We start from the raw sequence: 230,686 nt of genomic DNA, 5'->3' as shown, positions 1-230,686 counted from the left end.
GACCAGCATGTATGTGTCGCAGATGGCGCCCTCCGCCTTCCTCGTCAACTGCGCCGCCTTCCAGGCAGGCGACGAGATGCGCCGCGTCCAGTGGCTCGCCTACTGGACGAAGTCCCTGTCACTGGCCCACGGGGACGAACTGGCCGCCACCGCGACCGCCCGGCACACATGGGAGAGTGACCCCGCCTGGCAGCCACTGCGACGAGCGCTGGAACAGCTCCTCACCGTCCGGGACTGGGGCGAGGCGTTCACCGCTTTGAACCTCGCCGTCAAGCCCGCCCTCGACACGATCCTCAACGGCAGCATGGCCGTGCTGGCCAAGCAGAACGGTGACGACCTGCTCGCCGCCCTGCTCAAGGAGTTCGGGCAGGACAGCCGCCGCAGCCGGGACTGGAGCACGGCCCTGGCCCGGTACGCCATCGAGCGGCGGCCGGAGTTGCGGCAGACCCTGAGCGCCTGGACGTCCGTCTGGCAGCGCACCGCGACCGATGCGGTGACCGCACTGGGCGATGTCTTCGCCACGGCACCGCTTCCCCTGTCGGCCGAGGACGTCGCAGGCCACGTGTCCGCACAGCTCGAAGCCGTCACACAGGACTGCGGACTGGACACGGAGGTCGGTTCGTCGGCGTGACCCCCACACGGCTCACCGCGTGCCCCGGAGGGCCGGCCCGGGAGTGGGTCCGGAACACATGGTCAGTCACGGGTGCCGGGACGGTCGGGGTGCACAGGGAGCAGGACGCGGAAAGTGGCGCCCTGACCGGGGGCGGTGCGGACCTCCACATGACCGTGGTGGGCTGTCACCAGGGAATGGACGATGGCGAGGCCGAGCCCTGCCCCTCCTCCGTGCGTTCGGCCGCGGGCGTTGTCCGCCCGGTAGAAGCGGTCGAACGCGTGGGCTGCCTGATCGGGTGTCATGCCCGGCCCCCGGTCGCTCAGTTCCAGGACCGCCTGCCCGTCCCGTGTGCCGACACCGATGCGTACCGGTGTGCCGGGCGGGGTGTGAGCGATGGCGTTGCCCACCAGGTTGGAGGTCACTTGGCGCAGGCGTGCCTCGTCCCCGAGGACGGGGGCGCCGCCGGGCGGGCCGCCGCCGGGGCCGGTCAGGGTCACGGGGCGCCGGGGGTCGAGGGCGCGCAGGTCGTGCAGGGCGTCGGCGGCCAGGGTGCGCAGGTCCATGGGGGTGAGGCGCAGGGGCAGGTGGGTACCGCCGTCGACGGCGTCCTCGTCGAGGCGTGCGAGCAGCAGCAGGTCCTCGACCAGGCGGACGAGGCGGGCCGCCTCGTGCTCGATGCGGTGCATCGCGGTGTCGACGTCGGTGCGCTCGGGCATGCCACCCATGCGGTACAGCTCGGTGAAGCCTTTGATGCCGAACAACGGGGTGCGCAGTTCGTGACTGGCGTCCGCGAGGAACGTGCGCATGCGCTCGGTGGTGGCGGCGCGCGCGGCGTCGCCTGCTTCGATCCGGTCCAGCATGCCGTTGAGCGCGGTGGACAGGCGGCCCAGTTCGGTGCGGGTGGACGCCGGTTGCGGGACACGGCTGGACAGGTCGCCGCCCGCGATGGCCGCAGCGGTCGTCTCGATACGGCGCAGGGGACGCAGCCCGGCGCGCACGGCGAACCAGCCGATGCCCCCGAGCAGGGCGAGCACCACGAAGTCGACCACCAGCATCACCGTGCCCAGGTGCCGGATCGTCGAGCTGACCTGGTCGAGGGAGCCGGCCACGACGACGCTGCCGCCCGGGGCGTGCCGGGCGGCGGCGAGGGGTACGGCGATCGCGCGCCAGTCACCGCTGCCGTCCCCGGCCGTGGCCAGGAAGGGACGGCCACCGCGGGCGGCGACGGCCGACGCCGTGAGGACCGGCAGCCGCGGGGCGCTGCCGGTGGCCGGGCGCAGGTTCTGCCGGACGCGGCCGTCGGCGTGGAGGTAGGCGACGTAGGCGTCGCCGGTCAGCTCCTGCTCCACGGCGTCGCGCACCTGCGAAGGCGCCGTGCCGCCGGGCGCCTTCGACAGGTCGGGCAGGCGCGCCGCCACCGTGGCGGCGGTGTACAGCCGGTTGTCCAACTGGTGCACCAGCTGACGCTGGAGCAGGGTGACGAGCAGCGCGTTGCTCGCGAGCAGCGCGACGACGAGCAGCGCAAGGCAGATGGCCAGCAACCGCCCGCGCAGCGACAGCCCGCTGAGCGCGCCGCGGGCGGGTGCGGTCACGGGCGGGGCCTGCGCAGTACGTACCCGGTGCCGCGCACCGTGTGGATCAGCTTGGGCTCACCGGTGTCGATCTTGCGGCGCAGATAGCTGATGTAGGAGGCGACGATGGAGTCGTCGCCGCCGAAGTCGTAGTGCCAGACACGTTCGAGGAGCTGCGCCCTCGTCAGGACCTGGCCGGCGTTCTCCATCAGCACGCGCAGCAGGCTGAATTCGGTCGGGGACAATTGCACGGGCTGTCCGCTCCGGGTCACCTGGTGGCTGTCGGGGTCAAGCTCCAGCTCCCCCACGACCAGGCGGCCGTCCTGCCGGGGCCCGCTGGTGCGGCGCAGCACCGCCTGGATGCGCAGGACGAGTTCTTCGAGGTCGAACGGCTTGGTGACGTAGTCGTCCCCGCCGGCCCGCAGTCCGCTGATGCGGTCCTCGGTCGCGTCGCGTGCGGTGAGGAACAGGATCGGCGGGTGCCCGGGTCCCCGGCCGCAGTGCCGTTCCCGCACCCGGCGGGCGACCTCGAAGCCGTCGATGTCGGGCAGCATCACGTCCAGGACGATCAGGTCGGGGCGCCGGTCCCGGACCGCGTCCAGCGCCTGGGCGCCGGTCTCGGCCGGGACCACCTCGAATCCTGCCAGCCGCAGACTCGCCGACAGCAGCTCGCGCAGGGTGGGTTCGTCCTCCACCAGCAGCAGTCGTTGTGCCGTCGTCATGTCCTCTGCCCCCGACCCTCGATCGTCCGCGTCTCGGTGTCCGTGCCTGCTACGCGTCGCGCCTGCGGAAGACCACGAACGCCGCCGCCATCAGCACGGCCACGCAGCCCGCCATCACGCCCAGACCTGCCCAGGGACCCAGCAGCGCGGGATCGCGGTAGCCGGTGATGATCTGTCCGCCGGCGATCGGCGGCCAGTACGTCGACACCCAGTCACCGACCGCGCCGGGCAGGGCCGGTGCGAACGCCTGGACGATCAGCATCACCCCGAACAGCGTCGTCACCGTGGCCGTCGTACTGCGGATCATGGTGCCCAGAGCCAGTCCGAAGAGTCCGGCGAGCGCCAGATACAGGCCACCGCCGAGCACGCCGCGCAGCGCCATGCCGTCGCCGAGCGAGAGGTGCGGAGCGCCCGCCCCGGCCAGCGCGCCCTGCCCGACCAGAAACCCGGCCAGCGACACCACGATGCCGACCGGCAGCACCACCGCCACCAGGACGACGGCCTTGGCCGCCAGCACCCGGATCCGGTGCGGGACGGACGTCAGAGTGCTGACGATCGTGCGCGCGCCGTACTCGCAGGAGATGACCAGGCCGCCCAGCAGTCCGAGGGCGATCTGCGCGAGCAGATAGCCGCGCAGGCTGGTGGCCAGGGGGTCGAACGCGGCCCGGTCGGCAGGTGTCATGCTCGCGTAGTCGCTGCCCGCGGACGAGCCGTTCAACGCGGCGAGACCCAGGCAGAACGCCAGGGTGCCGAGGACCACGTACAGCGTCGACCGCATCGTACGGATCTTGATCCATTCGGCGTGCAGGCAGTGCACGAAGGTCGCCTTGGCCGCCCGCGCACCGCTGGACGAGGCCGGCCGGCGGCGGCCGGGGCGCTTCGTCTTCGGCGCCTTCGGCGTGTTCGCCGGCTTCGGTCGAAGCAGCGTGAGGATGCGGCTCATCGGCTCGTCTCCTTGTCGGCCCGGTACTCCACCGCATCGCGGGTGAGTTCCATGAACGCCTGCTCCAGCGAGACCCGGCGCGGCGACAGCTCGTGCAGTTCGACACCGCCGGCCGCCGCCAGGGCCCCGATCTCGGCGGTTTCCAGACCGGTCACCACCAGGGTGTCGCCGCCCTCCGTGCGCACGTCCACGGCCGTGGCCAGCTTCCGGCGCAGCGCCTCGGCCTGCGGGGTGCGCACCACAACCTCGCGCTCGGAGTGCGCCTCGATGAAATCCTTCATCGTCATGTCGGCGATCAGCCTGCCGCGGCCGACGACGACGAGGTGGTCGGCGGTCAGCTCCATCTCGCTCATCAGATGGCTGGACATCAGCACGGCGCGTCCCTCGGCGGCCGCCTTCCGCATGAGCGTGCGGATCCATACGATGCCCTCCGGATCCAGCCCGTTGAGGGGTTCGTCGAAGACCAGCACCGGTGGATCGCCCAGCAGTGCGGCGGCGATGCCGAGCCGCTGGCGCATACCGAGGGAGAACGTTCCCGCCCTGCGCCGGCCCGCCTTCTCCAGGCCCACCTCGGCCAGCGCCTCGTCGACCCGGCCGCGTGGGATCCCGTTGCCGGCCGCGAGCGCCAGCAGATGGTGGTAGGCGGTGCGGCTGGGCAGCACCGCGCCAGGGTCGAGCAGCGCCCCGACCGCCCGCAAGGGTGCGGGCTGCTCGGCATACGGCCGCCCGCCCACCGTCGCGGTGCCCGAGTCGGCGGCGTCCAGGCCCAGGATCATGCGCAGCGTCGTCGACTTGCCGGCGCCGTTGGGCCCCAGGAAGCCGGTCACCTCTCCGGGACGGACCGCGAAGGTCAGATCGTCCACGGCGAGGACATCACCGTACCGCTTGGTCAGGCCACGAACTTCGATCATCGAACTCTCCAGAACCGATGGCAAAACCGTGCGCGCGACTGCCGCGCGCACCGCTTCACCTTCGACCGCGGACGTGGGCCCCATGTGGACGAACATGAACGCCTCATGGGAACGGCAAGGCCCTGACGTGCGAGGACCGCGCCGGCCCCGCCCGTACGGCCGGTACCTCACAGGAAACTCACACGAAGCGACGCCGATGCGGATCCGCCGGGCTCCCGGAAATCCCATGTCGCTGCCTCCCTGCCGTGGGCCGCCGTAGCCAAAAACTACACCAGTCGGTGTGGTTTTGGGCTCCGCCGTTATGCTGAGCCCATGTCAAGGGGTGTTGCCGCAGTTCAGACCCCCGGGCGCCGGCGGCGGTCCGAGGGCAAGAGAGCCGCGATCCTGGACGCGGCCGAGGCACTGTTTCTCGCCGAGGGCTACGAGCGGGCGAGCGTCGACGCCATCGCGGCCCGGGCGCAGGTCTCGAAGCGGACCGTCTACGACCACTTCGGGGAGAAGGCGGAGGTGTTCCTGCGTGTGGTCGAGCGCGTCAACGACGCGTTGGTGCGTTCCGTTCGCGCGGCGATCGACGAGGAGCTGACACCGGGCCGTGACCTGCGCGCCGCCTTGACGGCGTTCGGGCGGCGGGTGGTCACCCAGACCTTTCCGTCCTCCGACTACTCGACCTTCCGGCGGCTGACCGCGCAGCGGCCTGCTCCGCGGCTGGCCGAGGCCGTGCGCGACCGGCCCGAGCGGATGCTGGAGGAGCGGTTCGCCGTGCTGGCCGCGGACGGCGAGATCCGGGCCCCCGATCCGGTCCTCGCGGCGCGGCACTTCACCGCGTTGACGATCGGCCTCGCGCTGGACGCGCTGGACGACCGGCACGACGCCGAGGAGGAAGAGCCGGAGACCCTGACGATCATCACCGACGGGGTCGACGCCTTCCTGCGCGCCTACCGCTGAGGGTGCTCGCGCGACACGATTCCCCCTTCAGTCCTGGAACGCACTCTGGCGGACCGTCGCGCGGCTGGCCCGCTCGCCCTGGGCCCGCCCTGTACGGAGTCTCAGGTGAGGGCGGTGACGACGCGGGACGGGCTCGGGCGGCCGAGGTGTCCGGCCATCCACCGGCTGGTGGCCGCCAGCGCGTCCAGGTCGACCCCGGTGTGGATGCCGAGTCCGCGCAGCATCCACACCAGGTCCTCGGTGGCGAGGTTGCCGGTGGCGCTGCGGGCGTAGGGGCAGCCTCCGATGCCGCCGGCGGAGCTGTCGAACTCGGTGATGCCCGCCGTCAGCGCGGCGTGCACATTGGCGAGGGCCTGGCCGTAGGTGTCGTGGAAGTGAAGGGCGGTCCGCTCCAGCGGGACACCCGCGCCCCGTACGGTGTCGAGGAGTTCCAGGACGTGTCCTGGCGTTGCGGTACCGATGGTGTCTCCCAGGGACAGGGACGTGCAGCCCATGTCGAGGAGCCTGCGGGCGACCGCGGCGGCCTCGCGGGGCTCCACGTCGCCTTCCCAGGGGTCGCCGAAGCACATCGACACATAGCCGCGTACCGGCAGGCCCGCGGACCGGGCCCGGCGCACGACCGGTTCGGACATCGCCAGCACCCCCGCCACGTCCCGTGCCAGGTTGTTCCTCGCGAAGGACTCCGTCGCGCTGGCGAAGACGGCGATCTCCCGGGCGCCGGCGGCCAGCGCCCGCTCCAGGCCCCGGTCGTTGGGCACGAGCACCGGCAGGCGGATGTCCTCGCGGGGTCCCAGGGCGGTGAGTACGTCGTGCGCGTCGTCGAGTTGGGGTATCCACCGGGGCGAGACGAAGCTGGTGGCCTCGATGGTGGTCAGACCCGCGTCGGCGAGCCGCCGGACGAACTCGGCCTTGACGTCCGTGGGGACGCGGACGGCTTCGGCCTGCAGGCCGTCGCGGGGGCCGACCTCGTAGATGCGGACCCGTTCGGGCAGGCCCTGTTGGGGGGATGTGCGGGGCAACGCGCCGGAGGACGAAGGGGTGTGGGTGTCCTTGGATGTCATGGCGTCCCTGTGAGGCGGTGGGAAGGGCGAGGGGTGCGGCCACGGGGAACGCCACGCGCGGCGACGGGTGCCGCTCGCCGGCGGACCGGCGGGCGGCGTTCCCGGGGTGGCTCCGTCATGCGGGGGGCTTCTTGACGTTCCGGCGGGAGGGGAAGTCGGGCGGGCGGCGCTCGGCGAACGCGGCCAGCCCTTCATGGGCGTCCGCGGCGGTGAACGCCCGCTGCCCGTACAGCGCTTCGGAGTGGAAGGCCTGGTCCTGCGGGAGGTCCCCGAGACGCAGCACCGACTCCTTGATCGTCTCCAGGGCGGTGCCGCTGCGGGCGGCGAGCCGGTGCGCCCGGTCCATCGCCGTCTCCAGCAGCCGGTCGGCGGGCACCACGGCGTTGAGCAGGCCGTAGCGCAGGGCGGTGCCGGCGGTGATCCTGTCGCCGAGCAGCATCAGCTCCATCGCCCAGACGTAGGGGATCTGGCGGGTCAGCCGCGTCAGGGTGCCGCCGGCCGGGACGACTCCGACGCCGCTTTCGGGGAGCCCGAACTCGGCCGTGTCGGCGGCGATCCGCAGGTCCGTGGAGAGCATGATCTCGAACCCGCCCCCGAGACAGAGCCCGTTGACCGCCGCGACGACCGGTTTGAACAAGGTGGTGTGTTTCTGGTGAGCCCTGTCCCACCGGGAGATGTCGAACCGTCCCTCGGCGAGCGCCGGGATCGATTCGGTGAGGTCGGCGCCGACACAGAAGGCCCGGTGACCCGCGCCCGTGAGGACCGCGACGCCGACCGACTCGTCGTCGCGGACCTCGTCGAAGGCCGCACCCAGCTCCTCGTACATCGCCAGGGTCAGCGAGTTCAGCTTCCCCGGCCGGTCGAACCGGATGAGCGCGACCGGCCCGTCACGGTCGAGGGTGATGCCGCTCATCTCAGACCACCCCCGTCTCGTGCAGGGCGCGGATGTGTGCCTCGGACAGGTCCGCGAAGGCGCGCAGCAGCTGGTCGGTGTGCTCGCCGACCCGGGGCGCCAGTCCCCGCGGCCGGGCCGGGGTGACGTCGAGTTTGACCGGCGAGCCGACCATGCGCAGCGGGCCGAAGCCGGGGTACTCGACGTCGACGACCATGTCCCGGGCCTGGATCTGAGGATCGGCGATGACCTCACCGATGTCCTTGATCGCGCTGAGCGGCACGAGGTCGCCGGCGAGCTCTTCCAGTTCGAGCTTCGTACGGTCGGCGAACCACCTGTGCAGCAGCGGCCGTACCCGGCGCTCGTAGACCTCCGGTGTGAACCGCTTGGCCATCGTGTCGATCTCCGGGTCGGCGGCCAGCCCGGGTTCGCCGAACATCTCGCAGGTCAGCCGCCAGAACTTGTCGGTGTAGCCGCCGAAGAAGACGAAGCCGTCCTTGCACGGGTAGAGCTCATAGGGTTTGACGAACGGATGCTCGTTGCCGAGGGGAGCCGGTGTCTTGCCCTCGACGGTGTGCGAGACGACCGCGTTCTCGGTCAGGCTGAGCACCGAGTCCTGCTGGGAGATGTCCACCAGCTGCCCCTCACCGGTGCGCTCGGCATGCCGCAGCGCGGCCAGCGTGCCGATCACGGCGTAGAGCGTGGCCGACAGGTCGCCGATGATGGTGCCGACCCGGACCGGCGGACGGTCGGGGAAGCCGTTCATCGACCACAGGCCGCCCGTGGCCTGCGCGCTGTTGTCGTAGGCGGGCTTGCGCCGGTACGGGCCGGTCTGCCCGTAACCGGAGATCGCGGTGTAGACCAGCCGCGGATTGACCTTGCGCAGTTCGCGGTAGCCGACGCCCAGTCTGTCCATGGTGCCGCCGCGGAAGTTCTCGACCAGGACGTCCGCGCGCCCGGCGAGCGTGCGCAGCAGGTCCTTGCCCTCGGTCCTGGACAGGTCCAGGGTCATGCCGAGCTTGTTCCGGTTGTACTGGGCGAAGAACCCGCTGAACGCCTCGCCCTCGGCCGACGTCAGCAGCGGGGGGAACGCGCGCGCATAGTCCGGGTCCTTCGGGTTCTCGATCTTGATGACCGTCGCTCCGAGGTCCGCGAGCATCATCGAGCAGAACGGCCCTGCGACCACCCGTGTGATGTCGAGGACCACGACGCCGCGCAGCGCCCCGTGCGCGGGACCGCCCGGCAGGACGGCACCGAGGTCGAACGCGCCGTTGAACTCCGTCACGCGGTAACACCTCCTTCTTCGAGTACTGCGGTGGAATCAGCCGGCCGTCGCGGCTTCGACCCGGATGCGTGCGTCGAGCAGGGTGCCGCAGCGCGGGCTGTAGAACTCGTCGAGGAGGACACGCTGCCCGCCCTGACGGGGACGCACGCGGACGCCGTACTCGCCGAGTCGTTCGGCGGCCACGCGGGTGGTGACGACGGCGTCCTGCCGCCAGTCGTCCTTCGTGCTGACGAGGGCGCCGCTGGCCGGGCAGTACCAGCCGTCCGCGGCACGGCGGGGCGCGGAAGCGCCGGCGGGGGCGTCGGCGGCGACCGCCGCGGCCGGCGCGCCGCCGATCCGGGCGGCGCGCATCGCCTCGCGGGCGCGTGCCGTCGCGGCGGCGTCCACCGCGCCGTCGGCGAGCACCACCCCGTAGACGGCGGATGCCGTGCGGCCGGTGATGTACGCGTCGCGGACGTCCCTGGCGACGAGTTCCGCATCGCGCAGAAGGGGGTCCCCGTACCCGCCGCCCCCGGCGATCCACTGCACGAAGACGTCGCCGGCCGCCACCCGCACCGAGGACTGGTTGATCGCCAGCAGGTCCCGCTCGTCGCAGGCGAGGCCGTCGTCGGTGGGCACCGTGCCCGCGGCGAGCAGGGCGGCGACGTTGGACCGGCGCAGGATCTCGTGCCCGCTGCCGCCGCCGGGAAGCCCGCCGCCGTATCCGTCGGCGACCACCTGGGCGCTGGGGGCGAACACGGTCTGCAGGGCACCGGGCGCGCCGTGCAGCGTCCAGGCGAACTCCAGTCCCAGGCCGCCGCGGTGGGCCCCGTGCCCGGCGCTGGCGGTGTTGAGCCGCTTCCACAGGTAGAGGACGGGATACAGCATCTCGTTCATCTCGACGTCCGGGAGCATGTTGTTGACCTGGGTCATCATCCCGGCGCAGTCCAGGCCGTCGTGGTCCGGCTGGGCCCCGGCCCCCATTCCTCCGCCGTCCATGTTGAACAGCACGAAGTACTCGCCGTCGTCCGAGGTGCCGGCCGAGATGCCGCCGGTCCACGAGTCGGCCCACACGCCCTGGGTGCGGCCGCGGACGGTCTCGTCGGCGCTGCCCCGGCAGGCGTCGTTCATCAGCTTGGTGACGAGCCGGCTGACGCGGGCGCCGGTCGTCAGGTGTCCGTTGCTGATCGGGGCCGGGGGCGTGGGGTTGACGAGGGAGCCCGGCTCGGCGATGACCTCGAAGGCGGTCATCACGCCCTCGTTGAACGGCACGTCCCAGGCGAGGATGGGTACGACCGCGGTGGCGACGCTCCCGACGAGCGCTCCGTAGCTGCAGTTGACGAAGCCGTCGGTCTGCTCGCTGGATCCGGTGAAGTCGAACGTGATCTGCTCGCCCCGCTTGGTCATGGTGCAGGCGACCCGGTACAGCTCGTCCTCGTGGCCGTTGTGCTCGGTCCACTCCTCGGCCGCGTACGTTCCGTCGGGGATCTTCGCGACACGGTCACGGACCACCTGCTCGGCCAGTTCGAAGCTGAGCCGGGTGTACGCGCGGAAGTCGTCGAGCCCGAACTCCTCGATCGTGGCGAGGAGGCGTTGGATCCCGGTGTTGTTGCTGGCGACCAGGCTGCGTACGTCGTTCCAGAACAGCGCGGGCACCCGGACGTTGTTGAGCAGGATGCGTCGCACCCAGGCGACGGGCTCGCCCTTCTCGAAGATCTTCACTCCCGGCGGGAGCCGAAGTGCCTCGCTGTAGCAGTCGTGGGCATCGGGGGCGAAGCCGCCCGGCGTCATCCCGCCGACGTCGACGAGATGGGCCTGGGACTGCGCCCAGCCGATCAGTTCGTCACCGTGGAAGATCGGCGAGATCACATTGGTGTCCGGCGGGTGGCTCGCGCCGGCGGTGTGCGGATCGTTGCAGATGAAGGCGTCGCCGGGGGCAAGCGGCTCGCCCTCGATCTCCCTGACCAGATTCTGCACGGCGACGCTGCCGGAGCCGATGTGGAACTGGACGTAGTCGGAGTAGGCGTAGATGCGGCCGGCCGGGTCGAACAGCGCGGTGTTGAAGTCGCCGGCCTCGGTGATCACCGGTGAGCCGGACGAGCGGATCATCGCGATGCCCATCTCCTCCACGATGGAGTCCAGACGCATGCGGATGACTTCGAGGGTGACGGGGTCGAACCCGGCGGGAAGCCGGCCGGTGGCTGGTGCGGTCATATGGGTCTCCTGGATGCGGCCGTGGCGTGCGGGCGGGCGTTCAGTGGGTCGACTCGAGTCGGATGAGGAAGTGACCGGCGTCGGTCAGCTCCACCGTGGCGCCGGTGGGCACGTACACGGTGGTGTCGGGCTCCTCCAGCAGGCAGGGTCCCTTCGCCCGCGCCAACGCGGCGAAGCCCCGGTGCACCTCCACCTCGGTCCGTGCCCCGGTCGCCGGTTCGAGGATGCTGCGGCGCAGCAGCGCGTGGCTCTCGTCGGCGTCCGCGACCTGCCGTACCTGCTGGACGTCGCTGCGGCCGATCGCCCGCACCCGGGAGTTGACCAGCAGGATGTCCGTCTCGGTCCAGGCCGTCCCGGCCCCGAACTCGCTCTCGTAGTCGGCAATGAACCGCGCGCGCAGTTCGTCCTTGTCCGCCTCGGTGAAGGTCCCGCCCCCGAGCCGCGTGGTGACCTCGAAGATCTGGCCGACGAACTTCATGTCGGCCTCCCGGTACAGCTCCCGCCGGTCCTCGGGGATGCCCTCGGTGTCGAACCACGCCCGGGCGCGCCGCTCCAGGGCCTGGAACTCGCGGTCCAGGTCGGCGGCCGGCTGCTGCATCGTCCAGGGGCTGGTCCGCACGGCGGAGAAGACGGAATCGGCGTGCATGAGCCCGTAGGCGGAGAACACCGCGGCGTTGCGGGGGATGACGAGTTCGCTCACGCCGATCTCGGCGGCGATGCTCGCGGCGAACAGCCCGCAGGCGCCGCCGAAGCCGACGAGGGTGAACTCGCGCGGGTCATGGCCGCGGTTGACGGTGATCTTGCGCAGCGCGTTCGCCATCTGGGAGGTGGCGAGGCGGTACACGCCCTCGGCCGCGGCGTCCTCGGTCAGCCCGAGGGGTTCGGCGACGTGTTCGCGCAGCGCCTCGCGGGCCAGGTCCTCGTACAGCTCGACACTCCCGCCGAGGTAGTAGCCGGGGTTGATCAGGCCGAGCACGAGCGCGGCGTCGGTGACGGCCGGGCGGCTCCCGCCCTTGCCGTAGCAGGCGGGACCGGGGGTGGAGCCGGTGCTGTGCGGGCCGACCCGGAGCAGGCCACGGCCGTCCACCCAGGCGGCGCTGCCGCCGCCGGCGCCGATCGTCTCGATGTCGACGACGGTCAGGCTCGTCGGCAGTCCGCCGATCTCGGCCCGCGGCAGCAGCCGGAACTCGTCGTCCATGATGGCGGCGGCGTCCAGGCTGGTGCCGCCCATGTCGGCGGTCAGCACCCGGCGCCTGCCCAGTTGCCGCCCGAGCAGACGGGCGCCGGTGACGCCGCCGACCGGCCCGGAGTTGAACATGGAGATCGGCGCCTTGCTCGTCTCCTCGACCGACAGGAAGCCGCCGTGGACCTGCATGATCTGCACACGGGCCCGCAGGCCCCGGGCGCGCAGTTCCTCGGCGAGGTGGTCGAAGTGCGAGGCGACGAGTGGTTTGACCGCGGCGTCGAGGGCCGTGGTGACCATGCGCTCGTACTCGCGGTAGACCGGTGTCAGGCTGCTGGAGAGGGTGAAGGGGACGTCCGGGTGGTGCTCTTGCAGATACCGGCCGATGGCCTGCTCGTGGGCGGGGTTGCGGAACGACCACAGCAGACACACGGCGATGGCCTGCGCGCCCGTGGCGAGCGCGGCGTCCACCGCGGCGGCGACGGCTTCCGCCCGCAGCGGCACCAGGACGTCGCCGTGCGCGTCGACGCGTTCGGCGACCTCGATGATGCGGCCGCGCTCCACGATGGCGGGAGGTGGCAGCATCTTGTGCGGGTCGCGCTCGTCGGTCCGCGCCGACCGGGCGATCCGCATCGTGTCGCGGAACCCCTGCGTCGTCAGGAGGGCCACCGTGGCGTACTTCTGCTCGTCGACCGCGTTGGTGACGATCGTGTTGCCGAGCACGAACCGGTCGACGGCCCGGTAGAACTCCTCCTCGGACAGGCCCGCGCGTTCCTGCAGCACGGCCAGCGCACCCAGGATGCCGGTGGTGACGTCCTTCGTGGAGAACGCCTTCCCGCGCACCGTGCGGTCGTCGAGGACCGCGACCGCGTCGGTGAAGGTGCCACCGACGTCGATACCAACGTGTAGTGCCATGTCTCAGTGTCTCCCTTGGCTCATGAACGTGCGGGCGGCAAGGCGCGACGTCAGCCGTTGCCGCGCAGCTCGGCGAGGACTTCTTCGGCGTGGTCGGCGCGTACGGCCCGGTCGGTGATCAGCCGGGCGACCACGAGCGGCAGTTCCTCGGGGGTGGCGCCGGCGGTGACGGCGATGTTGCGGGCGTGCAGCGACATGTGGCCGCGCTGGATGCCCTCGGTGGCCAGGGCCCGGATCGCGGCGAGGTTCTGGGCCAGCCCGACGGCGGTGATGACTTCGCCCAGTTCGCGGGCCGTGGTGACGCCGAGCAGGGCCACGGCGGCCCGTGCGACCGGGTGCACCTTGGTGGCCCCGCCGACCAGGCCGACCGCCATCGGCAGTTCCAGGGCCCCGACCAGATTGCCGTCGGAGTCCTTCTCGAAGTGCGACAGGGACGTGTATCTGCCGTACCGGCCGATCGCGTGCGAGTGGGCACCCGCTTCGACGGCGCGGGTGTCGTTGCCGGTGGCCAGCACGACCGCGACGACGCCGTTCATGATGCCCTTGTTGTGGGTGGCGGCCCGGTACGGGTCGGCCTCGGCCAGGGCGGCGGCGTGCACGATGTCGTCGACCACCTTCGGTCCGCCGAGCGCGTCGGCGTCGAACACGGCTCGGGCCCGGCACAGCCGCAGGTCGGCCTTGTTGCTGAGGATCCGCAGCAGCGTGCGCCCCTGGGCGATCTCCCCGACCCGCCCGGCGATCGCCTCGGCCATGGTGTTGACGGCGTTGGCGCCCATCGCGTCGCGTACGTCCACGATCAGGTGCAGCACCACATAGGTGTCTGCGGGAGCGTCGACCAGGTGCACGTCCACGTCCCGGACGCCGCCGCCGAACCGCAGCAGCTGAGGGTCCTGTGCGTCGGCCAGCGCGATCAGCTCGTCGCGTGCTTCGAGCAGCCGCAGCCGGGCGGTGTGCGGATCGGCGACGTCCAGGATCTGGATCTGCGCCCGCATGAGCGGTTGCGTGGTCGAGGTGGCGAATCCGCCGGCGACCCGGGCGATACGGGCGGCGTTGCCGGCCGCGGCGATCACTGAGGGCTCCTCGGTGGCCATCGGGATCAGATAGTCACGGCCGTTGACGGTGAAATTGGTGGCCACGCCCAGCGGGACGCCGAGGACACCGATGGCGTTCTCGACCATGTGGTCGGCCTGCTCCAGGGTGAGGCCGCGCTCGGGGTCGAGCACCTTCAGGCTCTCCGGGTCGGCCGCGGCGCTGCGCGCGATGCGGGCGCGGCGCTCGCTGACCGACAGGTCCTTCATGCCGGAAAGCCTGCTGTTGACTGCCATCGGTCCTCCTGTTTTCGGTGACGAGCCGCATAGAAGAAAGGCCCGGCAAAGCGGGCGAGCGGTGCGACGGGCGGGCGGCGGCGCGGCGCCCGGGGCCCTGCGGTCGACAGGCCGCCCGGTGCCGCGGCCATGGTTCGTCGGGCCGCCGGGCAGAAGCGTTCCGCCGCGCTGGGAAACCCCCGGTGCCCGGTTCCGGGCCGGCGGTACCGGGCTGCCGGGGGTGGCAAGGTGGCCCCGCATCTCCGTTCGGAGCGGGGACGTGTCATGGCGCCGGAGTGCGAACGGGCGCCGGGGTCGCCGGGGTGTCCCCGGGGGATCCGGTCAGGCCGTTTCACCCCCCGTCGGCGACGACCGGCGATCGGGCAGGTCCCGGGGACGTCCTCGCGGAGCGGGAAGCGGAATCCGCAGCTCGGCGCGGACGGCGGTGCCCCGCGGGCTCCGCTCCACCCGGCAGGTCGTGGCGAAGGCGTGGACCAGCCGCAGCCCCCGCCCGTCCACCGTCTGGTCGGGCAGCCCGGCGCCACGGCACCGTTCCCGCCAGGTGCCGATGTCCTTGACCTCGACGGCCGCCGTGGCGTCGGCGACCGTCACCAGCAGGCTCACCTCGGAGCTTCCGCTGTGCAGCACGCTGTTGGTGACCAGTTCCGTGGCGATCACACGCAGTGCGTCGACGGTCTCCGCGGGTGCCCCCCACTGTGTCGCCATGTCGCGGGTGAAGGCCCGCATGGCGGGGACCGCCCGGGTCTCCACGGCCATGGCGCACACGGCGGAGCGCTGCCGGGGCACGGCGCCGAGGTACCGGCGGCGGTGGGCGGGCTTGAGTGGCTGTTCATCCATCATGATCATGTCCTGCGGTGAAAGGTCCGTCGGAACGCCGGGAGTTCGCGCTGCGGCCGGGGTGAGAACCGGGCACGGGGGGTACGGGCTGTGACCAGCGGATGTCCAGGGGATGACGTCGCTGTCACACCTCAGACTCTAGGGACGCCGTGTGACGGCGCCCATGTATCGTGAGCACACAGGGCAGGGTTCTCAGTGGATGATTCACACAGGGTGGTGCGTGTGGGAGTACCCCGGGACACCGAGCCGGCACCGCAGGTCGCCGTCTCGGTGAGCGCTGTCCTGGCCTTGCTCGATCTCGCCGCGAAGGGCCGCCCGGACGAGCCCGAAGCCGTCCCGGACCTGCTGCTCGCCGAACATCTCGACACCGCCACGGCCACCCAGGTGGGCCGCCGGGTCCGTGAGCTCCAGGGCGCGATGGCCCGGTCGCACCGGCGCGGACGGGAACTGGCCGCTCTGTTCTCCAGCGCACGGGAACTCGCCGAACTGCACGACGTGGATCTGCTGATCACCCGGCTGGTACGGCGCGCCCACGACCTGGCCGGCACCGATGTCACCTACCTGTCCGAGTTCGACGAGACCACCCGCGAGCTGAGGGTCCGTTCCACCGCCGGGGCGGTGGCCCCCTCCTTCCAGAAACTGCGGGTGCCGCCCCACATCGGTCTGGCCAGCAAGGTCGTCGAGTCCCGCGCGCCGCAGTGGACCTCCCGCTACGAGCAGCTGCGCGACGTGCCCCACGCCGACAGCATCGACAGCGCCGTCCGCGCCGAGGGCCTTGTCTCCCTGCTGGGTGTCCCGTTGATCGCCGGCGGCCGGGTCCTCGGCGTGCTGTTCGCCGCCAATCGCACCGAGCACGCCTTTTCCCCGGAAGAGGTCTCGCTGCTGTCGGCCTTCGCCGACAACGTGGCCGTCGTGCTGCAGTCGGCTCGTCTGCTCACCCAGGCACGCGACGCGGCCGCCGAGACACAGCGCGCCTACGACGCGCTCGCCGACCACGTCGAGGCGATGGAACGCGCCAGCCGGGTGCACGAGGAGCTGACCGCCGCGGTGCTGCGCGGAGGCGGCGCCGCGGATGTCGCACGAACGCTGGGGGCGGCGCTGGAGCGCCCGGTGGTCATCCTCGACGAGAGCTACGCGGTGCTCGCCGCGTCCGACGACCGGAGCATGGCCTCGGCGATCGACCCGCCCGCCGTCCGCTCGGCGATCGCGGACAGCCTGCGCTCCGGACGCTGCACCGCGCTGCACCCGCCGACCGGCGGGTTCCATGCCGCGGTCGCCGTACTCGCCGGGGACATGATGCTCGGCGGCCTCCTCATCGGTGACGGCCCGGTCGAACTCGGCGCGGTGGAGCAGCGGACCATCGAGCGCGCCGCGCAGATCACCGCGCTCCTCACCCTGAAACAGGATGCGGTGCTCTACGCCGAGGACCATGTGCGCGGTGAACTTCTCGGCGACCTGGTCAGTCCCGATGTCCGGCGCCACGCGAGCCTGCCCGCCCGGCTGCGCGCCCGCAGACTGCGCCCGGACGATCTGCGCACCGTCGTCATCACCGTGGTGGCGCCGGAACAGCGCCGTGCGGCACTGCGGGCCGCACAGGCGGTGGCCGCGCCGTCCGGCCTGGCGGGTGAAGTGGACGGCGTCGTCACGCTCGTCGTGGCGGAGAGCGACCCGCAGCATGCCGCCACGGCCGTCCGCGACCGTGTGTGTGCCGGTACGGGTGTCGGCGAGGTGCTGACCGTGGCCGCGCCCTGCACGGAGAGCCTGGACGAGCTCAGTGCCCGTTTCTCCACGGCTCGGGACTGCAGCCGGGTGCTGACCGCCCTCGGCATCGAGGCGGCGGCGGTGGCGGCCGACGCCTACCTGCCGTACACCACCCTGTTCGCCCACGACCCCAGCAGCGTACGGGAGTTCATCGCCCGCACCATCGGCCCCGTCCGGCGCTGGGACGCCGAGCGGGGAACCGACCTGCTCGCCACGTTGCACAGCTTCGTGGACTGCAACGCGAGCCCTGCCCGCACCGCGCGGCTGATGAGCGTGCACAGCAACACGGTGCTGCAGCGGCTCGACCGGGTCACCCAACTGCTCGGCAGCACATGGCGGGAGCCGGAGACGTTCTTCCGTATCTCGGTGGCCGTGCGCCTGCACACCCTCTCGGAAGCCCTTCTGGGCGCGTCACACCCACTCCGCCGGCGACCAGGGTGACATCGGCCCGGCGATGACTCACGCGCGTGTCACCGGAGTTCAGGGCTTGAGGAGGGTCTTGATGGCGCGGCGCTCGTCCATGGCCCGGTAGCCCTCGGCGACCTGCTCCAGGGGCAGTGTGAGGTCGAAGACCTTGCCCGGGTCGATCCGGCCGGTCAGCACGCGGTCGATCAGGTCGGGCAGGTAGCGGCGTACGGGAGCCGGGCCGCCGCGCAGGCCGACGTGGGAGAAGAACAGTTCCTGGCCGTCGATCGCCACCTCGTGGGGTACGCCGACGAAGCCGACGTTGCCACCGGGCCGCGCCGCCTGCAGGGCCTGCCGCATGGCCTGGGCGGTGCCGACACACTCCAGCACCGCGTCGGCACCGATCCCGTCGGTGAGGTCCTTGATCCGGGCAACGCCCTCCTCGCCGCGCTCGGCGACGATGTCGGTGGCGCCGAACTCCAGGGCGAGCCGCCGGCGGCTCTCGTGGCGGCTCATCGCGATGATCCGCTCCGCTCCCCTCTCCTTGGCCGCGATCACCGCGCACAGCCCGACCGCTCCGTCGCCGACCACCACGGCGGTGGAGCCGGGCTCGACCTCGGCGGCGTCCGCGGCGTACCAGCCCGTGCCCATCACGTCGGAGACGGCCAGCAGGCCGGGCCAGAACTCCTCGGCCGGCACCTCGTCGGTGGCGACCAGGGTGCCCTGGGCGTTCGGGATGCGCACGTACTCGGCCTGGCAGGTGCTCATGAACTCGCGGTTCAGACAGCTGGACTGGAAGCCGTTGCGACAGTTGGCGCAGGTGTTGTCCGAGGTGGCGAAGGAGCCGACGACGAACTGGCCCGGCCTGACCGCGGTGACCTCGGCTCCGACCTCCTCCACGAAGCCGACGTACTCATGGCCCATCGGGTGCGCCGCTTCGGTCGCGTCCAGGCCGCGCCAGGGCCACAGGTCGGAGCCGCACACACAGGTGACGGCCGTGCGGATCACGGCATCGGTCGGCTTGACGATCTTTGGCTCGTCAAGTGTCTCGAAGCGCACATCGCCGGGGGCGTGGATCACTGCTCCGCGCATGAGGGAGGTCCTTACGTGTAAGAGGGTGGGCCTTGGGCGGTCGGTGGGACCGCCGCGGCCGGGTGCGGGTACGGGCCGAGGCCGGGTCAGGGGCGCCGTCGTCCTCGACGCACGGCCCGGTCGGGCACCCTCCGCGCGGGGCGGCTGCGCCGCTCGGGGAGTACCCGTTCTCCAGGTAACCGGCTTTCGCGGCGGTCAGCGAGTCACCGGTGAGGGGTGTACTGCCAGTACATCGCTGCCGCGCCCCGCACGCCGTACGGTCGGGGTATGGACAACCGTGAGGAGGTCCGCGAGTTCCTGACCTCGCGGCGAGCGAAGATCACCCCGGAGCGGGCCGGGCTGCCCACCGGGTCCCGGCGCCGTGTCCCGGGGCTGCGCAGGAGCGAGGTCGCCGCGCTGGCCGACATGAGCGTGGAGTACTACGCGAAGCTGGAGCGGGGCAGCCTCGCCGGTGTCTCCCCTGCCGTCCTCGAAGCCGTCGCCCGCGCTCTTCAGCTGGACGACGCCGAACGCGCCCACCTGCTGCATCTGGCCCGGGCCGCCGACGGTTCCGACGCGCTCACCCGCCCACGGCGCCGGGCCGGCCGGCCCGGGACCTTGCACCGCAGCCTGCAGTGGACCCTGGACGCGATCACGGCGGGGCCCGCGGTCGTGTCCAACGGCCGGATGGACATCCTCGCCGCCAACCCGCTCGCCCGCGCCTTCTACACCGACCTCTTCGCCTGCTCCGACAACCAGGGCAACCTGGCCCGCTTCAACTTCCTCGACCCGGCCTCCCGCCGGTTCTACCCCGACTGGGAGCTGTTCGGGGATATGGCGGTGGCCATCTTGCGCCGCGAGGCCGGCCGCGACCCCCACGACAAGGACCTGCACGATCTCATCGGGGAGCTGTCCACCCGCAGCAAGGACTTCCGCGCCCGCTGGGGCGCCCACAACGTCCGCCGCCACGGGACCGGCACCAAGCGGTTCTGTCATCCGGCGGTCGGCGGCCTCACCCTCGCCTACGAGGCTCTGGACCTGGCCGCCGAACCCGGACTCACCATGACCGTCTACACCGCCGAGCCCGGCTCACCCAGCGAAGAGGGCCTGCGCCTGCTCGCCTCCCTGGCCGCCACCGAGGAGACCGGCCCGGCCGCGCAGCACTCCCCCGGCTGAAGCCGGCCGCCGTGGCCGCTTTGAGCGGTGCGTTCCCCGAGGGCTGCGGTGTCGGTCGGATGTCAACCGTTCTCGTCCCTGCCGGGACCGACGGCGGTCAGAGGGCGCAGAGCAGGCCGTCGAGGGGAGCCGGGACGAGGCCGGGATCAAGGGCCTCGACGAGGACACGGCCATAGTGGATCTTGCGCCCCTTCTTCGTTCCGAGGAAGCGCCGGAACTGCTGCTGCGGGGCGCGGCCCTGCTGGGCGGGCTGGCGCAGGAAGGTCCGCAGGGCACGCAGGTCGCCCTCCGCCCGGACCAGTTCCGCCACCCGTGGCACGCCCAGCGCGCGGATGAGTTCGTCCTCCAGGTCCGCCGCGCAGACGAAGAAGCCGTGCTGTGCCGCACCGGCCCGTTCGAAGCCGCGGGCGTAGTAGGGGCGCTCCGCCTCGTCGCACAGCCCCGTGAGGCGGAGGCCAAGGCCGTCAGGACCGAGCAGTGGGGCGTAGCGCCCGACGCTCATCGCGCCGCCGATCGGCAGCACGCAGACCCCTTCGGCCGCCAGGTCCCGGCCGCGGCTCGCCGCCAGCGCGTCGACCGCCGCGACGTCGCTCGGCCCTTCGAGCAGGACGGTCGCCCGGACGGTCAGCCGCGCGGCCAGCTCCTGCGCGCGGTCGCCGGGACCACCCGCTGCCCATGCGGTGACCGCGTCCCGGAACGCCCCCATGTCTGCCATGGGACGAGTCTGGGCCCGTTGCGGCCACGGCGCGAGGGAATTTCCGCCGGTACACCGATCGAAGGTGACCGGTCGGACTCCAGGCCGGCGTCCGTCGACGCCGGGCTTCGAGGGACCGGATGCGGCAAGACCGCTCCGCGGGACGGTTCAGCCCGTCGTGACCTGGGACCGGATGCGGTCGCGGACGTCGGCGACGATCCCGGAGCGGGTGAAGGCGCGGGTGACGCGGACCAGCCAGGCCGCCTCGTCCTCGACGGTCTCCAGGACCACCGTGGGGGTCGGGGTCTTCTGGTCCGGGGTGCCGGTCGGCGGCGTGCCGGCCCGCTTGCCCTCCAGCGCCGCGGCGATGACCGCGGCCTCGAACACGGCCTGCCGGTCGGGGCCCGTGAGTGCCGAACGGCTCAGCGCCTCCATGGCCCGGTCGACCGTCTCGGGCCGCTGGTAGGGGCGCAGTGCCAGAGTGCCGTCCCGGATCTCGATGACCCTGCGGTACAGGGCGAAGTCGGCCCGGCGCAGGCCGGGGCGCCGGCCGGCGGCGCCGGGGTCCAGCGCGATCTCCGGCAACTCGGCATAGAGCGCCGACCACAAGGGAGCGAGCCGTTGGTGGGTGCGGCGGGCGCGCAGCCATCGCAGCGGGGCGGCGATCCGCTCGCCCCAGAGGGTGGCGGTGGCGCCCGCGGCGGCGAAGACCGCGGTGACCATCCCGAGCGTCGTGGACATCAGGTCCTCGTCCAGGCCCTGCCGCCCGCGGGTGACGTTCTCCGCGACGTCGTCCAGGGCCCACAGCGCCCACACCGTGGCGATGGCCGTGGCCAGCGTGGCCAGTGCGAGGCCGGTGCGCAGCGAGCCCGGCGGAGTGCGCCGTGACTGCCGGATCAGAGCGCGTCCGAGGACGTACAGACACCAGCACAGGTAGGCCGTGAACAGCACGTTGTACGCGGCGAGTGCCCAGCCGCGGCCGGGCGCGGCCACGGCCACCGTGCCGGACTCGGTGATGCCCGCGCCGAGGAACAGGCCGAACGCGGTGAGTTGGACGAGGACGGCGGCGTGGATCCGGCGCCGCCGGTGTGCCGGCACCGGTCTGGGCCCCTGGGGATCGAGGGCCTGCGCCACCAGACAGAGAAACGCGGCGGCGGCGGCCTTCAGCTGGTTGGCGACCAGGAGTTCGCCGTCGGGCGAGGGGATGAGGCGGTCCACGACGCCCAGCACCGCAGGGGCGTTGAGCAGCATCGCCGTGCCCGCGCACAGCGCGAATCCGGCCACGTCACGCTGGGCGGGATCCGTTCTCCCGCGGCGGCTGATCGCGAGTCGGTGGCCCGCGAACACCAGGAAGACCAGGGCGGCGAGACAGGCGGTCAGGTCCGTCACATGCGCCGCCGGCGGGCCGGCCGGTCCCCGTCCCGGTGCTCCGGGGAGCCGAACAGGGAGCGGAGCCGGGCCTCGTCCGGACCGGCGGGCGACGGCAGGGCCGTGCCCGTGCGGGCACGCTGTGCGGCACGGTTCAGGATGAGGGACGCGACAAGCTCGGCTTCTTCCTCCTGCGGCTCGGTGTAGACGGTGCGCCCGAGGACGCGCTGGACCAGCGAGGCGGGCAGGTGGGGCAGCAGGACCTGCGCGGCGGAGGCCGCCGTGGGTGATGTCTCGCGGTGACCGCACAGGAGGTGCGCGACCTCGTGCAGTTGTATGTGCTGCTGGTGCAGGGGCGTGGTGTCCGCGGGGTAGAGGATGCGGTCGGCACGGTCGGTCGTGATGAGCAGCCCGCACGGCAGGTGGGGTCGGGCCGCGACCGGTACCAGCTCGATCGGCCGGCCGCGGGTGCGTGCCAGCATGCCGATGAACTCGGCCGTGTCGAACGGGGTCGGCAGGTCGAGACCGTCCACCAGACGCCGACATCGTTGCAACAGACGCTTGCTGTTCCCACCGCTGCGCACCGGCTGTCCCTCTTCCCCGTGGTCGCTGTGTGGCCGCCGGTCCAGGTCAGCGGTCGTTCCGGTCGCCGCCTGCGGCGCTCTCACGCCGGGCGAGGACATCGATCATGTCGCTGATCGTGTTCACGCCCTCCGGAGAGAGGTTCACCGCGCGCAGTGCAACGCTGCGGACCCCGGCGTCCCGCAGGGCTCCCAGCAGTTCCAGTTCCTTGGCGATGGCCGCCCCCTGGTCGTCGTCGAAGAAGTAGGCGACCGGCACGTCGAAGAACTGGGCGAGGGCTTCGAGGTGCCGTTTGGTGGGGTTGTCCCGGCGGCCCGTCCGCAACTGCCACATATAGGTGGCGGAAAAGCTCTCCCCGGTCGCCTCCCGGCAGGCGCGGGCGACCTCCTCATGGCTGAACTGCTCGCGGTTGGGGCGCCGTACTATGCGGAACAACGCGTCGATCTTGTCCGCGAGAGTCGTCGGCGAGGACCGATCGGTATCGGTCACGTCCAGCCTCCTCTCTGCACGTCGGACCAGCCCAGGTGGAGCGGGGCCCGGCCAGTTCTTCACCCTAGCTGATGCCGGGGGCGGGGGTCAGCCCGGTGTCAGGACGAGCGGTTCAGCCGGGAGGGCGCTCCCGCCGCCTGGCCGCCCTCGTCCCCCAGGGTCAGGGTGTCGGCGCCGGTCTTCGTCAGGGTGTAGACGTTGCCCCGCACACAGAGCACTCCCGCCGACGGATCCGTGGGAGTGCTCGTGGCCGCTTCGAAGACCATCGTCGTCGCATGGGTCTCCGTCAGGCGCAGTGTCTCGGTGCACCCGATGTCCCGGCCGCTGCCGGCGTCGGTGATGTGGCTGACCTGTCTGCCCGCGATGTCCCCCCGGTGTGCGGTGTGCAGGGTCAGGGTCACCGACACCTGGGTCGTGCGGGAGTTGACCACACCGTCGCCGGAGCTGCTGCCGGGACCGGCGCCCTTCCAGATGCCGGTCCAGGAGGCGGGCAGGGCGTCCGTCGCGGTGCGGCGGGACGGCGACGGAGAGGAGTCATGTTTGTCGTCCGAGTCGTCGCGGGTGTTGCCCGGCCACATGAGGGCGGCGACGGCGACCCCGACCGCGACGACGCCTGCGACCGCGAGCACCGTGCCGCGCCGCGCCCGGCGCGGGCCGGTGGTGGGCGCGGGGCGCGGATCGGTCAGGGCCGGTGGCCCCGGGTGGGAGGCGTACGCGGTCGGCGGACGGTACGAGAGGGGCGTCCCGTACGGGGGTGGCACCCCGGCCTCGCCGAAACGCGCCCCGGCCTCGCCGAAACCGGTAGGGGGCCCGAACCCTGTCGGCGGCCCGAAACCCCTCGTCGGCCCGAATCCGGCTGTCGCCGCCGGGTGTTGCGGCGCCGGCGCGGAAGCGTGCCCTTCCATCAGGTGCCGCAGCTCGGCCTCCCGTGCGGCGATCTCCGCGGCGAGGGTCGCGGGCAATGCCGTGGTCCAGCCGTCCCGCCCCGCGCCCAGCCGTTCCAGCGGCGCCTGCGCGGTGGGCCTGGCCTCGGGCGACTTGTGCAGGCAAGCGGCCAGCAGCGGCACGAGCGCCGCCGGCACACCGTCCAGCGCCGGCTCCTCGTACACGATCCGGTACAGCAGCTGTGCCGCCGACGGCTCCTCGCCGGGCCGCAGGAAGGGACCCGAACCGGTGGCCGCGTACACCAGCACCGCGCCCAGCGCGAAGATGTCGCCGGGCCCGGCCGAGACCCCGCCGGCCGCCTGCTCCGGGGCCATGAATCCGGGCGAGCCGATGACTGAGCCGGTCCGCGTGTGCCTGGTGTCGTCGGCGGCCCGGGCGATGCCGAAATCGATCAGCAGCGGGTGACGGCGGGCGAGCAGCACGTTGGACGGCTTCACGTCGCGATGGGCGAGACCCGCCCGGTGCACCGCCCGCAGTCCCTCGGCGAGTTCCGCCGCCAGGGCCCGGACGACGGGCTCGGGCAGCGGTCCGTGCCGTTCCACCCATTCGGCGAGGGAAGGCGCGGCCATGTACTCCGTGGCCAGCCACTGGGGCCGCCGGCCCGCGGGGCTGTAGTCGACGACCGCCACCGTCCACGGCGAACGCACCTGGTCGCTGTTGGCTATCTCGCGGGCGAACCGCTCCTCGAAGGCCGGGTCCACACCGAACTCGGCCCGCACCGTCTTCAGCGCGAGCGGCCGTCCGGACGCCGTACGGGAAAGGAAGACCTGCCCCATGCCGCCGGCTCCGAGCCTCGCCAGCAGCGGGTAGCCGCCGATGGCCGGCGGATCCTGAGGGTCCAGAGGCTTCATGGACTTCTCCGGGCGGTACTCGTGGACACGGCAGGGCGGACCACTGCGCCCAAGCACATCTGACCCCCCGCAAGTTCGCCTCAGCTTACCCCACCATGTGACGCATTCATATCAGTTCATGTCCTGGGGAGTGGACGACCGGCGGTCCACGGCGCCGCCGGTTCGCGAGGAGCGCCGCGCCTCCTCCATCCTGGAGCGATGGGACGACATGACGGACGGGACATCACCCATGCCGCACCGCGGGAACACCCGCTGCGCACGCCGACCCTGGTGGTCGTGAGCGGCAGTCCCGGAACGGGGAAGACCACGCTCGCCCGCCGCCTCGCACGCGCTCTCGGCTGCCCCGCGGTCATCCGTGACGAGATCAAGCAAGGCATGGTCCTGTCCACCCCCGGCTACCGCGGCGGCGGCGACGATCCCCTCAACCACCCGACCCTCGAAGCCTTCTTCGGCGCGCTGAAGCTGCTCCTGGAGGCCGGGGTCACGCTCGTCGCCGAGGCGGCCTTCCAGGACCGGCTGTGGCGGCCGAACCTGGAACCGCTCACCGCCCTCGCCGACCTCCGTGTCGTCCTGTGCACCACCGCGGCCACCGTCGCCCATGACCGGATCGTCCAGCGCATCCAGGACGATCCGCACCGGGCCGCCCACGCCGACCACGAACTGCTCCAAGCGATCGCCGCCGGGACACGCTCCCCCGATTCCTTCGTGCCGATCTCCCTGGACGTCCCCACGCTGACCGTGGACACCTCCGACGGCTATCGGCCGGGCCTGCCCGGCATCGCCGACTTCGCCCGGGCCTCGACTCGCGACGCGGCCACCGAAAGTCACCGTTGATCCACACTGTGTCGCAGCCGCCCGGATGTTCGCCCGATTCCGTCGTCGGCGCAGTTGATTCGTGCGCTCCGATCGGCCATTGTGCTGGAAACAACTACATGGCTCGCGGAATACGCACACCCGCCACCAGCCGAGGGATCCCGCATGCTGCACGACGAGTTCCACACCATCGACTTCTTCGCCCAAGGTGCTCTGCCCGCACCCCAGGTGACGCCGGCCCAGGCGGCGCACCTGGGCGCCCAGCACCTCGGCGTCGACGTGCGTGCTCAGACGCTGGGCAGCCAGCAGGACGCCAACTTCCTGCTGCGCGCCGACGACGGGACACCCCTGGCCGTTTTGAAGATCGCCAACCCCGCCTTCAGCGCTGCGGAGATCGACGCCCAGGACACCGCCGCCGACCTGATCGCCGCGGCCCACCCTCAGCTGCGCATCGCCACCGTCCTGCGCCGCCCCGACGGCTCCCCGCAGCGCACGACGGTGGACACCGCGGGCGGGCCGGCCATCGCGCGGCTCCTGCGGCACCTGCCCGGCGGAGCGCTCTCCGGACCCCGGCACCTGTCGCCGAGCACGGTGGCGGCCATGGGCACGATCGGCGCGAAGATCAGCACCGCCCTGCGCGACTTCCGCCATCCGGGCCTCAAGCGCGTCCTCCAGTGGGACCTGCGGCACGCCGACCGCGTCGTCGCACAGCTCGCGGAACACATCACCGAACCCGACCGGCGCGCCGCCGTCCGGTCCGCGACCGCCGACGCCTGGGCGCGGGTCCACAAGCTCGCCGCCGTGCTGCCGTCGCAGGCCGTGCACCTCGACCTCACCGACGACAATCTGATCCGCTCTGCCGAGGGCCACCTGCCCACGCCCGACGGAGTCATCGACTTCGGTGACCTGACCTGGAGCTGGGCGGTCGGCGAACTCGCCGTGACGCTCTCCTCGATGCTCCACCACGACGGCATGGAGCCCCGTCATGTGCTGCCCGCCGTCCGGGCCTTCCACGCCGTGAGGCCGCTCGCGCCCGCGGAGGCGGAGGCGTTGTGGCCGCTGGTGGTCCTGCGCGCCGCCGGCCTGGTCGCCAGCGGGCGCCACCAGGCCGCCGTCGACGAGGACAATGCCTACGCCAAGGCCGCACTCGACCGCGAGTGGCGCATATTCGAGCAGGCCACCCGGCTGCCGCTCGCGGTGATGGTCCGCCTCGTCCAGGACGCGATCGGCCTGGCGGACGAGCCCGACCGCATCGATCCACCGGCGCACTTGCTGCTGCGCGGCCTCGACGCCGGCACCATCGCCCTGCTCGACCTGTCCACGGACGCCGATTCCATGGACCACGGAGCCTGGCTCGAAGCCGGCACCGTGGACCGGCTGTCGGCCGCCGCGCTCGCGGACGGAGCAGCCGCGGTGGCCACCCGGTACGGGCAGCCACGGCTCGCCCAGGCTCCGGCGCTGTCGGCCCGTTCCGCCGCCACGGTGCCGACCGGCATCGACCTGTGGCTCGGCCGGCCCGTCGTGGCGCAGGCCCCCGGCGCGGGGAAGGTCCTCGCGGCGGCACCGGGCCGTGTGGAGTTCGGCTACGGCCCGCGGGTGCTGACGCTGTCCTTCCCCAGCACGGTCGACCCGGTGGTCGCCGCGGGCTCGACGGTCCGGGCGGGCCAGGATCTCGCCCGCCTGCCCTCCGGAGCCGCACTGCAACTCGCGCTGCGCGACGCCGACGGCCCCGCCGTCCCTGCCTTCGTACGCCCCGAGTACGCCGCCGGCTGGCTCGCGCTCACCGCGGACCCCGCCCCGCTCCTCGGTCTGCCCGCCGCCGGCCGCGCAGAGGACGGAGATCTGCTCGACCGACGTGACGCCGTGTTCGCGACCGTGCAGGAGCACTACTACGCCGAGCCTCCCCGCATCGAGCGTGGCTGGCGCCACCATCTGCTGTCCACCGACGGCCGCTCCTACCTCGACATCGTCAACAACGTCACCCCGCTGGGCCACGCCCACCCCCGCGTCGAGCAGGCGGTTTCCCGGCAGCTGCGGCGGCTCAACACCAATTCGCGGTTCCACTACGCCTCGGTGGTGGAGTTCACCGAACGCCTCGCCGCCCTGCTGCCCGAGCCACTGGACACGGTGTTCCTGGTCAACTCCGGTTCCGAGGCAGTGGATCTGGGCCTGCGGCTGGCCATCGGCGCCTCGGGACAGCACGACGTCGTCGCGCTGCGCGAGGCGTACCACGGCTGGACCTACGCCTCCGACGCGGTCTCCACCTCGCTCCAGGACAACCCGAACGCCCTGGCCACCCGTCCGAGCTGGGTGCACACCGTGGACTCGCCCAATTCCTATCGCGGCCGGCACCGCGGGCCGGACGCGGTGCGCTACGCGCCCGAGGCCGTCGCGGTGATCGACGAGCTGGCCGCCTCCGGCCGCCCGGCGGGAGCCTTCATCGGTGAGACCTTCTACGGCAACGCCGGTGGGATCGCCCTGCCCGACGGCTATCTCGCCGAGTTGTACGCGGCGGTACGCCGGCACGGTGGCCTGGCCGTCGCCGATGAGGTCCAGGTGGGCTACGGCCGTCTGGGCCACTGGTTCTGGGGCTTCGAGCAGCAGCAGGTCGTCCCGGACATCGTCTGTGTGGCCAAGGCCATGGGCAACGGCCATCCCCTCGGCGCCGTCATCACGTCCGCGTCGATCGCCGACCGGTACCGCGACCAGGGCTACTTCTTCTCCTCCACCGGTGGCAGCCCCGTCTCCAGCGTCGTCGGCCTCACCGTCCTGGACACCCTGCGCGACGAGGACCTGCAAGGCAACGCGGTGCGCGTCGGCGGCCGTCTGAAGAGCCGGCTCGATGCACTGGCCGACCGCTACGGCATCATCGGCGCCGTCCACGGCTCGGGCCTCTACCTCGGGCTCGAACTCGTCCGGGACCGAGCCGGTCTGGAACCCGCCACGGAGGAGACCGCCGAACTCTGCGACCGCATGCTCGACCTCGGCGTGGTGGTCCAGCCGACCGGCGACCACCTGAACATCCTGAAGATCAAGCCGCCGTTGTGCATCGACGACGCCGCGGTGGACTTCTTCGCCGACATGCTGGACCGCGCCCTCGCCCAACTCGGCCACTCCCGCTGACACCTCGGACACTTCCCCGCCGCTTTGGTCCTGCCGTCGCGTGAGGTCACAGGCCGGGGGCGCGAAAGCCGTTCAGGTACCAGAAGGCGGCGGCGTACCAGAGCAGGGCGATCGTGGTGACGAGGACGCCGCCGGCCAGCGGAAGCGCCCAGCCGGGCCAGCCGCGGTGGCGGACCACGACGACTTTGGCGACGAAGGCCCCGTAGAGGAAGCAGCCGGTGAGCGAGTGCACTGCCACGCGGGTGCTGGTCAGCCGGACGCCGTAGGCGGTGATGCAGTGCCAGGCGATCGGCAGGGAGAGGAGGAAGGCGGTCAGGCCGATGACGCGGTGCGTGGTGTGCACCCGGTGTGATGCGGTGCGCAGCGCGGGCAGGACGCCGTACATCCACAGGGCGAGGAACAGCTGGATCAGCGCCAGGCACAGGAGCGCCGAGCCGAGCCGGGCCTTGAGCCCTCGGGCGTCGTAACCGCGCTGCCCGAAGAGACTGCTTTGGTAGTCGGGAATGTGTGCCCGGCCGAACCAGTACAGGCCGGCCGTCACCGCCACCGGCAGGAGCATCCACAAGGCGCCGTGGAGCCATCGGCGCTGGGCAGGGCGAGCGACGCCGTCCATGTGATCAGCCGTTCCCGTTCTCGGGCCCGCCGCCCTGGAGCCGGACGGCACACCAGGGGACGCGGGTCGGTCGGGGTGGTCGCGAGGCGAGGGTCTCCAACGGGTGCTCCAGTCGTCGCGGGCGGGCGTCGCCACTGCGTAGGAAGCGTCCCCGCGGGCTCGGGCCGGCCCGCGGGCAGACACCCGAACGGGGAGCACGGTTGGGCCGGACGGCTCACGAGAGCGCCACGGTCCGCTCGGCCACGGGCGCGGCCCGTCCCGGCCGGAGGCGTGGTGCCGTGGTGGAGGGAAGGGTGCGGGGGCAACGGAGCTGGAACGACGGGCAGTTGACCTGCTCGCGCTCGTCCGCTTCGTGGAGCAGGTCGGCGTTCCGGCGGATGACGACAGGGGGGCAACCGCCGCGTAGCCTCCCTCCAGGATCAGGACCTCACGACGGGAGTCGCGATGACGAGCCTCGACGGGCTGTCCCCCACCACCAACTCCTCCGGTTCCGCCGACGCCGGTCTGACGCTGACCGGTGTGCGGCTGGGACCGCGCGGCCCGGTGTGCGCGCTGCGGATCGCAGGCGGCCGGATCGTCGTCGTCTCGGCCGCGGACGACCTCGACGGTCCCGCGCTCGACCTGGACGGACGGACCGTGCTCCCGGGGCTGTGGGACGCACATGTGCACATGGCCCAATGGGCCGGCAACGGGCGGCGCGTGGGCCTGTCCGGCCTTCAGTCGGCGCGAGCGGTGGCCGAGGCGTTGCGGCCGTACGCCGGGGATCTGGCCTCGGGTGAGGTGCTGACGGGGCAGGGGTTCCGGGACGGGCTGTGGCCGGACGTGCCCGACAAGGCACTGCTCGACGCGGTCTGCCCGGACCGGCCGGTGGCACTGATCAGCGCCGACCTGCATGCGGCCTGGCTGAACTCGGCGGGTCTCGCGCTGATCGGACGGGGTGACCATCCGACGGGCGTGCTGCGCGAGCACGAGTGCTTCGAGGCGATGCGCGCGCTGCCCGAGGTGCCCGCCGACGTCCTCGACCGCTGGGTCGCACAGGCCTGCCGGGACGCGGCGGCGCGCGGGGTCACCGGGATCATCGACTTCCACTTCTCCGACAACGTCGCCGACTGGAGCCGCCGCGCCGCGCACGCACCGCTCGATCTGCGGGTGCGGGCGGCCCTGTATCCGCGGCACCTGGAGGCGGTCGTCTCGCGCGGGTTGCGCACGGGCGACCCGCTGCCCGGGACCGGCGGGCTGGTGCGGGTCGGCCCGCTCAAGCTGTTCACGGACGGCTCCCTCAACACCCGTACCGCCCTGTGCTGCGACCCCTAGAGGGCAGTGCGCAGGCGTACGGCATCGAGGAGACGTCGTACGAGGAACTGGTACAGCTGATGCGGTGGGCCTTGGCGCACGGCATCGAGCCCGCGGTGCATGCGATCGGCGACCGCGCCAACACACTCGCACTGGACGCGTTCGCGGCCGTGGGTGGCCGGGGCCGGATCGAGCACGCGCAGTTGCTGACGGCCACCGACATACCCCGGTTCGCGGAGCTGGGCGTCACGGTGGGGGTGCAGCCGGCGCACGCGCCCGACGACCGCGACGTGGCGGACCGGCACTGGGCGGGACGCACCGGGCGCGCCTACCCCTACGCCGATCTGCTGGCGGCCGGAGCCACCCTGGAGTTCGGCTCGGACGCGCCCGTCTCACCACTCGACCCATGGACGGGCATAGCGGCGGCGGTGCACCGTAGCGACGACGGCCGGCCGGCGTGGCATCCGGAGCAGCGGGTGCCGGTGCGGGCGGCGCTCACCGCGTCGGCACTCGGCCGCTTTGTGATCCGGGTCGGCGATCCGGCGGATCTGGTCGTCGTCGACGCGGACCCCATCGACGCCGACGCGCGCACGCTCCGCACGATGCCGGTGCACGCCACCCTGCTGGGCGGGCGCTGGACCCACGGGCCCGCCTGACGGCACGCCCTGTGGCGCGACACCACGCGACGCGCGGACGCCCCTGTGCCCCTGTCCGCTCCCGCTATGCCGCCGTCACCGGCTGCGGGGCGGTGACCGCCGCGGACCGGGTGCCGGCGGTGTTCGGCGCCGGCCGGGCGGAGGCCGAAGCCGTCCGGGCCGGCGCCGCCCGGTGCGCGTGGTCAGCGGGCGGCCATGCGCCGGGCCACCAGCGACCGGTGGATCTCGCCCGCGCGGACCGCCGTCGTCGACAGCAGCGTCGAGGTGAGCCCATGGGTGTGCTCGGTGCTGCCCTGGAGGTAGATCCCGGCGGTGACGTCGGGTGCGGTCTCCACCCGGTGGTCGCGGTCGACCCGCAAGGCGTCCCCGTCGTCCCGCAGACACACCTTGGCCGCCTCACCGAGCAGGGCGCCGAGGTCGCGCGGCCGGTAGCCGGTGGCGTTCACCAGCACGTCGGCCTCCAGCACCTGTTGCTCTCCGGTCGGCAGAAACTCGACACGGACGTCGAGCGTTCCCCCGGGACGGGTGCAAACGTCGCGGATCCGGGAGACGTTGAGGAAGCGCAGCCGCTCGCGGCCGGCCACCTTCTCCTGATACGCGGTGGCATACAGGGCCTCGATCAGCTCCATGTCGACGACGGAGTAGTTGGTGGAGCGGTGGTAGTCGAGGAGGGACTGTTTCACCTCGGAGGGCGCCCCGAAGTAGACGTCCACGGCCTCCGGGTCGAAGATCCGGTTGGCGAACGGGCTGTCGTCCGCGGGGGTGTAGCCGTACTTGGCGAACACCGCGCACACCTCCGCCTGCGGGAAGGAGCGGTGCAGGTAGTCGACGGTCTCGGCGGCGCTCTGTCCGGCGCCCAGGACGACCGCCCGGCGCACCTCAGTTCCCGCGGCGGTGAGTTCGGCGACCCGTGGCAGTAACTGGCTGTTGTGCCAGACACGTTCGGTCAGTTCGACGCCGGGTGGCAGATGGGGTTCCAGGCCGATCGCGACGCTGATGTCGCGGGCACGGTAGCTGCGCGTGCGGCCGGGCCGGTCGGGATCCCGGCAGACGACGTCGAAGCAGGCGACCGCGCCGGAGTCGTCGCGCACCGGCCGGACGGCGGTCACCACATGGTCGTAGGCCACCAGGTGACCGAGGCGTTCGGCCGCCCACTCGAAATACTCGTGGAACTCGGCGCGCAGCGGGAACAGCGTCTTCTGGTTCAGGAAGTCGGTCAGCCTGCCGCGTTCGCGCAGGAAGTACAGGAAGCTGAAGTCGCTGGACGGATCGCGCAGCGTGACGAGGTCCTTCAGGAAGGACACCTGCATCGTGGCGTCGCCGATCAGCATGCCCCGGTGCCAGCCGAAGCCCGGCTGGCGTTCGAGGAAGAGGGCGTTGAATCGTTCGTCCGGTGGAAGCCGCGCGTTGTGTTCCTCAACTGCTATGGCCAGCGCCAGATTTGACGGCCCGAAACCGATTCCGAGGACGTCGTAGGTGGTGTCGGTTCCCTTGAGCGGTGACTTCACCGTGGCATCGCCTCCCTCAGGCAGCCACATGTTAGATAAGGTTAGCCTAACCTTGCAACGGAGCAGCCGGAGGGGAGAACCGCATGCGCGTCGCCATGTTCGGCTATCAGACCTGGGGTCATCGCACGCTCCAGGCCTTGCTGGACTCGGACCACGAGGTCGTCCTCGTGGTCACGCACCCCAAGAGCGACCACGCCTACGAGAAGATCTGGAACGACAACGTCGCCGAACTCGCCGAGAAGCACGACGTCCCGGTGCTGCTGCGCAACCGCCCCGACGACCCCGAACTCCTCGCCGTCCTGCGGGAGTCCGCGCCGGACATCATCGTCGCCAACAACTGGCGCACCTGGCTGCCGCCGGAGCTGTTCGATCTGCCCCCGCACGGCGCCCTCAACATCCACGACTCGCTGCTGCCGTCCTACGCCGGCTTCTCGCCGATCATCTGGGCGCTCATCAACGGCGAGCCACGCGTCGGCGTCACCGCGCACCGCATGAACGGCGAACTCGACGCGGGGGACATCCTGATGCAGCGCTCGGTGGCGGTCGGCCCCACGGACACCGCGACCGACCTGTTCCACCGGACCGTCGACCTGATCGCCCCGATCGTGCGCGAGTCGCTCGACCTGATCGCCTCCGGCAAGGACGCCGGGCACTGGCAGCCCCAGGACCGCAGCCGGGCGAGCTTCTTCCACAAGCGGTCCCTGGAGGACAGCCGGATCGACTGGACCTGGCCGGCCGAGCGCCTGGAACGCCTCGTCCGGGCCCAGTCGGACCCGTATCCGAACGCGTACGCATTCCACCGGGGCGAGCGCCTGAGGATCGTGCAGGCCGACGTCTCCGAGGGGCACTACGGCGGCACACCGGGCCGGATCTTCATCCGCGAGGGCGACGGGGTGGTCGTCGTGGCGGGCGCCGACGCCCACTCCGGACGCCGCCGCGGACTGCTCGTCAAGCGCGTGCGCACCGAGGACGGGACGGAACTGCCCGCGACGGAGCACTTCCGCACGATGGGCGGCTACCTCACATCCCGCCCCTAGGCGCGCGTGACACCGCACCCCCTCCCGGGGACGCTGCATCCGCCCGCCCCGGACGCGGTCGGCCTACCAGCCACACGGCGGCCATTGATAAGGTAAGCCTTACCTTGCTTTACTGCCGCTGAGGCGGCTCCTGCCCACCCCTGCGAAAAGGGATGCACCGTCATGCCGAGATCCCTCCGTACCACCCTTCTCACCGTGACCCTGGTCGCCGGGCTGGCCGCCTGCGGCTCCGTCAAGGACGACTCGAACAGCGATGCGCCGACGGACGCCGCCAAGACCGGGAAGTCCTCCGTCTTCCCCGTCACCCTCACCCACAAGTTCGGTGACACGAAGATAGCTTCGGCCCCGAAGCGGATCGTGGTGGTCGGCAACGGCGGCACCGACGACATCGACGCGCTCTACGCCCTCGGCGTCACCCCGATCGCCGTGTCCAAGGACTCCCTGAGCCCAGACGGGGTCTACCCGTGGCTGAAGGACGAGATCGACACCGGGAAGACGAAGCTCCTCGACACGCTCAACGGCGTCGACTACGAGGAGATCGCCTCCCTGCAGCCCGATCTGATCCTCGCCACGTCGGACTTCACCCTGGACAAGGACTACGAGAAACTGTCCGCGGTGGCCCCGACGATCGGCTACGCCACCGCCTGGGGCGGGCAGTCCTGGCAGGAACACGTCCAGGTGGTCGGCAAGGCCGTCGGCAAGGAGGAACAGGCCGAGAAGGTCATCGAGGAGACCGAGGGCGGCATTGCCGCGGTCAAGGCGAAGCACCCCGCCCTGGACGGCAGGACCTACAGCCTGTCCATCGGCAACACGCCGGCGAAGATCTACACCATCGCGTCCGAGACGGACTTCGCCGCCAAGCTGACGAGCGAACTCGGCCTCGGCCTGACCCCGTCCGTCAAGAACATCAAGACGGTCAACGGCAGCCCCACCGGCGAGCTGTCCTTCGAGCAGCTGGACAAGCTGGACGCCGACCTCGCGATCATCGCGTTCACCACCAAGGACCTCCAGAAGGCCTTCGAGTCCAGTGCGCTGGTGAAGAACATGTCCGCGGTGAAGGACGGCCACTACTTCGTCACCGACGCCCAGACCATCAGCCAGCTCAGAAGCCCCTCCGTGCTGGGCATCCCCTGGGCGCTGAACAACCTGGAGCCCGCTTTCGCCAAGCTGGGCGAGTAACGGGTCGGCAGAAAGCGGCGGGGCGTGCAAGGCGCCCCGCCGCTTCCGTGTCCGCATCAGCCGTCGCGCAGCGCCGCATCCACCTCCTGGGCCGACATCTGCTCGATCTCCAGCTGGATCGCGGCGACCTGTTCGAGCCGGCCGGGCGTCTCCTCGCCCGCGGCCAGCCGCTTGGCCATGCCGCCCGCCGTGAGGGTGGCGAACAGGGCGCGCACCGACACCTCGGAGCTGTCCAGCGCCTCGCGCAGCCGGCTGACGATCGCGGTGGCGAGCACCGAGTCACCGCCCAGGGCGAAGAACCCGTCGTCGAGGCCGACGCGGTCGACGCCGAGCACCTGAGCCCAGATCCGGGCCACGACCGTCTCCAACGCGCTGCCCGCGGCACGCTGTCCGGTCCCCTGCTGTGGCAGGGCCTGCCACAGCCTTGCGACCGCCCGCCGGTCGAGTTTGCCGTTGGAGGTGAGCGGCAGCTCGCGCACGACGACGACTCGGTACGGCACCATGTGCGGGGGCAGCACATGACGCGACCACTCCCGCAGTTCCTCCTCGTCCACCCCTTCCGCGGCCACTGCCGCCACGAGCTGGACGCCGTGTGACCGGGCGAGTCCGGCCACGGCACGCCGAACCGCCGGATGCCCGGCGAGCGCCGCCTCCACCTCCCCCAGCTCGATCCGGAATCCGCGCAGTTTGACCTGGTGGTCGCGGCGGCCCAGGAACTCCAGGGTGCCGTCGGGCCAGTACCGGGCCAGGTCGCCGGTGCGGTACCAGCGCGCACCGTCCAACCCGGTGAACTTCTCGGCCGTGCGCACCGGATCGCCCCGGTAGCCGAGCGCCACCCCGTCCCCGCCGATCCACAGCTCACCCGGCACCCAGTCGGGGCAGTCCCGGCCGTGGCCGTCCACGACCCGGCAGCGGACGTTGCGCAACGGGGTCCCGTACGGCACCGCCCGCCAGTGGGCGGGGACCTGAGAGGGTGTCACCTCGCACACCGTGGAGTGGATCGCGGTCTCCGTGGTGCCGCCCAGCGCGATGAACCGGCAGCCGGGAGCCCGTTCGGCGAGCCGCCCCGGCAGATCGGTGCCCACCCAGTCACCGCCGAGCAACGCCACGCGCAGTCCGGTGAGTTCACCCGGACCGGTGGCCAGCAGCAGAATGTCCAGCAGCGGCGGCGCGCAGTTGAGGAGGGTGACGCGGTGGGTGCGGACCAGGTCGGCCCACCGGCGGGCCTCGCGCCGGTCCGCCTCGTCGACCAGTACCACGGCGCCACCCGCACTCAGCAGCCCGAACACGTCGTACACGGACAGGTCGAAGTCGAGGGCGGACACCGCGAGGCAGCGGTCGTCCGCGCCCACGCCGAAGCGGTCGTTGAGGTCGTCGACGGTGTTCATGGCGGCCCGGTGGGGCACGTCCACGCCCTTGGGCTCACCGGTGGAGCCGGAGGTGAACAGCACATAGGCGGGCTGCTCCTCGTCCACCGCCACCGGCTCGGGCAGCGGCTGTGCGAGGACGGCGTCGGCGACCGGAAGCGTCTCGACCCCGTCGAGCGGCCGCCCGTCGGTCAGCGCCAGACGGAAACCGGCGGTGGCCCGGATGCGCTCGCGGCGGGCGGCCGGCTGCTCGACACCGACAGGAACGTAGGCGGCGCCCGCCGCGAGCACACCCAGCACGGCCACGATCTGGTCGGGACCCTTGGGCAGGCTGACCGCCACCGTGTCACCCGGCCGGACGCCGCGCGCGGCCAGCGCCCCGGCCGTCCGCAGCACTCGGTCCGCCAACTCGGCGTACGACAGGGAGCCTTCGTCACCCCACAGGAGGGCGGGGGCGCCAGGACGTTCGGCCGCGCGGGCGAAGAAGCCCTCGTGCAGAAGCCGGTGGCTGCGCGGCGCGTCGGTCGCGTTGGCGCTCGCCCGCACGGCCGTCTGCGTCCCGGGCAGCAGGGCGGGCACGGGGCGCTCCCACACCGTGCCGTCGGTGCCGAGCCGGGTGACCAGTGCGCGGAAGGCGGCGAACATCGCGTCGATCAGCCCGTTGGGGAACGCGTCCTCGCGCACGTCCCAGTTGAGGAGCAGCCCGCCGTCCACCTCGGTCACCTGGGCGTCGAGGAGCACCTGCGGGCCCTGCGAGATGATCCAGGCCGGCTTGCCGAACGACCGGGTGACGCCCGCGTCGAACAGCTCCCCGAGGTTGAGGGCGCTGGTGAACACCACGGGTGCGAGGACCTGTTCGCCGTGGTGCCGGGTCAGATCCCGCAGCACCTCCACGCCCGAGTAGTCGGCGTGGGCGGCGTCGGTGTGCATACGGTCCTGCAGGCGCACGGCGTGCTCGGTGAACGTCGCCGGCTCGGTCAGGTCGACGTCGAGCAGCACGGAACTGGTGAAGTCGCCGACCAGCAGGTCGACATCGGGGTGGGAGCCTCGGCGGTCGAACATCGGGACGTTCAGCAGGAACCGGGGCTGTCCGCTCCAGGCGGCCAGCACCTCGCTGAAGGCGGTGGCCACGGCCATGGCCGGGGTGAGCCCGTGCTGGTGGGCGCGGGTCGCCAGGCGCCGTTTGTCCTCCGGCGGCAGCCAGTGATGGCGCCGGGTGACCCGGGTGGGGTCGGTGCGCTCGGCCTCGGGGACCAGCGGGAGTTCGGGGGCGCTGGGCAGGGCGGGCACCCGGCCGCCCCACCAGGCGCGGGACTGCTCCCGGCTCAGCCGGCGCATCTCGCGCCGCTCGGCCAGGTACTCCGGATAGCTGGTGCCGATCGGCGGCAGGGGCGTGTCGGGGTGCTCGTAGAGCGCGGCGAGATCGCAGAGCAGCACCCGGTAGCTGAGCGCGTCGGCGGCCAGCATGTCGACGTCGACGTGCAGCCGGGTGCGCCCCTGCGGCAGCAGGGACAGCTGTACGGAGTACACCTCGCCGGCGGCGACGTCGAGCCGGGCGTGCGAGGAGCGGTGCCGGACGTCCTCCAGCCGGGCCGCGGCGCTCTCCTCGTCCAGGTCCCGCAGATCGTGTACGACCGTGGCGGGGCGGGCCGGTTCGGGCAGGATCTGCTGCCGTCCGTCGTCGGTGAAACGGGCGCGGAGCATGCCGTGCCGGGCGACGAGGGCGCGGACGGCCCCCTCGAGGCGGTGGGGGTCGACGTCCGCGCCGTCGAACTCGACGTAGAGATGGGCTGCCACGGAGCCGAGCGTGGTGTCGTCGCCGCGGCCGATCCAGTACGCGTGCTGCATCACCGCGAGCGGGAACGGTTCGCCCGGGTCGGCGACGGGCCGCGGCGCCGCGGAGGGAGCCGGGGGCGCGGGCCGGGCGGCCGCCAGGAGTGACCGCCAGGCGCGCAGGGTGGGCTCCTTGGCGAGTTCGGCGAAACTGACGCGGACGCCCTGCTTGCGCCAGCCTCCCGCAATCCGCATCAGGGTGATCGAGTCGAGTCCCCAGGCGATGAGGCTGTCGTCCTCGCCCGGCGGGGTCTCCTCCGAGGCCAGGGCGTCGGTGACCCCTCGCAGGAGCTCGTCAGGGGCCGGGGGGTGCTGCGTCGGGGGGTGTTGCGTCACCGGTTCCTCCGCTGCCAGGGGTGGGGGGCCGTCACGGGTGTCATCTCGGGTGTCCCTCACAGGTCGTCGTTCTCGAAGTCGTCGATGTCCTCCTGGGTCAGTTCGACCAGGGGGAGGTCGGAGGGGGTGAGCCCGCCGGACGGCGTGCTCTCGGCGTGCCGGGCGAGTCCGTGCAGCGCGCGTTCCCACAGGGCGAAGAGTGCGTCGGCCTCGGCGGGCCCGAGGAAGGCCTCGGGCCAGGCGGCGCCGATGTGCAGCCGGACGGCGCCGGCCTCCTCGACGGCGACCGCGTTGATCTCCAGGCCGAAGCGGGCGGGCCGGTCGCCGTCGCGCGGGACGCGCAGCACCGGGGCCTCGGGGGCGAGTGCCCACGGCTCGTCGGTGGAGGCGGACGCGGCGAACCGGCCCAGGTAGTTGAAGGCGATCTGGGGTTGGGGCAGTTTCTCCAGCACGGGCGCGGTGTCGGGGTTGAGGTGACGCAGCAGGCCGTAGCCGAGGCCGTGGTCCGGTACGGCGCGCAGCTGCTCCTTGACCCGTTTGATGCCCAGGCCGGCGGCGGGCCCGCCGGACAGTGCCTCGTCCAGGTCGAGCGGGCCGGGGTCGATGCCGACCGGGTGGAACGTCGTGAACCAGCCGACCGTGGCGGACAGGTCCACCCCGTCGGCGATCTCCTCGACGCGCCCGTGCCCCTCGACGCCCACGAGCAGCGACCGGTCTCTGCCGCCCCGCCGCTCCCGCCAGGCGGCGGTGGCGAACGCGAGCGCGGTGAGCAGCACTTCGGGCGCGGCGGCCCGGTAGGCGGCGGGCACGCTGGTGAGCAAGGCGGCGGTGATGTCCTCGGGCAGGACCAGGGTGCGTTCGCGTACGGCACCCGCGGCCCCGAGCGGGCGTTCCAGGAACGGTCGCGCCCGCTCCAACACCCTTGTCCACCAGGGCAGTTCACGCACGCGGCCGGGCCGGACGGCCTCCTCGGCGAGCAGCCTGCTCCAGGTGCGGAAGGAGGTGCCGGAGCGCTGCGGCCGGGGGGTCCGTCCGTCCCGTACCGCCTGCCATGCCTCGGCCAGTTCGGTGCCGATGATCCGCCATGACACACCGTCGACGACGAGGTGGTGGGCGACCAGGAGCAGCCGCCCGGGGCCGCCGTCGGGGGTCTTCGACCAGACGGCCTGGAGCATGCGTCCGGCTCGCGGGTCGAGCCGGGCGACGGCCGCACCGAGTCCTTCGACCGCGTCGACTCCGCTCACGCGGGTGAGCAGCCCTTCGGCCGGCACGCTGCCCTCGGCGGGCACCTCCAGACGTCCTTCGTCGGTGAGCCGGGCGCGCAGCATGTCGTGGCGGTCGACGACGGCCTGGAGTACGGCGGCCAGCTGCCCCTGGGTGAGGCCGGGCGGGGTGACCAGCAGGACCGCCTGGGCGAGACCGCCGTAGCGGCCGTCGGGCCCCGCCGCCCAGCGCATGACGGGGGTGAGGTCCAGCTCGCCGGTCGGCACATCGGCGCGTCCTGGCGCGGGACGGTCCGGGACGGCCGCGGCGGCGAGTCCCGCGGGGGTGGGCGTCTGGAAGATCTGGCGGGGGCTGACCGCGAGGCCCGCCTTGCGCGCCAGGGTGACCAGGCGGATGGAGACGATGCTGTCGCCGCCGAGTTCGAAGAAGTTGTCGTCGACGTCGACGGCGTCCAGACCGAGGACGGTCGCGAACAGGTCGGTCAGCAGCCGTTCACAGCCGTTCTCGGGCGCCCGGGTCGCACGGGCGGCCGTGGTCTTCGGGGCGGGCAGGCTCGTGCGGTCGACCTTGCCGGACGGCAGCAGCGGGAACGCGTCGAGCGGGGTCAGCGTGCGCGGAACCATGTGCTCGGGCAGCCGCTCCTGGAGCCAGCCGCGGATCTCGGCCGGGAGCACGGGGTCGCCGGCGGCCAGGACGTATCCGGCGAGCTGCTTGACGCCCGGCGCGTCCTCCCGGATCACCACCACGGCCCGGCGCACACCCGGGTGCTGTTCGAGGACGGCCTCGATCTCCTCCAGCTCGACCCGCATGCCGCGGATCTTGACCTGGTGGTCGGCGCGGCCGAGGAACTCCAGGGTGCCGTCGCGCTGCCAGCGGACCAGATCGCCGGTGCGGTACAGGCGCCCGCCGGGCGGGCCGAAGGGGTCGGCGATCCAGTGGTCGGCGGTGCGGCGGGGGTCGTTCACATAGCCGCGGCCGAGGTAGACGCCTCCCGCGTACAGTTCGCCGGGGACGCCGACGGGGGTCGGCCTGAGGCGTTCGTCGAGGACGTACAGACGGGTGTTGGAGTTGGGGCTGCCGATGGAGACCGCGCTGCGGACGGCGCCGGTGCGGTAGACGACGTGGCTGACGCCGATGGTGGCCTCGGCGGGGCCGTAGCCGTGGTACATCACCGCCGGGCTCGCGGCGCGGAAGCGGGCGAACAGCTCGGGCGTGAGGACTTCGCCGCCGCACCACACGTGCCGCAGGGAGGCGGCCCGGCGGGCGAACCCGTCCTGTTCGAGGAGCAGGTCGAGCATCGAGGAGACCAGGTAGGCGAAGGTCACCCGGTGGCGCTCGACGGTGTCGAGGAGGTAGTCGACGTCGCGTTCGCCGCCGGGCTCGGCGATCACCACCCGGCCGCCGTGCACGAGCGGCAGGAAGATCTCGTTGATGGAGATGTCGAAGCCGAGCGGCGCCTTGAACAGGGCGGCGTCGTCCGTGCCGAAACCGAGCAGGCCGCGTTGCCACAGCAGCCGGTGTGCGATGGCCCGGTGCCGGATCATGGCGCCCTTGGGCACACCGGTGGAACCGGAGGTGTAGATGACGTAGGCCAAACCTTCGGGGTCCACGGGCACGTCCAGGTTCCCGGCATGCGGCACCGGACCCGCGAGGTCCACGGCGACGACCGGCGGGGCGTCCTCACCCAGCGGGTGCTCGTCGCCGGATCGGGCGAGTACGGCGGTGAGGGCGGCGCTGCGGCACACCTCGGTGATCCGGCGGGCGGGCCAGGACGGCTCCAGCGGGACGAAGGCGCCGCCCGCCTTGAGGACGGCGAGCAGGGCGACGACCATCTCCACGGAGCGTTCGAGGTGGATGCCGACGCAACCCTCGGGGCCGACGCCGAGCGAGGCCAGGGTGCGGGCCAGGGCGTTGGCGCGGGCGTTCAGCTCGGCGTAGGTCAGCGAGCGGCCGTCCGCGGTGGCGTACTCGACGGCGGTGAGCCCGGGTGTCACCGCGGCCTGTTCCTCGAACAGCGCGGTGAGGGTGGTGACCGGCATGGGGTGCGCCGTGTCGTTCCACTCCCCCAGCAGCAGCGAGCGTTCGCCCGGGGTGAGCACGTCGGCCTCGGTCACCGGGCGGTCCGGGTGCCGGGCCAGGCCGGTGACCAGGCGGACATACCGTTCGGCCAGGTCCCGTGCGGTGTCCGGGTCGTAGAGGTCGCTGCTGTAGACCAGCGCGCCGTTGATCCCGCCGGCCTCCGCCCGTTCGAAGAGGTGGAAAGCCAGGTCGGTCTTGGCGGTGTAGAAGTCGACGCGCTCCTCGCGCAGGCCGAGACCGGCGAACTGCCGTGTCCCGGGCGGGGCCTGCTGGTGGGCGATCATCACCTGGAACAGCGGGTGGCGGCCCAACGAGCGGGTCGGGGCGAGCGCGTCCACCAACTCCTCGAAGGGGAGGTCCTGGTGGGCGTAGGCGCCCAGGTCGGCCTCGCGCACCCGGGCGAGCAGCCCACGGAAGGTGGGGGCGCCGGAGACGTCGGTGCGCAGCACCAGCGTGTTGACGAACAGGCCCACCAGGTCGTCGAGTCGGCGGTCCCCGCGACCGGCGACAGGCGTCCCGAGGGGAATGTCGTCCCCGGCGCCGAGCCGCCCGAGCAGCACGGCGAGCGCGGACTGGAGCGCCATGAAAACGGTCCCGCCGGCCTGTGCCGCCAAGCCCGCGAGCGCCGCGTGGACGTCCGCGTCGAGCGTGAAGTCGACCGCTCCGGCCCGGTAGCCGGCGACGGCCGGTCGGGGCCGGTCCGCGGGCAGCTGAAGCTCCTCCGGCAGCCCGTCCAACGCGCGCGTCCAGTAGGCGAGTTGATCGTCACGGTCGGCCGGCGACCGCTGCTGCCAGACCGTGTAGTCGGCGTACTGCACCGGGAGCGGCGGCCACGGGGGTGCGCCGTGGTTCAGCCGGGCCGCGTAGGCCGTCTCCAGGTCGGCCAGCAGGGGTTCGGCGGACCAGCCGTCAGTGGCGATGTGGTGCACGAGGAGCAGCAGGACGTGCTCCTGCGGCGCGAGGGCGAACAGGGTGGCGCGCAGGGGGATCTCGGCGTCCAGCGCGAAGGGGCGGGCGGCGGCCTCGGCGAGCAGGGCGTCGATGTCCTCCGGTCGGGCGGCCCGCACCGTGAAGGGCACCACCGCCTCCGGCGCGGGCAGTACCTGCTGCCGGGGGGTGCCGTCGTCGTCAGGGAAGACGGTGCGCAGCGCCTCGTGCCGGCCCACCACGTCGTCGAGGGCCGCGCGCAGCGCCGCGTGGTCGAGCGGGCCGGTGAGCCGGACGGCGGTGGGAATGTTGTACGTCGGTGTCGGGCCCTCAAGCCGGTACAGGAACCAGAGCCTGGCCTGCGCGGACGACAGGGGCAGCGGGTCGGGGCGGTCGGCCCGGGTGAGGACGGGCCGCTGGTCGCCCGGGGTGTCGAGGAGCGGGGCGAGCGCCGCCGCGGTCGGGGTGTCGAACACGGCTCGCAGCGGGATCGTCGCCTCGAGTTCGGCGCGGACGCGGCCGACGAGCCGGGTGGCCAGGACCGAGTGGCCGCCGAGTGCGAAGAACTCGTCGTGGATGCCGACGGACGGCAGGCCGAGCAGGTCGGCGATGAGCGCGCACAGGCGCGCCTCGGCCTCGGTGCGGGGCGCGGTCGCGGTGGTGAGGCCCACGAGGTCGGGGGCGGGCAGGGCGGCGCGGTCCAGCTTGCCGTTCGGGGTGAGCGGCAGGGCGTCCAGGACGACCACGGCGGCCGGGAGGAGCTGGTCGGGCAGCGTCGCCCGGAGGTCCTGGCGCACCTGGAGCGGGTCGAGGGCGGCGCCCGGCACGGGGACGACGTACGCCACCAACCCCGGCTCACCGGACTGATCCTGACGTACCGTCACCGCGGCCTGGGAGACGCCGGGCAGGGCCGCCGCGGCGGCCTCGGCCTCGGCGGGCTCGACACGGAAACCACGGATCTTGACCTGGTCGTCGGTGCGGCCCAGGAACTCCAGGGTGCCGTGCGGGGTCCAGCGGACGAGGTCACCGGTGCGGTAGAGGCGGGTGCCGGGCGGGCCGTAGGGGTCGGCGACGAAACGGGCGGCGGTCAGGCCGGGGCGGGCCAGGTAGCCGCGGGCCAGTTGGGTGCCGGCCAGGTAGAGCTCGCCGGGTACGCCCGGTGGGACGGGGCGCAACCACGCGTCGAGGACCAGGGTGCGGGTGTTCCACACCGGGCGTCCGATGGGGACGGAGCCGCCCGCCGACCCGGTGCCTTCGCCGCAGGGCCAGGCGGTGACGTCCACCGCGGCCTCGGTCGGCCCGTACAGGTTGTGCAGCGCGGTGCCCGGCAGCAGGGCGAGGCAGCGGTCGGCGAGGTCGGTGGGCAGGGCCTCGCCGCTGCACAACACCCGGCGCAGCACGCCCCGGGCCGTCGCGGCGGCCGGTTCGTCCAGGAAGACGCGCAGCATGGAGGGCACGAAGTGCGCGGTGGTGACACGCTGTTCGCGGATCAGTCCGGCGAGGTAGCCGGGGTCGCGGTGTCCGCCGGGGCGGGCGAGCACCAGCGCGGCGCCGGTGATCAGCGGCCAGAAGAACTCCCAGACGGAGACGTCGAAACCGGCCGGTGTCTTCTGCAGCACCCGGTCGTCCGGGCCGAGTCCGTAGGCGTCCTGCACCCACAGCAGGCGGTTGGCGATCGCCTGGTGCGTGACGACGGTGCCCTTGGGGCGGCCGGTGGTGCCCGAGGTGTAGATGATGTAGGCGGGATGCTCCGGCAGGAGGGGGTGGAGCCGTTCCCCGTCGGTGAGTTCGGCTGCCTCGAGTTCGGCGATCCGGTCGCGTGTCTGCGGGTCGTCGAGCAGGAGCGTCGGCACGTCGTTAGCGGGCAGGGCGCCGGAGGCCGTGACGACCAGTGCCGGGTCGGCATCCTCGATCATGAACGCCAGCCGCTCGGCGGGGTATCCGGTGTCCAGCGGCAGGTAGGCGGAGCCCGTCTTGAGCACCGCGAGGAGCGCCACCACCAGGTCGGGGCCGCGGTCCAGGGCGATGCCCACCAGGCGTTCGGGCCCGGCCCCGTGGGCGATCAGGTGGCGGGCGAGGCGGTTGGCGCGGGCGTGGAGTTCGGCGTGGTCGAGTCCGACGGATCCGGAGACCAGCGCCGGTGCGTCGGGGGTGCGGCGCGCCTGGCGGTCGAGGAGGTGGGTGAGGGTGGTGTGCGGGACGGGGTGCGCGGTGTCGTTCCAGTCGGCGAGGACCCGTCGCTCCTCGGCCGCGGTCAGCAGGGGCAGCCGGGAGACGGCGCGTTCGGGGTCGGCGAGGGCGGCGGCGAGCAGCGTCTCCAGTCGCCGGAGCAGGCCGTCGACGGTGTCCGGGGTGAACAGCTCGCTGCGGTAGGTGGCCTCGATGCGCAGCCGGCCGTCGGTGAGGAACGCCTCCAGGGAGAGGTCGAACTGGGTGGTGTCGTTGTGGACGGTCTCCCATCGTGCCGTCACCCCGGGCAGCCGCGGCCCTTCGAGTCCGTGGGTGAGGAAGAGCAGCATGACGTCGAAGTAGACGGAGCGGCCGGAGTGCCGGTCGGGCCTCAGCCGCTCCACCAGCAGGTCGAACGGCATGTCCTGGTGGGCGTATCCGTCGGTGCACACCTGGCGTACCCGCTCGACGAGTTCACCGAATCCGGGGTCGCCGTCGAGGTCGGCGCGCAGGACGAGCGTGTTGCCGAAGTTGCCGATCAGTTGCTCCAGGCCGGGCAGGTCGCGGCTCATGACGGCCGAGCCGACCGGGATGTCGGTGGCGCCGGTGGTGCGATGGAGCAGGGCGGAGAGGCCGGCGAGGAGCACCATGAAAGGGGTCGCGCCGGTGGTCCGGGCGAAGGCGGTGAACCGCTCGGTGACCTCGGGTGCGAAGGTGTGGAACCGCCGGTCGCCGCGCGCGGTGGGCTGTGCGGTGCGCGGCGCGTCGGTGGGCAGGTCCGGTGGCCGGGGCGGCGGGACGAGCGCCGCGCGCCAGTGGTCGAGGTGGTCGGCGAGCCGTTCCTCGGTCCAGGTGGCGCGCTGCCAGTGGGCGAAGTCGGCGTACTGGAGGGGCAGTGGCTCCAGCGCGGCGCGCCCGCCCGATGTCGCGGCCCGGTAGAGGGCGCTCAGGTCGTGGGAGAGGGCGTTGAACGTGCCACCGTCCCAGGCGATGTGATGGACCGTGAGGACGAGGGTGTGGTCCTGGTCCGTCCTGCGGATCAGCAGGGCGCGCAGCGGGTGGTCGCCCGCGAGGTCGAACGGTGTCGCGGACGCCGTCCGGGCGAGCGCGTCGGCCCTGCGGTCCTGTTCCGCCTCGGCCAGTGCACCCAGGTCGACCGCGGCGAACTCCAGGTCGGCGACGGCGTCGACGACCTGCTCGGGGGTGCCGTCGGGCGCGACGGGGAAGCGGGTGCGCAGCACCTCGTGCCGGTCGAGCAGCCCTTGCAGGGCGGCGCGCAGACAGCTCGGGTCCAGCGGGCCGCACAGCCGGACGGCCAGGCAGACGTTGTACGCGGGGCTGTCCGGGCCGAGTTGCTGGAGCAGCCACATCCGTGCCTGGGCGTAGGACAGCGGCAGCCGTCCGGCGCCGGCGGGCCGGGGCGGTATCCGCTCGGAGCGGTCCTGCGCGTCGGCCAGTCCCGCGCTCGCCAGCCTGCGCCGCAGCAGCTCACGCCTGCGGGACGCGAGATCACCCGGGGCGGCATGGGTCTCGGTCACAGTGCTCCGCCTTTCAGCAGCAGTTGGAGGGAGTGCGACCAGAGGGCGGCGAGGTCCCGGATCTCCGCCTCGGTGAAGAGCCGCTGCGGCCACTGCCAGCAGACGCTCAGCTCCCGGCCGTTGATCACCGCGTCGACGACCAGGGGGTACGGTGCCGGCATCCCCGGGTCGGCGCCGCTGCCCATGGCCCCGGTCTCGGGAGCACCGGTGAACACCGCGCTGTCGCCGCGCTCGCCCAGGGTCATGCGGCCGAGGTAGTTGAACTCGATCTGGGGTTCGGGCAGTTCGGCGAGCACGGCCGCGGTGTCCGGGTTGAGGTAGCGGAGCAGTCCGTGGCCGATCCCCTTGTCGGGCAGCGCGGCCAGCTGGTCGCCGATCCGGCGCACCGGGTCGTCACCGGGTCCGCCGCCGGGGTCGAGGCGGACCGGGAAGAGGCTGGTGAACCAGCCGAGGGTGGCGGACAGGTCGGCGCCGGGCAGCAGGTGTTCCTCGCGGCCGTGTCCTTCGAGGGCGATCAGCACGGACGTGTCGCCGTCGGGTCCGGTCCGGCCGAGGGCGCGGCGCCACCTCGGGACGGCGAGCGCCAGCGCGGTCAGAAGGGTCTCCTGCACCGGTCCGGTGAGCTTGGTGTCGAGGGTCGTGTAGTGCCGGCGGACGGTGGCGCGGGTGTCGACGGCGGGGTCGAGGCGGTCGCTGCCCAGGGTCGGCTCGGGCCGGTCCAGTACGTCCTGCCAGAAGGGGAGTTCGGCAACGCGGCGCGCCGAGCGGGCCTCGTCCCGCAGCCCTTCGGCCCACTCCTTGAAGGAGGTGCCGGCCGGTGACAGGGGCGTTGCCGCCCAGGCCGCCGCGAGGTCGGCCACCAGCACGCCCCAGGAGGCGGCGTCGGTGACCAGATGGTGCAGCACCACCAGCAGCCGGCCCTCGTTCCCGGGTCCGGCGTCGTACCACAGGAAGCGCGCCACGACCCCGGTCTCCGGGTCCAGTTCGCCCACCAGTTCGTCGAAGGCCTCCGGAACCAGCGCGCCGACGGACGTGTGGTCGAGCCGTTCGGTGTCGATCCGCCGTACGCAGTCCGCGGCACGTGCCGTGCCGGCGGGCGCGACCCGAAGACGCCAGGTGCCGTCGCCGTCCTGCGTGAACGTGGACCGCAGCAGGTCGTGCCGGTCCAGGACGGTCTGCACGGTGCGGTGCAGGCCGTCGAGGTCGAGGCCGGCGGGCGTCCTGAGGAACCGCGCCTGGCTGAGCCCGCGGAAGGGGCCGCCCCGCTCGGTGAGCCAGGCGAGGATCGGGGTCGGCGGGATCTCGCCGGTCCCGGCGTCGGGGCCGGCGGTCCGCGGTGGTGCGACGGTGCCGGCGCGCGCGGCGAGCCCGGCGGCCGTCGGGTGCTCGAAGACGTCCCTCGGGGAGATCGCCACTCCGGCCGCGCGGGCCTGGCTGACCAGCCGCATGGAGACGATGCTGTCGCCGCCGAGGGCGAAGAAGTTGTCGTGCACGCCGATGGAGTCCAGTCCGAGCACCTGGGCGAAAAGGGTGGTGAGGCGTTCCTCTTCGGGGGTGCGCGGGGGCTGTGCCGCGGGCCCGGCGGTGCGGGAGGGGGCCGGGAGCGCGTCGGTGTCCAGCTTGCCGTTGAGGGTGAGCGGGAAGCCGTCGACCGTGACGAACGCGGAGGGCAGCATGTAGTCGGGCAGTACGGCGGCCATGTCGCGGCGCAGCAGCCGGGCCGTCTCCTCGTCGTCCGGCGCCGAGGGTGCCGTCACCACATAGGCGGCCAGCCGCCGTACCCCGGGCGTGTCCTCACGGACGACGACGGCGGCCCGCTCGACCAGGGCGTGGTCCAGCAGGGCCGCCTCGATCTCGCCCGGCTCGATGCGGTAGCCGCGGATCTTCACCTGGTCGTCGATCCGGCCCAGGCACTCCACGAGCCCGTCCTCGGTCCACCGGGCGATGTCGCCGGTGCGGTACATGCGGGCGCCGGGGTGTTCGGCGAACGGGTCGGCGACGAACCGGCCGGCGGTGCCACCGGGACGGCCGAGGTAACCGCGGGCCAGGCCCGCGCCCGCGATGTACAGTTCGCCGTCGACGCCGATCGGTACGGGGTTGAGGTGGCCGTCGAGGATGTAGAGGGTGCCGCCGGCGACCGGGCGGCCGATCGCGGGGCGCTCGCTGAGCGCGAGGTCGCAGTCGGCTGAGTCGACGGTGCACTCGGTGGGCCCGTACAGGTTGTGCGCGGCGAGTCCTTCGGTGGCGCGCAGGATGCGCCACAGGTCGGGCGGTACGGCCTCGCCGCCGACGCCCAGCACCTTCAACTCGGCGCGCCAGTCGCCGCCTTGGGAGACGAGTTCGGCGAGCAGGGAGGGTGACAGTTCGATGAACTCGATGCCGTGCCCGGCGAGGAAGGCGCGCAGGGCGTCCGGGTCGCGGCGCACCTCGTCGGGCACCAGGTGCAGTTCGTGCCCGGCGAACATCCACAGCATCGGCTGCCAGGAAGCGTCGAAGGCGGTCGGCCAGGCGTGCCCGATGCGCAGCGGCCGTCCGCCGGCGGCCGACGCGGCGGGGGTGTGCAGGGCCGCGTGGTGGGCGGCGTAGAGGTTGACGAGGGCACGCTGCGGGACGACGACGGCCTTGGGGCGTCCGGTGGAGCCGGAGGTGTAGATGACGTAGGCCGGGTGTTCGGGGTGGACGGGGGCGAGCCGGTCGGCGTCGGTGAGGTCGGTGGCGTCGGTGTCGGCGAGGCGCTGCCGGACGGCGGGGTCGTCCAGGCGGAGCAGCGGTACACCGGCCAGGGTGTCCTCGTCCGGGGCGGTGTCCGCGACGGCGAGCAGGGCGACCGGGCCGGCGTCCGCGAGCATCCCGGCGATCCGCTCGCCCGGCCAGGCGGGGTCGAGCGGCAGATAGGCCGCGCCCGCCTTCTGCACGGCGATCAGGGCGGTGACGGTGTCCGGGGTCGGCGGCAGGCAGAGGGCGACGATCCGTTCGGGACCGGCCCCGAGGCCGACGAGCAGCCGGGCGAGCCGGTTGGCCCGCACGTTCAGCTCGGTGAAGGTGAGCCGCTGCCCGGCACCGACGACGGCGACCGCGTCCGGGGTGGCGCCGGTCTGTGTCTGAAGCACTTCGGGCAGCGTGCCGTGGGCGACCCGCGGTCGCGCGCCGGTGCCCAGCGCCAGCAGCGCCGCCCGCTCCGCGGGCGCGAGGACGCCGAGGGCGGCCAGCGGCAGCCCGGGGTCCGCGACGACGGTCCGCAGCAGCCGCTCGAAGCGCTCGGCGATCTCCTCCACCCGGCCGCGGTCGTAGCAGTCGGGCCGGAACTCGAAGACCAGGCCGAGCCGCCGCTCGGCGAGCACGGCGAGGGTCAGCGGGTAGTGGGTGGCCCCGGATCCCCTGACGTCGGCGATCCGCAGCCCGGCCCGCTGCTCGGCCGCCGCGAGGGACGCCTGGTCGATCGGGTAGTTCTCGAAGACGAGCAGGGTGTCGAAGAGGTCGCCCGCGCCGGCCAGCCGCTGGATCTCGGTGAGGCCGAGATGGTGATGGTCCATCAGCCGGGCCTGTTCGTCCTGGAGGCGGCGCAGATAGGTGCCGGCCGGTTCGCCGGGCGGCACCCGGACCCGCACCGGTACGGTGTTGATGAAGAGGCCGATCATGGTCTCGGCTCCGGCGAGTTCGGCGGGCCGTCCGGCGACGGTGGCGCCGAAGACGACGTCGTCCCGGCCGGTGAGCCGGGCCAGCAGCAGCGCCCACAGGCCCTGCACCACGGTGTTGGCGGTGACGCCTTTGCTGCGGCTCAGCTCCCGCACGGCGTCCGTGAGGTCCTCGGTCAGGCGCAGTGTGTGCAGTTCGGGCGGCACCGGTACGACCCCCGCGGCCACGGGCGCGAGCAGGGTCGGTGCGGCCCCGGCCAGCGCCTCGCGCCAGGCCCGCGCCGAGGTGTCCCGGTCGCGGGAGGCGAGCCAGGCGAGGAAGTCACGGTAGGGGCGGACCGCGGGCAGCGGCGGGGCGGCGCCCGGTTCGATCCGGGCGGCGTAGAGCTGGAGCAGTTCGCGTACGAGCAGCGGGACGGACCAGCCGTCGAGGACAAGGTGGTGGTTGGTGAGGATCAGCAGGTGCCGGTCGCCGCCCCGGGCGACGAGGGTGAAGCGGAGCAGCGGTGGGTCGGTGAGGTCGAAGCGGGCCGCGGCGTCGGCGGCGGCCAGGGCGGTCGCCTCGGCGGCATCGCCGGCCTCGGTCTCCTTCCAGTCGACGGGCACCTGTTTCAGGACCGCCTGGACCGGTTCGTCCAGGTCCTCGTGGAGGAAGGCGCCGCGCAGACTGGCGTGCCGGGCGAGCAGTTCCTCGGCGGCGGCGCGCAGTTGTCCGGGGCGCAGGCGTCCCTCGATCTCCACCAGGGTCTGCATGGTGTAGACGTCCTGGGCGCCTTCGTCGAACAGGGCGTGGAACAGCAGGCCCTGCTGGAGCGGGGACAGCGGCAGCACGTCCTCGACCAGGGAACCGTCGTCCACGGGCTCCTCGCTCATCGGCTCCTCCACCTCGCCTTGACGTTGTCGAGCTGCGCCGGGCTCAGGGACACGAGCGGCGCGGCGGTCGCGGTGTGCTCCTCGGCGGCGGGGCCGGGTTCGTCCGGTGCGGCCGCCGCGAGGCCGGCGGGGGTGCGCCGGGTGAACACGTCCCGGGGGGTGAGGGCGAGTCCCGCTCTGCGGGCCCGGTCGGCCAGTCGCACGGAGACGATGCTGTCCCCGCCGAGTTCGAAGAAGTCGTCGTCGACGCCCACCTGTTCCAGGCCGAGCACTTCGGCGAACAGCGCGCACAGCACCTTCTGAGGTGCGGTGCGCGGCGGTGCGCAGCGGTGCGCCCGGGCGAGGTCGGGGGCGGGCAGGGCGTTTCGGTCCAGCTTGCCGCTCGGGGTGAGCGGCAGCGCGTCCAGGAGGACGACGGCGGAGGGTACGAGGTGACCGGGCAGCCGCTCGGCGAGCGCACGGCGCAGGGCGAGGGCGTCGGGTGCGGCGGGCGGTTCCGGTACGACGTAGGCGACGAGCCGACGCGGTCCTGGGCCGTCCTCCCGGGCCACGACCGCCGCCCGTGCCACGCCCGGCAGGGCGCGGGCCGCCGCCTCGATCTCGCCGGGTTCCACCCGGACGCCCCTGATCTTGACCTGGTCGTCGGCCCGGCCCAGGAACTCCACGGTGCCGTCGGCCCGCGTCCTGGCCAGGTCGCCGGTGCGGTACAGGCGGCTGCCGGGTGGGCCGAACGGGTCGGCGACGAAGCGTTCGGCGGTGCGTCCTGGCCGGCCGAGGTAGCCGCGGGCGAGTCCGTCCCCGGCGAGATACAGTTCGCCGCGCGCGCCGACGGGGGCGGGCCGCAGGAACGGGTCGAGGACGTGGACGCGGGTGCCGGCGACGGGCCGCCCGAGGGGGACGTCGCCCGCGGCGCCGTCGTACCTGTGTACGAGGCTGTCGCCGGCGGCCTCGGAGCAGCCGTACAGGTTGACGAGCCGGGCGGCGGGCCAGCGGCGGGTGAGCGCCCCGGCGAGTTCCGCGGAGAGCGGTTCGCCGCTGGAGATCCAGGTGCGGACCGTGTGGAAGGAGCCCGGCGGGGCCGCTTCGAGGAGGGCGGCGTAGAGGCTCGGGACCGCGGTGACGACGGTGGCCCGGTGCGCGTCGGCGACGGCGGCGAGAGCGACCGGGTCGCCGTTCGCCGCGTCGTCGGCGAGGGCCAGGGTGTCGCCGTTGACCAGGGCGTGGAGGACTTCGACGAGCCCGTCGACAAAACTGACCGGGCTCTTGGCGAGGCGGACGCCTGGCGCGTCGCCGCCCTGGAGTTCCCGCCCCCACAGCAGCCGGTTGGCGAGGGCGCGCTGGGTGCCGAGGACGCCCTTGGGCCGGCCGGTGGAACCGGAGGTGAAGATCAGGTAGGCCGGGTTGTCGGGTGACAGGGGCGGCCGTGGTCCGCGCAGGTCGGCGGTCGCGTCCGGCGGGCAGACCGCGTCCGGGTCGATGTTCAGCCGCCGTGCCGTGTCGGGCTCGCAGATGACCAGGCGGGGCTCCGCTTCGCCGAGCATCAGGGCGATGCGCTCGACGGGGTGGGCGGGGTCGACGGGCATGCATGCGGCGCCCGTCTTGAGCACGGCGAGCAGCGCGATCACCAGGTGCGGGCTCCTCGGCAGCGCGACGGCCACGACGGACTCGGGTGCTGCGCCGCGTGCGGTGAGGGCCGCGGCCAACCGTTCGGCGCGGGCGTTGAGTTCGGCGTAGGTGAGGGTCCGGTCGCCGTGGCGGACGGCCGGGGCGTCGGGGGTGCGGGCGACCTGTGCCTCGATGAGGGCGCGGACCGCGGGGTGGCAGGCCGGCCCGGCGGCGGGCGGCAGGTCGGACGCGGGGCTGGTGAGCCGGGCCACGGGGCGCTCGGGGCGGTGCACGAAGTCCTCGATCAACAGGCGCAGTTGCTCGGCCATGCGGGTGATCGCCGGCTGGTCGAGGACGGCCGGCTGGTGGCTGAAGGTGAGGGTGAGACGGGGGCCCGGCAGGGCGGTGAGGGCCAGCGGGTAGTGGGTGGCGTCCCGGACCGCGACGTCCGTCATGCGCAGCCCGTCGAGGGCGCGGGCGATGCCGTCGTCGTCGATCGGGTAGCTCTCGAAGACGAGCAGGGTGTCGAAGAGGATGCCGTGTCCGGTGGCACGCTGCACATCGGCGAGGCCCAGGTGCCGGTGGTCCAGCAGGGCGGACTGCTCTTTCTGGACCCGGGCGAGCAGGTCGGCCAGCGGTTCGTCGGGCCGCAACCGCACCCTGACCGGCAGGGTGTTGATGAACAGGCCGATCATCGACTCGATGCCGGGCACATCGGCGTCGCGGCCGGAGACGGTGGCGCCGAGGACGACGTCCGTGCGGCCGGTGTGCCGGGCGAGCAGGATCGCCCACAGGCCCTGGAGGACGCTGCTCATGGTCAGTCGGTGGGTACGGGCGGCGCGGTTCAGTGCGGCGGTCTCGTCCTCGGGGAGTTCCACGACGAGCCGTTCGGGTGGGGCCGCCGGGTGCTCGGGGGCGCCGGGCGCGATCAGTGACGGTTCGTCAAGTCCCTTGAGGGCGGCGGACCATGCCCGGGCGGCTGCCTCGCGGTTCTGGCGGGCGAGCCAGGCGAGGTAGTCGCGGTAGGGCCGGACGCGGGGCAGCGCGGAGGGGTCGCCGCCTGCGGTGTACAGCTGGAACAGCTCCCGTACCAGGAGGGGCGCCGACCAGCCGTCCCACAGCAGATGGTGGGAGGAGAGCACCAGCCGGTGGTCGCGGGCGCCGAGCCTCGCCAGTTGGAACCGCAGCAGGGGCGGGCGGGCGAGTTCGAACCGCCGTTCCCGGTCCTCGGCGAGCAGCCGCTCGAAGGCCGCCTCGCGCTGCCGTTCCGGTAACCCGGTGAGGTCGGTGACCTGCCAGGGTGTGCGGACCTCGGTGCGGATGACCTGGACCGGGCGGCCGGAGCGCTGGGTGCGGAACGCGGCGCGCAGGTTGGCGTGCCGGGCCACCAGCGCCGCGGCGGCCGTCCGCATCCGGTCGGGGTCGAGGGGGCCGTGGAGGCGGGCGGTGAGCTGCCCGGTGTAGAGGTCCGGGGCGTGATCGTCGTAGAGCGCGTGGAAGACCATGCCTTCCTGCATCGGTGACAGGGGCAGCACGTCCGCCACGCCCGTGCGGGCCGGCATCAGGCCCCGGTCCTGCGCATGGCCTCGGCGAGGCTGCGGGGGCGCATGTCCGTCCAGTGCCGGTCGATGTGGTCCAGGCAGGCGGCCCGGGTGTCGGGGCCGTGGACGCCGGTCCAGCCGGCCGGGACGGGCGCGAAGTCCGGCCACAGCGAGTACTGGCCCTCGTCGTTGACCAGGACGCGGAAGACGCCGTTCTCGTCGTCGAACGGGTTGGCCATGGGTCAGTTCCTCTCCTGGTTCGGCGGGGTGGCGATCTCGTCATGACGCGGCTCGGCGAGGGCCCGGTCCCGGTGCGGCTCGCCGAGAGCCCGGTCCCGGTGCGGCTCGGCGAGAGCCCGGTCCCGGTGCGGCTCGCCGACGGCTCCCGGGAGCTGGTCCGGCGCCCCTGGCACCGGCTCCGCGGGATCCGCGCCGAGGGCGACGACCCGGTTGGTCTTGTCGACGTGCACGACCCGGGGCCGGTGGGCGGCCCGTTCGGACTCGTCGAGCACGGCGAAGGACATGATGATCACCAGGTGTCCGGGGTGGACGAGGTGGGCGGCGGCGCCGTTGATGCCGATGACGCCGCTGCCGCGTGCGCCGGTGATGGCGTAGGTGCTCAGCCGGGCGCCGTTGTCGATGTCGACGACCTGGACCATCTCGCCGTCGACGATGTCGGCGGCCTCCATGAGGTCCTGATCGATGGTCACGGATCCCACATAGTGCAAGTCGGCCTGGGTCACGGTTGCTCGGTGGATCTTGCCGTTGAGCAGGGTGCGCTGCACCAGTACCCCCTGAGTAGATACTTAGGTGAGGCTAACCTAATTTAATCTGGTCGGGTGTGGAAGAACTCCAGAAGCGCGCGGTTCACCTCGTCCGGTCGTTCCAGGTAGCCGTAGTGGCCGCAGTCCTCGATCTCCCGGTAGGCGGCGGCCGGGATCGCCTCGGCCACCTCACGGGACAGCTGCGGCGGCAGGGTCACGTCGTCGGCGAAGCCGATCACCAGGCAGGGCGTCCTGATCCCCGCGTAGGCCGCCAGTCTCCCCTCCGGCACCACCAGTTCGAGCTGGGCCCGCACACCGGGTCCGGCCGGCGGCGGGGAGAACTCGAAGAGCTCCAGCCAGTTCTGGACGGCCTCTTCGTCGTTGAGGGTGGCCGGTGACAGGTTCTCCAGCGCCCGTACCCAGGCCGCATAGCCGGGCGGCAGCGCGACCCCGCTGTCCAGCAGGGCACGTTCGGCGGCGGACACGGCCGCGCGCAGCGGATCGGTGCGGCCCCGAGTGGCCATCAAGGCGCCCTGGACGACCAGTTCGGGCCGGGCCAGCATCAGCTCCTGGACGACGTACGCGCCCATGGAGACCCCGACGAACCGGCACGGCGCGATGCCGAGGTGTTCGACGAGTGCGGCGGTGTCGGCGACCAGATCGTCGATGGTGAACCCGCCCGGGCACTCGTCGGTGGGCGGGACGCCCCGGTTGTCGAAGGTGACCACCCGGTGCCCGGCCGCCACCAGCGCGGGTACCTGGTACAGATGCCAGGCCCGGCCGGTGGCGCCCTGGCCCATCACGAGGACCACGGGGTCGCCCCGGCCCGCCACGTCGTAGTGCAGCCGGATTCCGTTGACCAGCGCGCTCGGCACCGGTGTCTCCCTTCCGGGTCGGGGCGCTCAGTCCGCTGCCCGCGAGGGCCCGGCGGGCAGTTCGGCGTCCTGCCCGGCCGGCGGGCCGTGCAGGGTGGCGCGGCGCAGTGCGGGCACGGCCAGCGCGACCGTGGCGACCCCGGCCAGGCAGACCAGACCGCCGACGGCCGCGGCACCGGCCGAGGAGCCGAGCGCCCGGGCGACCAGGCCGGCCTCCAGATTGCCCACGGAGGGGCCGGCGGTGGCCTGGGCGAGCCACAGGCTGCCGACCCGGCCCTGGAGCCGGTCCGGTGTGTAGTGCTGGAGCAGCGCCCGGCGCAGGATCTCCGACGCCGTGTCACCGAGGCCCGCGAGCCCCAGGAAGGCCAGCGCGATCCACAGGTTGGGGCTCAGTCCGAAGCAGGTGATCGCCACGCCCCACACGGCGACCGCGCCGATCAGCGCCCGCCCGGTGTGGTGCACCCGGCCGGTCCAGCCGCTCGCCAGCGCTCCGCAGAACGAGCCGACGGCGGGCGCGGTGTAGAGCAGGCCGACGGTGGACGGGCCGCCGCCGAAGTGCTCGGTGCCCAGTTCCGGGAAGAGCGCGTACGGCATCGCGAAGACCACCGCGCACACGTCGATCAGCAGCAGCCCGGCCACCACCTGGTTCCCGCGCAGGAACGCCAGCCCCTCCGCCATGGCCTTGAGCGGGTGCTGCGGCTGCGCCGAGCCGTCCGGCGCCAGCTTCGGCAGCGGCGCGAGCAGCGCGAGGCCGACGACGTAGATGGCCGCGTCGATCGCGAAGCACCAGGCGAGCCCGGGGCCCGCCGCGATCACTCCGGCGAGCGAGGGGCCCACCATGCCGCCCAGCTGGGCGGTGAGGGTGGTCAGCGCGCCCGCGGCAGCCAGCTGGCCGGGGGCCACCAGGGCGGGGGTGGCGGCCATCAGCGCGGGGCCGCCGAGCCCGCTGGTGCCGCCCGCCAGGACGGCGGCCACGAACACGAACCACTCCCGCGGGTTCGGCAGGGCCGCGTTCACCGCGAGCCCGGCGACCACCACCGCGGTCACGGCCCGGGTGACGAGCACGACCCGGCGCCGGTCCACCCGGTCGGCGAGGACCCCGCCCATGACCAGGCCGACCAGCAGGGACATGCCGAGGACCAGGCTCATCAGACCGACCTGGACCGAGGATCCGGTCAGCTCGTAGATCTGCAGGCTGGCCGCCACCGAGGTGAGGTGGGTGCCCAGCATGGAGATCGACTGGGTGACGAACACCAGCCGGAAGTCCCTGCTCGACCGCAGCGGCGCGACATCGACGACCACTTCTCCCAGACGCACGTGGCCCCCTAGCCCCGCGCAGCCGGCTGGGCCGGGACGACATACGGGGCGACGCTGCGCAGTTTCTCGCAGGTCTCCTCCAGCTCACGGGCCGGGGTGGAGCCGGCGAGGATGCCCGCGCCCGCCCGCAGCCAGCTCCGGCCGTCCTCCTCGAAGACGCTGCGCAGCACCAGAGCCGCGTCCAGCGATCCGTCACTGGACGCCTGGACGACCGCGCCGCTGTAGATGCCGCGGTGACCGCTCTCCAGCCGGGTGATGCACTCGTAGGCGGGGAGTTTGGGGATGCCGGAGGCGGTGACCGCGGGGAAGACGGCGCGCAGCACGTCCCAGGCGGTGGCGCCGTCGGCCAGCAGCCCGTGCACGCTGGAGCCCAGGTGCTGGACGCTGCCGCGCCGGCGCACGCTGAGCAGGTCGCGCACCGAGACGGTGCCCGGCCGGCACACGGTGGCCATCTCCTCCTCGGCGAGTTTCACGGACAGCACGTGCTCGGAGATCTCCTTGGGATCGGCGAGGAGTTCGGCGCGCAGCCGCTCGTCCTCCGCGCCGCCGAGGCCGCGGGCGCGGGTTCCGGCGAGCGGCTGGGTGACGACCTCTCCGTCCGCGCTCACCTCGGCGACGGTCTCCGGGCTGAACCCGGCGACCCGCCGCCCGCCGAGGTGCAGCAGGAAGGATCTGGCCGGGGTGTTGTGCCTGCGGCCGTGGACGTACGTGGCCACGAAGTCGACGGGGAACGGCACCGGGACGGACCGGGAGAGGATGACCTTCTGCAGGTCCGCGCCGCTCCTGATCTGCTCGATGGCCCGGGCCACGAGCCGCGGGTAGCGGCCGGAGACGTCCGAGATCTCGATCGGCCGGGGAGCGACGGGGGTAGGGCTGACGGGTTCGGCGAGCAGGTCCAGCACCGCGTCCAGCGTCTCCCGGTCCGCTCCGCGCAGCTCGGCATGCCCCTCGCGCAACCGCACCTCGGTGTGCGGGACGGCGAGATGGAGCAGGTCCGCCTCGCCCGCCCGGTCGGGCCGGTCGGTGTACAGATGGGAGAACTCGAACGCCATCCAGCCGTGGGCTCTCCAGCCCTCGGCGTCCAGCTGCGCCAGTTTCTCCCCGACCTGGCGCAGCGGATGCCGGCCGAGGGGTTCCACGATCTCCTCGGAGAGCCATCTGCGCCGGATCCCGGAGCGGCCGACGACGATCTCGCCCAGCGCGCCTCCGGCGAAGCAGTACTCACCTTCACGTTCGTAGACGACGTACTGGTCGAATAATCCCGACTCCGCCAGTTTCGCGACCCGCAGGAGGGGATCTCCGTCCGCCGGCAGTTCCGTCTCCGCGCTCCGATAACGCAGCAACGAGCTACCTCCCTGAACTTAGGTTAACCTAACCTAATCGCGAGAGGAACCTAGCCGCCGGAGCGAAGGTCCGTCCAGGGCCACTTCGGATCACGCCCGGATCTCAACCGCCGGCCCGCCCCTGGATCCGGCGCGCCACCATGCCGGATCACCTGGGCAAACGGCATCAGGGACAGGCCGCGGACTTGACCGTGATCTCAAATTAGGTAAGCCTCTCCTAAACAACAGCTGGGAGTTGAGCATGCTCGACGGGTGGGTGCCCTGGCCGGAGTCGTTCGCCCGGCGGTATCGCGCCGCCGGGTACTGGGAGGGCCGGCCCCTTGACCGGCTGCTGCGCGAGCGGACGGCGGCCGATCCGGACCGGATCGCGCTCGTCGGCGCCGCCGGTGACCGCTGGACCTACGCCGAACTCGACCGGCGCGCGGACCGCCAGGCCGCCGGTCTGCGGCGGCTCGGCATCGGCGCGGGCGACCGCGTGGTCGTCCAACTCCCCAACACCGACGCGTTCGTGGTGCTGTTCTTCGCACTGCTGCGGGCGGGCGCGGTACCGGTCCTGACGCTGCCGGCACACCGGGAGAGCGAGATCGTGCACGTGGCCGAGACGGCCGGCGCCACGGCCTATGTGATCCCGGACGTGCTCGACGGCTTCGACCACCGCGCGCTCGCCCGGTCCGCGCGCAGGGCGGTACCGTCCATCGAGCACGTCCTGGTGGCCGGCGAGGCCGCCGAGTTCACCCCGCTCGCCGATGTCGACGCCGAGCCGGTGCCGCTCGCCGAACCGGACCCCGGTGACGTGGCGCTGCTCCTGCTGTCCGGCGGCACCACCGGCAAGCCGAAACTGATCCCCCGCACCCACGACGACTACACCTACAACGTCCGTGCCAGCGCCGAGGTCTGCGGCTTCGACAGCGACACGGTCTACCTGGTCGTGCTGCCCACCGCGCACAACTTCGCGCTCGCCTGCCCCGGACTGCTGGGCACCCTGATGGTGGGGGGCACAGTGGTCCTCGCCCCCACGCCCAGCCCGGAGGACGCCTTCGCGTTGATCGAGCGCGAGAAGGTCACCGCGACCGCCGTGGTACCGCCCGTCGCCCTGCTGTGGCTGGACGCGGTCGAGTGGGAGGAAGCCGACCTGTCCTCGCTGCGTCTGCTCCAGGTCGGCGGCTCCAAGCTGGGCGCCGAACCGGCCGCCCGGGTCAGGCCCGCGCTCGGCTGCACCCTCCAGCAGGTCTTCGGCATGGCGGAGGGCCTTCTCAACTACACGCGCCTGGACGACCCTTGGGACCTGGTGATCCAGACCCAGGGACGGCCGCTGTGCCCCGACGACGAGATCCGCGTGGTCGGCGAAGACGGCCAGGACGTCACGCCGGGTGCGACGGGCGAACTGCTCACCCGCGGCCCCTACACGCTGCGCGGCTACTACCGGTCGCCCGAGCACAATGCCCGCACCTTCAGCGACGACGGCTTCTACCGCACCGGCGACCTGGTGCGTGTCCTGCCCTCCGGGCACCTGGTCGTCGAGGGGCGGGCGAAGGACCAGATCAACCGGGGCGGCGACAAGATCTCCGCCGAGGAACTGGAGAACCACATCATGGCCCACCCCGGTGTGCACGACGCCGCCGTGATCGGTGTGCCCGACGCGACGATGGGCGAACGCACCTGCGCCTGCCTCGTCCCGCGCACCGGCCGGCCGGCCCCCGCCCAGCGGGAGTTGGCCGCCTTTCTGACCGACCGCGGGGTCGCCGCGTACAAACTCCCCGACCGGGTCGAAGTGATGGACGCGTTCCCCCGCACCTCGGTCGGCAAGACGGACAAGAAGGAACTCGGCCGCAGGATCGCCGGGCAGCAGCGCACGGAGGACGGCGGTGGCCACTGACATCGCCACGACGGCACCCGACCAGGACAGCACGGGCCGCAGCCCCGGACGCCGGACGTCGACGCGCTCACTTGCCGTGCTCGGCGCCCTGCTCCTGCTGCTCACCGCCGTCGCGCTGAGCCTGGCGATCGGGTCCCGCTCCCTCGCCCTGCCCACGGTCGTGCACGCCCTGCTGCACGACGACGGGTCCACGGCCGGCTCGGTGATCTGGGACGTCCGCGTGCCCCGTACCCTCGCCGGCATCGCCGCCGGCGCCGCGCTCGGCGTCGCGGGCGCGCTGATCCAGGCGCTCACCCGCAATCCGCTGGCCGACCCCGGGCTGCTCGGCATCAACGCGGGCGCCGCCACGGGCGTGGTCCTGTCCATCACCGTACTGGGGCTGACCAGCCTGTGGGTCTCGGTGTGGTTCGCGATGGCCGGCGCGGTGATCGCCGGCCTGCTCGCCTACTCGCTGGCCTCCGGCGGACGCGGCGGTGCCACCCCGGAGCGGCTGGCGCTGGGCGGCGCGGTGATCGCCGCTGCCTTCACCGGCTTCGCCCAGACCCTCATGCTGCTCGACGCCCAGGTCCTGGACCAGCTGCGGTTCTGGAGCGTGGGCTCGCTGGCCCGCGCCGACAGCGCGACACTCACCGCCATCGCGCCGTTCATCGGGGTCGGTCTGCTGCTGGCCCTCGCGCTGGTCCGCCCGCTCAACGCCCTCGCATTGGGCGACGACGCCGCCCGCGCGCTCGGCGCCCACCTGGACCGCACCCGCTTTTTGGGGCTGCTCGCGGTGACGCTGCTGTGCGGTGCGGCGACCGCGGCCGTGGGCCCGCTGGTCTTCGTGGGCCTCGCCGTCCCGCACATGGCCCGGATGATCGTCGGAGCCGACCAGCGCTGGACGCTGCCGCTGTCCATGCTGCTCGCCCCGGCGCTGCTGCTCTTCGCCGACGTCCTCGGCCGGGTCGTCGTCCGTCCCGACGAACTCGACGCGGGCGTGGTGACGGCCGTCGTCGGCGCGCCCGTGTTCATCGCGCTGGTACGCCACCGCAGGACGGTGTCCGCATGACCGGCCCCCTGACCGCCTCCCCGCGCGTCCATGTGGTGCGCAGCCGCTCGCAGCGGCTGTCGCTGCGGGTGGACGTCCGTACCCTGACGGTCTGTCTGCTGATCCTCGCGGCCACCTTCGCAGTGGGTGTGCTCGCCCTCGGCACCGGCGAGTTCGCCGTCTCCCCCGCCGATGTGGTGCGCACCCTGCTCGGCAACGGCAGCCCCCGCACGGACTTCGTCGTCAACGAACTGCGGCTGCCCCGCCTGCTCACCGGCGTCCTGGTCGGCGCCGCCCTGGGCGTGAGCGGGGCACTGTTCCAGAGCCTGTCCCGCAATCCGCTGGGCAGCCCCGACATCGTCGGCTTCACCTACGGCTCCGCCACCGGCGGCCTGCTGGTGGTGCTGGTCGCGGGCGGCACCGGCGGACAGATCGCCTTCGGCGCGGTGGGCGGCGGCCTGGCCACCGCCTTCCTCGTCTACGTCCTGGCGTGGCGCCATGGCATCCACGGCTACCGTCTGGTCCTGGTCGGCATCGGTGTCAGCGCGCTGCTCCAGGGCGTCAACGCCTATCTGCTCGCCAAGGCCCGCTTCACACAGGCCGCGCAGGCGATGGTGTGGCTCAACGGCAGCCTGAACGGCCGGGACTGGGGCGATGTCCGTCCGGCCGCCGTCGGGCTGGCCCTGCTGCTGCCCCTGGTGGCGCTGGTCGCGGGCCGGCTGAGGATCCTGGAGATGGGCGACGATGTGGCGGGCGGGCTCGGGGTGCCCGTGCAGCGCACCCGTCTGGCGATCCTCGTCCTGGCCACCGCCGCGTGCGCGGTGGCGACGGCCGCGGCGGGCCCGGTCCCGTTCGTGGCACTCATCGCGCCCCAGCTGGCCCGCCGCCTCACCCGCGCCCCCGGCCCGAACCTCGCGGCGGCCACCTGCACCGGCGCCCTTTTGGTGGTGACCGCCGACTTCGCCTCCCAACGCATCCATGAGACGGCCCAGTTGCCGGTGGGCGTGGTGACGGCGATGGTCGGCGGAGTCTACCTGGGGCTGCTGCTGCGCCGACAGCGCCGGACGGGCCGGATCTGACCGACGCGGGGTCAGAAGTGCTCCCACGACGTGTCATCCCCCGCGGTGCACGGGCCGCCGTCGTGGCACCGCAGCCGGCCGTGCGCCAGGTCGAGGCTGACCGTCAGCAGGGTCCGCCACTGCTGGTGGGACGGCAGCCCCGGCTGCGGATGGCAGCACACGGGGGCGCCGTCGCTGTCGTGTGCGTGCAGCAGTTCGGTCCAGCGGGCCGGATCGGGGCAGGCGAGCAGTTCCCTGCGGGTCGTCAGGTGTTTGAGGCGTGCGTAGGTGCTGCCGGTGGGGGCGGCCAGCTCCCCTTCGGCCAGGCGGGGGTCGAGGAAGTGGTTGGTGTGCAGGAGGTAGCCGTCCGGGTCGGGGCGCAGTACGGCGGTGCCGGCCGGACTGAGTTCGATGCACGCGGCGTCCCCGTACCGGCCGTCGAAGGTGACGACGGTCAGCACCGTGGACGCCGACACGTCCGCCGAGCGTGCGATGTCGACGGCGTCGGCGAGGGTGGCCGCCTCGTCGAGGATCCTGCGGGCCACGACGTGCACGGGTACGCCGATGCGCGCGCCGTCCGCTGTGTGGCTGAGGATGTTGAAGTGCAGCCCGAGTCCTGCCGAGTTGAGGCCGATCTTGCCGAGGATGCCCGCTTCGGTGAAGGTCCGTGCCTCGCCGACCCGGGCCGCCCGATACCGGTTGAGGGTCTTGGTGTCGGTGAACTCCTCGTGCCAGTCCCAGGTCTGAATGGTGTGCGGGGCGCCCCTTTCTGCGACACAGACGGCTGTCGAGCACTCGCCCTCCGCCGTCGCGCCGACGGTGGCGAGTATCTCCGTGCGGGCGTTGAGCATGCCGAGCTGCCACAGGTCCACGCCCGCGGCCCCGGCGAGGGCCGCGAGTTCCCGGTGCAGGGCGGGCGCCCAGCGGTGTATCTCCTCACTCGCCTGCTCGCCGTAGGGGCGCAGCAGCTCCGGAGGGACCCGTACGGCGTCGAAGAGCTGCCGGTATGCGGCGATGCCCGCCCGTATGCGTGGTCCGTGTGCGGTGCCGAGGGCGCGACCGCGGGCCGTGGGGTCGGCGGCGTCGGTGTGGTGGCGGGCGATCACCGGGCGCTGCTCAGGATCGCGTCCCACATCACTTCGCCGGCCACGGAGCCGAGTCCCGCGGAGTTCAGCGCGTAGGCGCCGGTGCGCGAGGGGGTGGTCGGCAGATCGACCTCGGCGGTGGTGAGCGTGAAGAGAGTGTCGCCGTCGAGGTTGGTGTGGAAGGGCTGGATGCCCCGGTGCATGGAGCCGTGCACCTGCCGGCCCAGCTGCTCCAGGGCCCGGTCGTCCAGCCGCACGTTGGTGATCAGCACCGAGATGGTGGTGTTGCCGTACCCGGTGGTGGGGCCGTCGCCCGCGAACGCGGCCTGGTAGTCGAGGTGCGGCAGCCGGCGGGTGCCGGTGGCGGGGTCGTAGTTGCCGCGTACGACGGTGCCGTCACGGTCCACGATGACACCCACGGCGTTGACCACCGTCGCCGCGAGGATCTTCACGTCTCCGAACTGCCGGAACGCGGCGCCCTGGCCGGCGAATTCGCAGCGGGACCAGTCGATCTTGCCGACGGAGGCGCTGACCCCCGCGCCTGCCCGTCCGACGGGGAACCGGCCCGGTGCGGCCGTGCGGAGCGCGGCCCGGCCGAGGGCGGCGTCGGGCACGATGGCGTTGTCGCGGGCCGCGAAGTCGTAGATGATCGCGCCCGACACACATTTCAGATCGTTCCAGCCGACCCGGTTGTCCACGCGGGCCCGGAGTTCGTCGGCGACTCCGGCGCAGGCGCCGAGCCCGTAGAGGGATCCGCCCGACAGGCAGATGGCGTGGGCGTACTGCTTGTCGCCGTAGGACAGGCCGATGGCGCCGCCGCGTTCGTCGATGAACATCCGGGCGCCGGCCGGGACATGGACGACGGTGACGCCGGTGGGGCCCTCCGGGTACTCGGCGGTGCCGACCTCAACACCGGGGAAGTCGAAGGCGACGCTCCCCTGGCCGGGGCTCGGGCGGGGCACGAGGGAGAAGTCGTCGTTACTCTTGGCCGGCCCGAACGACGGGGCGGGGATGGTCCGGCCGGGGTGTCCCGTGTGCTCGGTCGTGGTCATAGCGTCTCCAGGAGCTGTCGCGAGTAGGGGTGCTGCGGGGCGGAGTAGAAGCGCTGGGCGTCGGCGAGTTCGACGATCCGGCCGGTGTGCATCACCGCCACGCGGTGGGCGAGGTAGCGCACCGCGGCCAGGTCGTGGGAGATGAACAGGGCGCCGAAGCCGTGTTCGCCCTGCAGATCGTGGATCAGGTTGAGGATGTGTGCCTGGACGGAGACGTCCAGGGCGCTGACCGCCTCGTCGAAGACGATGAAGCGCGGACGGGTGATCAGGGCCCGTGCGATGGCCACGCGCTGGCGCTGGCCGCCGGAGAGTTCGTGCGGCAGCCGCCGCGCGAAGGAGGCGGGCAGGCCGACCCGGTCGAGGATGCGCAAGGCCGCCGGGTGGTGCGAGCGCAGTCGGCCGCCTTCGACGGCGGCCCGTGGTTCGGCCACCGAATCCGCCACGGTCAGGCGGGGGTTGAGGGACCAGTGGGGATTTTGCAGGACGGCCTGGACCGCTCCGGTGTGCGCACCGCGCGGACGGCGACCGCGCTGGACGGTGCCGAGGAAGCGGACCGTCCCGGAGGTGGGCCGGCGCAGGCCGAGGGCGACTGATCCGGTGGTCGTCTTGCCGGACCCGGACTCGCCCACCAGGCCGAGGGTCTCGCCCTCGGCGATGCGGAAGCTGATGCCGTCCATCGCGGTGACCGCGTGGCCCCGGCCGCGTTTGAAGACCATGCGGACGTCGTCCAGTTCGAGCACCGTTTCGCTCATCGCGCGTTCTCCTTCGGCGCCGGCAGGGTTACGGGTGTGCCGCCCGGGTGGTGGCACAGCACCGCCCGTCCGGCGACCGTGCGCGGCGAGGGGCGGACGGTCCGGCAGTCGCCGGCCGCCGACCCACATCGCGGCGTAAAGACGCACCCCGGCGGGTCCTCGGTGAGCACGGGCGGGGTGCCACCGATGGCGAGCAGCCGGGTGCCGCCCTTCGCGCGGGCTGGATCGGCGGCCAGCAGGGCTGCGGTGTAGGGGTGTTGGGGTGCGGCGAGCACATCGGCGGTCGTGCCGTCCTCGACGACCCGGCCGCCGTACATGACGGCGATGCGTCCGCACCAGCGGGCCACTCCGCCCAGGTCATGGCTGAGCCAGAGCACGGTGGTGCCCCGCTCGGCGGCGAGGGTGAACAGCAGCCGCAGTACCTCCTCGCGCACCTGGCTGTCCAGGGCGGCGGTGGGTTCGTCGGCGATCAGCAGGGCGGGCTTGCGGGCCATGGCCGTCGCCACGGCGACACGCTGGGCCATACCGCCGGAGATCTGGTGCGGGTAGAGCCGCAGCACATGTTCGGGGTCACGGATGCGCACCTGGTCCAGCAGGGCGACGAGGTCGACGGGTGTGTCGCGCAGGGCCAGCCGGAGTTGCCTGCCGATGCGCAGGGTCGGGTCCAGCGCGCCGATCGGGTCCTGGGGCACATAGGCCAGGCGCTCGCGGCGCAGGCGGGCCCGGCGGTCCGGCGGCAGGTCCAGTACGGACTCGCCGTCGACCAGGACCCGGCCGCGCGGACAGCGGGCGCCGGACGGCAGCAGACGCCCGGTGAGCAGTCCCAGGGTGGACTTGCCCGAGCCGGACTCGCCGACGATGCCGACACTCTCGCCGGGCCCGGCGGTCAGGCTCGCGCCGTCCAGGGCCCGCACGACGTCCGGGCCGGTGCGGTACTCGGTGACGACGTCGTCGATCACCAGCAGGGGGGACGTCTTCGCGGTCATACCAGCGACCTCGTCTCTCGCGGTTCGAAGCGGTCGCGCAGGCTGTCCCCGACGAGGTTGATCGCCATGATCGCGGCGACCAGGACGACGCCGGGCGCGATGATCAGCCAGGGGGCGCCGACCATGTAGAGGCCGCCTTCCTGGATCAGCAGTCCGAGGGAGGCGTCCGGGAGTTGGACGCCGTAGCCGAGGAAGCTCAGGCCGCCCTCGACGAGGATGCCGACGGACAGGGCGTAGGTGCCCTGGACGGCGACGGTGCCGGCGACGTTCGGCAGGATGTGCCGCAGCATGATCGTCGGGGCGCGCACGCCGCTGATCCGCGCGGCGGTGACGAACTCGCGCCGGGCGACGGCGCGGGCGGCGATGCCGACCATGCGGGTCATCAGCGGCACGGTGACCAGGACGATCGCGGCGAGCGCCGTCGTACGGCCGGGGCCGAGGACGGCCGCGACGAGGACGGCCAGCACGATCGCGGGGAAGGCGTACAGCACGTCCCCGGTCCGCAGGATCAGCTCCGCCGTCCGGCCACCCCGGTAGCCGGCGACGACACCGAGAGCCGTGCTGATCACCGCCGTGCAGGCGACGGCCAGGGCCGACAGCAGGAGGGTGGTGCCGATGCCCTGGAGCAGGCGGGGCAGCAGCGAGCGTCCCAGGTTGTCCGTGCCCAGGGGCCATCCGGACCCGGGCGGTGCCAGGCGGGGGCCCACGATCGCGTCCGGACGGCCGCCGGCCCCGGTCAACTGGCCGAGCAGGGTGGCGAGTACCAGCGCCACGAGGACCCAGACCGCGCCGCGCAGCAGTCCGTCCCAGGACCTCATGGCCGGCGTCCGACGGACGCGGGCGGCCGTTGCCTTCATGACCCGGTTCCCTTCGCCAGCACGCTGATCCGCGGGTCGATCAGCCCGCTGACCAGGTCCACCAGCAGGTTGGCGGTGATGAACACCACCGCCGCCAGCAGCACCCCGGCCTGGATGACCGCGTAGTCGCGGCGGTCGAGCCCGTCCACGACGTACGAGCCGAGCCCAGGGACGTTGAACAACCGCTCGACGATGACCGCGCCGCCCAGCAGATAGGCGCTGAGGGTGGCCACCAGGGTGAGGACGGGGACCGCCGCGTTGCGCAGGACGTGGTGGCGCACGATGAATCCCTTCGGTTCGCCCCGGGCGACCGCGGCGGCGATGTGCGGTTCCACCAGCACACCGAGCACGGCGTCACGGGTGGTGCGGGCGGTCGCGGCGACGCAGAACACCGCGAGGACGCAGGCGGGCAGCAGCAGTGAGCCGATCGAGCCGAGCGGATCCTGCGACCAGGGCACATAGGTCCCGACGGTCAGGCCGAGGCGGTAGCGGGTGAACAGGAACACCACCAGGCTGCCGAGCGCGAACTCCGGCAGGCTCATGCCGAAGGCGCTGACCAGCCGGCCCAGCACTCCCCCGCGCCCGCCGCTGTCCCGCGTCCCGGTGTACACGCCGAGCGGGATGCCGATCAGTACGGTGACGGCGAGGGCCAGCGCGGTGAGGGTGACGGTGACCGGCAGCCGGTCGCCGAACTCGGTCGCGACCGGGGCCCGGGTGACCAGCGAGGTGCCGAAGTCGCCGGTGGCGGCGTTGCGCAGCCAGTGCCCGTACTGCTCCACCACGGGCTGGTCGAGGCCGAACCGGGCGGCGGCGGACGTCTTCTGCTCCGGTGTGGCGAGCGGTCCGAGCACCAGGTCGGTGTAGCTGCCGGGCATCGCGCGGACCGCGGCGAAGATCAGCACGGACACCCCGAACAGGGTGAGCGCGGCGGTGGCGATACGGCCCACAAGCCAACGGATGTGGTCCACGGCGGGCTACTTCGCGTCCGGGAGCGTGTAGTCGGCGATGTCCCGCAGGATGTTCCCGTAACCCTCGGCGGCGCGCAGGGTGGGGCTCACCCGGTCGGTGCGGTAGCCGATGACGGACGGGCGGGTCACCAGGGGCAGCATCTGGGCGCCGGTGTCCACGCGTGCGCACAGCTCGGCGAGTGCCTTGGTGCGGGCGGCTCCGGCCGGTGCGCGGCCGGCGGCGTCGATCAGGCCGTCCAGCGTCGCGTCGTCGGTGAGGAAGGTGCTGGAGAAGCCGGCCAGCACCGGGTTCCACCAGCGGGAGACCATGGAGGCGTCGACGTATCCGGCGAACCAGCCGATGGCCAGGTCGAAGTCGGGCCGCTCGCCGAACACCTTGCTCGTGTACGTCGTGTCGTCGTACTTCTCTATCCTGACGGTGACGCCGGCCTTGGCGAGCTGCTGCTGGATCACCTGGGCGATCTGTCCGACGGCGGGCTCGGAGGTGTACACCGCCAGCCGTAGCGTTCCCGCCTTCTTCAGGGCGGCCGGGCCCGAGGCCCCGGCGGTCGCGGCCGGCAGCTTCCCGGGGTCGCAGGCGCCGGGCAGCGGGCGGGGAGTGACCCCGGTCGGCTCGGCCTGGCCGCCGAGGGCGACGGAGGCGATCTCCTCGCGGTTCAGCGCTCTGTTGAGAGCGAATCTTACCTTTTGGTCGGCCAGTGGGGAATCCGGGTTCTTGGCGTTCTCGACGAGGTAGTAGAAGTCGCTGTTTGCCTGACTCACCACTTCGGCGTCGCGGGTGCCGTTCAACTGGTCCATGGAATCGATGTTGTTGAAGTTCACGAACGCCGCGCTGCCATTGCGCAGCGCGGCGAGCCGGGCCGCTTCCTGCGGCACGATCTCGATCTTCAGATCGGTGATGCGGACATGCTCGGCGTCTCGATAGGACGGATTGCGCGTGAAGTTCCAGTACTGGTCCTGCTTGTGGTTCCTGACCACGAACGGGCCGGTGCCCAGCATTTCCTTCTTGATATCCAGCGAGCCGTCATCGATCTCCTTCATCGGGAGAATGGCGGCAGGGGTGTTGGCGAGCGCCGCGAGGAACGGGGTGTGCGCCTTGGCAAGCCGGACGGTGACCTGGTCAGGCCCGCTGGCGGTCACCGACTTCACCGGGCCGAGCTGGGCGGCGTAGGCGGCCTTGGACTTCAGCAGCCGCTTGAGGCTGCCGACGACGTCGGCGGGGGTGAGGGCGCGCCCGTTGGCGAACTTCACGCCCTTGCGCAGGCTGAAGACGTACTCGGTGGCGCTCGGCTGGGTCCAGGAACTGGCCAGCAGCGGCTCGACCTCGAACTTCGGGCCTATGGTGACGAGCGGTTCATAGACCAGGGACTCGATCGACCAGGACCGGGCGGTGGCGGCGGTCTGCGGGTCGAGGCCGCCCGCCTCCACGGTGTCGTAGTCGAGTTGCACGGTGAGCGGCCCGCTGCCCTTGAAGGACGCGTCGGACGCCGCGAGATAGCCGGACTTCGGGGCCTTGCGTGCTGCGTCCGTGTCGGTCGCGGCGGGTGCGGAACAGGATGTCACGGCGGCCGACAGAACGACGGAGCACCCGACGATGATCGCTGATCCTCGCATTCCCGCTCCTCCTTTCCGGGGAGTTTGCCGGATCGTTCCGGCATGTGCAGCGCGGCTCCATCCATGACGACACATGCCCGAGTTTCCAGGGCGCCCTCGAACTGGTCGGGCGCCGCTGGACGGGCTCGGTCCTGGCAGCCGCCCTCCAGGGCGCCCATCGCTTCGGCGAGTTCCGGGCCCTGATCGACGGCATCTCGGACCGGCTGCTCGCGCAGCGGCTGAAGGAGCTCGAAGCGGAAGGACTCATCGAGCGGACCGTGGTCCCCAGCACCCCGGTGCAGGTGCACTACGGCTTGAGCGGAGAGGGCAGGGCCCTGATGGCCGCCCTGCAGCCGCTGGCGCAGTGGAGCGTCCGGCGCGCCGCCCGGCGGACCGGCGATCCCGAGGCCGAGGCCGGCGACCACCGCTGACACCTGCCGGCGGAAGCCGGTGTCGCCGACGAAGCCGCCCTGCCGGAAAGGGAGTTGCCGGGCCTGTTCCAGGAGCAGGCCGAAGACCGTGGCCGCGAGTGCCTTGAACTGATGGCCGGCGCACCCGTCACCGACGCCGGCCGTCACGCGAAGCCGCGCGGGCGACGGCAAGACCGGCTGGGTCGAGCAGACCGTCCCCCGCGCCCGGAGTGAACGTCGCCCTGCGGGCCTCCGGCGGGCGTCACCCACTTACTTTTCATTAGTGACTAATCGGCTCCTGGTGTCGACCGTGCCCGCGGAGCACCGTGGACACGTGCTGCCCTGCCGGCGGCCACGAAAGATCACGCATCACGCACCTGGAGTTCCCCATGGCAACCCTGCTCCACCTCGATTCCTCCCTGCACCCGGGCACCGATTCCAAGTCCCGCACCGTGGCACTGAAGTTCCGCGACGCGTGGCAGGAGCAGCACCCCGGCGGCACGGTGGTCCACCGCGACCTCGCCGCTGACCCGCTGCCCCATCTGGATGTGCACGATGTCTCCGCGGCCTTCGTGGACGCGGATTCCCGGACGCCGGTGCAGGCCGCGGCGTTCGCCAGGCGCCTGACGCTGGTCGAGGAGCTGGAGCGGGCCGACGCCGTGCTGCTCGGCGCCCCGATGTACAACTTCACGATCCCCTCGACCCTCAAGAGCTGGATCGACCATGTGCTCATGGTCGACCACACCACGGGTGACGGCTCCAGCGTCAAGGGCGTCCCGCTCACCGTCGTGGCCAGCCGGGGTGGCTCCTACGCGCCGGGCACTGCGCGGGAGTCGTCCGAGCACGTCCAGAACTACCTGCGGTCCATCCTCGGCGAGTACATGGGCTTCGACATCGACTTCATCGTCCCCGAACTGACCGCCGCCGCCGTCAATCCGGCCATGGCCGAACTCGTCCCCCTGGCCGAGCACTCCTGGGCCAGGGCCCTGGAGGACGCCGCCGCCAAGGGCAAGGACGTGGCCCAACGGGTGGCCGCGGCCTGAGCCGAACCGCTCAGCGGCCTCGCGCCGCCACATGATACATATCAGCTACGCAATAACTTCTTGATGCTGTCATACACGCTATATAGCGTGTTCCTTCCCTGTAGGCGATGGTTGTTTCACCAGCGGAACAGGGAGGGCATCAGGTGCATCCAGCGTCCACGAAGGCCGTCGTCACGTCGGCGAATCAGCTCGCCACCGCCCTGCGCACCGGCGCGAAGATCGTTGTCCTTGAGGTCGGCCAAAAGACGGCGGACGACGTCGGGGCACGGCACTCCTATCTGGCGGGACACATACCCGGCGCTCACTTCGTGCCGTTCGACAACGACCTCGTCGGGGAGCGGACCGGGACCTCAGGCACCGGCCCGCTCCCCGACCCGGGCCAGCTGGAGGAACGGTTGCGCACCTGGGGCGTGGACGACGACAGCACGGTCGTCGTCCACGCACGGCACAGCCCGGCCGTCGCCACCCGTGCCTGGTGGGTTCTTCGCTGGGCCGGCGTGGCGAACGTGCAGTACCTGAACGGCGGCCTGTCCGCCTGGCAGGAGATCGGCGGACCGCTCGACGCCCGTGTTCCGCCGCCGGCCGCCGGGACGGCCGTCGTACGGCCGGGTTCACTCTCCGTGCTCACCGCGGAGGACGCCGGACGGCTTGCCGCGTCGGGGCATCTCATCGACGCGCGGGCCCCGAAGGCGTATGCCGGCGACCCGCGGCGGACGGGGACCGGTCACATCCCGGGCGCGCACAGCATCCCCGGCTCGGACAACTTCACCGACGGCCGACTGCGCGACGCCGCGGCGCTGCGTGCCCTGTACTCGGCGCACCTGGACGGACAGGAGATCGGCGCGTACTGCGGCAGCGGGGTGTCGGCGACGACGACCGTGCTGGCGCTCGCGCACCTGGGCGTCGAGGCCGCTCTGTACCCCGGTTCGTGGTCCGCCTGGATCACCGATCCCGCGCGGCCGACCACGACCGGGGCACAGCCGGGTGCGCACCCGCCGCCGGCGGGGTGAGCGCCGGTGCCGGGGGCCCGCGTCCCCGGCACCTCAGCCGCGGTCCACCACTCCGGGGCCGCCCGACAGATCGCCGGTGAACAGGCCGCGCAGTTCGGCCTCCTCCTCGGCGGTGGGGACCCATCGGGAGGCCAGGACGTTCTCGTCGACCTGCCCGGGCACGGTCACCCCCGCGATCACGCTCGTGACCGTCGGCTGGGCGAGCAGCCAGCCGAGTGCCGCCGCGGCGGGCGTGATGCCGCGCTCGCGCGCGAACCGTTCGAACGTCGCCAGCGCCTCCCAGGGCGCCGCACGCAGCAGGTAATGCTTCAGGTTGGTGATCTTGGCGTCGGCCGGCGCGTGCTCCGCGGAGTACTTGCCGGTGAGCAGCCCGTTCTGGAGGGGGAAGTACGGGATGAAGCCCAGGCCGTGCCGGCGCAGGGCCCAGATCAGCTCCTCCTCCGGCTTGCGCCACAGCAGGCTGTACTCGTCGGTCGTCGACACGAACCGGGTGAACCCCTGCGCCCTGGCGACGTGTTCCGCCTCGACGATCTGCCACGCCTTGAAGTTGGACGCGCCGATGTACCGTACCTTCCCCGATCTCACCAGGGTGTCGAGTGCCGACAGGGTTTCCTCGACCGGGGTGAGGGGGTCGGGGAAGTGGATCTGGTAGAGGTCGATGTAGTCGGTGCGCAGCCGCCGCAGTGACTCCTCGACTGCGGCGATGACGTACTTGCGGGAACCAGGACGGGCGTAGGCGGCGCCGCGTTCCCGGCTCAGGTTCAGCCCGAACTTGGTGCCGATGACGACCTGTTCACGGCGGCCGCGAAGCGCGGCGGCGAACAGTTCCTCGCTCTGTCCGGGCCGGTCACCGTAGCCCTCGGCGAGGTCGAAGTAGGTGACGCCGAGGTCGATCGCGCGGTCGACGATCGCGGTGACCGCCTCCTGGCCGGTCGCTCGCATGCCCGACCGCCCGAAGGTGCTGGCACCGATGCCGATCTCGGACAGGACGAGGCCCGAGGCGCCGAGCTGACGGTGCCCGTCGGGGAGTTGCACAGCAGATGGCACGGTTGTCCGCACTCCTCAGTAGACGTCGTCGGTGTCCAGCAGGCCCTGGAGCGTCGGGGCCTCGTACTCGGTCCGGAAGATGCCACGGCGTTGCAGCTCCGGGACGACGAGGTCGACGAACAGGTCGGCCGGTCCGCGGTGGTACGGGGGGAACAGCTGGACTCCGTCGAGCACTTCCTCGTCCAGGTTCTCCTCCAGCCAGTCGGCGATGGTCTTCGCGTCGCCGACGACGGCCGGCTGCTGTTCGTGCCGGGACCGCTGGACGTAGTGGTACAGCTCGCGCAGGGTCGCGTCCTCGCCGATCTGGGTGGCGAGGATCTGCCGCAGCAGCTCCCGGTCGTTCTTGGCGTCGCGCGCCCGGTCGCTGATCAACGGCCTGAGCGCATCGTCGCCGACGGCGTCGAAGTCGACGACGTCGAGGACGCGTTCGCTGTCGCGGACCCTCGACAGATCGATGCCGAGGGCCTCGGAGAACGCGGCCGGCAGTGCCTGGGTGAGCTGGAAGGCGTTGATCTCGTTGAACTTGGCCCGGGCCTCCCGGACGGTGCCCCCGAGGTGGAAGGTGATCCCAGGGATGATCTTGAACTTGTCGGGATCGCGCCCGTTGGCCGCGACGCGCTCCTTGAGCCTGCGGTACTCCTCCTTGCCGCGGCTGATCCCGAAGTACGGTGAGAAGCGCAGCTGCGCGAAGTCGGCGCCGTAGCGCAGGGACTCCTCGGAGAGGCCCACCTGGACGATCGGGATGTGGCGCTGCACCGGCGGCGGGACGTTCAACGGGCCGCGGACGTCGAAGTGTTCGCCGTGGAAGTCGATCCGGTGCCAGGACCCGGGCCGCACCAGGGTGCCGGCCGCCTTGTCGTCCAGGAGGAGATCGTCGTCCCAGCTCTCGTACAGCAGCCGGTTGACGACCGTGGTGAACTCCCGGGCGCGCGCGTACTTCGTCTCCTCGGTGGGCACCGGGTTCTTGCCGTAGTTGCCGATCGGGTCGCCGTCGCGGTCGATGCCGAAGACGACGTTCAGCGCCGTGCGTCCCCGGTTGAAGTTGTCCAGGGTCGCCAACTGCCGGGCGACGGCGTAGGGATGCTCGAAGGAGGAGTTCACCGACATCACGAACCCGAGGTTCCGGGTGATCGCGGCGGCGTGGCCGGCGTACACGAAGTTGTCCCACCGGAAGATCCGGTTGAGGCGGTCCGGTTCGCTGCCGAGGGCGCTGCCGGCGAAGACGTAGTCCAGTCTGCCGCGCTCGGCGACCCGGGCGATGTCCAGGATGACGCTGGGGTCGCGCAGCCCGAAGTTGGTCGCCTCAGGCAGCCGCCAGGCGTCCAGGTCCCAACCGGTGCCGTAGGCCGCGAGTCCGAGGCGGAGTGCGCGTCGGCCGCTCATGCGGATCGTTCCTCCCGGCCCGTGGTGGCAAAGCTGTTGGGGGGTGTGTCCAGGCCGAAGTGGCCGCGGAAGGTGTCGCTCGTGTACTCGCTCCGGTACACGCCGCGTTCTTGCAGGATCGGGACCACCTCACCGGTGAAACGCTCCAACTGCTCCCACAGGAAGGGTGTGCTCACGTTGAATCCCTCGGCTGCGCCCCGGTCGAACCAGTCGATCAGGGTGTCGGCGACCTGAGCGGCCGTGCCGGTCACCAGGGGGAAGTTCCCGGCGATCGAGGCGCCCAGCAGGTCCCTGACCCGGACGCCGCCGCCCGCCACGGTGCGGTCGGTGCGCTCGGCCAGCGCCGTGAGCAGCCGGCGGCCATACGCGTTGAACTGTTCCGCCCGGTCCGGCTTGACGATGCCGTCGATGCCGAGCGGCCGCAGGTCCACGCCGATCCGCTCGGACAGGGAGCGCACGCTGCGCACGCCCTTGGGCAGCGGGGACCGTGACCCGTTGATCCGGGCCCACTGCGGACCCGACCAGTACGACTCGTCCTGGTCGCCCTCCACGATGTCGTCGTCGAACGGCAGCAGCGCGTTCAGCTCCTCGTACAGCTCGACCGCCGCCGCCCGTGTGTCACCGATGAGCGGTGTGATCCCGGGCAGGAAGAAGATCGGGTCCACCCTGCCGCGCAGGCGTTCGGCTCGCTGCCGCACATCGGTGTTGAACGCGATCGAGTCCTCCGGTGTGGCGGGGCCGGTGAAGTTGATGTCGGCCCACTTCGCGGTCAGCTCACGGGAGAGTTCGGAGGCACCGGCGTACAGCAGCGGGATGTGGCCCTGGGGCGGACGCTCCAGTGGCAGCGTACCGGCGACCTGGAAGTGCCGGCCCTTCCATTCGAGCCGGTGGACCAAGGTGTCGTCGACGTAGTGCCCGGTCTTCTTGTCCTGGAGGTAGGCGCCCTCCTCGATGCTGTCCCACAGCCGCTGGACGACGTGGATGAACTCGTCCGCACGCTCGTAGCGGCCGGCGCCGCCGAGGTCGGGCAGGCTGAAGTTGCGGGCCGCCAGGTCGGAGGCGCCCAGCACGACGTTCCACGCCAGCCGTCCACCGCTGAGGTGATCGAGGGATGCCGTCAGCCTCGCCAGGATGTACGGCTCGTAGAACGTCGGGTGCGCCGTCACGACGAGCCCGATCTTCGAGGAGGCGAGGGCGAGTTGGGAGGCCAGGGTGAAGGGTTCCAGACGTCCGGTGTTGTGGGTGGTGATCCACTGTTCCTCGGCGATGTCACCGGGCAGGGTGTCCCCGAGGAAGAAGAAGTCGAACTTCGCGTCCTCGACGGTCCGCAGCGCCTTGACCGCGTAGTCCAGCTCGAACGCCTGCGCCGTGGGCGCGTCCGGGTGCCGCCAGCCGCCCCAGTGTGTGCCGTTCAGCCAGTGCATATAGCCCAGATGGAGCTGTCGCTCGGGCATGGGGAAGTCCCACCTTTCAGGGTTGTTGCGGATCTACGAGGTCAGGGCCGAGCGGGGCGTGACGGCACCGGGGATCGATGTGAGCAGCTGCTTGACGTAGTCGGTCCGCGGCTTGGTGAGGATGCCCAGGGCGGGGCCGCGCTCGACGATGTGTCCGTGGTGCAGGACGACGATCTCGTCGGACATCTCGGCGATCACGCCCAGGTCGTGCGAGATGAAGAGGTAGGTCAGCGCCAGTTCGCGTTGCAGGGAGTCGAGCAGGTCGAGGATCTGGCGTTGCACGGTCACGTCGAGGGCGGAGACCGGCTCGTCCAGGATGACGACGTCCGGGCGCGGCGCCAGCGCGCGGGCGATGGCCACCCGCTGCCGCTGGCCGCCCGAGAGTTCGGCCGTGTACCGGTCGGCGAGCGACGCGGGCAGGCCGGTCACCTCCAGCAGCTCCGTGATCCTGCGGGCACGTTCCGGCGCCGGGCCGTACTTGTGGCCCTTGAGCGGTTCGTCGAGGATCGCGCGGACCGTGGACCTCGGGTTCAGGGAGGCGAAGGGGTCCTGGTAGACCATCTGCACCGTGCGGTAGAGGCCGGCCTGCCCGGCGCCCCGGCGGTGATGGACGACGGGTTCGCCGTCGATCTCGACCGTCCCGGTGTCCGCCGGGGTCAGGCCGGCGAGGATGCGCACCAGGGTGGTCTTGCCCGAACCCGACGCACCGACGATGCCCAGCGTGGTCCCCTTGCGCACCCGGAACGAGGCGTCGGACACCGCGGTGACCGTGTCCGGGCCGCGGCGGGACGTGAACGTCCTGCCGACCCCCTTGGCCTCGACCACCACCGGGGAGGTTGCGGGCACGGTGCGGAAGTACTCCAGTCGGGCGGTCGCGGCCCGCCGGCCGGAGAAGCCAAGCGAGGAGGACCGCAGCAGGTTCTCCGTGTACGGGTCGCCCGGGTCGGCGACGACCTCGCCGGTCCGTCCGCTGCGCACGATCCGCCCGTCCTTCACCACGGCGATGTCGTCGGCCCGCTCGGCGGCGACCCCCAGGTCGTGGGTGATCAGCAGGATTGCGAGGTCTTCGCTCTCCACCAGGCCCGACAGCAGGTCGAGGATGGTCTTCTGCACCGTGACGTCGAGTGCGGTCGTCGGCTCGTCGGCGATCAGCAGCCGGGGCCGTGTGCTCATCGCGGCGGCGATGAGCACACGTTGGCACATTCCCCCGGACAGCTCGTGCGGGTAGCGCGCGTACAGACGCTCCGGGTCGCGCAGCCCGACCTTCGCGAACAGGTCGATGACCCGTTCGCGGCGCTCCGCGCGGGAGGCCAGGCCGTGCGCGCGCAACGGTTCCGCTGCCTGGACACCGACGGGCAGCAGCGGGTTCAGGCCGAGCAGGGCGTCCTGGGGTATGTAGCCGATCTCCCGGCCCCGCACGGCCCGGTAGTGCCGTTCGGACAGCCCGGTGAGCGGGCGTCCGCCGAGGACCACCTCGCCCGCGGTGATGCGTCCGTTCTCGGCGAGGGTCCCCGTGACGACCCGGCCGAGGGTGGACTTGCCCGATCCGGACTCGCCGACGACGGCCCGGATCGATCCCGCCGACACGTCCAGGCTCACGCCGTCGAGCACGGGAGTCGCGGCGCGTCCGGGCAGCGCGAACTCGACGCTCACGTCGCGCATGCGCAGCAGCGGCGTGCCCGCGGGGTCAGGCGACGACACGTGTCCTCCCTCGGTTGAACGATCTGCCGATGCGGTAGACCGCGAGCACGGTCGTCACGATCACCAGGCCGGGCAGCAGGCTCAGCCACCACTGGACTCCGATGAACGTGCGCCCCTCGGCCACCAGAAGGCCCCATTCGGGCGTCGGCGGGGGCGCGCCCAGTCCGAGGAAGCTCAGCGCGGCGACGGTCAGGATCGCCGTGCCGATGTCCATCGTCGCCGCGGCCAGCACCGAGCGGGACGCGTTCGGCACGACATGTCTGAACAGCCGGCGGACATAGCCGTGCCCGGCGAAGACCGACGCCTCGACGTACGGGGCGTTGCTGACCCTGAGCACTTCGGACCGCATCAGCCGGGCGAACCCCGCGGTGCTGTTGATGCCGATGGCGACGGCGATGTTGAGCGTTCCGCGTCCCAGGGCGGAGATGATCGCGAGTGAGACGATCAGGCTCGGCACCGCCAGCATGATGTCGACGATCCGCATCAGGACGCTGTCGGCCCGGCCGCGCAGCGCGCCGGCCACGAGCCCGATCGAGGAACCGCTCACCAGACCGATGGCCACGGCGATCAACGCGGCCTGGAGCGAGAGCCGTGTGCCCCACACGGTGCGGGTGAACTGGTCGCGGCCGAAGTCGTCCGTGCCGAACAGGTGGCCCGAGCCGGGTGGGAGCAGCATCTGCGAGGCGTCCTGCCGCAGCGGGTCGCCGGGCGCGAACAGGCCGGGGTGGACGGCCGCCGCGAGGATGACGGCGACCCACAGGCAGGCCGCGAGCAGTCCGGGCGAGCGCAGCAGTTCGGCCGCATGCCGTCCGAGCGCCCGGGAGCGGGCCGGCGACGGCGTGGATGCCTTCGCTTGAAGAACCGTCATGTCATCCCTCCCATCGGATCCGCTTGTCGAGCAACGGGTAGAGGGCGTCGACGACCAGGTTCACCACGACGAAGATCACCGCGCTGATCGTGACCGCGACCAGGACGACGGGCATGTCACGGCCGTTCACCGCGTCGACCACGAGCCGGCCCACGCCGAGCCGGGAGAACACCGTCTCCGTCAGCACCGTCCCGCCGACCATGACGCCGACGGTGGTGCCCAGCGAGGTGAGGACCGGCAGCGCGGCGTTCTTCAGGGCGTGCCGGACGACGATGTCGAACCGGCTGAGCCCCCAGTTGCGGGCGGTCTCGATGTACGGCGAGGTCAGCGCGGCGCGGAGGTTGGCCGTCAGCAGTTGGGAGATGCTGCCGCCGCCGGCCACCGCGAGGGCCACCGAGGCGACGAGCAGCCCGCCGAACCCCTGGTCGCTGACCGCCTTGATCCAGTGCAGTTGGAAGGCGAACACCTGGAGCAGCACCAGCCCGACCAGGAAGGGCGGCAGCGACACCGCTATCGGTGGCAGCGAGATGAGCAGTTCACGCGCCCACTTCCAGTCGGTCAGCTCGATGACCACGGACAGCGTCACCCCCAGCACTGCGGCCAGGAGCAGTCCGAGGAGGGCCAGTTGGAGTGTCTGGGGGAAGGATTCGACGTACACGTCCACCGCCGGCCTGCGCTGGTAGACGCTCTGGCCGAAGTCCCCGTGCAGGGCCCCGGTCAGAGCGTCCCAGTACTGCACGTACACCGGGCGGTCCAGGCCCAGCAACTCACGCTGCTCGGCCAGGAGTTGCTTGACGTCGCCGCCGTCGGCGCCGGCCGTCAGACCGCCCGCCGCGTCGCCGGGCACCACGTACAGCAGGAAGAAGGCTCCGGTGAAGGCGCCCCACACCACGATGACGCCGTGAAGGAGCCGAAGACCGTATCGTGCCATGGCTCTACTTCTTCGCCAGCCAGGCGTTGATCAGGTACTGGTCGAGTCCGACGGGCTCGATGTCGTGCAGCCGGGGCGAGTAGGCCCAGATGTCGACGTCGTTGGACACGGGGATCTCGTAGGCCCGCTCGACGAGGATGCGGGACGCCTGGTCGACCAGCTTCTGGCGCTTTTCCTTGTCGACCGTCTGGTTCTGCTCCTGAAGGAGCCGGTCGAGTTCCTTGCCGGTCTTGTCGTCGTCGGCGATGAAGCTGCGGTCGGAGCCGGTCGTCTTCCCGTAGTTGGCCCGCAGGACGTCCGGGTCCGGCGAGGACGCGTACCAGTAGGCGATGTCGTACTCGCCGCTGAGCAGTTTCTCGTTGGCCTCGGCGGCCAGCGGCGGGTCGAGAACGAGTTCGACGCCGAGCTTCTTCCACTGGTCCTGGAGCACCTGCCAGCCCGCGTCGTCCTCCGGTGCGCGCAGCGACAGCCGCTCGCCCTCGGCGTCGACCCGGATGCCGTCGGAGCCGGTCCTGGCCCAGCCCGCCTGTTCCAGCAGGGACTTGGCGCGCTCGGGGTCGTACTTCAGCAGCGCGCTCTGATCCGAGTAGTAGGGGTTGTCCTTGCTCAGCGGGCCGGTCGCGGGCTGGTCGATGCCGCCCGAGTCGATCTTCACAAACTCGTCCCGGTCGATGCCGATCTGCAGTGCCTGCCTGACCCGGACGTCCTTGAGGAACTTCGACGAGGTGTTCACCGGCAGCTCGGTCCCGGTGGCCGGGTTGAGGGTCTTCGAGATGGTCAGCCCGGCGCTCTGGAGCTGGGGGACGTACTTGGCGTTGACCCAGTAGACGAACTGGAGTTCGTCGCCTGCGACGACCGCGCCGTTGCGGACCGAGTCCTCGGGGATGATCTTGTAGACGACCTGGTCGAGATAGGCCGGTCCCGTGTGCCGGAAGTACGCGGGTGCCCAGTGGTAGTCGTCGCGCTTCTTCAGCACGATGCGCTGGTTCGGGACGTACTCCTGGAGATAGAACGGGCCGGAGCCGTCGAGCCACTGCTGCCGCTTCTCCACCGGGAGCCTGGCGGTCTTCTCCGAGACGATCCCGACGTACGCACGCGACAGGGAGGTCAGGAAGGCGGCGTTGGGCTGCGCGAACTCGACCGTGATCTCGTGCTCCGAGGGCGTCTCGATCCGGCTGATGCCCTGCACGATGGTCTTGGCGCTGGAGTGGATGCCCGGCCGGTTCAGGCTCTCCAGGTTGGCCTTGACGACCTTCGAGGTGAGGTGGGTGCCGTCGTGGAAGGTGACGTCGTCGCGCAGCTTGAACGAGTACACCCGCGCGTCGTCGCTCATCGTCCAGCTCGTGGCGAGCCAGGGCTCGACCTGCTTGGTCCTGGGGTTGTAGAACACCAGTGAGTCGGCCAGGGCCCGGGCCACCGTGCGCCAGACCTGGTTGACCACGGCGGCGTCGACACCCCCGGGGTCCGCGCTGAGCCCGATGTTGAGGGTGCCTCCGTAGCGGTCCTTCTTGGCGACCTCGGCTCCGGCCGCGCTCTGCTCACCGTTGCCCGAGCAGGCGGCGGTGGCGAGAAGCGACAGCGCGGCGACCACTGCGGCGAGCCAGCGCCACCGGCGTGAACTGGACACGACTTGTTGTTCCTCTCGATCGGCTCGGGGTGAGCGGTCGGCCACCGGACCGCCGTGCGCGGCCAGGCAGCGACAGGCGGTCTGCGGCCGCGTCGGGCGACGCGATACTCGCGATACCGCGGTACATAAAACTTCTGATATGGACCGCTACGTCTTACACGAGGTGCGACTCGTTCGACTCTGCGTCGTCGACCGCCCTGCTCCGGCATCGTCCCTGGTCGATCCGCTGTCCGGCGCAGTCCGGACGGTGGTTCGAAGAGACAACGGGATCAGGTCTGGGTTACGAGCGCCTCGTAGCCGATATGTTGTCACGGGTGTCCTTGAAGTATCGTGACAAGAATGTTGCAGTCTCCTGAACGGGGAAACCGGCATGGTGTTTGACCGGAAGTACAGCGACGAGATCCGCCGGCGGGCGGTCGAGCGGGTGCTCCAGCGGCGCCGCGACGAGCCCGAGAACCGCTCGATCGTCCGTGAGGTCGCCGAGGAGTTCGAGGTCGGCCCCCAGTCGCTGCGCAAGTGGCTCACGCGCTACGACGACGGCAGTTACGACTACGACTCCCCCGACGGCCACGGCGACGGCTGGGAGCCCGGCACTCCCCCGCCGGCCGCGCGCGGGCAACGCAGACCGAGCCAGCGTGAACTGCAGGCGCGCATCGAGGAACTGGAGCGGCGGATCGCCGTGCTCCAGGAGGACAACCGCTCACTCACCCGCGTCGTGTCGCTGCTGGCCGACCAACTGCGGGTGGCGACCACGACCGGCGCCCAGACTCCGGACTCCACGACCGGTCACCCGCCGCGCCTCTAGACTCCTACGATGAGCGACAAGACAACCGTGACCAGCAATCTGCACGGGCGGACCACCGACGTCCGCGGCCGCTACAGCATCGGCGGCCCGGGGTTCGAGATCCTGTCGGACGGCTCCGTACGCAGCGGCGGCCCGGGCGAGGAGGCCAGTTCACTCGACCTGCTCGTCGCCTCGCTCGTCTCCTGCGCGCTGAACGCGTTCCGGTACGACTTCGTCGAGGACGGTCAGCCGGAGCGCCAGGTCGAGATCTTCGCCCGGATCGAGCGCAAGGTCGAGGGGGACTACCTGGGCACGCTCATCATGGAGTGCTTCATCGACGGCGCCGACCATGTGACCGCCGACCAGCTCGTCGCCGAGTACAAGAAGCGGTGCCGCATCTACAACGCCCTCAAGGACAGCCTTCCGGTGGTGTTCGTCCCGCACACCACCGGCGCGTTGCGATGACGCCGGCCGGTGCGGCCCCTGTCATCGACGCCCCGAGGGCATACGAACAACGAGACCGGTTCGTGTTCGTGGAGGTCGCGCCGTGGCGGGCGATGGCACCGGGACCCGACCCGATCACGGGCAGCATCCCCGGTGCGGTCCGGACCTCGGTCAGGTCCGACTTCGCCGGCACCCCGACGGCGACCAGCGGTCATCTCCCGCTGCCGCGGCGCTCCGGTGTGCGTGCCGCCCTGCTGGCCCGCGGGGTCACGCCGGGTGACGACATCGTGGTCCACACCCGCCGGATCGAGGAGTGGTCGTCCGCCACCCGCGCGTGGTTCACGCTCACCTGGGCCGGTTTTCCCTCGGTACGTGTCCTGGACGGCCACCTGCCGGCCTGGGTCGGTGCGGGCGGCCCGACAACCCTTCGCCAGGAGCCGCCGTCGCCCGTACCGGTGAGCGACGGGTTCGCACCGCAGCCGCCGCCCGGCCTCGGCCGACGCGTCCTCACCACCGCGGACGTCCTGGAGATCGCGCGCTACGGCACACTGCTCGACTCCCGGCCCGCCGGCTCGTACAACGGCGCGCCGGACGACCCGAGGTCCGGTCACATCCCGCATGCGGTCCACGCGTACTCGGCCGAACTGATCGCTCCCGACGGGCTGTTGCGACCGCCCACGGAACTGCGCAAGTGGTTCCTGTCCCGGCGGGCGATCGGCGGCCACGAAGTCGGCGCGTACTGCGGCGGCGGAGTGTCCAGTTCGTTGCTGGTGTTCGTCGGGGCCCTGCTCGGGCAGCAGGTGGGCATGTTCGTCGATTCCTGGTCGGCCTGGGAGCGCGATGCGTCACTGCCCGTCGAGCAGGGCGCGGCCGCAAGCCGTTCCACCGCCGTCGACACCGACTGTGTGGCGTGACCGCGTCGCACAGCTCCACCCCGAGATCCCGCAGACACCGCCGATCATCCGATGACAGAAACCGGGGACTCTCCGTGGATTGTCCGTGTACCCTGGGTAACACTTGGTGGCGGCCTGCCTCACCGACGAGCACACACGGGCCGCAGGCACCCGAACGTCCGGAGGTGCGGCAATGGCCGTCTGTACCCGTTCCGAAGCCGAAGCACAGCACGACGCGGACACCGGCCGGCCCGGCCTGTGCTCCTGGTGCAAACGCCTCGCCCAGGACATCCGGCTGATCCACGCCGTGGAAGCGGGCTCGGGCCCGTGCCCGGGCGGAAGCCGGTTCGCCTGCCGTCCGTGCCGTGAGACCCATCGGCTGGTCCCGCTCGCCGGCCGGCCATGACACCGCGGCACCGGCACGGTGCGGGTCAGCCGATCGGGAGCTTGTCGAAGGCCAGCAGTCCCATCCCCGAGGCGTTGACGATCCATGAGGTGGCCGGGGTCGCGGAGACGGTGGCCGCACCGGGGTGTCCGGTGTGGGTGATCCCGGTCAGGCCCGTGCCCGGGCCCGTCAGGGCGAGGCTGAGGCGGCCGGGGCCGCAGATGACGCCGGCCACCCGCGCGGCCGTGCCGTGCAGGATGAAGTCGGCCCGGGCTCCGGCAGCGCAGCGCAGCGTCTGCGTGGCGTCGGTGAGGTCGATCCGGATCCTGGTGTGTGCCGTGTCCTCCCACCTCGCGCGCAGCGGGTTCGGCGGGTCGGCCGGTGTGGCGGGCCGGACACCGTGCAGGTCACGGAGGATCTGAAGGCTCAGCCAGTCGGCGAGTTGGCGGTATCCCTGCCGGTAGGCGTAGTGGCAGCCGTCATGGCCGTCCAGGCCCATGGTGGTCATCACCGATGTATCCGGAAGTCCGGCGAAGCGGCGCTGCACCTCTTGTACGGCGGTGCTCCTGACGGACCGGCAGTGGTTGCGGATCTGCACGACGTAGATGTGTTCGAGGCCGGTGAAGTCGGCACGCCAGCCGGTCATGAGGGCGCGGACGTGGGCGTCGTGCTGGGCCGCCGTGGGGTTGCCGGACAGGCCGGTGTCCGACTCGCCCTGGTACCAGATGACGCCCCGCACCGCCCCGGCGAGGCCACCGTCGGCGACCCGGCCGAGCAGCCGGCCGTAGTTCGTGGCCGGGTCGGCCGGGAGGTCGTCGGCGCGCCGGAAGAAGCCGGAGGGTCTGCCGCCGTCCGCGCCGTTGAGGATCGCGACCGGGATGCCGGTCCGGTCGGCCAGCAGCTGCCCCAGTCGCATTCCGAGCTGCCCGATCGCACCGCGCTGCGAGGTGTGCCGGGGTTCGAAGCCCTCGCCGGTGGCCCGGTACCAGCTGCGGTCGTGGACGGAGCGCACCGGGTCCGCGCTGCTGTGGCCGAACGTGCGCACCCAGGGTGACGCGTCCTGGGATGCGGCGGTGCCGGCGAACCCGGCGCCCGCGGCCACCGCGTTGGACTGCCCCTCCATGAGGTACACGTCGCCCGCGACCACGTCGCTCGCGCGGCGGACGAGGGTGCCGCCCGTGGGCCGCTGCGCCCACACCTCCACCGTGTAGGAGGCGCGCTCGGCGGTGATCGGGACGCTCAGTGAGCAGAACTCCGCGGCCGGCACCCGCCGGGTCGTCACCAGCGTGCCCTCCCGGTAGACGTTCATGTCCACGGCGGTCACATCGGGGTCGGTGACCCGGCCGCGCACCTCGACCGTCGCCGTGTTCGTGGCCCGGTCGCGGGGATACAGCTGCGCGTCGACCGGACCCGCGGTGAGGTCCACACCGGCCGGCTTCACATAGACCCGCAGATGCGGTCGGGTCCACCCGCGCGCGTTGCCGGCGAACGTCCAGTCCGGCGCACCGCCGGGTGCGGTGCCGACACCGATGTCCACACGCGTCTTGGGCAGATAGGCCCAGCCGTTGACGGCGAGCACCGTCTGCCGGTGCGTCAGGTCATGGACCTGGAACGACCCGTAGCCGCCCGCGCCCGGAACGGGCCGGGACGACGGGCGGGGGTTGTCGACGATGTCCCATGCGCCGGCGCTGCCCCCGGCCGGTGCGTCGGGCGGACGTTCCCGCCCGTACTGGTTCGGCCAGAACTCCAGATATCCGGTGCCGTGGTCGGACGGAAGCACATCAGAACCCCGCACGGTGAGATCCGCGACGCGTCGCCGGGTCGTCCCGGACATGGGCACACCCAGTTTCTTCAGGTCCTGGGTCCAGGCGTCCATCGCCGCGTAGGCCCAGGCCGCAGTGGTGCCGTAGACGCCGTCCAGGCAGTAGGCGACACGGGAGACCGGCGTGCGAAGCGTCTCGGAGTTGTCCACGGCGTACCTCACGCCGCCCGCCCAGGACGCCGCGGTCCTCGGGATCTCCGCGTCGTACAGCAGCCGGTAGTCGGCCAGTTCGCCCACCGTCTGCTCGCACGTCGTCGCGTTCGGCGTGGCCGGCTTGACGTACACGGTCAGCGTGGCCGAGGCCAGCGTCCGCGCCGACTGGGAGAACGTCCAGTCCGGGTGACCGGTCCGCTGGTTGCCCGTGCCGATGTCCAGGTACCGGCCCTTCTTGTGGCTCCATCCGTTGAGCGCCAGTACGGTCTCCCCCGCGGCGGTGTTGTGCACCTGCATGGCCCCGTACCCGGAAGCGGAACCGCTCGGCTTGCCGGTTGCCGCGTTGTGGGTGCCGGGCCAGAACCTGACGTACCCGCCGTCCGCGCGTTCGACATGTGTCACCTTGCTGCCCCACGTCGTCAGGGCCTTCACCGGCCGTGCGGTGGTGGTGTTCGGCACGCCCAGCGCCCTGGGGTCGTTGGTGAGGGCGTCGAACGACGCGTAGGCCCACTCGTGACGGCCCGCCCGGCTCACCGTGTCCAGGCAGTAGGCCACCCGGTCCAGGTACGGTGCGCTCGGCTGCCTGTCCAGCTTCAGCGACCTGTTCAGCGAGTAGGGAACGCCGGTGCCCTTCGGCCAGTACGCCGTCCGGGGCACGTCCAGCTCGTACAGCGGGACATACCCGGCCAGTTCGTCGACCGTCGCGCAGCCGGTCGCGGCGACGTGGACCGCCGACGCCGTCGGGACGGCGGGCGTCACGGTCGTGCCGGCCACCGTGACCACCAGGGCAATGAACCGCGCGGCACCACACAGCACATCACGCATACATATAAGACGAATGACGGGGCGCGCTATGACGCGGGGGCCGCGGGCGCCGTGAGAAGGCCCTCGGCCGGCCGGGAGACCCGCGGGCCGCCGTCCCGCGCCGTCGTGGCGCGGACGACGGCGCGCAGGTGCGCCCCGGGGCAGGTGTCGGCGTAGGCCCGGCCGTCACCGGACGTGTACGCCGACGCGAGCGCGTCGCCGAGCGCTTCGGCGTGGGCCTCGGCGAAGGCCCGGACGCCCGCTTCGCTGCTCAGCCGCGCCTACGCGTCGGCCTCGGCCGCGGCGAACCCGTTGGCCGGCGCGTGGTCGCGGGCGTTGGCATGCCCTTCGGCGTAGCCGCTCGCCCGGTCGTGGGCGGCGGCGTGCGTCCACAGCAGGACCTGACCGAGCGCCGCCCTCCAGGTGGTCATGGGACACCTCCGCTTCCGTCGGGGGGGGCCGGTCAGGCGTCCAGACGCGTGCCGTCGATCGCCACCCGGCGGCCCTCGCGGGTGTGCGGGAAGTAGTCCCACACGGCGTGGTGCTGGACGCTGCGGTTGTCCCAGAACACGAGGGTGCGTTCCTGCCAGCGGACCCGGCAGTGCAGCAGCGGCGTCCGGGCGATGTGCGCGTACAGCAGCCCCAGCAGGGCGTCGCTCTCGGCTCGGGACAGCTGGGTGATGTGCGAGGTGTAGGGGGCGTTGACGAACAGCAGCCTGCGGCCGGTCTCCGGATGCCGGACGACCACGGGGTGGACGGTGCGCGGCACGTCGTACTCGAGCGGCGGGTACTGGCCGGCCGCGGTCCACGGCAGGGCACCGTCGTGCAGTGCGGTCAGGCCGTCCAGGAAGCCGCGCAGGGCGGGCGAGAGCAGTTCGTAGGCGAGGTGCATGTTGGCGAAGAGGGTGTCGCCGCCGCTGCCGCCCTCGGGGATCGTGGTGATGTACAGCATCGAGCCGAGCGAGGGCTCGGCGTCGGCGGTGCCGTCGGCGTGCCAGCCGTTGCCGGCGACGGACCGGGACTCCTTGGTCGCCTTGATCTCCAGGATGTACGGGTCGGAGCCCTCGGGCGCGAGGGCGACCGGGTGCAGTGCGCCGAAGACGCCCGCGAACCTCTTGTGTTCCTCGGGGGTGATGTCCTGGTCGCGGAAGACCAGGACATGGTGGGTGTGGAAGGCGTGCCTGAGTTCCTTCTCCTGCTGGGGCGTCAGCTCCCGCGACAGGTCGAGGCCGGTGACCTCGGCGCCCAGCACCGGGGTGAGGGGCGCGACGGTGATGGTGTCGTAGGGTCCGGCGGGGCGGGTGGTGAGCCGTTCGACGGCCCGCAGTGCGTGGTCCTCCATGAGGGACCTCCCTGGGATCGAGTGGGCGGGGCGGAGTCACAGTCCGCGGTCGAGGAGTTCGGCGACCACGAGGCGGGCCGAAGGCGAGGTCGCCGTGGATCGTGTCGTCGGCCCGGCAGAAGGCGGACCGCTGCCGTCCCGTGCCGTCGGTGACACGGGCGCGCAGGTCGGTGCTGTGCGGGGGGGGGAGTCCGGGGGGCGGCGGCTCGGCGTCGTACCCGTGCAGGCCCTGCTCCAGGAGGGCACGGCGGATGTGTCCGGCAAAGCAGGAACCGGCGGTGACGACCGGATCGTCCTGGCCGATGGCGAACTTCGGGGTCCACAGGTCGGTGATGTCCGCGGGTCCTGCTTCGGCGACCGCGGTGCGCCAGAAGGACCGCGCGGGCAGGCGCAGACAGGGGTGCCGCACGCAGGTCGCCTCCTCAGGGCCGTCCGGCCGGGTCCGCCACGTCGGGCGGTGCCGCCGCGAGGACGGCGGCGATGTCCCGGACGTGGGGCTCGGTGACGAGTGCGTAGTGGTCGGCGTCGATGCGGTGGACGCGCAGCGGCCGGGGCAGACGGTCGTCCCAGTCCTCGGGTGCGGTCGTTTCCGGCGCGAGGTGTCCTTCGGCGACCGGGCGTCCGGCGAGCCACAGGGTGGTGGGTGTGGCGTCGAGGCGCGGCACCCGGTGCTCGGCCATGGCCGCGAGGTTGGCGCGGCAGCAGCGCGCGAGGCGTTCGGCGTAGCCGCGGCCGGGCTCCGTCAGCCGTCCCGTGCCGTTGCCGCTCAGTTCGCGGGCGAAGACGGCGCGCACCTGTTCCTCGTCGTAGCCGGCGAGGCGTCGCCCGGCGCCGGGCGGGGGCGGGTCGAGCAGGAACAGGGCGTCCACGGGACGGTTCTCCGACTCGGCCCGCGCCGCCATGGACAGGGCGGTCCAGGCGCCGAACGACCAGCCGGCGAGCCGCAGTCGCCGGCCGGGGCCGGGAAACGCGTCCCGTAGGGCGGTCAGATAGCGTTCGGCGCGGTCGGTGATCGACCAGGGGGGCAGCGTGGGGTCGCGCAGCGCCGGGTCGGCGATCAGACAGACCGTCAGGTCGCCCGGCAGTGCCGCCGCCAGGGGGCGGTAGGCCTGGATGTCGCCGCCGACCGGGTGCACCAGGCACAGCACGTCCCGGCCCGCGCCGGGCTGCCACACCTCCACGTCCACGGCGTGCGGCGGCCGGGTGCCGGTGCCGAGGTGGCCGAGGATCTCGGCGAGACTCACCCGGTGGCTGAGGCGGGACAGTTCGATGTCGGCGCCGAGACGGCGCTTGACCTCGTCGAGGAGTTCCAGGAGGGTCAGCGAGTCGGCGCCCAGGTCGTACAGCGCGGTCCGCGGATCGATGGTCTCCACGCCGAGCAGGTCGAGCAGGATGCCGGTGAGTTCGGCGGCGGGGTCGGCGACCGCGGGGGCCGGGCGCGCGCCGGCTGCCGGTTGGTGGCCGGCCGGGGGCGCCGGGCGGGTCTCGGGCGCGGGGCGGGTCTCGGACGGCGGTTCGTAGTGGGCCCGTGCGGTGGTCAGGTCCGTGGTGCTGACCATCAGGTGCGGCAGTTGCAGATGCAGGGCACGCTCGAACACGGCCGCGCCCTCCGCGGGCGTGAGCGCGACCCTCAGGTGCGCCTGGTGACGGGCGTCGCCGCGCAGCGCGTCCGTCGCCATGCCGACGTCCCGCCACGCGTCCCAGCCGACGCTCGTCCGCACGGTGGTGTCGCCGCCCGGGGACGCGTAGTGGGCGTAGGAGTCCAGGCAGGCGTTGGCCGCCGCGTAGTCGAACTGGCCGACTCCGCCGAACCGGGCGGCCATCGACGAGCAGTAGAGCGCGTAGTCGGGACGGTGCCGGGCGATGAGGACTTCCACGAGCAGGGCGCCGCGCAGCTTGGCCGCCGTGCCGCGGCGGGCGGTGCCGGGCTCGCGCCGGGCGAGCAGGCCGCCCGCGCCGGTCCCGGCGGCGTGGACGATGCCGGTCAGCGTGCCGAGATGCGGTGCCAGCCGGTCCGCGACCGCTTCCGGTTCCTCGGTGGCGAGGTCGGCGGGGACCAGGGTGACGCGGTCGGCGAACGCCGTGAGCGCGGCCGGTGTGTCGGTGCCGCGCGCGACGAGCACGACGCGGTTGCCGGGGTGTGCCAGCAGGCGTGCGGCCAGGGTGCCGCCGATGCCACCGGTGCCGCCGAGCACCAGGTGGGTGCCCGTGGCGGCCGGGCGGAGCGCGTCCGCCACGGTGTGCGGCGCGGGGACGGGCTGGATGGTGCGGTGCCACCAGAACCCGTCGCGCAGCGCCGTCGCCGTCCCGGCCTGGGCAAGGCCGGTGTCGAGGAGCAGATCCGGCAGCCGGGCCGCCCAGTCGGCGGGCCGCGGCCCGGGCAGGTCGGCCCAGCGCAGGGACACGCCCAGTTCCTGCCGGGGCACTTCGAGGGCCGCGGCGAGCAGGCCGGCCTCGGGGGTGCGGACGGCGCCGGTGACCGGCTGCGCCTGGTGGGACAGCAGCCAGGCGTGCGGCCGTCGGCCGTCGGGGACGTCGGCGAGTGCCCGGGCGAGCGCGGCGACGGTGTCGAGGCAGGCCCATTGGGCCGTCTCCAGGGCCGGGGTGCGCGGGCGGCCGTCCAGGGCGAGCGGCAGCGCGTGCAGCCAGTCCACGTCGGGTGCGTCGGGGCCGGTGACGCGGGCCAGCAGGGCGGCGAGGTGCGCGGGCTCGGCCGGGTCGGCCTCGTAGCGGTCCTCGTCGAGGCGGACGAGTCGGTCACCGGCGCGCACGGTCACGACGCGGGCGTAGTGCGGTGCGAGGGACCGCCACGACTCGTCGTCCGAGCCGGGTGCGGTGACCACCACGGCGGTGCGGCGGGGTGCGCGGGCGGCGACGCGGGCGCGGCGCAGCCGCGTCCACAGCGGCTGGTGCAGCCAGTGGGCCGCGGGCAGCCGGACCGCCGCATCGGACCCGGGTGTTCCGTCCGGTACGCGCGCCGTTGGGACGGGGTGTGGCCGGCGGGGTGCGCGCGGGAAGTCGTACTGGGCCGTCTCGAAGGCGGGCGGCGGGAAGTCCCAGGGTGCGCAGGCAGGGCCCGCGGGCCATACGAGGTCCTGTCCTGCCGTCCATGCCGCGGCGAGGGTGTGCGCATCGAGGCCGTCGACGGGCAGCGGGGTGGAGGACGGTGGTGCGGCGGTCGTCGTCAAGGAGCGCAGCCAGACGACGGCGGACGCCGCGTCCGGGCAGACGGCCGCCGCCCGGTGGCCGAGCGCGGGCCGACCGGCCTGGAGGTGGCGCAGCACCCGCGGATAGGCGTCGGGGTGTGCGTCCAGGTAGTCGGCGATGCGGCGGGCGTCGGCGCGTACGGCGGCCGCGGAGCCACCCGACAGCGTCAGGCAGGGCACCGTCTCCGGCACGGGCGGGGTATGGGTGTCCCGCGGCTGCTCCAGCAGCACATGGGCGTTGGTGCCGCCGATGCCGAAGCTGCTCACGGCGGCCACCCTGAGCCGGGCCGCCGGCCAGGGCTCGGCGGCGACCGGTACCCGGAACGGGCCGTCGTCGATCTCGGGGTTGAGCCGGTCGAAGTCGGCGGTGGGCGGAACGACCCCGTGGTGCACGGCGAGCACGGCCCGTACCAGACCGACCACGCCGGCCGCGGCGCCCAGGTGTCCGATCTGGCTCTTCACCGACGACAGCGGCACACGGGCGTCGTCCGCCAGTCCGTAGGCCTGGCGCAACGCGGCGGCCTCCACGGGGTCACCGAGCCGGGTGCCGGTGCCATGTGCCTCGATGTAGCCGAGGTCGGTGGCGTGACGACCGCTGCGTGTCAGGGCGGCACGGATGGCGGCCCGCTGTCCGGCGAGGGCGGGGGCGCTGTAACCGAGCTTGCCGGCACCGTCGTTGTTGACGCCCGATCCGGTGAGGACCGCGTACACGGTGTCGCCGTCGCGGCGGGCGGCCGAGAGCGGTTTGAGGACGACGACGCCGGTGCCGCTGGCCGCGACGGTGCCCTCGGCGTCCGCGCTGAAGGGCCGGCAGTGTCCGTCCGGCGAGAAGATGTGCTGCGGCCGGTAGGTGTAGCCGTCGGTCAGTTCGGTGTCGACGAGGACCCCGCCGACGAGCATCACGTCGGCATCGCCCTGCCGCAGCATCCCGGTGGCGACGTGCACGCCAACGAGGGAGCTGGAGCACGCGGACTGGAGGGTGAACGCCGGGCCCGTCAGTCCGAGGTGGTAGGCGGCCTTGGTGGCGAGGAAGTCCTTCTCGTGGTGCTGGCCGAGGCGGAAGGCGTCGGGCAGCGCGTCCGGATCGGCCTCGCGCAGCATGCGCTGGAAGTAGGTGTTCTCGCCGCAGGAGGCGATGATCCCCACCCGCCGGGTGGCCGGGTCGCCGAGTCCGGCGTGGGCGAGTGCTTCGACGCAGTTCATCAGCAGGTGGCGTTGCTGGGGGTCCATCAGCCGGGCCTCGTGCGGGCTGATGGTGAACCGGCCCGGGTCGAAGTCGAGCAGGCCCGCCATCTGGCTGCGGGCGCCGGTGCGGCCGTCGGTCGCGGGAAAGTGCTCGATGCCCCGGCGGCCGGTGGTGACCAGCTCCCAGAAGGCGGCCAGGTCGGGCGCGCCGGGCAGCCGCACGGCCATCCCGACGACGGCGACGGCGTCGGCGGCGGTGTCGGCGGCGGTGTCGGCGGCGGGTCCGGCCGCTCGTGCCGCGGCCGTCGCACGGGCCGAGGTGGCGGTGGACCCGTCCGTGACGACCCGGGCGAGCGCGCGGAGGCTGACATGCTCGAACAGGTCGGGGACGGTGAAGGGGAGGTCGCCCTCTGCCGCGCAGCGCAGTTGGAAGCGCATCAGGTCCAGGCTGGTCGCCCCGGCGTCGAAGAACCGCTGGTCGACGCCGGCCGTCCTGCCGGTCGTCGTCTCGAACAGTTCGGCCAGCCGTCGTTCGAGGGGCGAGAGGGTGTCGGACGTCGCGGTGGCCGGCAGCAGGTCCCGGCCCGGTGCGGTGAGCGCCGCCCGGCGGTCCAGCTTGCCGCTCGGTGTGCGGGGCAGCCCGGCGAGCAGACGGAAGCGGGCGACGCGTACGTGGGCCGGGAGCAGGCCGGCGAGGTGTGCGGCGAGGCCTGCCGGGTCGGGGTCCTCGCCCCGGCACTGGAGGACGGCCAGCAGCCGGCCGTCCGCCACGGCGGCGACGGCGCCCGTCACCCCGGGGTACTGGAGGAGTGCGGCCTCGACCTGTCCCAACTCCAGCCGGTGGCCGCCGAGTTTGACCTGACCGTCGTCGCGGCCCGCGTAGTGCAGCAGGCCCTGCCGGTCGAAGTGGGCCCGGTCGCCGGTGCGGTAGAAGGTGCCGAGGTCCGGGTCCTCGACGAACCGGTCGTGGTGTGCGCCGTCGTCGCCGAGGTAGCAGCGTGTGGCCATGGGGCCGCCGATGAGCAGTTCGCCGGTGACGCCGGCGGGGGCGGGGAGGCCGGCCTCGTCGGCCACGCGGAGCACGGCCCCCGCCACCGGGCGGCCGATCGCGGGGCGGGCCGGCCAGTCGGCGGGGTCCCCTTCGAGGCACAGGCCGCTGACGACATGGGTCTCGGTCGGGCCGTAGTGGTTGAACAGCCGGGCGCCAAAGAGCCCGGCGAACCAGCGGCGTACGGCGTCGGTGCACACCAGTTGTTCGCCGGCGGTCACGACGTCACGGAGCCGGGAGGGGAACCGCCCGAGGCGCACGCCGTGTTCGGCGAGCAGTTGCAGGGCCACGTACGGCAGGAAGATCCGTTCCACCGCCCCGTTCTCCAACTGCTCCAGCAGGGCCGGCATGTCCTGCCGCCAGGCCGGCTTCACCAGGCGCAGTTCGCCGCCCGAGCACAGGGTGGTCAGGATCTCCTGGAAGGAGACGTCGAAGGACAGCATGGAGAACTGCTGGGTGACGGCGGGCCCGCGCAGTGCGCCCTCGGCGCGCTGCCAGGTCAGCAGGTTGCACAGGGTACGGTCGGGGACCTGGACGCCCTTGGGGATGCCGGTGGACCCGGAGGTGAACAGGGTGTACAGCGGGCGCAGCCCCGCATGCCGGTGGGGTACGCGACCGGCCCGGGGGGTGTCGGTGCGGGTGACCGTGTGCCGTGGCAGGTGGGGCGGCGCGATGGCGTCGAGGGCGCCGGTGTCCTCGGGGGCCACCACGACACACAGCGGATCGGCCTGGTCGAGCACGTGCCGCAGCAGGGCCGGCGGATAGGCGGGGTCGAGGGGGACGATGGTCAGGTTGAGCCGGGCCGCCGCCAGGAGGGCGACGATGTGTTCGACGGAGGGCCGGAGGTAGAGAGCCACGGCCGCCGGTGCGGCGGGATCGGCCGGCCGGTGGACGCTGAGGACCGAGGCGAACTCGTCGGCGTGTGCGTCGAGTTCGGCGTAGGTGAGGGTGGTCCCTTCGAGGGTGACGGCGGGCGCCTTGGGGGTGCGGGCGACCTGGCGGGCGAATCCGTCGGCCACGGTGGCGAAGTCCGGCTCCGACTCGGCTCCGCGGCCCGCACCGGCCGTCGTACGGCGGTAGGGGGCGACCAGTTCGCGCAGGGTGATCCCGGTGTCGGCGCTCAGGTGGTCGAGGGTGTCGCGGAAGAGCCGGGCGGCGGCCTCGGCCCGCTCGGTGCCGATGTCGTCGCGGTACTCCCACAGGCAGTCGAAGCCGGATTCGTGCTCGATCACCGACAGGGTGAGGGCGCACTTGGCGCCCGTCGGCTGCGGCCAGTACGGACGGACCTCGCAGCCGTCCAGGCGCAGCCGGGAGAACTCGGTGTTCTCCAGCACGAACAGGTAGTCGAACAGCGGGGTGCGGTCGTGGAGGGCCGGGTCGGCGAGGACGTCGGCGAGGGCGACCTCCTGTCCTTCCAGGACGGCGCGTACGGTGTCGGCGTGCTCGGCGAGTTGGGCGCTCAGGGTGTCATGCGGCCGGACGGTCGGATCGAGGAGCACGGTGTTGGCGAACATGCCGACCGCTTCGGCGAACTCGGGGCGGGGGCGGCCCGCGACCGGGGCGGCGACCAGCGGGCGGGTCTGTCCCGTCACCGCGTACAGGGCCGCGGTGAACGCGGACACCAGCAGCTGGAACCGCGTCAGGCCGGTGGCCGCGACGCGCCGGTCCAGGGCGGTGCGGCGGACCAGGTCGAGGGAGGTGCGCAGCAGCCTCGCCCGCGGTGGGCCCGTGCGCTCCGCGGCGGGCAGGGCGGGTGACGGCGGTGTACCGCCGCCGTAGTGGGCGAGCAGCCGGGCGCGGCGGCGTGCGTAGCCGTCGCTGGTGTGCCAGGCGCGTTGCCAGCGTGCGAAGTCCAGGGGTGTGGTCTGCGGTGCCGGGCGGTGGCCGGCCCCCGCGTATGCCTCGCTGAGGTCGCGGAGGAGGAGGTTGAGGGACCAGCCGTCCACGGCCACGTGGTGCAGATGGAGGAGCAGGAGACCGCCGTCGGCCCGTGCGGCCCAGGCGGCGCGGAGCATCCGGGGCTCGGTGAGGTCGAAGCGGTGGGCGAAGAAACGGTCGGCGGTGTCCTGCCACCGCTCCCCCGGCCGGCCGTCGAGCAATCGCCAGGGGTCGTAGGGCTCCTCGACGCGCTGGAGCAGCCCGTGCGCGGCGGGGATGAGCCGGGTGCGCAGGGCGGGGTGCCGCTCCACCAGGGAGCGCACCGCACGGTGCAGCGCTTCCGGGTCGGCGCGGCCCTTGATCCGGAAGACGAGCGGCACGTCGTAGGAGCGGTCCTGCGGGTCTCGTACGTGCAGCAGCCAGAGGCGTTCCTGCTCGCCGGTGGCCGGTGCGACCGGCTCGCCCGCCCCAGGCGGCACCGGCGGGTGTTCGCCCGCGGGGGGTCGCGGGGCGTGGACGGCGTCCGCGAGGGCGGCGAAGTCGGCGCGCAGCACCAGGTCCTGGGGCAGGTCGACGGCGAAGCGGCTGAGGATCTCGAAGCGGAACCGCAGCGCCTGCAGTGAGTCTCCGCCGCTCGCGGCCCAGCGGTCGTCCGGGCGCAGTCCGGGGACGCCGAGGATCTTCTCGGCGACGTCCAGCACCGGCCGCTGCTCGGCGCTGATGTGTGCGGCGCCCGTTCGGGTGCCGCGCCACGGTGTTCCCGCGGCGCCGAGCAGGGCGGCCCGGTCGATCTTTCCGTTGCCGGTCAGCGGAAGCGCGGTGACCAGGTAGGTGTGGTGGGGGCGCAGGTACGGCGGCAGGGCGGTGGTGAGGTGGCGTTCGTAGGCGTCGAAGGCGAGGCCGTCACCGGGGACGAGGAAGGCCAGCAGTTCGTTGCGGTCCGCCGCGTCGCGCCGGGTGCACACATAGGCCTGGCGGACGGCGGGCAGGGCGAGGAGCTGCCGTTCGACCTCGCCGGGTTCGATGCGGAAGCCGCGCACCTTGACCTGTCGGTCGGCCCGGCCGACGTAGGTCACGCGTCCCTCGGCGTCGGTGCGCACGAGGTCGCCGGTGCGGTACCAGCGGCGTGTGGTGCCGCTGCCGTCCGGCAGTTCGACGAAGCTGCGCGCGGTCTGCTCCGGCAGGTTGCGGTAGCCGCGGGCCAACGCCGGTCCGGACAGCAGCAGTTCGGCCAGTTCGCCCGGCTCCGCGGTGCGGCCGTCCTCGGTGCGCAGCAGCAGGCCGGTGCCGGGCAGTGCGGTGCCGATCGGGACCGAGTCGCCGTCGAAGTCCCGTGGGATGGGGTGGCACAGGGCGAACGTCGTCGCCTCCGTCGGCCCGTACACGTTGTGCAGGACCGTGCCCGCGCCCGGGTTGGCCGCGTACCAGCGGCGTATCACCGCCGCGTCGAGGCGTTCGCCGCCGACGAGGACCTGGGCGGTATCGGCGAAGCAGTGGGGGGCCTTCTCGACGACCGCGTTGAACAGGGCCACCGTGATGAACAGGGTGTCCACGCTGCGCTCGCGCAGTGCGGCCGTGAGCCGGTGCGGGCTGTGCACCTGGGTGTCGTCGAGTACGACGCAGACGCCGCCGGTCAGCAGCGGGGTCCACACCTCGAAGCTGAGGGCGTCGAAGGCCGGGTTGGCCAGGCAGGCGTAGCGGCTGCCCGGTTTCAGGTCGATGTAGCCGGGGCGGGCCAGTCGCAGCACGCCGGCGTCGGTGACCTCGACGCCCTTGGGGCGGCCCGTGCTGCCGGAGGTGTAGAAGACGAAGCCGGTCCCCGTGGTGCCGTGGTGCGCCGGTGCGGGCCCGGCGTCCGGCTCCGGGGACAGGAGTTGGTCGACGTGGAGTCCGCCGGGGTGAGTGCTGTGTCCGTCGTGGACCACGCTCACGGCGCCGGAGTCCTCAAGGATGTGCCGCTGCCTCACGTGCGGGCTGAGCCGGTCGAGGGGGACGACGGTGGCGCCGGCCCGGCGGATGCCGAGCAGTACGCAGACCAGCCGCCAGGAGCGGGGCAGGCAGACGGCGACGGCCTGGCCGGGGCCCGCTCCGTGGCGGCGCAGACGGACGGCCACCCGGCCGCTGAGCCGGTCGAGTTCGGCGTAGTCCAGGACCCGGTCGCCGTCCTCGACGGCGGGGGCCGTGGGTGTGCGGCGGGCCCGGTCGAGCACGGCCTCGGCGAGCGAGGCGGACGCCGGGAAGGCAGGGGTGTCCATCACGCCTCACCCACCGGCGCTGCGACGGCGTCCGGCCGCGGTGTCAGCCGTGGGTCGTGGTGGGCGAGTTCGGCGGCCAGCAGCGCGGCGATGCGGGCGCTGGTGGCGCCTTCCAGGATCTCCCAGTGGTCGCAGTCCAGCGTCTCGACCCGGAAGGCGCCCTGTGCGCGGCGTCGCCAGAACGCGCGGACCTGGGCGTGGAAGGGGGTGTCGGTGCCTCCCGGCACGGCCTGGGCGAGGACGAGGCGGGCCGGGGAGACGGCCGGCACATGGTCCCGGGCGGTGAGCCTGTTGTGGTTGTAGAGGCGGAAGTAGCGGTCCACCTGGGTGTCGTCGATGCCGGGGTACATTCCGTTGAACCTGACGAGTTTGTCGCGGAACTCGGCCGCGTCGACGGCGGTGATCGCTTCCCGGGCCGCGGCGTCGTCGGTGGCCTGTGTGTCGAGCAGGACGACACTGACGTCACCTCGTCCGGCGCGGCTGAGCAGGCGGCCCATCTCGTGGGCGACGAGCCCGCCGTAGGACAGGCCGGTCAGCACGAGCGGTCCCTGGCCGAGCGGTTCGAGCAGGCGCAGGTATTCCTCGGCCATGGCCTGCACCGTGGGCAGGACGTCCTCCCCGGGGTTCACACCCGGGGACTGGATGCCGTACAGACCGGTGTGTTCGGGCAGGTGGGCGGCGAGCGGCAGGTAGCAGAAGGCGGTGCCTCCGGCGGGGTGCACGCAGATCACCCGGGGGCCGGTGCCCCGTCGGAACTCGATCAGGCTGCCCGGCGCGCGGTGGGTGCCGTCCTCGCGCAGCAGCGCGGCGAGCGATTCGATGGTGGGACGCATCATCACCTCGGCGACCGGCAGCCGGCGCCCGAAGGTCTCGCTGACGTGGTGGGCCATCTTGATGGCGGACAGCGACGTGCCGCCGATGGCGAAGAAGTCGTCGCCGACCCCGATGGCGGGGTGCACAAGGACGCGCTGCCATATCCGGTACAGGGCGTGTTCGACATGGTCGCGTGGGCTGGCGGTGTTGACCTGGTCGGACGTCTGCTCGTGGGCGAGCCGCACCAGTGCGGGGCGGTCGAGTTTGCCGCTGCGGTTCAGCGGGAGGTCCGCCAGGTCGAGGACCACCGCGGGGATCATGTAGTCGGGCAGGGTGCGGGCGAGTGGGGTGCGCCAGTCGGCGCGCGGCGGCGCGGTCCCCCGGCCGACGCCGGCGATCAGCCGTGGCCGGCCGACCGGGTCGTGGTCGGCGAGGACGGCGGCCTCACGCACGCCCGGCAGGCGCAGCAACGCCGCCTCGATCTCGGCGGGTTCGATCCGGAAACCGCGGAGCTTGATCTGGTCGTCGGCGCGTCCCGCGTAGTGGGCCTGGCCGTCGTCGTCCCAGCGGGCGAGGTCGCCGGTGCGGTACAGGCGGGCGCCGGGGACGAACGGGTCGGGCAGGAAGCGTTCCCCGGTGAGGTCGGGGCGGTTCAGGTAGCCGCGGGCCAGGCAGGCGCCGCCGAGGTAGACCTCGCCCACGACGCCGGGCGGCACCGGCTGCATCTGGGCGTCGAGCAGGTAGAGGCGGGTGCCGGGCAGCGGCCGGCCGATGGGGCAGGGGCGTTCCAGCGGGCGGGGCCGGTAGTAGGCGGTGCTGTACAGCGTCGCCTCGGTGGGGCCGTACCCGAAGCAGACGCGCAGGCCCGGCAGGTGCTCGGTCATGCGGTGCAGTGCGGCCTCGGTCAGCGACTCGACGCCGGTCAGCAGCTTGCGCAGGGGCAGGCCGCGCAGGCGCGTGGCGGGATCCTCGTCGATCCACCGGACGTAGGCGGGCGGCAGGAACGCCTGTGTCACCCGGTGTTCGCGCATCCACTCCAGCACGGCGTCCGGGTCGGCGCGCAGTTCCTCGGGAACGATGTGCAGTTCGCCGCCGGTGGTCAGGGGCAGCAGCAGTTCGTGGACGGACGCGTCGAAGGCGATGCTCGACCAGGCCGAGCCGACCTCGCCCACGGCGGTGCCCATCCGGTCGTGCCAGACCGTGAAGAGGTTGAGGACGCTGCGGTGCTCGACGGCGACACCCTTGGGCCGTCCCGTGGACCCGGACGTGAAGATCACGTACGCGATCCGGTCCGGGGCGCGGTCGACGCCGGACGGCGGTCGGTCCTGCCTCGCGCCCTCGGCCTCCACGGCGCTCAGGTCCAGCCATGGCTCGGGGCGCTCCCCGGTGGCGTGGTCGCTGAGGACGACGGGGCAGCGGGCGTCCTCGACCATGGCGGCGAGGCGGGCGAGGGGCTGGCCGGGGTCGAGCGGGAGATAGCCGGCCCCCGCCTTGAGGATGCCCAGGATGCCGACCACCAGGTCATGGGTCCGTCGCGCGTGCAGTCCCACCACATCGCCGGGACGCACGCGGCGGGCGGCGAGGGCGTGCGCGAGCCGGTTGGCGCGCCGGTCGAGGGTCGCGTAGTCCATCGCGTGCGCGTCGGCGACGACGGCCGTACGGGCGGGGTGTTCGCGGGCGCGGGCTTCGAAGAGGTCGGTGATTCCCGTGGCCGTGCGCAGGGCGGTCGCCATCGGGTCGCCCGGTGTGGCCTCGCCCGGGTGCTGTGCCGCGTCTCCCTGGCCGATGAGTCGCAGGCGCTCCGGCGCCGCCATCAGTTCCAGGGTGCGGATGCCGCGGTCCGGCTGCCGGGCCATGCCGGTGAGCAGATGGCGCAGGTGTCCCGCCCAGCGCTCTACCGTGGTGGCGTCGAACAGGGCGGTGGCGTGGTCGAGGTGTCCGGTCAGGCGTCCCCGGGACTCGGTCACCGACAGGGCGAGGTCGAACTTGGCCGGGGCGTGTGCGATCGGCAGCGGCTTCGCCGTCACCCCGGGCAGCCGCAGCAGGTCGTGACGGTCCGGCACCCACGCCAGCATGGTCTGGAACAGCGGGGTGCGGGAGGCGCTGCGCGGCGGATTGACCAGCTCGACGATGCGTTCGAAGGGCAGGTCCTGGTGGTCGAGTGCGGCCCGGACGACGGCACGGGTACGGGCCAGCGCCTCGGCCGCGGTGGGGGAACCGCCCAGATCGATGCGTAACGGGAGGGAGTTGACGAGGAAGCCGATGAGACCGGCGGCACCGGGTCCGCGCCGGCCCGCGGCGGGGCTTCCGACAACGATGTCGTCCTGCCCGGACAGCCGGGACAGCAGGACGGCCCAGCCGGTCAGCACGGCGACGAACAGGGTGGCCCCCCGGGACCGGGCGAGGTCGCGGAGCGCGGCCGTGACGTCGGCGTCCAGAGCGAACTCGACGCGCCCGCCCGCATAGCGCTGTTCCGCCGGGCGCGGTCCCCGGGTCGGCAGCTCCAGCGCGGGCGGCGCATCACCCAGCACGCGTTTCCAGTAGTCCTCCTGAGCGGCGAGGGCCCCGCCGAGAACGGCCTCGCGCTGATGCTGCGCGTGGTCCGCGTACTGCGCCCCGAGTTCCGGCAGATCGGCCGTGCTGTGTGTCACGGACGCCGTGTACAGGAGGGAGACCTCCTTCATCATCACGTTCATCGACGCGCCGTCGTAGATGCTGTGATGGAACGTCAGCAGCAGCACTTGGCGCTCGGCGTCCAGCGCGATCAGCCGACCGCGCCCGAGCGGTCCGGCGGACAGGTCGAACGGACGCTCCGCCTCAGCCCGTTGGCGCTCGGCCACGCGCTCGTCGGGGTCGGTGTGCGCGGTCAGGTCCTCGATGTCGAGGGTGAACCCGGCTCCCGGCGCATCGATGTGCTGGCTGACGCCGCCCGCCTCGGCCACCAGCCGTGTCCGCAGGCTCTCATGGCGGTCGGTCAGTGAGTCGAAGGCCCGCGCCAGGGCGTTCCGGTCGAGCGGGCCGGTGAGGGTGAAGGCGAGGGTTTCGTTGTACGCGGCGTTCCCGCCCGGGAGTTGGGCGAGGAACCACAGTCGCTGCTGGGCGAAGGAGGCTGGGCGGACACGGACGGGCCCAGCTGCGGGGACGGGGTGGGAGGTGTTCTGCACCGGCAAGACCTGGCCTCCTATGGGGGGTGGGACCGGGGGCGGTACGAAGGCGCAGCGCATGACGGCACCGTGCGGAGTGCCGAAATCGGGGAACTTCAGGGAAACTCGGGGAATTGAGGAAACTCGGGAAACCGGGGGAACTCGGGGAAGTGTCGTTCGGCGGGCGAGATGTGCCGGAGCGTGCGATGTATGGGGCTGGTCACAGCGATGCACTGGTCATGTGGAGTTGCTCAGGGGACTCCGTGACACACCTGTGATGGTCAGCCAGACCCCGAGGGCATGTCAACACCCGCCTTCCGCAGGTGAGTTGATGAGCAGTGCGGAGCGGTCGGCCTCAGCTCTCCCTCTTCGTGGCCACGCCCGCGATCAGCGGCCTGACAATCGGGGGCATTCCACGCCACGACGCTTCCACCGCGTATTCGAGCTCCAGCCCGCACGCCCGGATCAGTTCACCGGTGGCTCGGTTGCAGTGGCAGCCCTCCGCGAACCGACGCCAGGGCCCGGCGAGGCGGTCCTGCCAACAGGCGAGTCGCGGTGACGGGGAACGGACGTGCTCAAGGAACAGCAGCCGGCCACCGGGGCGCAGCACCCGCCCGACTTCCCGCAGCGCCTGATCGGGGGCATCGACCGTGCACAGCACGAGCGTCGAGACGACCGTGTCCACCGTTTCGTTCGTGAACGGCAGCCGTTCGGCCGACGCGTCGAGCACACGCACCGGGCGTCGATGGTGACGCAGCCGCCGCGCCAGCCGACCGCGCATCGCGGCACCGGGTTCGGTGAGGATCAGCTCGTCGAGGTCGCCGGGGTAGTAGCGCAGATTCAGGCCGGTGCCGCTGCCCAGCTCCACGGTCCGCCCGTCGGCCCGGCCGAGCACGTCCTGCCGGAGGGCGCCCAGGCCGGCCCGCTCGCCCACCCACAGGAGCGGGTCATACACGAGCGCGAACACCCGCGCCCACGGATTCGAGCCCTTCGCCACTGCCTGCTGCACGGTGCCACTGCCCACGTATTCGCATGCCGTTGCCCATGTGCTGGAGCATCGGTGCCGTGCTGCAGTGGTAGAGCCATGCACCGGCCCGGTCGGCGCGGAAGCGGTAGACGAGCCGCCCGGCGGGCTGGATGGTGCGCATCGCCCGGTCGGGGGCCAGGGATCCGGGGTGGAAGTCGATGCCGTGGCCCATGGCGGGGTCGTCGTTGACGAGAGTGACCTCGAAGACGTCGCCCACCTTGCCGCGCAGGGTGGGGCCGGGTGCGGTGCCGCCGAAGGTCCACATCTGCTGCCGCACGCCCGGGGCGACCTCGACCGTCCGGCGGACGGCACGCAGTTCCACCTTGTGCACGGTGCCGGCGGGAGCGGGGGCCAGGTCCGCGTCGCGGGGCCGCCACCCGTGGGAGAAACCGGCGGAGAGGTCCAGCGCGCCGGTGCCGGTGCCGGTGCCCGTGCCGGACATGTCGTGCCCCGCCATGGTGCCGCCGGTGCTGTGCCCGACGACGATGTCGAGGGTCAATCCGGCGGCCCGGTGTCCGGGCAGGGTGCACCAGGCGGTGCGGTTCTCGGTGACCGGCCCGAGATCGAGGGTGCGGCTCTCGCCGCGGGACAGCAGCGGGGTCGCCGGGCCGCCGTCCACCTTGAGGTCGTGGCGCTGCACGTCCTTGTTGGTGACCCTCAGCCTCAGTCCGGTGCCCGCGCTCACCTCGATCCGGGCGGGACGGACGCGCATGTCCGCCAGGGTGACGTCCACGCTGCGTGTGACGGTCGCGCCGCCGTGCTCCGTCCCCGCGGCGGCGGCCGGCCGTTCGGTGGAGCCGCCGCTGCCCGCCACCAGCACGGCCAGCACGATCAGTACGACGCCCCCCGCGCTGCCCAGCAGGACCGGCCGCCGGGACGAGCCGCCCTCGCGCACCCGGCCGCTGCCTCGGGCGAGGACACGGACCGTGCGGACGATGAAGGCCGCGCCCGCCGCCGCGGCCAGGGCCATGCCCGCCGGGCCGGCGGGAGCGGGCAACGGCAGCGCCAGCAGCACGACGCCGGCGTTGAGGACCGCCGAGCGGATCTGCCAGCGCCCCTCCAGCACCGCGCGCAGCGCGGCGCGTTCCTTCGGGCCGGCCGCGAGCACGACGGGCAGCAGATACGTCAGTGCGCCGATGAGGACCTGCGCGACGAACCCGGTCGGGCACGGCCTCGGCGCGGCAGTGCAGGCAGGCCAGGGGGCAGGCCCGGGTGGACTCCCAGATCACGATGAACGGCTTGTCCGCGACGTTCTGGTGCTGTCGGCGGATCACTCGGGCGGCGCTCACCAGGCCCTCCGTGCGCGATGGGTGCGTATCGTACGTCCGGCCGCCCGGGAGTCAGGGCAGACGTGGCGGGCGGCCGGACCGTGACCGGCCCGGCCCGTGCGCAGCACCCGTGTCGGGGGACGGCCGGGTGGACGGCCGCATGGATGCCGGTTGCAGTGGTGCACGGGATTCCTCCGGATCGGTCGAGAACCAGCATTCGGCATCGGACGCCCGGGGCGCGGCGGCCGATGCGCCCCTCGGTATGGGCCGAGGGTCCCTCGTTCCAGCGGCCGCGGCAGGGCCGGACGGTCCGTCGGGAAACACGTCGCAGGACCGCGATGCGCAGTCTTCCCACCTCGTCAACTGCCGCCGCCGGAACGGGACATGCTCAGGCAAGCCGATGCCCCCGTCGACGTGCGTGGGCCGCCGGCCTGTCGGTCGGCGGCCCGCTCGGCGAGCGCGGACGGGACCGGGCAGATCAGGGGTGGTGCCGGTCCGCGCCCAGGGCGTCGGCCGTGGCGAACAGCGCCGCGCCGAGGCCGGTCAGCGCCCCGCCCAGGCCCATGACCAGCGTGGTGAGGTGCCATGCCTGGTAGGCGGACAGCAGGGAGCCGCGCAGGGTTTCGCCCATGAAGGCGGTCTGGCGCAGCTCGGCGAGCTTTTCGTCGTCGTTCCCGGTGGCGTGCAGTTCTTCGGTGATCTCCGCGTAGGTGCGGCCGCCGGTCGCCTGGACGACATGGTCCTTGATCAGCTCGGCGTATGCGTGGGCCTGCGGGCCGGTCTCCACGCGCTGCCCGGTGAAGGGGGCGAGATGGGCCGGCAGCCCGTGCCGGGGGAAGGTGATGTTCTGGGCGGCCAGTTCGCTGCGGATCTCCTTGCGGCCCTTGCCGCCCCGCAGCAGCATGACGGGTCCGGCGGCGACCAGGGCCGCGCCGACCGCCCTGACCAGCGTGCCGGTCCGGTGGTGTGCTCTGTCCATGACGTGCCTTCCTGTCCTCTCAAGTGATGGCGCCACGGCCATGTCCGCGCACGCCGGTGCGTCCGGGTCCGGCGACCCGGCAGGCGGGCGCCGCGGCGCCGGGTCAGCGACGGCTGAGGCTCAGCCGCCAGGCTTCGGGACCCCGCTGCAGATACTCGACCGCGAAGCGGCCGGGTGTGCGCTGTTCCATCTGTGCGAGCAGCGGCAACGGGTCGTGCGGCGCGATGAGCACCATGGCCCGTCCGGCCTCGACGGTGTCGAGCGCGCCGAAGGCGGCGGCGTGGCGCAGTGAATGGGGCACTGACCGCAGGTCCAGTTCGGGCACGGTCGTTTCCTGTGCACCGCCGCATCCACAGCCTCCGCCACATCCACAGCCTCCGCCGCGGCCGCCGCTCTCCTCGGCCTCTTCGCCGGTTATATCCGTATCCGTCCCCAAGTCCCGGGATCCGAACGTGCCGCCGGCGGCCGTGTCCTGCGCGAGCCGGGTGTGCAGGTCCGCGAGCAGCGCGGCGAGCCGGACGCCGGGTGCCACGGCGAGCAGCGGCAGCACCAGGCCGTTCTCCTTGGCGACATGTTCTTCGAAGAGCACCTGCAGGGCCCGGGCTTCGGCGGCGGCCGCGGTCGGGCCGGGCGCGGTCCGCACGGCGTCGACCAGCGCGACGAGGCAGCCGTGCTCCGCGATCAGGCTCTCGATGAGCAGACGGCTGTCCGGAAGACGGCGCGCGACGGGGTAGAGCACGGACTCCTCGGCGGCGGCATGCGGCAGCAGTTCACGGTCGCAGAAGGCGACGAGGGCGGCGCGGATCTTCTCCGCGGCCCGCGGATCGCGCTCCACGGCGGTGCGCAGCACTGTCACATGCCCGCTCAACTCGCCCGCGAGACGGTCATGTCGACCGGTCGCGGCGTCGAGAGCCGCGGCGTCCTCGGGGGCCGACGCGAGGGTGAGAGCACTCATGAAGGTCTCTCCAGCGGTTCACGGCCGGACCGGCCGGCCAGTACGGGTAGAGGCGGCTCGTCCGCCACGCCCCTGACGCGAGCGGCGTCCCAGGCGGCCGGGCACAGAGAAGGACACCGGACGCGGGGGACGTGGCGGACGACCGTCCGGCCGCGGCAACGGCACGGGCACGGGGCCGGACGGTGACCGGACCGGGAGTGCGCCGCGCCCGCCGCGGCCGTGGACACGAGAAGACGTGGCCGGACGGGCCCGGACCCGACGGTCCGTGCACGCTCCGGGCCGGTCACGGGCCAGCATCGCCGTGTCGCGGCCGTCGGCACGTGGGCCGACCGGTCCCGCCGCACCGCCTACCGGCCCCTGATCGCGCTGGGGAACAGGGCCGAACGGCCGTCCGCGGCGGGCGGACCCGAAGCATGGTCCGCTTCGGCCGAGCGCGCCGCCCCTCCCGCGCGGTCCGGGCCGGCCCGGCGGCGGGGGACCTGGGTCCCGGTGGGGCCGGTGCGGTCCGGGCCGGAAGGGCTGCGGGTCAGGACCGTTCGGCCCCGAGCCCCGGGCCGGGTCAACGCCTAGCGTTCCTGACCATGGAGAACGACAAGATCGTGCGGCCGGCGCAGCGGCGCGCGGACGAGGGGTGGCCGCTGGCCGCCCGCAGGCTGCTGACCCGCCGCGAGGTGTCGGCCGACGGACGCGCCGTCTTCGGTGAGGGCGACCCGAAGTGGGAGGGCTTCTACCGGGACCGCTGGGCGCACGACAAGGTGGTGCGGTCCACGCACGGCGTCAACTGCACCGGTTCCTGCTCGTGGATGGTGTACGTCAAGGACGGGATCATCACCTGGGAGCACCAGGCCACCGACTACCCGTCGATCGGCACCGACTGCCCCGAGTACGAGCCTCGCGGCTGCCCGCGCGGGGCGTCGTTCTCCTGGTACACCTACTCCCCCAGCCGGGTCCGTTACCCGTATGTGCGGGGCGCGCTGCTGAAGCTGTGGCGCGAGGCCAGGCGCCGGCTCGGCGACCCGGTGGCGGCCTGGGCCGAGATCACCGGCGACCCGGCGAAGGCCCGCGCCTACAAGCGGGACCGCGGCAAGGGCGGCCTGGTGCGCGCCGACTGGGACGAGGTCACCGAGCTGATCGCCGCCGCCCATGTGCACACCATCAAGGAGTACGGCCCCGACCGGGTGGCGGGTTTCTCCCCCATCCCGGCGATGTCCATGGCGTCCTTCGCGGCCGGTGCCCGCTTCATGTCGCTCTTCGGCGGGACGCTGCTGTCCTTCTACGACTGGTACGCCGATCTGCCGGTCGCCTCGCCGCAGGTCTTCGGCGATCAGACGGACGTGCCCGAGGCGGCCGACTGGTGGAACGCGGGGTATCTCGTGATGTGGGGCTCCAACATCCCGGTCACCCGCACCCCTGACGCCCACTTCCTGACGGAGACCCGTTACAACGGGACCAAGGTGGTCGCGGTCAGCCCCGACTACGCCGACAACGTCAAGCACGCCGACGAGTGGCTGGCCCCGCACCCCGGCACGGACGGCGCGCTGGCGATGGCCATGGGGCATGTGATCCTGCGCGAGTTCCTGGTCGACCGGGACGTGCCGTACTTCCGGGACTATCTGCGCACCTTCACGGACGCGCCGTTCCTGGTGGCCCTGCGCGAGCACGAGCGGGGACTGGTCCCGGACGGGTTCCTGACCGCCGCCGACCTCGGGCACGACACGGAGAACGCCGGGTCCAAGACCGTGCTCCTGGACGCGGCCACCGGTGAACCGGTCGTGCCCAACGGCTCGCTCGGCTTCCGCTGGGGGTCGGCCGAGCAGGGCCGCTGGAACCTCGAACTGGACGGCGTCACGCCCGCGTTGAGCCTGCTGGACAGTGCGCGGGACACGGCCGCCGTGGCGCTGCCCCGTTTCGACGAGGGCGGCACGGAGGGCGGTTCGGTCATGGTGCGCGGTGTGCCCGTGCGCAGGATCGGCGGGCGCCTGGTCACCACGGTGTTCGACCTGATGCTGGCGCAGTACGGGGTGCGGCGTCCGGGTCTGCCGGGCAACTGGCCGGCCTCGTACGACGACGCGTCGCAGCCGTACACACCGGCGTGGCAGGAGACCATCACCTCGGTGCCGGCCCAGCAGGCCGCCCGTATCGCGCGGGAGTTCGCCCGCAACGCCGAGCGCACCCGGGGCCGCTCCATGATCGCCATGGGTGCGGGCACGAACCACTGGTTCCACTCCGACACCATCTACCGCGCCTTTCTGGCGCTGACCACCATGACCGGCTGCCAGGGCGTCAACGGCGGCGGCTGGGCGCACTACGTCGGCCAGGAGAAGGTCCGTCCGCTGACAGGCTTCCAGCATCTCGCCTTCGCCTTCGACTGGCAGCGGCCCACCCGGCACATGGCGGGCACGTCGTACTGGTACCTGAACTCGGACCAGTGGCGCTACGAGGCGTTCGGGCCCGAGGAGCTGGCCTCACCGCTCGGTGACGGGCGGTTCGCGGGCAAGGGGTTCGCCGACTGCCTGGCGCAGGCGGTGCGGCTGGGCTGGACACCCGGACACCCCGGTTTCAACCGCAACCCGCTCGACCTGACGGACGAGGCGGCGGCCAGGGGCCGCCAGGTCGCCGAGCACATCGTCGACGAACTCAAGGCGAACCGGCTGAAGTTCGCCGTCGAGGACCCCGACGACCCGGCGAACTTCCCGCGGGTCCTGACGGTGTGGCGGGCGAATCTGCTCGGCTCCTCCGGCAAGGGCAACGAGTACTTCCTGCGGCATCTGCTGGGCACGGACGCGGCCGTACGCTCCGCGCCGACCCCGCCCGAGCACCGTCCGAAGGACGTGGTGTGGCATGAGGAGGCGCCCGAGGGCAAGCTCGACCTGCTGGTCTGCATGGACTTCCGGATGACGTCCACCGGACTGATGGCCGACGTGGTCCTGCCGGCCGCGACCTGGTACGAGAAGGACGACCTGTCCAGCACGGACATGCACCCCTTCGTGCACGCCTTCACCCCGGCCATCGCCCCGCCCTGGCAGGCCCGCACCGACTACGACACGTTCCTGGGCATCGCCGACAGGTTCAGCGAGCTGGCCGCCGGGCACCTGGGCACCCGCACCGACGTCATCGCCGTGCCGCTCACCCACGACACCCCCGACGAACTCGCCCAGCCGGGCGGAGTGGTACGGGACTGGAAGGCCGGGGAGTGCGAGCCGGTCCCCGGGCGGACCATGCCGAAACTCGTGGTCGTCGAACGGGACTACGCGGCGACCGCGCAGAAGATGCGTGCCGTGGGCCCCCTGTTCGACACCCTGGGCACCACCACCAAGGGCATCACCGTCCACCCGGACCGGGAACTCGAGGAGCTGCGGCACCGCTGCGGGACCGTGCGGGACGGGATCGCCGCCGGGCGGCCCTCGCTGGCCACCGCCTCCGACATGTGCGAGGCGATCCTCGCCCTGTCCGGCACCACCAACGGGCGGCTGGCCACCGAGGGGTTCCGCGAGATGGAGCGGCAGACCGGGAGCAAGGGCCTTGTGGAGCTGGCCCTTGAACGTGAGGCCGAGCGGATCACCTTCGCCGACACCCGCACCCAGCCGCGCTCGGTGATGACCTCCTACGAGTGGTCGGGATCGGAGACCGGCGGCCGACGCTACTCGCCGTTCGTCATCAACACCGAGCACAAGAAGCCCTGGCACACGCTCACCGGCCGGCAGCACTTCTTCGTCCAGCACGACTGGATGGCCGAACTCGGCGAACAACTGCCCGCCTACCGGCCGCCGCTCAACGCGATACGGCACTACGGCGACGAGCATCTGCACGAGGACGGCCGGGCGGAGGTCACGGTCCGCTATCTGACCCCGCACTCCAAGTGGTCCATCCACTCGAACTACCAGGACAACAAGTACATGCTCGATCTGTCCCGCGGCGGCCCGGTGATCTGGATGTCCACCGCCGACGCCGCCCGGATCGGCGTCAAGGACAACGAGTGGATCGAGGCGTACAACCGCAACGGCGTCGTCGCCGCCCGCGCCGTGGTCACCCACCGCATGCCCGAGGGCACCGTGTACATGTACCACGCCCAGGACCGCACGGTGAACGTGCCGAAGACCGAGGTCAGCGGGAAGCGCGGCGGTATCCACAACTCGCTGACGCGGCTGCTGCTCAAGCCCACCCATCTCGCGGGCGGCTACGCGCAGTTCACCTACGCCTTCAACTACTACGGCCCGACCGGCAACCAGCGCGACGAGGTCACCGTCGTCCGCCGTCGCGATCAGCAAGTGGAGTACTGACATGCGTGTGATGGCCCAAGTGGCGATGGTGATGAACCTCGACAAGTGCATCGGCTGCCACACCTGTTCGGTCACCTGCAAGCAGACGTGGACCAACCGCACCGGCGTCGAGTACGCCTGGTTCAACAACGTCGAGACGAAGCCCGGCGTCGGCTACCCGCGCCGCTACGAGGACCAGGAGCACTGGAAGGGCGGCTGGACGCTCGACAGGCGCGGCCGGCTGGTGCTGCGCTCCGGAGGCCGGGTCAGGCGCCTGCTGTCCCTCTTCTCCAACCCGGACCTGCCGGGCATCGAGGACTACTACGAGCCGGTCACCTACGACTACGACAACCTGGTCAGCGCCCCGGCCGGCCAGGACGTCCCGGTCGCCCGCCCCCGCTCGGTCCTCACCGGGCGGCCCACCGCCATCACCTGGGGCGCCAACTGGGAGGACGGCCTCGGCGGCGCACCCGAGCACGCGGGCGGCGACCCCAATCTGACCGGCGCATGGGCCGAGAAGGTGAAGTTCGAGTTCGAGCAGACCTTCCTCTTCCATCTGCCCCGGTTGTGCGAGCACTGCCTCAACCCGGCCTGCGTCTCCGCCTGTCCGTCCGGCGCGATGTACAAGCGGGCCGAGGACGGCATCGTGCTCGTCGACCAGGACCGCTGCCGGGGCTGGCGGATGTGCGTGACCGCCTGCCCGTACAAGAAGGTGTACGTCAACCACGCCACCGGCAAGGCCGAGAAGTGCACCTTCTGCTTCCCGCGCATCGAGGCCGGACAGCCCACCGTGTGCTCCGAGACCTGCGTCGGCCGGCTGCGCTACCTGGGACTGCTGCTGTACGACGCCGACCGCGTCGGCGAGGCCGCGGCCACCCCGGACGAGCAGGACCTCCTCGACGCCCAGCGCGATGTGTTCCTCGACCCGCACGACCCCGGGGTGATCGCCGCCGCCCGTGCCTCCGGCATCCCGGAGGACTGGCTGGACGCGGCCCGCCGCTCCCCGGTGTACGCCCTGGTCACCAAGTACCGGGTCGCCCTGCCGCTGCACCCGGAGTACCGCACCCTGCCCATGGTCTGGTACGTGCCCCCGCTCTCCCCCGTCCTCGACGCCGTCGACGCGGCGGGCGGCAACCAGGACGATCCCGACCATGTCTTCGCGGCCGTCACCCGGCTGCGCATCCCGCTGGAATACCTGGCGGAGCTGTTCACCGCCGGGGACACCGACGTCGTCGCCGGCGTGCTGATGAAGCTGACCGCGCTGCGCTCGTACATGCGCGAACGCACCCTCGGCGAGGCCGGTGACGAGACCGTCCTGAAAGCGGTCGGGCTCACCGCCGGCGAGGCGGAGGACCTGCACCGGCTGCTGGCCGTCGCCAAGTACGCCGACCGGTACGTGGTTCCCGCCGCTCACAAGGAGGACGCGGCCGCCCTGACCGCGCTGGAGAACCGCTGCCCGGTGGAGACGTCCGGCGAACCGGCGGCGGCCGGCGGCCGGCGCGTGCTGCTCGGCATTCCCACCCTGCGCCGCGACACGACCGGAGGCCGTCCATGAGCCCGCTGCCCGCGACGATCCCCGCCATCGTCCGCACCCGCGTCCGCGCGGCCGTCCGCCGCCCGGCCCGCCGCACACCCGAGGAGGACGAGGCACGCACCCTGCTGCTGCGGCTGTGCTCGCTGCTGCTGCAGTACCCGGACACCGAACTCGCCGCCGCCAGGCCCGTGCTCACCGCGACGGTCGACGCGCTGCCGGCCTCCCCCGCCGCCACGCACCTGGCCGCCTTCACCGCCTGGTTCACCGGCCAGGAGCAGGAGGCGCTGGAGCGGCACTACGTCGCGATGTTCGACCTGCGCCGCAGGAGCAGCCTCTACCTCACCTACTACCTGCACGGCGACACCCGCCGCCGCGGCATGGCCCTGCTCACCCTGAACCAGCGCTACCGCGCCGCGGGCTGGGACATCGACGGCAGTGAGCTGCCCGACCACCTGCCGGTCGTCCTGGAGTTCGCCGCGCTGGCGGGTCCGGGGCGCGGCGAGGCACCGCTGCGCCAGCACCGCCGAGGGCTGGAGTTGATCCACCGCGCCCTGACCGACGCGGACTCGCCCTACCGGCACGTCCTGGCCGCGCTGTGCGCCCTGCTGCCGCCGCCCACCGAGGCCGACCGGGCGGCGGTGGACCGGCTCGTCACCGAGGGCCCGCCGAACGAAGAGGTCGGCCTCACCCCCTACGGCGATGGCGAGTTCGCCCCGCCGGGCACCTTCGTGCCACCGACGCCCGCCCCGCCGACCCGCGTACCGCCCGCCCCGACCAGCCGTACGGAAGGCCCCCGATGAACGCCGTACCCGACCCCCTGGCCGCCGCCTCGGCGAGCGGCACCGATCTGCTCCTGTGGGTCGCCGTCCCCTACATCTGCCTCGCCGTCTTCCTGGCCGGACACGTCTGGCGCTACCGGCACGACCAGTTCGGCTGGACCTCACGCACCAGCCAGCTCCTCGAACACCGGTGGCTGCGCTGGGGCAGCCCGCTGTTCCACCTGGGTGCCTTCATGGTGATCGCCGGGCATGTGGGCGGCCTTGTCGTGCCCGCGTCCTGGACCGAGGCGGCCGGCATCGGCGAGCACGCCTACCACACCACGGCCGTCTGGGCGGGCTCCGTGGCGGGCGTGGCCATGGTCACCGGCCTGGGCATGCTGTGCGCCCGCCGGCTGCTGACCCGCCGGATCCGGCTGGGCACCGACCGCAGCGACAAGCTCCTCTTCCCGCTGCTGTCCGCCACGGTCCTGCTGGGCATCTCCGCCACCGCCGCGCACAACGTGTTCGGCCCCGGCTACGACTACCGGCAGTCCGTGTCCGTCTGGTTCCGCGGCGTCTTCACCCTCCAGCCGCAGCCCGAGGCGATGGCCGGCGCGCCCCTGCTGTTCCAGCTGCACGCCCTGACCGCCTTCCTCCTGTTCGCCGTCTGGCCCTTCACCCGGCTCGTCCACGTGTGGAGCGCCCCGATCGGCTACCTGGCGAGGCCCTATCTGGTCTACCGGCGGCGGGCCACCCCGGCCGCCCCGGCCTCGACGCCCGCGCACCGGTCCCGGCCGGCCTCCACCTCCCGGCGCGCCGTATGAGCCACGGACCCGCGCTCGCGCCGGACACCATGTCCGGCCGGGCCGCGCCCGCCGTGGGAGCGAGCCGCCGCACGGGCCTGGTCATGCTGGTGACCGGGATCGTCGGCTGGCTCGCCTCCTTCGAGCTGACCGTGGACGACTGGCGGCTGCTGCGCGACCCCGCCTATCAGCCGCCGTGCAACATCAGCCCCGTCGTGAGTTGCGGCAGCGTCATGTCGAGCCCGGAGGGCCGCCTGTTCGGCTTCCCCAACATGCTGCTCGGGCTGGGTGGCTTCGCCGCCGTGACCGCCCTGGGCGTCGCCGTGCTGTCCGGGGCGCGCCTGCACCGCAGGCTGTGGCTGGCGCTGGACGCCGGGGCGCTGGCCGCGGTGGTGTTCGTGCACTGGCTGATGGGGCAGTCGCTCTACGGGCTGGGCAAGCTCTGCCCCTACTGCGCCGTCGTGTGGGTCAGCACCATCGCGCTGTTCTGGTATCTGACCCTGCACTGTCTGGAACGGGGGGTCGTCCCCGTTCCCCGGGCCGTGCCGGACTTCCTCCGGGACACGCACGGGATGCTGCTCACCGCCTGGTACGGGGTGATCGCACTGCTGGTTCTCACCCGTTTCTGGCCGTACTGGAGCAGCCTGCTGTAGCGGGCCACCGGCCGTGAACCGCCGAAGACACACCGCGCGCGGCCCTCGGTCGATGGCCGCGCAAAGGAAGGAACGATGATCGTGGACGACGTGTTGAAGCAATGGACGGCCGCCGTGCGGGCCGAGCTGGGAATCGACCTCGAAGTCGACCGGGACCTGCTGCTCGCCCTCGCGGGGAAGGCCGCTCACGGCGTGGCCCGGCCGGCCGCGCCGCTGACGACATTCCTGGTCGGCTACGCGGCGGGGCGTGCGGGCGGCGGGCCCGAGGCGGTGGCCGCGGCGGCCCGGCGCGCCACGGCACTCGCCGCCCGCTGGTCCGACGAGACCGACCACGGCCCCGGCTCGGAAGGCGCATGACACACAGCCGCGGTGCGCACAACAAGCAGGCCCTAAGCAGTAAGCAGTAAGCAGTAAGCAGTAAGCAGTAAGCAGTAAGCAAGGAGAAACCCGTATGACCGCCACTGTGATCCAGGACCTGGCAGCCGCGCTGCCCGTGCCGGAGGACGGCACGCTCAGCCGCGTCCTGTACCGGGACGACCGGCTGCGCGTCGTCGGCTTCGCGTTCGCCACCGGCCAGGAACTGACCGAACACACCTCGGCGCTGCCCGTGGTCATCCAGGTCGTCCAGGGCCGCCTCGACCTCGTGCTGGGCGGGCGGAAAACGGAGGCGGCACCGGGCAGTTGGATCCATCTGCCCGCCCGGCTGCCGCACACCGTCCGCGCGACCGAGCCCAGCATCATGCTGCTGACCATGCTGCCCGCGGGGAGCCCGGCCGCGCCGGACGGCGCCGCGGACAGCTGACCGCCGGGTGCCGTGCGGGTCTCAGCCCTCGGCGTGCGCCAGCCACAGGTCGGGGCCGAAGACCTCGTAGCGGATGCTGCGCGCGGGAATGCCGGACCGGAGCAGCTGGGCGCGGACGGCACGCATGAAGGGGAGCGCGCCGCACAGGTACACGTCGGCGTCGGCGGGCAGGCCCAGGCCGTCGAGGTCCATCAGCCCCGTACGGGAGCCGGGTTCCTCGCCCGCGTCCTGTTCGTACCAGAACTCCGCTCGGGCGTGCGGCAGTTGCTCCACCAGACGCCGGGTCTCGGCACGCAGGGCGTGGTCGGCCGGGCTGCGGTCGGCGTGCAGGACCCACACCGGCCGGGACGCACCGGTGGCGGTGAGGTGTTCGAGCATGCCGGCCATCGGGGTGCATCCGATGCCGGCGGAGACCAGCACCAGCGGGGTGTCGGCGTCGCCCAGGACCACGTCTCCGAACGGGGCCGACAGGTCGAGTTCGTCGCCGACGCGCACGGTGCGGTGCAACTGGTTGGAGACCTCGCCCTCGGGGGCGTCGGCGACGCTCGCCACCCGCTTGACGGTGATACGCCGCAACCGGTCGCCGGGCGCGTTGGACAGGCTGTACTGGCGGGTCTGGTGGATGCCGTCGGGCATGAGCGACCGGACGCTGACGTACTGTCCGGCGCGCGCCGGGGGCAGGGGGCCGTCGTCGGCCGGGCGCAGCAGGAAGGAGACCACGTCCGGTGTCTCCTCCCGCCGCTCCACCACGGTCCACGCCCGCCACGGCCTGCGCGGGTCCACCTGTGCCTGCTGGTAGAGGCGGGCCTCACGGGCGATGAGCGCGCCGGCCATCAGCCAGTACACCTCGTCCCAGGCGGCGGCCACCTCCGGGGTCACCGCCTCCCCCAGCACCTCGCCGATCGCGCGGAACAGGTACTTGTGCACGATGGTGTACTGGTCGTCGGTGATGCCCAGCGCCGCGTGTTTGTGGGCGATCCGGGACAGCAGCGCGTCCGGGCGGGCGTCGGGGTCGGCCAGCAGGGCCCGGGCGAAGCCCGCGATGGATCCGGCCAGGGCCTGGCGCTGCTCGCCGCTGGCCTGGTTGCCGCGGTTGAACAGGCCGTCCAGCAGCTCCGGCTGCTCGGCGAACATGGTGCCGTAGAAGCGCGCCGTGATCTGGTCCAGGGCCCCGCCGACAGCGGGCAGGGTGGCGCGGACGACAGCGGCCGACTCGGGCGAAAGCATGGAACTCCCCTGAGGTGTAGGCGGGTACGGGACGGCGCTCACCGTCACGGCCGGAACCCTGGGTGCGGGCCCGACCGACGCCTCGATCATCGCGTTGGGCCGCCGTCCGGGGTCAGGGCCGAACTTCCCTGGCGGCAGGGCCCATCGGTCCGGTCCCGGGAGCGGTCGGCACCCCGCGGGTGTCACGCCGCCTGAGGGCGGACGAGCGTGTTGTCGCTGGTGTTGCCGGCGAGGTGGTCCACGATGTTGGCCACGGTGGTCCGGGCGATCTGGCCGACGGCGTCCCTGGTGAAGTACGCCTGGTGCGAGGTGACCAGCACGTTGCTGAAGGTCATCAGCCGCGCGAGGCGTTCGTCGGTCATCACCTCCAGGGACTTGTCCAGGAAGAACACGCCGGCCTCCTCCTCGTACACGTCGAGGCCGACACCGCTCAGCCGTCCGGCGCGCAGCGTCCCGAGCAGGGCGTCCGTGTCCACCAGGCCACCGCGGCTGGAGTTGACCAGGATCGCGTCGTCCTTCATGAGGTCAAGGGCCTCGGCGTCGACGAGGTGATGGGTCTGCGGCAGCAGCGGCACATGGAGGCTGACCAGGTCCGCTTCGGCGAACAGCCGCTCGCGCGGCACGTACTGCATGCCGAGGGCGAGGCAGTCGGGGTTCTCCGCGACGTCCCAGCCCAGCAGCCGCATGCCGAACCCGTGGGCGATCCGGGTGAACGCGGCCCCGATCTTCCCGGTGCCCACCACACCGGCCGTGCGGCCGCGCAGGTCGCGGCCCATCAGCCCGTCGAGCCGGAAGTCGAACTCCCGGGTGCGTTGCGCGGCCCGTACGATCCGGCGGTCTACCGCGAGCGCGAGGGTCCAGGCGAACTCGGCGACCGAGTACGGCGAGTAGGAGGACACCCGGGCCACCGTCAGGCCGAGTTCCCGGGCGGCGGTCACGTCGATGTTGTTGTAGCCGGTGGACCGCTGGGCGATCATCCGGGTGCCGCCGTCGGCCAGCGCACGCAGCACGCCGGCGTCCAGGGTGTCGTTGACACTGCTGAGCACGACCTCGTGGCCCGCGGCGGTCGGCACGGTGTCCCGGTCCAGGAAGAGCCTCAGACAGCGCAGCTCATGACGGTCCGCGAACGCCCTGTCGAACTCCTCGCGCAGCAACGGCTCCTCGTCCACGAGGACGCCGTACGCGACGATCTCCACTTGCTCTCCTCCTGTCACTCGGGGTGATCTCCCCTTCCACCGTAGACGCGGATCACGGCCGCGACGCGGACCGATGGGCCCGGGGACGGTGCCCCGCCGGCCCTGGCTCCGGGCCACGGAGCCGGTGTGCTCGGCCGTGACGGGTACGCTCAGCGGTGCGGGACGACGGCCACGGGGCACCTCACGTGATGGACCACGGCGTGGGTGACGGGCCCCGTGCGCACCCGCACCGGCCGGTCGGCGAGGTAGCGGCCCACCACGAGCAGGCTCGCCCCGGAGGCGGCCCGCACCAGCGCGGTCGACGCCTTCTCCCGTACGACCGTCTCCAGGACCTCGACCTCGGGGTACTTGTCCCGCCACACCTGGAGCACGGCGGACAGGAAACCCCGCCACTCCTGCGCCCGGTACGGGTCGTTCACCAGGGCGATGTCGCCGGGGCCGAGGCCCAGCGCGGACGGTGGCTGCCAGGCGTGCACGACACGCAGCCGGGCCTGTCGCAGCCTCGCCGCCTCGAAGGCGAACTCGATCACCTCGTCGCACGGATCCGCGACGTCGAGTCCGAGGACCACGTCCCGGGTGCCGGTACGGGCCGAGGGGCCGCCGTCCGCCGCCGGAACGTGTCCGTCCTCGGCGTCCTCGCCCACCCGGACCAGGACGACGGGCGTGGTGGCCCGCGCCACCACGCCCAGGGCGACCGAGCCCACCAGGAATCCGGTGACACCGCCCAGGCCGCGCGAGCCAAGGACCAGCACCGCGGCCTGCTCGCCGGCCTTCAGCAGGGCCGCGGTCGCCGGACCCTCGACGGGCTCGCCGGTGACGCGGACACCGGGGACGGCGCGCAGCACCCGCTGCTCCGCCTCACGAAGGGCGCGCCGGCCCAGGTGCCGCTCGGCGGCGGGCGCGCCTGCCTCCTCGCGCGCGGCCGGCCGCTCGGGGAAGGACCCGCCGCCGCGGCGGGGGTGCCGGTTCCCGGCGTGCACCAGTCGCAGCGGCCGGCCGCGGCGCTCGGCCTCGCGGGCGGCCCACTCGGCGGCGTCAAGACTCTCGGCCGATCCATTGACTCCGGCGATGACGGGCCCGTGCATGGTGCCCACCTCCTGTATGGCGTCTGCTCGTTGGTGCCGCCGTCCGGCGGCTGCGGACGGCGGCCGGTCGGCGTGTCAGTGGTGCGCGACGACGGCGACGGGTGCGGTGACGTGGTGCAGGACGGCATGGGTGACGGTGCCGATGCGGGCGCCGAGCGGGGAGCGGCGGGCACGGCGGCCCACGACGACCAGCGAGGCCCCGCGGGAGGCGTCGATCAGCAGGGTCGAGGGGCTGCCGAAGCGGGACTCCTCGACCACCTCCGTGTCCGGGGAACTTCTGGCGCCACGGGCGCAGCACCTCGGTCAGGGCGGCCGCGTCGCCCTCGGCCAGCGACTGCTGGACTCCGGGATCCAGGGTCATGCCGTAGGCGAAGTAGGGCGGCGGGTTCCAGCCGTGCACGACCCGCAGCGGCGCCCCGCGGCGCGCGGCGGCCTCGAAGGCGAACCGGATCAGCGCCTCATCGGGGCTGTTGACGTCGAGTCCGAGGACGACGGACCGGAAGGGGGTCGTGGTGGACGGGGCGCCGGCCGGGTCCTTCTCGTGCTCGTCGGTGGCCTGCTCACCGGCGCGGACCACGACGACGGGACGCTCGGCGTGTGCGATCACGGCCAGCCCGACCGAGCCGACCAGGAAGCCGCCGAACCCGCTCAGCCCGCGGGAGCCGAGGACGAGCAGTTCTGTGTCCTTCGCCGTCCGGGCCAGGATCTCGGCGGGCCGTCCGGTGACATGCTCGGTGATCACCTCAAGGCCGGGGTGGCGCAGCCGCAGGCCCTCTGCGGACTCCCGGGGAATGCGCTCGGTCCAGTGCTGCTGGGTCTCGGCACCGAGCAGCGGTGCCTGCGCCATGGGCGCGGGTACCGGCTCCCAGACCTGGACCAGCTTGACGGGCAGTGCGCGCAGTTCCGCCTCGCGGGCCGCCCAGGCCGCGGCGGCACGGCTCCCGGGCGATCCGTCGAGGCCCACGGTGATGGTGCGGGGCATGATCTCCACCTCCTGCACCGGGTACCGCCGGTACCCGGTTGCGGCATCGTGTTCGGGGGTCTTTCGCGGCAGGGGCCGCTGGTCCTCGGGGCGGGCGACGGGCTCCGCGCACCGGCCTGCGGGGCGTCCCCGGGCGGGTCCGTCCCGGTGTGCGGTCAGCGCAGCCAGGCGCGGTCGCGGACGGCGGGGAGCTTCGCCCACAGGCGGCCCAGGCCCCAGGTGGTGCCCGCGCCCGCGGCCGCCACGGCGATCAGGGCCACCGCATAGATCACGTGGTAGTCGACGAACGGGTTCGCCGACATGGTCGGCGTCCCGTCCGACAGATGCCTGGCCGGCGGCCACTCGGCGATCCACATCAGCGCCATCATCGCGGTACCCGCCACCGCGGCCGGCCGCAGCGCCACACCGGCCATGACGGCCGCGCCGACGCCGAGCAGACCGAGCATGAACGACCAGTCAGCCCAGCCGGCACCGGCCCACGAGTGGAACGCGGACGCCATGGGCCCCGCGGCGACGGAGCTGAGGAAGCCCTTCGTCGGGGACCCGCCGTCGATCCAGCCCTTGCCGGACGCCGTGGCGTAACCGAGGCCGAAGGTCTTGTCGAGGAACGCCCACAGGAAGACGAACCCGGTCAGCAGGCGCAGGGACGCGAGGGCGCGGGCGGGCGCGGTCCGGGTGCCGAGGCGCGACGACACGGCGACCGCGGAGCCGGTCCGGTGTCTGCGCAGGGACAGATGGATGCCCGGGGTTCGGTGAGAGTGTTCGTGCACGGCCATGGCTGTGATCCCTTCGGGGACGGTCAGGTCGTGATTCCCTGACGCCTCTCACTCTCGTCCGGTGCGCGGGGATGTGCCGGATGCCGAAGGGCTTTGTCAGTGGGGCTGAACGTCCCTGTCCGCCGGGCCCGTTGGCCGGGAGCCCCCTTTTTTCGTCAACTCCGGCCTTCTCCCCGGGACATGGCGTACGAGGTCACGGGATCCCACCGGAGGGACGTCGCGGCGCTCGGCCTCCCGGGCGGCCCAGTCGGCGGCGGCGCAACCGCCGGGTGAGCCGTCCATGCCGACGGCGATGCTGCGGACCATGCTGGGCCTCCTGCTCGACTGCGCGCGGACGACCGGCACCGACGACCGGCTCGGATGCGGCGTGCCGCTTCGCTCACAGCGCCCGCAGCCCGTGCTCCCGCAGTTGTTCGCGCACCCGTTCCGTCAGCTCGGGGGCCGGGACGGGGGTGTCGCGCAGCGGGAAGTCGATGCCGAGGGCGTCGTACTTGTGGGCGCCGAGCTTGTGGAACGGCAGCACGTCCACCCGGTCGACGTTGCCCAGCCCGGCCAGGAAGGCGCCGAGGCCGTCGACGGCGGACGGGTCGTCCGTCCAGCCGGGGACGAGGACGTAGCGGATGTGCACGGGGACACCCAGCCGGTCCAGGCGGGCGGCGAAGCCGAGTGTCGGGGCCAGCCGGCCACCGGTGAGCCTGCGGTAGGCGGCGATGCCGAAGGACTTGATGTCCAGCAGTACCAGGTCGACGTCGGCCAGGAGGTCGTCGCGGGCACGAGTGCCGAGGAACCCGGAGGTGTCCAGGGCCGTGTGCAGTCCGGCCTCCTTGCAGCGTCGCAGCAGGGACCCGGTGAAGGCCGGCTGGAGCAGCGGCTCACCGCCGGTGACCGTCACCCCTCCCCCGGCCGCGGTCACGAAGCCCCGGTACTTCTCGATCTGCGTCATCACCTCGTCGACCGAGGTCTTCCGCCCGTCCCGCAGGCGCCAGGTGTCGGGGTTGGCGCAGTAGAGGCAGCGCAACGGGCAGCCGCTGACGAACAGGACGAACCGGGTCCCGGGACCGTCCACGCCGGTGGACAGGTCCCAGGAGTGGATCCGGCCGGTCGTCGTCCGCGCCGGCGTGGCGTTCACCGCGACCCGTGGAACGTCCGGCTGATCACGTCGAGTTGCTGCTCGCGCGTCAGCCGGACGAAGTTGACCGCGTATCCGGAGACCCGGATGGTCAGCTCCGGGTACTTCTCCGGGTGTTCCATGGCGTCCTCGAGCATCGCCCGGTCCAGCACGTTGACGTTCATGTGGAAGCCACCGGAGTTCATGTACCCGTCGAGGATGCCGACCAGGTTGCCCGCGCGTTCCGAGGGGTTGTGCCCCAGTCCCTCCGGGGTGACGGTCGTGGTCAGGGAGATCCCGTCGGACGCCTGCTCGTACGGCAGCTTCGCCACCGACAGGGCCGACGCGACGACCCCGTGCCGGTCCCGGCCGTTCATCGGGTTCGCACCGGGCGCGAAGGGCTGTCCGGCGCGGCGGCCGTCAGGGGTGTTGCCGGTGCGCTTGCCGTAGACCACGTTGGAGGTGATGGTCAGCACGGACTGGGTGTGCTCGGCGTCCCGGTGGGTGGGGTGCTCGCGCACCTTGGCCATGAAAGATCCCACCAGGTCGACGGCGATGCCGTCGGCGCGGTCGTCGTTGTTGCCGTACGCCGGGTACTCGCCCTCGACCTCGTAGTCCACGGCCAGCCCGGTGTCGTCCCGGATCACCTTCACCCGGGCGTACTTGACGGCCGACAGGCTGTCCACGGCGACCGAAAGGCCGGCGATGCCGCAGGCCATGTAGCGGTGCACGGGATGGTTGTGCAGGGCCATCTCGATCCGCTCGTAGGCGTACTTGTCGTGCATGTAGTGGATGACGTTGAGGGTGTTGACATAGGTCTGCGCCAGCCAGTCCAGCATCCGGTCGTACGCGGCCGACAGTTCCTCGTGGTCCAGGTACTGTCCGGTCAGGGCGGGCATCTCGGGTGCGACCTGTTCACCGGTCATCTCGTCCCGGCCGCCGTTGATCGCGTACAGCAGTGCCTTGGCGAGGTTGACGCGGGCGCCGAAGAACTGCATCTGCCTGCCCACCGCCATCGCGGAGACGCAGCAGGCGATCGCGGTGTCGTCGCCGGTGCGGGGGCGCATCAGGTCGTCCGACTCGTACTGAATGGAACTGGTGTCGACGGAGACCTGGGCGCAGAACTCCTTGAACGCTTCGGGCAGTCGGGGCGACCACAGCACCGTGAGATTCGGCTCCGGGGCGGGCCCGAGGTTGTAGAGGGTCTGCAGGAAACGGAAGGAGCTGCGGGTGACGAGGGTGCGGCCGTCGGTGCCGATGCCGCCGATGGACTCCGTCACCCAGGTCGGGTCGCCGGAGAACAGCGCGTCGTACTCGGGGGTGCGCAGGAAACGCACGATCCGCAGCTTGATGACGAAGTCGTCGATCAGCTCCTGCGCCCGCGTCTCGTCGATGCGCCCCTCGGCCAGGTCGCGCTGGAGGTAGACGTCCAGGAAGGTGGAGGTGCGGCCGAGGGACATCGCGGCGCCGTTCTGCTCCTTCACCGCGGCCAGGAAGCCGAGGTAGATCCACTGCACCGCTTCCCGCGCGGTGGACGCGGGGCGGGTGACGTCGCAGCCGTAGGAGGCGGCCATCCGTGTCAGCTCGCCCAACGCACGGATCTGCTCGGCCAGTTCCTCGCGGTCGCGGATGACGTACGGGGTGGAGGGCCGGTCGTCCAGCAGGGCACGCTCGGCCCGCTTGGCCTCGGTGAGCCGGTCGGTGCCGTAGAGCGCCACCCGCCGGTAGTCGCCGATGATCCGGCCGCGGCCGTAGGCGTCCGGCAGCCCGGTGATGATCCCGGCCTTGCGTGCGGCCCGCATCTCGGGTGTGTAGGCGTCGAAGACGCCGTCGTTGTGTGTTTTGCGGTAGGTACCGAAGACCGTGGTCACGAACGGGTCGGGCGCGTAGCCGTAGGCCCTCAGGCCGTTCTCGACCATCCGGAGTCCGCCGGCCGGCATGATCGCCCGCTTCAGCGGGGCGTCGGTCTGCAGCCCGACGATCAGCTCACGCTCCCGGTCGACGTAGCCCGGGCCGTGCGAGGTGATCGTGGAAGGGACGGCGGTGTCCACGTCGAGGACGCCCCTGCGCCGTTCCTCGGGGAACAGGGCGCTGACCTTCTGCCAGACGGCGCGCGTGCGTTCGGTCGGGCCGGCCAGGAACTCCGGACCACCCTCGTACGGCGTGTAGTTGGCCTGGATGAAGTCGCGTACGTCGATCCGGTCGCGCCAGCGCCGGCCGACGAATCCGCGCCATGCCTCGGCGGGCACCTCCACGTCCGGACGGGTTGCCACGGTCATCACTGCCTCCGCATCGTTCATGACACCGCTCCCGGTGGATACCGTGGGCGGCTCCGCTGACGATGTTCGTCGCCGCCCGCCGCCCGCGGCAGGGCCCGCGGGAACCTGTCCGCGTGCCGTACGGCCCCTCGTCACAGGGCCGTTCGGTCCAGGGCAGGGGGCAGGGGCCGCCGTTCAGGCCGACACGTGCAGGCCGTGGGTCGCGCGCCCGCCGACGAGTTCACACCCGGTGACCAGGTCGGGCCCGACACGCACGAAGACCTCCTCGGGTGAGGGAGCCCAGGAGCGCAGGCCGGTCCGTGCCAGCCGCTCGAGTTCCACCCGGTCGGTCACGACGGCCGCCCGGCCGGTCACGACGACGCTCCATCCGGAGCGTGCGTCGACGTCAACGGCGTCCGCCTCGAAGGCGACGACCTCGCCGTCGACGGCGCGCACCAGGTCCGAGGCCGCGGAGGTGCGCAGCAGCACCGCCCCGTCGCCGTCCAGGCGGAACGTGACCGGCGACACCGCGGGCAGGGCGTGGCGCGTGAACACGATACGGCCGACCTGTGCCGTGGCCAGCAGGCGCAGGCACTCCTGTCGGCCGAGTTCACGCAAGGCATCGTTCGCATCCATGAGTCGGCCCGCCCTTCGGCCGGTGGAGGGGGATCGCGCTCCATGCTGAGCCCGCCGCCGGGTGCGTGTGAGGGACCGCATGTCCCGCCCCCACCGGAGAGCGGCCCGCAGAAGCGGGGCGTCCGAGGGCCCCGGTCGGCCCTCCGCTTTCCCCGACGTGCCCGCTTCCTCCCGTCGCGGCCTCCTCCGGGCCGGCGGCGCTCTGTCCTTCGCCGGCGGCTTCCGTCCCTTCGCGGCGCACGCCGCACCACCTCGGCCGGCTCAGACGGACGTGGCCTTCGTCCCGGAGGACGTGGCGTGGATCGGCAGGGCGCCGTCGCGGAGCCGGTTGCCGCCGCGGCCGTTCTCCACGGCGACCAGTTCGGCGAGCACGGACAGGGCCGTCTCGGCGGGTGAGACTCCTCCGAGGTCGAGGCCGGCGGGGCCGGACAGCCGGTCGATCCCCGGGGTGCCGGCCAGGCGTCGCAGGCGTCGGGCGTGGGTGGCCCGGCTGCCCAGCACGGCGATGTGCCCTGCGTCGGCGGCGAGTGCGGCGCGGATGGCGGGGTCGTCGATGCGTGGGTCATGGCTGAGGATCACCACGGCGTCGCGGGTGCGAAGGCCGTGGCGGCCGATCCATTCGTCGGGCCAGGCACGGACGATGGTGGCGCTTTTCGGGAAGGCTCCGGATGTGATGTGCCGGGGCCGTGGGTCGAGGACGACGACGCTGCGGTGCAGCGGCTCGGCCATGACCGCCACGGCCGCGGCGAGGTCCGTGGCGCCGACGAGCACGAGCCGCCGGCGGCGTGGCAGCACCTCGGTGAAGCCCGGTCCGCCGCCGTGCAGTTGGCGGGTGCCGGGCGCGACGGACCATGCGTAGGGGGGTTCCAGGCCGACTCGGACCGCCAGCGGACGGTCGTCGGCGAGCGCCGCGGTGATCGCGGAATGGACCGGATCGGCCGGCGCGGGGGTCATCAGCACCCGTAGTTCGCCTGCGCACGCGGGTGTCTCCTCCCAGGGCAGAAGGTGTTCCCCGGGCGTCAGGGACATCAGGTGCGGCCCGGCGCCGTCGAGTACGCGGCGGGCCGCGTCGAGGATGCCCCCTTCGACGCAGCCTCCGGACAGGGAGCCCCGCCATGTGCCGTCGGCGGCCACGGCCATGGTGGCGCCCAGAGGCCGGGAGCCGGGGCCGTCGCGGCCCACCAGGCGGGCCAGGGCGACGGGCCGGCCGCAGCGGTGGTGCGCGTCGACGAACGGCCAGACCTCACCCAGCACGGTGCCCCTCCTCACGGTCGGACGATCGACGCGGTTCACCCGGCGGGCTCATGGCACCGGTTCGGCGGGTGTGCTTCGAGTACGCGGTCCAGTCGGATCGGGAGTGTCCGCTGCCGGCGCCCGGTGGCGTGCCAGACGGCGTTCGCGATCGCGGCGGCCGTACTGACGGTGCCGATTTCACCGAGACCCTTGATGCCCGAGGGGTCGCCGGGTTCGTAGTCGGGTACGAAGTCGGCCTCGATGTCCGGTACATCGGCGTGAGCGGCGATGTGGTAGCCGGCCAGGTCGGTGTTGACGTGACGGCCGGTGGCCCGGTCACGGACGCCTTCCTCGTGCAGGGCCATCGACAGGCCCATGATCATGCCGCCGGCCAGCTGACTGCGTGCGAGCAGCGGGTTGATCACGCGGCCCACGGCGAACATGCCGAGAAGGCGCCGCACACGCACCTCGCCGGTCGCCGGATCGACGGTGACCTTGCCGAACACGGCGCTGTAGGAGTGGCGTTCCATGAGGGGCAGCCGGCCGAGGGATTCCGTGGTGTCGCAGGAGACGGTCAGCGGCAGCGCGGCGCCGCCCGGGCGGGAGCGCAGCTGTGCCGCGGCCTCGGTGATCGCCCAGGACCAGGAGGTCGTGCCCCGGGAGCCGCCGGCGCCCCAGGCGGGGCCGAGGTCGCTGTCCGCGATCAGCAGCCGTATCCGCTCGGGAGGTACCCGCAGTGCGTCGGCGGCGACCGCGGTCAGCGCGGTGCGCGCGCCCGTGCCGATGTCACTGGCGCCGACGGCGACCGTGAAGGTTCCGTCGGTCTCGGCGGTGATCGACGCCGTCGAGGGCAGCGCTCCCGCTCCGAAGGAGGCGACCGCCGTTCCGGTGCCGACGAGCAGGTGTCCCTCCTTTCTCCTGCGCGGCCGGTGGTCGCGTGCGGCCCAGCCGAACCGGCGGGCGCCCTCGGTCAGGCACGCGATGAGATTGCGGCGGCTGAAGGGCAGCCCGGAGACGGGGCCGACGGAGGGCTCGTTGCGCAGCCGGAGTTCCAGGGGGTCCATCCGCAATCGCTCCGCCACCTCGTCCATGGCGGATTCCAGCGCGAAGGAACCGGGGGTCGCGCCGGGTCCGCGCACCGAGAACGGCGGCAGGATGTCGACCGGGACCGCGGTGCGGCGGGTACGGATCGCCCGTGCCGCGTAGAGCGTGTTGGTCAGTTCGGTGCAGTTCTCCAGGTAGTCCGCGATTCTGGAGACCTCGAAGGCCGCTGTGTGGTCGATGGCGCGCAGCCGGCCGTCGGCATCGGCCCCGATGCGTACACGCTGGTCGGTGGCGGGCCGCATGGAGACCGTCTGGAACACCTGGTTCCGGGTCAGGGTGACCCGTACGGGACGGTCGAGTACGGTCGCGGCCATCACCGCCAGGACCAGTTGGGGGCCGCACGCTCCTGATTTGGACCCGAAGCCGCCGCCGACATGCGCGGAGCGGACGCGTACGTGCTTCGGTTCGAGCCGGAACAACGTGGCCACGGTCATGGCCACCATGAAGGGCCCCTGGTTGGAGTCGATGATCTGCAGGCGTCCGTCCTGCCACCAGGCGGTCGCGGTGTGCGGCTCCATGGCGGCGCCGTGCACCTCGGGGGTGACGTAGCGCTCGTCGACGACCACGGTGCTCGCGGCCAGTTCCGTGTCCACGTCGCCGACGGTGGCGTCTTCGCCGAAGAACGATGTCGCCGGCCGGGCGTCCGGGTGTTCGAGGCGGAAGTCGACGTCGTACGGTTCCTCGTCGTACGTCACCCGCAGCGCCATGCCCGCCGCGCGGGCCTGCTCGGGTGTCTCGGCCACCACCAGGGCGATCGGCCGGCCGGAGTGGGGTATCTCGTCGCTCTGCAGCAGGTGGAGGCCGCCGTCGGGTCCGAAGAACGGTCCGGCCTCCAGGTCGAGCCGGGGCGCGTTGCGATGGTCGATCACGCCCAGGACTCCGGGCATGGCCAGCGCGGTGGAGGTGTCGATCTCGCGGATGCGTCCGCGGGTCACCGTGGAGGTGACGACCCAGCCGTGCGCCAGGTCGCTCGCCGGTTCGTCCGCGGCGTACCGCACCGCGCCGGTGACCTTGGCCGTTCCCTCCAAACGGGGCCGCGCCGTGCCGACGGCTCCCGGAGGCGGCTCGCTCGTGGTGGCCGTGTGAGCGGGGGCCGGGTGCCCGGCCGGTGCCGGGGACGGACCGGTCGAGGAGGCGGTCATGTGGTGATCTCCTTCAGGACGTGTGAGGGGACCCGTCCGTCACTCGGCCCGGTGGGCGAGTTCGGTCAGGACGGCCTCGATGAGGTTGCGGGCGAGCGTGACCTTGTACGCGTTGTCGCGCAGCGGCCGTGCGGCGGCCAGTTCGGCTTCCGCGGCGGCACCGAACCGGTCGGCGGTAGCGGGGGCGTCCCGCAGGGCGGACTCGGCGGTGCGGGCGCGCCAGGGCCGTGCGGCGAGGCCGCCGAGCGCGATCCGTACGTCGCGTACCCGGCCGTCCTCGACGTCCAGGGCGGCTGCGACGGACACGGTGGCGAAGGCGTAGGACGCACGCTCGCGGACCTTGCGATAGCACGATCGCGGACGTGCCGCAGCGGCCGGGAGACAGACCTCGGTGATCAGGGCGCCCGGGGGCAGCACCGTCTCCTGCTGCGGGGTCTCGCCGACCGGCAGGTAGAACGCGGACAGCGGGATCTCGTGCCTGCCGTCCAGGGTCTCGTAGTGCACGACAGCGTCGAACGCGGTCAGGGCCACGGTCATGTCCGAGGGATGGGTGGCCACGCAGTGCTCGGACCAGCCGAGGACGGCATGGTTGTGGTGCTCTCCGGTGAGCGCGGAGCAGCCGCTGCCGGGCTCGCGTTTGTTGCACGGCTGCGAGGGGTCGGCGAAGTAGCCGCACCGGGTCCGCTGCAGCAGGTTGCCGCCCACCGTGGCCATGTTGCGCAGTTACCCCGAGGCGCCCGCGAGCACGGCCTGGCTGAGCGCCGGATACCGGCGGCGCACCTCGGGGTGGGCCGCCAGGTCGCTGTTGGTCGTCGTCGCGCCGATGACGAGCCCGCCGTCGGGCGCCTCACGGACACCGTCCAGCGGCAGCCGGCGCACGTCCACCAGCCGGGTGGGCGTCTCGATGCCGTCCTTCATCAGGTCGACTAGATTGGTGCCGCCGCCGAGGAACCGGGCGCCGTCCTCGCCGGCGACCAGGGTCAGCGCCTCCCGGACCTCGCTGGGCCGCCGGTAGCCGAACTCCTTCATCCCGCCGCCTCCGCCCGGGACGCGGTCTCCAGCACGGCGCGCACGATCGACGGATACGCGCCGCAGCGGCACAGGTTGCCGCTCAGGCGCTCGCGCACCTCTTCGGCGTCCAGTTCCGGTGCCGGCCCCTCGGGTGAGACGTCGGCGGTGACCGCGCTGGGCCAGCCCGCCGCGTGCTCGGCGAGCATCCCGACCGCGGAGCAGAGCTGCCCGGGCGTGCAGTAGCCGCACTGGAAACCGTCGAGCTGCACGAACGACCGCTGCAGCGGGCGCAGTTCACCGTCCTGTGCCAGTCCCTCGACGGTCGTGACGTCCGAACCGTCGGCGGCGACCGCGAGCGTCAGGCACGACACGATGCGCCGGCCGTCCAGGAGCACCGTGCAGGCGCCGCACTGGCCGCGGTCGCAGCCCTTCTTCGGTCCTGTGTGGCCCGTGTCCTCGCGGAGCACGTCGAGGAGTGTGCGTCGGTGGTCGACGGTCAGACGGTGTGCCAGGCCGTTGACGCGAAGAAGTATCCCGCTGCGGGTTCCGTCCGTCATACCGCTTGCCCCTCCTCAATTCCGTGCCTTGACACAAAGCGTTGTCAAAGACTTCGGACATTCAATCAGCCCGCCCGGGGAACCGCTTTGCCCAATAGCGGCGAATCCTTGCACGATCCTCTCCGCGTCTCGCGCTGACCGGAAAGCATTACTGGACCGGTCGTCGCCCGCGGTGTTCTAATCGGCGCATGCTGCTCGACGAACTGCGGACCCTGCTGGCACGTCATGCCCGAGCCGACGGAACGACCGCCGTCGAGCACGTGCGGATCGGCCGCGAGGAGTCGCAGGCGCCCCATGCGTCCATGACCGGAACGGTCATGGCGTTGATCGCCCAGGGTGCCAAACAGCTCGCCCTGGGCGATCACGTGTACGAGTACCGTGCGGGCCAGTATCTGGTCGCATCCGTCGACCTGCCGGTCACCGGCCACTTCGTCCAGGCCACCGCCGAGCGGCCGGCTCTGGGCCTCGGTCTGCTGCTCCAGCCGTCGGACATCGCCGAGTTGATGGTCCAGTCCGCTCCCGACAGCTTTGCGCACCACGACACCGCGCTCCCGGCCCTCGCCGTCAGCGACGCCGGCGACGACCTGCTCGGCGCCGCCGTGCGACTGCTGCGCCTGCTCGACCGGCCGCGGGACAGGGACGTACTCGCCCCCCTCGTCAAGAAGGAGATCCTGTGGCACCTCATCACCGGCGAGCAGGGCGCGACGGTCCGCCAGATCGGGCTCGCCGACAGCAAACTCTCCCACATCGCACAAGCCGTGCAGTGGATTCGGGAGAATTACCGGGAGCCGTTCCGGGTGGATGACGTCGCGGACCTGATCGGAATGAGCACGTCCGCCTTCTACCGGAATTTCCAGGCCGTCACCGGGATGAGTCCCATTCAGTTCCAGAAGAAGATAAGACTCCATGAGGCCCGGCTGCTCCTGATGGCACATCCCAAAGACATCGCCCATATCGGATACCTGGTGGGATACGACAGCGCGTCCCAGTTCAGCCGGGAGTACCGGCGCCTGTTCGGCGTGCCGCCCAGTCAGGACGCCGTCAGATGCGTCGCACGGGCGCCCGGCCCAAGGAACTGACCGTCCGGAACACACGGCCTCGGACGGCCCGGACGGAGCACACCAGGGCGGGAGGCCCGGTTCGCCGGGGACGGGGAATACGGCGGCGACCGCACAGGCCGGCGCCGCGGCCTGCCGCACCCGGTGCCCGGGCTCAGGGGCGCGGAATGTTGCGCAGGTTGGCCCGCGCCAGATGGACGATGCGGCCCACCCCTCCGGTCAGGACCGTCCGGCTCGCGGACAGCGCGAAGCCGGTGAGCTGTTCGGTGGTGATCTTCGGCGGGACGGCGAGCGCGGCGGGGTCGGTGACGACGTCGATCAGCGCGGGTCCGTCATGGGCGAACGCCTCGCGCAGCGCGTCGCGTACCTCGGCGGGCCTCTCCACCCGGATGCCCAGCGCCCCGGCGGCCCTGGCGATGGCGGCGTAGTCGGTGTGCGGGTAGGTCGTGCCGTGCGGGGGCAGGCCGTCCACCATCATCTCCAGGTCGACCATGCCCAGGGAGGAGTTGTCGAAGACGACCACCTTCACCGGCAGCCCGTACTGGACGAGCGTGAGGAAGTCGCCCATCAGCATGGAGAAGCCGCCGTCGCCGGAGAGGGAGACGACCTGCCGGCCACGGTCCAGGAACTGCGCGCCGATCGCCTGGGGCAGCGCGTTGGCCATCGAACCGTGCACGAAGGAACCCAGGATGCGGCGGCGGCCGTTGGGGGTGAGATAGCGTGCCGCCCACACACAGCACATGCCGGTGTCGACGGTGAACACCGCGTCGTCGGCGGCTTCTTCGTCGATCACCGAGGCCACGTACTCGGGGTGGACCGGGGTGTGCTTGTCGACGTTGCGGGTGTAGGCGTGCACGGCGCCCTCGAGGGCGTGCGCGTGCCGCTCCAGCATGCGGTCGAGGAAGCGGCGCGAGGTCTTCTCGCGCACCGCGGGCGTGAGACAGCGCAGCGTCTCCCGGACGTCCCCCCAGACGGCCAGGTCGAGTGGGGTGCGCCGCCCCAGCCGCTCGGGCTGCACATCGACCTGGACCGTGCGCACATGGCGGGGCAGGAAGTCGGTGTACGGGAAGTCGGTGCCCAGCAGGAGCAGCAGATCGCACTCGTGCATGGCCTCGTACGCGGATCCGTAGCCGAGCAGTCCGGACATGCCGACGTCGTAGGGGTTGTCGTACTGGATGTGCTCCTTGCCGCGCAGGGCGTGGCCGACCGGGGCCTTCACCTTCTCGGCGAAGGCCATGACCTCGGCGTGGGCGCCTGCGACGCCCCGGCCGCAGAACACCATGACGCGTTCGGCGCCGTCCACCAGGTCCGTGAGCCGGGCGAGTTCCGTCTCGCTGGGGCGGATGGCGGGCAGGTCCAGGGGCATGGCGAGTTCGGGTGCCGCCTCCGGTGAGTCCTCGGCTGCGGTGTCGCCGGACAGGGCCACCACCGACACACCGCGCCGGCCCACGGCGTGCTGGATCGCCGTCTGCACCACACGCGGCATCTGGCGGGGCGAGGAGATCAGCTCCGAGTAGTGGCTGCACTCGGCGAACAACCGGTCGGGGTGGGTCTCCTGGAAGTAGCCGGTGCCGATCTCGCCGCTGGGTATGTGGGCGGCCAGGGCGAGGACGGGTGCCATCGAACGGTGGGCGTCGTACAGGCCGTTGATCAGGTGCAGGTTGCCGGGGCCGCAGGAGCCCGCGCAGGCCGCGAGCCGGCCGGTGAGCTGGGCCTCCGCGCCGGCGGCGAACGCCGCGGCCTCCTCGTGGCGCACCTGGATCCACTCGACGTCGTCGTGCCGTCTGACCGCGTCGACGACGGGGTTGAGGCTGTCCCCGACCACCCCGTACATACGGCGCACACCCGCACGCGCCATCAGGTCGACGTACTGCTCGGCGATGGTCTGCCTGGCCATGGAACTCCTCGGATCTCCGCATGACGGCGCGCGCCGGCCGGTGAGGGCACACCGGGGGCCGCCGCGCGACTCGGTCACGTTAACGAGCGGGGGGCGGCCCACTTGACCGTCCGTGCACGGGATCCGGTTCCGGAGCGACCTCGTGGGCGGTGCGCTGACGGGCAGTCGGGTGTGCGCTCCCGGGCAACACGGCCCACGGTCCGGCCCCTAGCCTCGACCGCGCACGTTCGGCACCACATCGCAGGAGGCACGTCATGACCACCGGTTCCAAGCCCACGGGCAGCCAGCCCTGGCTGCACCAGAAGGGCGCGGTCATCCAGGAGTTCGGGACCGTCAAGCAGTTCCCCGTCGCCCTGTCCTACGAGGCACGCATGTACTCCTGCCAGCGCCTGAACAAGGTGCTGGCGGACACCCAGATCCTGTACGGCCTCTACAAGAAGCACCACTGGATCATGCGGGGCGCGACCTTCTACCAGCTGCACCTGCTGCTGGACAAGCACGCGGGAGAGCAGCTGGAACTCGTCGACACCCTCGCCGAGCGCGTCCAGACGCTGGGCGGCGTCGCCGTGGGCGATTCCCGGCACGTTGCCGAGATCACGTCGATCCCGCGCCCGCCGGACGGTGTGGAGGAGGTGCCGGCCATGCTCTCGCGGCTGCTGGAGGCCCACGAGATCATCCTGACGCAGGCCCATGACGCGGCCGCCCGCACCGCCGAGCTGGGCGACGACGGCACCAACGACCTGCTGGTCTCGCAGATCATCCGCACCGGCGAACTCCAGGCATGGTTCCTGGCCGAGCACCTGGTCGACACCCCGCTGGTGCGTTCCTGACCCGACGACAGCCCGCCCGGTGCCCTGCCCCCGCATCCCGGCACCGACCGGGCCGCACCCCCTCGGCCGGCGAGTCATCTCCGGCCGAGGGGGTGCGGTGAAATACGCGGCGGTCCGACAGCGCGCGCGACACCGACGCCCGCGCGATGGCCTGCCCCGCCGAAGTCAGTGGCGCGGTTGCGTTCCGAGGTCCGCCTCGATGTCGTAGCCGGGTTCGGTCTGGCCTGCCGTGGGATGCGCGATGTCGGCCGCCAGGTCGAACGCCGCTGCGTCGATCGTGTTCTCCAACGCGGCCTCCTCACGCTCGGCCTGGACACGGTGATGATGCTCGGCCGCCCTCTCCAGGAGGTGCCGCACATGGGGGTGACGGTCGGCTCCGTTCGGCTCTGCGGTGTTCATGCGGTGATCCTCCCTCGGGGAAACATGAACCGGACGATAGGCGCCCGGCCGGTGAGCGATCATGCCGACAGCGTCCCGGGTCCTGCCCTTCCGGGAACAGCGCGCCCGGATCTCAGGTCGGTCGCCGCGCACCGCGCCACTGCACCGGCGACATCCCGTATGTCTCCCTGAACGTCCGGCTGAAATGGGACGGGTTGGTGAAGCCCCAGCGTGCGGCCACCGCCGCGATCGACCTGTGGGCCGCGCCGGCCTGGGCCAGTTCCTCGCGTGCCGCCTCCAGCCGTCGCGTCCGTACCCAGGCGTTCACGGTGGTGCCCTGCCGCTGGAAGAGCCGGTGCAGATAGCGCAGGGAGATGCCGTGCTGGTCGGCGATGTCCTGAGGGGTGAGTCCGGGCTCCCGCAACCGGTCCTGGACGGATGCCGTGATCCGCTCCCACAGCGCCGGCGCGGGCCGCCTGCCGGCCTGTGCCACGGCCAGGGTGCCCAGCACATCCGCGGCGAGCCGCGCGAGTCGGGCGCGCCCGGCCGGGTGGGCCCGGACGGCCTCGTCGACGAGCCCGCACAGCGTGGGCAGCAACAGCGCCGCCGCCCCCTGACCGGCGTCCACCACGGTGGCCGTCAGGGCGGACAGCTGCCCTTCCTCCAGCCGGAGCAGGGCCCGGGGCACCATGAGGACCCGGGCCCGCTGCCGGCCCGGCAGCACGAGCCGGTACGGGCGCCGCGCGTCGTGGAACGCCAGGTCGCCGGGCCGGAGTTCGGCGCTGCGGCCGTCCTGCAACAGCAGCGCGGTGCCGTCCAGTTGCAGACGCGCCAGGATGTGTGTGCGGGGATCGGCGGCCACCGACCGGGCGCTGCGCAGGATCGTTCCCGGGCCGAAATCCTCCGTGGCGATCTGGAGGGCGCCCAGGCGCTCGGCGGTCAGCTCACCCGCCCACGGGCGGTCGCCCCGCACGGTGACCTCGAGGTCGACGAAGACCTGTGACAGCGCGTGTTCCCAGGCGGCGACGCGGTCGCCGGGCGGCAGGCCCCGGGTGGAGAAGGACACTCCCTGCCCCGGGACGGACAGCGATCCCGTCAGCACGGCGCCTGTCCCGCCGCGCGGCTCGCCCGCTCCCGGTCGAGCCAGTCCGTGGGAGACACCCCGAAGGCACTGCGGAAGACCCTGCTGAACCGGGCGGCGCTGGGGAAGCCCCAGCGCCTGGCCACCTGGCCCAGGCTGACGGATCCCGGCGCCCGTACGGCGAGTTCCCTGCGGCACTCGTGCAGGCGCAGCTCACGGATCCACCGGCTCACGCTGGTGCCCTCCGCCTCGAACATCCGGTGCAGATAGCGGACCGAGATGCCATGGGCGTCGGCGATGGCCCGGGGGGTCAGGCCCGGGTCCGACAGGTGCCAGCGGACGAAGGTCTTGAGCCGCAGCAGCAGGACCCGGTCGGCACCGGGCAGGACGGCGGGGTCCTCGCCCAGCCGGTCCGCCGCCGTGGCCGCCATCAGATCGATGACGCCCTCGGCCAGTCGCTCGGCCACCGGCGTCGCATAGGACTCGGAGGTGTCCGCCAGCCGTTCGAGCATCGGGGCGAGCAGGGCGGGCAGACCGCCGCTCGGGCGCACGGCCAGCGCGGTGAGCTGCCGCAGATCGGCCTCCGACCGCCCGAGCAGGGCCCGTGGCACGGCGAAGACCTTCAACCGGAAGCGTTCGGGGAAGGCGGTGCGGAAGGGCCGGACGGTCTCGAAGAACCCGATGTCGCCGGCCCGCAGCTGCGTGGTGCGGCCGTCCTGTTCGACCTGGGACCGGCCGGTGCTCTGGACCGCCACGAAGACGTCTCGCCCGTCGCCGTGGGCGATGTGGCGCGGCGAGCGGTGCACGCGGCCCGGATCGCATTCCACCGTGGTGATCTGGAGGGCTCCGACGCGGTCGGTGCGCAGGGTCGCGTCATAGGTGCGGCCTTCGGTGGCGATGTCCATTCCGACGAGGGTCGCGAGCACGGCGTCGTGCCAGAAGCCCAGGCTGTCCCGCGGGGGGACGGAACGGGTGCTCAGCACCCGGGCCCGCGGGCCGGCGAACGGGTCCGGACCCCGGCGACTGTCCTCGAAGGAACCGATCACGGTTGGCATGCTCCGAGCATGCTGGGCCGGTACCGGCCGACGCATCAGTCGGTCGACTGGTCCCCGGCCCGTGCCGCGCGGCTCAGCGCAGTCGGGCCCGCAGGAACGCACACCCCATCGTGACGGCCGCCCGCGTGGGCGGGCTGTCGTGCAGGGCGTGCAGGGCCACGAAGTCGTGGATCGTGCCGAGGACCCGCGCGGCGGACGCCTCGACACCAGCCGCGCGCAACTGGCGCGCGTACTGCTCGCCCTCGTCCCGGGTCACATCGGCCTCGGCGGTGACGACCAGCGCCGGCGGCAGCCCCACCAGGTCCCCTCCCCGCGCCCGCAGCGGGGAGGCGGTGGGCTCGTCGCGCAGGGCCGGGTCGGTGACATAGCGCGCCCAGTACCCGCGCAGCGCCGGCCGGGTGAGCAGGTAGCCGGTGGCGAACTCCCGCTGCGAGGGGCTGTCGCAGCGGGAGTCGGTGAGCGGGTAGTAGAGGAGCTGTGCGCACAGCCGCGGCCCGCCGCGGGACTTCGCCAGCATGGTCACCGCGGCGGCCAGCGTGGCGCCGGCGCAGTCGCCCGCGACGGCCAGCCGGCGCGCGTCGAGTCCGAGTTCGCCGGCCCGGGCGGCCACCCGGACCAGCAGCGCGTAGCACTCCTCCAGCGCCACGGGGTAACGGGCCTCGGGGGTACGGCTGTACTCGGGCACGACGGCGCACACGCCCGCGCCGTGGACGAGTTCGCTGATGAGCCGGGCGTGGGTCTGCGCGTCACCGAGCGCCCACCGGCCGCCGTGCAGGTACAGCAGCGCGGGCAGCGGGCCGGTCGCACCGGCCGGGCGGACGGTCCAGAACCCGAGCAGCCCGGAGGGGCCGGTGGAGGCCACGCGGTAGACCGCGTCCACGGCGAAGTCCTCGAACCGGTCCACCTGGGTCTCCCGCAGCGCCTGCCGCGCCGTCTCCGGCCCGAGGTCGTCGAGAGACGGGGGCGTGGCGGACGCGGCGACGATGCGCTGCACCGCGGGGTCGAGGAGGACGGCCCGGCGTGCGTCACCGCCCGGCCGGTCCCCGGAGGCTCCCGGCATCACGCACTCCCCTCTGGCCGGGCGGCGCCGCCCGTCGTCGGCTCCGCACGGCACCGGCCGGTTTGCGCCTCACCTGTCCTGGAGAAGGTCACGCAGTTGCTGGCGGCGGCTGATGCCGAGCTTCGGGTAGACGTTGTACAGGTGGGAGCCCACGGTACGCGGCGAGAGGAAGAGCTGTTCACCGATCTCCCGATTCGAAAGGCCGCGCGCGGCCAGCTGCACGATCTGTCTCTGCTGGGCCGTCAGCTGCTCCAGCGTGCCCGAGGCGTCCGCAGTGGACGCCGCTCCGCTGGCGCGCAGTTCACCGCCGGCCGCCGCGGCGAGGGCGCCCGCGCCGAGGCGTTCGGCGGTCTCCAGCACGGTGGTCAGCTGCTGACGCGCCTCGCGTGTCCGCCGGGCGCGCCGCAGCCAGATGCCGTAGTTGAGGCGGACATGGGCGCGTTCCCAGGGCCAGCGGTCCGCCTCGTGGTTGACCAGGGCGAGCTGGAAGTGCGGCTCGGCGTCCCCGCCCGGGTCGACCAGAGCGGTGGCATGGTGCAGGAGCAGCGTCATCCTGGTGCTCGGGCGTTCCCCCTGCTCCGCGCGGACCCGGCCGAGCACCGGCACCACCGCCTCGGCCCGGCCGGTGCGCTGGGCCGCCGCCGCGAGATCGGCGATGCTCCGGGGCGACAGGACGGGGTGCAGTGGTGAGCCGTCGGCGGTGAACAGCTCGCGCAGGTGTCGCCAGCCGCCGTCCCAGTCCCCCAGCGCGATGGCGGCGAGTCCCCGGGCGCGCAGCAGACGTGCGTGGGTGGCCCGGTTCTCGTCCAGGCAGACGGCACGCCAGACCGAGGGGGTGAGCGAGGGCTCGGGCGGCACGGTTCCGCGGAGCGCGTGCAGGGCGAGGGCCTGCGCCTCAAGGTCCGCCCGCAGGCGCGGCAGGCGCAGCACCGCGGCCTCGGCCATGGCGTCCCGGATCAGGGCGTCCGCGTCGGTGAACCGGCCGGCGCCCATGAGGGTGTCCGCGAGGGCGAGGACCGACCAGCCGCGGACGCCGAAGGCACGGGAGGCCCGCAGCCGGGCGTCGGTCTCGCGGAACTGTCCCAGGCGTACGTCGGCCTCGTCGGCGAGGTGGGCCGCCGCGAGGACCGCCGCCCGGCAGGCCGGTGTCTGCGAGCCGTCCGGGCCCGCACCGTGCGGGCGAGGGGGGCGCGCCGAGGAGCCCGTGCCGGTCTGCGGCCCGAGTACGGCGGTGGCCAGCGCGTCCAGTGCCTGCTGGATGTCCGGCTCGTCCAGCCGGCCCAGGAACCCGGCCGCCGGCGGCGGGCGGCGCAGGGCACGGTCGGTGCCCCGGGCGCGGTCGAGCAGCGTGGCCAGGCCGGTCCTGTGCTCCGGCAGACCGGACTGGGCGGCGATGCCCGCCGCGACCGCCGTCACCGCGAGCGCGACGGGACGCCCGGCCGCAGCGAAGTACCCGGAGACGTCGACCAGCAGGTCGAAGGCTTCCCGCTGGGAGGACTCCAGGGACAGCACCGAGGCCAGGGCACCGGCCGCCGCGCAGACCTGTTCCGGTTCCCCGCGGTCGTGGACGAGCCTGCCGTACAGGTCCCTCACCCAGCCGGGGTCGCCCACCGCGTGCGCCGCCACCAGGGCCTCGGCCAGCCGGCGTGTGCGCTCAGGCCGCCGCGGGCTGAGCCGGGCCGCCTGCTCCAGGGCACGCGCGGTGCCCACGACGTCCCCGTGCCGCCATGCGGAGTCCGCCAGCGCGGCGGCCACGGACTCGTCGCCGCGCAAGGTCGCGGCGGCCAGGTGGCGGGCCCTGTCCTCGGGGCGCGTGGCGGTCTCGGCGAGGTCCAGATGGGCGCGCTGCCGCTCGCTCGCGGGATGCCGGAAGAACGCGGCCGACCGCGCCAGCGGATGCCGGAAGACGAGGCGGTCCTCGACCAGCGAGACCAGACCCGCCGCCTCCGCCGGGGCCCACACGGCGAGGTCGTCGGTGTCCAGGGCGGCCATGAGGGCGGCGACGCTCTCCCCCGGCCCAGCGGCCGCGGCGTAGAGCAGGGCCCGTGCCGTCTTCGGGGGCAGCGCGTCGAGTCGCGCCGCGAAGGCGTGGCCCGTCGGCGGGCGCCGCGCCGGTGCGGTTCCGGCGCCTGACGCCCGGGGGGCCGCGGGCACACGGCGGCTCAGTTCCACCAGGGCCGACGGGTTGCCTTCGGCCTCCTCCAGGATCTCCAGCCTGCGCCGGCCGGTCGGCGCCGCCGGCTGCCGGTCCAGCAGCGCCGCGGCCGAGGGGGCGCTCAGCGGGCCCAGGTGCAGGCACTCCAGGGCGGGGGGCAGGCCGGGCGGGGGCGTCTCGCCCCGCGCGGTGAGCACCACCCTGAGCGGGCGGCCGGCCAGGAGCCGGATTCCCGCGCAGAGCGCGTCGAGGAAGGCGCGGTCGCAGGCGTGGATGTCGTCCACGCACAGCAGCACCGGCCGGGACGCGGCGAGCCGGTCCAGCAACGCCAGCACGGCGACCTGCACCTGCCCGTCGTGCGGCGCACGGTCCCCGGGCGCGCCGTGGCGGAACGCGCCACCGTGCGGCCCGCCCTCGCGAGGCCCACCGTGAGGGGACCCGCCGCCGTGAGGCCCCCTCTCGTGAGACCCGCCGCCGTCAGAGCCAAGCCCTTGAGCCCCGCCCCCATGGGACCCGCCCCCGCGAGACCCACCGCCATGCGGCCCACCGCCGTCAGACCCACTGCCGTGAGGCCCGCCCCCGCGAGACCCACTGCCGTGAGGCCCGCCCCCGCGAGACCCACCACCGTGGGGGCCACCCCCGTGAGACCCATCGTCGTAGAACCCGCCCCCGCGAGACCCACCGCCATGCGGCCCACCGCCGTCAGACCTACTGCCGCGAGGCCCGCCCTCGCGAGGCCCATCGTCGTAGGGCCCGCCCTCGCGAGACCCACCGCCATGGGACCCATCACCGTCAGACGCACCGCCACGGGGCCCACCCTCGTGGGGCCGCCCGTCATGGGACCTGGCGTCGTGGGACCCGCCCCCGTGCGGCCCCGCGTGGTGGCGCGCGTCGTCGTGGGCGGCGGCGGGGTTCAGGGCGGCGGTCAGCACCGCGCCGTGCGGGGCGGGCAGCCCGGGCAGCTCCTCCAGGACCGGCGCCAGCAGTTGCCGCAGACAGGCCCGGGCGTTGCGATGGTCCGCGGCCCAGCCCTGCGCGGACAGCACGAGCGTGCCGTCGGCGCCGGCCAGCTCCCGGGCGTGCCGCAGCAGGGTCGTACGCCCGATTCCCTCCTCCCCGAGCAGCAGCAGCGCCTGCGGGCCGCCGGGCGTGCGCCGCACACACTGGAGAACGCGCTCGATCTCGCCGTCCCTGCCCAGCGGACGGGACGACGTCGTACGGCGGGATGATCGACGGACGGCTTCCTCACCGGCCGCGGAACGGGACGGGGGGACCTTCATGCATGTACTCCGGACCTGCTCGGCTGCCCAGGGCGTTGGACCGGTTCCCTGGCCGGGGTCCATCATCGGGACAGCGGGCGGGCGACGCTTCTGTCATATGACCGGTCGTCCGCGACTGGCAGGATGGCCGGATCATGAACGACGCCGGGAGGAACACGACCGTGGTGCACATCGGCCCCGACTACCCCGCCGATCCGGGCATCCTCGGCAGGGCCGCCGAGCTGTCCCGCCTCACGGGCCTGCTCGGGGCCGTGGACGGCACAGGACCGCAGGTGCTGGTGCTGGTCGGGGAGCCGGGGGCGGGCAAGAGCACCCTCGTCGACTGGACGGCCGAGCAGGGCCGGGCCCGGGGCCTCGGGGTCCTGCGTGTGCGCGGCAGCGAGGGCGAGCGGGGACTGGGGCTCTCGGGCGTCCACCAGCTCCTGCATCCGCTGCTTCCCGGTGAGGGGCTGCCGGCGCCGCAGCGGGCGGCCCTCGACCGTGCGTTCGGGATGACGCAGGCACAGCACGAGGTGCACCTCGACCAGCTGTCGCTGTGCATCGGCGTGCTCGCCCTCATCGGCGAAGCCGCCGCGCGCCGGCCGCTGGTCCTGCTCGTGGACGACGTGCAGTGGCTCGACCTCGGCTCGGTGGACGTGCTGGGTTTCCTCGCCCGGCGTCTGGAGGGCAAGCCGGTGGTGCTGCTGCTCGCCGCCCGCGAGGAGGCCGTGCCGGCCCGCTTCGACCGGGACTTCCCGCAGGTGACCGTGGGCCCGCTCGGCAGGGCGGCGGCCGGACTGCTGCTGGACGCCCAGCCGCACCCGCCCCGCGGCCGGGCCCGCACCCAGATCTTCCAGCAGGCCGCCGGCAACCCGCTGGCCCTCATCGAGCTGTCCCGGGCCCTCGCCCGGGGCCGGATCGGCACGGGTCAGGACGGCGGTGCCGCCCTGCCGCTCACCGCACGCCTGGAGAACCTGTTCGCCGCCGACCTGCCCGGCCTGCCCGAGCCCACGCGTGAGGCGCTGCTCCTGATCGCCGCCGCCGGCACCGGACGGCTCGCCGACCTCCTGCGGGCCGCCCCGTCGTCGGACATCGTCCAGGCACTGGACCCGGCGGAGCGGGTCGGACTGGTGCGGATCGAGGACGGCCAGGTGCTGCTCCGCCACCCGCTGGTGCGCTCGGCCATCTACCAGGCGGCTTCCTTCGCCGAGCGCCGGCACGCGCATCTCGCCCTGGCCGGCGCTCTCGCCGACGAGCCGGACCGCCGGGCCTGGCACCTGGCCGCCGCCGCGACGGGCCAGGACGCGGAGGTCGCCGACGCCCTGGCGCAGAGCGCCGAGCGCGCGCGTGCCCGGGGCGGGTACGCGGCGGCCGCCACGGCGCTGGAACGCGCCGCGGAGCTGACCCCGGCGGCGGAGCCGCGCGCCCGGCGACTGCTGATGGCCGCGCAGGCCGCCATGTTCGCCGGCCATCCGCAGTGGGTCGGTGAGATCAGCGGCCGGGTCGGCGACCTGACCGAGGACGCGCGGCTGCGTGCCGAGGCGTCGCTGCTGGGCGGATGGGCCCTGGGTGTCACGCTCCGCCATGAGGAGGCGCTGACCCTGCTGCTGGGTGTCGCCGAGGCCACCGCGGCCTCGGCCCCGGACCTGGCGCTCAGTACCCTGTCCACCGCCGCGACCTCCGTGTACAACTCCGGGTCGCCGTTCCACCGGGCCGAACTGCGGCGGATCGGCGCCCTGATCGAGGAGAGCGACGATCCCGCCGGGCTCGCCTGGTCCCAGGCCGTCATCGACCCGCACCGCGGGCGGACGCGGCTGCTCGGGCTGTTGAAGGACGCGCTGGCCGCCATGGAGCAGGAGTCCCTGAGCGACCTCACCGCGCTCGGCGGCACGACCTGGATCCTGGACGAGACCGAGGACGCGGTACGGATTCTCGGGCAGACGATGGACGTCCTGCGGCGGGCCGGCAGCGCGGGCACGAACGCGACGGTCATGCAGGCGCTCGCCCTGGCGCTGTTCGAGAGCGGTTCATGGACGGCGGCCCAGGACGCGGCGGACGAGGCGTTCTGGATGGCGACCGAGGCGGGAGCCGACAACGTGACCGTGGGCTCCTGCGTCCTCCAGGCCACCCTGCGCGCGCTGCGGGGAGACCACACGACCGCGCGGGCGCAGGCCCTGGAAGCCGTACGGGGCGCGGATCTGCGCAGGTCCCTGAACCTCCAGGTGCGGCACCGGCACGCCCTGGCCATGGCCGCGTTCGTCGCCGGGGACCACGCCGACGCCTACGAGCAGCTGCGCGCCACGTTCACCCGGGACTTCCGCCCGGCCCCCGTCCACTACCACGCCTCCCTCTACTATCTGGGCGACCTGGCCGCAGCGGCGGTCCGTGCCGGGCGACGGGAGGACGCACGCACGGTGGTCGAGGCCGTCGAGGACGGCCTGGAGCCCGACAGGTCGCCCCGGCTCGCCGCCGTCCTGCACCGGGCCGCCGCCCTGCTGAGCGACACCGATGACGCCGAGAAGCGCTTCAGCGCCGCCCTGGCCGATTCCACCACCGACTGCTGGCCCTTCGAAAAGGCGCTCATTCAGCTCGACTTCGGTGAGTGGCTGCGCCGGCGGCGGCGCAGCGCCGAGGCACGCCCGCACCTCGGCGCGGCCCTGGAGTGCTTCCAGCGGCTCGACGCGCGGCCCTGGGCCGATCGCGCCGCCGCCGAACTGCGGGCGGCGGGAGCCTTGGCGGGGACGGCGACGGCCACGAGTACCGCGGGTGAACTCACGGCGCAGGAACGGCAGATAGCCGAACTGGCGGCGCAGGGCCTGACCAACCGCGACATCGCGGCCCGGCTGTACCTCTCGCCCCGCACCGTCGGCTACCACCTGCACAAGATCTTCCCCAAGCTGGGTGTCAGCGCCCGGGCGCAGCTCCGCGACGCCCTGGCCCAGGATCCGCCGCGGTGACCGGACGGTGGAGCCACGCGGTCACCCGGCGGCCGGAGCCCGCTCTGTCCTGGGCCATGCGGGGCTCGAAGGCGGCCCGGGAACGCAGGCGGCTCAGGCAGCAGGGGGGGTGTCGAGCCGGTGGACCAGGTCGCGCAGGACGGGCCCGTACTCGGGGTGGGCCAGGGCGTGCGCCATCTGGGCCACGAGGTAGTCGGCGGGGTTGCCGGTGTCGTACCAGGTGCCGCGGATGACCTGTCCGTACACCGCGCGGCTGGCGGCGTAGGCGTTGATCGCGTCGGTCAGATAGACCTCGCCCACCGGTCGGCCCTTGTCCCGGGCCTCGTACCAGCGCCGGGTCTGCTCACGCAGTTCGTCCACGATGCCGGGGGTGATGACGTAGCCGCCGATGGCCGCGTACTCCGAGGGGGCGGCGGCCGGTTCGGGCTTCTCCACCAGCCCGGTGATGCGCAGCTGTCCGCCGCCCAGGTCCTCCTTCACGATCGGCACGCCGTAGCGCTGGGACTCACCGCGGTCCATCGGCAGCAGGGCCAGCACCGGGCAGCCGGTCTGCTCGTAGGCGCGGATCAGCTGCTGGGCGCGCGGCACCTCGGCGACGAACACGTCATCGGGCCACAGGACGAGGACGGGCTCGTCGCTGAAGGAGCGCGCGGCGTTCAGGACAGGGGTGCCGTTGCCGTACGGGCCGTGCTGGTCGAGGTAGGTGATGTGACCGCTACGGGCGAGTTCGGCGACTTCCTCCACCGCGTCCGCGTACGCCGTCTTGCCGTCGGCGCGCAGTTGGTCCACGAGGCCCGGGTTCGGCCGAAAATGGTCCTGGATCAAGGACTTGCCGCCGCTGACGACGATGGTGATGTCGGTGATTCCGGAGTCCACGAGTTCGCGCACCGTGTGCTCGATGACCGGTTTGTCGCCGACCGGAAGCATTTCCTTCGGGATCGCCTTGGTCAGGGGCAGCAGGCGTGAGCCGAGTCCAGCGGCGGGGATCACGGCCCTGCGGATCGTCGGAGGCATCGGGTCTCTCTCGGTCGATCGGCGCGCCGTGCCGGCCGACGCGGCGCGTCCCGACGCTACCAACGCCGTGCGGGGCCGCACGAACGCCGGGGACCGGATCACGCTGCCGCGCGCCGAGGGCCGCCGACCTACGTCGTCCTCGGTGGCGTGGGGGTACGAGGAAGGGGCCCGCACTGGTCCGCCGCGGGGCCCGGCCCCTTACAATCCCGCTATGGCAGCGAACGGGGAACGCGGGATCGAACTCGCGGAGCTGGTGCGTCAGTTGCGGCAGGAACTCAGGGCCGCGGCGGCGGAGGGGGCTCAGGCGGGCGACGCCCTCCAGTTCGAGGTGGGGCCCGTGGAGGTCGAGGCGACCGTCGCGGTCTCACGCGAGCAGGGCGCACACGGCAAGGTGCGGTTCTGGGTCGTCGAGGCCGGCGCGGACGGCAAGGCGGCCCGGTCCACGACCCAACGGCTCAAGCTCACCCTGCATCCCAAGGCGGTGGCACAGGACGGAACGACCCGCTCGCCCCTGATCTCCGGTGACGAGGTAGATGGCGAACGCTGAAGTCACCGCACACGGGGCCATGGGGTGGGACGCACCCGGCCGTATCGCGGAGGTGATCGTCAGCCGCTCGGCGGGCAGGGGCGCCCGGGCCTCCGGGTATCTCGTCGCCGACGGCAGGGTGTTGACGGCGTGGCATCCGCTCGACGGAGCGTCCGGTGTGCGCGTGCGGTTCAACGCCGACCGGCAGGACGAGGCCGGCTACGAAGCGTCGGTGGGGTGGTCGAACGCCGAGATCGATGTCGCCGTGCTCGTCTTCACCCCCTCGGCCCCGGACCCTTCGGCTCCCTCCCCCGTTCCAGCCGTCTCTTCCCCGCCTCCCGCACCCACGGCGGTGCCCGCCTCGTTCGGCTGTGTCGGCGAGGGCGCCGCCCGCGTCGAATGCATGGCCTTCGGCTTTCCGCTCTTCAAGCTCCGCGGGGGCCTCTACCGTGACCTGGAGGCCGCACAGGCCACGTGTGTGCCGCTCTCCAACCGGCGGGAACGCACCCTCGACCTGAAGATCGTGGGGCCTCCCTCACCGGACGAGGACCCTCGCCGGGCGACGAGACGGCCGGGCGCGGGCGGCGAGGACGGCACGGACGGCGAACCGTACGAGCCGTGGGAGGGCATGTCGGGAGCGGCTGTCTTCAGCCGCGGGCGGATCATCGGCGTCGTCATCAGGCACTACGCCTCCGACGGTGCCGCTCTCACCGCGGCCAGGATCGACAGTCTCCAGGACCGTGTGGCGCCCGAGGAACTTCGCCGGCTTGAGCGGTTGCTGGGCTGCGGCAGCCTGCGCCCCGACGACCTCGCCGATGTCGGACTGCCCCCGCTGCCCAGTGGCGTCCGCACCCACCGGCAGACCCTCAGCAGGAACTCCAACCGTGACAAGTACCTGACGGACGGCCAGATCCGCTTCGTCAGCCCCGGGGAGGGCCACCAGGCGGACCCGGACAACCTGCTGACGCGGCTGACGGCGGCGTCCGCACCGGGTTCGACGTCACTGGGGGTGGTGCTCGTCGGCGCCGCGGGGACCGGCAAGACACGTACCTGTTTCGAGGTGGCGGCCCGGGCCGACCGGCAGGGCTGGACCGTACTGCACCTGGCACCGAAGAAACCGATCACAGCGGAGGAACTGACCGGGGTCGTCCGCGACATGCACGCGCGCAACAGGGACGTCCTGCTCGTGCTCGACTACCTCGACGGGTATGAGCATCTGGACCTCTTCGACTTCGTGGACGAAGTCAGGGCGGAAAGCACCTCCTCGGCCCGGCTGGCGTGCATCGCCTCGCTGCGCCCCGGAGCGGTACCGCGCGCCGAGGCCCTGGGGCGTCTCAGGTTCCTCGACCGGGTGGAGGTCTCCCAGGACGGAGAGCACCAGAAAGCCGTCGCCACCCGCATCATCAACAGCGTCGCCAGGAAGGCCGTGGATGCCTACGGCACGGAGCGGATCGCCGCGGTGTGCGGGCACCGCCCGGTGCTCACCCTGCTGATCGCGCGGGCCATCGAGTCGCGTGTGGGCGACGGCGGGCAGGAGGCGCTGGACCTGTCGGGGCTGCGCAACGTCCAGGATCTGTCGTACTGGCTGCGGGAGCGCACCGGGGAAGAACTCAGCGACTCGCGCACCGACCTGCTCGCCTCCGCGGTGGCCGCCGCCTGCTGCCCCCAGGACAAGGAGTCGGTGGAGGCCGCCGTCGGCGCCTTCCTCCAACTGCACCAGGACCGCGGCTTCGACGCCGGCAGGATCGGCGTCGTCGGGCATCTGTGCAAGCTGGGCTGGCTCTTCGCCTCCGAGAGCGACGTACTCGATGTCATCCATGACTTCGTGGCCGACGAACTCCTCCAGCAGGCACTGGTCCCCAGAGCGGGACGGCTCGAAGCCGACGCCGCCACGCGGATGTTCTCCGCGTTCCTGACGAGCACGCACACCTTCCGGCTCGCCGCCGACGCCGTACGGCGGTGGTCGGCCGACCTCGATCCGGCGGTGCGCGACGATGTGCGCCGGGTCTGCGCACAGTGGCTCGCGGACCGGGCGGGCCCCGCCGAGCGGCTGGCCGGCGAGGCCGATCTCGAGGAGACCGGCCGGACCCTGCTGACCCTGCTGTCGGGGGCGCCGTGGCAGTCCGGGGTCATCGCGTCCTGGGACACACTGGTGCGGCCCTGGCTGGGGCGGGCCGAGGCCGAGGGCCCACGCGCGGCGCGCACGTTGTTCGCCAACGCGATCCGCAACACCTCCGACGCCGTTCCCGCACGTCTGGCTTCGGCCGCCTTGGAGTGGCAGGCGGACAACCGCCACCGGCTGTACGAGACCCGTCCGGTCCTCGAAGCCCTGCTCCGGGCGCCCGGCGCACCGGCCGGGCACCTGGACAGGGCTGCCGAGGAAGCGGTCGCATGGCTGCGACACCCTGTGATGAAGGGAAGTCTCTCCCTCGCGAGTGCGCTGCTGGCCCGGACCGATCTGTCCGAGGACCGCATCGCACAGGCGGTCGACGCGGGCCTCGGTGTGGCCGGCCGGCGCCTGCCCTCGGCCGCCACCGCCCATGTGCTGCGCGCGCTCCTGTGCCGTGAGGACCTTGGAGACGACCAGAGGGGCAGGGCGCTGAAGCTCGCTTTCGACTGGCTCAGGCTCCACCCCGACGCGGATACCGCCACGTTCGTCCTCGCCGAGCTGCTCAAACGGGACGACCTGGACGACAGCCGGACCAGGGGGGTCATCGACCGCTCCCTCAACTGGCTCGGGAGTCATGGCACTTCCCTCATGGCCTCGTTCGTGCTGAGGGGTCTGCTGGAACATCCGGCCCTGCGGGGAAAACCCGCCGACACGGTCGTGGGCCTCGCCTGCGCCTGGCTCGAGGAGCACGGCACCTCGCACGAGGCGACGTTCGTACTGGACCCGTTGCTCGTTCGTGTGCCCGTCCCGGACGGGAGGTACGACGTCGTCGGCCCGGCCCTCGCCTGGCTCGAGGAGCACAGCAGGCGCGGGGACGCCTACTTCGTACTGCGCAGGCTGCTGGAGAACACGGACCTGTCCTTCGGGGCGACCGCCTGTGCCGCGGAGCACGCGGTGAGATGGCTGTCCACCGGGCGTCACGGCACGCAGGACGTCGCCAAGTGGGTCCTCGCGCCCCTGCTCAAGCGGCGCGGGCTGCCGGACGCCGACCGGCACTGTACGGCGGCCGTCCGCTGGCTCGGCTCCCCCGCCAATCTGAGCGGGGAGGACGCCAGCTTCGTCCTCCAGCCGTTGCTGGCCCATCCACGGCTCGACCCGCACAGCGAGACGGCTGCCCGGCACGCCCTCACCTGGCTCGGGGACCACGGCGAATCACCGAACATCTCCTACGTCCTCCAGCATCTGCTCCCCCTCGACGCCCGCATCGGCCCGCACACCTCGGGCACGGTGGCCGACGGTGAGGGAGTCGACGCCGTCGGCGCGGCGCTCGGCTGGCTCACCGCGGACACACACGGCACTTCCCCTGAGGCACGCTTTGTCCTGGAACCCCTGCTCAAGCATCCGGCGGTCGGGGCACGCGCCGCTCCGCTCGCCCTCGCATGGCTCGCAGAGCACGACAACGCCCGCAGCAACACGGCGTCGTTCGTGCTGGAAGCCCTGCTGATCCGCCCGGATCTGGACGAGCCGGCCCAGACGCAGGGTCTGCGCCGCGCCCTCGACTGGTTGGAGATCCACCACACCGCCGAGAACGCACAGCGGATACTGAAACGCCTGCCCGGCTGCCGGGTGTCCGACCAGGAACTCCGCCGGCAGACCGTGGAGCGGGTGCTGGACTGCGTGGGCCACGGCCATATGGTGCTGGCGAAGGAGAAACTTCCCGCCCTGTGCCGGATGGGACTGGTGCCGCTCCCGGACGCGACACGAGCCGTCCTCGTGGACCTCGCGCTGCGCGAGGCGTGCGCTGGAGAGCCGATCAGTTCGCGGGGGAGGAAGGTGCTGCGCGCTCTGCTGGAGCGGCCGGATCTCGACCCTGACGGTGCGGGCGCCGTCACGGCACGGGCACACAAGTGGCTGGCCGAGCAGGAAGGGCTCTCGCCGTTCACCGGGGCCATCCTGGGGCCGCTCCTCGACCCGCGCCTGCCCGCGTCCGGACAGACCGAGCGGGCAACCGTCGTGGACATGGCGCTCAGCTGGCTGGAGACCTACGCCGGGTGCCGGTACGCCGGGCATGTGCTGGCCGCGCTGCTCGAAGGACCCGGCCTGACCCGGTCGCAGACCGAAGACTGCCTGGCCAAGGCCGCCGACTGGCTGAGCGGGCCGGAGCACACCGGCGTGGCCGTGGACGACGAACACGCCGCCCGTCTGGCGAAGCTCCTCGGGCGCTGACCGCGCGTCATACGAACTCGCCCCGCACACGCCTGAGTTCGGGCATGCCTGCACAGGGCGGCCGAAGGCGTGCGGATCTCATGGGCTCGCGGTGGCGGCGGGTGTGCGGGCGGCGCGGCGAGCGGTCGCCGCCGCCCACAGCAAGGCGATCAGACTCGCGATGTGCATGGGGGTGAGGGCGTGCAGGACGCCGCGCCTTCGCCCGAGGAGGGAGAGCAGAACGCCGAGCGCCGAAGCCGCGAAGGCCAGCCGGACGGAGCGTTGCGAGACCGTGCGGGCCGCGGTCACCGCCCGCAGGACGCGCCAGGCGTCCTCCAGTCCGTTCAGGGAGACCAGATCCGCCGACCAGGACGCCTCCGCACCGGGTTCGCCGGGGACGGCCACGGCGACATCCGCGGTGGCCAGCGCCTCCGCGTCCGTACCGGAGACGACCAGTACGGCCTCGCCCTGTCGCTGCAGCTCGCGCACCCTGTCGGCGACGCGCTCACCCGCGCCGGTGATCTGCTCGGCCGGTGCCGACAGCCCGCGCACGCGCGCATCGCCGGTGAGCACGACGCGTGCCCCGGTGGAGCGGGCCGCGGCCAGCACGGGCACGGTCAGCGGGTGGAGGCCGCCCTCGGGCCCCCGCCCGTTCACCAGCAGCGCCGAGTCGATCACGACGGCAGAGACCAGATCGAGCAGCCGCAGCGCCGACGGGTCGAGCGGTACGACACCGTGCCGGGCCAGGTCGCGTCCGACCGCCGCGGCGAAACCCTCCCGTCCGTAGCGGGCCGCCCGGGGCACCGCGACGAGCAGCGCGTCCGCGGCCCGCCCGGGGCTGCCGGTCAGTGCGAGCACCGACGCCGCGGTGAGCGGGGCGAAGGGCGCCAGCCGCGCCTCCCACCGCTCGACGGGGCCGGAGCGCCTGGCCCTGGCGCGCAGGTGCCGCGCCGGTCGAGTCCGCGGCACACAGTCCGGACCCGGGCACAGCTCCCGCTCGCGCCGCTCCCAGACCCGGCGCCGGGCACGCATCTCACCGAACTGGAACGCCCGGCTCACCGCGTCGACCATCGGCATGCCGACGCCGTCGCACAGCCCGTTGACCGTGGCGCTCGTCAACGACATCAGCAGTTCGGCCTGGACCGGCCCGATGCGCCGCACCAACGGGCCGCGCAGTTCCCGCTCCAGTTCCAGCGCGGCCACGGCGGCGGGCACCGCCCGGGGCAGCACCGGGAGGCGCAGGACCCGCTGGACGACGGCGGCGGCGACCGCGGCGCAGTCGACGAGCAGTTGGGTCGCCGCGGTGGCGACCGGCACATCGTCGCCCGGAGTGACCGGCTGCGCCCAGGCGAACTCCGCGTCCCGCACGCCGTGGGCGTCCTCCACCGCCCTGACCGTGTCCAGGAGCCGGTCGACGCCGACCCTGCGCTCGTCGAACGACAGCAGCACCTGGCCCGTGACCGCGTTGACCTCGGCCCACCGCACCCCGCTCAGTCCGCGCAGCGACCGGGTCACCCCGCGGCTCAGCCGCTCACGGCCGGGACCCCCGCGGTCCCCGCGGTCGAGTCCCCGTACCTCGATGTGCGCGCGCCCGTGACCGGTCCAGACACGACGGACGTGCCGGCGCGGATGGAGATCGACGAGGGCCTGTCCCAGGTGTATCGCCCGTCTGGGCAGTGCCGCCGCGGCCGAGCCCCCGTGCCGGGCCGCCGACGCCCCGGCGCTCCCGGTCCTGCGGGCGACGCGCCATCCCACTGCGGTCACCCCGCCGGCCGCGACACCCACCGCACCGGCCGCACCGGCCGCCGCCCGTCCCGCGCTTCCCGCCGTGCGGACGCCCATCCAGCCCACGAGGCCGAGCACACCGCGCCCTGCACGAGTCCAGGACACGTCACCGCCCGTTCTGTACCCGATGGCGCCCATATGTCTAGCGTGGGGGTGTGGATCGCATCGTGCATCTCGCCCAACTGCTCCGCCGACCGGTGATCGGGGGCGACGGTGACGTGGTGGGGCGGCTCGCCGATGTCATCGTGCGGCTGCGGGGGCGTGACTACCCGCTGGTCACCGGCCTGGTCGCACGGGTGGGCAGGCGCGAGGTGTTCCTGCCGGCCGAGCAGGTCGCCGACCTGGACGCGGAGAAGATCACGCTGGCGAGCCCGCGGGTCGACCTGCGCCACTTCGAACGGCGCGAGGGCGAGGTGCTGCTGCGCGCCGACGTACTGGGCCACCGCGTCATCGACGTGGCCGACGCCGAACTGGTCCGGGCCTACGACATCGAACTGGAGCAGCGGCTGGACCAATGGGTGCTGACCTGCCTGGACACGCGGCGGCCCGCGCGGCTGCGGAGCCTGTTCGGGGGGCGTGCCCCGCAGCCCCACTGGCGGGACTGGACGTCCTTCGAGCCGTTGATCGGCCATGCCCGTTCGGCCCGGATACGAAGGTCGTTCGCCCGGCTCAGACGGCTCAGGCCGGCCGACCTCGCCGATCTGCTGGAGGACGCCAGTCGCACCGAGTCGCACGAGATCCTGCAGACTGTCCACGCGGACCCCGAGCTCGAAGCCGATGTGTTCGAGGAACTGGAGCCGGACTCGCAGACGCGGCTGCTGGGCGAGCGCAGCGACGCCGAGATCGCCCAGGTGCTCGCCCGTATGCGCGCCGACGACGCCGCGGACGCCGTCAACGAGCTGCCGCAGCACCGGCGCCAGCCGATCCTCGACGCGCTGCCGGCCGGGCAGCGCACCAAGGTGCTGACGCTGATGGGCTTCAACCCCTCCAGCGCCGGGGGGCTGATGGCACTCGATGTCCTCGCCATGACGGGCGACAGCACCGTCGCGCAGGCGCTGCGCTCGGCGGGTGCCGCCCACACCCTGCAACCCCAGGCGCTGACCAGCGTGTATCTGGTCGGGGAAGCCGGGGAAGGGGCGCGGCTGCTCGGCGTGGTCACGCTCGTCGAGTTGCTGCAGGCCGATCCGGCCGCGCGGCTGGACGAGGTGGCCGACCGTGATCCGGTCCGGGCCGGGCCGGACACCGATGTCGAGGACGTGGCGCTGCTCATGACCGACTACAACCTGCTCACCGTCCCGGTGGTCGACGACGAGGACCGCATCCTGGGCGTGATCACGGTCGATGACGTCCTGGAGGAGGTCATCCCGGAGGACTGGCGGCGACGCGAGCCTGCCGCGCACGCGACCCGCCACCTGGAGGAGCCCGGTCCCACGGGTGCGCCGCACGACATTCCGTCCGGATCATGAGCGGGGAGGAACGGCCCCCCGGAGGAACCGGCCGCCCCGAGCCGTCGGCCCGGCCCGGACCCGGGCGTCCCCAGTCGCCGCCGAGCCGCGCCGACCACAGCGCCGAGCCGCCCGCACACCGGCCGGCGGAGCCCCGTCCGGCCGGGCCCCCTCCCGCGGACCGCCCTCCGGCGGAGCCCCACCCGGCCGAGCCTCGTCCCACAGAACCCCGCCCCGCCGCGCCTCGTCCGGCCGAGCGTCGTCCGGCAGAGCACGAGCCCGTCCCCGGCCCTGCCGAGCCACCGCAGGAGAGGCGTCGGCCCGGACCGCCCGCGAAGCGCGCCGCAAAAGCCCCCGCGCGAAAACCGGCGGCCCGTTCCGCCGCGCCACCCTCCCGGCCGGCCCGGGCCGGCACCGTACGCGACGAGGCGCACCTCGGCGAGATCCAGGGCGCCTTCGGCCGTGTCCCGCGCGAACGCCCCGGTGGGCGCCCCGGTTTCAGGGCCCGGCTGCTGACCCTGCTGGCCATCGTCGGCCCGGGCATCATCGTGATGGTCGGCGACAACGACGCGGGCGGCATCGCCACCTACGCGCAGGCGGGCCAGAACTACGGCTACTCACTGCTGTGGGTGCTGCTCCTGCTCGTTCCTGTCCTGATCGTCAACCAGGAGATGGTGGTACGGCTGGGCGCGGTCACCGGCGTCGGCCACGCACGCCTGATCACCGAGCGGTTCGGGCGGTTCTGGGGCTGGTTCAGCGTCGGCGACCTGTTCCTGCTCAACTTCCTCACCATCGTCACCGAGTTCATCGGCGTCTCGCTGGCCGCGCAGCACCTCGGCGTCTCCCCGTACGTCGTCGTCCCGGTGGCCGCGGCCGTACTGATCGCCGTGACCGCCAGCGGTTCCTTCCGCCGCTGGGAGCGCGCCATGTTCGCCTTCATCGGTGCCAGCCTGCTGCTGGTCCCCCTGACCTTGATGTCCCGGCCGCAGTGGGGCCGGGCGGCCCACGACTTCGTGGTGCCCGGCATCCAGGGCGGCGCGAGCGGCGAGGCCGTCCTGCTGATCATCGCGGTGGTCGGCACCACCGTCGCGCCCTGGCAGCTGTTCTTCCAGCAGTCCAACGTCATCGACAAGCGCATCACCCCGCGCTTCATCGGCTACGAGCGTGCCGACACGGTGATCGGCTCCCTCGTGGTCGTCGGGGGCGCCGCCTCGTTGATCATGGTCGCCGACTTCGCGGTCCGCGGCACGGCCGCCCAGGGGCACTACACCGACGCCGCCGGCGTGGCCGATGCCCTCAGTCAGCACGCCCCCGTGCTGGGCGTGCTGTTCGCCGTGGTCCTGCTGGACGCCAGCATCATCGGCGCGGCCGCCGTCACCCTGGCCACCAGTTATGCCTTCGGTGACGTCTTCAACCTGCGTCACTCCCTGCACCGCAGCTTCGGCGAGGCCAAGCAGTTCTACTCCTCCTACAGCCTGCTGGTGCTGGTCGCGGCGGGCGTCGTCCTCGTCCCGGGCGCGCCGCTCGGTCTGATCACCGAGGCGGTCCAGGCGCTGGCCGGACTGCTGCTGCCCTCGGCGAGCGTGTTCCTGCTCCTGCTGTGCAACGACACCCAAGTGCTCGGCCCCTGGGTCAATCCGCGCTGGCTGAACGTGCTGGCCACCGTCATCATCGCCGTCCTGCTGATGCTCTCCGGCACGCTGATGGCGACCACGCTGTTCCCGGAGATCAATGTCACCCACCTCACGGTCTGGCTGGCGATCGCGCTGGTCACCGGCCTGATCGCGGCCGCCGTCGCGCTCCGGGCCGGCCAGCGGCGCACGCCGGCGCGGCCGGTGCCGGTGCTGTCGCCGGCCGAGAAGCTGGCCTGGCGCATGCCGCCCCTGGCCCTCCTGCAGCCGGTGCGCTGGTCCGCCGGCACCCGGCTGGGCATGTTGGCGCTGCGCGGCTATCTGGTCCTCAGCGCCCTGCTGCTGCTCATCAAGGCGATCCGGCTCGGTGGTGCCTGAGCGGGCGTCCTGCTCCGTTTCAGCGCCGCCCAGCAGGAGACCCGGAAGCCCACCGGCAGGCTCGCGGAAAGGACACGGCCCTCATGCAGCACGACGACATGGTCGGAAAGGTGCAGGCTCTGGCGCGACTGCCCGGCCGTGGGCCTGCCGAGCGGGCCACCCGGGCGGTGCTGACCACGCTGGCGGAGCGGCTGCCGTCCGGGCTCGCCGCTCACATGGCGGCCCAGCTTCCGCAGGAGTTCGCCGCTTCGGTCCGGGAGGTGACGGACCCGGCGGCAGGCGGGGCATCGGGGTCCGCTGCGGAGCGCTTCGACCTGACCGTGTTCGCCGGGCGCGTCGCGGGCCGGACCGGTACGGACGAGGACGCCGCTCTGCGGGAGGCCGCCGCCGTGCTGGAGGTGCTGGACGCCGCCCTCGCTCCGGAGCTGATGGAGCATGTGTCGGGGGCGCTGCCCACGGACATCCGCGCACTGCTGCCCTCGGGGCGTGCCACCGAGGGCGAGAGCTGACACGCAGGCGTTCACGTGTTGGTCGTGGAGATGTTCACGTGTCGGTCGTGGAGATCCTGAGTTCGTCCAGGAGCCGGACGACCTCCTCGTCGCTCACCTGCTCGAAGTCGTCGTACCAGAGGCCGACCGCCCGGAAGTCCCAGGGCCGCTGCAGGCAGACGACGTCATCGGCTTCCGAGCGCATCTCGGTGGCGGTCTCGGCGGCGCAGACCGGGACGGCGAGGATCAGCCGGGCGGGTTCCAGACGGCGCAGGTGGCGCAGGGCGGCGCGTGCGGTGGCGCCGGTGGCCAGTCCGTCGTCGACGAGGACGACGGTGCGGCCCTGGACGCCGGGCGCGAGCCGGCCGCCCCGGTAGAGCAGGGCGCGGCGCTTCAGTTCCTCGCGTTCACGGGCGACGTCCTCGACGAGGCGGTCCTCACTGAGGCCCAGCATCTCAAGTGCCCGCCGGTCGAACAGCGGTGGGTCCTCGCCCACGAGCGCGCCGATGCCCGTCTCCGGCCGGCCGGGAAGACCGATCTTCCGCGCGACGAGCACGTCCAGCGGTGCCCCGAGGGCCCGGGCGATCTCGGCGGCCACCGGCACACCGCCCCGGGGCAGCGCGAGGACGAGGGGGTTGGGAAGCTCGCCCTCGGACGCCCACTCCATGAGCCGAAGGCCGAGTTCCTGGCCGGCTTCCCGGCGGTTGCGGAATCGCATGACGTGGCCTCTGTCTCTCTCCCGTGAAGGGACTCGGAACGGGCTCTCGGAGTTTCCCGCCGGGCGGCGCTGAAACGGCGGCTGTGCCGCAGCGGCGGTCACATGCCGGCCCGGCGATCCGCACGGCGGTGGCCTCGGCGGAGCCGGCGGCGCCCGTCGTCGGTCAGGTAGGCGCGCAGGTGCCCGCGCAGCCGGACGCGGGCGCGGTGACGGCATCACCGCTGGTCCTGGGGGAACCCCGAGGAGGCGGAGGTCGTTCTTCCTGCGACGGGAGGCGGGTCATGGTGGGCCTCGGCGGTGCTCAGGAGACGGTGGCCAGGGCCCTCGACGCGCTCGGCGCGGGTGCCTATCTCGCGGATGAGGAGGGCTCCATCGTCGCCGTCAACACGCGCGGCGAGGAACTGCTGGCCCGCCCCGCCTCCGCTCTGCTCGGCCGGGACGCGCACGACCTGCTGCACCGCAACAGCCACGGGGAGCCCGTACCGAGGGCCCAGTGCCGGATCCGCGAGAGCATGCTCGTCGGGCGCACGGAACACGGTGCCGACGCATGGTTCGAGCGGGGCGACGGCACGCTGCTGCCGGTGGCATGGCTGGCCACCCCCTGCGACATCGGGGTTCGCCCGTCGGCCACGCTCGTCCTCTTCCACTCCGCGGGACCCTCCGGACGGCCGGTGAGGCGGACACCGGCGAGCGGACGGCTGTCCGAACTGGAACGGCTCGCGCTGCTCGCCGAGACGACCACCCTGCTCACCTCCACCCTGGACATCGACGAGGCGTTGCGCCGCCTGATCGGCCTCGCCGTACCCCGGCTCGCCGACTGGGCCGTCATCGACCTGATCGACGAGCAGAACGAGGTGTGGCGCTTCGCGGTCGCCCACGCGGAAGGCGACACCCTGGTGTTCCGGGAGGATCTGCAGGGGCCCATGCCGCCGGTGCCGCAGGAGTCCTCGATGCCCCTGTCCCGCGCCCTGCGCGGCGTCGCGTCCTCCCTCGCCGGTCCCCGGAACTATCAGGGGCCGCCGGACTCCGGCGTCGCGGTCGAGCAGCGGCGTCTGTTCGAGGCGACCGGGATGCACTCGGCGGTCATGGTCCCCCTGCGCAGCCTGCACGACGTCCTGGGCGCGCTCACCCTCGGCCGCGCCGACCAGCCCGAGCGGTTCACCGCGAGCGACACCGCCCTGCTGGAGGACATCGCCCGCCGCGCCAGCCTCGCCCTGGAGAACGCCCGCCTCTACCAGCGGCAGCGCAAGGTCGCCGAGACCATGCAGCGCCATCTGCTGCCGAAGCTGCCGCGCGCGCCCGGCCACGGCATGACCGCCCGCTATCTGCCCGCGCCGGACGCCTCCCAGGTCGGCGGCGACTGGTACGACGCGTTCACCTTGGCGGACGACGCCACCGCCCTCGCCATCGGCGACGTCGTCGGTCACGATCTGGACGCGGCGGCCGGCATGGCGCAGTTGCGCAGCATGCTCCGCGCGTACGCCCTGTCCCAGACGAAGCCGCCCAGCAAGATCGTGGAATGGCTCGACCAGGCCAGCTCGGACATCGCGGAGGTCTCCATGGCGACGCTGGTCTTCGCCCGCATGACGCAGACCGACGCCGGCCGCTGCGAGCTGTCCTGGACCAACGCGGGCCACCCGCCTCCGCTGCTGGTGACCCACGAGGGAGTGGCCCGCTATCTGACCGAGGGGCACGGGGTCCTGCTGGGCGTCGCACCCGATCAGGTACGCCCCGACGCGACGGCGGAGCTGCCGCCCGGGTCGACCCTGCTGCTCTACACCGACGGCCTGATCGAGTCCCCGGGCCACTGTCTGGACGAGGGTCTGAGCCGTCTGCGCCGGCATGCGGCGTCCTTGGCCCACCGTCCGCTGGAGTCCTTCATGGACCAGTTGCTGGCGCGGGCGCGCCCACCGGACAACGAGGACGACGTGGCCCTGCTCGCCGTGCGGCAGGCGCCCGGCTCGACTTCTTGAGTGCTGCCGGGGGCAGAACGGACACCGGCGGCGAGCCGTGCGGTGCGCCGACGGGCCTACGGCACTACGACGGTCAGCGATGTGGCGATCAGCTCGAAGCCGAGTTTCTCGTACACGCGCCGCGCCGGGTTGCCGTCGCTCACGGCGAGGGAGACGTCTCTCAGCCCGTCGGCCGCGGCAGCGCCGAGTACACGACGCAGCAGCTCGGCGCCGAGGCCCGCGTAACGGGTTCCCGGCCGGCGGAACACATCCGCCACCCAGGGCCGGCCGTCGCGGTCGGTGATGATCGCGCCGGCGACGACCTGGTCCGCCTCGTCCACCACCAGGGCGCTGCACGCGAGGACCGGACCGAGGACAGAGCCCGCCAGCAGCGGGGCAAGACGCTCGTTCAGCGCCTGTTCGTCGCTGCCCGGGTGGTGGTCGGGGTGGCCGGCCGGGAAGGCGGCCCGCCATGCCGGGAAGACCGCCTCGGCGGCGCGGTCGCAGGCAACCGCGCGCAGTCCGTCGCCGAGGGGACGAGATGACCAGTCGGCCGGTGGCGGCGACGCGATCAGGTCCCTTCGCATCTCATGGGCGTGCCGCATCGGCCGGGCACCACGGCGCAGCAGTTGTTCACCGAGTTCCACGGACCCCGACACCGCCCACCCGGACATGCCGGCCACGATGGTGTCCACGGGGTCGGGCCCGACCACTTCGGCCAGGTCCGCCCACGGGTGCCCGTCACGGACGCCGCGCTCGTAGGTCAGGACGGGCACACCGTGCGCGTTCGTCAGGGTCTGGCGCTGCTCGTCGTTCTCAGTCACTCATCGTCCTCGGTAGATCATCTGCGGTCGGCGCTGACATCTTCCGGTTCCGCGTCCGGCGCGGCAACCGGATTAACGTGCGCGGGCGCAGCGCCGCGGCCGCGTCCAGGTCGTGCGCGTCCGCCGGTCCTCGTGCTCAGCGGGGCCGGCGCTCGGCTGCGGGCGGCAGGGGGGCACGGGGGCCGTCCGGTGAGTCCTGATACCAGTACGCGGTGGTGCTCACATCGTCCTGCCGTTCGAACAGGCCGTGGTCCCATGCGCCGATCTGCTGCAGCGTCACCTTCAGCCGCTCCTCGAAGTACACCGGGTCCGGCAGGTGCCAGCGGTACAGGCCGTGCATGGGCGGCATGTGGGTCGCGAAGGGCGACGCCTTCGTGGTGTCGCGCGCCGAGTGGTAGGGGTAGCCGGAGTACGGGGCGTTGAAGGTGAGCACCGTGGGTTCCGGGTCGCTGCGCAGCTCGTCCTGGAACGCCCACGCCCCGCCGGCGTAGTCCTCCAGGCCGGTGCTGCACAGGGTCGGCAGGTCCTCGTCGTCGTCCACGAAGAACTTCACCTCGCCTTCGCCCCACCAGTACCGGTGCAGTGAGGCCAGAGCGATGTAGGTGCCGACGTAGGTGCCACGGCCGTGCACTCCGTCGAGCACGACATGGTCCGTGCCCAGCGGTGTGGACCCGTTGGAGCGGCGCCACTGGGCGTGGAAGTAGCCGGTGTCCGCGCCGATCTCGTCGCCCGTGGTGTAGTCCACCTGGTAGAAGACGTGGGGCAGATCGGCGCCGTGCTGGCTCTCCAGCGTGAGCCGCGCGTGGCTGCGGAACGGCATCGGGAAGTACGCGTTCATGCCGCCCGTCGGAGCGACGACGATCGGAACGGACGTCACCAGGGCGCGGGTGGCGAACCCGTTGCAGAAGAAGTCACCCAGGGGGACTTCGACGGCGGGCACCTCGGAGCCTTCCCAGTAGGCGCGCAGCACGAGGTCGCGCAGGACGAACGGGCCGCCGTCGGCCGTCCGGTCGGCGACGGTGATCCAGATGTGCCGGATGACGCCGGGCCCTTCGATCTCCGCGAGGGTCAGGGACTCACCGGCGGGCAGGGGCAGATAGGCCGCCCCCTTGCGGCCGGGGCCGAGCGCCGATGCCGCACGGGCCGCGGCGCCGGCCGCACCGGTGCGGTTCTCGGCGTTGATGGACCGGCTGCGAACGCCCCTGTTCGGGCTCAGGGCACTCCAGTGGGTGAACACGTATGCTCCTAGGACGGTGCTGGTGCGCGGACACTGCGGCCAACGGCCGGGTGTGCGCGCTCACTTGACGGCTCCGGCGGTGACACCTCGGCTGAGGGTCCGCTGGAACACCAGGAAGAAGACGAGTGTGGGCAGAAGGGAGAGCAGCGACCCCGCGTTGAGGACGGTGATGTCGATCGAATGCTGGCCGCGGAGGGTGGCCAGGGCGATCGGTACCGTCTGTGCCGACGGGTCGTTGAGCAGGATGAGCGGGAGATAGAACTCGTTCCACGTCCAGATGAAGAAGAACACGACGAGGACGGACAGTGTCGGCCGCAGGACGGGGAAGACGACCCGCCACAGGATCTGCCACCGGGACGCGCCGTCGATCACGGCGGCTTCGAGGAGTTCCTTGGGCAGGGTGGTCATGACGCTGGCGAGCAGATAGGTGCCGAACGCGGCCTGGAGCACGGTGAACACGATCACCACGGACCAGACGCTGTTGAGCAGTCCCACCCTTTCCGCGCCGTAGAACAGCGGGTAGATCAGCGCCTCCTGCGGCACCATCGTGGCGAGCAGGAGCAGGACGAGGATCGCGCCGTTGCACCGTACCTTGCCGATGCCGATGGCGTAGGCGCTGATCAGGGACAGCGCGGCGCCCAGGAAGGCGACGGAGCCCGAGATGAGCACGGAGTTGCCGAGCGCGACCGGGAAGTCGACGAGGGACAGATAGCGGGAGAACGCGTCCGGGGTGAAGGTGCTCGGCCAGGAGAGCGGGCCGTGCGTCGAGTAGTCCGCGCTGGTCTTGAAGGCGTTGAGGACCAGGAGCAGGAACGGGGCGAGCATGACCACGGCGACGGCCACGGTCATCAGCAGCACGAGCCATCGCAGGGGGTGGCGCCCTCGCCGGCCTCGTTCGGCGGGGCGGGCGCCGGGCCGGGGCCGGGTCGCCATGGCCGGGGGTGCCGGTGGGGTCTGGGCCTTCATGTCAGCCCTCCTGGCGTTCGGAGCGGCGCTGCCACACGATGAGCAGGGCGGCGATGAGGAAGATGACCAGCGACATGAAGGTGGCGATCGCGGCGCCGTAGCCGACGCGGGACAGTTCGAAGAAGTTGCGGTACGCGTAATAGGACGGCACCACCGTCGAGTTCTCCGGGCCACCGCCGGTGAGGATGAGGATGGGGGCGAACACCTTCAGCGCGCCCACGGTCGCGGTGAGCACCACGAAGAACACCTCGGGCCGGATCTGCGGCACCGTGATCGCGCGGAACCGCCGCAGCCAGCCTGCTCCGTCCAGTTCGGCCGCCTCGTAGAGTTCGGGGTCCACCCGCTGCAGCGCGGCCATGAAGACCACTACGGGGTAGCCGATCTGGAGCCAGACGAGCATGAGCATCACGGAGTACAGGGCCAGATGGGGATCACCGAGCCAGTCGGGTCCCGAGGTGATGCCGATCGAGCGGAGGTAGGTGTTGATCGAGCCCTGTCGCGGGTCGAGGATGGTGCTCCAGATGAAGCCGGCGACCGCGATCGGCAGGATCTGCGGCAGGTAGTACGTCGCGCGCAGGAAGCTCGCGGCCCGGGCGCCGAAGGTCTTGCCGATGTAGTCGAAGAGCACCGCCGCGAGGACCACGCCGATCAGGGTCGGGACCACGACGATGGCGATGATCATGAACAGCGAGTTCCGGAACGAGTGCCAGAAGTCCGCGTCGTGCATCAGGTCCAGGTAGTTGCCGAGGCCGTACCAGTGCTTCGGCGCCATGCCTCCCTTCCACTGGTAGAGGCTGAGGACGATGTTCATCACGAACGGCGCGGCGACGACGACGGCGAAGCCGGCGGCGATGGGCACCAGATAGAGCCAGTACGAGCCGGATCTGCTGCGCCTTCTCCTGGGCAGACGCCGGTCGGGGACCAGTGCTGACATGGGGTGTCTCTCTTCTGCGGGGGACGTGCCGAGGTCACGCTGTCCGGTCCCGGCACGCCCGGCGTCTACTGCTCGGTGGCGGTCTTCTTGCCGTCGTCGTAGAACTTCTGCAGCGCCGTCAGGTATGCGTCCGCGGTCTCGCTCCTGTTGGACATGGCCTGCATGTGGTTCTGCATGAAGTCGAGGAAGCCGGGCACCGGGTAGTCGGGGTAGAAGGACATGGCGTTCCGCTTGACCAGGTCGTCGAACTGCTCCGTGTACTGGCGGGTCACCGGGTCCTTGATGGCCGAGGCGTCGCCCGCCAGCGGCAGACCGCCCTGGTTGCCGATGTCGTTCTGGACCTGCGCGCTCAGCGTGATGTCGATCCAGTCGTACGCGAGGTCCTTGTCGTTGGATTTCGCCGGCACCCCCCACAGATGTCCCGAGGAGCCCATGACCTGCTCGGCGCCCGGCAGTGTGAAGTACCCCCACGAGAAGTCCGCGTCCTTGCGGATACGGGAGAACTGGCTCTGGTTCCACAGGAGCATGGCGGCGTCGCCGCGCAGGAAGTTGACGATGGCCTGCTCGTAGGAGAGGCCGCCGAGTTTGTCGCCGACGTATCCCTTGTCGATCCAGTCCTGGAACTTCCGTGTCCCCTCCTTCCAGGGGCCGGAGCGGAAGTTCACGTCGCCCTTGAGGAACATGAAGTCGTCGATCTGCTGCCGGGACGCCGAGGCGGACACCAGCGAGTACCACAGCCACATCTGGTTGAAGCCCTGGCTGGTGTTGGCGGAAGAGGAGATCGGCAGGTGGCCCGCGGACTTCAGCTTGTCCATGTCGGCCTCGAGCTGGGCCAGGGTCGTCGGCGGCTTGCTGATGCCGGCGTCCGCGAACATCTTCTTGTTGTAGTAGAAGGTCACGTACTCGCCGACGTTCGGGACGCCGTACCAGTCGCCGGACCCGGCCAGCCCGTTCTGGTCGTACTGGGCGAACGCGGCCATCGCGCCCGTCACCTTCTTGTCCCAGCCCCGTGCCTTCGCCTCGTCCGTCAGCGGCTGGAGCAGGCCCTGGCCGGCGAGCTGACCGCCGTCCGCGTTGCCCTTGTTGAACTCGACCACGTCGGGGACGTTGTTTCCGGACAGCGTGATCTTCGCGTTCTGGCGCATCGCGTCGAAACTCGTCGTCTGGAACTTCACCGTCACGCCGGGGTGCCGCTTCTTGAAGATCGCCACCGCTTTCTGCCAGCCCTGGGCCTGCGCCGAGGTCTGGTCCTCGTACTGCAGGATCGTGAACGTCCCGTCGGACTTCTCGCTGGTGCCGCCCGAGCAGGCGGCGGCGGCCAGGGCGATCGTGGTGGCCAGACAGACGCTGAGGCAGCGCCGTGCCGTGGGTCGAGCTCTCATGTCGAAGCTCCCTCTCGACTCGTCATTGAACGGGGGTGCTGATGTCGGCCTGCCGTCGTCCGGGCAGGCTCGGCCCGCCGGAGCACCCGGTGGGACGGTGGTGTGTGCGCCGTCGGGGGCCGGGCGGGATCAGACCGCGCGGGCTCCCCGGCGTGCCGTTAACTTCCTGGGCGGCCGGGCGCAGGGCGCCGCGACCGAGTCCCGGACGACCAAGGGGCAGGCAACGAGGTGGCCGGTCCGGCCCGCATCCTCTTCTCCCCGCAGCCGGGCGATCGCCGTCTCCGCCGCGCGCACACCCATCTGGTAGTGCGGGAGTTGCACGGTGGTCAGCCCCGGGAACAGGTTCTCGGCGAAGTTCTGCTGGTTGTCGAAACCGACGACGGACAGGTCCCCTGGGATGTCGAGGCCGAGTTCGGCCGCCGCCTGGTAGAAGCCGAGCGCGAGCCGGTCGGAGAAACAGAACACCGCCGTGGGCCGGTCACTGCGGGCGAGGAGCCTGCGAGCGGGTTCCCGCGCGGCGGACGCGTTCGGTTCGCACGCCTCCACGACAAGCGACTCGTCGAGGGCAAGACCGGCCTCCGCCAGCGCCTTCTCGTAGCCCTCGCGGCGCAGCGACTCGGCGATGGCGAAAGCCGGTGCGATGAGGTTGCAGAAGGCGATCCGCCGGTGCCCCGCCTCGATGAGATGCAGGGTCGCCGCCCGCGCGCCGGCCCGCTCGTCGGGCACCACCCAGTCGGCGTGTCCGCCCCGCGGCCGGCCGCCCAGGATCACCTGGGGCACGGGCCGGGGAAGCGACGGCAGATCGACCTCACGGTGGTAGTCGACGGCCACGATCAGTCCCTCGACGCTGCGTTGCAGCAGGGACCGCACCGCCGGCCCTTCCATGTCCGGGTTGCCGGCCATGTCGACGAGGAGGAGGACGTATCCCTCCTGCCACGCCTTGGACTGCGCGCCGGCCAGCATCTGCCCCGAGAAGGGAACGCTCGCGACGCCGTCGGACAGCAGGCCCAGTGTGTGGGTCTGCCGTGTCCGCAGTCCCCTCGCGGCCAGGTTGGGCAGATACCCGAGTTCTTCGGTCGCCTGCCGGATGCGTTCGGCGGTTGTGACGCTCACGCGTCCTTCGTGCTGATCGTTGAGCACGAGGGAGACGGCCGAGATGGAGACACCACAGCGCGTGGCGATGTCCCGCATCGTCACCATGTGCCATCCACCTCCCGCCGGTCGGCCAGTCGAGCGACCCCGACAGTAGGAACGTCAAACGTTTGACGCAAGGGTGGCGTCCATGGAGTTCTCGCGGTGGGTCCCCGGGTCTGCCGGGACGACGGCGTACCGGGGGGCGTCGGACGCGCGGCTGGGCGGGCGGCGGACCGTCCGGGGGAACGAGTGTGCCCCTCACCAGGCGCTGCGATCTGCGAGGGGCACACTCGGCATGGAGTGCCGGTCCAGGTCCGGGGAGATGCGGTGGGACCGACGCCTGGAAACGGCACCCAAGCCCAGGCTGATGTCAGCTCGCCGGGGCGTCGAATCGAGCGGGCCGGCCGGGTGACCGCCGTGCGACGGGTACGGATGTGATCGCCGTCGCGGCCGGCGGTCGCCGTGGCACAGTGGCGGTATGTGCGGCCGCTATGTCTCCACCCGCAGTCCGCAGGACCTGGTCCGCCTGTTCGGCGTCACCGACTGGCGCCCCGACGAGACACTGACACCGAGCTGGAACGTCGCCCCCACCGACGACGTCTACGCCGTCCTGGAACGCGCCCCTCGCGAGGGCGGTGCCGGCCCGGCGCCGCGCAGGCAACTACGGCCGCTGCGCTGGGGTCTGGTGCCGTCGTGGGCCGAGGACCCGAAGATCGGCTCCCGGATGATCAACGCGCGGGTCGAGACGGTGCACGACAAGCCCGCCTACCGGCGTGCCTTCTCCCGGCACCGGTGTCTGCTCCCGGCCGACGGCTTCTACGAGTGGACCACCACCAAGGATGCCGCCACCGGCCGGACCCGCAAGCAGCCGTACTTCATCCACCCCGCCGACGGCCGGGTGATGGCGCTGGCCGGCCTGTACGCGTACTGGCGCGATCCGCGGATCGAGAACGCCGACGACCCGGGCGCCTGGCTGATGACCTGCACCATCCTCACCACCGAGGCCACCGACGCGGCCGGGCGTGTCCACCCGCGCATGCCGCTCGCCCTCGCCCCCGACCACTACGCCGCCTGGCTCGATCCCCACCACGACGACCCGGCGGAGCTGCGAGCCCTGCTCACCCGGCCCGCGGACGGCGACCTCGACGCACGCCCCGTCTCCTCGGCCGTGAACAACACCCGCAACAACGACGCCCACCTCCTGGACGCCGTGTAGCCGGCTCCACCGGCCACCGGGTTCGTCCGCTCCCCCGCCGCCGCTCGCCGGCGACGACCGGCGTGGACGGTCAGCTCAGCCCCGGCCTGCCGAACAGTTCCGCGTAGCTGGTCGGCAGTTGCGACAGCAGATGGTTGACCTGCCCGCCGGAGACCGCGTCGGCGACGGTGGACAGCACGGCGCTGGCGTCCCACTCCGCGGTCCGTGGCCGGGCACCGGTGTGCTGGGCCACCCGCCGCAGGAACTCCTCAAGGCCGAGGGACGCGGGCGCCCGCCGATCCCGGTGCAGCACGTCGTCGAGGGGAGCGGGCAGCTGAGCCGCCAGGTCGTCGGCCTCCTCGGGGGTGATCCGGGTCGCGAGCACGTGCAGCACCGCTGTGCTGACCCGCTCGGCCTCCTCCTGGCTGGCGTACTCTCCGCGATCACGGACCTGAGCCAGAAATTCCTCCAGCTTCACGGTGCCCTCCTGCTGGTCCGGCCGGGCTTCTGTCCCCACGCGCCTGCCGCCGCTCCCGCGATGTCACCCGGAGGCGCCGGTATGCGCGGTTCCGCTTCGGGTGCCCGCCCGGCCGAACGGGAAACGGCCCTCGCGCAGGGCATCACGGGGTACGGCCGTCCGCTCGGCGGGGTCACACGCCCGCGGGCCAGGTCTGCCCCTCCCGGCTTTCCCCGGCCAAGGGGCGCAGCGGGGTGAGCGCCTGGGTGCGGTCGAGATGGCAGAAGGCGTCGTAGCGCTGGGCCAGGACCGTGGGGACATAGTTGCCGACACGGTCGTACCGCGGCCGGTACACCACCCCGATCGCCCGGTGGCCGTGCTCCTCGTGGAACCACGCGCCCCGGCCGGCGGCGGGCGGACGCTGGAGCTGCACATGGGGAAACACGAACAGAGCCCGCTCGCCGGGCAGCGCCCGGTGCAGCAGATCCTCCAGGCTGCCCGTGCGCGCCGGCGGTACATCCATGATCTTCGGCACGTCGCCCCAGGTGTCGGCGGCGATCACGGTGCCGGAGTGCGAGCCGAACCCGACCAGGACCACGCCCCTGCCCATGTGGCGTTCCCGCACCAGCTGACCGACGTTGACCTCGCCGACGTCGGCCATGTCGGTGGCCCGCGCGTCACCGACATGTGTGTTGTGCTCCCAGACCACCGCCTTCGCCCGCGGACCGTGGTGCTCCATGAGCCGGTCCAGGGTGTCGGCCATGTGGCGGTCCCGGATGTTCCACGCCTCGGGCCCGCTGTCGAGCATGACCCGGTAGTAGGCCTCGGCCCCGGCCAGCACCTCGGCGTTCTGCCGGGCGGCGAACTCCGCGAGCGAGCCGTCCACGGCGTCCGTCCGCGCGGCCCGCCGCCGCATCTCGGTCAGCAGGGACACCACCTGCGGCGCGCAGCCCTCCGGCAGGTAACGGGTGGCCGACGCGTACGCCTGCGGATCCGACGCATACGGCTCGAAACAGCGGAACGTCTCCAGGGCGTGCCCGACCCGGTCGGGATCGTGCTCGCGCAGATGGTCCAGCACCGCGTGCAGCGACTCCCACAGGCCGTAGACGTCCAGCCCGAAGAAGCCGACGCGCCGTCCGGGCGGCAGTCGCTCATTGTGCCGGCGCAGCCAGCGGGTGAAGGCGGCCACGTCGGTGTTGCCCCACATCCAGGTCGGCCAGCGTGTGAATCCCGCGAGCACCCGGCCGGGATCCGCGGGGGCGTCAGGCGCGCCGACCACCGCGCAGTGCACGGCCTGGCAGTCCGGCCAGTCGCCCTCCACCGCGACGAAGGAGAAACCCTTCTCCTCGATGAGCCTGCGGGTCAGCACCGCACGCAGCCGGTAGTAGTCGGCGGTGCCGTGGGACGCCTCGCCCAGCAGTACGTAGTGGGCGTCGCCGATGCGCTCCATCAGCGGGTCGAGGGACGCCGGGCCGGTCAGCGGCAGGGCCTGGCGCCGCATGCGGTCCCGGTCGGTGTCGGCCACGGCGCGCTCCCCTTTTCCGTGGATTTCCTGCGGATTTCCCGCGATTCCCCGCGAATTTCCCGCGGCTTTTCCGCGGACGCCGCACGGGTTCCCGCGGCGCAGCACCCGAAACGACGTGTGCGCGGCCGTGCACCGCGGCGGACCTCCGCGCGCACAGCTTGCACGTGTGCTGACGCTCCGGCCGGGTACCCGCCCTGTCTGGGAAGCTCCTTCGGGAGCGACGTCCCCTGGAAGCGGTGCCCCGCTGGGAGCACGGAGTCGAAGCGACAGGAGTCGGAGGGCGGAACGATGCCTGCCCCGGCACGATCCACCGCGGCGGACCCCCGGGAGCGCCGCCGCGCCGCAGCCCGGTCCGCACGCCCGCGCAGCCGGGCCCCGGAGACCGGCGACGAACCCGATCTGCTCGGCCAGTACCTGGCCCAGATCGCCGCCACCCCGCTGCTCGACGCCGCGGAGGAGGTGCGGCTGGCCCAGCGCATCGACGCCGGTGTGCGCGCCGCCGAAGAACTGGCGCGCACCGACAGCGGCGAGCACGGCGCCCTGGCGCCGCACCGGCGCGGCCAGATGGAGGCTGCCGTACGCGAGGGGCAGCACGCCAAGGACCACATGATCCGGGCCAACCTGCGGCTCGTGGTGTCGATCGCCAAACGGCACGCCCACCGGGGTGTGCCCCTGCTCGACGTGATCCAGGAGGGCAACCTCGGGCTGATACGGGCCGTGGAGAAGTTCGACCACACCAAGGGCTTCAAGTTCTCCACGTACGCCACCTGGTGGATCCGGCAGGCGATCGAACGGGGCGTGGCCCAGCATGCCCGTACCGTACGGCTGCCGATGCATGTCGTGGAGGAGTTGCACAAGCTCGCCAAGGTCGAACGGCAGCTCCAGTTGCGCCTCGATCACCAGCCGACGGTCGACGAGGTGGCCCGGGAGAGCGGATTCAAGGAAGGACGGGTCGCCTGGCTGCGCCGGGTCGGGCGGCAGACGCTCAGCCTGGACACACCCGTGGACGACATCGGGGAGACCGTGGTCGGCGACCTCATCCCCGCCACCGACGTACTCCAGGCTCCCCAGGTCGCCGAGTACCGGGCGCTCGCCGAGGACCTCAGGGACGCCCTGGGCGTGCTGGCACCCCGCGAAGCCATGATCCTCAGCCTGCGCTACGGGCTGCACGACGGGCATCCTCGGACCCTGCAACAGGTGGCCGACCGGGTGGGACTGACCCGGGAACGCGTGCGCCAGTTGGAGAAGCAGTCACTGACCCGGCTGCGGGAGCCCGAGGCGGGCGAGCGTCTGCTGGACTGGGCGGGCTGACACACGTGCCGGCCGGACGCCCCGGAGGCTTGCGGTCATGCCGGTACGGTCCGGCCGTATGACCCTGCCCGTGCGGGGTACTCCGTGTCGCATGGCCGGTATCGAACTTCGCAGCGCAGCCTTCAGCGACCACACCATGATCCCGCGCCGTCACGCCCATGACGCGGACAATGTCTCCCCGCCGCTGACCTGGTCCGGAGTACCGGACGACACGGCGGAGCTGGCCCTGTTGTGCGAGGACCCGGACGCACCGTCCGGGACCTTTGTGCACTGGCTCGTCACCGGCATCGACCCGCGCGTCGGGGGCCTGGATGCCGGCGAGACGCCCCAGGGCGGTCAGGCGCATCGCAACGGCTTCGGGGAGCGGGGCTGGGGCGGCCCGCAGCCCCCGGTCGGCGACGACGCCCACCGGTACTTCTTCCGGCTCTACGCCCTCCCCGCCCCGGTCTCGCTCCCCGATCGCGCCAGCGCCGAGGAAGCCCACACCGCACTCGACGCGCACCAACTGGCCAGCGGCACCATCGTGGCGCTCTACCAGCGCTGACACGCCGTGACGCGCGCGGGCGCGCCCTGCTCGCCGGTCAGGCCGGGGGTTGCGGGGTGTGCCGCGTCGAGCGTGACGGAGCGGAACGTCGAGCGTGACGGAGCGGAACGGAGCCGGCCCGGCTGCTGCCTCAGGTGGGCGACGCGGCCGGGCGGCGGGGCACGTCAGGACACATGTCGGAAGACGGCGGCAGGCCCGACGGCGGCCGGGCCGAACTTCGCGCGGATGCGGTCCATGGCGGCCTCGGCGGCCAGACGTGCCTCCCGGGCGCCGTCCAGGCTGATCTGCTCGGCCACCTGATCGGCGTCGATGAGGTCCCGCGCTGTGAGGCCGAGTCCGGTCAGCCGTCCGCGTTGCAGACCGGCGGCGTCCATCAACTGGTAGGCGGCCCCCCGCAGGTCCTCTTCGTGGGCCGAGGGCTCGGGCAGGCGGCGGGTCTTGCGCCAGCGGGTGCCGTCGGCGAAGCGCAGGGTGAGGGTCAGGGCGCGGGCGGCCTGACCACGGCCGCGCAGCAACAGCCCGAGCCGGACGACCAGTTCGAGCAGGGCGGCGCGGACGACGGCGCCGTCGAGAGTGTGCCGGTCGAAGGTGTGCCGGACGCTCGCGGTGGTGGGCAGGGCGCGCGGGACGACGGGGCGGGGGTCGATGCCGCGGGCCCGGTCCACGGCGAGCCGTCCGGCACGGCCGCCGAGCAGGCGCTGCACGGTGGCGGGCGGGATCGCGGCCAGCGAACCGACGCTGTGGACGCCGTAGTCGCGCAGCGCGGACGCCTCGCGCCCGCCGATGCCGTACAGGGCCTCCACCGGCAGCGGGGCCAGCCAGGTGGTGGCCTCGTCGGCAGGGACGGCGAGCACGCCGCCGGGTCCGGTGATCCGTCCTGAGGCGGTGGCGGCGACCGTGATGGACGGGCCGATGCCGACGCGGACGTCGATGCCCAGACGGGCGATGGTGCGTACGCGCAGCATCTCCCCGAGCCGCCGTGCTCCGGCCCCGTGGTGGCGCAGCGCCCCCTTGAGTTCCACGAGGGCCGCGGCCGGGGGCAGTGCCTGCACGACGGGCGAGAGGTCCGCGAGCAGTTCCAGGACCTGCCGGTACGCCTCCTCCGACAGCCGGTCGGGGCAGCGCACATGCATCACCGTCGGCTCGTCCGCCATCCCGTCCACCTCCCCCACCCATGATATCGAACGCAAATTCGATCACCGGGAGCCGTAACCTCCCACACCTTGCCGGCCGGCCTCGGCCTCGCCCCGCTGGGGCTGATACCGCTCGGTCTGCCGGCCGCCTCGCGCCGCCACACCGCTCTGTGCGGCCCATTGTTCGAGGTGATCCGGGGCGGAGCGATGTACTGCCGGTACACCCTTCTTCAGTGCCTCGCCCCCGATGCGACATGCGGGTTTCCTGGATATCGACGTCATTCACCCCGATCGTCTCCGGCGGTCGGCACCGCCGAACGGCATCGCACGGTCACATCCCTGTCCCGATCACTGAACAGGACTCTTCACTGATGAACCCCACCTACGACTTCACCGGGCAGGTCGCCCTGGTCACCGGCGCCGCCTCCGGCATGGGCCTGGCCACCGCCCGCGCCTTCGCCCGGGCCGGCGCCGCCGTCGTGCTCGCCGACCTCGACCAGGAGGCCGCCGAGCGCGCGGCCGAGGAGCTGACCGGCGCCGGCCACCAGGCCCTCGGCATCGGCTGCGACGTGTCCGACGAGGACCAGGCCGCCGCCATGGTCGAGCGCACCGTGGAAACCTTCGGGCGCCTGGACATGGCCTTCAACAACGCCGGCATCCAGGCACCTCCCGCCGACGCCGCCGACGAGCGGGCCGCGGACTTCGACCGCGTCAACGCGGTCAACCTGCGCGGCATCTGGACGTGCCAGAAGCACGAACTGCGGCAGATGCGCGCCCAGGGTTCCGGCGCGATCGTCAACTGCTCCTCCCTGGGCGGCCTGGTCGGCCTGCCCGAGCGCGCCGCGTACCACGCTTCCAAGCACGGTGTGATCGGCCTGACCCGCAGCGCCGCGGTGGAATACGCTCCCAGGGGCATCCGCATCAACGCCGTGTGCCCCGGCGTCATCGAGACCCCGATGGTCGCCGACATGCTCGAAGGCCAGGCCGAGGCCATGGCCGAGATCATGAAGCAGCAGCCCATCGGCCGCCTGGGCAGCGCCGAGGAGATCGCCAACGCCGTCCTGTGGCTGTGCAGCCCGGCCGCCGCCTTCGTCATCGGCGTCGCCCTGCCCGTGGACGGCGGCTTCACCGCCCACTGAGCTCGTTCCCTGCCGACTCCACAGGCCGTCGGCCCGGTGTGAGCGCGGGCCGACGCACTCGGGCCGCTCATACAGCCCCGCGCGTCGTCAAGGGCCGGTTCCGGCCATGTCTCGCCTCTCGGCGGGCCGTTAAGGGAAGATCACAGCGGTCACGGTGGGTGATGCGGGTCGCGTCCCGAATCCAGACACACCGCCCCGGCGGACCGCCCCCTCGCGTTACGGCGTCGTCACGGATCCGGGGGCGCCCAGGGCCCGCTCTTTGAATCGCCCCTGTTTACCCCGGCTTTGATTGGTCTTGATCGACTCTCCTTCGGATTCGGCATGTCCACGTAATCTCCGGCGTGGCGCCGGGAAGACCCTGTGCCTCTCCCACCGCATCCGCTAGGAGTCAGCATGCGTGCGCTCGCCCGGATATCCCCCCTTGTACGCAGACGCCTGCTCGGCACGGCCGTCGTGGCCGGAACCCTGATGCTCACACCCCTCTCGGCCCCGACCGGAATCGCCGCGGCGAAGACGGCGACCACGGAGTGTGCCGACACGGCCGCCGGCGCGGCCCGTGAGGCACGCCCGGCACCGGGCGAAAACGTCGCGGAGCCGAACGAGATCAGCGATGCCAAGGCCCAGGCAATGAACGCGGATCTGCACAAGAGGCTGGACAGGCTGCGCACGGACGGCCGGGGGCTGTCGGCGACGGCCGCCTCCGTCACCGTCCCGGTGTACTTCCACGTCATCCACGACGGGCCCGCAGGGCAGCTCGGCCCGGCCGACATCGACGCGCAGATCGCCGTGCTGAACGCCGCCTACGCCGGCCAGGGCACCGGCAACAACGACACCGGCTTCCAGTTCACCCTGGCCGGCACCGACTACACCGACAACTCCGCCTGGTACAACGTCGGTTACGGCTCCACGGCGGAGAAGGCGATGAAGTCCGCGCTGCGCAGGGGCGGGGCCGACGCGCTCAACATCTACACGGCCAACCTCGGCGGCGGGCTGCTGGGCTGGGCCACCTTCCCCAGCGACTACGCGGCCAACCCGGCCATGGACGGCGTCGTCATCCTCGACGCCTCGCTGCCGGGAGGCTCAGCGGCAAACTACAACGAGGGCGACACGGCGACCCACGAGGTCGGCCACTGGGCGGGGCTCTACCACACCTTCCAGGGCGGCTGTAACGGCAAGGGCGACTACGTCGACGACACCCCGGCCGAGAAGAGCGCGGCCTACCAGTGCCCGACGGGCCGCGACACCTGCGCCCGCGACGCCGGTGCGGACCCGATCCACAACTTCATGGACTACACCTACGACTCCTGCATGTACCAGTTCACCGCGGGCCAGGTGACCCGCATGCAGCAGAGCTGGTCCGCCTACCGGGCCACACCCTGACCCTGACGAGCCATCACATGCCGGCCCGGCCGCAACCACCGGTGTCGCCGGGGCACTTCAGGACCGCGGGACTGACCTTTAGCGCCGGACTGCCGGTGCTTCGACGTTGCGTCTCGCGGGCCGGCACGTCGGTCGGGGGGCGGTCGGGCCGGGTCCGGTGGGGCCTTGCCTCGCATCATGCCGACTCGTCCCGGCCGCTCGCCGCCGGCGGCCCGCACCACACAGCTGTCGGGTGAACTGCCGACACTGCGCACCCTGATCCGCCGGTGCCCGCCCTGCCATGCTCGGGCCGCCCGCAGCGCACACGCCGCTGCGGGCACCCGTCCGCAACCACCCTCAGGGAGGCTCGATGCGTTCTACACAGTCACTGCGCGCCGTGCGCGCCGCAAGGACCGATCCCGCCGCCGATGTCCGGCGCGGGGCACGTCCGGGGCGGCTCGCCCTGGCGCTGACCGCGGCGGTGGCCGCGCTCGCCGCCCTCGTCTGTGTCCCCGCCGCGTCCTCCAGGTGGCGGTGGGGGCGGTCACGACCCACCCCCACTATCGTCCGCTGTGGGCCGGACTCGCGCTGTGCGCGGCCGTGTTCACCGAAAGCCTCGCACTGGTCGCCGTGGGCCTGCGGCGCCGCCGGGTGCCGCCGCCCGCGCTGGCCGTCGCGGACGCCGCCGCCCTGGCCGTGGCGCTGGTCGTCGGGGGCGGGCTTGCGGACCGCGCACACGGCCACACCTGGGCGTACTTCGCGTACCCGTTCAGCCTGTTGGCGAGCATCGGCTTCGGGCTCGTGGTCACCCGGCTGCCGACCGTGCTCGCGCTGGCCGCCGTGCCGGCGAGCGCGTACGCCGCCACCGCCGCGCTCCGGCTCGGCGAACCGTGGTGGAACGCCGTCCCGAACGGTGTTCCCTACCTGGCCAACGCGGGCATCGCGTGGGCCGTGGCCCGCGCCTTGCGGCGCACCGGCCGGGAGTTGGACGCGGCCACCGCCACCGCCGCCCTCCGGGAGGCGGAACTCGCCGCCGAACGGGAGCGGGTCCGCCACGCCCGGCTGCTGCACGACCGGGTGCTGCAGACGCTGGAGACCCTCGCCCGCACGCCCTGGATCACCGAGCCCGGGCTACGGGCCCAGGTGCGGGCGGAGGCGGTGTGGCTGCGCGGGTTCGTGCGCGGGGAGCATCCGGCGCCCGGGCGGGACGCTGCCGCCGGCCGGGACGGGAGCGCGCATCTGGCGCACGGGCTGGCGGTGCTCGCGCAGGACATGGCGCGGGTCGGTCTGACCGTGGAGCTGAACACGGCCCAGCTGCGCGCCGCGGGCCGGGCGGGTGCCGCGCCCGCGGTCCCCGCCGCCGTCGTCGAGGCCCTGGTCGACGCCGCCCGGGAGGCCCTGGCCAATGTCCTGCGGCACGCGGGCACCCCGCGGGCCGTGGTACGGGCGGAACTGACCGCGAGCGCCGTCCTGGTCAGCGTCCTCGACGACGGCAAGGGCTTCGACCCGTCCGCGGTGCCGGTGGGCGGGCTGGGTCTGCGTGGCTCCGTACGGGACCGGGTGACCGGCGTCGGCGGCCGGGTGCGGGTGCGGGTGGAGTCGGCACCGGACGCCGGCACCTATGTGGAGATGCGGGTACCGCTGCGGCGAGCGTGACTCACCGGCCGGCGTCAGCCACCGGGCCCGTGGGAGACGCCGCGATCATTTCTGCGCCGGCGGCCTTGACAGCCGAGCCTCGTCCTCCATACTCCTGCGTGGATCTATGGCCGACATACCGATTGATGTTCGGAATCTCGGACGAAGGGGGTGATGGCAACCGCCCGCGGCGCCGCCAAGGAACCTCCCTCCCGCCGCCGCCCGGAGTACGCCCCGCACCCGCTCCGTATCGAAAGGTCAGGCCACATGACGCAACCTCAGCTGCCCAGACGCCACTTCCTGCGCACGGTCGGCGCCGCCGGGATCGCCGGCTCGGCCTTCGCCCTCACGGCGAATGCGGCCTTGGCACAGGCCGCCCCGCCCGCCCCCGAACCCGCCCCGGGAACCACCGGCCCCGAGACCGAGGGCACCCTCGTCCACCCCACGCTCAAGCGGCCGTTCGCCATGCCGGGCATCAAGGACCAGGAGTGGACCGGCGCGTTGTTCGTCGGGGAGGGCGAGAGCCGGTTCGCGCTGCGCGTCGCGCTGCTCACCGCGCAGGGCCGACTGATCCGGGAGAAGATGACCAACCACCTCTGGCGCACAGGCCCCATGACGCCCGACGGCGCCTACAAGGAGGTCATGGTCAGCTCCGACGACCGCACCGCCATGCCGGCACACCTGGAGGCGCTGCGCGAGGTCATCGCACACCCGGACGAGTGGTCGCCGAGCGAGGTGGCCGACGCCACGGCGAAACGTGCGCAACTGGAGCAGAAGTACGCGCAGACACAGAGCGAGAAACGCACCCTGCGCGTCCGGTACGCGCGCACCGGCGACGGCAGCGGCCTGGTCGGAGCCGTCACCGCGCTCGACGACGACACCACCGTCGTCCTCGAACTCGGCACGCCCTGGGGCGAGAAGGCCACCTTCGCGCTGGACGGCCAGGGCGTGACGGGCAGCGGTCCTGGACTGCTGGACGAGCACCGCACCGGTCACATCCGGCTCTTGCCCGCACAGCCCGCCGACAGCGCCGGCTGTTACGCCTCGGTCGCCGACATGACGGCGGCCATGACCGGCGGCAGCGGCGCCCCGGGCACCGCGGTCGCCGCGCTCAAGTACCGGCTCGGCAAGGGCCGAACGCTCACGTTCGCCGCCCGGGTCGGTGACCGGCCGCAGACAGCGGACGCGCCGAAGGCGCACGAGGTGGAGCGGCTGCTCGCCGCCCGCGAGGCACGGGTCGGCGCCGGCCACCTCACCGGTTCGGGACCGGTGGGACGGTCCGCGGACGCGGTGCGTGACGCGCTGTCCCTCAACACGAACTACGACAAGGAGCACGGGCGCACCTTCGTCCTGTGGGGCTGGGGCGGCGGAGGCGGCCTGTTCACCGGCTGGGACTCGGCCTTCGACGCGGTGAACGCGGCCCTGGTCAGCCGACCCCTCGCCGTCCAGCACGAGACCGGCGTCTTCGAGGCACCGGCGCCGCCCAACCAGGTTCCGCTGCGCGGACCGCGCTACGACCAGCAGAACTCCGGGCCGATGCACGCGTACGCCGTGTGGCGGCTGTACACCAAGCTGGGCGAACGCTCGCTGCTGGAGCAGGCGTACCCCACGCTGGTCACCTTCCACGATCTGCTGCCCGAGTGGGACACCGACGGCGACGGGCTGCTGGAGAGCCCCTACTTCGGGGACCGCGTCGGCGGCCGGGGCAACCACCTCGGGCTCGACGACAGCCCCGTGTACGCCGCCTACCACCGGGTCCCCAAGCGGGGCGGCAGCGGTGACACCCGGGACAACACCGACCTCACCGACGTGGCACTGAACTCCTACTACGCGCTGCTCGCCGAGACCCTGGCGAAGATGGCCCGGGTGCTCGGCAGGCCGCGGGACGCCGCCCGGTTCGCGGCGCGGCACGCGAGGATCCGGCAGCTGCTCAACGACCGGCTGTGGCACCCGCAAAAGGGCCTGTATCTGAGCCGCTACCTCGACGGCACATGGAACGAGGTGGTCACACCGACCGTCTTCTACCCGTTGTTCGCGGGCCTCGCCACGCAGGAACGCGCACGCGTCCTGGTCGAGGAACACCTGCTGGACCCGAAGGAGTTCTGGGGCGAGTACGTCGTCCCGAGCGTCGCGCGCAACGACCCCGCCTACTGCTCGGGCGGCCCGGTGCACCCCGGCTCGGAACACTTCCGCTTCTTCTCCCGCTACGGCGACGGCTCGGCCCCCGAGCAGTGGAAGGGTGCCGTGTGGCCACCCATGAACGCGACCGTGTACGACGGCGTCAAGCGGTACGGCTTCGACGACGTCGCGGGCCGGTTCGCCGCCCGGAGCACCGCGATGTATCTGGAGGCCTGGGACGAGGAGGGCTGGTTCCCGGAGTCCTTCGATCCCGAACCCGGCCAGTCGGTCATGGGACCCGCCGTCGACACCGCATGGCGCACCTACTCCTGGTCCAACGCGATGGCGGTGCAGGGCCTGCACGAGCTCATCTCGGACAATCCCTGGGACGGCGACCCCGCGGCCCTCATGTTCGGCACGCTCTCCCTGCCGGGCACCAACACCGTCGCCAACGTGCGGCTGCGCGGCCACACCTACGCCGTCTCCGCGGGACCGGAACGGACCACGCTGGTCAGGGACGGCCGGATGCTGTTCCGGGCGACCGGCGCCCGCGTGGCCGTCCGCAACTTCGTGCTCCGCGGCTCGGGGGCCTCCTTCGACGTCAACGCCGACGGACCGGCGAGCGTCGAGGTGCGGGTGCCGGGCGGCCGTCCCCGGGTGCGGAAGGTGCCCACCGGCCGCAGCCATGTCGAGCTGTGAACGACCGTTCCGCCGCGCCCGGGGCCGCCGCCGGCAGCCGCGGCGCCGGCGGGTGTCTGCGGCAGGCCGTCACGACGCGGCGTGAAGCTGTCGGACTCCGGCGCATGGTCCCTCGAAGTCATCGCGCCCGACAGGACCACCCGTGTGCTGGCCGCCGGCGCCCTGCCCTCCCCCGGTGCGGACACCTGGCACCGGCTGTCGCTCGGCTTCTCGGGAGAGACGGTCACGGCGGGCATCGACGGCGTCACGGTCGCCCAGGTCACCGACGGCACCTACGACCACGGCCAGGTCGGTCTCGCGCTCGACTCGTACACGGCCTCCCAGTTCGACGCCCTGGCCATCACGCCGAACGCCCACGTCCCCGCCCCGTCGCGTCCTGGGCGGGCACCGACCGCGGCCGGCGGTCCGCACCGGCCGTGACACCCCCGCGCCCCTGACCATGTGAACGCCCCGGGGCCCGGGCGGTGCGGTCCGCCGGTCGGCTCGACGGTCACCCACCGGCACCCGTCCGGACCGCCCGGCTCCGGTGGCCGGAACAAGCCAAGCACGCCGATTGCCGCCGCATTACCACCCGGTAAAGCCACACGTCGCGCGCCCTTCGCCAACACGCCTGATCAGCAGCAGAGTTGACCGGCTTTCGGACATCGATCTCCGCAGTGCTGACAACGCCCTGCTGCCCTGCGACGATCTCTCCGCGCTCGTGTGGCGCTTTCTTTCCTCTCCTGTCGGCTCTGCGGGCAGCGCGGCCTGCGGGCCGTCCCTGTTCCCGCCTGATGTCCGCCGGCATCCGGCGAAAGGAGCTGCACTCGTGCTCAACTCCCCCACGCGCGGCCGCCTGCCGCGCCCACGCCCCGCCGCCGTCGGTGTCGCACGGCGCCGGTCCGCGGCCCTGGCGACCCTGGTCGCCGCGTTGCTGGTCACCACGGTGCCCGCGGGCGCCGCAGCGGCCCCGGACCCGCAACAGCCGGCGCCACGGCTCGTCGACGCCCGGCCCAGAGCCGGCGCACAGCCCGTCCGGCTCACCGTCGCAGAACGCGAGCGCCTGCTCGGCCGGGCGGCCGGCACGCGCGAGGCGACCGCGCGCCGGATCGGGCTGGGCGCGCAGGAGAAGCTGGTCGTCAAGGACGTCGCCAAGGACGCTGACGGCACCGAACACACCCGCTACGAACGCACCTACGCCGGTCTTCCCGTCATCGGCGGCGATCTGGTCGTCCACGACGACGCGGGCGACCTCACCGTGAGCAGGGCGTCGCGGGCGGCGCTGTCCGTGCCCACCACCACGGCGAAGGTGTCCGCCGGCGCGGCCCGGCACAAGGCCCTCGGCATCGCCGCGAAGGAGCAGAAGCGGCAGCGGGCGGCGCGGGCCGGGGAGCCGGCCACGTCCTCGCGCCGCGTCGTCTGGGCGGTGGGAGCGGTCCCGCGCCTTGCCTGGGAAAACGTTGTCAACGGTGTGCGCGAGGACGGCACCCCCAGCCGTCTGCACGTCGTCACCGACGCGACCAGCGGCGGCCTGCTCGCCTCCTACGACGACATCCAGGCCGGTGAGGGGCACAGCCAGTACAACGGCACGGTGCAGGTCGGCTCGCTGCGCAACCCGGACGGCGTCTACGAACTCACCGACCGGCAGCGCGGCGGCCACCAGACCTACGACGTGCGCGGGGGCCTGCGTACCCTGCTGACGGACGCCGACGACGTGTGGGGCGACACAACGAGCGCCGATCCGCAGACCGCGGCCGTCGACGCGGCCTACGGTGCGCAGCGCACCTGGGACTTCTACCACGACCGTTTCGGGCGCAGCGGCATAGCCGACGACGGCGTCGGCGCCACCTCGCGCGTGCACTACGGCACCGGGTACGCGAACGCCTTCTGGGACGACCTGTGCTTCTGCATGACCTACGGTGACGGCCTGGACGGCAACCGGCCGCTGACCGAACTCGACATCGCGGCGCACGAGATGACCCACGGTGTCACCTCCGCCACCGCCGGGCTCCGCTACACGGGCGAGTCGGGCGGGCTGAACGAGGCCACCAGCGACATCATGGGCACCGCCGTGGAGTTCTTCGCCGGCAACCCCGAGGACACACCGGACTATCTGCTCGGTGAGCTGGCCGACGTCCGCGGCACGGGCAAGCCGCTGCGGTACATGGACCGGCCGTCCAAGGACGCCTCCGCCAAGGGCACTTCACAGGACTACTGGACGGCGGAGACGAAGAAGCTGGACCCGCACTTCAGCTCGGGCGTCGCCAACCACTTCTTCTACCTGCTCGCCGAGGGCAGCGGCAGCAAGATCGTAGGCGGCGTCGGCTACGACAGCCCGACCGCCGACGGACTGCCGGTCGCGCCTTTGGGCCTGCACAACGCCACCGATGTCTGGTACCGGGCGCTGACCCGCTACATGACCAGCACCACCGACTACGCCGGCGCCCGTGCCGCCACCCTGCGGGCCGCGGCCGATCTCTTCGGCACCGCCAGCGAGGCCTATGAGACGGTCGGCAACGCCTGGGCCGCCGTCAACGTGGGCCCCCGCTACGTCCATCACATCGCAGCCGACGCGCCCTCCACCCGGGACTCGGCCACCGGGCAGCCGGTGAGCCGCCGGATCACCGCGACGTCCACCCGCCCCGGCCCGCTGTCCTACTCCGCGACCGCTCTCCCGGACGGGCTCGTCATCGACCCGGTGAGCGGAGTGATCTCCGGCGTTCCGACCCGCGCGGGCGACTTCGACGTGACGGTACGCATCACGAACTCCGCCGCGGAAACCCTCGAACTCCCCTTCACCTGGACGGTGCTGGCGTCCGGCGGGAACCACTTCGTCAATCCCGACCGCTACGACATCCCCAACTGGCGCACCATCGAGTCCCCGATCACCGTCACCGGCCACCCGGGCAACGGCCCCGCCGACCTGAAGGTGAGCGTCGATCTGGTGCATGACTTCATCGGCGGTCAGGTCATCAGCCTCGTCAGCGAGGACGGAACCGTGCTCCCCGTCAAGGACTTCGTCTGGGACACCGGCACCGAGTTGCACGACACCTTCACCGTGGACGCCTCCGCGGTGCCGGCCGACGGCACATGGAGGCTACGGGTCACCGACAACACCCCCGGCATCTTCACCGTCGATCCCGGCTACCTCGACCGGTGGAGCATGACCTTCTAGAGCCCCGCCCGCCGGCCGTACGGACGGTCGGCGGGCGGTGGGGCACCGGAGGAAACGGCGGCGGTCACAGGTCGAGCACGGCGCGCAGGGCGTTGTCGACCTGCTCCTGTTGCTCCGGGCCGATGGTGCCGTGATACGTGCCGGTCTCGAAGCGGGAGACGGACAGCTGGAGGAGGTTCACGGCGACGGCGGAGGCGTCGACCGGGGTGCCGAGGTGCACGCTCATCGCCGTGTCGGGGTGCTGCGCGGGCGCGTGCAGCACCAGCACGACGGCCGCGCCGTACGCCTCGGCCAGTCCGTCGAGGCTGACGACGAGGACGGTGCGGTCCCCCTTGCCGGTGTCGACGTCCCAGACGTCGCCCTTGCGGATGGTCACAGGGCGTCGCCCTCGCCCGCCAGGTCCAGGGGCTCGACGGAGGCCAGCTTGCGTGCGGCGTCGAGCGTCATCTGCCGGCGCACGGCTCGCAGGATGTAGTCGTTGAGCGACGGGGCTCCGGCCGCGGCATCGCGCAGCGGCTTGTCCATCGCGTCGGGAATCCGCAGGGTGATGGCAGTCATGACACCAAATTTAGCGTCATCCATGACATCGCGGCAATCCAGGGTTCCGGCCGCGGGGCGGGAAACACCTGCCGCGGCCGAGATGCACCGCCGCGCGGGCCACTTGACAATGGTCTCGACCAGGCGGTCACGAGTCGCACACCCATCGGTCCGGTACGGGAAGGCGGTGGCGTCCGATGACGTACGTCGCTGTGAGTGCGCTGAGCCATCCGGGTCTGGTCCGCGACCGGAACGAGGACAGTCTGGCCGTCGGACCGTGGACACTGTGCGCCGGTGTCACCGAGACCCCGCAGACCCTGGTCTTCCCGCTCGGTACGCCCCTCGTCATCGCCGTCGCCGACGGGCTCGGCGGCCAGCCCGGCGGCGAGGTGGCCAGCGGCCTGGTCGTCCGCCGCCTCGCGTCGACCGGACCCGCCCTGGACGACGAGGACAGCGTCCGCGAGGTGCTGCACACCTGCAACCGCGAGGTGTACGGGTCCGCGAGCGGCGACGGCGGCGGACCGGCCACGATGGGCACGACCGTGGCCGGAGCCGTCCTGCTGCCCCACTCGCTCCTGGCCTTCAACGTGGGCGACAGCCGGGTGTACGCCGCACCCCAGGACGGACTGCTCCAGGTCAGCGTGGACGACAACCCGCCCCTCGCGCCGGGACAGCGCACCACCCCCGTCGTGACCCAGGCCCTCGGCGGCGCCTCGACGTACCAGAGCATCAGCCCGCATGTGACGACCGTCCCGCTGGCCTCCGGCGACCGGTATCTGATCTGCACCGACGGCCTGACCGACGCCGTGCCGAACGACGTCCTCGACGATCTGCTGGGGGAGTACGACGACGGCCGGGCCGCCTTCGAACTGTGGAAGGCCGCCATCGCCGCCGGCGGCCCGGACAACATCACGCTCGCCCTGGCCCGCCTCGCGGAGCGCTGACCTCCCCGCGGTCATGTCCCGCGGCCATCGCACACCCGGCCAGGGCTGTCGACGTGGCGCAAACGCGCCACAATGGAGGTGCGAAACCGTACTCGGATCCATCGAGGAGGTGGCTATGCCAGCCACCACAAGGAAGACGACGGCGACCCGCGCCCGTCCGAGCGCCGAGCCGACGGCACAGCAGACCACCGCCGCACAGCAGACCACCGCCACGGACGGGAAACTGCACATGCACCGTCTGGATGTGCACGCGCCGGTCCGCATCCCCTACCTCACACCCGGGGATGTGGTGGCCAACACACAGGCCATGACCTCAAAGGTGCCGACCAGGGATCTCATCTTCTACGGCGGCCTGGGCGCACTCACGGTGGCAGGTGCCCTCGAATGGCCCGTGGCCCTGGCCATCGGAGGCGCCACCGCCGTCCTGCGCGGCAGGAGAAGGGGTGAAGCCACGGAGCGTCAAGGCTAGTCGGAGGACGACAAGCGTCGGCGCCTGAAGGGTCCGGCGCCGACGCGTCACGCCGCCTGGGGCACGGCCGCCGTGCCGCGCGAGCGCGTGTACGTCGCCCAGAGGTCCAGTGCCAGGCGCACGACGATCGCCTCGACAACGGCCATGACGGCCTTGCCGAGCACACTCATGAGGAAACCGTTCATCGGTGTTGCTCTCCTGTTGGTGGGGGTGTGCGTCGAGTCTGTCCGTGCCCGTGCGACACGTACAGGTCCTGGATGAGGCATTTCGCCAACGGAAAGATGAACGTCCGGCAACGCCGCCCGCCGGGGACGACCGGAACGCCGAGGAACAGGTCAGTGGCAACCAGAGGGCGTGGGTTCGGTGATCACACGAGTGCGGTTCCCCCACCGGCACCTGACGCCGCCCGCCAGGCCCGGGCCGCCGCGTGAACCGCCCAAGCCTCCGTCGCGGCAACCGCGGCCGTCCGGCGGACGGTGGATCTTCTGGTGGGTCCTGATGACGCTGGCCCTCGTCCTGCTGCTCTCCCACGCCCGGTCCGGGCCGCACACCACGGCGCTGTCCTACAGCGACTTCGTCGGCAAGGTCGGCGCCAGCCAGGTGCAGATGGTCGACGTGAACGACAAGGGCGCCGTCACCGGCACACTGAAGGACGGCACGAAGTTCACCACCCAGATCCCCACCGCGCTGGGCACCGGATCCCAGCTCCAGCAGCAGCTGACGTCCCATCACGTCAAGATCACCGCCAGCCAGAGCCGCGGCGGCTCCTCCTCGTGGTGGGCCGTGATCTTCTCGTTCCTGCCGTTCGTGCTGCTGATCGGCTTCTTCGTGTGGATGGGGCGGCGGGCCGCGGGGTCGGTGACCGGGGGACTCAGCGCCATCGGACGTTCACGCGCGAAGATCATCGAGGCGGAACGGCCCACCACCGGTTTCGGCGACATCGCCGGGTACGACGGGGTCAAGCAGGAGATCAGCGAGATCGTCGACTTCCTGCGCAATCCCACCCGGTACAGTGCCGCGGGCGCGAAGGGACCCCGTGGCGTGATCATGGTGGGGCCGCCCGGTACCGGCAAGACACTCTTCGCGCGGGCGGTCGCCGGCGAGGCGAACGTACCGTTCCTGTCGGTGACCGGCTCCGCGTTCGTGGAGATGTTCGTCGGGGTCGGCGCCTCCCGGGTGCGGGACCTGTTCGGCGACGCCCGCAAACGTGCCCCGTCGATCATCTTCATCGACGAGATCGACGCGCTCGGATCGCGGCGCGCCGACGGGGCGCGGATGGGCGGCAACGACGAGCGTGAGCAGACCCTCAACCAGCTGCTGTCCGAGATGGACGGCTTCGACGAGTCCAGCGGCATCGTCGTCCTCGCGGCCACCAACCGGCCCGACGCCCTCGACCCGGCCCTGCTGCGCCCCGGGCGCTTCGACCGGCAGGTCACCGTGCCGCTGCCCAACCAGTTCGAGCGGGCCGCGATCCTGGCCGTGCACGCCCGTGGCAAGACCCTGACTCCGGCTGTCGACCTGGACGCCATCGCGCGCGCCACGCCCGGTTTCTCCGGCGCGGACCTCGCCAACCTGGTCAACGAGGGCGCCATCAACGCCGTACGGGACAATCGCACCCGGGTCGAGCCGCACGACCTGGACGCCGCCCGGGACCGGGTGCTGCTGGGGCGCCGGGAGTCCTCCAACGCCCTGCTGCCCGAGGAGCGCCGTTCGGTGGCCGTCCACGAGTCGGGCCATGCCCTGGTCGCGGCCCTGTGCGAGCACGCCGACCCGGTGGCCAAGGTCACCATCCTGCCGGCGGGTGTCACCCTCGGAGTCACCGAGCAGTTGCCGGAGGCCGAGCGCCACTTGTACAGCGAGGGCTATCTGACCGACCTGCTCGCGGTGCGTCTGGGCGGGCGCGCGGCCGAACTCGTGGCCTTCGGCGAGGGGTCGACGGGAGCCGCCAACGATCTGGCCGGGGCCACCCAGATCGCCACCCGCATGGTGCGCGAGTTCGGTCTCTCCCCCGAACTCGGCCCGATCGGCTACGCCTCCTCCCATCAGCGCTATCTCGGTGACACCGCCGACGAGCCAGGCCGGCCGCCGTACTCGGAGCAGACCCAGCGCGTCGTCGACGAGGAGGTCGCCCGTCTGCTGCGCCAGGCCGAACAGCGCGCGATCACACTGCTGCGTGGCCACCGGCCCGCCCTTGAGCGTCTGGCCGAACAACTGGTCACGCACGAGACCGTGGACGGCTCCGTGGTCCTCGACGTCCTGCGCCGGGAACGCAGTCAGGCGGACGGAAGCGGAGACGCCCGCGCCGTCGACTCCCCCTCGCCCCCCGGGCGTCCCGACCCAGGAGTGCACACCCCGCCCCGGTGATCCCCGGCGATCGACGGCGATCGACGGCGTACGGAAGCGGTCACCGCGCTCGCGGTGGGCATGAAGCCAGTGACCGGTGCCGGGGCAGAGGTGAGGAGTCGGGTGGGAATGCGGCCGTGGCGGTTCGTGGTGTGGTTCGGCGTGGTCAGTCTGCTGGCCGACCTCGTCTACGAGGGGGCTCGCTCGATCACCGGCCCCCTGCTCGCGTCGCTGGGCGCGTCCTCCCTGGTCGTCGGCGTGGTCACCGGGGCCGGGGAGGCGGCGGCGCTGGGTCTGCGGCTGGTCTCCGGTCCGCTGGCGGACCGCACCCGCCGCTTCTGGGGCCTGGCCATCGCCGGCTACGCGCTGACCGTGGTCTCGGTGCCGTTGCTGGGCGTGGCGGGGGTGTTGTGGGCGGCCTGCGTGCTCGTGGTCGCCGAGCGGGTCGGCAAAGCGGTGCGCTCACCGGCCAAGGACACCCTGCTCTCGCACGCCACCGCGGCCACCGGCCGCGGACGCGGGTTCGCCGTGCACGAGGCCATGGACCAGGTCGGCGCCATCGTCGGCCCGCTGCTGGTGGCCGGGGTGCTCGCGCTCACCGCGGACGACTACGCACCCGCGCTGGGCGTGCTGGCCGTGCCGGGCGCGGCGGCCCTGGCACTGCTGTGCTGGCTGCGCTCCCGCGTCCCCGACCCCGAGGCGTACGAGCGCGAGGCGGCACCTGCCACCAGGCGGCCGGCGACGAGCAGCCGTCTGCCGGCGGCGTTCTGGACCTATGCGGCGTTCACCGCGGCGACCACCACCGGGTTCGCCACCTTCGGCGTGCTCTCCTACCACCTCGTCGAACGCCACCTGCTGTCCGCCGCCTGGGTGCCCGTGCTGTACGCCGCCGCCATGGCCGTCGACGCCGTCGCGGCGCTCGTGACGGGCTGGCTGTACGACCGGCACGGTCCCCGTGTCCTGGTGGCCCTGCCGGTGCTGACCGCCGCGGTCGCGGCCCTGGCCTTCACCGACACGGTCGCGCTCGCCGCGGCCGGTTCGCTGGTGTGGGGCGCGGCCATGGGCATCCAGGAGTCCACCCTGCGGGCGACGGTGGCGGACCTGGTCCCCTCCGGCCGGCGCGCGACCGCCTACGGTGTCTTCGCCGGTGCCGTCGGCGCCGCGAGCCTCGCGGGCGGCGCGCTGACCGGCGGCCTGTACGGCTACTCGATCCCCGTACTGATCGCCGCCGTCGTGGTCATTCAGGTCCTCGCCCTGGCCCTGCTGGCGGCCACCACGGCGCACCGCACCTGAGCCGTGCTCGGCGCCGCGTCGGCGTCCGGGCCCTCACCCCCTCGGGTCACCCCGCTGCCCGGCCGGCGAAGGCCGCGAGATCACCTCGGCGGGGCCGGAGAGCCGGTAGGAGCGGACGACGGCGAGCAGGCTCACGGCCACGAGCGCCGCGCTCCACGGGGCCAGGTCGCGCAGCGGGTCCGGCATGCCGCCCGCCGCCCGCGCGGCGCGCGGGGGCACCCGCCCCTTCGGGTCGTAGACGACGGGCAGGGTGTCTCCGGGCCTGGTCGTCTGCCCGCAGCCGGGCCAGACGCGGACCTTGAACGGTACGCCGTGGGTGTCCGCCACCGTGCACAGGTACCGGCGGTGCTCGCCGGCCGCCCTCTCGTCCTGGACCGAGGTCACCACCGCGGTCTGCACCCGCCCGCGCTTGGCGAGCACCACCTGCGCGGCGGCCTGCGGAGCCTGGAGGGCGAGGCATACGCCGAGCACCGCCGCGATGCCGACCAGGGCCCGGCCGGCTCCCACGACGACCAGGTAGAGGGCGAGGGCCGCGGCGCACACCAGGCCCGCCTCGCCGGCCGCGAGCGAGGGGCGGCCCGTCCAGGCGCCGAACAGCGTGGTGCCGACGATGGCCACGGCACCCAGGGCTCCCACGAGGAGCCCCTCCCCCACCAGCCACCGGGGCGGCAGCCCGACGAACTCGGCGGGTCCCCATACGGCGGTGCGCAGATGCACCATGACGTGGGGCTGTGTGGCGGAGGGCCGATGCCTTCGGCGCACAGCTGTCACTCCTCCGTGGTCTTCCGGTCCGTCAGCGCCCGCCCATGCTGCCACCGCGGCGGGACGGCCGCCGCGCCCGGGACCGGACACCTTCGCGTGCCGGGCGTTGCCGGAACCCGGCAAACGCCTGTCACGGCCCGCTGTTTCCCCTGCATTAGGCAGAATCTTCGAGGTGGGAGAGGAGACCGGGATGCGGTGCCACCACCCGGTGGCGGGACCGCGTTGCCGATACCCGGCAGCGTTGAATACCCTCCCCTGGGCCTGACGCCGTCAAGAACGCGTCAACAGGGTGGCGGACACAGCGGGAGGACGACGGTGGCGCAGTCGGAGGCGGCCGCATACCTGAGCGGGTACGCCCGCATACTGACCGACGTCTTTGCGACCGGCCGCAGACTCACCCGCGCGGAACTGGACGAACGGCGTGCTCTCGGCGAGCAGGCCGCCGACGCCGGTCACAGCCTGCGGACCCTGGTGCGTGCGCACCTGACGGCCACCCGGACCTGCTGGCCGGGCGCCATCACGGCAGCCGGGGCCGGCCGGGTGCTGGCCGCGGTGGAACAGGCCGTGGACGCCTTCGCCGAGGGATACGAGCGGGCGCAGCGCATGGCCGTACGTCAGGAGGAGGCGGCACGCCGGGAGTTCATCGACGACCTGCTGTACGGGCGCAGCGACCTGGGACGGCTCGCCGAACGGGCCGAACGCTTCGGTCTGCTGCTGTCCCACGCGCATGCGGTCGCGGTGGCCGAGGGCCCCCATGCCTACGACGACGCCGCCCCCGTCACCCGACGGGTCGAGGCCGCCCTGATCGCCCGGTTCGGCGACCGACGTATCCTGCTCGCCACGAAGAACGGGCAGTTGATCTGTATCGCGCCCGGTGACCAGGACGACGTTCTCACCTTCTTCGCCCGGCAGGCCCACGCGGCGACGGACGGCAGCCGGGTGGCCATCGGGCGTCCGCAGCCCGGCGCGGGCGGTGTGGTGCACTCCTACGACGAGGCGCTGAACACCCTTGATCTGGCCCGGCGGCTGGGGCTTGAAGAGCCGGTGGTGCGGGCGGCCGACCTGCTGGTGTACCCGGTCCTCACACGGGACCGGCAGGCGATGGCCGACCTCGTGCTCAGCGCGCTGGGGCCGCTGCAAAGCGCCCGTGGCGGTGCCGAGCCGCTGCTGCTGACGCTGGAGGCGTACTTCGAGTCGGGGTGCACCGCGGCCGAGGCGGCGCGGCGGCTGTCGCTGAGCGTCCGTGCCGTCACCTACCGGCTGGACCGCATCCGCGAGTTGACGGGCAGCGACCCGGCCGACCCGATGCACCGGTACACGCTCCAGACCGCCGTCATCGGGGCGAGGCTCCTGGGCTGGCCCGCCCGGGAGCTGTGAGCCCCGCCCCGCAGCCCGCGATGCGGCCGGCCGGGGCGTCCCGTGCCCGGTCCACGGCGGCTGCGCGATGCGCGCGGGGCCGGCGAGGCGTCCCCCCAACGCGGTCCCCGGCGTGCACGGTCAGGGCCCCGCTGCGAGGCTCTTGATCGAGCACGAAGGGCAGGACCCACCGCGGCGGCGGAAAGGCGGCAACGGCGTGTCGGACTTCTACGAACGCGTCTGGTCGCCGCCGTCCCGCGGCGAACGCCTGGCCACCGCGCTGGACAGGCGGCTGCCGCTCAGCACGGCGGGGCGGCAGTTCCTGCGTAAGGCGTTTCCGGACCACTGGTCGTTCCTGCTGGGCGAGATCGCCCTGTACAGCCTGCTCGTCCTGGTGCTCACCGGTGTGTTCCTGAGCTTCTTCTTCCATCCGGGCATGTCGGAGCAGACCTACACCGGTTCCTACGCACCGTTGCACGGGGTGCGCACGTCCCAGGCGTACGCGTCGGTGCTGCACATCAGCTTCGACATCCGCGGCGGCCTGCTGCTGCGGCAGATCCACCACTGGGCGGCGCTGGTCTTCGTCGCGGCGATCGGGGTCCATCTGCTGCGGATCTTCTTCACGGGCGCGTTCCGGCGGCCGAGGGAAGGCAACTGGACGATCGGCGTGACGCTGTTCGGGCTGGCCCTGCTGGAGGGGTTCTGCGGCTACTCGCTCCCCGACGACCTGCTGTCCGGCACCGGTCTGCGCACCGCCCAGGGCATCATGCTGTCGATCCCGGTGGTCGGCACGTATCTGCAGTTCTTCGTCTTCGGTGGCCAGTTCCCCGGCCAAGAGATCATCCCGCGCATGTATGTGTTCCACATCCTGCTGCTGCCCGGCCTGCTGCTCGCTCTGGTGGGCGTCCACCTGGGCTTCGTCGTCTACCACAAGCACACCCAGTGGGCGAAGCCCGGCCACAGCAACCACAACGTGGTCGGCAAGCCCCTGGTCCCCCAGTACACGGCGAAGTCGATCGGCCTGTTCTTCGTCCTGACGGGCGTGCTGGCCCTGATGAGTGCGCTGATGCAGATCAACCCGGTGTGGTCGTTCGGCCCCTACCGCGCCGACCACGTCTCCCTGGACGCGCAGCCGGACTGGTACGTGGGCTTCCTGGAGGGCGCGCTGCGGCTGATGCCGGCCGCGGAGACGGACATCGCCGGTCACACCTTCGTGTGGGACGTGTTCCTGCCCGGCGTGGTGCTGCCCACGGCCCTGTTCGTCGTCCTGTACGCCTATCCCTTCTTCGAACGGTGGATCACGGGGCCCGCCCCGGAGCAGCACCTGTGCGACCGGCCGCGCGACCAGCCCACCCGCACCGCCTTGGGCGTCGCGGCGCTGTCCGGCTACGCCGTCCTGCTCATGGCGGGCGGCCAGGACGTCCTGTCGTACGTGTTCCACGTACCGTTCGAGTTGCTGACCTACGTCCTGCGCACGCTGCTGTTCCTGCTGCCGTTCCTGGCCTACCACCTCACCAAGCGGGCCTGTCTCGGACTGCAGGCGGCCGACCGGCGGCGGCTGCTGGACGGCCGGGTGGCGCCCGAGGTGCGGCGCACCCCCGGCGGCTACGAGGCGGCGCGGAACCTGCTGTCCCAGGATGACGCGTACCGGATTCTCGTGCGGAACGAGCCGCGGCCCCGCGCGCACGGGACGGAGGTGTGGCGGTGGTTCCGCAGGCACCGCATCCGCAATGCGCTCAGCCGGTGGTTCTTCGCCAGGCGGGTGGGGCTGCCGGCCACCGAGGTCCAGCGGCGGCGCGTCGAGGTGGCACGCGCCGCACCGGGCGAGGCCGAAGGGGGCGGCGGGGACTGACGAGGTCCCGCCGTCGGGCGGGGCGTGCGGATCATCTGCCGGAGGTGGTGGCCGCGCGCACGGCCAGCGCGAGCGCCACACCGAACAACGGCACCGCGAGGGCCAGCAGCCATACGCCGTAGACGAAGGTCAGGGCCACGAGCGCACAGCCGACCGCCACCACCGGAGCTGCGGCGGCGCCCCGGTCCGGCACGCGGTAGCGCACCTGCTGATCGGGCCCGGAGCGGGCGGCGGCGAGCACGGCCAGCGCGGCCAGTTCCAGCAGTGCGACGACGCTGCCGTAGAGCCAGAACACCAGCGAACTCTCACCGTAGATGCCGAGGACCGCCAGCAGGATGCCGTTGAGCGCTCCCCAGCCGGCGACCACCGCATACGGCAGATGCCGTTTCACGGTCCGCTCGCCTCCTGCCTGCCCGGTGCCGGCGCTGTCCGGTCCGACTGCCGCTCCTGCAGATCGAGCAGCGGGGCGAAGCTGGAGACGGGCGGCAGCGGCCGGTCGGCGCCGAAGTTGAGCCGGGGCGGTGGCGAGGTGGTGGCCCACTCCAGGGTGTGCGCCTGCCACGGGTCGTCGCCCGCCTTGCGCTCCCGGCCCAGACAGATCGTGCGCAGCGTCCACAGCACGTTCACCACGAACACGCTGACGCCGATGGCGAGGATGCCCGCCCCGCTGCTGGCGAGCAGGTTGAGCCAGGTGAAGCCGTCGAAGTCGGCGTAGGTCGCCACCCGCCGCGGCATGCCGAGGTAGCCGAGGGCGAACATGGGCAGGAAGGCCAGGTTGGTGCCGAGCACCAGCAGCCAGAAGTGCAGTCGGCCGAGGCGTTCGCTCAGCATCGCGCCGGTCACCTTCGGGAACCAGTAGTACACGGCGGCGAACAGGCCGAAGGCGCTGCCGGCGAACAGCACGTAGTGCAGATGGGCCACGATGAAGTAGCTGTCGGTGACGTGGTAGTCGATCACCGGAGTGCCGATCATGATGCCGGTCAGGCCGCCGATCAGGAACTGCGGGATGAAGGCCAGGGCGAACAGCATCGGGGTGGTGAAGCGCAGCCGGCCGCCGAGGATGGTGCCGATCATGGAGAAGTACTCCACGCCCGCGGGGACGAGCAGGGCGATGGAGGTCAGCGAGTAGTAGTCGTTCGTGGCCTGTCCGGTGGCGAACATGTGGTGACCCCACACACTCATCGACAGGGCGGCGAAGACCAGCAGCGACAGCGCGGTCCCCCTGTAGCCGAAGACGCGCCGGCCGGAGAAGACGGCCAGCACCTCCGTGGCGGCCGCCAGGTACGGGAAGAACATCACGTACACGACGGGGTGGCCGTAGAACCAGAACAGGTGCTGATAGCCGATGTTCCAGGTGTTCGAGGCGAAGACGGCGGGGTCAGCGCGGCCCACGGCGAGCAGTGCGAGCGCCGCGAGCAGGGCGGGGAAGGCGCCGATCACCATGAGGCAGCTGGCGATCATCGACCAGCAGAAGACGGGCAGGCGGAGCATGGTCATGCCGCGGGCGCGCCGGCGCAGCACCGTCCACAGCACCGCCCAGGCCATGATGATGACGCCGGTGGTGGACAGGACGACACCCGCGATCCACAGATCGGATCCGATGCCGGGCGAGTGCTCCTTGTCGGCCAGCGGCGGGTAGGAGAACCAGCCGCTCGCATGGGCGCCGTCGTTGGTGCCGAACCCGGAGAGCATCAGGGCGGCGCCGAGCGCGAACAGCCAGTAGCCCAGCAGGGTGAGCCGGGGTGCGGCGATGCCGGGTGCGCCGATCTGCAGCGGCACGAGGTAGATGCCCATCCCGAGCGCGAACGGGGTGAACACCATGTAGATCATGCCGGAGCCGTGGACGGTGAACAGCTGGTCGAAGGTGTCCGGGTCCACGATGTCCTGGTCGGGCTGGGCGAGCTGGCTGCGCATCAGCAGGGCGAGGACGCCCATGAGCAGGAACATGACCAGGCAGGTGCCGACGGTCAGCAGCCCGATGCGCTTGTGGTCGGTGGAGGTGAGCCAGCCGAGCCAGCCGCCCGGTGCGACCGGCCGGCCGCCCGTGTCCTCGGTGCCGGCCGCGGCAGGGGCGATCGTCATACGGCGGCCCCTGCCGGGGTGGCGAGCGGCTGACCGTGCAGATACCGGTCGTAGTCCTTCGGCGAGACGGCCTGGATCCAGAAGTCCATGCTGTAGTGGCGCTCGCCGCAGAACTCGGCGCACCGGCCCCGCCAGCGGCCCTCGTGATCGAGGGTGAGGGTGAAGGTGTTCACGTGGTCGGGGAAGGTGTCCATCTTGTAGCGCAGGTCCGGGATCCACAGCGAGTGGATGACGTCCTTGGCGGACAGGCGCAGCTGCACCGGCCGGCCGGCCGGTACGACCAGCGTGGGCAGGTCCTTGCCCCGGCAGGTGCCGGTCGCGCTGCGCTTGGCCGGGGACTGCGGATGGCTGAACTTCCAGCACCACTGGAAGCCCTGGACATCGACGCGTACGGGGGTGCGGTCCGGGGGCCGGTGCTCCTGGTGGTTGTGCCAGGCGGTCCAGGCGATCAGGAAGGCGGCGAAGGCGGTCAGGACACCGACGTAGTACTTTTCGAGGACGGGCCGATCGGATCTTCTGGAGGCGGCGCCGTGCCGTCCGGCGCGCCGTCGGACGACCGCGTAGGCCATCAGGGCGAGCACCACCAGGAAGACCAGTGCGGCGACCGCCGACTCCACGGCGAAGACGGTGCCGAAGACATGGCGCTGGATCACCCTGTCGCCCATATGGTCGCTCCTGTCACGCCTCACGGAACCACAGCCACCCGGACATTACGGGCAATGCGGAACGGCCCGCGCCGGGACACACCAGCGGCGGCGGGGTTCGCGGCCGGGCGGCCGTGCGATCCGGCCGGGTCCGGGCCGCCGGCGCCCGCCGGCGGCCCATGGGGCGGCGCGGGCGGCCGACGGGCGCCGGCACGCAGCCCGGCGGCTCGGGCCGTCGCCGCCCCTGCCTCCCTGTCCTGTCCGGTGCCCGCGGGCGCCTAGAAGAGGAGCATCCACAGGGTGACCAGCAGGGTGAAGGCCGCACAGACGGCCAGCGCCGAGCCCACGCAGCGCCTGCGCAGTGTCCGATAGCGGTGCTCGTACTCGGCCCGCAGGGACCTGCACCGGTCGGCGACGCGTTCGAGGTCGCTCTTGGCGCGGCGCAGGTTGTCGGTGACGTAGTGCTGCTCGATCTCCGTGCGCTGCGCGGTGGTCAGCCACTCCATCGGCCGGACGAACTCGTGCGCGCGCTGCCTGGCCTCGGCGATCCTGGCCTGCCAGAGGAGATAGCCCTCCACCTCGTTGGCGAACTTGCCGTCGCTTCCCTGTCTCGCCAGTTCGCTCACCGTCGTCCCCGCCCGTTCACTGGTACACACCGTGGGCTTCGGCCTCGGCCGTCGCGATGTCGGGATGGTGCAGGTCGAACGAGGGGGACTCGCTGCGGATCCTGGGCAGCGTCACGAAGTTGTGCCGCGGCGGCGGGCAGGACGTCGCCCACTCCAGCGAGCGGCCGTAGCCCCACGGGTCGTCCACGTCGGCCGGCTCGCCGTACCTGGCCGTCTTCCACACGTTGTAGAGGAACGGCAGCATCGACAGTCCGAGGAGGAAGGATCCGATCGACGAGACCGTGTTCAGCGCGGTGAAGCCGTCGGCCGCCAGATAGTCGGCGTACCGGCGGGGCATGCCCTCGGCGCCCAGCCAGTGCTGGACGAGGAAGGTGGTGTGGAAGCCGGTGAACAGCGTCCAGAAGGTCATTTTGCCGAGGCGTTCGTCGAGCATCTTGCCGGTGAACTTCGGCCACCAGAAGTGGAAGCCGGCGAACATCGCGAAGACGACCGTACCGAACACCACGTAGTGGAAGTGGGCCACCACGAAGTACGAGTCGGAGACGTGGAAGTCCATCGGGGGCGAGGCCAGGATGACACCGGTCAGACCGCCGAAGAGAAAGGTGACGAGGAATCCCGCCGCCCAGAGCATCGGTGTCTCGAAGGACACCGAGCCCTTCCACATGGTGCCGATCCAGTTGAAGAACTTCACTCCGGTCGGCACGGCGATCAGGAAGGACATGAAGGAGAAGAACGGCAGCAGCACACCGCCGGTGACGAACATGTGATGCGCCCATACGGTGATGGAAAGCCCGGCGATGGCGTTCGTGGCCGCGACCAGACCCATGTAGCCGAACATCGGCTTGCGGGAGAACACCGGGATCACCTCGCTGATGATGCCGAAGAACGGCAGCGCGATGATGTACACCTCCGGGTGGCCGAAGAACCAGAACAGATGCTGCCAGAGCAGGGCGCCGCCGTTGGCGGAGTCGAACACATGGGAGCCGAAGTGGCGGTCCGCCTCCGCGGCCAGCAGGGCGGCCGCGAGGACCGGGAAGGCGAAGAGGACCAGGACAGCGGTCAGCAGCACGTTCCAGGTGAAGATCGGCATGCGGAACATGGTCATGCCGGGGGCGCGCATGCAGATGATCGTGGTGATGAAGTTGACCGCGCCGAGAATGGTGCCGAAGCCGGAGAAGGCCAGCCCCATGAACCACAGGTCGCCGCCGATCCCTGGCGAGTACATGCCGTTGTGCAGCGGGGCGTAGGCGAACCAGCCGAAGGCGGCCGCGCCCTGCGGGGTGAGGAAGCCGGCCACCGCGATGAGCGAGCCGAACAGATACAGCCAGTAGGCGAGCATGTTCAGCCGCGGGAAGGCCACGTCGGGCGCGCCGATCTGCAGCGGCATGATCCAGTTCGTGAAGCCGGCGAACAGCGGGGTGGCGAACATCAGCAGCATGATCGTGCCGTGCATCGTGAACGCCTGGTTGAACTGCTCCTTGGAGACGATCTGCAGCCCCGGTCGCGCCAGTTCGGCGCGCATGACGAGGGCCATCACCCCGCCGAGCAGGAAGAAGGCGAACGATGTCCCCAGGTACAGCGTGCCGATCGTCTTGTGGTCGGTGGTCGTCATCCACTTCACCACGACGTTCCCGGGCTGTCTGCGCCTCACCGGCAGCTCACCGTGGTAGCTGTCGATCGGCCCCGGAGGCTCGTTGAGAATGCTCACAGGTTGTTGTCTCCCGGTGCGGGGATTGCGCTACGCCGTGGCGTCTGTCGCCCGCCATTTTTGCGAGACGCAAAAAAGGCCGACGCCCGGACCGGATGACACGCCGACAAAGGATGACATGGGAACCTGAACGGCCCATAAAGCTGTACGGGACCGCCATCAGATGAAAATGAAGAAAAGTATGAGAATGACCGCCGCCGCTACCAGCCACCAGATCCACAGGTGATGGCCGCCTTGCGGCCGGCCGTCGGGTCCACCGCCACGCGGCCGGTCCTCCTCCAGTTCCGGTTCGTCGGGACGGTCCCTGGAGTAGAAGTCGTCGCCGTCTGCCATGGGCTCATCCCTCCCTTCCGTCACCAGCGATCGAGTACCCAGCAAAGCGAAGCCGAAAATGCGGAGGACCGCCCCGCGCGGCCCGCACACCGGCCGCGGTCAGGGCCGCGGCGAGCGCCGCGACGGCCGACACCCTGAGGAGCCGGGTACGCCGGGGCGGCCTCGGCAGGGACCCGGCATTCCGTTCCGGGAGCCGGCTCGCCGCGTCCCCGCCGCTGTCCCGGGCCAGCTTCATCACCTCGGCCATGTGCAGGGCGCGTCGTCCGGTGCCGGCGTCCTTGATCTGTGTCTTGCAGGAGAAGCCGTCGGCGACCACCAGACAGTCGTCGGCGGCGGCGCGGACCGCGGGCAGCAGGGCCTGTTCGCCGCAGTCCAGGGAGATCTCGTACTTGCCCGGCTCGAAACCCCAGGATCCGGCGAGGCCGCAGCAGCCGCCCTGGAGGTTCTGTACCTCGAGGCCCATCTCCTCCAGCAGCTCCTGCTCGGGGGTCATGCCGCCGGTGGCCCGGTGATGGCAGTGCCCCCAGAGCAGGGCCGTGCCGTCGAGCCGGGGCGGCCGGATGCCGAACGTCCGGAAGAACTCCGCGAAGTGGTAGGCGTTCTTGGTGAGTCGCCTGGCGTCGTCGTCATGCGGCAGCAGCTTGGGCAGTTCGTCCTTGAACACGGCCAGGCAGCTGGGCTCCATGCCGACGATGGGGGTGTCGGCCCGCAGGTGGGGGCGGAGGGTGTCGAGGACGCGGTGCAGATAGCGTTCGGCGGTGTCCAGGAAGCCGTAGTCGTACAGCGGCCGGCCGCAGCAGATGTGCCCCTCGGGCATGACGACCTGCCAGCCCGCCGCCTCGATCGCCTCGACACACGCGATGCCGACGTTCGGGTGGAAGTGGTTGTTGAAGGTGTCCGGGAACAGGACCACCGGACGGCCGCCCGGGTTGGCGGTGCCGCCACGGCGGGCGAACCACTCCTGGAGTGTCATGGGCGCGAGGCGCGGCAACGGGCGACGCCGGTCGATGCCCGCCATGGCCTTGACGAGGCGGGCGAGTCCGGGTGTCTGGGTGGCGAGGTTGGCGAGTTCCGGGACCCGGGCGGCGATCCTGGCGGCTTGGTCGATGAAGCCGAAGGCATAGACGTAGCGGGGGCGCCGGCGGCGTGGCGACCGGTAGTGGTGGTACAGGAACTCCGCCTTGTAGGTGGGCATGTCCACGTTGACCGGGCAGTCGTTGGTGCAGCCCTTGCACGCCAGGCACAGGTCGAGGGCGTCCTTGACCTCTTCGGACTGCCAGCCGTCGGTGATGACGTCGCCCTTCAGCATCTCGTACAGCAGGCGGGCACGGCCGCGGGTGGTGTGCTTCTCCTCGCGGGTCACCTGATAGCTGGGGCACATGGTCGTCTCCGCCTGCGGCACCCGGCACTTGCCGATGCCGACGCAGCGCAGGGTCGCGTGCGCGAAGTCGCCGCCGTCCTCCTCGTAGGCGAATTTCACCCGGTGCCGTGGCGGGTTGTAGTCGGTGCCGAGCTTGAGGTTCTCGTCCATGCGGTAGGCGTCGACCACTTTGCCGGGGTTCATCTTCCACTGCGGGTCCCAGATCTCCTTGAACTCCCGCATGGCCTGCACGAGTTCGGCTCCGAACTGCTTCTCCAGCAGTTCCCCGCGCTGCTGTCCGTCGCCGTGCTCCCCGGACACCGAGCCGCCGAGGGACACACACAGGTCGGCGGCCTCCTCCAGGAAGGCCCGGTAGGTGGCGATGCCGTCGGCGCTGCGCAGGTCGAAGCTGAGCCGGCTGTGGATGCACCCCTGCCCGAAGTGGCCGTACATGGCGCCGGTGATGCCGTGCTTGTCCATCACCTTGCGCAGCCCGCGCACATACGCGCCGATCCGGTCCGGCGGGACGGCGGAGTCCTCCCAGCCGGGCCAGTGGTCCTTGCCGTCGGGCGGGAACGCGGTCGAGCCGAGGCCGCTCTCCCGAATCGCCCACAGGTGTTCGCTGGTGCCGCCCTCCTGTTTACTCTTGGCGATCCGGATGCGGTCCCGTGCGTAGCCCTTGTCGTGGGTGAGCCAGTCGGCGAAGGCGTGGGCCTGTGTGACGGACTCCTCGGTGCTGTCCGCGCCGAACTGCACCACCAGCCAGGCGCCGCCGCCGGGGTGCGGCAACTCCTGGATGTCCTGCGCGTTCATGTTCTGCAGCCGCTGGTCGCGGATGAGCCGGTCGTCGAGTGCTTCGAGGCCGATCGGCCTGAACCGCTCGACGATCTCCTCGCAGTGCTCGGCCGCGTCGGCGAGGTCGCCGTACTCCACCACGACGGTGGTGCGTCGCGGCAGGGCCGGGGTGAGCATGAGAACGGCCCGAAGGGTGGTGACACAGGTGCTCTCGGTGCCGACCAGTGCGCGTGCCACGTTGAAGCCGCGTTCGGGCAGGAGTTCGTCCAGGTTGTAGCCGGAGACGCGGCGCGGCACCCGGGTGGCCGGGTGGAAGCCGGCCCGGATGGCGTCGGCGTACTTGTCGCGCAGGTCGCGCAGCGCCGCGTAGATCTCACCCTTGCGGCCGCCCTCGGCGATGATCGCGTCCAGGCGGTCCTCCTCGTCCACGCCGACCCAGAACCGGGCGCCGTCATAGGTGACGATCTCCAGGGCGTGCACGTTGTCGCTGGTGCGCGGGCCCGGCCCGTACAGCTGTGACTGCACCGAGTGGATGCCGCAGGAGTTGTTGCCGATGTTGCCGCCGATCAGACACCGGGAGTGGGTGGAGGGGTCGGGGCCGAACACCAGGCCGTGGGCGCCGGTGTGCCGGTTCAGCTCCTCGTTGATCACGCCCGGTTCACAGGTCACCAGACGGCGGTCCGGGTCCGTCTCGCCGATCCGCGTCAGGTACTTGGAGTGGTCGATCACCACCGCCTCGTTGACCGTCTCACCGGACAGGCTGGTGCCCCCGCCCCGGTTGAGGACGGGCGCGCCGAACCGGTGGCAGACCCGGTGCGTCGCGACGACGTCGTCCAGGTCGCGGGGGACCACGACGCCGATGGGCACCTGACGGAAGTTGGACGCGTCCTGGGCGTACAGCCCGAGCGAACCGGCGTCGAAACGGACTTCGCCGCGGACGGCCTTGTGCAGGGCCCGCTCCAGCTTCCCGACGTCGAGCCTCTGACGGGCCCGTGGCGGGCCGGGGATCTGCGGGTGCGTCTTGGCCGGGATCTCGCGTGTCGCCCGGCGTGCTGCCTGCGCCATCGGTTCTTCGGTCTCCTTTGGGGTCCTGGTCACGCGGCCCGCGTGCCGTGGACCCGGTAGCGTTCGGCGTCGGGCCATTTGACCTCCAGGCCGTGCCCCGGCCGGCCGGTGTCGGGGCGCAGCGCGCCCCCGTCCGGTGCCAGGGTGCCGTCGAAGATCAGCTCTTCGAGTCGCACGTGGTCGTGGAAGTACTCCAGGTGCCGCAGCCGGCGCACGGCGCAGAAGGCGTGGGCCGAGACGGCGGGCGCGCAGTGCGCCGACAGGTCCAGATGGTGTGCCGCCGACAGTCCGGCCACCTCCAGTACGCCGGTGATCCCTCCGCAGCGGGTGACGTCGGCCTGGAGGCAGTCCACGGCGGGGCCTTCGACGAGGCCGGCGAAGTCCCGTGTCGTGTAGGCGTACTCGCCCGCCGCGATCTCCAGCAGTTCGGGCCCGCGCTCCCGCAGCAGACGCAGACCGTCCAGGTCGTCGGAGCTGACCGGCTCCTCGAACCACCGCACGTCCCACTCGTCGTGGAAGCGCCTGGCCCAGTACAGCGCCTGTTTGCGGCCGAGCGCCCCGTTGGCGTCGGTGAGGAGTTCCGGCTGGTCACCGATGGCCGTCCGCACCGCGCTCAGCCGCTGCGGGTCACGTTCGGGGTGCCGGGAGGTCTTGAGTTTGACGCGCCCGATTCCCTGTTCGACCCAACCGGTCAGCTGGTCGGTGAGCCGGTCGAGGGGGTAGTTCGTGAACCCGCCGCTGCCGTACACCGGCACCCGGTCGTGGTACGCCGGGAGCACATGGATCAGCGGCAGGTCGAGCAGCCTGGCCTTGAGGTCCCACAGCGCCACGTCCACCGCGGAGACCGCCATGGCACCGACGCCGGGGCGGCCGGCGTTGCGGATGTGCCGTCCCATCCGGTGCCACAGGGCGGCGGGCGCCGTGACGATCTGGTCCCGCAGCAGCGGTGCCAGCTTGGACTCGACGAACGAGGCGACCGACACATCGCCGTAGGTGTACCCGAGCCCGGTGCGACCGCCCGCGCCGACCTGGACCAGCACCATGGTCGTGGAGTCCCATTCCAGGGTGCCGTCCTGCTCCCGGCCGTCCGGCCCGTCGGTCGGCACCTCGAAGGCGTGCACGTCCACCGAGTCGATCCGGCAGCCGTGCCGCTCACGTCCCGCGCCGTCGTCCCTCACGTATGCCGTCCCGGCAGGCGCTCGGCCGCCTCGGCGAACTTGTGGCGTACGCCCTTGGCCGCGATGCCGACCCGCTCCGGGTCACGGACGGCCGCCTTGGCGGCCTTCTTGCCCTGGGCGAGCATGATGTGCGGCGGGATCGGCGCGATCTCGCTGTCGACCTTGAACTCCAGCACCACGGGCACATCCGAGGCGAGCGCCTCGTCCCATGCCTTGCCGACCTTCTTCGGCTTGTCGCAGCGGATGCCCTTCAGTCCCAGCATCTCGGCATACCTGGCGTAGGGGACGTCCGGGATGTCCTGGGAGCCCGGGAACTTCGGGTCGCCGGCCATGGCGCGCTGTTCCCAGGTGACCTGGTTGAGGTCCTGGTTGTTGAACACGCAGAAGACGAACGGCGCCGGACCGGACAACCGGTCCAGATACCGCTTCACGGTGATCATCTCGGCCATGCCGTTCATCTGGAACGCGCCGTCACCGACGAACGCGATCACCGGCCGGTCCGGGTACGCGAACCGCGCGGCGATCGCGTACGGCGTCCCCGGACCCATCGTGGCCAGCGTGCCCGACAGCGACGCCCGCATGCCCCTGCGCAGCTTCAGATGCCGCGCCCACCAGTTCGTCCCCGACCCCGAATCCGCCGTCAGAACGCACCCGTCCGGCAGCCGCGGCGACAGCTCCGCCGCAACCGCCTGCGGATTGATCAGGCCGCCGAAGTGCTGCCCCGCGCGCTTGCGGCAGATCGCGTCCCACTCGCGGACGTCCTGCTCGATCCGCTCGCGCCAGCCGCGGTCCTGCTTGCGGGCGAGCAAGGGCACGAGGGCCTTGAGGGTTTCCTTGGCGTCGCCGACGAGATGGGCGTCCATGGGGTACCGGAGGCCGATCATCCGTCCGTCGATGTCGATCTCGACACCGCGTGCCTGGCCCTCGTCCGGCAGCCACTCCGCGTACGGGAAGCTCGTGCCCACCATCAGCAGGGTGTCGCAGTTGCGGATCATGTCGTCGCTCGCCTTGCTGCCGAGCAGACCGATCGGGCCGGTCACGAACGGCAGGTCGTCGGGCAGCACCTCGCGGCCCAGCAGCGCCTTGGCGACGCCGGCGCCCAGCAGCTCCGCCGTCTCCACCACCTCGCTCTCCGCGTGCGCGGCCCCCTGGCCGACGATCATGGCGACCTTGGTACCGGCGTTGAGGACGGCCGCGGCCTTGCGCAACTCGTCCGGGTCGGGAAGCAGACGCGGTCGGCTCCAGCCGACACTGGAGAAGACGGAGCCGTGCGTCTTCGGCGGCGACGGCTGCGCGGCCTCCTCCTGGATGTCCTCCGGGATGATCACGGTCGCGACGGAGCGCATGGTCAGGGCCGTCTTGAAGGCCCGGTCGATGACGTGGCGCGCCTGGCCGGGGTGCACGATCGTCTGGCAGTAGTCGGAGACGTCCGCGAAGAGCTGGGCGAGAGGGAGCTCTTGCTGGTAGTGGGCGCCGAGGGAGAGCCGTTTTTGCTGGCCGACCACCGCGACCACCGGCTGGTGGTCCAGCTTGGCGTCGTACAACCCGTTGAGCAGATGCACCGCACCCGGCCCCGAGGTCGCCGTACAACAGCCCACCTCACCGGTGAACTTCGCATGCGCGCAGGCCATGAACGCGGCCATCTCCTCATGACGCGTCTGGATGAACTCCGGATTGCCCCGGGCGCGGTCGAAGGCGCCCAGCAGCCCGTTGATGCCGTCTCCGGGATAGCCGTAGACCCGCTCGATCCCCCATTCCTTCAGACGTTCCAGTACGTAGTCGGCCACCAGCGTCATGACGTGCTCCCTCGGATGCGCAGCTGTGCCCTGGGCATGGGGTGACCGGCAGCCGGGTCGGGTAAACGGCCCGTGCTCGCGCTCCCCCGTCCTGGCGAACACGTGGTCGGCCGGACGGCTCTGCCGGGCGAGGAGCCCGCCGCGTCGCGCTGCGGCCTGCGGACCGGTCGGCGTACAGGTCGTTTCCTGGCCCGGCCGTCGGGAAACCCCCCGTGTCATGGAGGAGAGAGCGGATCAGTGCCAGGCGCCGGGAGGCGGTCTCTGCCCGCCGTGGGTCCTACGGGGCTATGCGGTCCTCGCCGACGGCGAACGCGCCGCCGTGGTGGACCCGCAGGGGCGGATCGTCTGGTTGTGCGCACCCCGGTGGGACAGTGACGCGGTGTTCTCCTCGCTCGTCGGGGGCGGTGGGTACTTCGGGGTCGAACCGGAAGACCCCTGGCATGTCTGGGGCGGCTACTACGAGGACGGCACCCTGATCCGGGTGAGCCGCTGGCTGACCGCCGGCTCCGTGATCGAATGCCGCGACGCCCTGGCGATGCCGGCGTCCACGGACCGCCTGGTGCTGCTGCGCCGGATGCGGGTGGAACGCGGCGAGGCGCGGCTGCGGCTCACCCTCGATCCGCGCCCCGGATTCGGCGCCGAGCGCATGCGTGACGCCCGGCGGGAGGGGGACGTGTGGACGGCGGAGGCGGGCGGGCTGCGCCTGCGGCTGACCGGCGCGCACCGGGCCTCGTGGGATCCCGAATCCGGCCTTGCCGGTGAGGTGTGCCTGCGCAAGGGCGAGGAGCACGACCTCGTCCTTGAGCTGTCGACGCGGGCCGGGGCGCCCCGGCCGGATGCGCAGCGGTGCTGGAGCCGGACGGAGCAGGCGTGGCGGCGGGCCGTGCCGGACTGCTCCGGCCTCGCCGCGCCGCGCGACGCCCGGCACGCCTACGCGGTGCTGCGCGGCCTGACCAGTTCCTCGGGGGGCATGGTGGCCGCCGCCACCACGTCGTTGCCGGAGCGCGCCAACACCGGCCGGAGCTACGACTACCGCTTCGCCTGGGTGCGTGACCAGTGCTACGCGGGCCTCGCCGTCGCCGCCCACGGCCCGCACGAACTCCTCGACACCGCCGTACGGTTCACCGCGGAACGCGTCCTCGCCGACGGCGAGCGGCTGCACCCGGCGTACACCGTCGACGGCGGACGGGTGCCGGACGAGCGCAGAGTCGACCTCACCGGTTATCCCGGCGGCGGCGACCGCATCGGGAACAGGGCGGCCCGGCAGTTCCAGCTCGACGCGTTCGGGGAGGCGCTCCAGTTGTTCGCCGCCGCGGCGCACCACGACCGGCTCACGCCCGACGCGCACCGAGCGGTCACGGTCGCGCTCGACGCGGTGCAGCGCAACTGGAGCCGGCCGGACGCGGGGCTGTGGGAACTCGACGAACGGTGGTGGACCCAGTCCCGGCTGAGTGTGGTCTGCGGGTTGCGGCGCCTGGCCGGGGCGCTGCCGGGCCGGACGGGCGAGCGCTGCGCCGAAACCGCCGGTCTCGTCTTCGCGGAGACCCGCCGCCGCTGTCTGCGGCCGGACGGCCGGTGGCGCAGGGCCGCCGACGACGACGGGCCGGATGCCGCCCTGCTCACTCCCCTGGCCCGTGGCTGTCCGTCCGCCGACGATCCCAGCAACGCGCTGACCCGCCGGTTCGTCGAGGAGCGGCTGGCCGAGGACGGCTATCTCTACCGCTTCGCCCACCCGGGCGTCCCCCTCGGCGAGGCCGAAGGTGCCTTTCTGTTCTGCGGGTTCACCATGGCGCTGGCCGCCGACCGTCTCGGCGACCGGGTCGGCGCGCTGCGCTGGTTCGAACGGACCCGGGCGGCCTGCGGACCGCCCGGGCTGTTCGCGGAGGAGTACGACGTGCGCCAGCGTCAGCTGCGCGGCAACCTGCCCCAGGCGTTCGTCCACGCGCTCCTGCTGGAGTGCGCGGTGCGCCTGAACGACGCCTCGGCGCTTCCGGTCTGAGCGTCCCCCGTGCGGACCTCACCCGCGGGTGTGGTCCCCGCGGCCCGGAAGGTGCTCGGCGTACTCGGTGATCTTCTGCCGTACGCCCCTGGCCGCGATGCCGACCCGTTCCCGGTCGTGCAGCGCCGCCTTGGCGGCCTTCTTGGCCTGGGATTTCATGAGGTGCGGCGGGATCGGCGCGATCTCGCTGTCGACCTTGAACTCCAGCACCACGGGCACATCCGAGGCCAGTGCCTCGTCCCATGCGGCACCGACCCGTGCCGGGTCGTCGCACAGGATGCCCTTCAGGCCGAGCAACCGGGCGTATGCCGCGTAGGGCACGTCCGGGATGTCCTGGGAGGCCGGATACTTCGGGTCGCCGGCCATGGCGCGCTGTTCCCAGGTGACCTGGTTGAGGTCCTGGTTGTTGAACACGCAGAAGACGAACGGCGCCGGACCGGAGAGCCGGTCCAGATACCGCTTCACGGTGATCATCTCGGCCATGCCGTTCATCTGGAACGCGCCGTCACCGACGAACGCGATCACCGGCCGGTCCGGGTACGCGAACCGCGCGGCGATCGCGTACGGCGTCCCCGGACCCATCGTGGCCAGCGTGCCCGACAGCGACGCCCGCATGCCCCTGCGCAACTTCAGATGCCGCGCCCACCAGTTCGTCCCCGACCCCGAATCCGCCGTCAGAACGCACCCGTCCGGCAGCCGCGGCGACAGCTCCGCCGCAACCGCCTGCGGATTGATCAGGCCCTCGAAGTGCTGCCCTGCCCAGCGGTCGCACAGGTCGTTCCATGCGCGGACGTCCTTCTCGATCCGCTCGCGCCACCCGCGGTCCTCCTTGCGGCGCAGCAGCGGGATCAGCGCCTTGAGGGTTTCCTTGGCGTCGCCGACGAGATGGGCGTCCATGGGGTAGCGGATGCCGATCATCCGTCCGTCGATGTCGATCTCGACACCGCGTGCCTGGCCCTCGTCCGGCAGCCACTCCGCGTAGGGGAAGCTGCTGCCGATCACGAAGAGGGTGTCGCAGTTGCGGATCATGTCGTCGCTCGCCTTGCTGCCGAGCAGACCGATCGGGCCGGTCACGAACGGCAGGTCGTCGGGCAGCACCTCGCGGCCCAGCAGCGCCTTCGCGACCCCCGCCCCGAGGAGTTCGGCGGCCTCGACGACCTCCCCCTCGGCCTTGGCTGCACCCTGGCCCACCAGCATGGCGACCTTGCTGCCCTCGTTGAGTACGTCCGCGGCCCTGCGCAGTTCACCGGGGTCGGGCAGGACCCGGGGCCGGCTCCAGCCGACGCTGGAGAAGACGGAGCCGTGCGTCTTGGGCGGCGACGGCTGGGCGGCCTCCTCCTGCACGTCGTTCGGGATGATGACCGTGGCGACGGAGCGGGTGGTGAGAGCCGTCTTGAAGGCCCGGTCGATCACATGCCGGGCCTGTCCCGGGTGCACGACCATCTGGCAGAACTCCGAGACGTCGGCGAAGAGCCGCTCCAGATCCACCTCCTGCTGGTAGTGGGCGCCGAGGGAGAGCCGTTTCTGCTGGCCGACCACCGCGACCACCGGCTGGTGGTCCAGCTTGGCGTCGTACAGCCCGTTGAGCAGATGCACCGCACCCGGCCCCGAGGTCGCCGTGCAACAGCCCACCTCACCGGTGAACTTCGCATGCGCGCAGGCCATGAACGCGGCCATCTCCTCATGACGCGTCTGGATGAACTCCGGATTGCCCCGGGCGCGGTCGAAGGCGCCCAGCAGCCCGTTGATGCCGTCTCCGGGATAGCCGTACACGCGCTGCACGCCCCACTCGGTCAGGCGGTGCAGCACATAGTCGGCGACTTGGGTCATGGGGTACTCCTGAGCCGGGGGGTGCGGAGGGTCGAGGAGGGAGTTGCCTCCACGCGTCCCGGCACAAACCCCGGGCATCGGCCGTATAGCCGCATCGGTTCGCCCTACCGGCTCTCGGCGCTCGCGTCCCGGCCGGGCATGGCCGGGTGCCGGGCGAGTACGAAGACGCCGGCGACGATGGCGATCAGCCCCGCGACCTGCCAGGCCAGCGCGAGGGCTTCGGTGCGCAGGCGGTCGCCGAGGAAGCCGACGCCGCAGGCGATGCCCGCGAGCGGTTCGGCGGCCGTCAGGGCCGGCAGGGACATGCGCAGCGGCCCCGCCTCGAAGGCGCTCTGCACCAGCATGAGGCCGGTCACGGCCAGCGCGACCAGGGTGTACGGCACCCAGCTGACGAGCAGCGCGACCACCCCCTCGCTGCCGATGATCCCGCTGGACATGCGGGTCAGGGCGTCCTGCACGCCGTAGAGCATGCCGGCCGCGGCGGCCAGCAGCGGCGGCTCCTCGAACAGCGGCAGATGACGTGCGGCACCGATCAGGATGAGGGCGATGCCGATGACCAGGCCGATCACGATCCATTGGCGGAAGGCCCCTGCCGCCGCCGCGCCGGCGCTGGGCCGTCCGGCCAGGGTGAAGGCGATCACTCCGCCGCCGAGCAGCAGGACGCCCGCCCAGCCGGATGCGCCGATCCGCTGACCGCTGAGCCGACGCGCCAGCGCGAAGGCGAACAGCAGATTGGTGACCAGCAGTGGTTCCACCCGGGACAGTTCGCCCTTGGCGAGCGCGACGGCGCTCAGCAGCTGCCCGGCCACCATGCACCCGATCCCGCCGAGCCACACACCGTTGTGCGCGAGGTCCCACAGGAGCCGGAAACGCAGGACGTCAGCAGCGGGCGCCCGTTCGGCGGCGTGCTGCTGGAGCACGAAGCCGATGCCGAGCAGGCATGCGGCGGCCAGGGCGAAGACATAGACCATGGGAGCTACCCGTCTCACCGGACATCGCCACCGTATGTGCTCGGGCAGGACTCCGCAGTTCCACACCGCGACCTACCGTGTGCGGGCCGCCGCGCACGGTGTCGGCGGCCCGGTCGCCGCCCGGTCGCTCGGTGCGGGCCCGCACGGGCACGCACCGCGGCGCAACCGATCAGGCCGGGTGTGCGTCAGCGGGGCGGCTCGCGGGTACCCGCGAGCGCTGAGACCGCAGCAAGGAGGCATCATGCGAACCCTGACGAAGCCCGCCGCGCCGCAGGTGACGGCCGGGCCGCTGCGCACCGCGAAGGCCACCGCCAGGGTGGCGGACACCACGTCGGCCTGGTCACTGCGGGTGGCCCGCGCCATGGGCGCGGAAAGCGCCGTCGACGTGCTCACCCGGCAGCACCGGCAGATCAGACTGGGCTTTCTGCGGGCCGCGCTGCCCGGTCCGTGGCGGCGCCGGAACTTCGATCGGCTGATGCGCCTGCTCGCCGTGCACGAGGCGGCCGAAGAGGCCCATGTGCACCCCGTCGCCCGCCGCGCCCTGCGGCACGGCCGTGAGCTGGCCGCCCGCCGCCGCGACGAGGAGCGGGAGGCCAAACAGCTGCTGATCGCGCTGTGGCGCACGGGCCCCGACGGCGCCGGCTATCTGCGGCAGCTGAACGAGGTACGGCGTGCGGTGTCGCGGCACGCCGCCCGTGAGGAGCGCGAGGAGTTCAAGGCGCTGCGGAAGGCCATCAGCCCGTCCCGGCTGCGCATGCTGGGCGCCGAGGTCAAGCTCACCCAGGTCTACGCCCCGACCAGGCCGCACCGCTGGGTCAACAACGAGGCCACGAACAAGCTGGCCGCGCCGGTCCTCGGCCCCGTCGACCGGGCGCTCGACGCCCTTCAGCACCACAGGGCCTCCTGACGCCCACGGCAGTGCCGCCGATGTGGTCGGCGGCAGGCAGGACAGCCGGTCGCCCCCGCCCCCGACCGGTGTTAGGAAGGAACCATGGGACGGCTCTCCAGCCTGTTCGGGCGGTCGGGGGACACCGCCGGCACTGGGACCTCACCGCCTGCCCCGGGGCGGCGTCGCCGCGCTTCACGGAGCGTGCGCAGTGTCGCGGGTCAGATCTTCGTGCTGCAGTTGGTGATCCTGATCCCGTTCGGTCTGGCGGCCGTCGTGGCGCTCCTGCTCCAGGCGCGTTCGGCGAGCCTGGAGGAGGCACAGGGCCGGTCCCTCGTCGCCGCGGAGACCTTCGCGCACGCGCCGGGAACGCTCGCCGCCATGAAGTCGGACCAGCCGAGCGCACTGCTGCAGCCGCGCGCCGAGCAGGTTCGAAGGGCATCAGGGGTCGACTACGTCGTCGCGTTCAGCCCGGCCGGCTACAAATGGACCAGTGTCTTTCCGCAGATGCTCGGCAAGCATGTGGTCGGCGACTACCACAAGGCGCTCGGCGGACAGACGTACTCCTCCACGTACACCACGCCCCTGGGGCCGGCCGTGAACACCACCGTTCCCGTGGTCGACACCGACCACAAGGTCGTCGGTCTTGTCTCGGTGGGCATCACGGTCAGGAACGCGAATGCCAGGGTCACCCGGGAACTGCCCCTCGTCCTCGGTTCGGCCGGCGGCGCCATGGTGCTGGTGACCGCCGGGTCGGCGCTGGTGAGCCGGCGGCTGCGGCGGCAGACACACGGCCTGGAACCGGCCGAGTTGCGGCGGATGTACGACCACCACAACGCGGTGCTGCACGCCGCGCGCGAGGGTGTGCTCATCGTCGGGGACAACGGGCGGCTGCTGCTGGCCAACGACGAGGCACGGCGGCTGCTGCGGCTGCCCGGGGACGCGGAGCAGCGCCCCCTTGCGGACCTCCGTCTTGAGGCGGACATCGCCGAGCTGCTGATCTCCGGCCGGACGGCTTCCGACGAGGTGCACAGGGTGGGCGAGCGCCTGTTGTCGGTGAACGCGAGACCGACCGCGCCCCATGGCGCCCAGGCCGGCAGCGTGGTCACCCTGCGTGACACGACCGAGCTGCGGGCCGTATCCGGCAAGGCGGCCGCGGCGGAACGGCGTCTGCGGATGCTCTACGACGCCATGACCAAGATCGGCACCACCCTTGATGTGACACGGACCGCCGAGGAGCTGACGCGGTTCGCGGTCCCCCGGTTCGCCGACATCGCCACCGTCGACCTGGTCGCCTCCATCCTCGAGGGCGGGGAACCGGCGGGTGCGACGATGCGCCGCACGGCCGCCGCCGGCGCCGACCGGCTCCTGTACGACGTCGGCAGGCTGGTCGACTTCGTCCCCGCCAGTCCTCAGGGGATCGCCTTCGCGACCGAGCAGCCCGTGCTCATGAACGGCCCCTCGGCGAGCTGGCGGGAGCAGGACCCGGTCGCCGCCGGCTGGGTCGTCGAGCACGGGATCCACTCGGTGATCGTGGTCCCGGTGCGCGCACGGGGCGTCCTCATGGGGGTCGCCGGTTTCTGGCGTTCCGGGACGCCCGAGCCGTTCGAGCAGGAGGACGTGTCGATCGCGGAGGAACTGGTCGCCCGGGCCGCCGTGTCCATCGACAACGCCCGCCGGTACACCCGCGAGCACACCATGGCCGTGACGTTGCAGCGCAGCCTGCTGCCGCAGGGCATACCCGAGCAGTCCGCCCTGGACGTGGCCCACCGCTATCTGCCCGCCCAGGCGGGAGTGGGCGGGGACTGGTTCGACGTCATCCGACTGCCCGGTGCCCGGGTGGCGCTGGTCGTCGGAGACGTCGTCGGGCACGGACTGCACGCCGCCGCCACGATGGGCCGGCTGCGTACCGCGGTGCTCAACTTCTCCGCCCTCGACCTCCTCCCGGACGATCTGCTGGTGCACATGGACGAGCTGATCGGCCGCATCGACTCCGAGGAGGCCGGGGACGGCGGCGCGAGCATCACCGGAGCCACCTGTCTGTACGCCATCTACGACCCCGTCACCGGCCGGGTGACCGTCGCCCGGGCCGGCCATCCCGGGCCGGCCGTCGTGCGGCCCGACGGAACCGTCTCCTTCCCCGACGTTCCCGCCTCCCCTCCGCTGGGCGCCGGCGGCGGACTGCCCGTGGAGACGGCCGAGATCCTGCTGCCCGAGGGGTCCCGGATGGTGCTCTTCACCGATGGGCTGCTGACCGGAGCCGACCGCGACATCGGCACCGGTCTGAAGGCGCTGCGCGACGCCCTCGCCTCGGGTGCCGACCGCAGCCCCGAGGAGACCTGCGACGACGTGCTCGGCTCGGCGCTGCCCGCCTGCCCCCACGACGACGTCGCCCTGCTGGTGGCCCGCACCCGGCTGTTCGCCCGGGACCAGGTCGCCGAGTGGGGCGTCACCTCCGATGCCGCGGCGGTGGCCCCGATCCGCGCCGACTGCGGCCGCATCCTGGGCGCCTGGGGACTGGAGGAGATCGGATACGCCACCGAACTGATCCTCAGCGAGCTGATCACCAACGCGATCCGCTACGGCAGCCAGCCCATCCGGGTGCGCATGCTGCGCGAGCGGACCCTGATCTGCGAGGTCTCCGACGGCAGCAGCACCTCCCCACACCTGCGGCGGGCGGCCACCACCGACGAGGGCGGCCGCGGGCTGTTCCTCGTCGCCCAGTTCGCCGAGCGCTGGGGCACCCGCTACACCGCACGGGGCAAGGTGATCTGGGCCGAGCAGTCCCTCCACGGCGGCCTGCGGGAACAGGGATCCGACCTCGTCGACCGGCTCCTGAGCCAATGGGACGACGCCGCCCTGTGACCGCGCCCGCCTACGCCGTGCGGACCGAGGTTGAATGGGGGCCGGGGAGGCAGCGAAACCGGAAGTGATCGATGTGTCATCTGAGCGCCACCCCGAGTTGCTGGGGCGTCTCGATACCGAGCTGGGCCGGATCGAGGAGCAGTTGCGTGCCCTGGCCGCCGCCAAGGAACGCATCCAGGGCCTGCTGGACGCGGTGGTGGCGATCACCCGGGAGGTGGAGCTGCCGGCGGTGCTGCGCCGGATCGTGACCACCGCCATGGAACTGGTCGGCGCCCGGTACGGGGCGCTGGGAGTGCTCGACGAGTCCGGCGAGACGTTCGGCCGGTTCGTCGCCGTCGGGCTGTCGGACGCGGATCGCGACGCCCTGGCCGAGGTGGGGCTGCCCCGCGGCCTCGGGGTGCTCGGGGAGGCGATCCGTCACCGCGAGCCGCTACGGGTCGACCGCCTCCCCACCCACCCGGCATCGGCCGGTTTCCCGCCCGGGCACCCCGCCGCGCGCACCCTGCTCGGCGTCGCCGTCGACGTCCGCGGCAAGATCTACGGCGGTCTGTATCTGTCCGAGCGACGCGACGGACATCCCTTCGACGTCCACGACGAGAACATCGTCGTCGCCCTGGCCAGCGCCGCCGGCATCGCCATCGACAACGTCCGCCTCTTCGAGCAGGTCCGCGCCGGATCCGAGCAGTTCCAGCGGCTGTTGCTGCCGACGCTGCCCGAGCTGCGGCCGTTCGACGCCGCGGCGATCTACCGGCCCGCCGCCGAACCCAACCGGCTCGGCGGGGACTGGTACGACGCGATCCTGCTGCCCGACGGTGCGGTGGCGGTCGTCATCGGCGACGTGGTCGGCCACGATCTGCAGGCCGCGGCCGCCATGGCCTCCACCCGGAACATGCTGCGCGCCCTGCTGTTCGAGCGGTGCACTCCGCCCAGCGCGTGCCTGACCCAGCTGGACCGCACGCTGGAGTCCATCACCGACAACCCGGTCACCACCATCAGCCTGGCCCGCATCGAACCCGCGGGGTCCGCCTGGCGGCTGCACTGGAGCAGCGCAGGGCACATCCCGCCGTTGCTGATCGGCCCCGGGCGGCGGGCGGAGTACCTGTTCGCCGAGCCCGGGCTGCCGCTCAACGTGAGCAGCGCGCAGCCCCGCCCCGACCACATCCATGCCCTGCCGCCGGGCGCCACCCTGGTCTTCTTCACCGACGGGCTGATCGAACACCCCGGTCACCCCGTCGACGAAAGCCTGGACGAACTGGCCGAGCTGGCCCGCGCCCACGCCGAGCTGCCCCTGCGGGACTTCGTGCGGACGCTGGCCGACCAGCACCCGAGCGACGGGCACGACGACATGGCGATCCTCGCCCTGCGCACCCCCGCGTCCCCGCGACCCTAGCGGGCGGCAGGTGCGCTGTCGTGTGCGGGAGCGTCGTGGGTTCTCGCGCCGTTCCCCGCGCCCCCAGCGGGCGACCGGTGCGCTGTCGTGTGCGGGAGCGTCGTGGCTTGTCGCGCCGTTCCCCGCGCCCCTGACAGGCGGCAGGTGCGCTGTCGTGTGCGGGAGCGTTGTGGCTTGTCGCGCCGTTCCCCGCGACCCTAGCGGGCGCTGCCCCGACGCGACGGCCCGGGGCGAGGCGGTGGTGTGGCCGGGGGGATCGGCGGATGATGAACTACGGGGCCAGACGGAGGAAGTGACCTCCCGATGAGCGTCGCATCCCGTGACATGCTCCGGCGCTGTGGCATCACCGCGCTTCAGATCGGCGCGGTCGCCGCGCTGTATTACGCCTCGGGCAGGCTGGGTCTGCTCCAGCAGCTCGTGCGCGGCCAGGTCACGCCCCTGTGGCCGCCGACGGGCATCGCGCTGGCGGGGCTGCTGCTCATCGGAAGGCGGGTGTGGCCGGGGATCGCACTCGGCGCGTTCCTGATCAACATCTCGCTCGGCCCTTCGCTACCCGCCGTGCTCGCGATCACGGCGGGCAACACGCTCGCGCCCCTGTGCTCGTACGCTCTGCTTCGTCGGGCCGGATTCAGCACCGGCATGAACCGCTTGCGGGACGTCCTCGGGCTGATCCTCCTGGGCGCGTTCACCGGCATGCTCATCAGCGCGACGGTCGGCAGTGGCACGCTGCACTTCGCCGGCGCGCTGCCGGGCGACCGGTTCTGGCTGACGTGGTGGGTCTGGTGGACCGGTGACGCGATGGGCGTCCTCATGGTCGCCCCGGTCCTGTTCATCCTCCGCACGGCACGCCTGCCGAAGGACGTGCCGCGGTCCCGGTGGGTGGAGGTCTGTCTGCTGGTCCTGGCCACCGCCGCCGTCGCCGTCCTCGAAGCGTCCCCCGCACCGCTGGTCTTCCTCGCCTTCCCGGTGCTCATCTGGGCCGCCTTCCGCTTCCAGCGCAGCGGGGCAGCGCCGTGCGCTCTGGCCGTGTCGACGTTCGCGATCCTCGCCGCCACCCGCAGAACGGGGCCGTTCGTCGGGCACAGTCTGCTCGTCAACATGATCGCTCTGCAGGCGTTCAACGGTGCCGCCGCGCTGACCGCGCTGCTGCTCGCCGCGGCGATCACCGAGCGCAACCAGGCCCACGAGAAGATCGAGCAGGCCTGCACACGACTCGCCGAGCTGGCGGCGAGGACCGCACCCGATGTCGGCGGCCCCTCACGCTCGGGCACGACGGCCGGGGCGGCCACGGCGGGACGACGGCGCCGGACGGCCCCGATCACCCGACGACGGCGTCGCCTGAGGGGCCGCACCGCTGACGCCGTTTCGCAGGGCCGTGGTGTCTCAGAGCGTGTGGAAGGACGGGTCGTACGGCTCGCCGAGCACGGCACGCCCCACGGTGGCCAGGACGTGATCGCCGACGTCATGGAGCTGATACAGCGTCAGGTCTCGCAGGATCCGCTCCACCGGGCTGGGCCGGACCAGGCTGCGGGCCCCGCACACCTGGATGACGTGCTGCACGGTTTCCCGGGTCGTCCGCGCGATCAGATGCCAGGCCCTGTCCCCGGCGATCCGGGCCTCGTCGAGCCTGCCCTCGTCCCACAGACCGGCCACATGGCGCAGCCAGAGGCGGGCGGTCTCCACATCGATCGCCATGCTGCCCACCCGTTGCTGCACATAAGGGTCCTTGCTCTTGCCCTGCCGCTTCAGATACCCGAGCCCGTACTCGTAGGCGCCGAGGGCGCCGCCGAGGAAGCTCGCCGCGTAATGGGGGACGAAGGCGGTCTGCCATTGCCCCTCGAAGTAGCCTCCGGGGCCGCCGATGACGTGGTCACGCGGTACGAAGGTGTCGTTGAAGCGCACCGCGTGGCTGACCGTCGCGCGCATGCCGACCGGGTCCCACCAGGAAGCGTCCACGGTCACGGACGGATCGGACAGGTCGCAGGCGAGCAGCAGGAGCCTCCCGCGGACGTCCCGGCTTCCGCGGGCCGCGCCGGGAGAGTCGGGATCGACGAGCAGGATCGCCCACTGGGCTCCGGTGGCACCGGTGGCGAACGCCTTGCCGCCGTTGAGGACCCAGCCGTCGTGGACGGGGACCAGCGTGGTGCCGAAGCTGAGCCTCTCGCCCGGCTTCGGGGCCTGCGGCTCACCGCTCCAGGCGGCCCATTTCTCGCCGCGGTCCACCACGCCGGCGAACCAGCGTCGTTTCTGCTCCGGGCCGGCCAGCGCGTCGATGAGGACCAGTGCGTTGGCGTGTCCCTCCCAGCAACGGGCCAGCGACAGATCGGCCTTGGCCAGCGCGGTGGTCATCTCCCACAGGGGCAGGGTGTGGCGCTGCCGGGGACCGTAGCCGAGGCCCCCGTACTCCCGGGGCACGGTGACGCCCAGGAGTCCGCTGGCGAACAGGTCCTCGAAGTCCTCGGCGGGGAAGACGGCCTTGCGGTCGTACTCCTCGGCGCGGGCGGCGAATCTGTCCGCGGCGAGCTTCGCCGCGGTGGCGAGAACAGCCTGGTCGTCTCCGATCGCCGCGTCGCGGACCGTTGCGGCGGCTCGGGACAGGTCGTCGGTCATGTCGGGGTGGGCCCTTCCAGGCGGTAGAAGTGGGCGCGGTACATCACGTTCGGCAGCCGCGCGTGGGCGGGGTGGACGGTGTGCACGTCGATGGTCAGCAGGCCGCGGTTGAGGTAGCCGGCGAGGACGACCTGCCTTGGGCCGAGCGGGCCTTCGGCGAGGAAGGCGACGGCCTCGAACACGTCGATGTCATCGGCCAGCGGCACCGCAGGCAGGACGGCGCCGGTGACTGGTGCGGTTTCCGGTGTGGCCTGTGAGGTCTGCGGATCGCCTCGTTCGGTGATCCGCAGCATGAGCCGGCCGCCGTCGACCGCGGCACCGACCAGGTCGATGCCGGTGGCCGTGGTGTCGAAGTTGACCCAGTCGCCTGCCAGCGGCGAGGGATCGACCGGGTGGGCCGTCATGCCCGCGCCTCCGTCCGGTGGAAGAACGAGCGGGCCCAGTGGTCGGCACCCGCGCCGTCGCCGCTGAGGACGGTGGCCGTGGTCGCGACCAGGATGCCCGTCTTGTGGTAGGCGCACACGACGGTGCGCAGCGCGCCGATGTCGTAGACGACGCGGAACGCCCAGGCGACCGACGGCGTGCCCGGTGGGGTGTACAGGACCGCCGGTGCCGCACCCCAGTCGCCCGGCTGCGGGCCGCCGGCCCCGAAGGCCCGCACGTACACGCCTTCGTCCTGTCGCATGACGCTCAGCAGGCGGGCGCCCTTCGCGGTGTGCCGGTCGGTGTTGACCCAGTGCCCCAGCAGTGCCGACACGTCCGGTGTGCCGGGCGGGCGGGGTGTGGGCGGTCCGGACGGGGCTGTCGGACGGGTGGTCATGGTGTCTCCCGCCTCGTGCGGTGTGTCGGTGCCGGTCCCCGCGACGCGGTGCTGCCGTGGGCGGCGGCCCGCTCGGCGAATCCGCGGCACAGGGAGCGCAGCGGCGGCGTCTCGGGCATCTGATGGCCCGTCATCAGCCGGAACTGCTCGCGTACTTCGACGGACAGGACCTGCCAGCCGTCGATGTCGAGCAGACCGCGGGCACGGCTGGCGCGGGTGAGCGCGGTCGGCGGATCGCGGTAGGCCATCTCCAGCACCACCGCGTCCCGGTCGGCCGCGGCGACCGGGAACGGCTCCCGCTCCACCTGGGATGTGGCGTGCGTGAGCAGGTCGTATCCGGCCGGGGAGAAACGGGACAGCGGTACGTAGGGAAGTCCGAGCCGCGCGGAGGCTTCCCGGCCGTGCGCCGCACCGCGGTTGACCAGGGTCACCCTGGCTCCTGCCGCACGCAGGGCCCAGGCGACCGCCCGTCCGGCGCCGCCGCAGCCGACGACGGCGGCCTCGCTGCCGCTCGGGTCGACTCCGTGCAGGGCGAGGGCCCGCAGGGCTCCGACGGCGTCGGTGGTGGCCGCCCGCCAGCGCCCGGCGTCGAGCCACAGCAGATTGGCCGCGCCGCTGCCCGACGCCTCCGCGTCGGCGACGTCGGCCGCCTGCAGCGCGCTCTCCTTGTGCGGAGCGGTCACGGTCAGGCCGCGCAGGGGAAGCCCGCCCAGCGCGCCGAAGTCACTGCCCCATTGCCAGAAGTGGGGGAATCTGTCCACCTGGAAGGGCAGGTAGAGCGCGGGCAGCCGCAGCTCCCGCAGCGCCGCGTTGTGCAGCCGGGGCGACAACGACCTGCCCGGGGTGCGCCCGGCGATGCCGAGCAGGGCGCTGAGCGGAGCCAGGGCGGGCAGACCGTAGTCGGCCCGGAGCCGGTCCGCGCTCGGCATGCCGTCGGCCCCCGGCGCACCGACCCGGCCGTAGACGACCGGCGCGCCGAGCCACGGCGCCAGCACCCGGGTCCACAGGCCGGCGGGCCCCGACGCGAACGCCGTGACGTCGGTGCGTCGGAGCCCGGCGAGCAGCAGCGGGGCGGCGGACCCGTACTGTGCGCCGGACCGCGGCACGAGGAGGTACAGCGCCGCCGGCACGGCGGACATCGCGGCGAACCGCTCCCGGAGTCTGCGGGCCGCCTCCCGCAGCCCCACGCCCTCGGCCCTGCCCGCGCCTTCGGACGCGTGCCAGGACAGACGCCGCTGCCGGGCCGGGATGGCCGCCAGCAGCTCCGGGCACGCGTCGTCCATCGCCTCAAGATCGACCAGTTCGTAGTGGTCGGCGGCGCGCAGCAGCCGGGTGCGCCGTTCCACCGTGCCGGCGGCCGAGCGCCCGCCCTGTCGCGCGGAGCGCAGGCTGTAGGTCAGCTGCCCCGTGAAGTGCCGCCGCAGCCGGGACGGATCGGGGTCGCCGACCAGGTCGGCGCGGACCTCCAGCTCGTCCGCCACCGCGGCGAGGCCGCGCAGCGCTCGGGGGGCGAGGTCTTCCGGTTCGGCGGCCACCGCGACCAGCCGGGCCCGGTGCCCGAGGGGGGCCGCGTATCCGCTCGTCACTCGCGCCACTGGACGTACTCCTCCAGACCGGCTCGCCGTGGGACGAACCGATTGACCGGGGCTGTCTCGTCCGCGTATCCGACAGCCATAGTGCATACGACGAGCCGGTCCGCAGAGATTCCCAGATTCGCCCGGAGCACGTCTCCGTAACCGGCGACACTGAACTGCGGACAGCTGCTGATCCCCCTGGCCACCAGTCCGAGCATGACGTTCTGCAGGAAGAGGCCCAGCTCCAGGAAGGTGCCCTGCACCGCGTTCCGGGGCAGATGGCAGACCAGGGCGGTGGGAGCCCCGTAGAAGCGCAGGTTGTCCCGCAGGTGCGCCCGGGCGGCCGCACGGTCCGGGACGGTGTGCCCCTTGGCCGACAGCACCCCGGTCACGGCCTGTTCGGCGCGTCGCTCGACGGCCTCGTCGAGCGACGCGGGCCGGCTGGTGCAGTCCGGGCGAGGCGGGTCACCACGGTCGAACGCCTCGCACAGGGCGTCCACCAGCGCCTTCAGGCTGCCGCCGGTCACCACCGTCACCTGCCACATCTGGGTGTTGCGGCTCGACGGCGCGTGAGCGGCGGCGAGGAACACCTCCACCAGGTCGTCCTTGGGCACCACCCGGTCCACGAAGGCCCGCTTGCAGTGCCGGGAGGTGATCAGGGACAGGCCGTCGCGCAGCCCGTGGGTCATCCCTGCCTCACCCCCGTCCCGAGGTGATACCGCGGGGGTCGTAGGACTCGGCGAGCTCGCGCAGGCGGACGTGGACGGAGCGCTGGATGTGCTGCGCGCACTGCCGGTACGCCTCCGGGGACTGCCCGTCCGGATCGGGTATGTCACCGTACGGGTCCAGCCGGAGGGTACGGCTCTCGGCCTCGGGCGCCAGGGCGATCACCCTGTCGCGATGGGCTCCGGTCATGCAGTAGATGACGGAGCTGACCAGGCACAGCTCCGAGGTGACCGGGCGGGCGCGGTGACGGCGGGGGTTTCCCCGGCCGGGCACCCGCCGCAGAGCGAGGTCGGCGAGCGCGGAGCGGGCACCGACGGCCATCGGATGTGCGGGCAGCGGCGTGGCGACACCCGCGCTGGAGAACCGGAAGACGTGTGCGAGGCCCGCCTCCGCGGCCTGGGCCCACGCGATGACCTCCGCCATGGGCGAGCGGCAGGTGTTCCCACCGCACACGAACAGCACCCGGCAGGCCGCGCCCGTGCCGCGGGTTCGCCGCCACAGGGCGGCCGACGGCCAGGCCAGGGCCGCGGCCGCGGCGACGCCGAAGGCGAGCGCGATGAGCTGACTGCTTCCCGGAGCAGCGAGTCCGGCGAGCCATGCGAGCGCGTAGGAACCGACCAGGCCGGACATCAGGCTGGCGAACGCCCACGCCGGCACACCCCAGGTGTATTCGCGCCGGTCGAGGTAGATCAGCGAAGCGAAGACGAACAGTACCTCGTAGGCCACGCCTATCCCCGCCGCAGCCAACGCTGCGGGTGTCGTGAGGAACGTGGTGAAACCCGCGGCCAGCTGTGGCTGCCCGGCCAGCGCTCCGGCGCCCAGCAGCACGGCCAGCCAGACCGGTGCCGCGGCATGTTCCTCCACGAAGAACCGCCGGTCCGTTGCGACGACACCGTTCTTGGCGACGCGGCTCATGATGTCGAACCGGCCGAGGTAGCCGACCAGATAGACGAGGACGCTCAGCACGGCGGCCAGCGTGAGGTGGTAGCTGTTCACATCACCGAGAGCGACGGAGACCGCGATCAGGCTGAGGACCAGCCCCAGCCAGGAGTGCTTCATCACCGGGCGGCCGTCGGACAGGTCGATCAGCGGGGAGAGAATGAGGACGCCGCCCCGCATCAGCAGCAGCATGAAGAGGATGGAGACACCGGCGAAGGTGTAGTTCATCGTGGTGGCACCGATGATGAGGGAGGTGAAGAAGCCGGCCGCCAGCGTCTCCCGTCCCGCCGCCGGAATCCGGCGCCCGCCGATCCCGATGCGGCGCATGTGCCGCCACCGGCCCGTCACGCACAGGAACAGCACCATGGCGACGAGTTGCCCGAGGACGGCCGCGGGCAGCATCTCGAAGCCGCTGACCGGCTGGGACGACAGCGGGGTCACCCCGCTGGCGAGCGCCTTCACCAGCATGGCGTAGGGAACATACGCTACGAAGTATCCAAAGGTGAGCCAGCCCATGTGCATCCCATCACCGGTCGAACATCAGGGGTTCGAAGACCGCAGGTCCGGGATGTCGAGGGTCTTGGAAGATGCGAGCCTCGACTGTTCAGTCAAAAAATGCTACCGCCGACGGCCGTGCCGAGCCATCGCGGCAACAGCCTCGGACGGCTCGGCCAGGCCCGTCCGTGAGAGCGCGAAAAAAAGTCCGCACGGCGATGTCGAGATCCCGTGACCGGCTCCGTCCCCGGGGTGAACGTGACCACAATGGGTCGCACCAGCACCGAGGAGACACACGATGGCCAAGTACCTGCTGCTCAAGCACTACCGCGGCGCTCCGGCGGCGGTCAACGACGTACCGATGGACCAGTGGACGCCGCAGGAGATCTCGGCGCACATGCAGTACATGCGGGACTTCGCGGCCCGGCTCGAATCGACCGGCGAGTACGTCGACGGTCAGGCGCTCTCTCCGGAGGGGACGTTCGTCCGGTACGACGGCGAGGGGCGCCCGCCGGTCACCGACGGCCCGTTCGCCGAGACCAAGGACCTCATCGCCGGCTGGATGGTGATCGACGTCGACAGCTACGAGCGCGCCGTCGAGCTGGCCGGGGAGTTGTCGGCCGCGCCCGGTGCCGGCGGGAAGCCGATCCACGAGTGGCTGGAGCTGCGCCCGTTCCTGGTCGCGCCGCCCACCGTCCCGGAGTGCCATCTGTGATGGACGAGGCCCTGCTGAGGAGCCTCACGCCGAGCGTGCTCACGGTCCTCGTCCGCCGCGGAGCCGGCTTCGCGGCGGCCGAGGACGCCGTGCAGGACGCGCTGATCGAGGCGGTCCGGGTATGGCCGGACGACCCCCCGCGGGACCCGAAGGGCTGGCTGGTCACCGTGGCCTGGCGCCGGTTCCTCGACGCGACCAGGGCGGACGCCGCACGCCGCCGGCGTGAGGACGTCGTCGAGGAGCAGCCGCCGCCCGGCCCCACCCCCGCGGTGGACGACACGCTCCAGCTGTACTTCCTGTGTGCCCACCCGTCTCTGACGCCGTCGTCCGCGGTCGCGCTCACGCTGCGCGCCGTGGGCGGGCTGACCACCCGCCAGATCGCCGCGGCCTATCTGGTGCCCGAGGCGACCATGGCGCAGCGCATCAGCCGGGCCAAGCGCACCGTCTCCGGTGTGCGGTTCGACCGGCCCGGCGATGTCGCCACCGTGCTGCGCGTCCTGTATCTGGTCTTCAACGAGGGGTACTCCGGCGACGTCGACCTCGCCGCCGAGGCGATCCGGCTCACCGGGCAGCTCGCGGCGGCGATCGACCACCCCGAGGTGGCCGGGCTGCGCGCCCTCATGCTGCTCCATCACGCCCGGCGGGCCACCCGGACCGCGCCCGACGGCAGCCTGGTCCCGCTCGCCGAGCAGGACCGCGGCCGGTGGGACACCGCGTCGATCGCCGAGGGCGTCGGGATCCTCCAGGCGGCGCTCGCCCGTGACCGGCTGGGCGAGTTCCAGGCCCAGGCCGCCATCGCCGCGCTCCACGCGGACGCGCCCACCGCCGAGGAGACCGACTGGGTGCAGATCGTCGAGTGGTACGACGAACTCGTGCGCCTGACCGACAGCCCGGTCGTCCGGCTCAACCGCGCCGTCGCCGTCGGCGAGGCCGACGGGCCGCGCGCGGGCCTGGCGGCGCTCGCGGCCCTGGACCCCGCACTGCCACGCCATGCGGCGGTGGCGGCGCACCTCCACGAACGCGACGGCGACCCGGCGACGGCGGCACGGCTGTACGCCGAGGCGGCCCGCAAGGCACCCGACCTGGCCGAGCGCGACCATCTGACCCGCCAGGCCGCCCGGCTCAACTCCCGTCGACACCGCTGACGGCTCGCGCCACCTGGTGTGACCCTGGTTCTGATCATCCCCGTCGAGGAGAGCACGACATGACCACGGTGACGGACATCGATGCCCGCGGTATGCGGCACTGCGAGACGACGGCGCTGGGTGTGCTGTTGCGGCACCAGGGACTCGATCTGTCCGAGCCCATGCTCTTCGGCCTCGGTTGCGGGCTGTCCTTCGTCTACTGGGACGGCAAGAACATGGACTTCCCCTTCCTCGGGGGGCGGGTCAGACCCTTCGACCTCACCAGAAACCTGGCCCGTGTGCTCGGGCTGGAACTCGTGGTCCAGGAGACCACCTCCCCGCGCAGGGCCTGGCAGAACGTGGTGGCCCAGGTCGACGCCGGCCACCCCGTCGGGCTGCAACTCGACAGCTACCACCTGGACTACTTCACTTCGAAGGTGCACTTCGGCGGGCATGTCGTCGCCCTGTACGGCTACGACGACCGCAACGCCCATCTGGTGGACACCGACCAGCAGGGCGGGGCCGTGTCCACCAGTCTGACCAGCCTCGCCCAGGCCCGGGCGGCGCGCGGCCCGATGACCGCCAGACACCGGTCCTTCACCCTCACCGCCGCGAGCGACCTGCCCTCCCTGCGGGACCGTATCGTTGCCGCCGTCACCGCCTGCGCCGACGCCTTCCTGAACCCGCCCATCGCCAACCTCGGCCACCGAGGCATCGAGAAGGCCGGAAAGCTGGTCGGCACATGGCTGCGGCGGACCGACGACCCGCGGCGGGACCTGCCGCGGGCCGCCCACCTGATGGAGCGGGCCGGCACCGGCGGCGCCCTGTTCCGCAACCTGTACCGCGACTTCCTCGCCGAATGCACCCACCACCTCGACAGCGGCCGTCTGCGCACCGGGCACGGCCGCTACGCCGAGGCGGCCACCCTGTGGACGCAGGTCGCGGCACTGATCGCCGAGGCCGGGGAGTCGGGCGACGCACGGCACCTCGTTCAGGCCGGAACCCTCCTCGGCGACCTTTCCCGCATCGAGCGGGAGGCCATGCAGGCGCTGAGCCGTCTGGGCACCGAGCAACCAGGGCTCCACGCCCCGGCCTGACGGACGAGCGAGCGCCGCCGAACCGGGGCGCGGCGACCGGGAACCCGAGCCGTCCGGCCGGCCTTGCGGGGACCTTCGGCCCTGTGGGCGACGTGTGCCGCCGTCCGACGGTGGTACCGAGTGGGTGAACGGACCAGTGATGTGCTGGAGGGCGACGCATGGGCACACCGGATTCGCCGTACACGTCCGGTCCGCCCCCGCCGCGCAGACCGCGGGCGGCTCGGGGGGCGAACCCCCTCACACGCGCGTCCGACAGGCTCGAACGCTGGTTCAGCCGGGTCCTGATGGTCCTCCTCGTCCTCGGCGTGCCCGTGGCCGCGTACAGCGCGGGACAGGCGGCGTACGAGGCGTCGATGCGCACCGTGACGGCGCAGGCGGCCCAGCGGCACGAGGTCGCGACCCGCCTGGCGGCGGGCGTCCAGGGCGATCCGACGACGGGCAGGCAGCCCGCGCTCGTCCGCTGGACCGACGCCGACGGCAGGGCGAGGGAGGGAACCGCGCTCGTGGAGTCCGGAACACCCGGGGGCGCCACCGTGCGGGTGTGGGTGGACCGGGACGGACGGATCACCGGCCCGCCGATGAGCACGCTCGCCGCGCAGTCCAACGGCTGGTTCGTGGGCGGCGTGGCGGGCGTCGGTGTGGCCGCCGGTTGCTACGCGGCACGGGCGGCCCTGCGCGTGGCCCTCGACCGGCGCAGGTATGCGCAGTGGGACGCCGAATGGGACCTGGTGGAACCCCTGTGGTCCGCACGTTTTCGAGGGTGACGGGCCGGGCCACCGGCGGGCGGGGCCGTGCGCCGTTCCGTCGGCCCGGGCCGCGGGGCGGGCCGGGCCGACTGTCCCGGGTGGCACCGGGGACGTAAGCTGCTGGTGTCCGCAAGAGCACCCGAGCGAGGGCGTGGTGCCATGCTGCCGGATCGTTCCCAGATTCTCGCGGGTCCGCTGGAGCATGTGACGGTTTCCCACCGTGCGACGTCACCGCGGCCGGCCGACGTGGTGGCGGACGCCGTGCGAGCCGATCAGCTCGGCACATGTGTCTGCCTCGCCCTGGACGACCCGTCCGCCCTGCGGCGTTTGCAGGACGGGGCGGCGGAACTGCGCGACGCCCCGCACCTGGGCCTGGTGCTCGTGCGTGTGATGCGGACGGCCATGGACCTGGTGGGCGCCGACTTCGGCAACGTCCAGGTCGTGGACCCCTGCGACGGCTCGCTGGTCCTGGTCACCCAGTGCGGCTTCGGTCCCCGGTTCCTCGACCACTTCGCTGTGGTGGACGACGACCACTGCGTGTGCGGTCGAGCCGCCCGGCGGGGCGACCAGGAGGTCGTGGCCGATGTCCGCGCCGCCCCTGGCATGGCGCGGCACGAAGGGATCTTCCGTGCCGCCGGGGTACGGGCCGTTCAGTCCACACCTCTGGTGGACTGCGCGGGGCGACTGGTCGGGATGGTCTCGACACACATGTCGGAGCCGGGACAGCCGTCCGAGCGCGACCTCGGGATCATGCGGCTCTACGGCCTTCTCGCGGGTGAGTCGATCGGCCGACGGCTGCGCGGGCCACATGTCGACGGTGTGCCCCCGGGCCTACGGGACGAGGTGGCACCCGTCGCCCGGTGCGATCCCGGCCGGATGCCGGCGGACCCGCTCATGAGCCGGATCCTGTCCGACGCGATCAACCGGATCTTCTCGGCAGGGCTGAGCCTCGCCGGTGCCCTGCCCCGTGTCACCGACGACTTCGCGGCCCAGCGCGTCCGGGCCTGCATCGAAGAGCTGGACGGGATGATCCATTCGATGCAGCGGGCCGCGGTCGACCTCGGCGTGCGCGGCGAGCACCGAAAGTCCCCCACCCGGCAGTCGGCCGGGCGCCTTCACGGCCCGTCCGACGAGACCGACACCCCGGCACATCGCGCCTGACTCCCCCGCCACGGTTCGGCCGGCCAAGTCCCCGCCGCCGCCGGGGTGGGGAGGTGAGACACATGGCTTCACGCGTTCGCGTCCGCGGAGGTGAGCCGCATGACGGTGCCCGTACGACACGGGCGCGGCAGCCCGCCGGAGCGGGCCGGTCCGCATCCGCGCGGCCACAGGGTGTGCGGCAGGGCGGTATGGCCCGTGCCGGGCCTGGGCAGCCGCCGTGCGGTCATCGCAGTGTTCCGCACACCGGTGATCTGCGGGTCGAGGCATGGGCGCCGACCCGTGAGGAGTGCATCGCGGAGGCGGTGGGCGGCATGGTCGGCAGCTTCGCCGAGCTGCCCGCGCACGCGCCGGGCACCGTACGGGAGTACGTGGTGTCCGCCGTGGACGACGACCGGCTCCTGGCCGGGGTGCTCGAAGAGATCATCTACCGCATGGACGCCGCTGACGAGCTGCCGTCCGACGTCGCGGTGACGCCGGAGCCGGGCGGAGTGCGGGTGCGGTGCACGATGTGCGGCAGTTCGACGGCCACACAGACCGGGGCCGTACCCAAGGCCGTGGCCCTGCACGGGCTGGCGCTGGTCCAGGACTCGCACGGGTGGGTCGGCCGGGTGACCCTGGATGTGTGACGCCCGTCCGGCTCCCGCGCCGGAACGGCTCGCCGAGGAGGCCGATGCGACATGGACATCCGGCTGACGGCGGAGGGGCCCTGGCGGTTCCGGATCGAACGGACCGGCGCCATGCGGGTGCCCGGAGCCGTCCTCGCGCCGCGCGAGCTGCTGCCGGACGAGCCCGGTGACCAGGCCCTCGCCCAGGTCGCCCACGTCGCCACGCTCCCGGGCATCGTCCGCGCCTCGTACGCCATGCCCGACATCCACTGGGGCTACGGCTTCCCGATCGGCGGTGTGGCCGCGACCGACGTCGACGGCGGCGGAGTCGTCTCGCCGGGCGGAGTGGGCTTCGACATCTCCTGCGGGGTGCGCCTGCTCACCGCGCACGTGGACCGCTCGGCGCTGCTGCGGAGACTGCCCGCGCTGATGGACCGTCTGGACGCGCTGGTCCCACGCGGGCTCGGGCACGGCGGCCTGTGGCACCTGACGGGCCGGGCCCAGCTGCACGAGGTCCTGCGCGGCGGGGCCCGCTACGCGGTCGAGCAGGGCCATGGCGTACCGCGCGACCTGGACCGCTGCGAGGACGGCGGAGCCGTCGGCGACGCCGATGCCGCCCAGATCGGCGAACGCGCGCTGGACCGCGGTGCCCGGCAGGTCGGCAGTCTGGGGTCGGCCAACCACTTCCTGGAGATCCAGGCGGTCGACACCGTCCACGACAAGACGTGTGCGCGGGCTTTCGGCCTGCGTACCGGCCTGGTGTGCGTCATGATCCACTGCGGTTCGCGGGGCCTGGGGCACCAGATCTGCGCCGACCACGTACGGGCCATGGACGGCGTGATGCGGCGGTACGGCATCGACGTGCCCGACCCGCAGCTCGCCTGCGCGCCCGTCGACTCGCCCGCGGGCCGCGCCTACCTGGCGGCGATGGCGGCCGCCGCGAACTACGCCCGCGCCAACCGCCAGTTGCTGGCCGACGCCGCCCGCGGCGCCTTCCGCGAGGTGACCGGTGCGGGCCTGGACCTGCTCTACGACGTCTCGCACAACCTCGCCAGGCTGGAACGCCCCACCGGCGACGGCGGCAGCGGTCCCCTGCTGTGCGTCCACCGCAAGGGCGCCACCCGGGCCCTGCCGCCCGGCCACCCGGAGCTGCCGGACGCGCTGCGCCCCTTCGGCCAGCCGGTGTTCGTGCCCGGCACGATGGGCACCGCCTCGTACGTCATGACCGGCGTCACCGGCAACCGGGCCTTCGACTCCTGCTGCCACGGCGCCGGCCGCGTCTGGAGCCGGCATCGCGCCCACCGTGAGATGTCCGGCCGAAGACTGCGCCAGGAACTGGCCGACGCGCGGGTCGCGGTGCGCCCCGCCTCCTGGCGCGGCGTCACCGAGGAGGCACCGGAGGCGTACAAGGACGTCGATGCCGTGGTCCGGGCGAGCGAACACAACGACTTGGGGCGCCTCGTGGCCCGCCTGGTGCCGCTGGGCGTCCTCAAGGGATGAAGGGCCCGAGGGGGAAGCCGAGAGGAAGGCGAAGGCCATGGTAGGGACGTCATGGACGACGACGGGCGTGTTCACGGGGCGGGGCGGTGCCCGCACCGACGAGACGGGGATCGTCACCGGGGACCTGACGGTGCGTACGACCTGGGACGGCAGGCGGGCCGAGGTGCTGGTCCAGTACAGCGGCACGTCCCGCTGGTTCACCCTGGCCGGAAGCCCGCTGCCGTGCCCTTCCCGGCAGGAGAGCCGCCATCTGCACCAGGCGGTGGTGAACGCCGTGCGGGCCGGCGGCGGCGCCACCGTTCCCCGGCGCGACGAGCAGGGGGCACGCCCGTGACCACGGGCGGCGGCCACCACCGTGCCCCCGCCGGAAGCCCGTTCCGGCGCCGGAGGCGGGCTAGTAGCGCAGCAGCACGCCCACGCCCTCCCGCAGCCGCAGCTCATGTTCGGGTACCACGACCAGTTCGGCGCCCGTGCCGACGAGGGCGCGGGCCAGGGCCGCGTCGGCCCGCTCCTCGCCGACCTCTCGTGTCCCGTAGACGCGCAGTTCGTCTGCGGTGAGGGCGAGTTGGCCCGGTTCCGGGCCGATCCACAGGCGCAGCGGCGACTCCGGGTGGTTGTTGAGGAAGAGGGCCTTGACCCGGCCGCGTTGCAGGGCGGACACGGCGGCGGCAAGTCCTTCCGTGGCCGCTCCGCCGTGGGCTCGCGCGGCGAGGAAGGCACTGAGCAGTGCCCGGTCGCGGGCGGCCATCCGCCCGCGGAAGAGGTCGTCGAGCTGCCGCTCCAGCAGTGCCCTCCCGGGCTGGGAGGTGCCCGCGCCTGCGACCGTGACGACCTGCTCGCGCAGGCCGGCCGGAAGCCGCCGGACGAGGATGCCGCGTGCCCAGACGTCGCCCGCGACGACCACCGTCTCGATGTCGATGCGCCGTGCGTGGCCCTCCAGTTCCCGGCCCACCTCCGCGGCGGCGTTCAGCCAGTCGGTCACCGGGATCTCCTCGTGGAGACGGTGTCCGGGCGTGACCCGGGTCAGCGGCCAGGTGCCGGCCTCGGCGTCGATCCGTACGGTGCCGGCGGCGTCCGTGGCGTGACGGCCGGTGTAGTGCACGGACACGGCCAGGTACGGGATGCCGGGCGCGTGCTGGACGATCAGCGGCATGGTGTCCGGCAGGGTCCCGAAGTGCGCGGTGTCCCGAGCGGGTGGAGCGGGCAGTTCGTCCGACAGGACCAGGTTCCCGTGTGCGGTGAACACCGCCTGGCCGTGGGTGCCGGGGACCTCCGTGTCACCGCCCACCGTGTCGGCCACCGCGATGACGGAGTCCCGGTCCGCTCCCTCGGCCGTCAGGGCGTCCCGAAGGTGCCGCCGGCGCAGCTCCATGGCGGCATCGGGGTCGTCGACGGCGGCATCGCGGGAGGTGTCCACGTAGACGGACGCGAAGGGACCCGGCTGCTGGTAGAGGGGTTCGAGGAAGGAAAGTCTCATGGTCACTCCCGAGGGGGCTCTCGGCACCGCATATCACCCCGCACGCCCGGCATGCCGCCGCAGCGGGACACGGCCGCGCGGCCCGCTCCCCCCTCCAGGATGCGCCCGCCCGGCGAGCCGCGCCCACCCCGACCGGGTTCTCGGACGGCGCATCGGCCACGAGGAGCCGGGCGGGGCGGTCAGGCCGCGGTGCCGATCTCCACGACGCAGTCGCGCAGTACGTAGCTTCCGATGCCGTCGAGGAATCCGATCGTGGGCGGGGTCGCCATGCGCAGTCCCGGCAGGGCGAACAGCCCGCTGAGGAAGGTGTCCGTCTCCAGGAGCGCGATATGGGCACCGGGGCACTTGTGCGGGCCGTCACCGAAGGACAGCCCCGGCGAGCCGACGCCGTCGTTCGTGGCCCGCCCGGGACGGACGCACCACGGTCGCGGACCCATGGCTCGCTCATCGAGGTTGGTGTGGTCGATGAGGATGTCGATGCGCTCACCGGCCGGTACGGTCACGGTCTCCTCGCCGCCGGGCAGGTCGAGGGGCCGCGTGGTACGGCGGCCGAGGCGGCCGACGACCGGTTCGAGGCGCAGTATCTCGTTGAGCACACCGAGCCGGCCGGCCTCGTCCGCCGACCGGTAGTGCGCCAGCAGCGCGGCATCGGAGAACAGATGCCAGGCGGCCGCGCTGATGAACTCGCGGGTGGTGACCATGCCCGCCGCGGCGAAGGTGAGGCATTCACCCAGGACCTCCTGGGCCGAGCAGCCCTCGTCGAGCAGATGGGAGACGAGGTCGTCGCGGCGGCTACGGCGGCGGGTGCGCACGGCGGGCCGTACGTCGCCCAGATAGACCCGCAGCCAGTTGATGTTCTGCCGCACCATCCAGTGGATGCCGTGGAGGCTGGTCAGCCCTGGCGTACCGAACTTCTCGGGGAAGAAGCGTTCCAGCCGCCGCTCGATGCCGGGCCGGCTCTCGGTCAGCCCGATGACGGCGCAGGCCACGTCGATCGCCACGCGGAAGCTCAGGTCCGACAGGGCGGCCCGGCGGGTGGCCGTGAGGTGGTCGAGCTGGTGCCGGGTGGCGCGGACCATGACGTCCCGGTAGTGCTCGTCGACACGGCGCGGTGTGAAGAACCGGGCGGTCTGCCGGCGGTGTTCACGGTGCTCGGGTCCGTCCCGGTAGAGCACCGGCCGCCGGATGCGCGACGGGAGTTTCTCGACCGTCTCGATGCCGAGCCCCGCCTGGTCGGTGTCGGTGCTGCGCAGCACGGCGCGGGCCGCGTCGTATCCGCGCACCTGCCAGACGCCGTCGCTTCCGCGTGCGACGGGGCATCCCGTCGGTCCACTCCCCCGCTCGATCCTGCGCCCTGCGAAGTCCCCGTCCGCACCGTCCACGAGCGGCACCTCCCTCTCCCCGATGACGCTGCCGGACACGCCGCGGCCCGCAGTGAGCCGGGCCAAGCCGGGCCGACGGCGCATCGTGAGGTACGCCGGAGCCGTGCGGCGGGCTTCACGGTTCCTTCCCGCCGACGACGCTCTCGTATCCTCGTGGGGCCGACGCCCGCAGCACGGAAGGGCGGTTCAGGCCGTCGCCGGGCAGGTGGTCCGTGACCGTGCGGGCGACGCGCCGGGCTCATGCCGCCGTGCGGCCGTTCGCCGGAGCGTCGCGGATCGCCCCCCGTCACGAACGCGTCCCAGGGGTGGCACGTGGTGCCGCCCACCGGTTCGACCGTGCGACGGCCGGTGCTGTGACACCGCGGTCCCGCCGGCGCCGGCACGGCGATGTCATGGGCCGTGCGGCCCGGCTGCCGCTTTCCGGACCTGCGGCACTGTGACCCGGATCATGGGCATGGCGGAGCATGGATGCCCTGGGACGGCCGGTGTTGCCTTGCGGGCATGAACACGAACCATGAGGTCCCCTTTCCCGCCCCGTCCCACTGGATCGACGGCCGTGCCGTGCCCGGCTCGGGGCCGCTGATCGACGTCCTCAACCCGGCCGACGCTTCCGTGGTCGCCTCCGTGCACGAGGGCACGGCCGAGGACGTCGACAAGGCGGTGGACGCGGCGCTCGCCGCCTTCCCCGGATGGTCGGCGACCGCGGCCGAGGACCGTATCGCCGTGATACGGCGTCTGGCCGAGGGGATGCAGCAGCACTCCGAGGCCATAGCGGCCACGATCACGCAGGAGATGGGCGCCCCGATCGGCTTCTCCCGCCAAGCGCAGGCGGGCTTCCCCGTGGCCTCGACCCTCGCCGCGATCACCGCGGCCGAGCGGTTCGAGTGGACGGAGGTGGTGGAGAACTCGCTGATCGTCCGGGAGCCGGTCGGCGTGGTCGGTGCCATCACCCCGTGGAACTTCCCCCTCCAGCAGCTGGTGACCAAGGTCGTACCGGCGCTGCTGGCCGGTAACACCGTGGTGCTCAAACCCTCGGAGATCTCGCCGCTGAGCGCCCGGATGTTCGCGGAGATCGCCACCGACGCGGGTCTCCCGGACGGCGTGCTGAACGTCGTGCAGGGCACCGGTCCGGTCGTCGGCGAGGCGATCTCCCGGCACCCGAAGATCGACATGGTCTCGTTCACCGGGTCCACCGCCGCCGGCAAGCGGGTCTCCGTGGCCGCGTCGGACACCGTCAAGCGCGTCGCGCTCGAACTGGGCGGCAAGTCGGCCCACATCGTCCTGCCCGAGGCGGACCTCGACTTCGCCGTCGCCCGCGGACTGGCCTTCGCCTGGGCCAACGGCGGTCAGGCCTGCGGTGCCCATACCCGCATGCTCGTTCCCCAGGACCTCCAGGGCGAAGTCGTCGAGATGCTGCGGTCGGCCGCCGCCGAGTACACGGTGGGTGACCCCGCCGACGAGGCCACCCGGATCGGTCCGCTCGCCTCGGAGACCCAGCGCGAGCGCGTGGACGGCTACATCCGGCGCGGTGTCGCCGACGGCGCCACCCTGGTGGTCGGCGGGCCCGGCCGGCCGGAGGGCTTCGAGACGGGTGCCTATGTCAGGCCCACGATCTTCTCCGACGTCGACCCCGGATCCGTCATCGCGCAGGAGGAGATCTTCGGCCCCGTTCTCGTCGTGATCCCCTATACGGACGACGACCACGCCGTCGAGATCGCCAACGGCACGATCTACGGCCTCAGCGCCGCCGTCACCGGCGACGAGGAACACGCCATGGCGATCGCCCGGCGGCTGCGCGTCGGACAGGTCGACGTCAACGGCGGGGAGCACAACTTCCAGGCGCCGTTCGGTGGTTACAAGCAGTCCGGCAACGGCCGGGAGATGGGCCGCGCCGGTATCGAGGAGTTCCTTGAGACCAAGGCGATCACCCGCTGACCCAGATTTCCCTCCGGCGAACACCCCGCTCGTACTTCGTGGAGTGAGCCACAGCGCCAAAAACGAGCGGTCCCTCCCCGTGATGCCGGGGAGGGACCGCTCGTTCCATTGGCAGAGAGGGGTAGTGGCTTGTTACATGGCGGCTCCGCTGGTGCGGCGGCGGCGGATCAGGAGGAAGCCGCCGATGGCCGCCGCGGCGGCCGTGCCACCGACGACGGGGTCGATGACCGGGACGCCGACGGTGTCGACACAGGAGTCGTTGTTGTCGGGGTTGGGGTCGGGCTCAGCACCCGTGACCTTGGCGCAGTTGGTCATAATCTCCATCGGCTGGAAGTCGGCGGGCGCCTTGGCAGTGACCTTGACGGTGTGGCTCTCCCCGACGTCCAGCGGGCCACCGGAGCACGTCAGGATGCCGGCGGCGATACCGCAGCCGGCGTCGGAGGTCCTGGCGTCGGTGAGACGCTCGGGCAGCGGGTCGGTGACCGTCCAGCGCGTGGAGCGGTTCGGCCCGTTGTTGGTGATGATGACGTTGTACTCGATCTCTCCACCCGGGCCCGCCCAGGCCGGACCCGTCTTGATCACGGACAGGTCGGCCTGCGGGTTCACGAAGCCGAAGTCGGCGCCGTGGTCGTTCTGGCCGGCGCCCTTCGGGGTGACCTGGGCGGCCGGGTAGGGGTTGCCGGACGTCTCACCGCTGGAGTCGATCTGGTCGTTGTTGCCCTGGTTGGGCCGGGTGGGCTTCCAGCCGTCCAGGACGCCACCGGTCTGGTAGTCGGCCGGGTTGTCCATCTTCACGGTGTACGTCTTGCCGTACGGGAAGTCCTCCGGCTTGACGTTCTTGGTCACGGTCGAGTCGAAGTAGTACTCGCCCCGCTCGTTGGTGACCGCCGTACCGATCTTCTTGCCGGCCGCGTCGTACAGGTTGACCGTGGCACCCACCACCGGCTCCTCACCGGGGTCCTGGACGCCGTCCAGGTCGGTGTCCTTCCAGACCCGGTTGCCGATCTGCAACGGCGCCTCGTCGCACAGGACTTCCAGGTCACCCATCCCGCGCGCCTTGCCGAAGTCGTTGTTCAGGAACAGGCCGTCCCCGTTGATGGCGCTGGTGCCGTCGTTGCGGTCCAGCCACCGCACGCCGCTGCCCGTCTTCTGGATGGGGTCCATCGCGGTGAACGGGATCCTGTCCTCGACCGCGGAGAACGCCACACCACCCGAGCTGATCTCCTGGTGGCCGCCTTCTTCGGTGCCCATGTAGTCGCCGGGGTAGAACTCCTTGACGTCCGGCTTCTCTCCGCCCGAGACGGCGGGGCCGGTGTTGTTGTTCTTGCAGCCGCCGTTGCCGTCCA

General features: G+C 72.4%; 163 protein-coding genes and 7 pseudogenes (2 of these 170 running past the window's edge). 64 read left to right on the top strand and 106 right to left on the bottom strand.

The annotated features are described in order from the left end of the window. Positions 1-631, top strand: the 3' portion of a protein-coding gene (locus ACIRFL_RS01825; RefSeq protein WP_404023064.1) for a hypothetical protein. 401 nt of this gene lie to the left of the window's left edge; 631 of the gene's 1,032 nt are visible here — the last part of the coding sequence; its start codon lies off the left edge, out of view; the stop codon is at positions 629-631. A 62-nt stretch (positions 632-693) separates the two neighbouring features. Here the strand turns inward: ACIRFL_RS01825 and ACIRFL_RS01820 are convergent, their stop codons facing one another. From ACIRFL_RS01820 to ACIRFL_RS01805, 4 genes are read right to left on the bottom strand one after another with little or no spacing between them, the layout of a single operon-like run. Then, entirely contained in the window at positions 694-2,205 is a 1,512-nt protein-coding gene (locus tag ACIRFL_RS01820; protein WP_404023063.1) for an ATP-binding protein, read from the bottom strand. After that, positions 2,202-2,906 carry a response regulator transcription factor gene (locus ACIRFL_RS01815; protein WP_404023062.1) on the bottom strand — a complete coding sequence of 235 codons (705 nt, stop codon included), beginning with the start codon at positions 2,904-2,906 and terminating at the stop codon, positions 2,202-2,204. Before ACIRFL_RS01815 ends, ACIRFL_RS01820 begins: the two co-directional genes overlap by 4 nt. A gap of 49 nt (positions 2,907-2,955) precedes the next feature. After that, positions 2,956-3,849 carry an ABC transporter permease gene (locus ACIRFL_RS01810; RefSeq protein ID WP_404023060.1) on the bottom strand — a complete coding sequence of 298 codons (894 nt, stop codon included), beginning with the start codon at positions 3,847-3,849 and terminating at the stop codon, positions 2,956-2,958. After that, a complete protein-coding gene (locus ACIRFL_RS01805) occupies positions 3,846-4,760 on the bottom strand; it encodes an ABC transporter ATP-binding protein (RefSeq protein ID WP_404023059.1) in 915 nt (304 codons plus the stop codon). Before ACIRFL_RS01805 ends, ACIRFL_RS01810 begins: the two co-directional genes overlap by 4 nt. Positions 4,761-5,072: 312 nt before the next feature. On the opposite strand from ACIRFL_RS01805, the gene ACIRFL_RS01800 reads away from it, so the two are divergent. Then, the gene (locus ACIRFL_RS01800; RefSeq protein ID WP_404023058.1) at positions 5,073-5,705 is read left to right on the top strand and encodes a TetR/AcrR family transcriptional regulator; all 633 of its coding nucleotides are present in this window, start codon (positions 5,073-5,075) and stop codon (positions 5,703-5,705) included. A 101-nt stretch (positions 5,706-5,806) separates the two neighbouring features. On the opposite strand, the gene ACIRFL_RS01795 is transcribed toward ACIRFL_RS01800, so the two are convergent. From ACIRFL_RS01795 to ACIRFL_RS01765, 7 genes are all read right to left on the bottom strand, one after another. Continuing rightward, positions 5,807-6,766, bottom strand: a complete 960-nt coding sequence (locus ACIRFL_RS01795; RefSeq protein ID WP_404023057.1) for a hydroxymethylglutaryl-CoA lyase — start codon at positions 6,764-6,766, stop codon at positions 5,807-5,809. A 115-nt stretch (positions 6,767-6,881) separates the two neighbouring features. Further along, positions 6,882-7,679 carry an enoyl-CoA hydratase/isomerase family protein gene (locus tag ACIRFL_RS01790; RefSeq protein WP_404023056.1) on the bottom strand — a complete coding sequence of 266 codons (798 nt, stop codon included), beginning with the start codon at positions 7,677-7,679 and terminating at the stop codon, positions 6,882-6,884. 1 nt (position 7,680) lies between these two features. Beyond that, positions 7,681-8,943, bottom strand: a complete 1,263-nt coding sequence (locus tag ACIRFL_RS01785; protein WP_404023054.1) for a CaiB/BaiF CoA transferase family protein — start codon at positions 8,941-8,943, stop codon at positions 7,681-7,683. Positions 8,944-8,979: 36 nt separating this feature from the next. Further along, positions 8,980-11,136 carry a hydantoinase B/oxoprolinase family protein gene (locus ACIRFL_RS01780; RefSeq protein ID WP_404023053.1) on the bottom strand — a complete coding sequence of 719 codons (2,157 nt, stop codon included), beginning with the start codon at positions 11,134-11,136 and terminating at the stop codon, positions 8,980-8,982. A gap of 40 nt (positions 11,137-11,176) precedes the next feature. Beyond that, entirely contained in the window at positions 11,177-13,234 is a 2,058-nt protein-coding gene (locus tag ACIRFL_RS01775; RefSeq protein ID WP_404023052.1) for a hydantoinase/oxoprolinase family protein, read from the bottom strand. 50 nt (positions 13,235-13,284) lie between these two features. After that, positions 13,285-14,559 (bottom strand): hydroxymethylglutaryl-CoA reductase, degradative, encoded by a 1,275-nt coding sequence (locus ACIRFL_RS01770; protein ID WP_404023051.1) that lies wholly within the window; start codon positions 14,557-14,559, stop codon positions 13,285-13,287. A 321-nt stretch (positions 14,560-14,880) separates the two neighbouring features. Next, entirely contained in the window at positions 14,881-15,399 is a 519-nt protein-coding gene (locus ACIRFL_RS01765; protein WP_404023049.1) for an ATP-binding protein, read from the bottom strand. A gap of 219 nt (positions 15,400-15,618) precedes the next feature. Between ACIRFL_RS01765 and ACIRFL_RS01760 the strand changes: the two genes are divergently transcribed. Further along, complete coding sequence (locus ACIRFL_RS01760) at positions 15,619-17,598, top strand: helix-turn-helix domain-containing protein (RefSeq protein ID WP_404023048.1); 1,980 nt, start codon at positions 15,619-15,621, stop codon at positions 17,596-17,598. A 39-nt stretch (positions 17,599-17,637) separates the two neighbouring features. Here ACIRFL_RS01760 and ACIRFL_RS01755 read toward each other — a convergent pair whose 3' ends face one another. Then, positions 17,638-18,654, bottom strand: coding sequence for a zinc-dependent alcohol dehydrogenase family protein (locus tag ACIRFL_RS01755; protein WP_404023047.1), 1,017 nt, complete (start codon positions 18,652-18,654; stop codon positions 17,638-17,640). Positions 18,655-18,921: 267 nt separating this feature from the next. Between ACIRFL_RS01755 and ACIRFL_RS01750 the strand changes: the two genes are divergently transcribed. After that, positions 18,922-19,809, top strand: a complete 888-nt coding sequence (locus ACIRFL_RS01750) for a helix-turn-helix transcriptional regulator (protein ID WP_404023046.1) — start codon at positions 18,922-18,924, stop codon at positions 19,807-19,809. A 97-nt stretch (positions 19,810-19,906) separates the two neighbouring features. On the opposite strand, the gene ACIRFL_RS01745 is transcribed toward ACIRFL_RS01750, so the two are convergent. The 5 genes from ACIRFL_RS01745 to ACIRFL_RS01725 form a co-directional block, all read right to left on the bottom strand. After that, positions 19,907-20,524 (bottom strand): TOPRIM nucleotidyl transferase/hydrolase domain-containing protein, encoded by a 618-nt coding sequence (locus ACIRFL_RS01745; protein WP_404023045.1) that lies wholly within the window; start codon positions 20,522-20,524, stop codon positions 19,907-19,909. A 147-nt stretch (positions 20,525-20,671) separates the two neighbouring features. Then, positions 20,672-21,892 carry an MAB_1171c family putative transporter gene (locus tag ACIRFL_RS01740; protein ID WP_404023043.1) on the bottom strand — a complete coding sequence of 407 codons (1,221 nt, stop codon included), beginning with the start codon at positions 21,890-21,892 and terminating at the stop codon, positions 20,672-20,674. Continuing rightward, the gene (locus ACIRFL_RS01735) at positions 21,889-22,404 is read right to left on the bottom strand and encodes a ParH-like protein (protein ID WP_404023042.1); all 516 of its coding nucleotides are present in this window, start codon (positions 22,402-22,404) and stop codon (positions 21,889-21,891) included. Before ACIRFL_RS01735 ends, ACIRFL_RS01740 begins: the two co-directional genes overlap by 4 nt. A 97-nt stretch (positions 22,405-22,501) precedes the next feature. Beyond that, positions 22,502-22,942, bottom strand: coding sequence for an XRE family transcriptional regulator (locus tag ACIRFL_RS01730; protein WP_404023040.1), 441 nt, complete (start codon positions 22,940-22,942; stop codon positions 22,502-22,504). 98 nt (positions 22,943-23,040) lie between these two features. After that, positions 23,041-24,738 (bottom strand): protein kinase, encoded by a 1,698-nt coding sequence (locus tag ACIRFL_RS01725; protein WP_404023039.1) that lies wholly within the window; start codon positions 24,736-24,738, stop codon positions 23,041-23,043. A 198-nt stretch (positions 24,739-24,936) separates the two neighbouring features. Between ACIRFL_RS01725 and ACIRFL_RS01720 the strand changes: the two genes are divergently transcribed. After that, on the top strand, positions 24,937-25,572 hold the full coding sequence (locus tag ACIRFL_RS01720) for an AAA family ATPase (RefSeq protein WP_404023038.1): 636 nt from the start codon (positions 24,937-24,939) through the stop codon (positions 25,570-25,572). 144 nt (positions 25,573-25,716) lie between these two features. Further along, positions 25,717-28,674, top strand: a complete 2,958-nt coding sequence (locus ACIRFL_RS01715) for an aminotransferase (protein WP_404023036.1) — start codon at positions 25,717-25,719, stop codon at positions 28,672-28,674. A gap of 46 nt (positions 28,675-28,720) precedes the next feature. On the opposite strand, the gene ACIRFL_RS01710 is transcribed toward ACIRFL_RS01715, so the two are convergent. Then, the gene (locus ACIRFL_RS01710) at positions 28,721-29,287 is read right to left on the bottom strand and encodes a DUF6529 family protein (RefSeq protein WP_404023034.1); all 567 of its coding nucleotides are present in this window, start codon (positions 29,285-29,287) and stop codon (positions 28,721-28,723) included. Positions 29,288-29,731: 444 nt separating this feature from the next. Here ACIRFL_RS01710 and ACIRFL_RS01705 point away from each other — a divergent pair. After that, positions 29,732-31,236: pseudogene (locus ACIRFL_RS01705) on the top strand (amidohydrolase). Between the two features lie 182 nt (positions 31,237-31,418). Here the strand turns inward: ACIRFL_RS01705 and ACIRFL_RS01700 are convergent. Continuing rightward, positions 31,419-32,774: a lysine N(6)-hydroxylase/L-ornithine N(5)-oxygenase family protein gene (locus ACIRFL_RS01700; protein WP_404023033.1), complete on the bottom strand. Its 1,356-nt coding sequence runs from the start codon at positions 32,772-32,774 to the stop codon at positions 31,419-31,421. A gap of 53 nt (positions 32,775-32,827) precedes the next feature. Here ACIRFL_RS01700 and ACIRFL_RS01695 point away from each other — a divergent pair, with 53 nt between their 5' ends. Together ACIRFL_RS01695 and ACIRFL_RS01690 are read left to right on the top strand one after the other, a co-directional pair. Next, a complete protein-coding gene (locus ACIRFL_RS01695) occupies positions 32,828-33,781 on the top strand; it encodes a methionyl-tRNA formyltransferase (protein ID WP_404023031.1) in 954 nt (317 codons plus the stop codon). Between the two features lie 162 nt (positions 33,782-33,943). Beyond that, positions 33,944-34,960: an iron-siderophore ABC transporter substrate-binding protein gene (locus ACIRFL_RS01690; RefSeq protein WP_404023030.1), complete on the top strand. Its 1,017-nt coding sequence runs from the start codon at positions 33,944-33,946 to the stop codon at positions 34,958-34,960. A gap of 56 nt (positions 34,961-35,016) precedes the next feature. On the opposite strand, the gene ACIRFL_RS01685 is transcribed toward ACIRFL_RS01690, so the two are convergent. From ACIRFL_RS01685 to ACIRFL_RS01645, 9 genes and pseudogenes are all read right to left on the bottom strand, one after another. Further along, positions 35,017-38,496 carry an amino acid adenylation domain-containing protein gene (locus ACIRFL_RS01685; RefSeq protein ID WP_404023028.1) on the bottom strand — a complete coding sequence of 1,160 codons (3,480 nt, stop codon included), beginning with the start codon at positions 38,494-38,496 and terminating at the stop codon, positions 35,017-35,019. Positions 38,497-38,552: 56 nt separating this feature from the next. Beyond that, positions 38,553-46,433, bottom strand: a complete 7,881-nt coding sequence (locus ACIRFL_RS01680) for an amino acid adenylation domain-containing protein (RefSeq protein ID WP_404023027.1) — start codon at positions 46,431-46,433, stop codon at positions 38,553-38,555. Beyond that, positions 46,430-50,941, bottom strand: coding sequence for an amino acid adenylation domain-containing protein (locus ACIRFL_RS01675; RefSeq protein WP_404023025.1), 4,512 nt, complete (start codon positions 50,939-50,941; stop codon positions 46,430-46,432). Before ACIRFL_RS01675 ends, ACIRFL_RS01680 begins: the two co-directional genes overlap by 4 nt. Next, a complete protein-coding gene (locus ACIRFL_RS01670; protein WP_404023023.1) occupies positions 50,938-54,108 on the bottom strand; it encodes an amino acid adenylation domain-containing protein in 3,171 nt (1,056 codons plus the stop codon). The genes ACIRFL_RS01675 and ACIRFL_RS01670 overlap by 4 nt, the downstream gene beginning before the upstream one ends. Then, entirely contained in the window at positions 54,108-54,326 is a 219-nt protein-coding gene (locus tag ACIRFL_RS01665) for an MbtH family protein (protein WP_404023022.1), read from the bottom strand. The genes ACIRFL_RS01670 and ACIRFL_RS01665 overlap by 1 nt, the downstream gene beginning before the upstream one ends. 162 nt (positions 54,327-54,488) lie before the next feature. Beyond that, positions 54,489-54,872 (bottom strand): annotated as a pseudogene (gene panD / locus ACIRFL_RS01660) (aspartate 1-decarboxylase); the annotation flags it as partial. A 41-nt stretch (positions 54,873-54,913) separates the two neighbouring features. Continuing rightward, positions 54,914-55,726, bottom strand: a complete 813-nt coding sequence (locus ACIRFL_RS01655; protein ID WP_404023021.1) for an alpha/beta fold hydrolase — start codon at positions 55,724-55,726, stop codon at positions 54,914-54,916. Between the two features lie 27 nt (positions 55,727-55,753). Beyond that, positions 55,754-57,043, bottom strand: coding sequence for an enterobactin transporter EntS (entS, locus tag ACIRFL_RS01650; protein ID WP_404023020.1), 1,290 nt, complete (start codon positions 57,041-57,043; stop codon positions 55,754-55,756). Between the two features lie 8 nt (positions 57,044-57,051). Then, complete coding sequence (locus ACIRFL_RS01645; protein ID WP_404023018.1) at positions 57,052-58,386, bottom strand: salicylate synthase; 1,335 nt, start codon at positions 58,384-58,386, stop codon at positions 57,052-57,054. Between the two features lie 241 nt (positions 58,387-58,627). On the opposite strand from ACIRFL_RS01645, the gene ACIRFL_RS01640 reads away from it, so the two are divergent. The 3 genes from ACIRFL_RS01640 to ACIRFL_RS01630 are packed head-to-tail and all read left to right on the top strand — an operon-like array spanning position 58,628 to position 62,368. Next, positions 58,628-60,262: a (2,3-dihydroxybenzoyl)adenylate synthase gene (locus tag ACIRFL_RS01640; protein WP_404023017.1), complete on the top strand. Its 1,635-nt coding sequence runs from the start codon at positions 58,628-58,630 to the stop codon at positions 60,260-60,262. Next, positions 60,252-61,310, top strand: a complete 1,059-nt coding sequence (locus ACIRFL_RS01635) for a FecCD family ABC transporter permease (RefSeq protein WP_404023016.1) — start codon at positions 60,252-60,254, stop codon at positions 61,308-61,310. The genes ACIRFL_RS01640 and ACIRFL_RS01635 overlap by 11 nt, the downstream gene beginning before the upstream one ends. Next, on the top strand, positions 61,307-62,368 hold the full coding sequence (locus ACIRFL_RS01630) for a FecCD family ABC transporter permease (protein ID WP_404023014.1): 1,062 nt from the start codon (positions 61,307-61,309) through the stop codon (positions 62,366-62,368). Before ACIRFL_RS01635 ends, ACIRFL_RS01630 begins: the two co-directional genes overlap by 4 nt. 11 nt (positions 62,369-62,379) lie before the next feature. Here ACIRFL_RS01630 and ACIRFL_RS01625 read toward each other — a convergent pair whose 3' ends face one another. The 7 genes from ACIRFL_RS01625 to ACIRFL_RS01595 are packed head-to-tail and all read right to left on the bottom strand — an operon-like array spanning position 62,380 to position 69,661. Then, a complete protein-coding gene (locus ACIRFL_RS01625) occupies positions 62,380-63,480 on the bottom strand; it encodes a C45 family autoproteolytic acyltransferase/hydolase (RefSeq protein WP_404023013.1) in 1,101 nt (366 codons plus the stop codon). Next, entirely contained in the window at positions 63,450-64,484 is a 1,035-nt protein-coding gene (locus ACIRFL_RS01620) for a P1 family peptidase (protein ID WP_404023012.1), read from the bottom strand. Before ACIRFL_RS01620 ends, ACIRFL_RS01625 begins: the two co-directional genes overlap by 31 nt. Beyond that, the gene (locus ACIRFL_RS01615) at positions 64,481-65,236 is read right to left on the bottom strand and encodes an ABC transporter ATP-binding protein (RefSeq protein WP_404023011.1); all 756 of its coding nucleotides are present in this window, start codon (positions 65,234-65,236) and stop codon (positions 64,481-64,483) included. Before ACIRFL_RS01615 ends, ACIRFL_RS01620 begins: the two co-directional genes overlap by 4 nt. Continuing rightward, positions 65,233-66,222 (bottom strand): ABC transporter ATP-binding protein, encoded by a 990-nt coding sequence (locus tag ACIRFL_RS01610; RefSeq protein WP_404023009.1) that lies wholly within the window; start codon positions 66,220-66,222, stop codon positions 65,233-65,235. Before ACIRFL_RS01610 ends, ACIRFL_RS01615 begins: the two co-directional genes overlap by 4 nt. Beyond that, complete coding sequence (locus ACIRFL_RS01605; protein WP_404023007.1) at positions 66,219-67,079, bottom strand: ABC transporter permease; 861 nt, start codon at positions 67,077-67,079, stop codon at positions 66,219-66,221. The genes ACIRFL_RS01610 and ACIRFL_RS01605 overlap by 4 nt, the downstream gene beginning before the upstream one ends. Then, complete coding sequence (locus ACIRFL_RS01600) at positions 67,076-68,047, bottom strand: ABC transporter permease (protein WP_404023005.1); 972 nt, start codon at positions 68,045-68,047, stop codon at positions 67,076-67,078. Before ACIRFL_RS01600 ends, ACIRFL_RS01605 begins: the two co-directional genes overlap by 4 nt. Positions 68,048-68,053: 6 nt before the next feature. Continuing rightward, entirely contained in the window at positions 68,054-69,661 is a 1,608-nt protein-coding gene (locus tag ACIRFL_RS01595; RefSeq protein WP_404023004.1) for an ABC transporter substrate-binding protein, read from the bottom strand. 44 nt (positions 69,662-69,705) lie between these two features. Here ACIRFL_RS01595 and ACIRFL_RS01590 point away from each other — a divergent pair, with 44 nt between their 5' ends. The 3 genes from ACIRFL_RS01590 to ACIRFL_RS01580 all read left to right on the top strand — a co-directional run bounded on the left by ACIRFL_RS01590 (position 69,706) and on the right by ACIRFL_RS01580 (position 72,103). Then, on the top strand, positions 69,706-70,071 hold the full coding sequence (locus tag ACIRFL_RS01590) for a winged helix-turn-helix transcriptional regulator (protein ID WP_404023003.1): 366 nt from the start codon (positions 69,706-69,708) through the stop codon (positions 70,069-70,071). A 368-nt stretch (positions 70,072-70,439) separates the two neighbouring features. After that, positions 70,440-71,093: an FMN-dependent NADH-azoreductase gene (locus ACIRFL_RS01585; RefSeq protein ID WP_404023001.1), complete on the top strand. Its 654-nt coding sequence runs from the start codon at positions 70,440-70,442 to the stop codon at positions 71,091-71,093. A 143-nt stretch (positions 71,094-71,236) separates the two neighbouring features. Next, positions 71,237-72,103: a sulfurtransferase gene (locus tag ACIRFL_RS01580; RefSeq protein WP_404022999.1), complete on the top strand. Its 867-nt coding sequence runs from the start codon at positions 71,237-71,239 to the stop codon at positions 72,101-72,103. Positions 72,104-72,136: 33 nt separating this feature from the next. On the opposite strand, the gene ACIRFL_RS01575 is transcribed toward ACIRFL_RS01580, so the two are convergent. From ACIRFL_RS01575 to ACIRFL_RS01545, 7 genes are read right to left on the bottom strand one after another with little or no spacing between them, the layout of a single operon-like run. Continuing rightward, complete coding sequence (locus ACIRFL_RS01575; protein ID WP_404022998.1) at positions 72,137-73,150, bottom strand: aldo/keto reductase; 1,014 nt, start codon at positions 73,148-73,150, stop codon at positions 72,137-72,139. A gap of 15 nt (positions 73,151-73,165) precedes the next feature. Next, positions 73,166-74,533, bottom strand: coding sequence for an NtaA/DmoA family FMN-dependent monooxygenase (locus ACIRFL_RS01570; RefSeq protein WP_404022996.1), 1,368 nt, complete (start codon positions 74,531-74,533; stop codon positions 73,166-73,168). Next, positions 74,530-75,987, bottom strand: a complete 1,458-nt coding sequence (locus ACIRFL_RS01565; protein WP_404022995.1) for an LLM class flavin-dependent oxidoreductase — start codon at positions 75,985-75,987, stop codon at positions 74,530-74,532. The genes ACIRFL_RS01570 and ACIRFL_RS01565 overlap by 4 nt, the downstream gene beginning before the upstream one ends. A 33-nt stretch (positions 75,988-76,020) precedes the next feature. Further along, positions 76,021-77,688 (bottom strand): dipeptide ABC transporter ATP-binding protein, encoded by a 1,668-nt coding sequence (locus tag ACIRFL_RS01560; protein ID WP_404022994.1) that lies wholly within the window; start codon positions 77,686-77,688, stop codon positions 76,021-76,023. After that, positions 77,675-78,556 (bottom strand): ABC transporter permease, encoded by an 882-nt coding sequence (locus ACIRFL_RS01555; RefSeq protein ID WP_404022993.1) that lies wholly within the window; start codon positions 78,554-78,556, stop codon positions 77,675-77,677. Before ACIRFL_RS01555 ends, ACIRFL_RS01560 begins: the two co-directional genes overlap by 14 nt. 1 nt (position 78,557) lies before the next feature. Continuing rightward, positions 78,558-79,487 (bottom strand): ABC transporter permease, encoded by a 930-nt coding sequence (locus ACIRFL_RS01550; RefSeq protein WP_404022992.1) that lies wholly within the window; start codon positions 79,485-79,487, stop codon positions 78,558-78,560. Positions 79,488-79,491: 4 nt separating this feature from the next. After that, entirely contained in the window at positions 79,492-81,114 is a 1,623-nt protein-coding gene (locus tag ACIRFL_RS01545) for an ABC transporter substrate-binding protein (protein WP_404022991.1), read from the bottom strand. A 370-nt stretch (positions 81,115-81,484) separates the two neighbouring features. Between ACIRFL_RS01545 and ACIRFL_RS01540 the strand changes: the two genes are divergently transcribed. From ACIRFL_RS01540 to ACIRFL_RS01525, 4 genes are all read left to right on the top strand, one after another. Next, on the top strand, positions 81,485-81,919 hold the full coding sequence (locus ACIRFL_RS01540; protein ID WP_404022989.1) for a transposase: 435 nt from the start codon (positions 81,485-81,487) through the stop codon (positions 81,917-81,919). A 9-nt stretch (positions 81,920-81,928) separates the two neighbouring features. Next, positions 81,929-82,363: an OsmC family protein gene (locus tag ACIRFL_RS01535; protein WP_404022987.1), complete on the top strand. Its 435-nt coding sequence runs from the start codon at positions 81,929-81,931 to the stop codon at positions 82,361-82,363. Between the two features lie 62 nt (positions 82,364-82,425). Beyond that, the gene (locus ACIRFL_RS01530; RefSeq protein WP_404022986.1) at positions 82,426-83,256 is read left to right on the top strand and encodes a sulfurtransferase; all 831 of its coding nucleotides are present in this window, start codon (positions 82,426-82,428) and stop codon (positions 83,254-83,256) included. A 172-nt stretch (positions 83,257-83,428) separates the two neighbouring features. After that, on the top strand, positions 83,429-83,641 hold the full coding sequence (locus tag ACIRFL_RS01525; RefSeq protein ID WP_404022984.1) for a hypothetical protein: 213 nt from the start codon (positions 83,429-83,431) through the stop codon (positions 83,639-83,641). A gap of 25 nt (positions 83,642-83,666) precedes the next feature. Here ACIRFL_RS01525 and ACIRFL_RS01520 read toward each other — a convergent pair whose 3' ends face one another. From ACIRFL_RS01520 to ACIRFL_RS01480, 9 genes are all read right to left on the bottom strand, one after another. Continuing rightward, positions 83,667-86,420 carry a sialate O-acetylesterase gene (locus tag ACIRFL_RS01520; RefSeq protein WP_404022983.1) on the bottom strand — a complete coding sequence of 918 codons (2,754 nt, stop codon included), beginning with the start codon at positions 86,418-86,420 and terminating at the stop codon, positions 83,667-83,669. A gap of 260 nt (positions 86,421-86,680) precedes the next feature. After that, a complete protein-coding gene (locus ACIRFL_RS01515; RefSeq protein ID WP_404022981.1) occupies positions 86,681-86,830 on the bottom strand; it encodes a hypothetical protein in 150 nt (49 codons plus the stop codon). A 32-nt stretch (positions 86,831-86,862) separates the two neighbouring features. After that, entirely contained in the window at positions 86,863-87,741 is an 879-nt protein-coding gene (locus tag ACIRFL_RS01510) for a TauD/TfdA dioxygenase family protein (RefSeq protein WP_404022980.1), read from the bottom strand. 422 nt (positions 87,742-88,163) lie between these two features. Continuing rightward, positions 88,164-97,313 (bottom strand): amino acid adenylation domain-containing protein, encoded by a 9,150-nt coding sequence (locus tag ACIRFL_RS01505; RefSeq protein ID WP_404022979.1) that lies wholly within the window; start codon positions 97,311-97,313, stop codon positions 88,164-88,166. Further along, the gene (locus ACIRFL_RS01500) at positions 97,313-101,350 is read right to left on the bottom strand and encodes an amino acid adenylation domain-containing protein (protein WP_404022978.1); all 4,038 of its coding nucleotides are present in this window, start codon (positions 101,348-101,350) and stop codon (positions 97,313-97,315) included. Before ACIRFL_RS01500 ends, ACIRFL_RS01505 begins: the two co-directional genes overlap by 1 nt. Positions 101,351-101,624: 274 nt before the next feature. Then, entirely contained in the window at positions 101,625-102,224 is a 600-nt protein-coding gene (locus tag ACIRFL_RS01495; protein WP_404022977.1) for a class I SAM-dependent methyltransferase, read from the bottom strand. Continuing rightward, complete coding sequence (locus tag ACIRFL_RS01490) at positions 102,217-103,404, bottom strand: multicopper oxidase domain-containing protein (RefSeq protein WP_404022976.1); 1,188 nt, start codon at positions 103,402-103,404, stop codon at positions 102,217-102,219. The genes ACIRFL_RS01495 and ACIRFL_RS01490 overlap by 8 nt, the downstream gene beginning before the upstream one ends. Before the next feature lie 638 nt (positions 103,405-104,042). After that, positions 104,043-104,543, bottom strand: coding sequence for a hypothetical protein (locus ACIRFL_RS01485; RefSeq protein ID WP_404022974.1), 501 nt, complete (start codon positions 104,541-104,543; stop codon positions 104,043-104,045). Between the two features lie 103 nt (positions 104,544-104,646). Next, positions 104,647-105,498: a DUF2249 domain-containing protein gene (locus ACIRFL_RS01480; RefSeq protein ID WP_404022972.1), complete on the bottom strand. Its 852-nt coding sequence runs from the start codon at positions 105,496-105,498 to the stop codon at positions 104,647-104,649. Between the two features lie 581 nt (positions 105,499-106,079). On the opposite strand from ACIRFL_RS01480, the gene ACIRFL_RS01475 reads away from it, so the two are divergent. From ACIRFL_RS01475 to ACIRFL_RS01445, 7 genes and pseudogenes are all read left to right on the top strand, one after another. Further along, a complete protein-coding gene (locus ACIRFL_RS01475) occupies positions 106,080-109,778 on the top strand; it encodes a nitrate reductase subunit alpha (RefSeq protein ID WP_404022970.1) in 3,699 nt (1,232 codons plus the stop codon). A gap of 1 nt (position 109,779) precedes the next feature. After that, positions 109,780-111,312 (top strand): nitrate reductase subunit beta, encoded by a 1,533-nt coding sequence (gene narH, locus ACIRFL_RS01470; RefSeq protein WP_404022969.1) that lies wholly within the window; start codon positions 109,780-109,782, stop codon positions 111,310-111,312. Further along, positions 111,309-112,091 carry a nitrate reductase molybdenum cofactor assembly chaperone gene (gene narJ / locus ACIRFL_RS01465; RefSeq protein ID WP_404022968.1) on the top strand — a complete coding sequence of 261 codons (783 nt, stop codon included), beginning with the start codon at positions 111,309-111,311 and terminating at the stop codon, positions 112,089-112,091. The genes narH and narJ overlap by 4 nt, the downstream gene beginning before the upstream one ends. Beyond that, on the top strand, positions 112,088-112,873 hold the full coding sequence (gene narI, locus ACIRFL_RS01460) for a respiratory nitrate reductase subunit gamma (protein ID WP_404022967.1): 786 nt from the start codon (positions 112,088-112,090) through the stop codon (positions 112,871-112,873). Before narJ ends, narI begins: the two co-directional genes overlap by 4 nt. Further along, complete coding sequence (locus ACIRFL_RS01455; protein ID WP_404022966.1) at positions 112,870-113,505, top strand: vitamin K epoxide reductase family protein; 636 nt, start codon at positions 112,870-112,872, stop codon at positions 113,503-113,505. Before narI ends, ACIRFL_RS01455 begins: the two co-directional genes overlap by 4 nt. Before the next feature lie 90 nt (positions 113,506-113,595). Then, positions 113,596-113,862 (top strand): annotated as a pseudogene (locus ACIRFL_RS01450) (DUF6457 domain-containing protein); the annotation flags it as partial. 94 nt (positions 113,863-113,956) lie between these two features. Continuing rightward, positions 113,957-114,307, top strand: coding sequence for a cupin domain-containing protein (locus ACIRFL_RS01445; RefSeq protein ID WP_404022964.1), 351 nt, complete (start codon positions 113,957-113,959; stop codon positions 114,305-114,307). 21 nt (positions 114,308-114,328) lie between these two features. On the opposite strand, the gene ACIRFL_RS01440 is transcribed toward ACIRFL_RS01445, so the two are convergent. From ACIRFL_RS01440 to ACIRFL_RS01385, 12 genes and pseudogenes are all read right to left on the bottom strand, one after another. Further along, complete coding sequence (locus ACIRFL_RS01440; RefSeq protein WP_404022963.1) at positions 114,329-115,534, bottom strand: globin domain-containing protein; 1,206 nt, start codon at positions 115,532-115,534, stop codon at positions 114,329-114,331. Between the two features lie 182 nt (positions 115,535-115,716). Next, positions 115,717-116,730: a 2-hydroxyacid dehydrogenase gene (locus ACIRFL_RS01435; protein ID WP_404022961.1), complete on the bottom strand. Its 1,014-nt coding sequence runs from the start codon at positions 116,728-116,730 to the stop codon at positions 115,717-115,719. Between the two features lie 149 nt (positions 116,731-116,879). After that, on the bottom strand, positions 116,880-117,815 hold the full coding sequence (locus tag ACIRFL_RS01430; protein ID WP_404022960.1) for a universal stress protein: 936 nt from the start codon (positions 117,813-117,815) through the stop codon (positions 116,880-116,882). 75 nt (positions 117,816-117,890) lie between these two features. Then, a pseudogene (locus ACIRFL_RS01425) lies at positions 117,891-118,797 on the bottom strand (universal stress protein). 155 nt (positions 118,798-118,952) lie between these two features. Beyond that, positions 118,953-119,573, bottom strand: coding sequence for a hypothetical protein (locus ACIRFL_RS01420; RefSeq protein ID WP_404022959.1), 621 nt, complete (start codon positions 119,571-119,573; stop codon positions 118,953-118,955). Positions 119,574-119,952: 379 nt separating this feature from the next. Beyond that, a complete protein-coding gene (gene pflA, locus ACIRFL_RS01415; RefSeq protein WP_404022958.1) occupies positions 119,953-120,702 on the bottom strand; it encodes a pyruvate formate-lyase-activating protein in 750 nt (249 codons plus the stop codon). Continuing rightward, positions 120,699-122,960, bottom strand: coding sequence for a formate C-acetyltransferase (gene pflB / locus ACIRFL_RS01410; protein ID WP_404022957.1), 2,262 nt, complete (start codon positions 122,958-122,960; stop codon positions 120,699-120,701). The genes pflA and pflB overlap by 4 nt, the downstream gene beginning before the upstream one ends. A 174-nt stretch (positions 122,961-123,134) precedes the next feature. Beyond that, complete coding sequence (locus ACIRFL_RS01405) at positions 123,135-123,575, bottom strand: pyridoxamine 5'-phosphate oxidase family protein (protein WP_404022956.1); 441 nt, start codon at positions 123,573-123,575, stop codon at positions 123,135-123,137. Between the two features lie 261 nt (positions 123,576-123,836). Further along, positions 123,837-124,844 carry an XdhC family protein gene (locus ACIRFL_RS01400; RefSeq protein ID WP_404022955.1) on the bottom strand — a complete coding sequence of 336 codons (1,008 nt, stop codon included), beginning with the start codon at positions 124,842-124,844 and terminating at the stop codon, positions 123,837-123,839. Between the two features lie 20 nt (positions 124,845-124,864). Then, positions 124,865-127,054, bottom strand: a complete 2,190-nt coding sequence (locus tag ACIRFL_RS01395; RefSeq protein WP_404022953.1) for a xanthine dehydrogenase family protein molybdopterin-binding subunit — start codon at positions 127,052-127,054, stop codon at positions 124,865-124,867. A 39-nt stretch (positions 127,055-127,093) separates the two neighbouring features. Further along, positions 127,094-128,083, bottom strand: a pseudogene (locus ACIRFL_RS01390) (FAD binding domain-containing protein). Beyond that, positions 128,080-128,622, bottom strand: a complete 543-nt coding sequence (locus ACIRFL_RS01385) for a (2Fe-2S)-binding protein (protein WP_404022952.1) — start codon at positions 128,620-128,622, stop codon at positions 128,080-128,082. Before ACIRFL_RS01385 ends, ACIRFL_RS01390 begins: the two are co-directional and overlap by 4 nt. Positions 128,623-128,810: 188 nt before the next feature. On the opposite strand from ACIRFL_RS01385, the gene ACIRFL_RS01380 reads away from it, so the two are divergent. Then, complete coding sequence (locus tag ACIRFL_RS01380) at positions 128,811-129,701, top strand: AraC family transcriptional regulator N-terminal domain-containing protein (protein ID WP_404022950.1); 891 nt, start codon at positions 128,811-128,813, stop codon at positions 129,699-129,701. A 133-nt stretch (positions 129,702-129,834) separates the two neighbouring features. Here the strand turns inward: ACIRFL_RS01380 and ACIRFL_RS01375 are convergent, their stop codons facing one another. Beyond that, a complete protein-coding gene (locus ACIRFL_RS01375) occupies positions 129,835-131,577 on the bottom strand; it encodes a pyruvate dehydrogenase (RefSeq protein WP_404022948.1) in 1,743 nt (580 codons plus the stop codon). 254 nt (positions 131,578-131,831) lie between these two features. Between ACIRFL_RS01375 and ACIRFL_RS01370 the strand changes: the two genes are divergently transcribed. Continuing rightward, entirely contained in the window at positions 131,832-132,407 is a 576-nt protein-coding gene (locus ACIRFL_RS01370; protein WP_404022947.1) for a Dps family protein, read from the top strand. A gap of 165 nt (positions 132,408-132,572) precedes the next feature. Here the strand turns inward: ACIRFL_RS01370 and ACIRFL_RS01365 are convergent, their stop codons facing one another. The 6 genes and pseudogenes from ACIRFL_RS01365 to ACIRFL_RS01340 form a co-directional block, all read right to left on the bottom strand. Continuing rightward, positions 132,573-132,806 carry a hypothetical protein gene (locus ACIRFL_RS01365; RefSeq protein WP_404022946.1) on the bottom strand — a complete coding sequence of 78 codons (234 nt, stop codon included), beginning with the start codon at positions 132,804-132,806 and terminating at the stop codon, positions 132,573-132,575. A 112-nt stretch (positions 132,807-132,918) separates the two neighbouring features. Next, entirely contained in the window at positions 132,919-133,887 is a 969-nt protein-coding gene (locus ACIRFL_RS01360) for a helix-turn-helix domain-containing protein (protein ID WP_404022944.1), read from the bottom strand. Beyond that, complete coding sequence (locus ACIRFL_RS01355; RefSeq protein ID WP_404022943.1) at positions 133,881-134,921, bottom strand: helix-turn-helix domain-containing protein; 1,041 nt, start codon at positions 134,919-134,921, stop codon at positions 133,881-133,883. Before ACIRFL_RS01355 ends, ACIRFL_RS01360 begins: the two co-directional genes overlap by 7 nt. Positions 134,922-134,994: 73 nt before the next feature. Beyond that, on the bottom strand, positions 134,995-135,981 hold the full coding sequence (locus ACIRFL_RS01350) for an alpha/beta hydrolase (RefSeq protein ID WP_404022942.1): 987 nt from the start codon (positions 135,979-135,981) through the stop codon (positions 134,995-134,997). Between the two features lie 69 nt (positions 135,982-136,050). Continuing rightward, on the bottom strand, positions 136,051-138,483 hold the full coding sequence (locus ACIRFL_RS01345; protein WP_404023166.1) for a LuxR C-terminal-related transcriptional regulator: 2,433 nt from the start codon (positions 138,481-138,483) through the stop codon (positions 136,051-136,053). 612 nt (positions 138,484-139,095) lie between these two features. Next, a pseudogene (locus ACIRFL_RS01340) lies at positions 139,096-139,416 on the bottom strand (ATP-binding protein); the annotation flags it as partial. Positions 139,417-139,550: 134 nt separating this feature from the next. Here ACIRFL_RS01340 and ACIRFL_RS01335 point away from each other — a divergent pair. Next, complete coding sequence (locus ACIRFL_RS01335) at positions 139,551-142,352, top strand: ATP-binding protein (protein ID WP_404022941.1); 2,802 nt, start codon at positions 139,551-139,553, stop codon at positions 142,350-142,352. Between the two features lie 93 nt (positions 142,353-142,445). Here the strand turns inward: ACIRFL_RS01335 and ACIRFL_RS01330 are convergent, their stop codons facing one another. Next, positions 142,446-143,366 carry a UTP--glucose-1-phosphate uridylyltransferase gene (locus tag ACIRFL_RS01330; protein WP_404022940.1) on the bottom strand — a complete coding sequence of 307 codons (921 nt, stop codon included), beginning with the start codon at positions 143,364-143,366 and terminating at the stop codon, positions 142,446-142,448. 211 nt (positions 143,367-143,577) lie between these two features. Between ACIRFL_RS01330 and ACIRFL_RS01325 the strand changes: the two genes are divergently transcribed. Continuing rightward, a complete protein-coding gene (locus ACIRFL_RS01325) occupies positions 143,578-143,913 on the top strand; it encodes a trypco2 family protein (RefSeq protein ID WP_404022939.1) in 336 nt (111 codons plus the stop codon). Next, complete coding sequence (locus ACIRFL_RS01320; RefSeq protein ID WP_404022937.1) at positions 143,900-148,228, top strand: hypothetical protein; 4,329 nt, start codon at positions 143,900-143,902, stop codon at positions 148,226-148,228. Before ACIRFL_RS01325 ends, ACIRFL_RS01320 begins: the two co-directional genes overlap by 14 nt. Positions 148,229-148,306: 78 nt before the next feature. On the opposite strand, the gene ACIRFL_RS01315 is transcribed toward ACIRFL_RS01320, so the two are convergent. After that, positions 148,307-150,130, bottom strand: coding sequence for a heavy metal translocating P-type ATPase (locus ACIRFL_RS01315; protein ID WP_404022936.1), 1,824 nt, complete (start codon positions 150,128-150,130; stop codon positions 148,307-148,309). A 17-nt stretch (positions 150,131-150,147) separates the two neighbouring features. Between ACIRFL_RS01315 and ACIRFL_RS01310 the strand changes: the two genes are divergently transcribed. From ACIRFL_RS01310 to ACIRFL_RS01300, 3 genes are all read left to right on the top strand, one after another. Beyond that, complete coding sequence (locus ACIRFL_RS01310) at positions 150,148-151,458, top strand: magnesium transporter MgtE N-terminal domain-containing protein (RefSeq protein ID WP_404022935.1); 1,311 nt, start codon at positions 150,148-150,150, stop codon at positions 151,456-151,458. 422 nt (positions 151,459-151,880) lie between these two features. Then, positions 151,881-153,446, top strand: a complete 1,566-nt coding sequence (locus tag ACIRFL_RS01305) for an Nramp family divalent metal transporter (RefSeq protein WP_404023165.1) — start codon at positions 151,881-151,883, stop codon at positions 153,444-153,446. 83 nt (positions 153,447-153,529) lie between these two features. Continuing rightward, positions 153,530-153,955, top strand: coding sequence for a DUF2267 domain-containing protein (locus tag ACIRFL_RS01300; RefSeq protein ID WP_404022934.1), 426 nt, complete (start codon positions 153,530-153,532; stop codon positions 153,953-153,955). A gap of 34 nt (positions 153,956-153,989) precedes the next feature. Here ACIRFL_RS01300 and ACIRFL_RS01295 read toward each other — a convergent pair whose 3' ends face one another. Beyond that, positions 153,990-154,652: a phosphoribosyltransferase gene (locus ACIRFL_RS01295; protein ID WP_404022932.1), complete on the bottom strand. Its 663-nt coding sequence runs from the start codon at positions 154,650-154,652 to the stop codon at positions 153,990-153,992. Between the two features lie 281 nt (positions 154,653-154,933). On the opposite strand from ACIRFL_RS01295, the gene ACIRFL_RS01290 reads away from it, so the two are divergent. Beyond that, complete coding sequence (locus ACIRFL_RS01290) at positions 154,934-156,625, top strand: SpoIIE family protein phosphatase (RefSeq protein ID WP_404022931.1); 1,692 nt, start codon at positions 154,934-154,936, stop codon at positions 156,623-156,625. Between the two features lie 56 nt (positions 156,626-156,681). Here the strand turns inward: ACIRFL_RS01290 and ACIRFL_RS01285 are convergent, their stop codons facing one another. From ACIRFL_RS01285 to ACIRFL_RS01260, 6 genes are all read right to left on the bottom strand, one after another. Further along, positions 156,682-157,428 (bottom strand): GNAT family N-acetyltransferase, encoded by a 747-nt coding sequence (locus tag ACIRFL_RS01285; protein WP_404022930.1) that lies wholly within the window; start codon positions 157,426-157,428, stop codon positions 156,682-156,684. Between the two features lie 136 nt (positions 157,429-157,564). Further along, positions 157,565-158,665 (bottom strand): glycoside hydrolase family 172 protein, encoded by a 1,101-nt coding sequence (locus ACIRFL_RS01280; RefSeq protein ID WP_404022928.1) that lies wholly within the window; start codon positions 158,663-158,665, stop codon positions 157,565-157,567. A gap of 60 nt (positions 158,666-158,725) precedes the next feature. Next, positions 158,726-159,514, bottom strand: a complete 789-nt coding sequence (locus ACIRFL_RS01275; protein WP_404023164.1) for a carbohydrate ABC transporter permease — start codon at positions 159,512-159,514, stop codon at positions 158,726-158,728. A gap of 118 nt (positions 159,515-159,632) precedes the next feature. After that, positions 159,633-160,565: a carbohydrate ABC transporter permease gene (locus ACIRFL_RS01270; protein ID WP_404022927.1), complete on the bottom strand. Its 933-nt coding sequence runs from the start codon at positions 160,563-160,565 to the stop codon at positions 159,633-159,635. A gap of 65 nt (positions 160,566-160,630) precedes the next feature. Continuing rightward, complete coding sequence (locus ACIRFL_RS01265; RefSeq protein ID WP_404022925.1) at positions 160,631-161,947, bottom strand: ABC transporter substrate-binding protein; 1,317 nt, start codon at positions 161,945-161,947, stop codon at positions 160,631-160,633. Positions 161,948-162,076: 129 nt separating this feature from the next. After that, entirely contained in the window at positions 162,077-163,147 is a 1,071-nt protein-coding gene (locus ACIRFL_RS01260; RefSeq protein ID WP_404022924.1) for a LacI family DNA-binding transcriptional regulator, read from the bottom strand. A gap of 412 nt (positions 163,148-163,559) precedes the next feature. On the opposite strand from ACIRFL_RS01260, the gene ACIRFL_RS01255 reads away from it, so the two are divergent. Beyond that, positions 163,560-164,297, top strand: coding sequence for an SOS response-associated peptidase (locus ACIRFL_RS01255; RefSeq protein ID WP_404022922.1), 738 nt, complete (start codon positions 163,560-163,562; stop codon positions 164,295-164,297). A gap of 70 nt (positions 164,298-164,367) precedes the next feature. Here the strand turns inward: ACIRFL_RS01255 and ACIRFL_RS01250 are convergent, their stop codons facing one another. Together ACIRFL_RS01250 and ACIRFL_RS01245 are read right to left on the bottom strand one after the other, a co-directional pair. Continuing rightward, complete coding sequence (locus ACIRFL_RS01250; RefSeq protein WP_404022921.1) at positions 164,368-164,754, bottom strand: DUF2267 domain-containing protein; 387 nt, start codon at positions 164,752-164,754, stop codon at positions 164,368-164,370. A 172-nt stretch (positions 164,755-164,926) separates the two neighbouring features. Next, positions 164,927-166,258, bottom strand: a complete 1,332-nt coding sequence (locus tag ACIRFL_RS01245; RefSeq protein ID WP_404022920.1) for an erythromycin esterase family protein — start codon at positions 166,256-166,258, stop codon at positions 164,927-164,929. A 288-nt stretch (positions 166,259-166,546) separates the two neighbouring features. Here ACIRFL_RS01245 and ACIRFL_RS01240 point away from each other — a divergent pair, with 288 nt between their 5' ends. Continuing rightward, positions 166,547-167,569, top strand: coding sequence for an RNA polymerase sigma factor RpoD/SigA (locus ACIRFL_RS01240; protein WP_404022919.1), 1,023 nt, complete (start codon positions 166,547-166,549; stop codon positions 167,567-167,569). Positions 167,570-167,660: 91 nt separating this feature from the next. Next, entirely contained in the window at positions 167,661-168,113 is a 453-nt protein-coding gene (locus ACIRFL_RS01235; RefSeq protein ID WP_404022918.1) for a YbhB/YbcL family Raf kinase inhibitor-like protein, read from the top strand. Between the two features lie 164 nt (positions 168,114-168,277). Here the strand turns inward: ACIRFL_RS01235 and ACIRFL_RS01230 are convergent, their stop codons facing one another. Continuing rightward, on the bottom strand, positions 168,278-169,267 hold the full coding sequence (locus tag ACIRFL_RS01230) for a hypothetical protein (protein WP_404022917.1): 990 nt from the start codon (positions 169,265-169,267) through the stop codon (positions 168,278-168,280). A 350-nt stretch (positions 169,268-169,617) separates the two neighbouring features. Between ACIRFL_RS01230 and ACIRFL_RS01225 the strand changes: the two genes are divergently transcribed. The 6 genes from ACIRFL_RS01225 (at position 169,618) to ACIRFL_RS01200 (ending at position 179,350) form a co-directional block, all read left to right on the top strand. Beyond that, complete coding sequence (locus ACIRFL_RS01225; protein ID WP_404022916.1) at positions 169,618-170,385, top strand: glucose 1-dehydrogenase; 768 nt, start codon at positions 169,618-169,620, stop codon at positions 170,383-170,385. A 393-nt stretch (positions 170,386-170,778) separates the two neighbouring features. Next, a complete protein-coding gene (locus tag ACIRFL_RS01220; RefSeq protein ID WP_404022914.1) occupies positions 170,779-171,765 on the top strand; it encodes a M43 family zinc metalloprotease in 987 nt (328 codons plus the stop codon). Positions 171,766-172,278: 513 nt separating this feature from the next. Then, positions 172,279-173,400 (top strand): ATP-binding protein, encoded by a 1,122-nt coding sequence (locus tag ACIRFL_RS01215; RefSeq protein ID WP_404022912.1) that lies wholly within the window; start codon positions 172,279-172,281, stop codon positions 173,398-173,400. A 246-nt stretch (positions 173,401-173,646) separates the two neighbouring features. Continuing rightward, complete coding sequence (locus ACIRFL_RS01210; RefSeq protein WP_404022910.1) at positions 173,647-176,196, top strand: MGH1-like glycoside hydrolase domain-containing protein; 2,550 nt, start codon at positions 173,647-173,649, stop codon at positions 176,194-176,196. A gap of 81 nt (positions 176,197-176,277) precedes the next feature. Next, entirely contained in the window at positions 176,278-176,616 is a 339-nt protein-coding gene (locus ACIRFL_RS01205) for a hypothetical protein (protein WP_404022908.1), read from the top strand. Positions 176,617-177,004: 388 nt separating this feature from the next. Continuing rightward, positions 177,005-179,350 (top strand): M4 family metallopeptidase, encoded by a 2,346-nt coding sequence (locus tag ACIRFL_RS01200; protein ID WP_404022907.1) that lies wholly within the window; start codon positions 177,005-177,007, stop codon positions 179,348-179,350. A 64-nt stretch (positions 179,351-179,414) separates the two neighbouring features. Here the strand turns inward: ACIRFL_RS01200 and ACIRFL_RS01195 are convergent, their stop codons facing one another. Continuing rightward, positions 179,415-179,726, bottom strand: a complete 312-nt coding sequence (locus ACIRFL_RS01195; RefSeq protein ID WP_404022906.1) for a type II toxin-antitoxin system PemK/MazF family toxin — start codon at positions 179,724-179,726, stop codon at positions 179,415-179,417. Next, positions 179,723-179,908 (bottom strand): hypothetical protein, encoded by a 186-nt coding sequence (locus ACIRFL_RS01190; RefSeq protein ID WP_388710578.1) that lies wholly within the window; start codon positions 179,906-179,908, stop codon positions 179,723-179,725. Before ACIRFL_RS01190 ends, ACIRFL_RS01195 begins: the two co-directional genes overlap by 4 nt. A gap of 176 nt (positions 179,909-180,084) precedes the next feature. Here ACIRFL_RS01190 and ACIRFL_RS01185 point away from each other — a divergent pair, with 176 nt between their 5' ends. Together ACIRFL_RS01185 and ACIRFL_RS01180 are read left to right on the top strand one after the other, a co-directional pair. Beyond that, positions 180,085-180,831, top strand: coding sequence for a PP2C family protein-serine/threonine phosphatase (locus tag ACIRFL_RS01185; RefSeq protein WP_404022904.1), 747 nt, complete (start codon positions 180,085-180,087; stop codon positions 180,829-180,831). A gap of 115 nt (positions 180,832-180,946) precedes the next feature. Next, positions 180,947-181,300: a hypothetical protein gene (locus ACIRFL_RS01180; protein WP_404022903.1), complete on the top strand. Its 354-nt coding sequence runs from the start codon at positions 180,947-180,949 to the stop codon at positions 181,298-181,300. 47 nt (positions 181,301-181,347) lie between these two features. On the opposite strand, the gene ACIRFL_RS01175 is transcribed toward ACIRFL_RS01180, so the two are convergent. Next, the gene (locus ACIRFL_RS01175) at positions 181,348-181,485 is read right to left on the bottom strand and encodes a hypothetical protein (protein ID WP_404022901.1); all 138 of its coding nucleotides are present in this window, start codon (positions 181,483-181,485) and stop codon (positions 181,348-181,350) included. 313 nt (positions 181,486-181,798) lie between these two features. On the opposite strand from ACIRFL_RS01175, the gene ftsH reads away from it, so the two are divergent. Continuing rightward, the gene (gene ftsH / locus ACIRFL_RS01170; RefSeq protein ID WP_404022900.1) at positions 181,799-183,664 is read left to right on the top strand and encodes an ATP-dependent zinc metalloprotease FtsH; all 1,866 of its coding nucleotides are present in this window, start codon (positions 181,799-181,801) and stop codon (positions 183,662-183,664) included. Between the two features lie 108 nt (positions 183,665-183,772). Then, positions 183,773-184,936: an MFS transporter gene (locus tag ACIRFL_RS01165; protein WP_404022899.1), complete on the top strand. Its 1,164-nt coding sequence runs from the start codon at positions 183,773-183,775 to the stop codon at positions 184,934-184,936. A gap of 33 nt (positions 184,937-184,969) precedes the next feature. On the opposite strand, the gene ACIRFL_RS01160 is transcribed toward ACIRFL_RS01165, so the two are convergent. Further along, entirely contained in the window at positions 184,970-185,656 is a 687-nt protein-coding gene (locus ACIRFL_RS01160) for a hypothetical protein (protein WP_404022897.1), read from the bottom strand. 357 nt (positions 185,657-186,013) lie between these two features. Here ACIRFL_RS01160 and ACIRFL_RS01155 point away from each other — a divergent pair, with 357 nt between their 5' ends. Both ACIRFL_RS01155 and ACIRFL_RS01150 read left to right on the top strand, forming a co-directional pair. Next, the gene (locus tag ACIRFL_RS01155; RefSeq protein ID WP_404022895.1) at positions 186,014-187,075 is read left to right on the top strand and encodes a PucR family transcriptional regulator; all 1,062 of its coding nucleotides are present in this window, start codon (positions 186,014-186,016) and stop codon (positions 187,073-187,075) included. A 196-nt stretch (positions 187,076-187,271) separates the two neighbouring features. Continuing rightward, positions 187,272-188,906: a cytochrome bc complex cytochrome b subunit gene (locus ACIRFL_RS01150; protein WP_404022894.1), complete on the top strand. Its 1,635-nt coding sequence runs from the start codon at positions 187,272-187,274 to the stop codon at positions 188,904-188,906. Between the two features lie 31 nt (positions 188,907-188,937). On the opposite strand, the gene ACIRFL_RS01145 is transcribed toward ACIRFL_RS01150, so the two are convergent. The 9 genes from ACIRFL_RS01145 to ACIRFL_RS01105 form a co-directional block, all read right to left on the bottom strand. Then, on the bottom strand, positions 188,938-189,297 hold the full coding sequence (locus ACIRFL_RS01145) for a hypothetical protein (protein ID WP_404022893.1): 360 nt from the start codon (positions 189,295-189,297) through the stop codon (positions 188,938-188,940). Continuing rightward, on the bottom strand, positions 189,294-190,988 hold the full coding sequence (locus ACIRFL_RS01140; protein WP_404022892.1) for a cbb3-type cytochrome c oxidase subunit I: 1,695 nt from the start codon (positions 190,986-190,988) through the stop codon (positions 189,294-189,296). The genes ACIRFL_RS01145 and ACIRFL_RS01140 overlap by 4 nt, the downstream gene beginning before the upstream one ends. Continuing rightward, positions 190,985-191,653 (bottom strand): cytochrome c oxidase subunit II, encoded by a 669-nt coding sequence (locus ACIRFL_RS01135; RefSeq protein ID WP_404022891.1) that lies wholly within the window; start codon positions 191,651-191,653, stop codon positions 190,985-190,987. Before ACIRFL_RS01135 ends, ACIRFL_RS01140 begins: the two co-directional genes overlap by 4 nt. Positions 191,654-191,910: 257 nt before the next feature. Next, positions 191,911-192,258 (bottom strand): cytochrome C oxidase subunit I, encoded by a 348-nt coding sequence (locus ACIRFL_RS01130; protein WP_404022890.1) that lies wholly within the window; start codon positions 192,256-192,258, stop codon positions 191,911-191,913. A 16-nt stretch (positions 192,259-192,274) separates the two neighbouring features. Next, positions 192,275-193,966: a cytochrome c oxidase subunit I gene (gene ctaD, locus ACIRFL_RS01125; protein ID WP_404022889.1), complete on the bottom strand. Its 1,692-nt coding sequence runs from the start codon at positions 193,964-193,966 to the stop codon at positions 192,275-192,277. Positions 193,967-194,125: 159 nt separating this feature from the next. Beyond that, the gene (locus ACIRFL_RS01120) at positions 194,126-194,299 is read right to left on the bottom strand and encodes a hypothetical protein (RefSeq protein ID WP_404022888.1); all 174 of its coding nucleotides are present in this window, start codon (positions 194,297-194,299) and stop codon (positions 194,126-194,128) included. A 4-nt stretch (positions 194,300-194,303) separates the two neighbouring features. Further along, positions 194,304-197,519 (bottom strand): FAD-binding and (Fe-S)-binding domain-containing protein, encoded by a 3,216-nt coding sequence (locus ACIRFL_RS01115; RefSeq protein ID WP_404022887.1) that lies wholly within the window; start codon positions 197,517-197,519, stop codon positions 194,304-194,306. A gap of 29 nt (positions 197,520-197,548) precedes the next feature. Then, positions 197,549-198,697, bottom strand: a complete 1,149-nt coding sequence (locus tag ACIRFL_RS01110) for an enolase C-terminal domain-like protein (RefSeq protein WP_404022886.1) — start codon at positions 198,695-198,697, stop codon at positions 197,549-197,551. Beyond that, entirely contained in the window at positions 198,694-200,493 is a 1,800-nt protein-coding gene (locus ACIRFL_RS01105; RefSeq protein ID WP_404022884.1) for a thiamine pyrophosphate-requiring protein, read from the bottom strand. Before ACIRFL_RS01105 ends, ACIRFL_RS01110 begins: the two co-directional genes overlap by 4 nt. 217 nt (positions 200,494-200,710) lie before the next feature. On the opposite strand from ACIRFL_RS01105, the gene ACIRFL_RS01100 reads away from it, so the two are divergent. Continuing rightward, positions 200,711-202,492, top strand: coding sequence for a glycoside hydrolase family 15 protein (locus ACIRFL_RS01100; protein WP_404022883.1), 1,782 nt, complete (start codon positions 200,711-200,713; stop codon positions 202,490-202,492). Positions 202,493-202,510: 18 nt separating this feature from the next. On the opposite strand, the gene ACIRFL_RS01095 is transcribed toward ACIRFL_RS01100, so the two are convergent. Together ACIRFL_RS01095 and ACIRFL_RS01090 are read right to left on the bottom strand one after the other, a co-directional pair. Further along, a complete protein-coding gene (locus ACIRFL_RS01095; protein ID WP_404022881.1) occupies positions 202,511-204,322 on the bottom strand; it encodes a thiamine pyrophosphate-requiring protein in 1,812 nt (603 codons plus the stop codon). A gap of 104 nt (positions 204,323-204,426) precedes the next feature. Further along, the gene (locus ACIRFL_RS01090; protein ID WP_404022879.1) at positions 204,427-205,293 is read right to left on the bottom strand and encodes a DMT family transporter; all 867 of its coding nucleotides are present in this window, start codon (positions 205,291-205,293) and stop codon (positions 204,427-204,429) included. Between the two features lie 241 nt (positions 205,294-205,534). On the opposite strand from ACIRFL_RS01090, the gene ACIRFL_RS01085 reads away from it, so the two are divergent. From ACIRFL_RS01085 to ACIRFL_RS01070, 4 genes and pseudogenes are all read left to right on the top strand, one after another. After that, positions 205,535-206,200, top strand: a complete 666-nt coding sequence (locus tag ACIRFL_RS01085) for a hemerythrin domain-containing protein (RefSeq protein WP_404022878.1) — start codon at positions 205,535-205,537, stop codon at positions 206,198-206,200. An 84-nt stretch (positions 206,201-206,284) separates the two neighbouring features. Beyond that, on the top strand, positions 206,285-209,044 hold the full coding sequence (locus ACIRFL_RS01080; protein WP_404022876.1) for a SpoIIE family protein phosphatase: 2,760 nt from the start codon (positions 206,285-206,287) through the stop codon (positions 209,042-209,044). Between the two features lie 73 nt (positions 209,045-209,117). Further along, positions 209,118-210,434, top strand: coding sequence for a PP2C family protein-serine/threonine phosphatase (locus tag ACIRFL_RS01075; RefSeq protein ID WP_404022874.1), 1,317 nt, complete (start codon positions 209,118-209,120; stop codon positions 210,432-210,434). A gap of 303 nt (positions 210,435-210,737) precedes the next feature. Next, positions 210,738-211,547: pseudogene (locus ACIRFL_RS01070) on the top strand (MASE1 domain-containing protein); the annotation flags it as partial. A 270-nt stretch (positions 211,548-211,817) separates the two neighbouring features. Here ACIRFL_RS01070 and ACIRFL_RS01065 read toward each other — a convergent pair. From ACIRFL_RS01065 to ACIRFL_RS01040, 6 genes are read right to left on the bottom strand one after another with little or no spacing between them, the layout of a single operon-like run. Beyond that, positions 211,818-213,044 (bottom strand): acyl-CoA dehydrogenase family protein, encoded by a 1,227-nt coding sequence (locus tag ACIRFL_RS01065; protein WP_404022873.1) that lies wholly within the window; start codon positions 213,042-213,044, stop codon positions 211,818-211,820. Next, a complete protein-coding gene (locus ACIRFL_RS01060; RefSeq protein ID WP_404022872.1) occupies positions 213,041-213,448 on the bottom strand; it encodes a hypothetical protein in 408 nt (135 codons plus the stop codon). The genes ACIRFL_RS01065 and ACIRFL_RS01060 overlap by 4 nt, the downstream gene beginning before the upstream one ends. Continuing rightward, the gene (locus ACIRFL_RS01055) at positions 213,445-213,864 is read right to left on the bottom strand and encodes a hypothetical protein (RefSeq protein ID WP_404022871.1); all 420 of its coding nucleotides are present in this window, start codon (positions 213,862-213,864) and stop codon (positions 213,445-213,447) included. Before ACIRFL_RS01055 ends, ACIRFL_RS01060 begins: the two co-directional genes overlap by 4 nt. Further along, complete coding sequence (locus ACIRFL_RS01050; RefSeq protein WP_404022869.1) at positions 213,861-215,459, bottom strand: hypothetical protein; 1,599 nt, start codon at positions 215,457-215,459, stop codon at positions 213,861-213,863. The genes ACIRFL_RS01055 and ACIRFL_RS01050 overlap by 4 nt, the downstream gene beginning before the upstream one ends. After that, the gene (locus ACIRFL_RS01045; RefSeq protein ID WP_404022867.1) at positions 215,447-216,127 is read right to left on the bottom strand and encodes a nitroreductase; all 681 of its coding nucleotides are present in this window, start codon (positions 216,125-216,127) and stop codon (positions 215,447-215,449) included. The genes ACIRFL_RS01050 and ACIRFL_RS01045 overlap by 13 nt, the downstream gene beginning before the upstream one ends. Before the next feature lie 7 nt (positions 216,128-216,134). After that, a complete protein-coding gene (locus ACIRFL_RS01040; protein WP_404022865.1) occupies positions 216,135-217,571 on the bottom strand; it encodes a hypothetical protein in 1,437 nt (478 codons plus the stop codon). 325 nt (positions 217,572-217,896) lie between these two features. Here ACIRFL_RS01040 and ACIRFL_RS01035 point away from each other — a divergent pair, with 325 nt between their 5' ends. The 8 genes from ACIRFL_RS01035 to ACIRFL_RS01000 all read left to right on the top strand — a co-directional run bounded on the left by ACIRFL_RS01035 (position 217,897) and on the right by ACIRFL_RS01000 (position 224,880). Further along, on the top strand, positions 217,897-218,313 hold the full coding sequence (locus ACIRFL_RS01035; protein WP_404022864.1) for a YciI family protein: 417 nt from the start codon (positions 217,897-217,899) through the stop codon (positions 218,311-218,313). Next, complete coding sequence (locus ACIRFL_RS01030) at positions 218,313-219,458, top strand: RNA polymerase sigma factor (protein ID WP_404023163.1); 1,146 nt, start codon at positions 218,313-218,315, stop codon at positions 219,456-219,458. The genes ACIRFL_RS01035 and ACIRFL_RS01030 overlap by 1 nt, the downstream gene beginning before the upstream one ends. A gap of 59 nt (positions 219,459-219,517) precedes the next feature. Further along, positions 219,518-220,534, top strand: a complete 1,017-nt coding sequence (locus ACIRFL_RS01025; protein WP_404022862.1) for a BtrH N-terminal domain-containing protein — start codon at positions 219,518-219,520, stop codon at positions 220,532-220,534. 284 nt (positions 220,535-220,818) lie between these two features. Continuing rightward, positions 220,819-221,298, top strand: a complete 480-nt coding sequence (locus tag ACIRFL_RS01020) for a hypothetical protein (protein WP_404022861.1) — start codon at positions 220,819-220,821, stop codon at positions 221,296-221,298. Positions 221,299-221,484: 186 nt separating this feature from the next. Beyond that, positions 221,485-222,441 (top strand): GAF domain-containing protein, encoded by a 957-nt coding sequence (locus tag ACIRFL_RS01015; RefSeq protein WP_404022859.1) that lies wholly within the window; start codon positions 221,485-221,487, stop codon positions 222,439-222,441. A 188-nt stretch (positions 222,442-222,629) separates the two neighbouring features. After that, positions 222,630-223,067: an archease gene (locus tag ACIRFL_RS01010; protein WP_404022857.1), complete on the top strand. Its 438-nt coding sequence runs from the start codon at positions 222,630-222,632 to the stop codon at positions 223,065-223,067. A gap of 51 nt (positions 223,068-223,118) precedes the next feature. Beyond that, positions 223,119-224,546, top strand: a complete 1,428-nt coding sequence (locus ACIRFL_RS01005; RefSeq protein WP_404022856.1) for an RtcB family protein — start codon at positions 223,119-223,121, stop codon at positions 224,544-224,546. Positions 224,547-224,583: 37 nt separating this feature from the next. Next, positions 224,584-224,880, top strand: coding sequence for a hypothetical protein (locus ACIRFL_RS01000; RefSeq protein WP_404022854.1), 297 nt, complete (start codon positions 224,584-224,586; stop codon positions 224,878-224,880). A gap of 60 nt (positions 224,881-224,940) precedes the next feature. On the opposite strand, the gene ACIRFL_RS00995 is transcribed toward ACIRFL_RS01000, so the two are convergent. Continuing rightward, positions 224,941-226,023 carry a hypothetical protein gene (locus ACIRFL_RS00995; RefSeq protein ID WP_404022853.1) on the bottom strand — a complete coding sequence of 361 codons (1,083 nt, stop codon included), beginning with the start codon at positions 226,021-226,023 and terminating at the stop codon, positions 224,941-224,943. Between the two features lie 179 nt (positions 226,024-226,202). Next, positions 226,203-227,414, bottom strand: a complete 1,212-nt coding sequence (locus tag ACIRFL_RS00990) for a cytochrome P450 (RefSeq protein WP_404022851.1) — start codon at positions 227,412-227,414, stop codon at positions 226,203-226,205. 492 nt (positions 227,415-227,906) lie between these two features. On the opposite strand from ACIRFL_RS00990, the gene ACIRFL_RS00985 reads away from it, so the two are divergent. Beyond that, positions 227,907-229,340 (top strand): aldehyde dehydrogenase family protein, encoded by a 1,434-nt coding sequence (locus ACIRFL_RS00985; RefSeq protein ID WP_404022849.1) that lies wholly within the window; start codon positions 227,907-227,909, stop codon positions 229,338-229,340. Between the two features lie 132 nt (positions 229,341-229,472). On the opposite strand, the gene ACIRFL_RS00980 is transcribed toward ACIRFL_RS00985, so the two are convergent. Beyond that, positions 229,473-230,686: the 3' end of an SdrD B-like domain-containing protein gene (locus ACIRFL_RS00980; RefSeq protein WP_404022848.1), read on the bottom strand. Its footprint extends 1,474 nt past the window's final position; only the last 1,214 of its 2,688 coding nucleotides appear in the window; its start codon lies beyond the right edge, outside the window; it ends in the stop codon at positions 229,473-229,475.

The sequence above is a fragment of the Streptomyces sp. NPDC102462 genome (genome assembly GCF_044765425.1).
Lineage (GTDB): Bacteria > Actinomycetota > Actinomycetes > Streptomycetales > Streptomycetaceae > Streptomyces.
This window is presented reverse-complemented; position numbering and strand designations above follow the sequence as displayed.

Coding starts and splice junctions, on each gene's coding strand:
- ACIRFL_RS01815 (WP_404023062.1), bottom strand. CDS start 2,906: ATGACGACGGCACAACGACTGCTGCTGGTGGAGGACGAACCCACCCTG.
- ACIRFL_RS01810 (WP_404023060.1), bottom strand. CDS start 3,849: ATGAGCCGCATCCTCACGCTGCTTCGACCGAAGCCGGCGAACACGCCG.
- ACIRFL_RS01805 (WP_404023059.1), bottom strand. CDS start 4,760: ATGATCGAAGTTCGTGGCCTGACCAAGCGGTACGGTGATGTCCTCGCC.
- ACIRFL_RS01800 (WP_404023058.1), top strand. CDS start 5,073: ATGTCAAGGGGTGTTGCCGCAGTTCAGACCCCCGGGCGCCGGCGGCGG.
- ACIRFL_RS01795 (WP_404023057.1), bottom strand. CDS start 6,766: ATGACATCCAAGGACACCCACACCCCTTCGTCCTCCGGCGCGTTGCCC.
- ACIRFL_RS01790 (WP_404023056.1), bottom strand. CDS start 7,679: ATGAGCGGCATCACCCTCGACCGTGACGGGCCGGTCGCGCTCATCCGG.
- ACIRFL_RS01780 (WP_404023053.1), bottom strand. CDS start 11,136: ATGACCGCACCAGCCACCGGCCGGCTTCCCGCCGGGTTCGACCCCGTC.
- ACIRFL_RS01775 (WP_404023052.1), bottom strand. CDS start 13,234: ATGGCACTACACGTTGGTATCGACGTCGGTGGCACCTTCACCGACGCG.
- ACIRFL_RS01770 (WP_404023051.1), bottom strand. CDS start 14,559: ATGGCAGTCAACAGCAGGCTTTCCGGCATGAAGGACCTGTCGGTCAGC.
- ACIRFL_RS01765 (WP_404023049.1), bottom strand. CDS start 15,399: ATGATGGATGAACAGCCACTCAAGCCCGCCCACCGCCGCCGGTACCTC.
- ACIRFL_RS01755 (WP_404023047.1), bottom strand. CDS start 18,654: ATGCGCGGAGCAGTGATCCACGCCCCCGGCGATGTGCGCTTCGAGACA.
- ACIRFL_RS01750 (WP_404023046.1), top strand. CDS start 18,922: ATGGACAACCGTGAGGAGGTCCGCGAGTTCCTGACCTCGCGGCGAGCG.
- ACIRFL_RS01745 (WP_404023045.1), bottom strand. CDS start 20,524: ATGGCAGACATGGGGGCGTTCCGGGACGCGGTCACCGCATGGGCAGCG.
- ACIRFL_RS01725 (WP_404023039.1), bottom strand. CDS start 24,738: ATGAAGCCTCTGGACCCTCAGGATCCGCCGGCCATCGGCGGCTACCCG.
- ACIRFL_RS01720 (WP_404023038.1), top strand. CDS start 24,937: ATGGGACGACATGACGGACGGGACATCACCCATGCCGCACCGCGGGAA.
- ACIRFL_RS01715 (WP_404023036.1), top strand. CDS start 25,717: ATGCTGCACGACGAGTTCCACACCATCGACTTCTTCGCCCAAGGTGCT.
- ACIRFL_RS01710 (WP_404023034.1), bottom strand. CDS start 29,287: ATGGACGGCGTCGCTCGCCCTGCCCAGCGCCGATGGCTCCACGGCGCC.
- ACIRFL_RS01700 (WP_404023033.1), bottom strand. CDS start 32,774: ATGTGGCTGCCTGAGGGAGGCGATGCCACGGTGAAGTCACCGCTCAAG.
- ACIRFL_RS01695 (WP_404023031.1), top strand. CDS start 32,828: ATGCGCGTCGCCATGTTCGGCTATCAGACCTGGGGTCATCGCACGCTC.
- ACIRFL_RS01690 (WP_404023030.1), top strand. CDS start 33,944: ATGCCGAGATCCCTCCGTACCACCCTTCTCACCGTGACCCTGGTCGCC.
- ACIRFL_RS01675 (WP_404023025.1), bottom strand. CDS start 50,941: ATGAGCGAGGAGCCCGTGGACGACGGTTCCCTGGTCGAGGACGTGCTG.
- ACIRFL_RS01670 (WP_404023023.1), bottom strand. CDS start 54,108: ATGCCGGCCCGCACGGGCGTGGCGGACGTGCTGCCCCTGTCACCGATG.
- ACIRFL_RS01665 (WP_404023022.1), bottom strand. CDS start 54,326: ATGGCCAACCCGTTCGACGACGAGAACGGCGTCTTCCGCGTCCTGGTC.
- ACIRFL_RS01640 (WP_404023017.1), top strand. CDS start 58,628: ATGCTCGACGGGTGGGTGCCCTGGCCGGAGTCGTTCGCCCGGCGGTAT.
- ACIRFL_RS01630 (WP_404023014.1), top strand. CDS start 61,307: ATGACCGGCCCCCTGACCGCCTCCCCGCGCGTCCATGTGGTGCGCAGC.
- ACIRFL_RS01620 (WP_404023012.1), bottom strand. CDS start 64,484: ATGACCACGACCGAGCACACGGGACACCCCGGCCGGACCATCCCCGCC.
- ACIRFL_RS01615 (WP_404023011.1), bottom strand. CDS start 65,236: ATGAGCGAAACGGTGCTCGAACTGGACGACGTCCGCATGGTCTTCAAA.
- ACIRFL_RS01610 (WP_404023009.1), bottom strand. CDS start 66,222: ATGACCGCGAAGACGTCCCCCCTGCTGGTGATCGACGACGTCGTCACC.
- ACIRFL_RS01605 (WP_404023007.1), bottom strand. CDS start 67,079: ATGAAGGCAACGGCCGCCCGCGTCCGTCGGACGCCGGCCATGAGGTCC.
- ACIRFL_RS01595 (WP_404023004.1), bottom strand. CDS start 69,661: ATGCGAGGATCAGCGATCATCGTCGGGTGCTCCGTCGTTCTGTCGGCC.
- ACIRFL_RS01585 (WP_404023001.1), top strand. CDS start 70,440: ATGGCAACCCTGCTCCACCTCGATTCCTCCCTGCACCCGGGCACCGAT.
- ACIRFL_RS01570 (WP_404022996.1), bottom strand. CDS start 74,533: ATGAGCGGCCGACGCGCACTCCGCCTCGGACTCGCGGCCTACGGCACC.
- ACIRFL_RS01565 (WP_404022995.1), bottom strand. CDS start 75,987: ATGCCCGAGCGACAGCTCCATCTGGGCTATATGCACTGGCTGAACGGC.
- ACIRFL_RS01555 (WP_404022993.1), bottom strand. CDS start 78,556: ATGACGGTTCTTCAAGCGAAGGCATCCACGCCGTCGCCGGCCCGCTCC.
- ACIRFL_RS01550 (WP_404022992.1), bottom strand. CDS start 79,487: ATGGCACGATACGGTCTTCGGCTCCTTCACGGCGTCATCGTGGTGTGG.
- ACIRFL_RS01540 (WP_404022989.1), top strand. CDS start 81,485: ATGGTGTTTGACCGGAAGTACAGCGACGAGATCCGCCGGCGGGCGGTC.
- ACIRFL_RS01535 (WP_404022987.1), top strand. CDS start 81,929: ATGAGCGACAAGACAACCGTGACCAGCAATCTGCACGGGCGGACCACC.
- ACIRFL_RS01525 (WP_404022984.1), top strand. CDS start 83,429: ATGGCCGTCTGTACCCGTTCCGAAGCCGAAGCACAGCACGACGCGGAC.
- ACIRFL_RS01520 (WP_404022983.1), bottom strand. CDS start 86,420: ATGCGTGATGTGCTGTGTGGTGCCGCGCGGTTCATTGCCCTGGTGGTC.
- ACIRFL_RS01515 (WP_404022981.1), bottom strand. CDS start 86,830: ATGACCACCTGGAGGGCGGCGCTCGGTCAGGTCCTGCTGTGGACGCAC.
- ACIRFL_RS01510 (WP_404022980.1), bottom strand. CDS start 87,741: ATGGAGGACCACGCACTGCGGGCCGTCGAACGGCTCACCACCCGCCCC.
- ACIRFL_RS01505 (WP_404022979.1), bottom strand. CDS start 97,313: ATGGACACCCCTGCCTTCCCGGCGTCCGCCTCGCTCGCCGAGGCCGTG.
- ACIRFL_RS01500 (WP_404022978.1), bottom strand. CDS start 101,350: ATGCGCTGCGCCTTCGTACCGCCCCCGGTCCCACCCCCCATAGGAGGC.
- ACIRFL_RS01485 (WP_404022974.1), bottom strand. CDS start 104,543: ATGGACAGAGCACACCACCGGACCGGCACGCTGGTCAGGGCGGTCGGC.
- ACIRFL_RS01480 (WP_404022972.1), bottom strand. CDS start 105,498: ATGAGTGCTCTCACCCTCGCGTCGGCCCCCGAGGACGCCGCGGCTCTC.
- ACIRFL_RS01475 (WP_404022970.1), top strand. CDS start 106,080: ATGGAGAACGACAAGATCGTGCGGCCGGCGCAGCGGCGCGCGGACGAG.
- narH (WP_404022969.1), top strand. CDS start 109,780: ATGCGTGTGATGGCCCAAGTGGCGATGGTGATGAACCTCGACAAGTGC.
- narJ (WP_404022968.1), top strand. CDS start 111,309: ATGAGCCCGCTGCCCGCGACGATCCCCGCCATCGTCCGCACCCGCGTC.
- narI (WP_404022967.1), top strand. CDS start 112,088: ATGAACGCCGTACCCGACCCCCTGGCCGCCGCCTCGGCGAGCGGCACC.
- ACIRFL_RS01455 (WP_404022966.1), top strand. CDS start 112,870: ATGAGCCACGGACCCGCGCTCGCGCCGGACACCATGTCCGGCCGGGCC.
- ACIRFL_RS01445 (WP_404022964.1), top strand. CDS start 113,957: ATGACCGCCACTGTGATCCAGGACCTGGCAGCCGCGCTGCCCGTGCCG.
- ACIRFL_RS01440 (WP_404022963.1), bottom strand. CDS start 115,534: ATGCTTTCGCCCGAGTCGGCCGCTGTCGTCCGCGCCACCCTGCCCGCT.
- ACIRFL_RS01430 (WP_404022960.1), bottom strand. CDS start 117,815: ATGCACGGGCCCGTCATCGCCGGAGTCAATGGATCGGCCGAGAGTCTT.
- ACIRFL_RS01420 (WP_404022959.1), bottom strand. CDS start 119,573: ATGGCCGTGCACGAACACTCTCACCGAACCCCGGGCATCCATCTGTCC.
- pflB (WP_404022957.1), bottom strand. CDS start 122,960: ATGACCGTGGCAACCCGTCCGGACGTGGAGGTGCCCGCCGAGGCATGG.
- ACIRFL_RS01405 (WP_404022956.1), bottom strand. CDS start 123,575: ATGGATGCGAACGATGCCTTGCGTGAACTCGGCCGACAGGAGTGCCTG.
- ACIRFL_RS01395 (WP_404022953.1), bottom strand. CDS start 127,054: ATGACCGCCTCCTCGACCGGTCCGTCCCCGGCACCGGCCGGGCACCCG.
- ACIRFL_RS01385 (WP_404022952.1), bottom strand. CDS start 128,622: ATGACGGACGGAACCCGCAGCGGGATACTTCTTCGCGTCAACGGCCTG.
- ACIRFL_RS01380 (WP_404022950.1), top strand. CDS start 128,811: ATGCTGCTCGACGAACTGCGGACCCTGCTGGCACGTCATGCCCGAGCC.
- ACIRFL_RS01375 (WP_404022948.1), bottom strand. CDS start 131,577: ATGGCCAGGCAGACCATCGCCGAGCAGTACGTCGACCTGATGGCGCGT.
- ACIRFL_RS01370 (WP_404022947.1), top strand. CDS start 131,832: ATGACCACCGGTTCCAAGCCCACGGGCAGCCAGCCCTGGCTGCACCAG.
- ACIRFL_RS01365 (WP_404022946.1), bottom strand. CDS start 132,806: ATGAACACCGCAGAGCCGAACGGAGCCGACCGTCACCCCCATGTGCGG.
- ACIRFL_RS01355 (WP_404022943.1), bottom strand. CDS start 134,921: ATGCCAACCGTGATCGGTTCCTTCGAGGACAGTCGCCGGGGTCCGGAC.
- ACIRFL_RS01350 (WP_404022942.1), bottom strand. CDS start 135,981: ATGCCGGGAGCCTCCGGGGACCGGCCGGGCGGTGACGCACGCCGGGCC.
- ACIRFL_RS01335 (WP_404022941.1), top strand. CDS start 139,551: ATGAACGACGCCGGGAGGAACACGACCGTGGTGCACATCGGCCCCGAC.
- ACIRFL_RS01330 (WP_404022940.1), bottom strand. CDS start 143,366: ATGCCTCCGACGATCCGCAGGGCCGTGATCCCCGCCGCTGGACTCGGC.
- ACIRFL_RS01325 (WP_404022939.1), top strand. CDS start 143,578: ATGGCAGCGAACGGGGAACGCGGGATCGAACTCGCGGAGCTGGTGCGT.
- ACIRFL_RS01320 (WP_404022937.1), top strand. CDS start 143,900: ATGGCGAACGCTGAAGTCACCGCACACGGGGCCATGGGGTGGGACGCA.
- ACIRFL_RS01315 (WP_404022936.1), bottom strand. CDS start 150,130: ATGGGCGCCATCGGGTACAGAACGGGCGGTGACGTGTCCTGGACTCGT.
- ACIRFL_RS01300 (WP_404022934.1), top strand. CDS start 153,530: ATGCAGCACGACGACATGGTCGGAAAGGTGCAGGCTCTGGCGCGACTG.
- ACIRFL_RS01295 (WP_404022932.1), bottom strand. CDS start 154,652: ATGCGATTCCGCAACCGCCGGGAAGCCGGCCAGGAACTCGGCCTTCGG.
- ACIRFL_RS01290 (WP_404022931.1), top strand. CDS start 154,934: ATGGTGGGCCTCGGCGGTGCTCAGGAGACGGTGGCCAGGGCCCTCGAC.
- ACIRFL_RS01275 (WP_404023164.1), bottom strand. CDS start 159,514: ATGACCGTGGCCGTCGCCGTGGTCATGCTCGCCCCGTTCCTGCTCCTG.
- ACIRFL_RS01270 (WP_404022927.1), bottom strand. CDS start 160,565: ATGTCAGCACTGGTCCCCGACCGGCGTCTGCCCAGGAGAAGGCGCAGC.
- ACIRFL_RS01265 (WP_404022925.1), bottom strand. CDS start 161,947: ATGAGAGCTCGACCCACGGCACGGCGCTGCCTCAGCGTCTGTCTGGCC.
- ACIRFL_RS01260 (WP_404022924.1), bottom strand. CDS start 163,147: ATGGTGACGATGCGGGACATCGCCACGCGCTGTGGTGTCTCCATCTCG.
- ACIRFL_RS01255 (WP_404022922.1), top strand. CDS start 163,560: ATGTGCGGCCGCTATGTCTCCACCCGCAGTCCGCAGGACCTGGTCCGC.
- ACIRFL_RS01240 (WP_404022919.1), top strand. CDS start 166,547: ATGCCTGCCCCGGCACGATCCACCGCGGCGGACCCCCGGGAGCGCCGC.
- ACIRFL_RS01235 (WP_404022918.1), top strand. CDS start 167,661: ATGGCCGGTATCGAACTTCGCAGCGCAGCCTTCAGCGACCACACCATG.
- ACIRFL_RS01230 (WP_404022917.1), bottom strand. CDS start 169,267: ATGGCGGACGAGCCGACGGTGATGCATGTGCGCTGCCCCGACCGGCTG.
- ACIRFL_RS01225 (WP_404022916.1), top strand. CDS start 169,618: ATGAACCCCACCTACGACTTCACCGGGCAGGTCGCCCTGGTCACCGGC.
- ACIRFL_RS01220 (WP_404022914.1), top strand. CDS start 170,779: ATGCGTGCGCTCGCCCGGATATCCCCCCTTGTACGCAGACGCCTGCTC.
- ACIRFL_RS01210 (WP_404022910.1), top strand. CDS start 173,647: ATGACGCAACCTCAGCTGCCCAGACGCCACTTCCTGCGCACGGTCGGC.
- ACIRFL_RS01190 (WP_388710578.1), bottom strand. CDS start 179,908: ATGACTGCCATCACCCTGCGGATTCCCGACGCGATGGACAAGCCGCTG.
- ACIRFL_RS01185 (WP_404022904.1), top strand. CDS start 180,085: ATGACGTACGTCGCTGTGAGTGCGCTGAGCCATCCGGGTCTGGTCCGC.
- ACIRFL_RS01180 (WP_404022903.1), top strand. CDS start 180,947: ATGCCAGCCACCACAAGGAAGACGACGGCGACCCGCGCCCGTCCGAGC.
- ACIRFL_RS01175 (WP_404022901.1), bottom strand. CDS start 181,485: ATGAACGGTTTCCTCATGAGTGTGCTCGGCAAGGCCGTCATGGCCGTT.
- ftsH (WP_404022900.1), top strand. CDS start 181,799: ATGACGCTGGCCCTCGTCCTGCTGCTCTCCCACGCCCGGTCCGGGCCG.
- ACIRFL_RS01165 (WP_404022899.1), top strand. CDS start 183,773: ATGCGGCCGTGGCGGTTCGTGGTGTGGTTCGGCGTGGTCAGTCTGCTG.
- ACIRFL_RS01160 (WP_404022897.1), bottom strand. CDS start 185,656: ATGGTGCATCTGCGCACCGCCGTATGGGGACCCGCCGAGTTCGTCGGG.
- ACIRFL_RS01140 (WP_404022892.1), bottom strand. CDS start 190,988: ATGACGATCGCCCCTGCCGCGGCCGGCACCGAGGACACGGGCGGCCGG.
- ACIRFL_RS01135 (WP_404022891.1), bottom strand. CDS start 191,653: ATGGGCGACAGGGTGATCCAGCGCCATGTCTTCGGCACCGTCTTCGCC.
- ACIRFL_RS01120 (WP_404022888.1), bottom strand. CDS start 194,299: ATGGCAGACGGCGACGACTTCTACTCCAGGGACCGTCCCGACGAACCG.
- ACIRFL_RS01115 (WP_404022887.1), bottom strand. CDS start 197,519: ATGGCGCAGGCAGCACGCCGGGCGACACGCGAGATCCCGGCCAAGACG.
- ACIRFL_RS01105 (WP_404022884.1), bottom strand. CDS start 200,493: ATGACGCTGGTGGCCGACTACGTACTGGAACGTCTGAAGGAATGGGGG.
- ACIRFL_RS01100 (WP_404022883.1), top strand. CDS start 200,711: ATGGAGGAGAGAGCGGATCAGTGCCAGGCGCCGGGAGGCGGTCTCTGC.
- ACIRFL_RS01095 (WP_404022881.1), bottom strand. CDS start 204,322: ATGACCCAAGTCGCCGACTATGTGCTGCACCGCCTGACCGAGTGGGGC.
- ACIRFL_RS01090 (WP_404022879.1), bottom strand. CDS start 205,293: ATGGTCTATGTCTTCGCCCTGGCCGCCGCATGCCTGCTCGGCATCGGC.
- ACIRFL_RS01085 (WP_404022878.1), top strand. CDS start 205,535: ATGCGAACCCTGACGAAGCCCGCCGCGCCGCAGGTGACGGCCGGGCCG.
- ACIRFL_RS01080 (WP_404022876.1), top strand. CDS start 206,285: ATGGGACGGCTCTCCAGCCTGTTCGGGCGGTCGGGGGACACCGCCGGC.
- ACIRFL_RS01065 (WP_404022873.1), bottom strand. CDS start 213,044: ATGACCGACGACCTGTCCCGAGCCGCCGCAACGGTCCGCGACGCGGCG.
- ACIRFL_RS01060 (WP_404022872.1), bottom strand. CDS start 213,448: ATGACGGCCCACCCGGTCGATCCCTCGCCGCTGGCAGGCGACTGGGTC.
- ACIRFL_RS01055 (WP_404022871.1), bottom strand. CDS start 213,864: ATGACCACCCGTCCGACAGCCCCGTCCGGACCGCCCACACCCCGCCCG.
- ACIRFL_RS01045 (WP_404022867.1), bottom strand. CDS start 216,127: ATGACCCACGGGCTGCGCGACGGCCTGTCCCTGATCACCTCCCGGCAC.
- ACIRFL_RS01040 (WP_404022865.1), bottom strand. CDS start 217,571: ATGCTGGTGAAGGCGCTCGCCAGCGGGGTGACCCCGCTGTCGTCCCAG.
- ACIRFL_RS01035 (WP_404022864.1), top strand. CDS start 217,897: ATGGCCAAGTACCTGCTGCTCAAGCACTACCGCGGCGCTCCGGCGGCG.
- ACIRFL_RS01030 (WP_404023163.1), top strand. CDS start 218,313: ATGGACGAGGCCCTGCTGAGGAGCCTCACGCCGAGCGTGCTCACGGTC.
- ACIRFL_RS01025 (WP_404022862.1), top strand. CDS start 219,518: ATGACCACGGTGACGGACATCGATGCCCGCGGTATGCGGCACTGCGAG.
- ACIRFL_RS01020 (WP_404022861.1), top strand. CDS start 220,819: ATGGTCCTCCTCGTCCTCGGCGTGCCCGTGGCCGCGTACAGCGCGGGA.
- ACIRFL_RS01010 (WP_404022857.1), top strand. CDS start 222,630: ATGGCCCGTGCCGGGCCTGGGCAGCCGCCGTGCGGTCATCGCAGTGTT.
- ACIRFL_RS01005 (WP_404022856.1), top strand. CDS start 223,119: ATGGACATCCGGCTGACGGCGGAGGGGCCCTGGCGGTTCCGGATCGAA.
- ACIRFL_RS01000 (WP_404022854.1), top strand. CDS start 224,584: ATGGTAGGGACGTCATGGACGACGACGGGCGTGTTCACGGGGCGGGGC.
- ACIRFL_RS00995 (WP_404022853.1), bottom strand. CDS start 226,023: ATGAGACTTTCCTTCCTCGAACCCCTCTACCAGCAGCCGGGTCCCTTC.
- ACIRFL_RS00985 (WP_404022849.1), top strand. CDS start 227,907: ATGAACACGAACCATGAGGTCCCCTTTCCCGCCCCGTCCCACTGGATC.